A 169,100-nucleotide genomic window follows, 5' to 3' on the forward strand; every position below is an offset into this window, starting at 1 on the left:
TTCACTTAATTATTAAATGATAACGTTTATCAGTCGCGTTATTATAATCATGTGCAAATAGAATACAATTATTAAACAAAAAAAACCTGCCTTTAACGGCAGGTTTTCTTCACCTGTAATTGTAATACTTTATTTCTATTTCAGTGACACGAACTCGGGATAAGCGCCTACACCACAGTCGTGTAAATCCATTCCTTCAAGCTCTTCATCTTCAGAGACACGAATACCCACCGTCATCTTAAGAACCCACCAAACCAACAGACTCGCGCCAAACACCCAAGCAAAAATAACTGCAGCACCGAATAGTTGAGCGGTGAATGTTGCATCACCATTGCTTAGTGGCACGACCATCAGGCCAAAGAAACCACACACACCATGCACTGAGATAGCACCCACTGGATCATCAATTTTAAATTTATCGAGCGCAACAATACTAAACACCACAACCACACCAGATACCGCACCGATAGCAAGAGCATACATTGGTGATGGTGATAATGGGTCAGCCGTAATCGCGACTAGACCTGCTAACGCACCATTCAAAATCATGGTTAAATCCGCTTTACCCCATGTTGTTTTACATACCAGCAGTGCTGCAATCGCGCCCGCTGCTGCTGCTGCATTAGTGTTTAGGAAAATTTGTCCAACAGCCGTCGCATTTTCAAAGTCAGAGACCATTAACTGCGAACCACCGTTAAAACCAAACCAACCGAACCACAAAATAAAAGTACCTAACGTGGCTAATGGCATGTTTGAACCTGGAATAGGGTAAATCTCACCATTCTTACCGTATTTACCTTTACGTGCGCCCAGTAACAATACGCCAGCCAATGCCGCCGATGCACCGGCCATATGCACAATACCAGAGCCTGCAAAGTCGCTAAAACCAGCTTCTGATAGGAAACCACCACCCCATGTCCAATAACCTTCCATTGGGTAGATAAAGGCGGTTAATACGACCGAAAAGATAAGGAAAGACCACAGCTTCATGCGTTCAGCTACCGCACCAGACACCACTGACATCGCCGTGGCAACAAACACCACTTGGAAGAAGAAATCAGATTCTAACGAGTGATCCGCACCTTCACCTTGTGTACCAATCAGCGCGCCAAATGAAGGTAACCACCCTCCTGCACTATTATCGACATACATGATGTTGTAACCCACCAGCAAGAAAGTAGTACAAGCAATCGCGTACAAACAGATGTTCTTCGTTAAGATTTCAGTGGTGTTTTTTGAACGGACAAGTCCGGCTTCTAGCATGGCAAAGCCTGCTGCCATCCACATCACTAACGCACCTGAAATAAGGAAGAAAAAAGTGTCAAGGGCGTAGCGTAGTTCACTTACTGTTAATGATAATTCCATATTCATTCTCCTATCCTTAGCTATTACAGAGCTTCTGTGTCCATCTCGCCGGTACGAATACGTACTGCTTGACTCAAGTCATACACGAAAATTTTTCCATCACCGATCTTGCCGGTATGCGCCGCTTTCGTTACAGCCTCAATAACACGATCAACATTCTCAGCTTGTGTGGCAATTTCCAATTTCACTTTCGGTAGAAAGTCGACTTGGTATTCAGCACCGCGATAAAGTTCTGTATGTCCTTTTTGACGACCAAAGCCTTTCACTTCAGAGACGGTCATCCCCTCGATGCCTACGTCAGCCAACGCTTCACGAACATCGTCCAATTTAAACGGTTTAATAATGGCATTAATTAGTTTCATTGCTTCCTCTCAAGGTATGCTGTCTTTTATTTTTATACTCCAAGTTGCATGCCAACTTGTTAAGCTATTGTTTTGGTTAGGTAAGGCATGTTGACAAGCAATGGTAATGTTATTGTTGCACCTTAATGGTGCGTAGTGCTCCCGAATATAAAGCAATCTGCGCCATAAAAACCCCATAACCAACCTTATCGATCACGCTCGAAGCGCCCATATGGTGCTCTCACCGTACTCCCCATTGAAATATCTCTTTTGCTGTACAGAAAATGGGAAAAACCAAAATGCCTACCTCAGATCACCAGCGAAAACGTGAACCAAGATCACACTTTGAAGTTAAAGAACACGCTGCTTTGTAAAATTTACAACAAAATACCGACCAATAGAGTAATCACATCAGCGAAATTAATGATTCGCTAACAATTAATTGGTCAAAATAAAATGATAAAACGTCCTCTTCTGATTCCTGCAATCAGTCTGATGCTTTTGAGTACTTCAACTTATGCTTTAAGCGGTGATATTGAACGAGATCTCACCCTTACGGGGACTCCCTCTGGCTGGGGTGAGGATTACCAAAACAAAGAACCTTACATCCTCAAAGCCCTGAGCTATGAAAACAACGGTGGTGGCTGGCTTGATGCTGCCTTTGATCGCTCGAGTTCATCGCTTTGGCTAAGTGATAAGAAAAATTCCGATCAATTTAAAAATGAAGTGATTGTCGAATTTAACAACACTGAGAATATCGGCAGTTTTTTTTATACCCGTCAGAAAAATCAAACTGGCTCCGCTTTGCATTTCAGTCTTTATGCGTCTCAGAGCAATCAAGGTAACAACTTCTCTTTGATGGCGACCGGTTCTGCTGATATTGATGCTCCTCGTGTTGTTTTGTTTGAATTTGAACCCTTTGAAGCAAAGCGTATCAAACTGGTTTTTGATGAGGCCATTGGCGATAAAGCTGGAGCTCAAGACTTTGAGTTTTATTCTGTCTCCCCTTTTGACGTTGTCATGAGCTGGTTCACTGACGCAACCATGTCTGCACTTAAAGAAGACACACTGTCTCTTGATGACATTTTACTTATTGAGCAGAAAATCGTCGAACTCCCTGATCTAGAGTCATGGGAGCAAGGCTACGATAAGCATGAATTCTTACTTTATATCGAGATCGCAAAACAGCTTGTTGTGGCACCAGACAGTTTGAGCACCGATGTAGTCGAACTTAATAAAGGACAAGACCGTATCGAGTTTAATGACCGCAACGGCATGCACTTCTCTCATAATTACCAAGTCACGGGCGTCGCGGCGGCGGCTGGCGATGAGATTCATGTTTTTGTTGAGAACCCTGAATCGAAGTTCGATACCGATCGTGATGTTGAATTAGTGTTTACTCAATACGCGCCAAAACTCACACCTGAAACAGAATGGAATCAAACTGTACGCTTGAACCACGGTTACAATAAAATCGAAGTTCCCTTCTTAACGGGTGGTTCGATGCAAACTCAAATTCGTCGTGGTGGTCCAATTTACTACCAATATGCGAACCCTCAACAAGGTTCAGGAGCCAAAATTCGTATCGCTGGTGGCCAAGATTATCCGGTGATTAGAGGTAGTGATGATGATGCTGATGTACGCAACCTAGTTGACGGCTATTACCAAGATTATCTCAATGACCGCTCCACAATTGGCGTGGTCGATATTGTGACTGATAATATTATTCACACAGAAACGATTGGGCTGGCGCACAAAGCATTTAACCAAGATGGCGTATCATCTAGCCGCACGATTGAAAAATGGAACGACATGACGCGCGAGCTCTTCACTATGTTTGATATCGCTGATTCATCAATGATGATGACTCATATGATCAAAAATAGTGATAACAATGGCTCGGCATCGGCTAGCCCTGGATTTACACAATATCCGGTTGTTTCTTGGTCTCCATTCTTATACGTCCATCAGAATCCGGGACGAGAGACATTCTCCATTTATTTGCATGAGATGGCGCATCAACTTGAGCATTCAATGTTACGTCCGCTATACCACATATCAACCAACGTGCCTGATCATGTGCTCACCTATAAACACTCTGGCCAAGACAATTTTGCGCGCCATGTGAATAACTTAAACTACAATCGTGCCTATGATAAAGCGTTCGAAGACATCTCTAATCAAGTGCCTTTTGACAAGATGCCTGAAACCGTTAAAACCTTAATGTTGGTTCAGCTCGAGTTGTTTAAACCTGGTTTATGGCAGGAACTGCACCGATCTTTACGTGCATTTGATGACTCAAGCAGCCATGACAGCTATCGTGAATACCTGGTCAGTGAAACCTCAAAAATCATTGGCTTGGATATGAGCGAGCATTTCAAACGCTATGGATTCATTGCGGACGATGTCATCATTCATGACATTGGCCACTTGGAGCCAGTCGCGCTGCCGACATGGTATGCCACCGTTCGTGGAACGTTTGATTACCAAGGCGACGGCTTTACTGATGCTAACAATGCGAAAATCACTTCTATCTCAGGCAATACCCTGACTTTAACCGTGAGTGATGAACAAGAAGAGCACCTACTCGGTTATGAAATTTATCGCGATGGTCAATTGGTTGGCTTTACAGACACCAACACCTTCAAAGATAAGAAAGTAAGCCAAAGCAGCCAGTATCAATACTCAGTAAAAGCGGTGGATCGCTCGCTACAAAAGCACAATCCGTCGAATGAGAAGCCAACATTGAACGGTTTTGCGTCAACCAACGTTTTACTTTCAAGCCAATTCAACCATGCTGATCATGTCACCGCGATCGACACTGAAGATGGCGACATCACTGATATGATTGACGTAGAAGGAAGCATTGATACCAATAAAGAAGGCTATTCTAGCGTGACTTATCAAGTAACCGATAGCGATGGTAACTATGCAGAAATGACTCAAGCGGTCTTTGTGATCACCGCAAGTGATATTGCCGATGCTGCAAACATCGATAAGCTGGCGCAATTAACTCAACAAGCTATCGAGCTGGCGAAATCGGGCCAGGGTCAATGTGATGCCTACAGCTGGCAAGATTTACAAGACATGACCCAGATGGGTGTTGAAGTGACGACGATGTCATTACCAAGCCGCCAAGAAGCCTTTTCGACCACCTTGATGCTCGAAAGCGCTCTAGAAAACTATCGACAGTGCCACTAAGCCATCATTTGCTATGCGGCCACAGTTCTGGCTCAGCAGCAACATGACGACATAAAAAAGCGCACCTTTCTTGGTGCGCTTTTTCGTCAATAAAGACCGAATACTAGAACGGTTAAACGAGACTGGATGACTCTCTGTTAGCGGTTATTTAAAAAACGCTGCCACTGCTCGATTGCCAGTGAAAAGTCTTCTAAGCCACAGCTCGCAGTGCTTTCACAATCATAAAAATCATATTCACTATCTGCATCAAGCTCTTCACCTTGCAACAGCACGTTTTCTTGCACCGTCACTTCATCGCCCAAAATAGAAAGACTGATTTCTTTACCAAGCAGCATGTGCTCTTGCTGTGGTGCAGCCAAAGCCTGATCAATCAGCTGTTCGACTTGCGCAATCTTCTGCGCATCCTTGCCGATCTCTTCTTGCAGCCAACGTCCTACAATTTCATGCCCCATACTGCATTTAACGTAGTATTCGCCCATTAAGGTATTTCTTACAAATTCAAATTCCATCACAACGGCCTAGCAAATTTCATCGCGGCGAGTATAGCGACAACCCATCGTCGAATCAAAGTGGCGCATAACCCACCGACTAGGATTTTTCTTCCTCTGATTGAAACCGTATCTGTGCGTGATAATACTCTCCATCATCTTGGTGGATAAATGCCCAGCCCATCCTGTCGCAAATTCGGTCCACAATCACCAAGCCACAGCCATAACCCGCATTATATGTTTCATTACCAGCGTGACGATTTGTGATCACCAATGTTGCACGATCTAAGACGACCTCTATGTCACCAATGCTGTAACTGAAGGCATTTTTGATCAGGTTATTAATGACTATCATCACAAAGCTTTTTGGTGCCACAATGTTACTGGCGCTATCAATGCGTAACTGATAATTGGCATCTTGCTTGGCAAACAGTGGGGACATTTCGGCCAATTGCGCCTGTAACTCTTCCGCTAAATCGCACTCTTGCAAATGGTGGTAGTCAATCTCTTCTTTACCTAACAACAAAAAGGTTTCAGTAAGCACACGCATTTGTTCACAAGCAAGATCCAATCGATTGATCGCTTTATTCGCCAAGGGCACTTGATCGGGAATTTTACGCAATAAATCGGTCGAGCCACGCATGACCATGATCGGAGTGCGCAGTTCATGAGAAGCAAAACGGCTAAACTCCTTTTCACGCTGGAAATAGCCCGAGATATTAATCTTGCTGTCCAGCAAGGTTTGCTCAATATGACGCGTTTCAGCGTAATCGGTATCGACACTAAACATCGGCTGATCCGGCGGCATATGGCGAATCTTGTCTTCTATACGACTGAGCGGCAGTGACAATGAACGCACCACATAAACACCATATAACACCACCAGTATTGAGATGAAACCACCAATCACAAAGGTCGAATTGTGTAGACTAAATTCATACTTATCGAGGTAATCATCGGCATCATCTTGAAAGACGATGTACAGCATTCCTTGACCAGAAGGATGTTCGGTTACAATAAAGTGTTTATCTTCTTCGCCCAGCAGGTGCTCATAAAATCCCGGCTTGTTGTAGTCTTGCAGCCAGTCAGGCAGTGTTTTCTCACTCCAGTAAGAGGAAAACTCCGCCTCTTGCGGCAGGCGAGCGTTCGCCCCTTCCAATTGATAATCTGCGCTATAGCGGGAAGCTTCGGTGTCGAGCCAATGGTGTAAGCTAATAATTTCAATCTGGTTTTCAGCAAAATAAATCACCGCCCAAAAAGTGCTGAACATCAATAATGTCATCACTCCAAAACTTAGGCGTATTTTGCGATAAATACTCGGATAATGCTTATGCTTTGATTCGGTAACCTTGGCCATGAATTGTCTCTAATCTGGATTGTTCAAAACCTTTGTCGATCGCACTACGCAAACCATAGATATGACTGCGCAAGGCGTCACTGCTCGGCTCATCATCCCCCCACACCGAATCGGTTAATTCTTGTCGTGAAACAATCGCGGGAGCATGGCGTAGTAATTCTTTTAAGATTTGACGCTGAATACGACTGAGCTTAAGTGCGACGCCAGCTCTTGTGACTTCGTCAGTTTGAGTATTAATGGTGATATCCGCAAAACTTAATTGACCTATATCTTGGCGAGGGCCACGACTCGCTAACGCTTTTACACGTAAGCTCAACTCTTGCATCGCAAATGGTTTTAATAAGTAATCATCGCCACCCGCTTCAAAAGCCGCAACTTTGTCATCCAAACTATCTTTCGCGGTGAGGAACAGGATCGGTGTATTACAAAACTGCTCTTGGCGCAGTTTCTTAACGGCGGTAATACCATCGACTTTTGGCATCATGATATCCATGATGATCACATCATAGTGTTGCTTAGCCGCTAATTTTAAGGCGGCTTCTCCATGATACGCACAATCAATTGTCATACCCTCAAGCTCTAAATAGTCGGCAATGGTTTCGGCGACATTATGACTGTCATCCACAATGAGTATTTTCATGCTGTTCCCACATTTCTTCACGAGTGCTTCACGTTTGAGCAATTAGGATACACCCGTTTTAAGCATTCTAGTCAGGAAAATAAGTAAATGAAAAAGTTAGTTTTGGTTGGTCTACTGGGCGCAGTGTTAACGGGTTGCGGTGGTGGAGGCGGTGGTGAGTCGAATGATAACTCTAGCGGCAATAACGAACGCTTACCAAGCGCAGCACAAGGCACCATCGAACACGTAGCGGGTAATACCATTACGGTTAACGGCCATCAATATGATGTCGCAAGTGTGAGCTACCGTGCTGGCGATAATAATGTTGCACTTGATGCCACACAGCTTAGCCCTGGCATGTTAGTCGCTTTATCGACTAATCCTACACGCGCAGCAGGTCAACATGTACAGCTAGAACCAACCATTACCGGTGTGGTAACTGCTATTAATCACTCATTGGGTACACTGACTGTTAATGGTATTGATCTTAAGTTTGCAAATATTTCTACTGAAATTAATGTAAACGACTGGGTCATGGTGTCATCGTTGCCGACCGCTACAGATGGTTACAAAGTACTATCAGTCGTCAAATTCGAAAATGATATCCTTGAGCAACACTTTGAAATTGAAGGGACCATTTCGAATCTCAACACAAATAACTTAAGCTTCAATCTTGGCGCTGCATTAACTGTTTTCTACAATGAAAATTCCGTTGAAGGCGGAGAGCTTAGTAATGGTCTTTGGGTAGAAGTCGAAGGCGAAGCTTCCAATTCAACTATCATTGCGACGAATGTTGAAATCGAAACCTACGACAACATAGATAACGATACTGAAATCGAAGGTCTACTTACTTGGGTTTCCAACGATAAAAGCGCCTTTGAACTGAACTACCGTGGTCGCTTTAATGTCACTAGTCAAACACGATTTGAAGATGGCAATAAAAACCATTTGATCCAAGGTACAATGGTTGAGGTGACCACAGGTGCCAACAATATCGCGCTAGAAATCGAATTTGATAACGATGATAACGACACTGGTGATTGGTCGGATAATGACATCGAGCTAATTGGTCATGTATCACAGCTAGAGATTGATGGTAGCTTTACTATCAACAGTAAAACAGTATTCATCAACAAATATACTGAATTTGACGATGGGCTAACCGATTTTGACTCAATCGATGGCCGTGTTGTTGAAGTAGAAGCCTACAAAGTAAATGGTCAATACATTGCGAGTGAAATCGAGCTTTACGAAGCTGATCTTGATGACTAAACCATTTCTTTCCTGACATTCCAAAGCACCTGTTTCGCAGGTGCTTTTTCACATCCCAGAAGTCCACAATTCTCCCTTCATTCATTCCGTTACTCATCACTACTCACGGGAAGATTGTCCCGTTGACAAGCCGATGATATCTTTCGCCCCCTCTTTCGCGAACTCAATCCTTCTATGCAGTTAAATGAAACTATCGCGCGACAAATCGTTGAGCGTTCAATGAAAATCATCCCTTATTCCGTCAATGTCATGGATGAATTAGGCCGAATTATTGGCTCAGGCGATCCGACTCGACTTCGTCAACGGCATGAAGGTTCGATCTTGGCCATCACGGAACAGCGCGTGGTCGCGATTGATTCCGCCACCGCTCAACACCTCAAAGGCGTCAAACCGGGCATTAATTTCCCTATCATCTATCAAGAGAAAGTCATCGGCGTCATTGGTATCTCCGGCGAGCCTGACTGCGTTCAACAATACGGTGAACTGGTCAAAATGACGGCAGAACTGATCGTTGAGCAAGCCGCTTTGATGTCACAAGTTGAATGGCATAAACGCCATCGAGAAGAGCTCGTCATGCAACTGATTCAAGGCGCGCAACTCGATGATGGGCAAATACGCGTGATCGCAGAACGCCTCGACCTTGATTTAACCAAACCTCGCATTGCTGCCGTGGTTCAAATTATGTCGGATGATGACAATGCCCCTTTATCATTAGCACACCTACAACAACTCGTTCACTTACTTGAGTTTCCTGAGCGCGATAATTTAGTTGGTATTCTCTCGGTCGCCACCAATGAAGTGGTGGTATTAAAACCGATTGAACTGACCAAATCTGGTTGGTCGGTCGACAATGAGCGCAAGCGCGTGACCAAATTACTCAAACGTGTTCGTCAGTTAGGTAAATTTAAAATTCGCATGGCATTGGGGGATTACTTCCCTGGCCACGATGGTTTAAGTAAGTCCTATCAAACCGCCAAACTCACACTAGACGCGATTGACGATCAAGAAGGCGAAGTGTTTTTCTATCAAAATCACCGCCTACCCGTACTGCTCAGTAGCTTGTTTGAGGAATCTTGGAAAGTGGAACAAATCAAGGAACCGTTTGATTTATTGCTACAAAAAGACAATAAAAGCACTCTAGTGAAAACACTTAAGGCATATTTTGCACAGAACTGTGATGCTTATCAAACTTGCCAAATCTTGCATATTCACCGTAATACCCTTCGCTATCGACTCGAGCGTATAGAGGAAATAACAACATTAAATATCAACAACTTAGATGACAAACTGCACCTTTACCTCGCGCTAAAACTATTTGGTCACTAATGAGCAAATTGTGCAATTGCACAAAAACAACCTCGTAAACGCTTGAATATTTGTTAACCACTCTAAAGACGACAAGGCCACGCCTCTCTATAGTCGGCAAAAAATAACTCTCCTAACTTAGATGGAAACAACCATGGTTGAAGTCTCTACCCTAGGCGCCTTAGCGGCACTGATTGTGGCAATCGCGCTTATCCTACGAAAAGTACCACCAGCATACGGTATGATCATTGGCGCTCTAGTGGGCGGTGTTATCGGTGGCGTTTCTCTTACTGATACCGTTTCACTCATGATTGGCGGCGCGCAAGGTATTGTTACTGCCGTACTGCGTATTTTGGCTGCTGGTGTACTGGCTGGCGTATTGATTGAGTCTGGTGCGGCCACCTCAATTGCAGAAACGATTGTTAAAAAAGTCGGTGAAACTCGCGCCCTGTTTGCGCTTGCATTGGCGACTCTTATTCTGACCGCCGTTGGCGTATTCGTTGACGTTGCCGTTATTACTGTTTCTCCTATCGCACTGGCTATTGCCCAACGTGCCAACATCTCTAAAGCCGCTATTTTGCTGGCAATGGTTGGCGGTGGTAAAGCGGGTAACGTGATGTCACCAAACCCAAATGCGATTGCCGCAGCAGACGCATTCAACGTTCCGCTAACGTCAGTGATGGCTGCCGGTGTTATTCCTGGTTTATTTGGCCTTATCGTTGCGTACATGATTGCTAAACGTTTAACCAATAAAGGCAGCATGGTGCATGAAAGCGAAGTTGTCTCTGTCGACCAAAGCAAATTGCCAACGTTTGGCGCAGCCATTGTTGCTCCGTTAGTTGCGATTGCCTTACTAGCGCTTCGCCCTATCGCAGGCATCAACGTTGACCCTCTGATTGCGCTTCCGTTAGGCGGCTTTATGGGCGCAGTGGTTATGGGACGCTTCCGCGATACTAACCACTTTGCGGTTTCAGGTTTAAGCCGCATGGCACCGGTTGCGGTCATGCTTCTGGGTACCGGTACTCTAGCAGGCATCATTGCCAACTCAGGCCTTAAAGGTGGCTTGATCGAAATTCTGACTGCGTCAGGTTTGCCTTCTTACCTGCTCGCACCAATTTCAGGTGCGATGATGTCATTAGCAACAGCTTCAACCACCGCGGGTACCGCCGTTGCTGCAAGCGTATTTAGCAACACAATTTTAGAACTTGGTGTTCCAGCACTGGCTGGCGCGGCAATGATTCACTCTGGTGCGACGGTTTTTGACCACATGCCTCACGGCAGTTTCTTCCACGCAACCGGGGGTGCAGTGCACATGGATATTCGTGAGCGTCTTAAGCTCATCCCTTATGAGTCAGCAGTCGGTCTCATGATCGCATTTGTCTCTACCATGATGTTTGGTGTGTTTGGTTTATTTGTTTAAGGCGTTTAAGGTATTACTATGAAAATTGTTATTGCTCCTGATTCATACAAAGAAAGTCTTAGTGCGATGGACGTCGCGATTGCGATTGAACAAGGCTTTAAACAAGTTTTGCCAGACGCTGAATACATCAAGCTACCAATGGCCGACGGCGGCGAAGGCACTGTGCAATCGTTGGTGGATGCGACCGGTGGAGACATCATCGAACATACAGTGACTGGCCCTCTGGGCGAAAAAGTCACGGGGTTCTACGGTTTAATGGGTGATGGCAAAACAGCGATCATCGAAATGGCGGCAGCATCAGGTCTACACCTTGTTGAGCCAGCAAAGCGCAACCCAATGATCACCACTACCCTCGGGACTGGTGAACTCATCCAAGCGGTGCTAGACAAAGGTGTTGAGCACATTATTGTCGGTATTGGTGGCAGCGCAACCAACGACGGCGGCCTAGGTATGGCGCAAGCTTTGGGTATTCGCTTACTTGACGAAGCGGGTCAAACGCTTGGTTTTGGTGGTGGTGAGTTAGCAAAATTGCATACAATCGATATGAGCAGTCTTGACCCTCGCCTTGCCCAAGTACGTTTAGAAGTCGCGTGTGATGTAGACAACCCATTGTGTGGCCCTAAAGGTGCGTCGCAAGTATTCGGCCCACAAAAAGGCGCAACACCAGAGATGGTGGCACAGCTTGATAGTAACCTTGCTCACTACGCAGAGGTGATCAAACAGCAATTGGGTCACGATGTGCTAAACCGTCCGGGCGCTGGCGCGGCAGGGGGTTTAGGTGCGGCACTGATGGGTTTATTAAACGCAGAACTTCGCCCAGGCATCGAGATTGTCATGGACGCTGTTAACCTAACGGATGTGGTTGCTGACGCGGATTTAGTGATTACTGGCGAAGGTCGTATTGATAGCCAAACGATTCACGGCAAAACGCCAATTGGTGTCGCTCGTGCGGCGAAAAAACACTCGGTACCGGTAATCGGTATTTCGGGTTGCTTGACGCAAGATTGCGGTGTGGTGCATGAGCACGGTATTGATGCGGTATTTGCTGTGGTAAACCGTTCAGTGGATTTGCCAACAGCAATGGCTGAAGCGGCTGAGAACATTGAATTAACAGCACGTAACGTCGCAGCGATGTTTGCGCTAAAAATCTAAATTCACTCCATCGAAAAAAAACCGCAGACTCTCAATCTGCGGTTTTTTTAGTTCCTCATTTAACACGATGCCATACACGGTGCCATGTGAGGAAATACTCTACATTTATGCTGGCTCTTGGAAGATCACATCATCCGCTTTCTTGGTGTACTCGGCCATTTTATGGAAATTCAAGTAACGATAAGTATCGGCTGCGGTCGCATCAATTTGCTTAGCGTACTCTAGATACTCTTCCATACTTGGAATTTTACCTAAAATTGCCCCCACCGCAGCAAGCTCTGCCGACGCAAGATAAACGTTCGCACCATTACCTAAACGGTTCGGGAAGTTACGAGTCGAAGTCGATATTACTGTCGCCTTATCCGCTACGCGTGCCTGGTTACCCATACACAATGAACAGCCCGGAGTTTCAATGCGCACCCCAGCACGACCAAAGATCCCGTAGTAACCTTCTTCAGTTAACTGGTCTTTATCCATCTTCGTTGGTGGTGCAACCCACAAACGAGTATCCAGTTGACCATTGAACTTCTCAAGCAATTTACCGGCCGCACGGAAGTGACCAATGTTGGTCATACAAGAACCGATAAACACCTCATCGATCTGTGTACCTTGCACGTCAGAAAGAAGACGAGCGTCATCAGGATCGTTTGGCGCACAAAGAATCGGTTGGTCAATTTCAGCCAAATCTATTTCGATGATATGTGCGTATTCGGCATCCTTATCCGCTTCCATCAGTTCTGGGTTCGCCAGCCACTCTTGCATCGCAGTAATACGGCGCTCGATAGTACGGCGGTCACCATAACCTTCTGAAATCATCCATTTCAACATGGTAACGTTTGAATTGAGATACTCTTCAATCGACGCTTGAGAAAGCTTAACGGTACAGCCTGCAGCCGAGCGCTCTGCTGACGCATCAGACAGTTCAAATGCTTGCTCAACGCTAAGGTGCTCAACCCCTTCAATTTCAAGTACACGACCTGAGAATTCATTGATCTTACCGGCTTTTTCTACCGTCAACAGACCCTGCTGAATACCGTAGTAAGGGATGGCATGTACCAAGTCACGTAATGTGATACCCGGTTTCATCTCGCCCTTAAAGCGCACCAAAATGGACTCTGGCATATCCAACGGCATCACACCGGTTGCAGCCGCAAAGGCGACCAAACCAGAACCTGCTGGGAATGAAATACCCAATGGGAAGCGAGTATGCGAGTCACCACCGGTACCAACGGTATCAGGCAACAACATGCGGTTTAGCCATGAGTGGATAACACCATCACCCGGACGCAGCGATACACCTGCACGATTCATAATGAAATCAGGCAGCGTATGGTGCGTATTCACATCCACAGGTTTTGGATAAGCCGAGGTATGACAGAAAGACTGCATCACCAAGTCAGCCGAGAAGCCAAGACAAGCCAAATCTTTCAATTCGTCACGCGTCATTGGCCCTGTGGTATCTTGCGAGCCGACCGTGGTCATCTTCGGCTCACAGTATTGACCAGCACGAACACCGTCTACGCCACACGCTTTACCGACCATTTTTTGTGCCAGTGTGTAACCTTTATCAGAGGCGAGTGGATCGACCGGTTTCGCAAACAGATCCGTTTCTTCTAGACCAAGCGAAGCACGAGCACGACTGGTTAAGCCACGGCCAATGATCAGAGGAATACGACCACCAGCACGCACTTCGTCAAGCAGTACACTGCTGAGCTTGAAGCTAGAGATCTCTGCGCCGTCTTTACAAACCACGCCTTCGTATGGGTAGATATCAATCACATCGCCCATATTCATGTCTTGTACGTTCAACTCGATAGGCAACGCCCCAGAATCTTCCATGGTGTTATAGAAGATTGGCGCGATCTTACCGCCTAAACAGATACCACCCGTGCGCTTGTTCGGTACAAATGGGATGTCATCACCCATAAACCAAAGCACTGAGTTAGTCGCCGATTTACGCGAAGAACCGGTACCAACAACATCACCGACGTAAGCCAGTGGAATACCTTCTTTTTGCAATTCTTCAATTTGCTGGATTGGACCAACGTTACCCGCATCATCAGGGTGAATGCCTTCACGTTCCATCTTAAGCATGGCTTTAGCATGAACGGGAATATCAGGGCGTGACCACGCATCCGGTGCTGGAGATAAGTCATCGGTGTTGGTTTCACCCGTGACTTTAAATACTTTTACTGTGATTTTTTCAGCGACTTTATTTTTCGACGTGAACCATTCAGCATCCGCCCAAGATTGGAGCACTTGCTGTGCGTGCTCGTTGCCCGCTTTGGCTTTTTCTTCCACATCGTAGAATGAGTCAAACATCAGCAACGTATGAGAGAGCGCTGTCACCGCGATCGGGGCTAACTCAGCATCCTCAAGCAGCTCAATCAATGATTCGATGTTGTAGCCGCCTTGCATGGTGCCAAGCAATTGCGCCGCTTTTTCACGGCTCACGAGTGGGGAGACCACATCGCCTTTTGCAACCGCCGTTAAAAAGCCGGCTTTTACATACGCCGCTTCATCAACACCAGGTGGAATACGATTTTCAAGCAGGTCAAGAATGAAAGCTTCTTCACCTTGTGGGGGATTTTTAACAAGTTCGATGAGTCCAGCAACTTGCTCTGCGTCTAAAGGTTTTGGAACAACTCCTTCAGCAGCACGCTCTTCGACGTGTTTACGGTAGGCTTCAAGCACGACTTTTTCCTCTCATTGCGGTTCCTCCACCTATTTTCAGTGGGGAGTGAACATCCTTGGAAACTTGGCTCTCCATTGCCATATTTTTCATTCTTTTTCGACTGATAAACAGTGCCAGAGAGGCCAAACTGTGGGCGGCATGATAGCAAATTTAACGATAAATTAAAATCTTGCCATTTTGACCAACATAGCAACTTGAGACTAAAGTCCTATAAAGAATCCACCGCCCATTCCACATCATTGCCCCAAAAATGGGGCAAATTTATCTTAACTCAGCTATTTAAAAGTCGTTCCTATTATTAAATAAACCGAATCGAAATTGTGTTCTGTACGACCATATGCAAACATTATCGGCCCAATCGGTGAGTCAATACCGGTAAAAATAGACCCCGCTTTATACAACGGCGCGTCACTGATCCCAATATCAGGATCAGACCAAACACCGCCATATTCCAACGATGCACCAATATAAAATGGCGACGTGAATAAGCCAAAATCGTTATCAAACCAGCGGTAACGATAAATAAGGCTACCAAACACTTTGTTTTGACCGATTAAACTATTACGTGGGATACCCGATAGATTTAAGAACCCGCCGATTTCTGCCGGATCGACAGGTACCGATGAGTTTTTACTTTGCACAAAACCCGTATCAATATTTGCGACCAAAGTATGGCGAGAAAAGCTGGTTGCGGCGATCAATTTCGCGCCGAATTCATAAGAGGTGTCTTTTTCTTCATTCGATAACGAGATCTCACCATTACCCTGATCATGTGAAATGAGATAATTAATATCGAAATACACCCCTCGGGTTGGCAGGCTAAAATTATCTAATGTATCAATGCGGTAATTGGCAAAGATTCCGGTGCGCTCGAATTGAACATCACCAATTGACGGCAGGGAAGCAAAAGCGCCATCACCATCGGTGTATCTCAAACCAATTTTAAATTCTCGCCATAATGCCTCTTGGTAACCAATGGCCAACTCCCCGACCCACTCAGTGTAAGTCACTGGCAAGAAATCTTGAGTCGACTCTAAACTGGTGTCGTCAAAGCCACTCAATGGTGCATTACGTTTTTGTTTGTTGTAGCGAAGGCCAAGCGTGGTAAACACTTTTTGCTGCGAGAAGAAGGGACTGTACAACTCGGCTTCCAGCGTTTTATCCGTTCCCATCTCCACATTGGTACGCAGTTCCGCTCCATACTGATTAATATCAGTAAAATTAGCAGAAGCGCCGATGGAATACTGACTGTCGGTCGAAAAATCATCCTCAAGGAAAAAACGAAAATTCATGTAATTGGGGCCCCATGATTTCTCATTAACATCCACAACTAAGACGTCTTCCTCTTCAACTTGATCATAGCGATACTGAATCAACTCGAAACGATCGAGCGCATAGAGATCTTGAATGCTTTGTTCCAACTCTCGCGTTTTAACTTCGGTTCCCACCTCAATATTCAAACGGTTTGCCAGCAGTTGATCGCTATAGTGCGTATGGTTATTGATCACCACATCATCGATTTTAATCTCGTCACCGTATCTAAGCTGCTTACGTGCCGTTTGTTTATCGTCAATATAGTGCTGGTAATCGGCAGTTGATAATGACAATGCCTTTAACTTCTCTCGCTGCGCCATGGTGACGTGATAGCCTTCCTGATATGCCTCAGGAATGCGATCGAATTCGGTGGTTTCCATATCGCCAACATCTGGCGACAACAAGACATCCGCCTCCACTAAGGTTTCGGCTTGGCGAGAAGTACTGCTGCGCACTAAGTAGTTTGAGAGTTGATCGGCGACGGTAAATAGGTCAGTAAAATCTTCTTCTTGCTTGTAATCGGTACTGATATCCACAGCGATCACCACGTCCGCACCGAGATCACGAGCCACATCAACGGGCATATTGTTCGTGACGCCACCATCCACCAATAAATGACCATTGAGACGATAAGGCGGCAGAGCGCCAGGTACCGACATACTGGCCATCATGGCATCAACTAAATAGCCACTGTCTATCACGACCGGTTCAAGCTCAACAATATCGGTGGCTACAGAGCGATAAGGAATGGCAAGTTCATTAAACGATTGAAAAGGCAACAAGTTACCCGTGGTTTCACGCAAGATACGCAGCATCCCTTGGCCTTGCACCACGCCTTTCGTCCCTTTGACACCCTCTAGGCCAAAACCGACATCCGTCGTTAATTGATAACGGTCTTCGTACTCTTTATCGCGAACACGGCGCTGACTCCGATCGACGCGATCTTGATAGCCACTACTCCAATCCACCGTATTCAAAAGCGTTTCAATTTCATCTGCGCTCATGCCCGTGGCATATAAACCACCAACATAAGCGCCCATGCTCGTTCCTGTAATCACATCTACGGGGACGCGTAGTTCTTCGAGCGCTTTCAGCACACCAATATGCGCCGCGCCTTTTGCGCCGCCGCCTGCAAGGACCAGCGCCACTTGCTGTCTTGGTTCAGCTTTCTGCTCAGCCGTTGCATCCGCATTCGCTGCGCCAATTGAGAACACGGGTAGCATCGCGATTAACAGGCGAAATTTTTTCACTGGTGATATCCCTTTCAAATCGAAGTTTTCACGCTTCATTACCAACTAAAAATATTTTTTAACCATTGTGCAGGCTGATTGCTACACTCTTTTTTCCATTGCCCTTGATCATCCCATACTGGCAACGTAAACGCGTTTTCACAATCCAGTACCAAGCCACCCGTCGCGCTTTTTGCAAAGCCGACGGTCGAGAGATCCTTTGGCCAAGGTAAATTCAATTGCGTGGGAATACGGTGTTGCAAATACTCCGCATAGACACGCAAAGCACCGCTAGACCCTGTCAGCTTAGTCGATTTGTTATCATCGCGACCAAGCCAAACGGTCGTAACTTCTCGGCCATCAACGCCAACAAACCAGCTGTCTTTAGTGTCGTTACTGGTCCCGGTTTTTCCTGCCAGTGCCGCCCAAGCAAACTGAGCATTTAAATAACGCCCTGTTCCTTCTGCCACACCACGCTTCATCGCATAGGTTGTTAGCCAAGCCGCATTTTGATCGACGGTTTGTTTGGCAATGGGCAACGATTGGTACAGCACCTCGCCATCCATATCAACCACTGAACGTAACGCGGATAACTTCGCTTGTTTCCCCGAGTTAGTGAGCGTTTGATACATCTGTGCGACTTGGAAAGGAGTTAAAGTAAACGATCCTAAGAACATCGATGGCACAGGACGTATTTCTTTACGATCAATGCCAAGCTTTTCAAACGTATCAATCACATTGGGAATCCCCAACTGCATCCCCAATTGTACCGTCGGTACGTTAAGTGATTTCGCCAACGCGATATAGAGCGGCACATCCCCACGGAATTTACGATCGTAGTTGCGCGGCGACCATACCTTGCCTTTCGACCCTTTTAGGTTCAGTGGCTTATCATTTAAGGTACTTGCGAGACTGTATTTCTCAGGCTGCTGTAACGCCGTTAGGTACACGGCAGGCTTCGCCAGTGAGCCAATTTGACGACTGGCGTTTAAGGCACGGTTAAAACCGTCATAGCCGGTGCGTTTTCCTCCGACCATGGCGCGGATTTCACCGCTATGGCGATCAACCGCAATCGCCGCGCCTTCGAGTTCTTTCCCTGCCACTTTGGCCAATTGTGGGATTTTGGTTTTAATCGCCGTTTCCAACTCATGTTGTGAAACAGGATCAAGCGAGGTAAAGACTTTTAACCCTTTGTCTGATTCAAATGCACTGCCCACTTTTTCTTTTAATTCAATCTGAAGCTGCTGAAAATACGCAGGCTGACGACTCGCGATACGAACATTATCTTGAATATCCAACCCACGACTGGCCGCATGGTCGAATTCACTTGAGGTTAAGTAGCCTTGTTGCATCATCAAACGTAATACAAGATCACGGCGCTCTTTGGCTCGGTCTGGATAACGGACAGGGTTGTAATACGAAGGCCCTTTCACCATCCCCACCAACAACGCAAGTTGATCAATACGCAATTCTTGAATTGGCTGACCAAAGTAAAGGCGCGCTGCTAAACCAAAACCATGGATCGCTTCACCCCCGCTTTGACCTAAGTAAACTTCATTTAAGTACGCTTCAAGAATGCGGTCTTTGTCGTAACGGTAATCAAGAATCACCGCAATATACGCCTCACGAATTTTGCGCCACAAGGTGCGGTCACTGGTCAAAAATAAATTTTTTGCCAGCTGCTGCGTCAACGTACTGCCCCCTTGAACCGTACGTCCCGCTTTGATATTAACCACCATTGCGCGGGCAATGGCGATAGGCGAAACGCCATCATGTTGATAGAAATCGCGATCTTCCGTCACCAATAAGGCATCAACCATCACTTCTGGAAACTGCTCACGGCGAAGAAATAAACGTTGCTCATCACGATTTTTTTCTAGCATACCAAGCATCTTAGGTTCGATGCGTAGATAGCCCAAATCGCCCGGCTTCTCTAATGATTGAATACGATTCAAACCTGAACTGTCGAAGTGAAACATCACATGGCGATCAGACTCAGGTCCATCCGTAAACTCAAAAGGACGACGAATCAATTCAATTTTGGTTGAAGAAGAGGAGTATTCGCCCGGGTATTTAGGCTGGTTCACTTTACGATAGTTGAGTACATCTAGCTCATTGCGAACTTCTTTTAGGCTGATGCCATCCCCCGGAGAAAGATTCAATATTCGGGCATACACAACGGTTGGCAGTTCAAACAACTGCCCTTCAAATTTTTGTTTTACCAAGCTGTCGAGATACATCCCGACAAAAAACAAGATCGCAAACCCCACCAGGGCAAGTTTCCAAGCTAAGCCCCACAGCGTTTTTAACCAAGCAGGCGTCGCTGCCCCCTTTTTTTTCTTTTTCGGGGACGTTTTGGCGCGTTTCGCTTTTGGTTTCGCCGCGGATTTTGCAGCCGGTTTACGCGGCGTTTTACTGTTTTTATCGGTCATGTTTATTGGTCATACTTCATCGAACAAGCTACTGATTAAAATGTCTTTTGGTTTTCGTGGTGGCCACATGGTTCGCAGGGTCATCAGGCCAAACATGCTTAGGATAACGACCTTTCATCTCTTTTTTAACTTCTTGGTACGCTCCTGACCAAAAACTTGCAAGATTACTGGTCAACTGCAATGGACGCTGCGCCGGAGAAAGCAGCTCTAACACGACGGTTTTTCGCCCTTGGGCGACGGTCGGGGATTGTTGTTCCCCAAAAACTTCCTGCATTCGAACAGACAATACTGGGTCACGGCCAACTTGATAACGGATCTTCTTTTTACTGCCCGTGGGTAAGGTGTAATCTTTTGGCAGCCATTGGTCGATTTCTTGATTGAGCGGCCAGCCAAGGTAAGCCATAAGCGCTTCCGTCAAATTGACTTGGCTAAGTGCTTTGACAGAACGGACGCCCACTAAATACGGGGCTAACCATTGTTCTAAATTCGCTAATAAGGCTTCGTCATCGAATGACGGCCACGCTTGCTCTGGCAACCATTCGCACCCGCAGCGCAACCGAGCCAATAGTTCAGTGGCGGAATCGGTCCAATGTAAGCATTGTAACCCTTGGCGACGAACATAATTGAGCAGTGCCTCACTCATTTTATCGGCCGATGGTTCGGCCATCATGCGCGATTCAATGGTCAAATTCGCCCATTGGGTTCGCTCTTCAGCAATGAGCTTACCGCGCTTTTCATCCCAATCGACCACCTGCTGCTGAATGAACTTTGTTGGCAATGCATTTTGCAAGCGATTGATATCCAGATCGATGGCCAAGTAGATCATCGCAGCATCTGCTTGGCTGCGCATCAAATCAATCACGACGAGATAATCACTGGCAGCCAAAGGCTCATCATCACGTACCTGTGCGCCATGGCCATTCGCTAATAAATAACGGCCACCTTGCTTACTGCGACTCTGTGCAACACGGTCAGGATAGGCCAACGCCAACACCAACGCCGTCTGCATCTCATCGATTTCCGTCAGCGCAAAAGTGACACCCAACTTACGTGCCAAATTTTGTGCTCTCACCTCGACAATACGTTGCTTGCTGTGTTTTTTCGCTTTCAGACGTTGGACGGAGTGCGCAAAATCCACCACGTTACGCTCAGGCTCTTCAAGCAATGCGGCAACCGATAAGGCCGTACTTAGCCAAGGTTTGGGTCTACCATGACCCAATTGCATGGTTTGCACTAACATTGCCGCGGTACGAGGCTCTAAGCCCAGCTTTTGAGCGCTTTGCCCCATTGGGGTCAACTGATGTTTTTCATCCAACAAACCAAGCGCGATCAGCAAGTTTCTCGCCTGTGCCATCGCACTGCTTGGCGGCACATCTAACCAATTGAGTTCACTGGCATCAAGGCAACCCCACTGGGCCAACTCCATCGCTAATGAGGAAAGATCGGAATGTACAATTTCTGCGGCCGGCACGTAGGGTTGTTGTGTCAGTTGAGATTCACTGTATAAGCGCAGACAAAGACCCGCCTCGATACGACCCGCGCGCCCTGCACGCTGTTCGGCAGAAGATTGTGCAATACGGGTTTGCTCAAGCTTAGTGATGCCGGTTTTGAGATCAAACCTCGCGACACGCTCTAAACCGGAATCCACCACCATGCGAATACCTTCAATCGTTAACGAGGTTTCTGCAATATTGGTGGCCAGTACCACTTTGCGACGGCCGACTGGAGAGGGTTGAATGGCGGCTTGTTGCTGTGCAACACTCAATTGACCATATAACGGGCATACATCCACATCACTTGGTAATTGACTGAGGCGCTCTTGCAACTGATGGATACTGCCAACACCAGGCAAAAACGCCAATAACGAGCCGGACTCACTGACCATCAATTGATGAATGTGTTTGGCCATAATATCGACAAAACGATCATTGGCCTTTAACGGGGCATAGCGAAACTCAACAGGATAACTTCGGCCTTGCGATTCAACATAGCGGGCCTGCGGCATTAAACGAGTCAACGCCTGTTGCTCAAGCGTTGCCGACATCACCACCAACTTCAGATCGTCACGCAGCGCCTCTTGAATCTCTAAACACAGCGCCAGACCAATATCTGCGTGAATACTCCGCTCGTGAAATTCATCAAAAATCACCAGATCAATACCATTGAGTTCCGGATCGCTTTGAATCATACGAGTCATGATCCCCTCAGTCACGATTTCCAACTGCGTTTCTTGGCTGACTTTCGTTTCACCACGAACACGATAGCCCACTCGCTGCCCAACACTTTCACCAAGTTGCTGAGCCAAATAACGAGCAATATTACGCGCAGCCAAACGGCGCGGTTCCAGCATGATAATTTTCCCTTGAACGACCTTCTCTTTTAATAATCGTAACGGGAAATAAGTCGATTTACCGGCACCGGGTGCCGCTTTCAAAATCAGCTGAGAACAATCGCGAACACCCGAGAGTAATTCAGGCATCACGCCTTCAATTGGCAGTTGTGACAATGGATACGCCTTATGATGTAATGAAGGCCACATTGTATAGAAGAATCGCAGTCAGACCAAAATGAAGTTCCTCCCTCCTCTAGAGTCCGCTACGCTATTAAAGCGTTATAAACGCTTCTTGGCCGACATCCAATTGGATGACGGTAGTGAACGTACCATCCATTGCGCCAATACCGGAGCGATGACTGGCTGCGCAACACCCGGTGATAAAGTGTGGTTTTCAACATCGGATAACCCAAAAAGAAAATACCCAAATAGCTGGGAGTTGAGCGAAACCACATCCGGGCATCGTATATGTATTAATACTGCGCGAGCCAATCAATTAGCCGTTGAAGGGATCGAGCAAGGGGTTATCGCAGAATTACGGAATTACGAGCAACTTCAAACTGAGGTGAAATACGGTCAAGAGAATAGCCGAATTGATATTTTGCTCCGAGATCCACAAAAACCAATCTGCTATGTAGAAGTAAAAAGTGTGACGTTATTAGCTGATGGCACCGAGGGACAGGGCTACTTCCCTGACGCAGTGACAACGCGAGGCCAAAAACACCTACGTGAATTGGCGGAAATGGCGAAAAATGGGAACCGATCTGTACTTTTATTTATTGTTTTACATTCAGGGATTGAAAAAGTATCTCCTGCACACCATATAGACGCCAACTATTCACATTTACTAAAAATTGCAATTGAACAAGGAGTGGAAGTCTTGTGCTATAAGGCGCAGCTTTCAGAAAGTGAGATAAAGCTCATTAACGCAGTGGAATTTAACTATCCACAATAAAAAGTGATGCCGTCTTCACATTGACAATAACTTTACGCAACAGTGTTTGCCTCCTAAAGTTCTTTTTGCTATAGATACCCGCCTTAAATTAGCTGCTCAAGCAGTTGACTAGGTGTTAGGAGATACTGCATGTCAGAATTAAAGAAAAAAGCGATAGGCATCCTAGCCATTGCAGGCGTTGAACCTTATCAAGAAAAGCCAGGTGAAGAGTACATGTCACCTGAACAAATGGCTCACTTTAACAAGATTTTACAAGCTTGGCGCAACCAGCTAAGACACGAAGTTGATCGCACAGTTCATCATATGCAAGATGAAGCGGCTAACTTCCCTGATCCCGTTGATCGCGCTTCGCAAGAAGAATTCAGCTTAGAACTACGCAACCGTGACCGTGAGCGTCGTTTGATCAAGAAAATCGAAAAAACATTAACGAAAATCGAAGAAGACGATTTTGGTTTCTGCGAATCTTGTGGCGTAGAAATTGGCGTTCGTCGTTTAGAAGCTCGCCCAACTGCAGACCTTTGTATCGACTGTAAGACTCTTGCAGAGATGAAAGAAAAGCAGATGCAAGGTTAATCATTGCAAGCCATTAAATGAAAAGGGAGCATATATGCTCCCTTTTTGGTTTTTAACATTTTTATCTGGTTTCACTATGAGTTACATCGGTCGCTTTGCCCCTTCCCCTTCTGGCCCACTCCATTTCGGATCTCTGGTTGCCGCACTTGGCAGTTATTTTCAAGCCAAAGCGAATCATGGCCAATGGCTGGTGAGAATTGAAGACATTGACCCGCCAAGAGAAATGCAGGGCGCATCGGATCTTATCTTGCGAACGTTAGAGGCTTATCAACTGCATTGGGATGGTGAGGTGGTTTATCAAAGCCAGCGTCATCAACTGTACCAAGACCAAATAGAAGCCTGGCTCATTAGCGGCCAAGCCTATTATTGCCAATGCAGTCGAAAAGAGATCAAACAAGCGGGAGGCTTCTATTTAGGCACTTGCCGCGATCTTAAACTCTCCACACAAACGCCGTGTGCGATTCGCCTGCGTATGACCGAGCCCGTCTACGATTTTATCGATCAAAAACATGGTCAACTGACGATCCCTAAAGCGCTGGCAAATGAAGATTTTATTATAAAACGTCGGGATGGCTTATTTGCCTATAACCTTGCGGTAGTATTAGACGATATTGACCAAGGTATCACTGAGGTTGTGCGCGGTGCCGACTTGATTGAACCAACCGGAAGACAAATCAGTCTGTATCAAATGCTAGGAAAAACCCCGGTCAGCTATCTTCACTTACCCTTAGCACTAGGCGATAATGGTCAAAAATTATCTAAACAAAATCATGCGCCAGCGGTTGATAATCTCAACCCTAAACCGGCCTTATTAGAAGCCATGCACTTTTTAGGCTTTGATTTAGATAAAGATTTAGACAAAGCTTCTTTAACAGAAATCATCCATTGGGGTGTACAAAACTGGCATACTAAGCAATTGCCGAACACAACCGAGATCACACCAAGATTCTCAAATCGGCCTTGTTAAGCTATTATTAGCCGCAAATTCGCCCTTGGGCGCCAGAATTTAATGGAAACAGAAGCGGTGGAATGACCGATTTTGTCAAAAGCACATGAATAAAAACGATTATACACCAAGCGAGCCAACTAGCTTTCCGGAGCTCGCTCTAAATATTATTACTCGAGAAGAGCACAATATTTCGCGCAAGCAAATCAGTGACAATGCACTGAAGGTGCTATACCGACTTCATGGTGCAGGTTTTGATGCCTTTCTTGTCGGGGGCGGCGTTCGCGACTTATTGTTACGCCACTCGCCAAAAGACTTTGATATCGCCACAAATGCGACACCAGAGCAGATTCGTAGTCTGTTTAAAAACTGCCGCCTGATCGGTCGCCGTTTTCGTCTTGCGCATATTATGTTTGGCCGCGATATTATTGAAGTTGCGACGTTCCGTGGTCATCACCAAGAACCAAACAAAAATATTGCAGCACAATCAAAAGAAGGCATGTTACTCCGTGACAATGTCTACGGCTCTATCGATGAAGATGCAGAACGTCGTGATTTCACGATCAATGCGATGTACTACAACATCGATAATTTTGCCATTCATGATTATGCTCGTGGCAACGAAGATCTTGAAGACAAACTGGTTCGCCTAATTGGTGACCCTGAAACACGTTACCGTGAAGATCCCGTGCGCATGTTGCGCGCTATTCGTTTTGCCGTAAAACTCGATTTTGATATCGAAGAAGATACTGCTGCGCCAATCGAAGAATTAGCACACCTGCTGAAAGAAATCCCATCAGCTCGTTTGTATGAAGAATCGCTAAAAATGCTACAAACAGGCTACGGCCTAGAAACGTACCATTTGATGCGCGAGTACAACCTATTCCAGCCATTGTTCCCAACGGTTTCAGAGTTCTTCACTGAAGATTACGCATCGAAAGCAGAAGAAATGTTGGATTTGGTACTCGATTCGACTGACCAGAGAATTGAAGAAGGTAAACGCGTTAACCCTGCGTTTATGTTTGCTGCGATGCTGTGGTACCCACTGCAAGCCAAAGCTGAAGAGTTGATGGAAACGCGCAAACTGTGTGATTACGATGCCATTATGGAAGCGAGCAACATCATTCTTGATGAGCAAGTTCGTACCATCGCGATTCCACGCCGTCATACCGCAACCATTCGTGAAATTTGGCAGCTACAAATGCGTTTGCCTCGCCGCAATGGTAAACGAGCGTTCCGCTTAATGGAGCTAAACAAGTTCCGTGCGGGTTACGATTTTCTTGAAATGCGTGCGGAAGTGGAAGGTGGCGAAACCGAGAAACTGGCGAAGTGGTGGAATAAATTCCAAAACTCCGGCCGTAACATTCGCCAAGAAATGGCCGCAGAACTCGACAATGAACCTGCCGCAAAAAGCGGTCAGCGTCGTCGCAAAAGCAGCAGCCGTAACCGACGCCCTAGTCGCAAAAGTAACAGCGCATCATGATCGTTGCCTATATTGCTGTCGGCAGTAATATGGCCGATCCGGTCGCGCAAGCGAATGACGCCATTGAAGCGTTAAAACAGTTACCTAGATCAGAGTTTATTCAGGCCTCTATGCTATATAGTAGCACCCCAATGGGGCCACAGAACCAGCCTGATTACATCAATGCGGTTGTGGCAATTCAAACCGAATTAACACCTCTTGAGCTACTCGATTGCACTCAAGCAATCGAGCTTGAACAAGGGCGTGTCCGTAAAGATGAGCGTTGGGGACCAAGAACCCTCGATCTCGACATCCTACTTTACGGCAATGAGAATATCGATTCAGAGCGGTTAACCGTTCCACATTATGGAATGCGTGAAAGAGAATTTGTCCTCTACCCGCTCGCTGAAATCACCCCTAATTTAACGCTCCCCGATGGGACTGAGCTTGCTCAACTACTCAATAGTGTTGACCGCAATGGACTCAGAATTTGGCAAGCATAGCCAGCCAGCTCCTAGCAAGGAATATTAATGAAAAAAATTACCATCAACGACCTTATCAAGTGGAAACAAGAAGGTCGTAAATTTGCTTCTTCTACTGCGTACGACGCCAGTTTTGGTCAACTATTTGAACAGCAAGAAATGCCTGTCATCCTAGTTGGTGATTCACTTGGTATGGTATTACAAGGTGAATCAAGCACATTGCCAGTCACTGTCGAAGACATTGCTTACCATACTCGCTGTGTACGCGCTGGTACCCCAAACAGCCTATTGATGGCTGATATGCCATTTATGAGCTACGCAACGCCAGAGCAAGCATGTGAGAACGCAGGCAAGCTAATGCGTGCGGGAGCAAACATGGTTAAGCTAGAAGGTGGTGATTGGTTAATTGATACCGTAAAAATGCTGACTGAGCGTGCGGTACCGGTGTGTGCTCACCTAGGTCTAACACCTCAATCGGTCAACATTTTTGGCGGCTTTAAAGTTCAAGGTCGTGAACAAGAAAAAGCGGACCGCATGGTACGTGATGCTCTTGCACTACAAGAAGCGGGTGCTCAAATCGTACTGCTTGAATGTGTACCACAAGAACTGGCCGCTCGTATTACCGAAGTGTTGGATGTACCGGTTATCGGCATCGGCGCAGGTAATGTGACTGACGGTCAGATCCTTGTTATGCACGATATGCTTGGCATTGCGGCAAACTACATGCCGAAATTCTCGAAAAACTTCCTTGCTGAAACGGGTGATATACGCAAAGCCATTACTAAATACATCGACGATGTAGCCAGTGGCGCGTTCCCAGATGAAGCCCATACGATTGCCTAAAGGATATCATCATGCAAACATTTGCTGACATTTCAGCTCTACGCGAGCAGATCAAACAGTATAAGCGTGACGGTCGTAAAGTCGCTTTTGTACCCACGATGGGTAACTTGCACGAAGGTCACCTAACACTGGTGCGTAAAGCACGTGAACACGCCGATATCGTTGTGGTTAGTATCTTCGTTAACCCAATGCAATTTGAACGAGCAGACGATCTAAACAACTACCCACGCACGCTTGAAGATGATTTAAGTAAGCTAAATGGCGAAGGGGTTGAGTTGGTCTTCACTCCAACACCAGAAACCATCTACCCTGAAGGTTTAGAAAGCCAAACATCGGTTGATGTTCCTGGTTTGTCGACCATGCTTGAAGGGGCTTCTCGCCCAGGTCATTTCCGTGGCGTATCCACGATTGTGACCAAGCTATTTAACATCGTTCAACCCGATGTCGCATGCTTTGGCGAGAAAGATTTCCAGCAGCTCGCGGTCATCCGTAAAATGGTGGACGATCTGGCAATGGATATCGAAATCATTGGTGTCGCGACGGTTCGTGAAATGGACGGTCTGGCAATGAGCTCACGCAATGGCCTACTGACACTGGATGAACGCCAACGTGCACCAGTGCTTGCGCGCACGATGCGCTGGATCAGCAGTGCGATGCGTGGCGGCCGTGATGATTACGCATCGGTGATTGAAGACGCGAGTGATCAGCTGCGTGCTGCAGGCTTACAACCGGATGAAATTTTTATTCGTGATGCGCGTACACTGCAAACCATCACAGCAGAAACCACTCAAGCAGTGATTCTGATGTCGGCCTTCTTAGGTAAAGCTCGCCTAATCGATAACCAAACGGTTGAGATGGCAGTGGAAGCGAAAGAAGAAGCAGAAAGCGGCGACGAAACATCGAACAGCGCAGAATAATTCGCGCCTAACATAGCAAGAAAACTCGCGATGTAAAATAAAACGCGATTAAAATAAAAAGGGTTGGCCAAGTGCCAACCCTTTGTCTATCTAACGGTTTGTGACTCTGTTTACGAACGTAAACCAATACCTTTCGTCACCAGGTAGTGCGCGATGGCGTACAAGACCACAACAAAAACACCTAAGACTCCAAACGATGTCGCGATACCCACATCGGACACCCCCAAGAAGCCGTAGCGGAACGCATTGACCATGTAGACGATAGGATTAATCTTGGAAATACCCTGCCAAAACTCTGGTAACAAGTTGATCGAGTAGAATACACCACCTAAATAGGTCAATGGGGTGAGGACGAACGTTGGGATAATGGAAATATCATCAAACGTGCGGGCATAAACAGCATTAATCAAACCACCCAGAGAAAAAACCACCGACGTCATAAAGACGGTTGCGATGATAATGCCCCAATGATCGACTTGGAGATCAACAAAAAACAATGACACAAACGTGACGATGGTTCCCACCAATAAGCCACGTACAACGCCCCCCATCACAAACCCAAGAATAATCACGTAATTTGGCACTGGTGCGACTAATAACTCTTCAATATTACGTTGAAACTTAGAGCTAAAGAAAGACGACGCCACGTTGGAATAAGAGTTGGTGATCACCGACATCATGATCAAGCCCGGCACAATGTATTCCATGTAACTAAAACCGTTCATCTCACCAATGCGTGAACCAATTAGATTACCAAAGATAATAAAATACAGCGTCATGGTGATCGCTGGCGGCACGAGAGTCTGTACCCAAATGCGGGTAAAGCGATTAATTTCTTTGGTCAGCAAGCTACAAAAAGCCGTCCAGTAAAGTTGATACATATTATTCGCCTCGGCTTTGTTGCTGAACGATGCTGACAAACAGCTCTTCCAATCGATTGGCTTTATTGCGCATCGACATCACTTGAATGCCCTGCTCGCTCAGTTGAGCAAACACATGGTTTAAGCCCTTATTTTTGGCAATTTCAATCTCAAGAGAACCATTGATTTCACGTTGAGAAATCACCCCTTCTAGTTGTGGCAGCGCTTGTAGCGTTTCGATATCAAGGATAAAGGTTTCAACATCTAATTTGGACAGCAACGCTTTCATTGAGGTGTTTTCGATCAGCTCACCACGATTAATAATACCGATATTACGGCACAGCATTTCTGCTTCTTCGAGGTAGTGAGTGGTCAAAATAATGGTAATGCCTTGCTCTGAGTTAATCTCTTTAAGGAACTCCCACATTGAACGACGCAGTTCAATATCAACGCCAGCCGTTGGTTCATCAAGAATCAGCAGCTGTGGCTCATGCATCAATGCACGAGCAATCATCAAGCGGCGTTTCATCCCGCCTGAAAGGTTGCGCGCACGTTCTTTACGCTTTTCCCACAAGTCCAATTTTGTCAGGTATTTTTCCGCGCGCTCTTTGGCCAACGATTTAGCCACGCCGTAATAACCCGCTTGCTGCAATACAATCTGCTCCACCGTTTCAAACGGGTTGAAATTGAACTCTTGCGGAACCAAGCCTAGGTTCTGTTTGGCGCGTTCAAGATCGCTATCAATATCAAAACCAAAAATTTTCACTTTGCCGGATGTCTTATTAACCAGAGACGAAATGACGCCAATCGTCGTCGATTTACCAGCACCGTTAGGGCCAAGCAAGGCATAAAAATCGCCTTTTTCGACATTAAGGCTCACGCCTTTTAGCGCCTCAAAACCGCCCGCATAGGTTTTTCTTAACTGGTCTATTTCTAATGCGTACATAATTGTTTGTCTTCTTAATTCAAACCATGCCACTGAATATGAGCAAGTTCACTACTCGGTATGGAATAAGTCTATCGTCGAATGACGATGATTACAATTAAACCCTTTCTGTAAATCCAAATCGCCCCCTCTCCTCAAACAAAAAAATGCCACAGTGTTTCTCCTATGGCATTTTAAAGGTTGTCGTAAAACACATTGCAACTATATCGAGTAAGCCTGATATTCGTCGCTCTCCACCTGCGCCGTCGCTGCACGTAGCGCTTCATAACGGAACGAGTAAATATTTTCGGCCGGTACTAAATCAAGAATGTGGAATTTCTCCAACTGCTGCCAAATTTGCTTATGGGGACACAACAAGTAAACCGCACAGTTCGCATCCAACGCATCATTGATCGCGTTTTCTAAGGCAAGACCGACCGTAACGTCAATCATCGGAACATCGGTCAAATCGAGGATCATCGCTTCATATTCATCGATACTGCTGTGCTGACGCGAGATCGCTTTCGAGACACTAAAAATCATCGGGCCAGAGAGGTAGAAGAATAAAACCTTGCCGTTAGCCTGGTCGAGCATATCTCGCTCACTCTCAGTTAATGGTACATCATCCTCATCCGCATCACTGATCGCCTTCACTTGACGTGCCTGTTCTCGGCTTAAACGCTCAATGATAATAATATTCGAGATAAACACGCCCAAACCAACAGCAGCAATCAAATCCACAAATACCGTCAGCAGCATCACGCCGTACATGATCGCCATACCCTGAACACTGACTTTATGAGCGCGCTGGATAAAACTCCAATCAAGAATATTGAAACCGACATAAACCGCAATGCCCGCCAATACCGCCATCGGAATCGGTTCGGTTAAGCCACCCGCCACCAAAACAACCAACGCCAGCATCAAAGCGCGAATCACACCCGATAAAGGTGAACGCGCCCCAACTTGGATATTGGTCACCGTTCCCATCGTCGCCCCCGCCCCTGGCAGCGCCCCAAAGAGACCAGAGATCATGTTCGCCAAACCTTGGCCACGTAACTCTTTATCTGAATCATGCTCTTTACGCGTCAATGAATCGCCAATCACGGCGGTTAACAAGGTATCAATACAACCTAACGTGCCGAGTACTAAGGCATCGATAACCATGGTTGTAAAGATTTCCGGATTAATATGAGGGATCACAAAAGAAGGTAAGCCGGCCGGGATTTCACCAATACGGCGAATGGACTCGCTATCAAATAAAATGACCGAAAGTAAAGTCACCGCGACGAGCGCGACCAATTGCGCAGGGACGTATTTTCGATATTTGGGAGGAAAGAAAAAAAGGATGCCGAGAGTCAGTAAACCTAAAAACAGCTCACTAAACTTAATGTTGGCTAATGTATCAGGTAACGCCGATAACGTGCCCATCACTCCGCCCGATGGCGCAGCATGGCCTAATAAAGGTGAGAGCTGTAAGATAATTAGAATAACGCCGATACCCGACATAAATCCGGAGATCACGCTATATGGCATCAGAGTAACGTATTTACCCAGTTTTAACGTGCCCAGTAAGACCTGGAAAGCCCCTGCCATCATCACCACAGTGAACGTCATCGCCATCCCGGTTTCAGGATATTTGGCCATCATGCTCGTCAAAACTGCGGTCATGATCACCGTCATTGGACCCGTCGGTTCTGAAATGAGAGTGGAGGAACCACCAAATAGTGCGGCAAATAAACCGACCATGATCGCCCCCCACAAACCAGCCTCTGCACCGGCTCCGGAAGCAACGCCAAATGCGAGCGCCAATGGCAAAGAGATGATCGCGGTCGTCACACCACCAAACAGATCTCCCTTCAAATTGATCTCTTTAAAACGATCTCCAAACACCATATCGCTCCCTGCAATAGTAAACGGCTAAACCGATTTATATTACCAAACGTTACTCGCGATACAACAGTGTTAATTAAGTCACACAGGCGTAACAATCAAGGCAAGCCTAATAAAACCGACAAAGTTAATGATTTTGACGACATCAACACGTCAGATGAGTGCATTTTGATACATTTTTTTAGAGTATGGCTTTGTAACATTGTGTATATTGTGCAGCAGAAACTTTAGGGATGTAAGTAACGACAATGCCGAAAATGAAACAGTTATTCGACAATAACTCGAAATGGTCTGACGAAATCAAATCAGAACGACCTGAATATTTCACCCGTCTTGCAGAGGGACAGAAACCTGACTTTCTTTGGATTGGTTGCTCAGACAGCCGAGTACCTGCAGAACGTTTAACCGGCCTATTTTCTGGCGAATTATTTGTCCACCGAAACGTGGCAAACCTTGTGGTTCATACTGACCTTAACTGTTTATCGGTAGTGCAGTACGCCGTTGATGTTCTCAAGATCAAACACATTATCATCTGTGGCCACTATGGCTGCGGTGGCGTCAATGCGGCGATTGATAACCCGCAACTTGGCCTCATTAATAACTGGTTGCTGCACATTCGTGACATCTACTTCAAACATCGTTCTTACCTAGACCAAATGTCTGAAGAAGACAAAGCCGATAAACTGGGCGAGATCAACGTTGCGGAACAAGTGTATAACTTAGGCAACTCAACCATCATTCAAAATGCTTGGGATCGCGGTCAAGAGGTTGAGATTCACGGCGTGGTTTATGGTATTGATGATGGACGTTTGCAGTATTTAGGTAACCGATCCAATTCAAAAGCATCCGTCGAAGCATCTTACCTCTCTTCACTTGAAGAGATACTTAATCCTGATTTCAAATTGTTGTGTCGCTAATCACGCAGTTTGTTCCGACGAATAAATAGCAAAAAGCCCATCACTTAACCGTCATGGGCTTTTTTAATGTTCACTCAAGCGTTATAAAGCCATTGGCTTATTCTTGAGGAACCACTTTACCGATGTATGGTAAATGACGGTATTTTTGTGCGTAGTCGATGCCTACACCCACAACGAATTCGTCTGGGATTTCAAAACCAATCCACTGAACAGGCACAGCCACTTCACGACGAGAAGGCTTATCAAGCAACGTACAAATTTCGATAGACTTTGGCTCACGCAAAGACAAAATTTCTTTCACTTTCGCTAACGTGTTACCCGTATCGATGATGTCTTCAACCAACAACACATCTTTGCCTTTGATATCATCATCAAGGTCTTTCAAGATACGCACATCACGCGAGCTTTCCATGGTGTTGCCGTAGCTAGAGGCGGTCATGAAATCAACTTGGTGAGTAAGTTCAATCGAACGCGCAAGGTCAGCCATAAAGACGAATGAGCCACGTAGTAAACCAACCAAGACAAGATCTTCACTGCCCTGGTAATGAGCTGTGATCTGTTTACCTAATTCACGCACACGTTCCTGAACTTCCTGCTCAGAAATCATTACTTCTATTGTATGTTTCATACCACTCTCGCTTGTCATTTTTAGCGTCTAATAATAGTAGCTCAGACACCGTTGGGCGTTTGCAAGCGCGTAGTTTAACACCAGCACAGAAAGAGAATAAACCTTAAGCAGCAACAATTCTTTGAAACAAGATAAAAAACAGTATGACCTTTCGCACGTTACTAACAAAATTGATTATTAAGTATACTGAAAATGTTGACCATAAGCATATGCACCATTACACTCATTACCGCGATATAACACTAATAATAATATATAAATTAGGGCATAGCCCATTTACTGAAAAGTGCCTTAAATCTAAGGTCAGTTTACTCTTACTTCAGTAGATATCGCATGAAATAAGAGAACCTCAGAGTACTGATGCACATGGACGGTAATCAACTCATTTGGCAAGGATTAATACGTATATGGACTCGATAACAAAAAGACCACGCACCCGCCTCTCGCCCAAAAAGCGTAAGCAGCAATTAATGGATATCTCTCTTGATGTCTTTGCTCGTCGTGGCATTGGCCGTGGTGGCCACGCCGATATTGCAGAAATCGCACAAGTTTCTGTGGCGACTGTATTCAACTATTTTCCTACTCGCGAAGATTTAGTGGATGACGTACTGAACTATGTCGTCCGTCAGTTTTCCAATTTTCTTTCGGATAATATTGACCTAGATTTGCACGCGAGAGAAAACCTCGCAACCCTTACATCAGAAATGGTGAAGCTGATTGCCGAAGACTGTCACTGGCTTAAAGTGTGGTTCGAGTGGAGTGCTTCAACACGTGATGAAGTATGGCCACTGTTTGTCAGCACCAACCGAACCAATCAACTGCTCGTGCAGAATATGTTCATTAAGGCGATGGAACGCGGTGAAATATGCAATGAGCATGATCCCGCTGAGCTTGCGACCTTATTCCATGGCATTTGCTACTCACTGTTTGTGCAGGCAAATCGCAACACGGATGAGCAAGCAATGTTGAAGCTAGCGGACAGCTATCTAAACATGTTGTGCATTTATAAAGAAAAAGCGTAGATTTCCCCGCAGTCGATATTCATCGTCGAGCAAATCAAAAGATTCAACGAAAAAAAAACCGCAGCCAAGGCTGCGGTTTCTGTTTATTCAGTATGTGTTACTTTTTCTTTTTCACTGCTTTTTTGTTTGGCAGGTCAGTAATTGAGCCTTCAAACACTTCCGCCGCTAGACCCACTGACTCATGTAGAGTTGGGTGAGCGTGGATAGTCAGTGCGATGTCTTCAGCGTCACAACCCATTTCGATTGCAAGACCAATTTCACCAAGTAGTTCACCACCGTTAGTACCCACGATAGCACCACCAATGACGCGGTGAGTCTCTTTGTCGAAGATTAGCTTAGTCATACCGTCTGCACAGTCAGAAGCGATTGCACGACCTGATGCTGCCCATGGGAATGTTGCCACTTCGTACTTGATGCCTTCCGCTTTCGCTTCTTTTTCTGTTTTACCAACCCACGCCACTTCTGGCTCAGTGTACGCAATTGAAGGGATCACTTTAGGGTCGAAGTAGTGTTTCTTACCAGAAATAACTTCTGCCGCTACGTGGCCTTCATGCACACCTTTGTGCGCAAGCATTGGTTGGCCAACGATGTCGCCGATCGCGAAGATGTGCGGTACGTTAGTACGCATTTGCTTATCAACATTGATAAAGCCACGCTCATCAATTTCGATACCTGCTTTCGCGCCATCGATAAGTAGACCGTTTGGTACACGACCAATAGCAACAAGAACCGCATCGTAACGCTCAGCTTCTGCTGGCGCTTTTTTGCCTTCCATCGAAACGTAGATACCGTCTTCTTTCGCTTCAACCGCGGTCACTTTGGTTTCAAGCATCAAGTTGAATTTCTTCTCGATGCGTTTTGTGAATACCTTAATGATGTCTTTGTCTGCTGCTGGGATAACTTGGTCGAACATCTCAACTACGTCTACTTTAGAACCCAGTGAGTGGTAAACCGTACCCATTTCAAGACCGATGATACCACCGCCCATGATCAGCAGTTTCTCTGGAACTTCTTTCAGCTCAAGAGCATCCGTTGAATCCCAAATACGTGGGTCTTCATGTGGAATGAATGGCAGTTTGATCGGACGAGAACCCGCCGCAACGATCGCGTTGTCAAAGTTAACAACCGTTGGTTCGCCTTCGCCTTCTACAAGAATAGAATTAGGACCCGTGAATTTGCCGTAACCGTTTACAACCGTTACGTCACGCATCTTAGCCATACCGCTAAGACCACCAGTCAGCTGAGTGACTACTTTTTCTTTCCACAAACGAATCTTATTGATATCTGTCTGTGGTTCGCCAAATACGATACCGTGCTCAGAAAGTGCTTTTGCTTCTTCGATAACTTTCGATACGTGCAGTAGTGCTTTTGATGGAATACAGCCTACGTTAAGACAAACACCACCAAGAGTGCTGTAACGCTCAACTAGCACAGTTTCAAGACCTAGGTCTGCACAACGGAAGGCAGCAGAGTAGCCAGCAGGACCAGAACCAAGTACAACAACTTGGGCTTTAATTTCTTTGCTCATTTTGACCTCTTGTAGTCATTATCCCTAACAGGCTGAATGGGTATTGAGATTATTGTTTCAAACGTTTTTGATAGTTTTAAACTGTTTTTCAGACCGTCAATAGTTTACAGAGATGTTAACGATGTGAAAAGTAATTCAATTTAGCCTGTGAGCTAGACAACAATTCGACGCTCTATGCCACGCATAGAAGGATCCAATTATTTAAATATCTTTGATAGAAGAGGCGGCAAAATGCCGCCTCTGGTTCGTCTAGTCTAAATTAAAGAACAAGACGACGAATGTCTGATAGCGCACTGTTTAGGTAAGTAATGAAACGCGCACCTTCAGCACCATCAATCACACGGTGATCGTATGACAGTGACAGTGGAAGTTGTAGACGCGGTTCAAATTCTTTACCGTTCCAAACCGGTTTGATTTCAGACTTAGACACACCAAGGATGCCCACTTCTGGTGCATTTACGATTGGCGTAAATGCAGTACCACCGATGCCACCAAGGCTCGAGATAGTGAAACAGCCACCTTGCATGTCCGCAGCGGTCAGCTTACCAGAACGTGCTTTCTTAGACACAACCATTAGCTCTTCAGAAAGCTCGTAGATGCCTTTTTTGTTCACGTCTTTAAATACTGGAACAACCAGACCGTTTGGCGTATCAACAGCAATACCTACGTTCACGTATTTCTTCAGGATGATGCTTTCGCCATCGTCAGAAAGTGAAGAGTTAAATGCTGGGAATGCTTCTAGTGCTTTCGCAACGGCTTTCATGATGAACACAAGTGGTGTGATCTTCATGCCAGTGTCGTTCTTCGCTTCGATTGCGTTCTGTTCTTTACGGAATGCTTCTAGCTCAGTGATGTCAGCGTTATCCCACTGTGTAACGTGTGGGATCATTACCCAGTTACGGTGCAGGTTAGCGCCTGAAATCTTCTTGATCTTAGAAAGAGGCTTAACTTCTGTCTCACCAAACTTGCTGAAATCAATCTTCGGCCATGGAAGCAGACCAAGAGCGCTGCCGTCGCCGCCTTTGCTTGCTGCCGCAGCACCAGACTCAAGACGTTTCAGAGCATCTTTAACGTAAGACTGTACGTCTTCTTTCAGGATACGGCTCTTACGACCCGAACCTTTCACCTTAGAAAGGTTAACGCCAAATTCACGAGCAAGACGACGAACCACTGGAGATGCGTGCGCGTAGTCACCGTTCTCTTGGAAGTCGCCCGCTGCTGCTGGAACTGCCGCTTCTGCTTTCGGTGCCGCTGCAACAGGTGCTGCCGCTTGCGCTGGAGCTGCTTGAGCAACTGGAGCCGCGACTGGCGCTGCGCCTGCTACTTCAAAGACCATGATTAAAGAACCAGTCGTTACTTTGTCGCCAGCAACAATTTTGATCTCTTTGATCGTACCTGCGAATGGTGCTGGTACTTCCATCGAAGCTTTGTCGCCTTCAACCGTGATTAGAGATTGCTCTTCTTCCACTGTATCGCCAACCGCGACCATGATTTCAGTCACTTCAACTTCATCACCACCGATGTCCGGTACGTGTACATCTTTTGCTGCAGACGCTGCTGGAGCCGCTGCAACTGGTGCTGCCGCTGGAGCTACAGGTGCTGAACCCGCCGCTGCGCCAACTTCAAAGATCATCACAAGTGAACCCGTTGATACTGAGTCGCCTACTGCAATTTTGATTTCTTTCAGTGTACCCGCAAATGGTGCTGGTACTTCCATAGAAGCTTTGTCGCCTTCAACCGTTAGAAGAGATTGCTCTTCTTCAATCGAGTCGCCAACCGCTACCATGATTTCAGTCACTTCTACTTCATCGCCACCAATGTCTGGTACGTGAACTTCTTTCAATTCGACTGCCGCTGCTGCCGCAGGAGCCGCTACTGGAGCTGCTTCAACCGCTGGAGCAGATGCAGCTTGCGCTGCACCCTCGGCTTCGAAAATCATGATTAGAGAACCAGTAGAAACCGAGTCGCCAACGGCGATTTTGATTTCTTTAACGATACCTGCTTGAGATGCAGGAACTTCCATAGAAGCTTTATCGCCTTCAACTGTGATTAGAGACTGCTCTTCTTCAACCTTGTCGCCAACGCTTACAAGAATCTCAGTAACTTCAACCTCATCCGCACCGATGTCTGGTACATTAATTTCGATTGCCATTGCTTATCTACCTTTTAATTAAGCGTTGCTTATGCGTATTGTGGGTTCGTTTTTTCAGTGTCGATGTTGAATTTCTTGATTGCTTCAACAACCACAGATTTATCCATATCGCCACGTTTCACAAGCTCAGTAAGAGCTGCAACTACCACGTAACCTGCGTTCACTTCGAAGTGACGACGTAGATTTTCACGGCTGTCTGAACGACCGAAGCCATCAGTACCCAATACTTTGTAAGATTCAGCAGGAACGAATGCACGTACTTGCTCAGCGTAGTTCTTCATGTAATCGGTCACTGCGATTGCAGGTTCGTTACCAAGAACAGTCGTGATGTACGGCACTTTCGCTTCAGCTTCAGGGTGTAGCATGTTGTCACGCTCTACCGCTTGGCCATCACGAGTTAGCTCGTTGAATGACGTTACAGAGAAAATGTCAGACGCAACGCCGTAATCTTCGCTTAGAATCTGCGCAGCTTTACGCGCTTCGTTCATGATAGTACCAGAGCTCATCAACTGAACTTTGCCTTTACTACCTGCGTAAGACTCAAGCTTGTAGATACCCTTACGAATGCCTTCTTCAGCGCCTTCTGGCATTGCTGGCATTGCGTAGTTTTCGTTCATTACCGTTAGGTAGTAGTAAACGTTCTCTTGGTTCTCACCGTACATGCGACGAATACCGTCTTGCATGATTACCGCTAGCTCGTAAGCAAACGTTGGATCGTAAGAGATACAGTTAGGTACTGTGTTCGCCATGATGTGCGAGTGACCGTCTTCGTGCTGTAGACCTTCACCGTTTAGCGTTGTACGACCCGCAGTCGCGCCTAGTAGGAAGCCACGTGCTTGTTGGTCACCTGCTAGCCATGCCATGTCACCAATACGTTGGAAACCGAACATTGAGTAGTAGATGTAGAATGGGATCATTGGTAGATCGTTGGTGCTGTATGAAGTTGCTGCTGCAACCCAAGACGCCATTGAACCTAGCTCGTTGATACCTTCTTGTAGAACCTGACCTGAAGTCGCTTCTTTGTAGTAAGACACTACGCCGCGGTCTTCTGGAGTGTATTCTTGACCGTGTGGGTTGTAGATACCAACCTGACGGAATAGACCTTCCATACCGAATGTACGCGCTTCATCACAGATGATAGGAACGATGTTCTTACCAATGTTCTTATCTTTAAGAAGAATGTTTAGCGTACGTACATAAGCCATTGTGGTCGAGATTTCACGCTTTTGCTCACCAAGAAGCGGCGCAAATTCTTCTAGCTCAGGAACTTTGAATTCTTGAGTGAATTTAGGCAGACGCGCAGGTGTATAGCCGTGTAGAGCTTTACGACGAGCGTGCATGTATTCGTACTCAGGCGTGCCTTCTTCCAGTTTCAAGTATGGAAGTTCTTTGATCTTCTCATCTGAAAGGATGTCTTCTAGACCTAGGCGATCACGTAGGTGTTGAACATGAGTCATGTCCATTTTCTTCACACCGTGCGCAATGTTCTTACCTTCTGCAGCATCACCCATACCGTAACCTTTAACTGTTTTCGCTAGGATTACAGTTGGTTTACCGTTGGTTTCTTTTGCATTGTTGAACGCAGCAAACAGTTTAGATGAATCATGACCACCACGCTTAAGTGCGAAGATTTCGTCATCAGTCATATCTGCAACAAGTGCCGCTGTTTCTGGGTACTTACCAAAGAAGTGCTCACGTACGTAGGCGCCATCTTTCGATTTGAATGTCTGGTAATCACCATCGATCGTTTCGTTCATTAGCTGAAGAAGCTTACCAGTGGTGTCTTTCGCCAGTAGTGAATCCCAGTTGCTACCCCAAATAACTTTAACAACGTTCCAACCAGCGCCTTTAAATAGGCCTTCTAGTTCTTGGATGATGCTACCGTTACCCATAACCGGGCCATCTAGGCGCTGTAGGTTACAGTTGATTAGGAAACATAGGTTGTCTAGTTTTTCACGTGCAGCGAATGAGATCGCACCGCGTGATTCTGGCTCATCCATCTCACCGTCGCCTAGGAAGGCATAAACGCGTTGAGCTGAAGTTTGCTTAAGACCACGGCCATCAAGGTACTTCAGGAAGCGCGCTTGATAGATAGCTGAAATTGGACCTAGACCCATTGATACCGTTGGGAACTGCCAGAATTCAGGCATTAGTTTAGGATGCGGGTATGAAGGGATACCTTTACCATCGACTTCTTGACGGAAGTTATCTAGCTGTTCTTCAGTTAGACGACCTTCAACGAATGCTCGAGAGTAGATACCTGGAGAGATATGGCCTTGGTAGTACACCAAGTCACCACCATCCGTCTCGTTCGGAGCGCGGAAGAAGTGGTTGAAACATACTTCGTAGAATGCTGCTGCAGACTGGTAAGAAGCCATGTGACCACCTAGGTCTAGGTCTTTCTTAGACGCGCGAAGTACAATCATGATCGCGTTCCAGCGAATGATTGAACGAATACGACGCTCTAGCGTGGTATCACCTGGGTAAGCAGGTTCTTGCGCAGCTGGGATTGTGTTGATGTAATTTGTGTTGATACCTGTAGCCATATCAACGCCATCAAGACGAGCTTTATCCAAAACTTGCTCTAGTAAATATTGAGCGCGTTCTACACCTTCTTCACGTACTACTGATTCAAGCGCTTGCAGCCAATCTTGAGTTTCCAGTGCATCTACGTCATGCTTCATATCAGACATGCCGATCTATCCTTCTGTTGGTTGGATCTACTTATTCGTTACCCTGCTGAATTCGACGTAGAGAGCGCTCACGTCGAGACTCTTCACGAGTCAAATCCAACAATATTTCTTCGATATAAGCCAAATGGGAATGGGACATTTCACGCGCCTTTTCTGGCTGACCAGAAACAATCGCATCCACAATATTGGCTCGGTGCTTACTTACTTTCTCCACCACTTCTTGTCGGCGGTGAAGCAATTTCAAATTCTGTACTATATTTTGCTCAAGTAATGGTGCAAGACTGCGCACAATATGCAGTAAAACCACATTATGAGCGGCTTCGGTTAATGCAATGAGAAATTGCATTACGGCCGCTGCTTCCGCTTCAACATCTTGCTTATCTTGTTGGGCACCAATGCCTTCTAACGAGGCTTGAATACGAGCAAAATCTTCATCAGTACCACGCAACGCTGCAAAATAAGCCGAAATACCTTCCATCGCATGGCGCGACTCCAGTAAATCTAATTGAGTTTCTGAATGGCTCGACAATAAATTTAGCAGAGGATCCGAAAAGCCTTTCCAAATATTCTCACTAACAAACGTACCGCCACCTTGACGACGAGTTAGGAGACGCTTGGCTTCCAAACGCTGGATGGCTTCACGAATCGAAGGACGAGAAACGTCGAACTGTTTCGCCAGTTCGCGCTCTGGTGGCAATTGTTGCCCCGGAGACAATGTTCCTTCTACTATCAACCTTTCAAGCTCTTGTTCAATGACATCGGAGAGCTTAGGCTGACGAATCCTTTGATAAGCCATAAATTATCGTTCTTTACTCTTTGCAGTTAATTGGTCATACCAATTTAGTGTGGGAAGAAATTAACATATTAAAAAAGCAAATTCCAGCCAAAAATTGACCCAAATCATAAAACCGAACCGCCAGCAACCAAGCGTTAACATAATTAATATCAAATACTGATAAAAATGGTCAGTCCAATTACAAAAGAGAAACAAACCCACCTAAACAGTGAGAAGCATCACACTATAATTGGTTAGTTTTAAAGAAGTATGAACAAATATGGCAAATCATTTTTGTTTACTGTTTTTTTTCTGCAAAAACGTAAATAAGTTGTGTTTTGACCACACAAAAGCCCAGTGGGGAAGAGGAACAATCCGTCGAGAAGAGAAGAGAAGAGAAGAGAAGAGAAGAGAAGAGAAGAGAAGAGAAGAGAAAGCGTGACGACACTTTAGGTCAGTGTCGCCACGGATATTAACGCGAGAATGGGCTATTTCGCCTCAAGATGGTCGATCAGCAATTGCAACGATTGATTCCCACGAAACTCGTTAATATCGAGCTTGTAAGCAAGGCGCACCGTTTTAACGGACGCATCAGGCCAACGGCGTAAATCAACATTAAACGCAATGCCATCAATCATAATGTTGGTTGGGTGGCCTTTAAACAATGGTTCTAACATCAATTTAAGGTGCTTTTCGCCCACTAATTTTTGGTGCAATACTTTAAATTCACCATCAAAAACCGGCTCTGGGAATGATTGCCCCCAAGGACCTCCCCCGCGTAACATTTGCGCCACGTGCATTGAAAATTCTTCGGGCTGTAGCTCACCATCAGAAAGAACAATCCCTTTGAGCGCCGCTTCATCGAGTTCTTCTTTCACTGCTTGATCGTATAAACGAGCAAAGCGGTCAAAGTTTTTCTCCTCAATCGATAAGCCCGCGGCCATCGCGTGGCCACCAAATTTAAGGATCAAACCTGGGTTCTGCGTATCAATGCGATCTAAGACATCTCGCATGTGTAAGCCTGGAACCGAACGACAAGAGCCTTTAATGATGCCATCCCCACCATCAGCAAATGCGATCACAGGGCGATGAAACTTATCTTTAATGCGAGAGGCTAAAATACCAATGACACCTTGATGCCAATCGCGTTGGAACAACACCAAACCAAACGGAAGTACCGCATTTTCACCAAACTGTAAGCGCTCACAAAAAGCCATTGCTTCTTGTTTCATGCCCTCTTCGATTTCTTTACGAGTTTGGTTAAGGCCATCCAATTCACTCGCCATACGGCGCGCGGCATGAATGTTGTTACTCAACAGTAACTCCACACCAAACGACATGTCATCGAGGCGGCCGGCGGCGTTAATGCGTGGCCCAAGAGCAAAACCAAAGTCCGAAGCGACGAGACGGCTGGCGTCTTTTTTGGCCACTTCAATCAACGCTTGAATACCAGGACGAGCAAGACCAGCACGAATACGCTGCAATCCTTGGTGGACTAAAATTCGGTTATTTTCATCCAAAGAAACGACGTCAGCGACCGTGCCAAGAGCGACCAGATCAATCAACTCCATTAACTTAGGCTCAGCGATGCCTTGTTGATTAAACCAGCCAAGGTTGCGCATATGCACGCACAGAGCCATCATCAAATAGAAAGCAACACCCACACCCGCCAATGATTTCGACGGAAAAGCACACTCTTGTAGATTAGGGTTCACCATCGCATCTGCGATCGGTAATTCCGATCCCGGCAAGTGATGATCGGTGACAAGAACTTGTAAGCCTTGTTCTTTGGCGTAGCGCACGCCTTCAATCGATGACACACCGTTATCGACGGTCATGATCACTTGCGCCCCAATCGAGATGGCCTGATCAACCACTTCGGGACTTAATCCATAACCATCTTCAAAACGATTGGGAACCAAATAGTCCACGTTACTGCTACCGAGCATACGCAATGCTAATACGGAAAGCGCTGAACTGGTCGCGCCATCTGCATCAAAATCCCCGACCACAATAATGCGTTGGTTATTCTTAATCGCTTCAAAAAGCAATTCAACGGCCAGTTGAATGCCATGCAATTTTTGATACGAGTGGAGCCCACGCACACCATTGTCTAACTGCTGGGTAGAGCAGATACCGCGACTGAGGTACAGGCGACGTAATAGCGGAGCAATCGAATCCGGTAACAGGGAAATATCGACTTCAGGGCGGCGTTGAATTTCTATCATCATAAAATAAAAGTAGGCTCTATTGAGCCTACTTCCTTGTGGTTATTTCTGTTCTAGACGTTGCAGCAATTTTTCTGCTGGCACATAACCGCCCACCATTTCACCGCTTGGTAAGAAGATGGCTGGCGTACCACTAATACCCAACTCGCGACCCAACATATATTGTTTTTGAATCGTATCTTGGCACTGTGCAAAGTTATCGCCTTTCGCTGGGAATGTACGATTCACTTTACCATCGTGCATTGCCGTTTGTGGATCATCAGCACACCAGATAGAAGCCATTTGATCGGCAACATCACCGACAGGGCCTTGGCGTGGGAACGCCATGTAGCGAACGGTAATGCCTAGCTTGTTGTAATCTTGCAATTCACGGTGCAATTTAACGCAGTAACCACAGGTAATGTCGGTAAATACCGTCACCACATATTTTTCATTGTCGGCTTTAAATTCAATCACTGAATCTTTCATTGCCTCAACTTTAGCCGCATTAATGGGCGCTTGACGCATAGCGATCACGTCTTGGTAGCCGCCATTGTCATCTAATTGATACAGCGACCCTGCAATAAAGTATTCGCCATCCGGTGACGCGAATAACACGCCACCGTTACTTTGTACTTCAACAAGACCTTTGATGTCTGACGGCACGACATCCGTCACCTGCAAGCCCAACTTAGCAAAGCGCTCAGCCAGATCGGCTTTATTAATTTGTGTCTCGCTACTTGCGTTAGCAAAAGAAGCTGCTGCAAAAAAAGGCAACGCAAGTAATGTCATTCGGCGTAATACGCTCATTCTATTCACCTTAAATAAAATCTCTAACGCAAGAGCTAAGCCCTTGGATGATGCTCACTATGAAGCTGTTTCAGACGCTCTGTCGCGACGTGAGTATAGATTTGTGTGGTCGACAAGTCACTATGTCCTAACAACATCTGCACCACACGAAGATCAGCACCATAGTTTAGCAAGTGTGTCGCAAACGCATGGCGTAAGACGTGTGGAGAAAGCAGATCGGTATCAATCCCCGCCAACACCGCATAATACTTAATACGATGCCAAAAGGTTTGACGAGTCATTTGCCTTGCACGTTTACTCGGAAAAACCACATCCGAGGTTTTTTCCCCAAGTAACTCAGACCGCCCTTGTTGGATAAAAGTTTCAATCCATTCGATCGCATTTTCACCCATCGGCACTAAGCGCTCTTTGCCACCTTTACCCGTGACCCGCACCACACCTTGACGCAAGCTGATGTTTTCCATCGTCAAGCTCACTAATTCCGTCACACGAAGGCCCGTCGCATAAAGCAGCTCCAGCATCGCTTTGTCACGCAATTCAATTGCATCATTGGTGTCTGGCGCATTCAGCAAGGCATCAACCTGCAATTCGCTGAGATCTTTCGGTAGCCGCTTCGGTAGCTTCGGACTCACCAGCAAAGCACTTGGGTCATCGATGCGCACTTTTTCTCGATGCAAATATTGAAACAAACGACGAATAGCGGAAAGCATTCGTGCACGAGAGCTCTGCTTATAATCTTGGTCGGCTAACCAAGATTGATATTCTTGAAGTCCCGATAGACTAATAAAATCGAGGCGATAATTGTGCTTTGTCATCCAAGCCAGTAGCTTGAATAAATCGGTACGATAAGACGCCAACGTATTTTCTGATAAGCCTCTTTCCATCCACATCGCATCAAGAAATTGTTCAACAACCCCTTGATCCGGTGACATTACATCTGACACAACGACTCTCTAATTATTCACTTCATATTTATCTTTACTGTAAATGCATACAGCTAACAAAGCCATAAAAAATCCAATTGGTGGCGGATATTCACTGCAAAGCAGAGCCTTTTATGGTTAAAATTCTCTAACACTCCATTTAGAAAGATAAACGATGATGAAAATCGGTCTGTTTTACGGTTCAACTACTTGCTACACCGAAATGGCAGCAGAAAAAATGCGCGCGATTATGGGTGACGACTTAGTGGATATTCACAACGTCAAAGCGTCTCCCCTTTCGACAATGGCAGATTACGATTTATTGATCTTGGGTATTTCTACCTGGGACTTTGGTGAAATCCAAGAAGATTGGTTGGCACTCTGGGATACGATTGATAGCCTACCGCTGCAAGGCAAAACCGTGGCACTCTTTGGCCTTGGTGATCAAGAAGGCTACGGCGAATGGTATTTAGATGCGATGGGTCTATTGCACGACCAAGTCAAACAGGCGGGGGCGACCATTGTCGGTTACTGGCCTAATGACGAGCAATATGAATTTGAAGCGTCTAAAGCGCTCACCGAAGACGGCTCTATGTTCGTTGGTTTAGCGCTTGATGAAGACTCCCAATATGAGTTAAGCGATGAGCGTATCGCCACTTGGGTTGAACAAGTACTGACAGAATATCAGGCTACGCTTTAAGACTTGGGGCACGAGCGAGAGGCAAGAGTGGCGAATCGAGAAACGCACACTGTTACCTCTCGAACGTTGTGTTCTCAATTATCGCAATTCAACCTAACGCCTCTCTGTATCTCAACCAGTCAAACACCAAGCCCGGATCGGTCTTACGTAGCGGTGCAATATATTGATGGCCGGTAATACGAGGAACGGTAATCTGAGGATAAGACTGCATCAATTGCATACTCAGTGTTGTTAGCGACTGATATTGCTCATCACTGTAAGCCACATAATCACTGCCTTCCATCTCGATCCCTATCGAATAATCATTACAACGCTCACGCCCTGCAAAGCTCGATGCCCCCGCATGCCAAGCACGATCAAGAAACGAAACAAACTGCACCACTTCCCCATCACGACGAATCAAACAATGTGCAGAAACGCCCATTTGATGAATGACACCAAAAAACGGGTATTCGTTCGGGTCAAGCTGACCAAGAAAAAATTGCTCGATATACGGCCCGCCAAATTGGCCGGGTGGCAAACTGATGTTATGGATAACCAATAGAGAAATATCTTGTTTATCATTACGTTGATCAAAAAATGGCGAAGGCACATGCCGTGCCGATTGGTACCAGCCTTGAGGATCAATCATTGGAGTCCGACTCATTTTCCATAACCGAGTCCAATTTTAGCGTTTTACCACCGAAATGCGAGATTAATGGCTGAATTTCACACGGAGTCAGCGTATCATTTCCTTCTCTGTTCAACTGCGTATTAGATTTGCGATGAAAAACACACACAATAGCCAAGAGCGTCTTGAATATTTGAAGCAGCAGCTTCCAGTAGAGATCACACGTGCTGTCAGCGAGACTTTAAAAGAAGATCTCGGCGGCACCCTCGATGTTGCGAACGACATCACCGCAACTCTTATTCCTGCGGACGCGTATAACGAAGCCACGATCATTACACGTGAACATGGCATTTTTTGCGGTCAAGCTTGGGCAGATGAAGTCTTCAAACAGCTTGGCGGTGAAGTGACCATTGAATGGCACGTTAAAGATGGTGATACGGTCGAACCAAACCAAGTGCTTTGCACTCTGGCTGGGCCTTCGCGCATCCTATTGACTGGCGAACGCAATGCCATGAACTTTATTCAGACACTGTCTGGCTGCGCAACCACTGTGGCGCGTTATGCAGAAAAAATTGCGGGTACCGATTGCCGCTTGCTTGATACGCGTAAGACGATCCCTGGTCTACGCAGCGCACTAAAGTACGCGGTCGCATGTGGTGGTGGTTACAACCATCGTATCGGTGTGTTTGATGCGTATCTTATTAAAGAAAACCACATCATCGCTTGTGGTGGCATCGCTCAAGCCGTCAGCACAGCAAAAGAACTCAACCCAGGTAAGCCGGTTGAAGTGGAAACGGAAAGCCTAGAAGAGTTGAAAGAAGCGATTGAAGCGGGCGCGGATATCATCATGCTCGATAACTTTAGCACCGATATGATGCGTGAAGCGGTGGCGATTAACGCCGGTCGCGCGGCACTCGAAAACTCAGGCAACGTGACACTTGATACCATTCGTGAATACGCAGAAACCGGAGTTGATTACATCTCTGTCGGTGCGTTAACGAAGCATCTAAAAGCAATGGACCTATCAATGCGTTTTAAATAATGCGTTTTAGAGAAGGCAGCGAATGATGAAAAAATACTTAAGCATTATCTTTACCTTTCTAGCGCTCTCTGGCTGCGCCACCTTTGAAGAAGGCGTGACCTCAATTGCAGACGATTTGAATCGTAAAGCTCACGGTGATTTTGATTAATTAAATCGCCATGACAGCGATACAAAAAAAGCCCTTATCGATGAATAAGGGCTTTTTTATATCTAATGGCTCACTACAACGCTAGCACTGACAACTCAGAGGCTAGCCGTATAACTGAGACTACAATTTACGGCGCAGAAGCATCACAGCAATGCTGAGGAAAACAATGCTCGGCATTATTGCCCCTATCGCTGGCGGAATGTTGTACACCAAGCTCAAAGGCCCAAAGAACTCACTCGAAATATAGAACGAGAAGCCTGCAACAACACCAGATAGGATTCGAGCGCCCATGGTCACACTACGCAGTGGACCAAAAATAAATGATAGCGCCATCAGCATCATCACACCAATCGAGAACGGCTGGGTGACCTTACGCCAAAACGCCAACTCATAGCGCGAGGCATCTTGCTCTGAATCTTTCAGATAATTGACATAATCGTATAAGCCGAGCAACGATAATTCTTCTGGTTTCACCGTCACGACCGCTAAACGCTCGGGTTCCAGTGACGTAGTCCAATTAAGTTCTGGAAGACTTTCTTTCGATAAACGAACAGGATCCGACATACTCGACACTTGCACGTCTTTCATTTTCCAGTTTTTATCACCGACGTATTCCACGCTCTTGGCGTAAAAGACTTTTTGTAGATGCTTATCATCATCAAAACGCCACATCTGCAAGCCATAGAGCTTTTCATCTTCGATTTTACCAATAAAGATAAAGTCATTCGCATCACGCGCCCAAACCCCAGTTCGGACAGACATAATCGCGCCATTGCTGGTCGAGAACGCACGTAAATCTCGCGCCATTTTCTGCGCTTGTGGTGCCCCCCACTGACCCAGTAACGTGACAATAATCATTAACGGTACTGCGGTTTTCAGTACCGACAAACCGATATCCAGCTTTGAAAAGCCAGCTGCCTGCATCACCACCAGCTCAGAGCTCGAGGCTAACATCCCCAAACCAATCAATGCACCCAATAGCGCCGCCATTGGGAAAAACATTTCAATATCACGCGGAATGCTTAAGCCCACAAAGAACAATGCTTGGATTAAGTCGTAAGAGCCTTGACCCACTTTACGCAACTGCTCGACATATTTGATGATCGCAGAAAGACCAACAAACGTTGCCAAGACCATCGTCGTGGTCGCAATAATCGTTCGGCCAATATAAAGGTCTAAAATCTTAAACACGAATTAGGCTGCCTTCTTTTTTTGTCTCAGTTTGTCTTTAAAACGTCGCACCGGAATGCTGTCCATTAAGTTCACGCACACCGCCGTAATCAAAAGCGCAGCATTAATTGGCCACATGCCAATATAAGATGGAATTGCGCCATCCTCTAACGCCGATTTCGTCGCGCTAATCGCAAGGAAATACGCGAGATAAGTCAAAATCGCCGGGCCCATTTTAGCGAAGCGACCTTGGCGAGGGTTCACCGCCGAAAGTGGCACAACGAGCATTGTCAGCAATGGAATACAAACCACTAATGAGATACGCCATTGAAGTTCTGCTTGCGCTTTTGGATGTGGATTAGAGATCAAATCCAACGTTGGGATCGCTTCCCAATCGCGGCCTTTACGCTTGACTTCACTTTGACCAATCACGCCTTCGTATTGTTCAAACTCGGTGACCATATAGTCAATACGAGTAGGAACACCTTCGTAACGGGTCCCATCGAACATGCGAATGACTTGGCGGCCATCACTCAGCTCTTTCACTTCACCCGATGTTGAAAATGACACGCTCGGCAAAATAGAGTCTCGCGGACGCATCTGCGCAATGAACACGTTTTCCAACTTATCGTCTTGAATATTATCAATGAACACCACGGAAGAGCCGTCAGGCGTTCCTTGGAAGTGACCTTTCTTCAATAAGTCGACACTGTTTTCCGCTTGAACTTGTTCTTCAAGTTGAATCAGTTTTTCTTGGCTGTAAGGCGATAACACAAATGAATTGAAGGCCGCGACTGCGCCTGTAATTACCGCCAAATACAATGCAGCACGGATCAGAAATTTATTTCCGATTCCCGTCGCATTCATTACGGTAATTTCACTTTCCGCATACAAACGGCCAAAGGTGAGCAAGATTCCCAAAAATAGACTCAGTGGCAGCATCAGTAAGCCCATCGTCGGCATACTTAAACCCACATAGCTCATGACCAGCCCAGCAGGAATTTCACCGTCTGAAGCTTCCGCTAGCACACTGATTAATTTTTGACTCAAAAAGACCAAAAAAAGGATAAAAAAGATCGCAAATTGGCTTTTGAGTGTCTCGCGGATCAAATATCTAACAATAATCACGCTGAAATTACCTATACAAAACTTGTTTTTTTAATTGAATCACTATAATTTCTCGTTGAACCCTTTATTTTTTAAAATTTATAGCTAACTGTTAGTTCACTTATTTAAAGGTAGTTCCGATTAAGGAATCAACAAGTAAGCGGGCATTATCTAACATTTAGTTCTATTTGTCTTCAGGATGTAGGAGTACTCATGGAGTTCAGTGTTAAAAGTGGTAGCCCTGAGAAACAACGCAGCGCTTGTATCGTCGTTGGCGTCTTTGAACCACGCCGCCTTTCTCCAGTAGCCGAACAGCTCGATAAAATCAGCGACGGTTACATTAGTTCACTACTTCGTCGTGGTGACCTAGAAGGAAAACCTGGCCAGATGCTGCTTTTGCATCAAGTTCCTGGTGTACTTTCAGAACGTGTCCTTTTAGTTGGCTGTGGTAAAGAACGCGAACTAGGCGAACGTCAATACAAAGAAATCATCCAAAAAACCATCAACACGCTAAATGAAACTGGCTCAATGGAAGCGGTTTGCTTCTTAACTGAGTTGCATGTTAAAGGCCGTGACACTTATTGGAAAGTTCGCCAAGCCGTTGAAGCAACGAAAGACGGTCTTTACACTTTCGATCAGTTTAAAACAATTAAACCAGAAACGCGCCGTCCACTGCGTAAATTAGTCTTCAACGTACCAACACGTCGTGAACTAAGCCTAGGTGAACGCGCTATTTCACATGGCCTAGCCATTGCTTCTGGTGTAAAAGCGTCCAAAGATCTTGGCAACATGCCACCAAACATCGCTAACCCAGCTTACCTTGCCTCTCAAGCACGCCGTCTTGCGGATGACTATGAGTCAATCACCACCAAAATCATTGGTGAGCAAGAGATGGAAAAACTGGGTATGACGTCATACCTTGCGGTTGGCCGTGGTTCGAAAAACGAATCCATGATGTCGGTCATCGAGTACAAAGGCAATCCGAACACAGAAGCTAAACCGATTGTGCTTGTAGGTAAAGGTTTAACCTTCGATTCAGGCGGTATTTCTCTAAAACCAGGCGATGGCATGGATGAGATGAAATACGACATGTGTGGTGCAGCCTCAGTCTTCGGTGCCATGAAAGCACTCGCAAAACTGAATTTACCGATTAATGTCGTGGCGATTCTCGCGGGTTGTGAAAACATGCCAGGCAGCAATGCTTACCGCCCTGGTGACATTCTAACCACCATGTCAGGCCAAACCGTTGAAGTATTAAATACTGACGCAGAAGGCCGCTTGGTGCTTTGTGATGCGCTTACCTATGTTGAACGCTTCGAACCAGACTGTGTGGTGGATGTTGCGACTCTAACCGGTGCATGTGTGATTGCTTTAGGTCACCACATCAGCGGTATTCTATCGAACCACAATCCACTATCTCACGAGTTAGTGAACGCTTCTGAACAAGCAAGCGACCGCGCATGGCGTCTACCGATGGCAGATGAATACCATGAGCAACTCAAGAGCCCATTTGCTGATATGGCAAACATTGGTGGTCGTCCTGGTGGCACCATCACTGCTGGCTGCTTCTTGTCGAAGTTTGCGAAGAAGTACAACTGGGCCCACATTGACATCGCAGGTACTGCATGGAAATCTGGCGCAGCAAAAGGCTCAACAGGCCGTCCAGTCTCAATGCTTGTCCAATTCCTACTCAATCGTAGTGGCCAAGAGACTGAGGAACAATCCTCAAAATAATAAGAAGGGCCGAGAGGCCCTTTTTTATTGCGCTTGTTTATTGCATCGGTTTATACACTTAGTTAAGCAACGTTAAGCGACGCGACAATTGATAAAGAAGAACACACATGGCAAATGCAACGTTTTACCTCATTAATCCAGATAGCCCCCAAGCGACGCAGGCAGGGTTTCTTCATTATGTGGTGTTTCTTGCGCAACACTTTGCTAAACAAGGTGCAAAAGTTTATCTCAACGCCCAAGATAAAGCGCAAGCAGAACAACTTGCCGAATATTTTTGGCAAGTAGAACCCGAGCAGTTTATTGGTCATAATTTGATTGGTGAAGGGCCAAAGTATGGCACCAATATTGAAATCGGCCATCAAGCGTTAAAACCAAGCTGGAACCGCCAACTGGTAATAAATATGGCGGAAAATGAGACAACCTTTGCGAACAAGTTTGCTGAGGTGGTAGACTTCGTGCCCTGCGAAGAAAAAGCGAAGCAGCTTGCGCGAGAAAGATATAAAATCTACCGACAAGCTGGTTATCAGCTGCAAACGATCGAGATCGTACACAACTAACGGTCAATCCTTATAGTTAAGCTCTCCATACAGAGAGTTCACTTATAAAGATTGACTATGATTAACGTAATTCAGAACCCACCCTCAAAGTAATTGGGTTTAGATCACGGTAGGCCATAAACACCACGGTACATGTTATCCGGTGTTATTAGGGTCACTACCATGCAATAAATTCAAGTATTCAGTGGAAAAAAGAGCGCTATGGAAACGACATACAACCCAACTTCAATCGAACAAGCTTTATACCAAGCTTGGGAAGAGAAAGGCTACTTCAAGCCACACGGTGACACTTCAAAAGAAGCTTACAGCATCATGATCCCGCCACCGAACGTCACTGGTAGCCTACATATGGGCCACGCGTTCCAAGATACCATCATGGATACGCTTATCCGTGCTCAACGTATGAAAGGTAAGAATACGTTATGGCAGGTCGGTACCGACCACGCGGGTATCGCGACTCAAATGGTTGTTGAGCGCAAAATCGCCGCCGAAGAAGGCAAAACCAAGCACGACTACGGCCGTGAAGCTTTCATCGACAAGATCTGGGAATGGAAAGCGGAATCTGGTGGTACTATCACTCAGCAGCTTCGCCGCCTTGGCGCATCGGTAGACTGGGATCGTGAACGCTTCACGATGGATGATGGTCTATCAGCAGCCACTCAAGAAGTGTTTGTTCGCCTCTACGAAGAAGACCTTATCTACCGTGGTAAGCGTCTGGTTAACTGGGATCCTAAGCTACACACAGCGATCTCAGATCTTGAAGTAGAAAACAAAGAATCTAAAGGCTTCATGTGGCACTTCCGTTACCCACTCGCAAACGGTGTTAAAACCGCTGACGGTAAAGACTACATTGTGGTTGCAACAACGCGTCCTGAAACCATGCTCGGCGATACAGGCGTTGCGGTTAACCCTGAAGACCCTCGTTACAAAGATCTGATTGGTCAGCACATTGAGCTACCTATCGTCGGTCGTTTAATTCCTATCGTAGGCGATGAGCATGCGGACATGGAAAAAGGCACGGGTTGTGTAAAAATCACACCTGCACATGACTTTAACGACTACGAAGTAGGCAAACGTCATAGCCTACCAATGATCAACATCCTAACCTTCAATGCGGATATCCGTGAAACCGCAGAAGTCTTCACGACTAACGGTGAAGAAAGCGATGTTTACTCAAACGAACTTCCAGCGAAATACCACGCGATGGAGCGCTTTGCTGCACGTAAAGCGATCGTTGCAGAATTTGAAGAGCTTGGCCTACTAGAAGAGATCAAAGATCACGACCTAACCGTTCCTTACGGCGACCGTGGTGGTGTGGTTATCGAGCCAATGCTGACTGACCAATGGTACGTGCGTACTGCGCCTCTTGCGGCTCCAGCAGTAAAAGCAGTCGAAGACGGTCAAATCCAATTCGTACCAAAACAATACGAAAACATGTACTTCTCTTGGATGCGTGACGTGCAAGACTGGTGTATTTCTCGCCAACTTTGGTGGGGTCACCGTATTCCTGCATGGTACGACAACGACGGTAAAGTGTACGTTGGCCGCACAGAAGAAGAAGTGCGTGAAAAGAACAATCTTGCGCCAGTTGTAGTACTTCGCCAAGACAACGACGTACTGGATACGTGGTTCTCTTCTGCGCTTTGGACGTTCGGTACACAAGGCTGGCCTGAAAACACTGACGCACTGAAAACCTTCCACCCATCAGAAGTTCTAGTATCGGGTTTCGATATCATCTTCTTCTGGGTTGCGCGTATGATCATGATGACCATGCACTTCGTTAAAGACGAAGACGGTCAGCCGCAAGTACCTTTCAAAACGGTTTACATGACGGGTCTTATCCGTGATGAGAACGGCGACAAGATGTCGAAATCGAAAGGTAACGTACTTGACCCAATCGACATGATCGATGGTATCGGCCTTGAAGAGCTAGTAGAAAAGCGTTGTGGCAACATGATGCAGCCTCAGCTAGCGGCTAAGATCGAAAAAGCAACGCGTAAAACGTTTGAAAACGGTATCGAACCATACGGTACTGACGCACTGCGTTTCACTCTTGCTGCTATGGCGTCAACTGGTCGTGACATCAACTGGGACATGAAACGTCTTGAAGGTTACCGTAACTTCTGTAACAAGCTATGGAACGCGAGCCGTTACGTACTGATGAACACAGAAGAGCACGATTGTGGCATGTCACTGTCTGCTGAAGACCGTGCAAACATGGAATTCTCACTCGCTGACAAATGGATTGAATCTCAGTTTGAAATCGCAGCGAAAGAGTTTAACGCGCACCTAGACAACTACCGTCTAGACATGGCGGCAAACACGCTGTATGAATTCATCTGGAACCAATTCTGTGACTGGTACCTAGAGCTGACTAAACCGGTTCTATGGAAAGGCACTGAAGCGCAGCAGCAAGCGACGCGTTACACGCTGATTACGGTTCTTGAGAAAACCCTACGTCTTGCTCACCCAGTGATCCCTTACATCACTGAATCAATCTGGCAAAGTGTTAAGCCACTGATTAACGGTGTGGAAGGTGAGACGATCATGACTCAAGCTCTTCCTCAATACGATGAAGCGAACTTCAACCAAGAAGCGCTACAAGATATTGAGTGGGTGAAAGCCTTCATTACGAGCATTCGTAACCTGCGTGCAGAATACGACATTAACCCAGGCAAGCCGCTTGATGTAATGTTGAAAGCGGCAACAGAAGACGACGCTGCTCGCCTGGAAGCAAACAAGCAAGTTCTGATTTCTCTAGCGAAACTAGAATCCGTACGCGTACTAGGTGCAAACGAAGAAACACCAGCATGTGCGACGGCAATGGTCGCGAAATCTGAATTGATGATCCCAATGGCGGGTCTGATCGACAAAGATGCTGAGCTTGCGCGCCTTGATAAAGAAGTAGCGAAAACGCACGGCGAGATCAAACGCATTGAAGGTAAACTAGGCAACGAAGGTTTCGTCGCTAAAGCACCAGAAGTGGTTATCGCAAAAGAGCGTGAGAAGCTTGAAGGCTACAAAGAAACACTCGTGAAACTGGAAGAGCAAAAAGCAACGATTGCTGCGCTTTAATCCGTTTCCTGGGGAATAACCCCAACCAATACAAAGGCAGCTCATATGAGCTGCCTTTTTTATACGCGTTTTATACTAGCCGTTTCGGATACGACAACTACTCTCTTACGGCTTGAATACGTTGCTCAAAATCAGGGTGAGAATTCAGCCATTCAGGCACCGGCATGCCCTCTTGCTGACTGAATAACTCAAACATTTCCGCCATAGGCTCACTTGTGCCATAGATCGTCAGCATGCTGCGTTTCGCATATTCGTCCGCTTCCGATTCGACCTCCCTCGAATGACCATTCGCTAAAAAGAACACCCCAACACCCGCAAGGTTATCGATGATCCCAGAGCTTTCACCGGTCATCAGCGACACGCCAACTGAGAGTACACTAGAATGCACTAATTTCTTCAGCATATGCTGATGATGTACATGACCTAATTCATGCAAAATAATACTGTCTAGCTGCTGTTCACTTTCGGCCAATTTCACCAAATCATCTAAAATAACGATTTTCCCACCGGGTAGAGCAAAGGCATTCGCCCCCATATTTGAAGAACGAAAATACACCTCGACCGAATAAGGCAATTCTTCCAATTGCTCCAAATGCTGCACTACTCGCTGACGAATTTGTTCTTGCTCACTGGCACTCAGCGCGCTTGGTTGCCATTGTTCATCAAAGCCTTGTAATACTTTCTCGCCCAATGCAATCGCAGCATAATCTGGAACCGCCTCTGCAATTTTATGACTCAACCAAGGCAGCACATAAAGATAACTGCCAACGACGACAGCAACGCAAAGCAAAGCCGAGAAAAACCACGCAAAAAAATTCGATTCCAGCTTATCAACAAAACCCGATTTTTTATGAGTACTCAGCCACGTCATAATGGCCGGAGAGCGCTCAGTCACAAACATCCAGCCATTCGGAAAGTGGAACCGAATCGGTAACTGCCCTACAGGGACACTGACCTCAATATTGCGGAGATCGTCCGTGATGATCTGTCCATCAATCACTAAATCCAACGAATTTACTTGAGAGACGTCTAACCATGCTGGATGTCGTACCGAGCTTTTAGGAGGAAAGGCGGTGCCGCTCAATCGCATTAATTAATACCAATGCCCAAGTCAAACGCTTGAGCCACTTCATCTGACACGGCCGACTTCACATTTGAACTTTTATCTGCCGCAATCAACACGCTCATATCTCCGATAACCGTGGTGTGATTGGCAAGGTAACGACTCGTTCGTACCATCACCCATGGACGAGCAAGACCTAGCGTCACCACTTGCAACAAGAAGTTTGAGATCACCAGCCAAACGTATCCGGCCACCGACAGTGTTGAAGTAAAACGATATTCAGAGCTTGTCTGCTGATCATGGTTTGCTTGTAATTGAGAGAAGATATAGTTACGGACGCACGTCGTCGTGTAAGCGGTCAGTGTGATCATCAATACGATAATCGCGGCATAACCCAACACCATCGCGATGGCTGGATTCAAATTATGGAAAGAGGAGAAATCACCATTTTGCAATTGGGCAAAGTCTGCGCCACCGAGCAAAATAAACAGAGAAACTAACGTGACAACCACGGCAAACAAGATGCCCATCGACATGGCTTTCAGGTACGTTCGGATAAAGAAGCCCACTTTAAGATCAGCCGTGAAACGCCAATCCCCGTACAAATAACCGTTGCAGAAAAAGCGATGCAGCCCGACGGTAAACCAAGCATAAACAACCGAAATGACCACAAGCGAACCGAGGCCAAGAATAATGGCGAGCACAACGGAAGCACTGGCTGCGGCCATTGCAATGCTGATGTAGATCATCACAATCAAAAAGGCACCAACACCGCGACCAAGCAAGGTAACGTAAGCCTGTTTTAGTGGCGCGACAAAAGAGAAATGCACATTGCGATAACTCGTCATTGCGGCATCAAAACGCGCATTACTCCAAAGTAACCAAGGCAACGCCGCGTAGAAAACCAGTAACAAAGCCATGCTCGCCACTGGAAAGAAAGCGTTAGAAACACCCCATATCAACAAAATAGCGAGAGCGACTAAACGCCCCTTCAAAATTTGAATCGGACGGGCATGATATTCGAAACCATCACCATCGATATGAGTATTGCCATAAAAATAGCGTTTCGTTCTTACTTTTGCCCACGCGGAGTAAATTCCGAGTGTCACGATAGACAGTAAGATGTTCACAATCCAAATGCCGAAGAACTCACCGCCTCGGCCATTGAACGTGATAGGGTTTGTCTGCTGGTCCATGCTTAAAATTCCTAACGTTACATTAATAAAAATATTCGCGAGGTAATTTCTTACATTCCATTCATCGAGTCTATGCTTGCGACAGAAAACCGATTAAACGTAGAACCACTTCACAGTAAGTCATCACATTAAAACGTCTGTTTCAATATGACATGCTGCAAAGGGACTACAAGACACGATTTTTATTGACCCCTTGCTTAAAGGCACCAATATTGTCCATCACGATATTCGCGAGCTTTTGAATCGCAGAATCACTGCCCCAAGCGACATGCGGCGTTAGCAATAAATTGGCAAGATCAGCATGAGCAATGAGCGGATTGCTCTCGTCAGCGGGCTCTTGACTAAACACGTCAACGCCAGCGGCACCGATGCGCTTTTCTTTTAATGCCGTCACCAGTGCATGCTCATCAACTAACCCTCCACGCCCCGTATTAATCACAATGACGTTAGGCTTCATTTGGCGCAATTCACTATCGCCGATGACGTGGTAAGTCTCATCATTTAATGGGCAATGTAAGCTAATGACATCCGCCACCATTAAGGCCTGCTCAAACGGCATATAACCATCACGACAGGTGTTTATGCCTTTACGTTCGGCAAAAATAACCGTCATGCCTAACGCCCTTGCTAGGGCAGCGGTCGCTTGGCCAAGTTCACCACTGCCAATAATCGTCATGGTAGACCCTGCGATATCCCCTATTGGGTGGGTAAAAAAGCAAAACTGTTTTTCGCGCTGCCACTCGCCATTCATGATGTCATTGTGATAGCCCTGCAAATTACGCCTAAGCGCAAACATAAGCGCGATAACATGTTCCGGCACAGACTGAGTGGCATAGCCGCGAACATTCGCCACCGCGATGCCCTGCTTTTGACAATATGGAATATCGATATTGTTATAACCCGTCGCACACACCGCAATCATTTCTAAGTGAGGCAATTGGGATAAAACGGCTTCATTTAAGGACACTTTATTGGTGATCACAATGTGTGCAGAACACAGCCTCTCGACGATTTTATCTGGCGGCGTTGTGTCGTATTCAATCCACTGGTGATCAAAAGGAAGATGAGGAAAAACGATATGAGGAGGAACCGTTGTACGGTCCAGAAAAACGACAATAGGTAGTGACATAACATCTCCTTCACTACCTTGCCGTAAAAGAACAAGAGTCTGACCTAGAGAGCGTTATGGCTTAGGTAGTGTTTTATAATCTGGCAATTTTCGCACAGGATCGAAATAATGGAAGATCATCTCTTCCGCTTCAGGATAAAAATCACATGGAACGAAGATACTGCGCAACCAATCGCTTTTAGGATGGTAAAAACTTAACTCAGCCGCATGCAGCGCTAAGCGATCGGAACAGGTAAACGCTTCGCCTTCCGAGTAAAACTCATCCCCCACAATTGGATGCCCTAACGCTTGCATATGCACTCGCAGCTGATGCGAACGACCGGTAATCGGCAATAAGCGAACAATGGTGGTTTTCTCTTCGCGCTTCGCAACTTGAAACAAGGTCTTTGATGGCTTACCCGTTTCATGACACACCATCTGTCTTGGGCGGTTTGGCCAATCGCAAATCAAAGGCAAATCAATTTCACCCTCTTCTTGCGCCACATGTCCCCACACTCGAGCATAGTAGACTTTATGCGTTAGACGGTATTGAAACTGCTTCTTCAATGCGCTTTCAGCACGTTTATTTTTTGCCAGCACCATTAGGCCGGACGTGTCCATATCCAAGCGATGCACAATTTGCGCGTCAGGATATGTCTCTTGAACGCGACTCCACGAACTATCATGGTGCTCAGGTAAACGCCCCGGAACAGACAACAAACCCGAAGGTTTATTCACCGCTAAGATATGTTCATCTTCAAACACAATTTCAACCCATGGGTCACGGGGTGGGTTGTACTCCAGCATTGCCATAATTTTTCTCTAACGTAAATTTTCGCGGTGATTATAACCGCAACTCGCCCTGAAATGCAGAACAACCCGCAGATTCATTGACTCCGCAGAAGGCTCGGAATTTATACCCATCAAGATAAGTCAGTGGTCAATAATCTGATCCTGAATGATCAAAGGCTTAGGTTGATGGGTATTGGTTTGGTGTTGGTATTGGTATTAGTTAAGCCATAAAAAAAGACCTTCAGCAGGAAGGTCTTTTCATTACATCAATGTTATTCACTCGTTTTATTGGTGCGAAACCACAATCATACGTAGTGAATCCAATTGGTACTGAGCTTTGCTGATGTAACCCGTCAGCTCTTTAATTTGAGCATCAATCGCTTCAATTTCTTCGTCACGGATGTTTGGGTTTACCGCCTTCAGTGCTTGGAGACGCTCAAGCTCTGCATTTAAGCTCGCTTGCATCTCTTTTGCCGCCTGCTGGCGAATCGCTTCCACTTTACCCACCACAAATTGGTCACCCGCACTGATCAATTGGTGCACTTGACCTTGAACCGAACCCACCAATTTTGCCGCAATGTGACGACCAATCGGGCTTAACTGGCGGTTAAAGCTTTCAAACTCAACCTGCTCAGAAAGGTCATTCCCTTTACCATCCAACATGATTCGAATCGGCGTTTTAGGTAGGAAACGGCTAATACCACTGCGTTTCGGTGCTTGTGCATCCACGCTGTAGATCAATTCAAGCAGCATCGTACCAACGGGTAACGCTTTGTTTTTCAGTAATGATACCGCCGCCGTACCCACGCCTTCGCTCATCAGCAGGTCAATACCACCTTGAATCATTGGGTGTTCCCAACTGATGAAGTTCATGTCTTCACGCGACAATGCCGTATCACGATCAAACGTGATGGTCGCTCCTTCGTATGGCAAACCAGGGTAGCTTGGCACCATCATATGCTCAGAAGGGGTCACGACAAGCGCATTCTCGCCTTTGTCATCTTGGTTCAAGCCAATGGTGTCAAACAGACTTAGTGCAAACGTCACTAGGTTGGTATCGCCATCTGTTGCTGAGATTTTTTCAACAATCGCCTGTGCCTTTTCACCACCATTTGAATGCATTTCTAGCAAGCGGTCACGGCCTTGTTCAAGCTGCGCTTTCAGATCTTTATTCATTTTTGCAGAGGCTTCAATAACCTCATCTAGGCCTTCACAAGTACCTGACGCCAGAATCTCAATTAACTCACCAGAGAATTGATCATACACCGCGCGACCAGTTGGACAGGTTTCTGCAAACGCATTCAATCCTTCGTCGAACCAGCGTGCTAGGATCTCTTGTGAGGTACCTTGCAGATATGGCACATGAATATCGATATCGCTGTTTTGACCAATACGATCCAAACGACCAATACGCTGTTCAAGCAAATCTGGGTTGAACGGCAAGTCAAACATCACCAACTGATTAGCAAACTGGAAGTTACGACCTTCTGAACCAATTTCACTACAGATAAGAACCTGCGCACCACCTTCTTCTTGAGCAAAGTAAGCGGCCGCTTTATCACGCTCAAGAATCGACATGCCTTCATGGAACACAGTCGCACGGATACCTTCACGCTCACGTAGCGCTTGCTCTAACTGCAGAGCCGTACTCGAGCGAGAAGCGATCACTAAGATTTTGTCTGCGCGTTTATCTTTGATTTTTTCAAGCAACCAGTTAACACGTGAATCAAACTGCCACCAGCTTGAATCTTCACCTTCAAACTCTTGGAATATTTCTTCTGGGTAAAGGTTTTTTAGCGCACGCGCTTCAGATGACATCTTACCGCCAATCAAACCCGCCACACGCATCGACGTGGTGTACTGTTGCGGAATCGCCATTGGCATCAGATTCACGTTACGCTTAGGGAACCCTTTGATTGCCGCACGTGTATTACGGAATAACACACGGCCTGTACCATGGCGATCCATCAAGTTATCAATCAACTCTTGGCGTGCATTGGCTTTGTCCGCTTCATCACTATCACTTTCAATAATACGGAACAGCGGCTCCACATCTTGCTCTGACAAGAGCTCAGTAATTTGATTTTTAGCATCATCAGGCAATGCCTGGCCTGAAAACAGCATGCTGACCGAGTCGGCAACTGGCGCGTATTGCTCTTCTTCTTTCACGAACGCTTCATAATCATAGAAACGATCAGAATCCAACAAACGTAAACGCGCAAAGTGGCTCTCACGACCGAGTTGCTCAGGTGTCGCCGTTAATAGCAAAACGCCTGGCGTTGATTCAGCCAAACCTTCAACCACTTGGTATTCACGGCTTGGTTTATCTTGGCTCCACTCGAGGTGGTGTGCTTCATCGACCACCAATAGATCCCACTCACCTTCAACCGCCTGCTCAAAGCGCTTGCGGCTCTTACGTAGGAAGTCGAGTGAACACAATACATATTGCTGGGTATAAAATGGGTTATCTGAGTCAGCAAAAGCTTCAATACAGCGCTCTTCATCAAAGATTGAAAAGTGCAAATTGAAACGACGCATCATTTCCACTAACCATTGATGTTGTAGCGTCTCAGGTACCACAATCAAAATACGCTCAGCACGACCAGCCAACACTTGTTGGTGAATGATCATACCGGCTTCGATGGTTTTACCTAGACCCACTTCATCTGCCAATAGCACGCGTGGAGCATGACGACGGCCAACTTCATGCGCGATATACAACTGATGAGGAATCAAACCAGCACGCATGCCACACAAACCACGCATTGGGCTTTTATGTTGCTCGTATTGGTTTTTCAGTGCGCGGTAGCGCAATACGAAGTTGTCCATACGATCGATTTGACCGGCAAACAGCTTGTCTTGAGGTTTGTTAAAACGAATTTGGTTGCTCAGCATGATTTCACGCAATGTGACGTCTTGCTCACCGCTGTCTTCACGAGTACCGATATAGGTTAAAATGCCTTGGTTCTCGATCACTTGCTCAACAGCCAGCGACCAACCTTCTTGGCTTTCGATGACGTCACCCACGTTAAATGTCACTCGCGTGACAGGGGCTTCACTACGGGCGTAAACACGGTTTTCTTCTGACGCCGCAAACATTAACGTTACTGTGCGAGCATCTAATGCCACGACGGTTCCTAAACCAAGATCACTTTCTGTATCGCTGATCCAGCGCTGGCCCAAAGCAAATGTCATCTATCGACTACCTCATTTCATAAATTTATAATTGATACCCAAGTCGCTTCAAGACACAAACCCAGAAATGACTCTCTAAGTTAAAATCAAGAAATGATGCCTATCGTCAACGCCCAAACAGCGAAGGCATTTGACCTTAGGCGGCCTTAGTATTGGCCCACTGAAAACCGTTCGATTTTCAATTTTACACCTCGCCGGCACGCCTCACGGTTCTCGTCGAACCGAACATATAAAGTAACTTGGGTATGTATATCTTAGCTGTTCTTGCGCCATTTCAAAGGCGGCTGATGAAGGAATCTATCAATCAGCAGTGACGCAGAAAAGGGCCGGTAATACTACTCGAAGCTGTGACATTGGTCACGTGCCTCCCCCACATTTCGTCGCGATTTTTTAGTCGTCCCTGACTTGACATTAAGCTGTAAAAAAGCAGTCACAGACCGAAACCAAGAGATTGGCCGTATCTGACGCGAATCACGTCTGAACTCATTAAGTTAGCCAGACGATTTAAAAACGTTAAAGGTCGCGCTACTATGACGATGAATGGCGTGGCATGCTGTCGATAAGCAAGGTACATCGGAAGACCGCCTCCCATTTTCTCGATATCAATAACGACATCGAACCAATCAAAGATAAATAAATATTCACTTTTTGTGCTTTTTTATGTTTTACTACCATTCAGTCACCTTCACTCTCAAGGACTAGAGCATGGCGTTCAATCTTCGCAATCGTAATTTCGTTAAGTTACTCGACTTCTCTCCCAAAGAGATCCAATTCTTACTCGATCTGTCAGCGGATCTTAAAAAAGCCAAATACAGCGGTACCGAACAGAAAACGCTGCAAGGTAAAAATATTGCTCTGATCTTTGAAAAAGCCTCGACGCGCACTCGTTGTGCTTTTGAAGTAGCAGCCTTCGATCAAGGCGCACAAGTCTCTTATATTGGTCCTTCGGGCTCTCAAATTGGTCACAAAGAATCAATGAAAGATACCGCGCGCGTGCTTGGCCGCATGTACGATGGCATCGAATACCGCGGATTCGGTCAATCTATTGTGGAAGAGTTAGCCCAATTTGCGGGTGTACCGGTATGGAACGGCCTGACCGATGAATTCCATCCAACCCAAATTCTCGCCGATTTCCTAACAATGCTAGAACATAGCAAAGGCAAGCAACTCCATGAAATGACCTTTGCTTATCTTGGTGATGCTCGTAATAACATGGGCAATTCACTGATGGTTGGCGCGGCTAAAATGGGCATAGATATTCGCCTTGTGGCACCAAAACAGTTCTGGCCTGAAGAACAACTTGTTGCAACTTGCCAAGAGATTGCCCAACAAACCGGCGCAAAAATCACGTTAACGGAAAACGTTGAAGAAGGCGTCAAAGGCTGTGACTTTTTGTATACCGACGTTTGGGTTTCCATGGGCGAACCCGCTGAAGCTTGGGATGAACGCGTAGCATTGATGGCACCCTATCAAATCAATATGGATGTGATGAAAAAAACGGGCAATCCTCAAACGAAATTCATGCACTGTCTACCCGCGTTCCACAATGATGACACCACCATTGGCAAAGAAATCGCAGAGAAATACGGCATGAAAGGGTTAGAGGTGACAGAAGAGGTCTTTGAGTCTCATCACTCCATTGTCTTTGATGAAGCAGAAAACCGAATGCACACCATAAAAGCCATTATGGTCGCGACTTTAGGTCAATAATTCTATCGAACAAAAAGCCCGCAAGGTAATCGCTTGCGCTTACTTTTCTACCGCGTATAATGCTCGGCAATTTGTCGAGAGGTTGTAATAATGCCACGTAACATTTGCACGGCGATGCGCGGTCAATTGCGCGCTACATTACGTAAGCAACATTGCTTACTGGCTGTGTATTTTACAGCTTCCTCCTATTTTTAAAGCCTCCCCTATTGGGAGGCTTTTTTATTGCCTAAAATTTATTATTTCATCAAACAGGGATGACGATTATGACCAATACGCTTTACAACAAGCACATCATTTCGATTCCAGAGCTCTCTCGTGCAGAGCTCGAACTCATCGTTCAAACGGCAGGGCAACTAAAAGCCGAACCGAACCCAAATCTGATCAAAAATAAGGTTGTGGCGAGTTGTTTTTTCGAGCCTTCCACTCGAACTCGCCTTTCTTTTGAAACAGCCATCCAACGTGTTGGTGGTGATGTAATTGGCTTTGATAACGCTGGTAACACTTCGCTCGCAAACAAAGGCGAAACGCTTGCAGACTCGATCCAGGTCATTTCAACGTATGTTGACGCTTTCGTTATGCGCCACCCACGTGAGGGCGCTGCGCGCTTAGCGGCAGAGTTCTCTCACGGTGTTCCAATCATCAACGCAGGCGATGGGGCAAACCAACACCCAACGCAAACCTTGCTGGATCTCTACACAATTTCAGAAACTCAAGGCCGCTTAGACAACCTTAACGTGGCTTTTGTCGGCGATTTAAAATATGGCCGCACCGTTCACTCATTGACGCAAGCACTGGCAAAGTTCAACAACATTCGTTTCTTCTTTGTCGCACCTGATGCACTGGCGATGCCGGATTATATTTGCGAAGAACTGGATGACGCGGGCATTCAATACAGCCTGCATACCGATATGGAAAGTGTGATCCCTGAGCTGGATATTCTTTACATGACGCGCGTTCAAAAAGAGCGCTTCGATGAATCTGAATACGTTCACATAAAATCGGCTTATATCCTCACCGCCGCATTGTTGGAAGGCGCACGTGAAAACCTAAAAGTGCTGCACCCACTGCCTCGTGTTGATGAGATCACCACCGATGTCGACAAAACCCCTCACGCCTATTACTTCCAGCAGGCCGAAAACGGTGTGTATGCACGCCAAGCATTGTTAGCTTTAGTTCTTAATCAAACCCTGTAATCGAGGAGAAAGCATCATGAAAAAAGAAACTCAATTGCAGGTAGAAGCAATTAAAAACGGCACGGTTATCGACCATATTCCCGCTCAAATTGGCATCAAAGTGCTTAAGCTGTTTAGCATGCACAAAAGTAACCAGCGAGTGACCGTCGGTTTAAATTTGCCGTCTTCAGCATTGGGCCACAAAGACCTAATCAAAATTGAAAATGTCTTTGTCAGTGAAGAGCAAGCCAGCAAATTAGCGCTTTATGCTCCACACGCGACGGTGAACCAAATTGAAGATTACCAAGTCGTGAGAAAACTCGCGTTAGAGTTGCCAGAACAAGTAACCGGCGTATTTGAATGCCCAAACAGCAACTGTATTACCCATGGTGAACCGGTTGACAGCAGCTTTAAGGTCTTTGCGAAAAATAATGATGTTCGCTTGAAATGCAAATACTGCGAGAAAGTGTTCTCACGAGAAATCGTGACAGAACACTAAGCTAAAACCAATGCTCTAAGTAGCATTGTCTAACGCAAGACCATACCAATACCTCGCTTCGGCGGGGTATTTTGATCTTTACCTAGTTTCTGAATACAGGCACACTGACAGCCTTAATTTCAGTGAATTGATTGGAAAACCTCATGACTAAAGTACTTCACACAGAATCGGCTCCAGCAGCAATTGGCCCATATGTACAAGGTGTAGACCTAGGAAACATGGTTCTGACTTCAGGTCAGATCCCAGTAAACCCTGTGACAGGTGAAGTTTCTGCGGATATCGCCGTGCAAGCTCGCCAATCTCTTGAGAACGTAAAAGCGGTCGTTGAAGCATCTGGCCTAAGCGTTACTGACATCGTAAAAATGACGGTATTTGTGAAAGATCTTAATGACTTTGGCACTGTTAATGAAGTGTACGGTAAGTTTTTTGATGAGCACAATGTCGCAAACTACCCAGCGCGTTCATGCGTGGAAGTGGCTCGTCTACCAAAAGATGTTGGCATTGAAATTGAAGCCATTGCAGTACGCAAATAATTGTTTTTGATTTAAATATCCGAATTAAAAAAGGCGAACATAATCTCTTATGTTCGCCTTTTTATTTATTACAAACACCTTACTTAAAGCCTTTGACCTTTTTGATCAAATCATAAGCATTTTGAATTTCTTGTGACTTTTCTTTTGCCACACTCATCATCTCTGGTGGCAAACCCTTCGCCATCAATTTATCCGGATGATGCTCATTCATTAGCTTGCGGTAAGCACGTTTCACCGCTTTCGCATCGGCACTCTCTTCAATGCCTAATACGTCGTATGCATCCTTGATCTGATTGGCAGAAGACGCTTGTTGCCACGAGCCTGATTGTTGACCGCCCGCCGAGTGGCCATTAAAGCCGCCACCATGCTGAAAACGAAATGCCGCTTCTTGCATACGCAAGCGCTGCTCTAATTGCTGAGGAGAAAAGCCCAACCCTTGCGCAATGCGATGCAGCATCTCACGCTCACTCGGGTGCAGATCCCCGTCGGCAAACGCCGCTGAAATTTGCAGCTCTAAAAAAAACTGCAACAAATCAAAACGACCACCTGACGAAATTTTTACTCGCTCTAGGACATCTTGCAAAGGAAAGTCGGCTGATTTTCCGTCACGAAATGCATCTTGCGCATCAGAGCGCAATTCACCATGCAGATTCATACGATCCATCATAGTGCTGGCTAATTGAATTTCTTCACGGGTCACTTGCCCTTTCGCCTTGGCTACATGCCCCATAACGGAAAATGCCGCTTTAAAAAACTCTTCTTGTTTCACTCTTTGGCTTGGGCCTGAGCCAAAAGGAGCAGAATTAAAACCGGCGCGACTTAATCGACGCGCTTTGTCAAACTGATGGCCAAGAAACAAGCCAAATAGTGCGCCTAAAGGCCCACCAAACAGAAAGCCAAAAAAAGTGCCCAGAATTTTTCCGAAAATTTGCATTATGTGCTCTCAATCTCTGAATTTTTTCATCGTTACGCGGTCTGATAGTGCCGGATGAGTTAAATTCCTTTATGATAAAGACCGTTTTAATTCTTAATTCGGTCATTCATCCCCAAGTAACCCTGAGATACTCGGCTCAGCGTGAAGTTGTTAGGGTATTTTAACCGAATTGGTCAAGTTAAACAGGATTGTAAAACTCGATGCCACGTTTTCCCCGTTCGTTACTTGCCGCTTCAATCGGCGCTGCATTATTTGCATCTCAGATTCAAGCGGAAGACATTCCCGTCGACGACAGTGTGCAGGAAATCCCTGCAATAGATCAATGCTTACTCAACGAGCCCGACGCTGAAAACCCGACTCAACAACCCATCAATGTTGAAGCTGACAGCCTAGAAGCCGTCAACGGCGACAAAGCCATTTATAAGGGTAATGTGGTTGTCATTCAAGGCAAAAAGCGCATGCAAGCCGATAACGTGACGCTGCATCAACAAGATAACGTCGTGGTGGCCGAGGGTAACGTAATGTTCAGTGATGGTGAAGTAAAAACCATCTCAGACAAAGCGGTCAATCATCTCAACTCTGAGCATGTTGAACTCGATAATACCAAGTACCAGTTCCTTTGCGAACCCGGTCGTGGTGACGCTGTCTATATCGCCAAAACAGGCAAAGCAGTCTATGAAATAGAGGACGGCTCGATCACGTCTTGTCCTGAAGGCGATAACTCTTGGCGCATGGTCGCCACCAGTATTGATATCGACCAAAATGAAGAACAAGCGACGTTCTACAACCCGCGCTTTGAAATTCAAAACGTGCCCGTATTCTATTTGCCGTTTTTAACCGTACCGATTGGTGACACCCGTAAAACGGGCTTTCTTTACCCAACGATTTCCTACGGCTCTAGTGATGGTGTTGAGTTTGAAGTCCCTATTTATTGGAACTTAGCGCCCAACTATGACTTGCAAACCACCATCAAGCACATGCAAAAACGTGGTACGCAGCTTAACAGTAACTTCCGCTACTTAACGGATTTTGGCCAAGGCCAGATCGAATCAGAATACCTGCCTGACGATAAAATGTATCCGGAAGAGCAGTATCCAGATAAAGGGGATCGCTGGGGTTTCCAATACACGCACAGTGGTATCTACGATCAGGCGTGGAAATTTGATATCGACTACTCGAAAGTCAGCGATATCGCCTACTTTACTGATGTTGATTCCGGCATCGGTAACCGTGAAGATGGTCAGTTAATTCAAGAAGGTCAGGTCACCTACCGTAGCCATGATTGGGATCTGTCTTTGCTGGCACGAGACTTTCAAGTACTCACCACAAGTGGCAATCTGCCTTACCGCTTGCTGCCACAAATGACATTTAACTATTATGCGCCAGAAGTCACCCCTTATTTAGATTTCGACCTGGTGAGCAGCGTGTCCATGTTTGATACTGATGCGACAAACAAGCCATCAGCGACACGTGTGCACATCGAGCCTGGGTTGACCATACCTATTGGCACGACATGGGGTACGTGGACAACAGAGGCGCGTCTACTTGGTACTTATTACCAACAAGATTTAAGTGGCGTCAATTTAAATGATGATGCTTTCGATCTTAAAGAGAATGTCACCCGCGTTATTCCACAATTCCGTTCTCACGCCGGCATCGTATTAGAACGCGATACTTACGTACTTGGTGGCTATACACAGACATTAGAACCGCAAGTTCAATACCTCTATGTGCCAAAAGAAGATCAAAGTGATATCTATTTATATGATACGACGCTTTTGCAAACGGATTACTACGGCCTGTTCCGTAGCCGTAAATACAGTGGCGTAGACAGAATAGCAGCCGCTAACCAATTTAGTTATGGTGCTTCGACTCGCTTTTTTGACGACCAATATAAAGAACGTTTGAATCTTTCTTTTGGTCAAATTTTTTACCTCGATAAATCAACAAAAAACTCCGATCCATCCGATCCAGATTCAGAATTATCGGACGATTCGACCAACTATTCAGCTTGGGCGGTAGAGATGGACTTTAACTTCAACGACTATTTGTTCTACCACGGCGGCATTCAATACGATATTGATTCCAGTGACATGCAAATGGGCAATAGCACCTTAGAGTACCGCTTCAACGGCGGCTATATCCAGGGTAACTATCGCTACGTGACGAAAGAGTACATCCAACAGACGGTTGACTTTAATGCTGAAGGCATAACCAAAGAAGGTATTTCTCAAGCCGGCTTGCTCGCGAGCTACACGCTCTCACGTAACTGGAGTGCCAGCGCGCAGTACTTTTATGATCTCACCACGGATGAACCATTGGAATGGCTCGCTCGCTTAAACTACACCGATGATTGTTGGTATATTGGCTTCACCTACAGTGACCAATTACGCGAATGGGATCCAAGTTTAAGTTCACCGAATGCTCAGCCCGTTTATGAAAACAACTTCAGTATCAACTTCGGTATTATTGGTTTTGGTACCAATATCGGTGCAGGTTCTGGCGATGCAGGGCTAGACGGTACGAGTAACTCATTGGGTTATGGCCGTCCTTTCTTCCTGAACAACTAATTTTTTAAGCCAGCCTGGAGGCTGGCTCAATGTCTAAAGGGTTATAGATGAAAACTTGGAAATATGCGCTGCTGACTCTAGTGGCGGCATGCCATGTCGGAACCGCTTCTGCCGAGATGGTTGAAATGGACAAAGTCGCTATTATCGTGAATGAAAATGTCATTCTTGATAGCGATATTGCAACGGCACTCAAAACACTACGCTTCAACGCACAAAGCAGCGGCCAGGCTTTACCTAGTGAAGACGTACTGATTGAACAAGTAAAAGAAAAACTTATTCTGGAAAACCTTCAGCAGCAAGAAGCTGAACGTATTGGCGTGCGCATTGATGACAATCGATTGAACGATGCCATCGCGGATATCGCGAAAAAGAATAACCAAACTATCGAACAATTAACCGATACCGTCACCGCGCAAGGCATTAGTTATGCCGAGTTTCGTGAACAACTTCGCAATGAAATTTCAGCCAGCGAAGCCCGCAACGCTTTAGTTCGTCGCCGCATCAATATTTTGCCCGCTGAAGTAGAGAACCTTGCCAACGTGCTCGCTCAAGAAACCAGTGCCACCGTGCAATATCAAATTGGTCATATCCAATTACGAGTCAATGATGGCGATGATAAAGCACAGGTTGAAGCACAAGCAAACGAACTCGTTGAAAGACTCAATGCGGGTGAAGATTTTGCCAAACTCGCTTACGCCTACTCGAAAGGTCCAAAAGCATTACAAGGCGGCGACTGGGGATGGATGCGCAAAGAAGAGATGCCAACGATCTTTGCCGACCAAATCAAACTGCAAAATAAGGGTAGCATTATTGGCCCATTCCGCAGTGGTATTGGCTTCCACATCCTAAAAATTGAAGATGTGAAAGGACTAGAAACGGTTGCAGTAACTGAAATTAATGCTCGCCACATCCTGATCAAACCCACCGTCATCCTAAGCGATGATGGCGTACAAAAGCAGCTTAATGAGCTGATTCGCCAAATCAATGCTGGCGAAGCGACCTTTGGCGAATTGGCGCAGCAATATAGCCAAGACCCAGGCTCAGCGGCGCAAAATGGTGAATTAGGTTACCAAACCTCTGATCTTTATGTACCAGAGTTTAAGCACCAAGTGGATACGCTTGCGGTTGGCCAAATCAGCGCACCATTCAAAACCGTTCACGGTTGGCATGTGGTTGAAGTGATCGATCGTCGTGAAGTGGACCGTACTGACGCGGCCATGAAAAATAAAGCTTATCGCATTTTGTTTAATCGTAAATTCAATGAAGAAGCCAGCACCTGGGTTCAAGAATTACGTGCCAGTGCTTATGTTGAAGAAGTAAAGGATCAGCTGAATGTCAATTAAACGCATTGTTGTCACCGCAGGGGAACCTGCGGGCATTGGCCCCGATTTGGTCTTAGCGCTTTCGACTGAAAATTGGGCGCATCAAATCGTGGTTTGTGCTGACAAAACAATGCTCGCCGAGCGAGCCAAACAGCTCGGCATTGACGTCACTCTGCACGATTACGACTCAACCCAACCGAGTCGTCCGCAGCAATCAGGTTCGCTTATCGTCGAGCATATTGCCATAGCGCAAAATGCCGAAGCCGGCAAACTGAATGAAGCGAATGGTCACTATGTTCTCAGCACCTTAGAGCGCGCTGCAAACGGCTGTATGAACGGTGAATTTGACGCTGTTGTCACCGGCCCCGTTCATAAAGGGGTGATCAATCGAGCGGGGGTGGCTTTTAGTGGCCACACCGAATTTTTCGCAGAAAAATCGAATACTCCACTGGTTGTCATGATGCTGGCAACCGAAGGGCTACGTGTTGCCTTAGTGACGACACACATCCCTCTCGCTTACGTATCGAAAGCCGTTACCGAACAGCGATTAGAAAAAATCATCGATATTTTACATAACGATTTGGTAGAAAAATTTGCTATTCGTCAGCCAAACATCTATGTTTGCGGGCTTAATCCTCATGCAGGAGAAGATGGCTGCCTTGGTCGAGAAGAAATTGAAACTATCACGCCAACTCTAGAGCGCATTAAAGCTCAAAAGGGAATAAACCTGATAGGCCCTCTTCCAGCCGATACCATCTTCAGCGAGAAATATTTACAAGATGCCGATGCTATATTAGGGATGTACCATGACCAAGTATTGCCAGTCCTGAAATACAAAGGATTTGGTCGATCAGTTAATGTCACACTTGGTCTACCCTTTATAAGAACTTCGGTTGATCACGGTACAGCTCTTGACCTAGCAGGAACAGGTCTTGCGGACACAGGGAGCTTCCGAACAGCGCTGGCGCATGCAATAGATTTAGTAGAGAAGAAGCAATGAGAAATGATGTCCACTTAGGGCACAAAGCGAGAAAACGTTTTGGTCAAAACTTTCTGAACGACCCATATATCATTGATGGTATCGTATCAGCCATCAATCCACTACCAGGTCAAAACTTGGTAGAAATCGGCCCTGGTCTAGGTGCAATTACTGAGCCTGTAGGCCGTGAAGTCGATAAATTTACTGTTATTGAACTTGACCGCGATCTGGCTGAGCGTTTGCGTAATCACCCTGAATTGGCAGATAAACTGACGATTCATGAAGGCGATGCGATGCGTTTTGACTTTGCACAGCTAGTGCAGCCAAACAACAAACTGCGTATTTTCGGTAACCTACCGTACAACATCTCAACACCATTGATGTTCCACTTGTTTGAATTCCATGCCGATATCCAAGACATGCACTTCATGCTACAAAAAGAAGTGGTTAACCGCCTAGCGGCAGGCCCTGGTAGCAAAGCGTATGGTCGCCTAACGGTCATGGCGCAGTACTTCTGTAAAGTGGTTCCGGTGCTTGAAGTACCACCGACAGCGTTTGTACCGCCACCAAAAGTGGACTCAGCGGTTGTTCGTCTAATGCCATACGAAGTTCTGCCTCACCCAGCGACCAGCCTGAAATGGCTTGAGCGCGTATGTCGTGAAGGCTTTAACCAACGTCGTAAAACCGTTCGTAACTGCTACAAAGGTCTGGTTAGCGTAGAGACAATGGAAGAGCTAGGGATCAACCCGACAATGCGTCCAGAGAACCTAACGCTTCAGCAATTTGTTGCAATGGCGAACTGGCTTGATGCCAACCACGTATAATCATATTTAAGGGCGCATTCGCGCCCTTTTCTTTTGACTGGACGAGGAGTTATCATGGATGTCACTCAACCTTGTATCAAAGTCCAAGTGCACAGCAAATATATTGCTGAGCAATCAAACCCTGCGAAAAATCATTATATTTTTGCCTATCTCGTCACGATAAAAAACCTAAGCCCTCAAACCGTGCAGCTCGTCAGTCGTCGCTGGTTGATTACAGATGCGAATGGAAAACAAACCAGTGTTGAAGGCGAAGGTGTCGTGGGCCAACAACCTTTCATCGTTGGGCATGACGAATATCGTTATAATAGCGGAACCGCGCTTGAAACCCCTGTGGGTGTCATGCAAGGGCATTACGTTATGCTGGATGAGAAGGGACAACAATTTATCGCTGAAGTTGAACCATTTCGTCTCGCGATCCCCAATGTTTTAAATTAGGAATACTTGTGGCTACTTATATCGTTGGTGATCTTCAAGGTTGTCTAGATGAGTTACAGCACCTTTTAGAAACCGTTCAATTTACCCCCTCTCAAGATCAGCTTTGGGTCGCCGGTGACTTGGTCGCTCGCGGGCCAAAATCACTCGAAACATTACGATATATCAAGCAATTGGGCGATAGTGCCAAAGTTGTATTGGGTAATCATGATCTTCATCTACTGGCCGTTTCATTAGGCATTCACCGCATCAAAGACAAAGATAAGACGGCCGCTATTTTCTCTGCGCCAGATAAATATGAGTTACTGACCTGGCTACGTCACCAACCTCTACTTGCCGAACATGATGAATTTGTCATGAGCCACGCCGGTATCTCACCACAATGGGATTTAGCGACAGCCCGAGCATGTGCAAGAGAGGTAGAAGAGATTTTGCAAAGCGATCAATGGCCTTGGCTCATCGAGAATATGTACGCCAATCTTCCCGATCATTGGGATGAAAATTTGCAAGGTATCGAGCGTTATCGCTACACCATCAACGCCTTCACACGCATGCGTTTTTGCTTCGCGGATGGACGCTTAGACATGCACTGCAAGTTACCGCCAAAGGACGTCGATACAGACGAGTTTGTGCCATGGTTTGATTACCCTAACCGTCAGAAACTGAATAAGACGGTGCTATTTGGTCACTGGGCTGCGCTGGAAGGCTATTTTGGGGAAACGGAAATTGGCTTGGATACAGGCTGTGTTTGGGGGGGTAAGCTAACCATGTTGCGCTGGGAAGATAAGCACTATTTTACGCAGCCGGCATTCACGCATACACCTCTTTGAGTATAAGTAAAACGAGAGTCTAGCCATTGGATTAGACTCTCGCCGCATCACGTTACCGCCACAATACGATTTAGCCGATCTTTTCTAAAATGACAAAACGCATGTTATACGCATTCTTCTCATCGGCGGAATAACCTTCCGTATAGCGCTCAACAAAGCTATCGTCCCATGCAGGGAACTGAGTATCCCCTTCAATTTCAGCATCAATATGAGTTACGTACAATTTATTTGCGATAGGAAGACACGCTTGATAAATCGCACCACCACCAATAATCATGACTTCTTCAACGTTTCCCGCAATTTCCAGTGCTTGTTCGATGCTAGTGACTGTCGTGACGCCATCAATCGTTAATTGACTGTCTCGACTAATCACGATGTTTTGCCGACCTGGCAATGGACGACCAATCGATTGGTAGGTTTTACGCCCCATGACAACAGGCTTGCCCATTGTACAACGTTTAAACCAAGCGAAATCTGCCGGTAAGTGCCATGGCATTTGATTATCTTTGCCAATCACACGATCATTTGCCATTGCGGCGATCATACTAATGATCATTCTATATCCTTAGGTCAATGATAGGCCGATCATACAATCGGACGACGGCGATAGAATAACAAGCCAGGCATCGCTAAGCCAACTGCTAAACCCGCAATAATAAACATCGCTTTCAAGAAGTTCGTCGTCAACATTTCAAGCAGCTGCGGATCAAACCCGCGATGATTCAATTCCACCAAAGCGATCATCGCTTTAAATGCAAAAACGCCGGGCACCATAGGGATCAAAGAAGCCACCGTAAAAACTTTTGGGTGCGCCAATAGCTTGCGTGACCAATGCACACCGATCATGCCAACCAATGTGGCGGCAAAAAAAGAGGCCCACTCGATAGGAATACCAAAATGCATCATCAAATAGCGAGAACCATGCCCAATCGCCCCACCTAAGGCACAATAAATGAGCGCCTTTTTCGGTACATTAAAAACCAAGGCAAAGCCGACCGCAGGAATCGCGGCAAAGAACATATCGTTCAATAACCCGATGAACAACTCAACATTAATCACAGTAGCCACCCCCATACATCAAATAAACTCATCGCCGCGACAATGCCTAAACATGTCGCCAATGTGAGTAGGCTCGCCATAACAAAACGCGCGATCCCCATATTGACGTAACCTTTGAGCATATCGGCGACCGAATTAATCAATGGCACCCCAGGGACCAACATTAGGACAGACGAGGCCATCACTATGGTTGGTGCATTACCCAGTTCATAAACAACCGCTTGAACCGAAATCGCCGTCGTGACAAACGCCGTCACGGTAAAGTTAACAAGAGGGTTAAAATGGCGGTGACCGATTTCTTGGCGAACAATCATACCAACAGAAGAAGCAAGGAAAGTCAGGGCAAAGACCGTCCAATCACCACCAGCCAAACGACTGAACGCGGCGCACGATAAACCAATCATCACAACGACTAACCAACGGTTATACCGCTCTGGGCTGATTTGATTGAGTTTATGCTGAGCAAGATAATCATCGATAATACCGCGCTCAAGCATGATACAAATGCGTTGAACTTGCGTAATCACCCGCATGTTGATCCCACGATATCTGGGCTACGACGAGCGGTAGTAATACAGTGTCCACGATAAACCGTTGTCACCACGAGAGAACTGGCCGACAGAGAAACTTCAACTTCATCCATGCCACAAGCAAAGCCGATTCGCTCCATAATACTGCCAACAAGCGCACTTTCTCCGCCATGGGCTAATAACATCTGACCGGCTTGAGCAATCAAGCGAGACACCGCCCTTTGCCTATTTTCCATACTACTTAGCTTCCATACTAATTGACTAATTCCTTGAGAAGGATGATCGTTCTCTGATCGAGAAGGGCCAACATTGTGACCAAAATAGCAGCAAATAACTTTGATTTAGACGAAAAAAAACCGCAAATTAATTGCGGTTTTTTTATTAACGAGGATTAGTCGCGAACGTAGACAACGTGACCGTCATCTTCTTCATCGTCCCAATCATCGTCATCGTCGTCACCATCTTCAGTAATAACGTCTTTACCTGAGATAGCATCTTTATGATAGTCATCCCACATAAAGTCAACTTTGTCTTCTTCGCTCAGTTCTTCTGCTTCACGAGGCAAGTGCTCCATGAAATCAGCCAGCTTGAAGCAAAGCTCTTTCGTACCCATTCTGTTTAGAGCAGACACTTTGAAGAAATCTTCTTCCCAACCAAGTGCATCCAAAATACCTTGGATGATTTCATCTGCCTCTTCTTCTGGCATCAGATCCACTTTGTTGAAAACAAGCCAACGAGGTTTGCCCGCCAGTTTTTCGCTGTATTGCTCTAACTCATCAATGATCGTTAGTGCGTTCTGGATCGGATCCGATTGATCAACCGGCATAATATCGATCATGTGAAGCAATACGCGACAACGCTCAAGGTGTTTCAAGAAACGAATACCAAGACCTGCACCGTCAGCTGCGCCTTCGATCAGACCAGGGATATCCGCAACAACAAAGCTCTTTTCAGGAACGACACTCACAACACCCAAGCTTGGGATCAACGTTGTAAACGGGTAATCCGCTACTTTTGGTTTCGCTGCAGAAACTGCGCGAATAAAGGTCGATTTACCTGCGTTAGGCAAGCCAAGCATACCAACATCAGCCAGTAGCAATAGCTCTAAGCGCAATTCACGGATTTCGCCTTTCGTACCTAATGTCTTTTGACGTGGTGCACGGTTTACTGAAGATTTAAAACGCGTGTTGCCAAGACCGTGCCAGCCGCCCTTACCAACCATCATCTTCTTACCGTGTTCAGTCACTTCAGCCACAACTTCATTGGTGTGAATGTCGACTGCACGCGTACCTACAGGTACACGTAACACTTTGTCTTTACCACGCTTACCAGTACAGTTACCGCCGCGACCATTTTCACCACGTTCGGCTTCATAGAAGCGCTGAAAACGATAGTCAATCAGAGTGTTTAGGTTCTCATCTGCAACAAGGTAAACATCGCCGCCATCACCACCATCACCACCATCAGGACCACCCTTGGTGATGAATTTTTCACGCCAAAAGCTGACAACACCGCTACCGCCGTCGCCCGCTTGAATTTTAACTACCGCTTCATCAACGAATTTCATCTGTTACTCCGCATTTTGTGCGTTGCAATATCACGCTTAGAACCAAATTAGTTCCAATATCCATGATATAAATTCTAGCAGATCCGATGTACAGATCGATCACCTAAGATCTTCGATCGCTCTACTTTGGACCAAATAACAAGAGGTTTTCCTCTAGACGTTATTTCTTATATAACACGCTATTTAAAAGCGTCTGGTTATTTGGTTCTTATATAAATAAAAAACCCCGCCTATTCGGCAGGGCTTTTAAATTCAGCTAGAAACCTAATTCTAAGCTCAGAAGACTGATTACTCAGCTGCTTCGATGCTTACGAATTTACGGTTCTTAGGACCTTTAACTTCAAATTTCACTTTACCTTCAGTAAGAGCGAAAAGAGTATGGTCTTTACCAAGGCCTACGTTGTTACCAGCGTGGAATTTAGTACCACGTTGACGAACGATGATGTTACCTGCAAGAACAGACTCGCCACCGAAACGTTTAACACCTAGGCGTTTGCTTTCTGAATCGCGGCCGTTACGAGTAGAACCACCAGCTTTTTTGTGTGCCATTGTTAAGCTCTCCTAATACGATTAAGCGTTGATTGCAGTGATTTTCACTTCAGTGAACCACTGACGGTGACCTTGCTGCTTACGTGAGTGCTTACGACGACGGAACTTAACGATTTTGATTTTATCGCCACGACCGTGTTGTACAACTTCAGCTACAACTTTGCCACCCTCAAGAAGAGGTGCACCAACTTGAATGTTTTCACCGTTAGCAACAAGTAGAACTTTATCAAATTCAATTGTTGCACCAGTTTCAACGTCTAATTTCTCTAAACGAAGAGTTTGACCTTCGCTTACACGGTGTTGTTTACCACCAGATTGGAAAACAGCGTACATATTTTACTCCGCTTTTTCCGCACAGCCTTTACATGCATTTTAGCAATTTGGGTGTGCGCTAAACTAATCATCAATAGGGCGCAGATTCTACAGAAGAGCCTTGCCTATGACAAGCCATATTTTTAAAAAAATGGCGAAAAGGTAATCGCCAAATAAAAGTGCCGAGATCATGCCCTTAAAGCATGTATTTTTCAACGTTTTTTAGTGTATTATTCATCTATTAAAGAATGTGAAAACACCAGACAGGTCCTAACCTCAGCCGGAATAACAATGGATTTTAAAGCTATCCAAACGCTTACTGCCACTGACATGGCAAAAGTGAATGAAACAATTCAAGCCCAGCTAAACTCTGATGTATCCCTGATTAACCAACTAGGTTTCTACATTGTCAGTGGTGGCGGCAAACGCATACGCCCACTTCTCGCGGTTTTAACTGCTCGAGCTTTAGGCTATCAGGGTGAAGCGCATACAACTTCTGCAGCCTTTATCGAGTTCATCCATACGGCAACTTTATTGCACGATGACGTGGTGGACGAGTCCGATATGCGCCGTGGTAAAGCCACCGCAAACGCCGCTTTTGGTAACGCAGCAAGTGTCTTAGTTGGCGATTTTATCTACACCCGCTCATTCCAGATGATGACCGAACTCGGCTCATTAAAAATCCTCAAATTAATGAGTGATGCAGTGAACGTAATTGCGGAAGGTGAAGTTCTACAATTGATGAACTGCAACAACCCAGATACCACTGAAGAAAGCTACATGCAGGTCATCTACTCGAAGACCGCTCGCTTGTTTGAAGCGGCAACTCAAATTGGCGCAATCTTGACCGATTCACCGATTGAGGTTGAGCAAGCATTACAAAACTACGGGAAATATCTTGGCACCGCCTTCCAGCTCATCGACGATGTGATGGATTACACCTCTGATGGTGAAGATATGGGCAAAAATGTTGGGGATGACCTTGCAGAAGGCAAACCAACCTTGCCATTACTGTACGCGATGCGCCACGGCAACGAAGCGCAAGCGGCGATGATCCGTGAAGCGATCGAAAAATCGAACGGCATGGATCGTTTGAATGACATTCTCGCGGCAATGGATCAAACAGGATCTTTAGAGTACACCCGTCAAAAAGCCAACGAAGAAGCGGACAAAGCGATTGCTGAATTATCGATCCTACCAGAATCTGAATATAAGCAAGCATTGATCACACTGGCCCATTTATCGGTTAACCGTACCAAATAGCCTTCGAGACTCTCGATATAAATGAAAAGGCAAGCTAACGCTTGCCTTTTCTCTATATTAGCTTCACAGAGCCAATCACTAAACGTAAAGCACAGGTGTATTACTAGTAATACTGATCGCACCCTTGATGTAATTGGGGTTCTTCCGCAATATCTTCGCTATTTAAAGCGGATTGCTCTTCGCTATGCTGGCTTTCTACTAATACTGATTGCATTTCTTTATCAACCACAAGGACGCGACTCACACCAAATTCACTTTCTAGTGGCATTCCTTTATAAAGTCTCTCGATATCCATACGATCCTCTCTTATAACGCATACACCAATGCCCAAAGAATTTTGTTGTCGCCATAGTTACGCAGCGCCAAAGATAAAGATCAAAAAAAAGCCGATCAAATGATCGACTTTATTCTCATCAAGATCAGTCCGTGTTCAGCAAAAATGATCAAAGACTTATTTTGATTGATACGGTAGAGAGCGAACTCGCGTTATTTTACAAAATCAACGCCAACGTCAATATCACCGTTCAACGTTTCAAGCATGCCATCAAGGGCTGCTTTTTCGTAATCACTTAGTACACCGTAGCTTAGTACTTCTTCAACACCCTCTTTACCCAGTTTCACTGGTTGTGCGAAGAACGTTGCGTGTTCACTGCCACCATCAACGTAAGCACACTCGACGACGCCTTCATCGCCTTGCAATGCTTTTACAAGTGAAAGACCAAAACGACATGCCGCTTGACCCATCGACAGCGTTGCCGATCCACCACCCGCTTTTGCTTCTACGACTTCTGTACCCGCATTTTGAATGCGCTTCGTTAATGCCTCAACTTCTTCTGCCGTAAACTCAACACCTTCTACTTGAGAAAGAAGCGGAAGGATTGTCACACCAGAGTGGCCACCAATCACAGGAACGCGAATATCGCTTGGATCTTTGTCTTTCAACTCAGCCACAAACGTTTCTGAACGAATGACATCCAGCGTTGTGACACCAAACAATTTACGTTTGTCGTAAACCCCTGCGTTTTTCAACACTTCAGCGGCAATTGGCACTGTCGTGTTCACTGGATTCGTGATGATACCGATACACGCTTTAGGACAAACCACCGCAATTTTTTCTGCCAACGCTTTTACAATACCCGCATTAACATTAAATAGATCCGCACGATCCATACCTGGTTTGCGCGCCACGCCTGCAGAAATAAGAACCACATCCGCGCCTTCTAGCGCTGGTGTTGGATCTTCACCAGCATAGCCTTTGATCGAAACAGGCGTAGGGATATGGCTAAGATCAGCGGCCACACCAGGGGTTACCGGTGCAATATCATAAAGGGCTAAATCTGAACCCGCAGGTAGACGATTTTTGAGTAGTAAAGCTAACGCTTGTCCGATGCCTCCAGCGGCGCCAATAACGGCTACTTTCATCGTAGTTCTCCTTGAGAAATCTCTCTTTATAAATTAGTAGGGTAGTTTCTAGTTATATCTATAATTCAAGCTATAGCAACTCAACTCTGATTACAATTATATAACGTCAGCTTTGCGAGGTTGCGCACCTCGCATTTGACGTGCTACATAATAGGGCAATATTAACATATTAAACCCCTTATATGACAAGGATTTAGATAACCAAACTATCAAAAAGAAACCGGCATTTAGGCAGGGTTAATACGACATATTTTAAGCTCTTTACTGGCGAAAATTGCATAGATATGCGAGACTATTCACTTGATTATGTGACGAAAAGAAAGAGAACCATGCGTCATTCAGAAAAACAAGATAACCTCGTACGTGCTTTCAAAGCCCTTTTAAAAGAAGAGCGATTCGGCTCACAAGGCGATATTGTCGAAGCATTAAAAAGTGAAGGCTTTGAAAATATTAACCAATCTAAAGTGTCACGCATGTTGACTAAGTTTGGTGCCGTAAGAACACGTAATGCAAAAATGGAAATGGTTTACTGCTTACCTGCCGAATTTGGTGTCCCAACGGTTTCGAGTTCGCTTCGTGAATTAGTCCTCGATATTGATCACAACGCAGCGCTCGTCGTGATTCACACCGGCCCTGGCGCTGCACAACTGATTGCGCGTTTGCTTGATTCATTAGGTAAAGCTGAAGGCATTCTTGGCGTTGTTGCGGGCGATGATACGATTTTCATTACACCGACAGCCAATATTACGACAGAGCAGTTATTTAACTCAGTATGCCAACTCTTTGAGTACGCAGGTTAAACCGTCGAGACATCTTAACTCGTGTAAATCACACTGTGTCCTGCAGTGTGATTTAGTTCACATCTTTACGAAAACCCCTCCCCTCCTATCTAAACCAAGTAAACAACTGATATAAAAGAATTTTAATTAAAATAGCATGGCCTTAATACCAATGGAGATGTAGCAAATGTCGCTATTTTATTTAACATTCCTGTAATTATCTGCGGTTTTTTTGGTATTATTCAGCCACTTTTCTATCAAATTGCATGGAGAAGATGCCGTTTATAAATAGGAAATTCTCAAAGCAACTACACTTGCAATGGGACAAATAATGAATAAAGGAAGGAAAATTCATGGCATTGAACAAACTGATTAAAGCGGGTGCGATAGCAGCGGCTGTAATGGGTGCTGGCGCAGTGAACGCGCAAGAATTTATTACTATCGGTACAGGTTCTGTTACCGGTGTTTACTACCCAACCGGCGGCGCAATTTGTAAATTAGTGAATAAAGGTCGCAAAGACCACAATATCCGTTGTTCTGTTGAATCAACGGGCGGTTCTATTTACAACGTGAATACGATTCGTGCTGGCGAACTCGATTTCGGTATTGTTCAATCCGATTGGCAGTATCATGGTTATAACGGCACGAGCAAATTCGAAGCGCAAGGTCCTTATAACAACTTACGCGCCATGTTCTCGCTACATACCGAACCTTTCAATATCATTGCACGTAGCGATGCAGGCATCGAAAGCGTTGAAGACCTTGCAGGTAAGCGCGTCAACATTGGTAACCCAGGCTCTGGTGACAGAGCAACGATGGGTGTGGTGATGGACGCAATGGGTTGGACGAACGACAGCTTCAAACTCGCCTCTGAACTAAAAGGATCAGAGCGCTCTCAAGCCCTTTGTGATAACAAGATCGACGCCTTCGTTTATGTCGTTGGCCATCCAAACGGTTCAATCAAAGAAGCGACAACTTCATGTGACGCTAAATTGATTCCAGCATCCGGTGAAAAGATCGATGCGATCGTAAACGCAAATCCATACTACACATTCACGTCGGTTCCAGCAGGCATGTATCGTGGTACGGACAAAGACGTAAATAGCTTTGGTGTAGCCGCAACTATGGTTACCACCGCTGACGTATCCGATGAAGTTGCTTACAACGTAGCGAAAGCCGTATTTGAGAACTTTGATACCTTCAAACGTTTACACCCCGCTTTTGCGAACCTGAAAAAAGAAGACATGGTGAAAGCCGGTATCTCTATCCCTCTTCATCCAGGTGCCGCTAAATACTACAAAGAAATTGGCCTTCTTTAGTCAGTACTAACACAAGGAGGCCTTGCCTCCTTGTGTTCCTCTAACATCATTCCACAGACGTATTTAGGCTTCTTGTTTAAGCCTTGCCTCTTTATTTAACTGACAAATCAATCAATACGCATTTTTCACACCTATAACTACACTGTTAAGTGCGAACTCAAGTTCAACATTCGTGATGAATTGAACTCGATATAATAAGGATAAGGTGCATGACGCAGACAAAAAAACCATCGCAAGATGTGCAGGAGATGGTCGCGCAATCTGATACAGGTGCACGATCACCTTCAGGCATTCCCGGACGTATCTTATGGTTTGTGCCGTTATGTTGGTCTTTATTCCAACTTTGGTATGCCTCCCCACTGCCATTTATTTTTAATTTTGGGGTGCTCAATGATACTGAAGCGCGCGCAATTCACCTTACATTCGCTATTTTTCTCGCTTTTACCGCCTACCCTGCGTTAAAAGGCTCACCAAGAGATCGAATTCCAGCGTTAGATTGGATCCTTGCTTTAGCCGGCAGTTTTTCCGCCGCTTATATCTACCTCTTTTATGCTCAATTGGCCGATCGCTCTGGAGCACCGACCTCGCCCGATATTGTGATCTCCGTCGTCGGAATGCTTTTACTGCTTGAAGCAACGCGCCGAGCATTAGGTCCCCCCTTAATGGTCGTGGCAGCCGTTTTCTTGTTGTATACCTTTGCTGGCCCTCATATGCCGGACGTTATTGCTCATAAAGGCGCGAGCTTAAATAAAGCGATGTCGCATTTATGGCTTACGACCGAAGGGGTCTTTGGTGTCGCGCTAGGGGTATCAACCTCGTTTGTCTTCTTGTTTGTCTTATTTGGCGCCATGCTCGAGCGCGCTGGCGCAGGCGCATACTTTATTAAAGTCGCGTTCTCGTTACTTGGGCATATGAAAGGGGGGCCGGCAAAAGCCGCCGTGGTGGCTTCTGGTCTATCTGGCCTGGTGTCAGGTTCATCAATTGCGAACGTTGTGACAACCGGTACTTTTACCATTCCGCTTATGAAGCGCGTTGGTTTCCCAGGAACCAAAGCCGGAGCGGTTGAGGTCGCCGCTTCCACTAATGGTCAGCTCACACCGCCTATTATGGGCGCAGCTGCATTTTTGATGGTGGAATACGTCGGTATTTCTTATGTTGAGGTCATTAAAGCCGCATTACTTCCCGCTCTGATTTCTTATATCGCTTTGATTTACATTGTTCACCTTGAAGCGTGTAAAGCGGGCATGGAAGGCTTACCTCGTCGCCACACCCCCACCTTTATACAAAATTTACTCTCTTTTACCGGCACTATCTTAGGGTTGTGTGTGGTCAGTGTCGCCGTTTACTACGGTGTCGGTTGGACCAAGGATGTATTTGGTGACGCAGCCACACCAATCATGGCGGGCGCTCTGCTTATTGCCTATGTGGCACTGTTGCGCGTTTCCGCTAAGTACGCCAAAGAAGGGGATATCGAGATCGATGCTGAGTTAACTGAAGTACCGGATCCTGGCCCTACGATGAAATCCGGCTTACATTTCTTACTGCCCATCGTCGTCCTGGTTTGGTGTTTAACGGTAGAGCGCTTCTCTCCAGGTTTGTCGGCCTTTTGGGCAACCGTGTTTATGATCTTTATTTTGATCACTCAACGACCACTAAAAGCCATGATGGCAAAAAGCGGTGATATTAGCGAACAGACTAAACAAGGTTTTATCGATCTCGCCGAAAGCTTGGTCTCTGGGGCGCGCAACATGATCGGCATTGGCGTTGCAACCGCGGCGGCAGGGATTGTCGTTGGCGTGGTTACGCTAACGGGTATCGGCCTTGTTATGACCGAATTTGTCGAATTTATTTCTGGCGGTAACATCATACTCATGTTGTTGTTTACGGCCGTAATCAGTTTGATCCTTGGTATGGGCTTACCAACCACCGCAAATTACATTGTGGTCTCTACTTTGATGGCTCCGGTTATCGTGACGTTAGGTGCGCAGCATGGCCTGATCATTCCATTGATCGCCGTTCATCTGTTTGTGTTCTACTTTGGTATCCTCGCCGATGATACTCCACCGGTTGGTTTGGCCGCGTTTGCGGCGGCAGCCATCGCAAAATCCGATCCAATACGCACGGGTATTCAAGGTTTTACCTACGATATCCGGACTGCAATTCTCCCCTTCATGTTTATTTTCAATACCCAACTCCTCATGATGGGAATTGACTCGTGGTGGCATCTGGCTCTGACGGTCATATCAGCCATTATTGCGATGTTACTCTTTTCAGCCGCGACGCAGGGATGGTGGCTAACACGAAACAAATGGTGGGAAACCGTCCTACTACTGGTACTGACCTTCTCATTTTTCCGCCCTGGATTTTGGTGGGATATGATTTACCCGGCCAAAAATATTTCACCTGGCGTTGAGATAGCCGAAATCGCGAAATCGCTCAATGTGGGCCAACCAATTGAACTGCGCGTGTCCGGTGAGAACTTAGTGGGTGATTTCATCGAGAAAACCGTCCGCTTGCCATTTGATGACGATGCCCTCACAGCGGAAGCGCGTTTAAGTTCTATGGGCCTCATGCTCAATGAATCCGATGGGAAAATGATCGTCGATATGGTTGAGTTCGGTAGCCCTGCAGAAGCCTCAGGCATTGATTTTGATTGGCAGATCGATTGGGTTATTCAAGATGCTGAAAGACCAATGAAAGAATGGGTATTTGTTCCTTGTATCTTCATCGTTCTATTGATGGGAGCAAACCAAAAACGTCGTATTCGCCAGCAGGCACTGACGGCCTAATCCACTACTAGCCTCAGTTTTGGGGCTTTACAGAGAAAAGAGAATGTATAAACAGATCCTTGTTCCTGTTGATTTGAATGAAAAAGGCTTCTCAGATCGCGCGGTCGCGATTGCGGTTTGGCATGCACAACACTCTGGCGCAGAAATCCATCTTTTGAATGTACTACCAGGTATTCACATGTCGATGGTCGCCAGTTACTTCCCGAAAGATGCAGCGCAAAGAATGAAGCAAGACGTTCAAACGCAACTGGATGATTTTGCCAAACAACACATTAATGATGCCGCTCCATATCAAGTGCATGTGGCGGAAGGCAAAGCCTACAAAACCATTTTACACTACGCCGAAAAACTCGGTAGCGACCTCATTGTGATGCCCAGCCATAAACGATCTAAGTTAGATAAAGCGGTACTTGGCTCCGTCGCAAGTAAAGTCGTACAAGGTTCTCCAGTGCAGGTCCTCGTGGTAAAACCACAGAACTAATTCACAACCCCATGCAAACGATAAAGGCACTCATACGGAGTGCCTTTATCGGTTTTAACTATCAATAAACTAGATATAAGCGATTTTTCTTTATTCATTATCTGGCTAATAATGACCCCATCATTGAAACCTAAGCTGATAATTATGAAAAAGACTCTAACCTTTGCCTCAATTCACTTTACCATCGCATTTACTGTCGCCTATCTACTGACTGGTGATATTTTGATTGGTAGTTTGATTGCAATGATAGAACCCAGCGTCAACACCGTCGCTTTCTATTTTCATGAATTGGTTTGGCAGAAATCACCCGCACTACAACGTTTAGCGCAATCGGCTAAAGTCAAAACCACCAGCTTTGCGGTTATTCACTTTAGTGTCGCTTTTAGTGTTGTGTACATCTTAACGGGTGATGCCTTTGTCGGCGGTGTTATGGCGACCATTGAGCCAACCATCAACACCTGTGCTTATTACTTCCATGAAAAAGTATGGTTACGCAAACAAGCACAAAACCGAATGTCATCAGCGCAACCTTGGGCGTGTGCTCACTAAGTAATACGCGACTAACATTAATGCGCCGCTAACAGTAATGCGCCGCATAGCGGCAGTCTCGTCTGACGCTTAAGTTAAATCGGATAATGCTGCACGCAAAGGGCTTCACACAACCCAACATCAAAACGTTGGGTTTGGCCATCAAGGCTGACTTCCAATTGATAGAAATAGTCGTCTGCCGATTGAATTGAATCGTTGTATATCGGCGCTTCAATTTGAAATAAGGCGGATGTGTGATTATTTCGCACATCGATAGGAAGCAAATAAGTCATACCATTAAATTTTACTGACGCCGACACTAACCCTGCCGCATAAGTTTTATAGTAGAGGTTGACCAAAAATTCACAGCCACCACCATGATGCCAAATTTGCTCCGTACTAATATGCTCTAAACGCACATGACGAATAAATTGCAGGTATGGCGCTTGCCATACACCGATTCGATCATCTTGTTTTTGGTGGTTTTTTTGATCAAGAGGGCAAACTGACTCTAACGGTTCTTCCTCTAAAAGAAGATCGTCATCTTGCTCAAGAAAAAGGATTTCAAATCGATTACGACCCAATTGCAGATAAGAACGAATGTCTCGTTTATAGCTCGCTTGTGTGCCATCACAATCAAAAACGGCAACACCATTAACCCGTACTTCCGCGTAGTAATCCACCCCAGCAATCACAAGATCAATAGCCGGAAAAGCCAGCATTGCCTCATCGACGTCTATATCGTGCATTAAATGCCACTCTTGCTCTGCGATCGACTGCTCTGACAAGGTGTCAGGTAAAATATGGCTAAGAGGATTCGGGAAAATAAGGTCGTCTTGTGGAATGGATAAGTCCGTTAATGGCGAGAGTTGCCATAGACCTGCGAGAGATAATTCCATGTCATATAAACTTGCGCTAGATCAAATTAGCTCAAAGTATAATGAATAGTCTCAGAGATAGAAACAAAAATACCAGCGCTATGGCTGGTATTTTTATACGTGAAGGCAATCACTTACGAAGAAAAATTACTCTTCGTCGTCCTCTTCGTCTTCATCAGGGTAAAGCGCGTCTTCACCCTCGTAGTAAGTACCCCAGCCATCGTAAATAATGTCAAACTTTTCAGCTAGGTGAACAAGCTTAAACACTTGCTCGTCGATCGCTTCAGGGTTCAAAACAGATTGCATCGTCGCATCACAACAAAGCAGCTTTTTGCCATCTTCGTCTTCTGTTTCTTCAGCTTCTAATACTTCAAAGCCCATTTTGAATGCTTCAACAACCGCTTTCTCAAGGGTTTCAAAGTCTTCAGCAAATAGATGGTGCTCAATGTCATATAGCGCATCTGGATCACTGCCATCTTCAAGCAATGCTTGGATAATATCGCGAGTCTCTTCCTTTTGAATCTCGATTAACTCTTCTACCGATAGATATTCATCTTCATGAGACATAATTGTGCTCCAGCGTGTGATAACAGTAATGATGATTTGTCGCGACGAAATATCGCATGGATCCAAGAAAAATACCACCCAGAAACAGGGCTAGTCACCATTTTTCTCTGCATTTAAAGCGTGTTTCTAACCAAAGGTTACCGAAAAAATCGCCGCTTTCTAAGCCAAGTGAAGAAGAAACAAAATCAGCACAAAGTTTCAAACATCAAAACATCCCACCGAGCACTTAATCTGCCTGCTTATCGGCATTTAGTGCATAGCTTTTAAATAAAAGACCGCACAAATCGAATCACCAAAAAACGCAGCATATTTCAGCCACCTCATTTTCCAACCGAATGCTTTCTGACTCACTCGCAATGTGGCAATACTCAAGCCGCAAACTGAGATGAATAATAACGCACATTAAACTCTGTCGTCGTTTACGAACACATCAGTGTTGTATGCTAAAAATGTCGTCAATAGAAAGCATATCCGCTTAATTTTTGACAAAATATCCGCATTTAGCATTAATCACAGACTTGCATCTTCTTCGTAACATTGTCATAAATAGAGGAGGAATTTGATGTAAGGATACAAAATGAGTAAGTTGTATGTGGGCTCAGAAGTTGGTCAACTCCGACGAGTATTGCTCAATCGCCCAGAGCGAGCGCTCTCCCACCTCACACCATCTAATTGCCATGAACTGCTCTTTGACGACGTATTAGCCGTGGAAGAAGCAGGAAATGAGCATGATATATTTGCAAGCACATTACGAAAACAAGATGTGGAAGTGTTGCTTCTGCATGATCTTTTGGTGGAAACCTTAGCGGTTCCAGAAGCGCGCGAATGGCTATTGGCGACACAAATTTCTGATTTCCGTTATGGTCCGCTGTTCGCACGAGATTTTCGCCACTACTTAAGCGAAATGGATAATGAACACCTCGCCTCGATCTTACTCGGTGGCCTCGCCTATTCTGAGTTGCCCTTTAAATCGGCCTCGATTTTGCCCAAATTGCACCGCTCTCTTGATTTTGCCATTGAGCCGCTGCCCAATCATCTCTTCACTCGTGATACCTCTTGCTGGATTTACGGCGGCGTATCATTGAACCCGATGATGATGCCAGCACGCCAGCGAGAAACGAACCACCTACGAGCAATCTATCATTGGCATCCGGTCTTTGCTGGGCAAGATTTTATTAAGTATTTTGGTGATGAAGATCTGCATTATGACAATGCCAACATTGAAGGCGGAGACGTTTTAGTCATTGGTAAAGGTGCGGTCTTAATTGGTATGTCTGAAAGAACCACAGCCCAAGGGGTTGAAAATCTAGCCGCACAATTATTTTTGCACCAACAAGCAAAGCAAGTCATTGTGGTTGAGCTGCCAAAAAGCCGCTCTTGCATGCACCTCGATACCGTCATGACCCATATGGATGTGGATACCTTTTCCATGTATCCCGAAGTGATGCGCAAAGATTTGAATACCTGGGTTTTAACCCCTGAAGGTGATGGACAAGTCCATATAGAAGCCGCGGTCAATTTGATCGCTGCGATTGAAAATGCACTAGGGTTGTCGGCACTTAAAATCATTACCACAGGGGGCGACAGCTATGAAGCAGAGCGAGAGCAGTGGAATGATGCCAATAATGTACTGACCGTGAAACCGGGGGTTGTGATTGGCTACGAGCGAAACGTCTACACCAATGAAAAATATGATAAAGCCGGGATCACTGTGTTGCCGATCCCAGGCAACGAATTAGGACGTGGACGTGGCGGCGCGCGCTGCATGAGTTGCCCGATTGAGCGCGACGATATTTAACTCTCAAAAGCACGACACTGATAAGATCCGCCACGATATCAAATAATCCTTTGATTATTCGATGTTTAAAAAAATAAAGCCGCGAATTCGCGGCTTTATTTTTAATCATGCTGATCAAGCATATCGTGAGTTAAACGGTTTACTCCGTACCACCCACAGTGATTGAATCTAGCTTCAGCGTTGGCTGACCAACACCGACAGGGACACTTTGACCGGCTTTACCACAAACACCAACACCACGGTCAATACTCAAATCATTGCCGACCATCGATACTTGCTGCATCGCTTCAAGACCAGAACCAATCAAGGTTGCCCCTTTCACTGGGCGAGTGATCTTACCGTTTTCAATTAAGTAAGCTTCTGATGTTGAGAACACAAACTTGCCAGAGGTGATATCAACTTGGCCACCACCAAAGTTCGGTGCATAAAGGCCTTTCTTCACCGTTGAGATGATCTCTTCTGGTGTGTGTTGTCCCGGCAGCATGTAAGTGTTCGTCATGCGTGGCATCGGAAGATGCGCGTAAGATTCGCGACGACCGTTTCCGGTTGGTGCCACGCCCATCAAGCGTGCATTCAGCTTATCTTGCATGTAGCCTTTCAGTACGCCATTTTCAATCAACGTATTGTATTGACCCGCCACACCTTCATCATCGACGTTTAACGATCCACGAAGATCTTTTAATGTGCCATCATCGACAATCGTACACAGCTTCGACGTTACTTGCTGGCCAACCTTGCCACTAAAGACCGACGATTCTTTACGGTTAAAATCACCTTCTAAACCATGCCCAACCGCTTCATGCAGTAACACGCCCGGCCAGCCTGAACCCAGTACCACCGGCATTGTGCCAGCAGGCGCGGCATCCGCTTCTAAATTCACTAGCGCCATGCGAATCGCTTCATCCGCGTATTGATATGCCACGTTTTGGCCTTCAATACTCGTTAAAAAGTAATCGTAATTAAATCGACCACCACCGCCTGAACTGCCACGTTCACGACGATCGCCTTTCTGGGCTAATACGGTAATCGATAAGCGCACGAGTGGACGTACATCGCCCGCATAAGTGCCGTCTGTTGCCGCCACCAGCATTTGCTCGTGCACGCCACTTAAGCTAATCGATACTTCGTCAATCAGAGGTTCTTTGGTACGAATATAGGCATCTAATTCTTTTAGCAGTGCCGTTTTTTTCTCTTTTTCCCAACAATTTAGTGGGTTATCAGCCGCGTAATATGCTTGATTATCAAAACGCTTGAACGCTTGAACTTTGCCATTTTGGCCTTGTTGAGCAATACCGCGGGCAGCAATGGCACTTTGCTTCAAACCATCAAGTTGAATTTGGTCAGAATAAGCAAAACCGGTTTTTTCACCCGTAATCGCTCGAACACCTAAGCCACAATCAATATTGAACGAACCATCTTTAATAATGCTGTCTTCCAACACCAAAGATTCATGCCAACTAGACTGAAAGTAGATGTCAGCGTAGTCAATTTGACGAGTGGCAATACTCTCTAAAGTGCTCGCGATGTCGTGCTCTGTTAGACCACCGGGTTTGAGTAACGCATCTTCTACGTGATTAATTGTCATATTTCGCTCTTAATTTTTGATTTGATTAGTAAAGCGGCTATGGTCCATCACCGGCATGGCCGCTCTAATCTCATGTACTGCTTGTAAGTCCAGCTCAACTAATAAATTACCTGGCGCATCATCAAGGCTGGCAAAAACTTCACCCCATGGTGAAACCACCATCGAATGCCCCCACGTTTGTCGACCGCCTTCGTGAACGCCCGTCTGATTAACCGCCACCAGCCACGATTGCGTTTCAATCGCGCGCGCCGTCAATAACGGTTGCCAATGCACTCGTCCTGTCACGGCAGTGAAGGCCGCTGGTACCACAATCACGTTAGCACCACGTTTCGCTAATTCACTAAATAACTGCGGGAAACGAACATCATAACAAATCGTCAGGCCAAGATGGGCAAAAGGTGTTTCAACGCTCACCACTTTGCTTCCTGCCATAAAAGTCGCGGACTCACGATAACGTTGATGACTGTCGGCGACATCGACATCAAACATGTGCAGCTTATCGTAATGGGCCACCAATTGGCCGTCTGAGTTATAAACCAATAATGTTGTCGTGACCCCTTCGCCACAGCGAATAGGCATACTACCAACCACAACCCACACACCATACCGGCTTGCTATCTTGGCTAGGCTGGATTGAATCGGGCCTTGATTGAGATGCTCAGCGTAGTAGTGGTAATCGCGACGAGAACCAAAGACTAAGGCATTTTCAGGCATTACGACCCAAGTTGCCCCTTCAGCGGCAAGCGCAGCAATTTGCTGTTCAATATAGGCCAGATTCAGTTGAGGATCTGGCCCTGAAGTCATTTGTATTAAACCGACTCTATCCATGAGTCCTCCTTTTATTTCACAGCATCGCGCAATTTATTGGGTAACTTAAACTCCCCTTTACTGCGGGATAATTCTTTCACGACCGGAGCATCGAGTGGCCCTTTCACCTCGTAGTCAACTTGAGTAAACACTTCGACAACAGGCGCAATCACCGTCGTTATCGCCAGCACATAAAGGGCGGTTTGCGGCGTCACGGCGAAGGCAGTTAACACCGGAATGCCGGAGGTAATGTCAGGCACAAAATTCACTTCAGCATCAACGGTGTGATCATTGAGGTTCGCGAGCCCTTTAATGCTCATATCACCGGCGATCGCATCCATCTTGATATCATTAGTCAAGAAAATGCCATTTTTAATCTCACCACTACCGGTAATCGAATTAAAGGCCATGCCTTCATCAAAGACGTCGCTGAAATCCAGCTGCATTTTCCGAATAATCGAATCAAGGCTAAACAAGCCCAGCAGCTTTGCTGCGCCGCTCACATCCGAGATCACCCCTTTACCGAGCTTAGACTGCACATTCCCCGATAACGAACTGACTTTCATCGACCAGGGTGCGCCATCCCATTGTAAATCGGCATCAATATCATAAGGGGCTTTTTGAATGCCCGATGAAATACCAAAGCGCTCCATGACTTCGCTGTTGTTGTCACCCGACACCGCAATATCAAATTGAGTATGGCTCTTTTCATCCGCCAGTCGCCATGTCCCCTTCATATTCACTTTACTGCTGCCGCTCACCAAGGAGACTTGCTTCCATTCGAGGACATCACCTTGGCGTTGAAGATCCATATTCGCTTGACCCAATTTGTAGCCTTGAATCCATAAATCATCGATCGCCAGCGTAATACTCGGTACTTTCTGATGAAAACTTCGATCAAACTCAGAAATCAGAGGCGCCGTTTGGTCTTCCGCTTCAAATAAACTCTTTCCTTTAAAAGCCTCTTCTTCAAGCATAGGTACAAATACGTGCAAACGCTCTAGTTTGACTGATAAATCATAAGGTTCAATGTAGCTTGCTTGACCTTTCGCCTCTTGGCTTGAAAGCGTCATCGACCAGCCAAGATCTTTTTGCTTGGCGCTAAATGAGACCTCGTTCCAATCGATACTTGCCAATTTGAGCTCATCAACGTCAATGTCAATCCGCTGCGGGCTTGGGATTTTGGGCGTATTGAGATCGGCCAGCATTGAACGGGCAGGCTGATCGCTTGAAGGCGTGAGATATGACAACCACTCATCTAAATCAAATTGATGTGCACGAATGTTTAATTGGTGCCCCACAATTGGACTTATCTTAAAACTGCCTTTGCCCAAGACCATATTTGACGCCGTCAATACGGGCGTTTTTGGTCGAATATCAATTTCCGTTTGATACTTAAAATCCGGTAATTGCAGACGAGCGGTAATGGACTGTTGATTACCCGATGCTTGTAGATGCGCCTTACCTTGTGCACCAACCTGATGGTTAAGTGGATAAGGGTAAGTGCTCGCTAACATTTGCAAATCAGCCGTGGCATCAACCTGATAAGTAAACCCAACGTCATTAAGCTGAATATCGACACTGGTATTCCACGGTAAATGCCCCGTGACAGGAGCTAACCATTGCTGACCAACATAAGGCTCGAGTGGCTTAACCTCCCAATCCCCTAATACATCGATACCGACCAAGTATCCGCTGCCTTCACTTTCGCCGTTAAAATCAACCGACACCGCTTGATTCAGTAAGACCGCCGATAAGCCCGCCGCGGTCACAACGTCATTATCAAATTCAATTCGACCAGACACCGATTCTAATTGCATCGGTGGCGTATCAATCGTCACGTGGTTATTGCTCAGCTCAGCGTAACCCCATGCCCGTGTATCAAAGTCAGCAAAAGGGATTCGCAGCTGAAACTCAGACGTCACCATGCCGTCAACTTGAACGGTGGTCAGCGCCGCGCCCACAGAATCAACTAATGGCGATGCCATCATGTAATCGCGTACCGCATTGCCTTGACCATTGGCCACCGCTTCAATCTCGATATGGCCATTTTCTGCCAAGTCAGGAATGCGCCCCGTAATACGCGTGGCGTTCACGCCCATCAACTTGGCACTTTTGGAATCGAGATGCATCGCCTCATTTTGAAACAAGAGATCCAATTGCAAATCCGTGACGGCTGGCCAACCGGTATCAAAACTGAATTTGCCCTGCTCAAGGCCAACAAAGACTTGGAACATACCGTCATTATTTTGATACGGGAACTGAGCAAGCTCACCGTACCAAAGCAATTTAGCTGTTTTTGCTTTGCCACCTTGTACCGCTGTTGAAAGATAATCGGTTAACTCATCGCCCAGGGCGGGGACGGGTAAATAACGCCATGTTTCACCCGCATTAAAAACATCGGCTTCAGCATAAAAAGATAAGAACGGGCTTTTTCCTGTGGGGAAATCAAGCCTAAACGCACCCAATACTTGCAAATCTGGCGTGGTGGCCGTGACTTTGTCTGCCCATAAGCGCCAACCTTGATCGCCAAGGTTCTGCCAAACCAGATCAATCTCACCTTGCTTAACATTAAGCGGAGCTTGGAAAACCTCGTCATAGGGCATGACATCATCAATCACGCGTATTTGGGCCTGCGCTTGATGATAGTTACCACTCACATTCGCTTCTAAGTGATTCATTCCCGGCAGCAGTTGCCACTGCTTCAACGCGCCATTGGTTAATCTCGCCGAGTAACGCAGCGACGCTAAATCCTTCGCCATAGACACTCGAATATCATCAAGATCACCGCTTGGGCTGAGTTTGTCTAAGACTTGGGTTAATGCGCTCGAGTCAGGGGCTAATTTAGCCAGTGGCGTGACGGCGGCAAGATTCAAGTGAGAAACATTCAGACGCCATTTGTCCGCTTGCCAATTGAAGGCAATGTCCAATTCAGGCCAAGAGGTATCGTCAGTTCTCAATTGAAGTGAGTGAGCATTTACTTGCCAGCCATCACCACTTGGTTGAAGCTGGAAAACACCCGATTCAAACATTAAGTCGTGGCGTGAGCCTTCTTGCCAGACTAATTCGGAAGGCAGTATTTCAACATAGGCGTTAACCGGTTTGCTACGATTGAGCGTTAACCAGCTATTAAAGCTAATTTGTCCCTTTTCAATCCCCGTTTCATGCTGCAAATAATGCGTCAGCCACGGCGTGACCACAATGTGCTCAGCAGAAAGGTAGAGCTCGCCACTCACATCAAGCAGTGATCCGTGATCAACAAAATTGGCTTTGATATCAAGTGAGTTTAATTGCGTTTCCGCAATGGTTATCTCACCTTCAGCCATATGATGGCGGCCATTGTTTTTCCAATGCAGATTCTTGATATCAAGTTGGCGCTCTTCACCACTCACCGCCATGAATAAGACGGTTGAGTTTTCTAAGGCAAACTCATCCAACTGTCTAAGCAGCAACTTATCTAGCTGCTCGATAACACTTTTTTGTTCTGCTTTGGGTTGTAATTGGGGATCTTGTTCGGTATTCACCCACTGTATTGCGCGCACGTCGAGTTTGAGATCGTGGATATTCAAATCCGCAATAACCGGTTCGAGTTGGAGCAAGGATTGGAACAGATCAAATTCTAATTCAACGGTTTGAGCGGAAAACTCAATACCACTGCCTTGAGGTGTGTTGGCTCTTACATTTGATAGCGATATGGAAGGATGGGTATTGCGCCAAAAACCGCTGATGTTGCCAATCTCAAAATCAAGTCCACTGTCTTGGTTTACCCAAGCTTGGATCTCGCCTTGAAAATGGTTCAATTTCGGTAAGGCAATTCGCAGTGCGGTCACCGCGATGGCTAACATCACCATCGCCGTAACACACACCCAAAGTAATATCTGTATTACACGATTAACGGTTTTACTCACAATCTTCCCGCTACATCATCACAACATCAAACTGCTCTTGAATATAGAGCGGCTCAGCTTGTATTTTCACTTGCTTACCAATAAAGACTTCAAGCTCAGCCAGAGCGTGTGACTCTTCACCTTGTAATGTTTCAGCCACAAATGGCGATGCATAAACCACGAATTTATCCGCATCATACGCACGGTTAACACGAGTTACTTCACGCAGAATTTCATAACAAACAGATTCCACCGTCTTCACGCTACCACGACCTTCACAAGTCGGGCACGTTGAACACAAAACGTGCTCAATACTCTCGCGCGTTCGTTTGCGTGTCATTTCCACCAAGCCAAGGTTGGTAAAACCATTAATGTTGGTTTTTACGCGGTCTTCGCTCAATGCATTTTCCAATGAAACCAGCACTCGCTTACGGTGCTCTTCCGACAACATATCGATAAAGTCGATGATGATGATGCCGCCTAAATTGCGTAAACGCAGCTGACGAGCAATGGCTTGCGTAGCTTCAACGTTGGTATTGAAAATCGTTTCTTCAAGATTACGACGACCGACAAATGCCCCCGTATTGATATCAACGGTGGTCATCGCTTCGGTTTGATCAATGATCAGATAGCCGCCCGATTTCAGCTCCACTTTACGATCGAGTGAACGCTGAATTTCGTTCTCTGTATCGTACATATCAAAGATCGGCTTATCGCCTTCATACAGGTCGAGCTTTTCCGTTAACTCTGGAACGTATTCAGACGTAAATTCTTTCAGGTTTTCAAATTCAAGACGTGAATCGACCATGATTTTGGTTAAATCCGTCCCAACAAAATCACGTAAAATACGCTGAGAAAGCCCGAGCTCACCATATAAGGTTGAACGGGTTTTGTATTTGCTGCGACGCTCTTTCACCTTCGACCAAAGACGCTTAAGAAACGCGGCATCTTGTGCCAATTCTTTTTCATCAGAGCCTTCGGCAGCAGTACGGATAATAAAACCGCCATCTTCATCACAATAGTGAGCGACCACTCGCTTCAAACGCTCGCGTTCTTTCTCACTTTCAATGCGTTGTGATACGCCGACGTGACTTGCACCCGGCATAAAGACAAGATAACGCGATGGCAAAGTGATGTCCGTCGTCAGGCGGGCGCCCTTTGTGCCCAGCGGATCTTTAACCACCTGCACGACGATATCTTGGCCTTGGCGTACCAATTCTGAAATATCACGTACTTGGAACTGCTTCTTCTCATTCTCCGCCACACATTCGGTGTGAGGAACAATATCAGAGGCATGTAAAAACGCCGCCTTGTCTAGACCGATGTCGACAAAAGCGGCTTGCATCCCAGGTAAAACTCGACTGACTTTACCTTTGTATATATTGCCTACAATGCCACGCTTTGCTTCTCGCTCAACGTGAACCTCTTGTAAGACTCCCCCTTCGATCATCGCTACGCGTGTCTCGCTAGGAGTCACGTTGATCAACAACTCTGCACTCATGAGCGCACCTCAATGTAAATTATAAAAATTTGTGCAAGAGCTGGTCGGTTTCAAAAAGAGGCAGGCCAACTACGGCGTGATAATTGCCTTCAATTCGAGTAACAAATCGTCCTCCAAGTCCTTGGATTGCATAACTGCCCGCTTTATCGCATGGTTCGCCCGTTTGCCAATATTGTTCAATTTCTAGTTCGGACAACGGCTTAAACCATACGTCAGTCGTCACAACGACCGTCTCTTGCTGCTGTTTAGTTGCTACCGTCACGGCGGTCATCACTTGATGCGCTCGTCCCGATAACTGTAATAACATTTGTTTGGCATGCGCTAGATCCGCTGGTTTTTCCAACACATTTTGATCGCACACCACGATGGTATCTGAACCAATGACCACCGAATCATCGGCCGCAAGTGCCACGCCTGCCATGGCTTTATCATGAGATAAACGCGATACATATTGCTGCGCATCTTCATGGCTCTGGCGCTGCTCTTCAACATCAGTGCAAAGCACGGTAAAAGAATAGCCCAGTTGGCTAAGTAACTCTTTGCGCCTTGGCGAACCAGAGGCTAAAACTAATGGTTTCATTGCTTACCTTACATGCCAATGGCGTCTAACTCGACGCATTAACAAAAACATCCACGGCCATAAAATGCAGTTGATGGCGCCCGTCCACAATGAGGTTGGATTGAACGTGACATCTTGAATTAAATACTCACCGAAGAAAATCATCACATCCAATGCAATAGAAAGTAAGCCGATCACCAAGGCTTGCTGCCATAACGCCATATTACGGATGACTAAAAAGTTTAATGCGATCAGGTAAATCAATATCGACATCATCATGCCACGAATACCCAATGTGGAACCGAGCAGCAAATCCCAAAGTAAACCTAAGATCAATGCCGTTCCCACATTAACACGATGCGGCAAAGCTAAAACCCAATAGCAGGTAATTAATAATAACCATGATGGACGCAACATATCGAGTACACCAGGCCATGGAATGGTCTGCAATGTTAAAGCGATAATGAAGGAAGCCATGATCACCATCTTGGCTTTAAATGGACTACTCGCCATTATTGCTTGCCTCTATCATGTTGTTTGGATCCGCTTGCTGTACTTTTTCTTGACGAGAATCGCTTGGCCAAATAAGCAGTAGATAACGTAAACGTTCAAAATCAACCACCGGGTCCGCTTCAATAAGAGCAAACTCCCTGTGGCTATCTCGATCAACATTATCAATATAAGCAACAGGATAACCTTCGGGGTATACACCACCAAGACCTGACGTAACGATCAAGTCCCCTTTTTGAATATCGGTACTGATAGGAATGTGATCCAAATGAATGGTATCCACTTTGCTGTTACCAGAGGCAATAACACGAATATCATTACGGATAACTTGCACAGGAATGGCGCTATTGGAATCGGTCAGTAACAATACGCGGCTATTGTGGGCAGAAACAAACGTGACTTGGCCAACAATGCCTTTTTCATTCGCGACGGGTTGCCCGACATAAACGCCATCAATCAAACCTTTATCGACGACGACCTGATGACGATAAGGAGACGTATCCACCGCCATCACTTCCGCGACCATTTTACGCTCGTCGCGTATAAATGATGAGCCAAGCAGTTTGCGTAAACGTTGGTTTTCTTCGCGGTACTGATCGACCAGCAGCATATCGTTTTTAAGGCGTAACACTTCACGCTTTAACACGCGGTTACTTTCTATCGCGCCTTGGCGAGTATTGAAGCGTTCGTAGAACCCATCAAACATCACTCGTGGAACATCCGCCATATACTGGATAGGAGCTACAACACTGTTCAACAGGTAGCGCACTTGTGCAAAAGCACCTAAACGACTATCAGCCAGCATAAGGCTGGCTGATAAAATCACGGCGAAAAATAAGCGTAATTGAAGTGAAGGTCCTCGGCCAAAAATAGGCTTCATTAATTCTGAGTTCCTTTAATCTTTCTTATTTTGCCCAAGCGACGCTTGGGCATTGATAATTACTCTTCGCTAAACAGATCGCCACCATGCATGTCGATCATTTCCAATGCTTTACCGCCGCCACGCGCAACACACGTCAGTGGATCTTCTGCGATAACAACTGGAATGCCCGTCTCTTCGGTTAATAGACGATCGATGTCTTTCAGTAGCGCACCGCCACCAGTCATCACCATACCGTTTTCAGAAATATCTGAAGCCAGTTCCGGCGGACATTGCTCAAGAGCAACCATCACCGCAGAAACGATACCCGTTAGCGGCTCTTGTAGTGCTTCTAGAATTTCATTTGAATTTAGGCTAAAGCTACGCGGTACACCTTCTGCAAGGTTACGGCCACGTACTTCAATCTCTAGCACTTCATCGCCAGGGTAAGCTGAACCGATTTCGTGTTTGATCTTTTCAGCCGTTGCTTCACCAATCAAGCTGCCGTAGTTACGACGAACATAATTGATGATTGCTTCATCAAAACGGTCACCGCCAATACGAACAGAAGACGAGTAAACCACACCGTTCAACGAAATAACCGCGACTTCAGTCGTACCACCACCGATATCGACGACCATTGAACCCGTTGGTTCAGAAACACGTAGGCCCGCACCAATTGCTGCCGCCATTGGCTCATCAATTAGATACACTTCACGCGCACCAGCACCAAGGGCTGATTCACGAATCGCGCGACGCTCAACTTGCGTTGAACCACAAGGCACACACACTAAAACGCGTGGGCTTGGCTTTAAAACGCTGTTGTCATGCACTTGCTTGATAAAGTGCTGAAGCATTTTTTCCGTCACATAGAAATCAGCAATTACGCCATCTTTCATAGGACGAATCGCAGAAATATTGCCCGGTGTACGGCCTAGCATCTGTTTTGCTGCATGACCTACAGCAGCAACACTTTTGCCAGCACGGTTACGATCTTGTCGGATTGCTACGACAGAAGGCTCATCAAGAACAATACCTTGTCCTTTTACATAAATAAGGGTGTTGGCTGTACCTAAATCGATTGAAAGGTCATTCGAAAAAATGCCACGAAGTTTTTTGAACATATTCTTCGTTCGTCCTGAAAGAATTAGAAGATAGAAATTGTTTTAAATGTACCAATGCCTCGCCATCACAGCAAGGCATTGTCTAATAAAGATGGAGTGAAATCCGCAATTTCTAACAGTTTCCTTACTTAACGCAGAGAATTGACAAACATTACAGACCGGTTAACCCAGGTTCACCACGGAATATGATCTTATCATGGCCGCGATAGATCCCGAATGTCGCCACCGTAGAAGGATCTTCATCCCCTTCGTTTCGCCAATTGTATTGTAACCAAGGTTGGGCAAGGCCATAACCACCACATACCACATCGTCCAATCGCGTTTGAGGTGAACGATGGCCATTTTCATTCACGTCATCCATGCGCAGCCAAAAACGCACCTGCTCCCGCAGTGTGTGATTTCCACTATCCGCCAAAACCTGCAATCCTGTAAATTCGCCCTTCTCGACGTGAGGCATCGGTAATTGACTCGCGCCACTCAGTTTGGAATTGGATTCAGCCCCTTCATCCCACACCGTTTGACGACACACATAATCATCGAGTGAACTCAGTTGAGAGCGGTCGTCATCCGTATTCTTAACAAAGTGGCTGCCATTCCAATACTCCACACGTAATGGCACATTCAAATGACTGCCTGATGGCCCCCCTGAACTGCCTAACGCCATACGGCCATATTTTAATTTAGGTTGATAAGGAAACGCTTGTTCCAATACCGTCTCGTCTTCATCAAAGGAGACGGGATCATGGCCGGATATACGCAAGCCAAAATCCGTTTTTGTGGACTGAGGATCGGTAATCATCTCAAGATTAAACGGGCCATTTTCTTGACTGGTGATGGTTGAACCGCTCACCGTTTGTTGGCGAGATACGCTGGCGTTTTTATCACTGAGTCGCCAATAAGAATACGTTGATTCTGCCCCCCAACCACCCAATTCGGTCTCTAAATTCATCGGGTTATTGATCGCGCTGCCCGTCTTACGCAAAACAAACTTAGCTTTCAATGACTCATCAAAAAGATGATAGTTTTTCACCGGCACTACGCTATCAAAGGCATACGCGCCCACCATAATTTTCGTGTCATCGAAATTCTGGCTAAGGTAGGTAACATCATTTTGATTATCAGGCGCCGTCCATGTTGACTCGCTGATGGCGAAATAACTTGGGTAGAATCGACCTATCCTTTGAGCATCTCGGTCAAGTTTCATATTGAGATAAGTCGCATCACTTTTAAACACGATTGTTCCCACCTCATCCCAAGTGTGGGTAAGCGTTAATGTCGAATCCTCTGGCGAAAAATTAGGCGGCGTATTTGGCGTCACAGAACCGGTCGTTGACGGCTTGGGGTAAGCGACGTGATAACTCAAATCCAATGGGCCATTATCCAATCCGTAATTCTCCGTCAGTGGGAAAAGGCATTCATTAGAGGTAGAACCTTTCGAATCTGGATGAACAATGGGCTGATAAGTGACCGAAAATTCGCGACCTGATGCCATAAACCCTCTATTCACCGATGTGGTGGCTGGGTTTTTATTTGACGGCTTAGCCGTTTCAACCACATTACAAATCGCCAATTTATAAGGACGAGAATTCACGCTAAATTCGCCTTTAAGCGCCCCCCCTTCAACTGGGCAATGCACATCATCAGTATCAATACACTCAAAGTCCTTATCTTCAACGACGACGGTAATTTGACCTGACTCCATAAAGGTAAAATCGGCGCTTCGGTTCGTATCATCAAGATGGGCTGAAAATTTCAAATCGCTCGCATCAGGAGGCGTCACTGGCGATAGATAAGAAAAGCTCGCTTGTGGACTTCCCGTGTAACCAAGTGTAATTAACTGGCTTTGACCATTGCTATCGCTGCTGCATGCTTTTACCGCAATATCGACTTTGTTGTGCTGCCCTGCCACTATGTTTTGGTCTGCCACTTCAAATTTATAAGGGACGTATTTAATCGTTTCATTCGCGGTCAAAGGCCCACCGCTTGACACCGGTAACGATGCGGTGAGTTCATACGCGCCTAGACTGCTCATGTCTTTTTTAGTGACTTTATATTTTGCAATGCCGCCCGACTCAGAAAGAAATTTAATTTCTAAATTATTACCTGACGTCTCTTTTAAGGTTGGCGTTTTGCCGGGGACATATTGACCATCAGAATCATAAACATGCACTTCCACTGTGTTTTCAGGGGAGGATTCACAGGTCAAATGATAATTAAACGGTTTAATGACGATGCGACTTACGTCCGGTTCAGGGGGAAGCGTAAAACATTGGCTCTGGCCGACAATTCGGACATTCTTTGTCTTCATTGATAGTTTATTCGTCGTCACCGAACCAAATATCGTCATGTTATTTTCAATTGTTAGACTGTCTGCAAGTATAAGCCCATTGTAATCTCCATTAACCCCTTGAAAGTAAATATCAGCCTCTGGTGCGTAAATAATAAAATCATCCGTTAATGATGGGTTTATTAATTCAACCGACGTAGAGAAAACTATGGCATCCTTGACTTTCCAAGTGACGTTCCTTCCAATTTCTAATTGCGAATTTTTACCACCATAAATACTTTTAAACGTATACACTCCTGGATTATTAAATACAGAACGAACATATTGATCCATACTGTAATCACCAATAACCCTGCCATACACACCCGGTTGAGATGTAAAATCAACAACTACATTAGTACTAGTATTTCCTGATACACTCAATGACCCGAGATCGGACTTTATTGTCACGTATACTGTTTCTTTGCCATGTCCGTTGTTTTTTTTATATGAATGACAGTATTTTCCGGAATTATTTTTGGGACATACTTCCTCAAAATTCCAAGTCCCAAGAACCAACTCTACACTTCCGAAAGTTGGTTGCAAATATATTGGCTTTTCGATACGGTCAGCGCTTGCATTACATTGACCACTTTCGCAAGATTTATCATTCTTACCATCAATATAACTTATGCTCCCAAAATCAATATCTAGCATGCCCGTATCTGTATTCAAATGTTCATCCAGGTAATATTCACTCCACCCACCGATGAAGAAAGGATATTGACCAGATGAAGGCGTTGGATTACCAAATGTGACTTTACTGTCTTTCTTCCAACTCTGCGCGGGTTGAGGGAAATATCGGCATAATTCTAAGTTGTCGCGAAAACAACTGCCTGACGAAATGCAATAGTCATTTGAATTATGAAACTCATTACCGATGAGATTGAGTTTTAAGTGTGGCGAGCGCTTACTAACACCGGTTACTTTAGATAAATTGAAACCATCGATTTCTTTCATCAACAAGCCATCGACATAGTAAACAATCCTACCGACAATATCTTGCCCTCTCGACTTTGAGTTTGCAGAAAACTTAACTTGAAAGGTTCTTTCTTTTCTTTCACTGATATACTCATCTTCATAAACAGCAGGAGAATATCTTTTGTAGTCAATATCATCCGTCCAGAGCGGATAATATTTGCTTTTTTCAAGTCGTACTCGGTTTGTTCCATCGGAATCAATTTTAAAAGTAAAACAAAAACCGTCATAAGCATTGACCGATGTGCCGGCAATAAGACACTGTGAGGCCAAAGACTGATTAGGCTGAAAATATAAAAGACTAATCAACAGTATTGAAAAGATGCGAATGTATTTAGTCATTATTTAATTCTCTCACCCAAATCTCTTCAGCTCGTTCAACAAGGCTCTTGCCTGACCCACAATTTACTCTTGCCGTCAGTCTAAAATAATTCATATCCGCCAGTGTTCCTAGGCTCTCGCAGCTGTTTTCGACCAGCCTGCAGTTGGGTATTTCGCTAAACACGGTGCCACTAATAAAGCTTGGGGTTGGCATTACGGTCACACACGTTCCTTTGATGTTCGTGACAGAATCTAATGGATATAACACTGTTAACGACGATTCATTTACCGATTGCGCAAGAAACCATGCCTGCGTGCCGAGTACATCTTTCGTGTAACCATCGGCATTCGACCATTGAATACGACTTAATAGACTGGCGAGAAACCCCATCACCACCAAGACAAAAACAATGGCAATATACAAACTGCCATGTTGATCACGCCGCGTCCGAAAAGAGTGACTATGGGACATTGAGCACCTGTATATCGTGTTGGAAATGAGTTGATTCACCATTTTGCGTGAACGCGAGATCGACATGCACAACGCCACTGTGCTGGACACTTGCGGGTGTATAGCGAATATTGCCACTCACAGAGACAGAACGACGATCCGTCAAAGGCATTAGAACGGGGGCGACGCTTTCATTCCCTTCTCCTCTAACGACTCGCCCATCAAGAATGCAATACGAAATTCGTCGATTAGAATCGGTAATGTAGTGACGGTTAATCACCGACCCGCCAACTAATTTTGAGCTTTGGTTCGGCAATAAAAATACCGCTTCTGACGGGGACGGTTGAGTCACAATCGTCATCGGGAAACTGTTGTTTAAATCGGCCAGTGTTTCATCTGAGGCGAGCGTTCGCGTGGGGTTAATCAATAACCGCTTAGTGTTTAAATCGCTCGTATTCGTCGTACTATTACCAACAATAAAGCTAATATCGCTACCGGAAACGGCATAAAACCCAGACTCAACAATCGGGTAAAACGAAATACAATTCTGCTGATCGACAAAAATATTAGGCACTGCGTGGCGTACTTCACGTGTCATTTTTTCTAAAATGAATTTGGCTTGAGTTTGCATCCGTTGCCTATCGACGCTATCGGCATACCCCTTCATACCGAGCTCAATGAAGCCTGCGATGCCCAACACTAAAATACTGCTCACCAACATGGTGAGAACCATTTCAATGAGAGTGAAGCCACGCTGTTTCATCAATAATTTCCTTTATAGGCAATCAACTCTATCGGTGCCTGATTGCTCGCCTTCACGATCAGTGTGACTTTTTTGATCATTTGCTTTGAAGTGCTGAGATGATAAGTCACGTCGATATCGGCTTGAAAGTTATGGTAGGCACTGTCTTCTCCTGATGAGATCAATGCATACAAATCATTGTCACAGTTTTTATTGGGCGCCGAAGCCCAGCAACCAATAAAATCATCCACGTCATTGAACGTTGCGGGCACTTCCCCCTTATCCGGCCCTAGCGGGAACTCGGCCCCCGATAGACCGCTACAGATAGGCGAACCCGCGTTGCCATCAAGAGTACAACGTACGCCTCCACCAACGACCGCATTTTGTTGGTCAAAAGAGCGGGCTAATATTTGTGTCATTAAGCTCTGACCCAGTGATTTCACGCGAGATTGATAGTGAGGATCAGCCGACTGGCTGATTTGAGGCACCAGAAAGTGGGTCATTGTCAGCATCACAAAGGCCATGACGACCATCACGATAATACTTTCGATTAAGGTAAAACCACGCGGCGCTTTCATTAATAACATTCCGAAGAAGAGATCAAACCGTTAGGGCAAATGGATAGTTGCGTTTGGCTATTGGTCCCATGAACCGTAATGGCCACACCAGCGCTCGCCGCCCCTAATGGACTGCCGAGTAAATCAAACTCAATGATATTCAGATTTGGCTTCGCGCTAAAGCGAACGCCCTCCTCCATCACCCAATCGCTACGGCTGTCACTCGGGGTATCGCAGGAGGCTTTTGAGCCAAAACACGTCGGGGAGATAGAGAGAATAACGTCGTCGGTCAACGTTTGGGTATTCGATTGCATTCGATTTAACTGGATTTGGCGCGCAATGGAAATAACCGAGTCTTGAATGGCGAATGCCGTAAAGCTGCCTACGCCGATGTAACGGCTAGCCGCATATGCAGAGATAATGGCCAACAGGATGATCACCACGATCAATTCGACCAAGGTAAACCCCAATGTATTGCGAGCTTTCATATCACCTTCGCCACTTAAAAATTAACTTTTGTAGTATATCGGCAAGCATCGAGCAATGCAGTGATTTTAAAGGAGATTTGAGAGAGGGATAAAAAAGGCCAGCTAATGCTGGCCTTTTTTATATTATTCACATTCTATAACAGTAAGTTTTGGCTCTGAGCCTTGTGCTGAACTAATAGCGTATTGCACATAACACTTATCAGTTTCTTTACTATCAGCAAATGTATAACGAATTGAATATTTGGTTGCATCAGAACCAGATACAACAGCCCAATCAGAGCCGTCACTTAAGCCAACTACCGATTTACCGATACCATTTTCTGATGCTTCAGGGTAACCCCAAGTTGTTGTAATTGTATCGCCAGAAGCTCCGGAAATTGAACCACCATCAATAGTTTCAACCCCATCAATCGCAGCACGGCCATAAACGATACCCGTTGCGCCGGCCATTGCGCCTTTAAGACCTTCTAGAGAGGCATTACGCGCATCATCTTGTAGGTTAAGAAAACGTGGAGCTGCTGTTACTGCCAGAATACCTAGAATAACAATTACCACCACTAGTTCGATAAGGGTGAAACCGCCTTGTCTTTTCATAGTATCAATCTCTCTAATTTATAAATAATTTGCAGAACTACTGCAGGGTAACGGTCACACGACCGGTTTTGATTTCATACTCAAACTGATGTGCAGTGCTGCCTTCTTGCTGAATATAAATACAAGAATCATTACTACTCCCCGCATGAGCGGAATATTTTACGTTTTTATCAATTTTCGCATTCGCTACAGTATCAACTTTTGGTGGATTCTGAAGCAAGTTCTCCATCAATAAGATGCAGGTCAATTCTGATACCTTAGTCGGAAAACTCGAATTATCTTCCTTCACGCTGATAGGATAACCGTCACGAAAGCCCGTATTAGAACCATTCGATTCTTTTGAACGGGTTAACCAAAAATCAACACCGTCATAGCTGACGTAATTTTGTTTTTGTCCGCCCTCATTTAGAGAGGGGCGAGACTCGGCTTCCCATTGCGCTCGGGCCGAAAGAACCCCTGTGGCAAAGCCTCCGGCGACACCTTCAATGCTGGCTTTTTTTGCCTCATCCGTCACATCTAAGAAGCGAGGTAAGGCGGCCACTGCCAATAATCCGACGACAACAATCACCACCACAAGTTCGACTAATGAAAAACCACTTTGTTTCTTGTTCATAATCTCATCAACTCACTTATTGGTACGCCGTATTATACGCGTATTGATTAACAAAGTAACCGACAATGCGTCAAAAAATAGGTTATGACGAAAATATGACACTGACATCAAATTTGTTCCGCTTCAACTCCACTTCCACCCCAGCTTTACCTCCATAGAAGTAATGACATTGAAAGTAAGATTCCGTTGAATTATTTATTATTTTATTGGGGTAAGCGTCTAAAACACGCGCCTCTTCATAAAAAACATCCAACCAATAATGACAATCGAATTTACCTAGCGAATTTTGCGGTAAAACCCAACCTGATGCTGAAAAGTACAGGTCCCTTCCGTCGATAGTGAGTGTCCGAGGTTTGTCGGCTAACAACCATTCCTGTTTGTAATAATTAGTTCGTTCTAGTATTCGCTTACTTGCGATCAACAATGCCGCGTTGCTCGCCTCTTGATCCACTTTTTTCCAAGCGACACCAAACGCCGTTAGCAGCATGAGCAACACCAAAAACCACACGGCCATTCTTGAACGTTCAAGGTTTAACCAGAGGCTAGCCTTTAATGGCATCCAACATTCCCCACATCGGTAAGAAGATACCCAACGCTAAGATAAGCACCATCCCAGCAACGACGATCAGTAAGAAGGGTTCAATACGTGCGGTTAGCGTTTTTAAGTCGTAATCCACTTCCCGATCGTAAAAATCCGCCACCTCAATCAAAAGTTCATCTACGCGTCCGGTCTCTTCGCCAACCGATAGCATTTGAATCACCAAGGGGGTAAAAATGCCGGTCGCAATGGCCGTATTTGAAATGGAACTCCCCGCTTCAATCGAGGCTTTCATTTCTAATAAACGAGCTTCTAAAAACTTGTTATCAAGCGCTTCTGCTGATAAGGCGAGCGATTGATTGAGCGGCACGCCCGCCTTCAACATCAGCGCAAAAGTGCGCGAAAAACGCGCCAACTGCGCACGATTAATGATCCCGCCGACCACCGGCATTCTTAGGCGTATTTTGTCCCACTTCTCTCGCCCACTCGGGGTTTGTAACCAGGTGCGAAAAGCGAATAATGCACCAAAAATACCCGCCAACATCAATGACCAGTAGTTAACAAAAAAATCCGAGGTCGCCATCAATATTCGTGTTGGCAGAGGCAACTCCACCCCAAACCGAGCAAACATACTGGAAAATTGCGGAATAACTTTAACGTTCAACACAAACATCGCGAGAACAATAAAGCTGATCACGAACGTAGGGTAACGCATAGCGGTTTTGATTCGCTTACGGGTTTCCAATTCCTGTTCGTAGTAATTGGCAAGCTGCAATAATGCGTCATCGAGTCGACCGGTGTTTTCTCCGACGCTGAGCATTGAAACAAATAGAGGGCTAAAAACCTGAGGATGCATACTCATCGATGCCGAAAGACTTCGGCCATTGGTGAGCTCATTGGTCACTTCTTCAAGCGCTTCTTTCAGCTGCTTGTTCACGCAGTTTTGCGTTAACCCTTTCATGGAGCGCAGTAATGGCACGCCCGCTTTGGTTAAGCTGTACATTTGGCGACAGAAGATCACCAATACATCTAGAGGCACCGCCGGAGTGAAGAGCGCTTTGAGATCAAGATCAAAACCTGTCCTTTTTTTGCCTTCACGCAAATCAATAGGAATGATGCCTTTCGCCATTAACGCTTCCGCAGCAAGATCGAACGTTCCCGCGTCAATGCTGCCGGTGACCTTGTTGCCACTGAGGTCACGGCCTTGATAATGAAATACCGACATAGAGGCCCTTACAAGTAGATCGCTTGAACGCTGCCCGTAGAATCCCCTTCGCCAAGGTTCATGACCTCATCGAAGCTGACAGTTCCTTGCAGTGCAAGCATCATCGCGGAAGACAATAATGGCTTGTAATGCTCAGAGGCGCGGGCAATTTGGGCAAATCCCACCGCGTCATTGGCACGCAGAGCGTCCATCATTTCGGGTTCGAGTTCGAGTATTTCAAATACGCCAATTCGGCCACGGTAACCGGTTAAGTTACAGTTCTGACACCCTCGACCACGCACAAATTTAGCCTCCACTTGATTTGGGAATCGCTGCATCAGCCATTGCTTAGCGCTTTCATCAATGACATGTTCGGTTTTGCAATCAGGGCAGACTTTTCGAACTAAACGCTGAGCGACCACCGCTCTCACTGCGCTCGCCACTAAATAGCCCGGCGCGCCCATGTCCATCATGCGCAACGCACTGTCAACCGCATCATTGGTGTGAAGGGTACTCAAGACAAGGTGTCCCGTCAGGGCGGCTCGCAAGCCGATTTCGACCGTTTCTTGGTCACGCATTTCACCGATAAGAATGATATCGGGGTCTTGACGCAAAAACGTTCTCAGAATAGTCGAGAAATCGAGGTTAATTTTACTGTTCACCTGCACCTGATTGACACGAGGAAGGCGATATTCCACCGGATCTTCTGCCGTGATGATTTTTTTACCTGGAACGTTGAGCTCACTCAATGCGCCATACAAGGTGGTGGTTTTTCCTGAACCGGTTGGGCCTGTCACCAAAATCATGCCATGGGGACGACGCAATTGACGACGCAAGCGATCCAGTAGATCGGGTGGTAATCCAGATTGATCTAAATTTCTCAGACCTGAAGATTGATTGAGTAGACGCATCACGACTGATTCGCCGTATTGAACCGGCATCGTAGACATACGAATATCAACCGATTGCCCTTTGATCTTGATATTAAAGCGGCCATCTTGCGGCAAACGCTTTTCTGAAATATCTAAATTGGCCATCAATTTTAGGCGTAATACCAACGCGGGTGCGACGTTCACCTCATTAAGCAATGTTTCATGCAGCACCCCATCAATACGCTGACGCAAGCGCAATACATTGGAATCAGGTTCGATATGAATATCTGACGCGCCAACTTGTATCGCATCTTCAAACAATGAATTGATCAGCTTGACCACCGTCACTTCATCGCTGTCTTCATCTTCAATACTAAAGTCAAAGGCTTCTGTAACTTGGTGTTCCGCTTGTAATTGCTCTGCAAACGAGGCAATTTCTTTGGTGCGGCGATAGTAACGGTCAAAACCATCAACCAACTGGCTTTCTGGCGCAATCACAAATTCAATCGAATATTGCGGAAGCTGAGAGAGTAACGACTCTTGAGCAAAAAGATCCGCCGGATCGCTCATCGCGACGCGCAACGTATCTAAATTTCGGCCAATGATTAATGCTCTCAAACGGCGAGCATGCACTTCCGGTAAAATCTGAACGGCTTCAATGTCGACATTCACACGACTCAAATCAATAAGAGGAAGCGCTAACTGCTGAGAGAGAAACGTCAGCATTTGCTTCTCACTTAAGAAACCCAGATCGATCAAGGTTGCGCCAAGTTTTCGACCCGTGGTCTTTTGTGCGGCTAAGGCTTGATCAACTTGGTGCTCACTAATGATGCCTTCTTCAACCAGCAAATCACCGAGGCGCTTTCTTAATTTAATTTGCATTGGATTGCTCCTCTAATGTGCTCAGCACATTCAAGCGATCACGAATGAACTGTTGAGATGAACTCGACAAACCGACTTTATTCAATGCTTGTTGGTAAGCCGATGTCGCTTCTGGCAACTTGAATCCACGCTCAAGCTGAATGCCATAGCCTAGCCACCAGCGGCCATTTTCTGGTTCAATCGCGACTAATTGCTGATAACTTTCTTGAGCCAGTGCATTTTGGTTATTTTTTTGTGCCAAAGCGGCACGAAGCGACAAGTAATCGAGATGAGGATTCGCCGGCAAATGCACCAACGGTGTTAATGCAGCGGCATTTTGTTTCTCTTTAATCAACAACTTGGACAACGCCAAACGCACATCCATATCATCATGGTCAATGGCGATGCCTTTTTGCAGTAAATCTACCGCCTTACGCACTTCCCCTTTGCCATAATATAACGCCGCCAGTTTCTGGCGAATTTGGCTGTCTCTTGGGGCATAACGCAACGCATCATTGTAATGCTCGATCGCATCCGCCAAATTATTTGCATCTAAGGCTTTTTTGCCTCGCTCCTGCGCTTTGCGGGCTAATTGGATTGGCGTAAGCTCAACCTGCTCAACCACGACAACGCCATCTGCGCGGTCTGTCGTCGGTGATGCTGATGCCTCCGAGAGCGACTCCGAAGCGTTAGGCTTGCTGACGTTTGCGATAAAACGTGGCGCATCATCGGGCTTTAGCGACGGACTCGAGGCGCGAGAAGATAACGAGCTCTCGCTCTGCTGAGTGGTGGTCGGTTGAACGATGCTAGCTTGAACGGTGCTAGCTTGAACCGATACTTGAGGTGCCACGTCTACGACTTCAGGTAACGGAAGTCTGATGGGCGCAGGCGCGCTATAAATGGTATCGCTGGCCGAGGTCACTTTCGCCGTCGGCGATGGCAGTGAGGCCACTTCAGCCAAAGCGCTTTCTGACGTCACTGCCGATTGTTGGTGTGGCTGAATAACGTCGTCTTGTTGAAGCGCTCTTTCTTGTTGAGACATCGCCCAACCGCCCATCGCCAAACTCAGACTAAAACCCGCAATCAACCATGGCCATCTTGGTTTTTGTTTAATGGTCGGCACGTGCACTTTTTCTATGCTGCTAGCTGAAATTGTTTGAGCTTTTGCCAGCTCTGACAGCGCGTTATTAATCGCACTCATGTTCTAACTCCAACCCCAACACTTTGGGCTTTTATATTTTGGTTTACAAGCATCGAACGTATCATGGGCCGCTGCGTATAAATGTGAATGTTTAATGCTTACCGATTCTTGGCTATAAGCAAGCAATAAGCTTTTGTGGCATAACTGATTAATAAGCCGTGGAATCCCTTTACTCGCTTTCCAGATCGCTTGTTTTTGACTCGATGAAAACACCGCGCGATCGCCTCCAGCCTTCTCGATACGAATATCGATATACGTTACCGTTTCTTCCATTGAAAGCGGCCGCAGTTTGGCACTGAAGGTGATGCGTTGGCGAAGTTGCCGCAGGTGGTGTTGTTCTAAGCGTTGATCAAGCTCAGGCTGACCAAACAAGACGATCTGTAATAGCTTTTGTTGTTCCGTTTCTAGATTGCCGAATAAACGCAAAGCCTCCAGCGCCTCATCACTCAATGCTTGCGCTTCGTCAACCAAGACCACGACGTGCTTACCCGCTCGGGCAAAGGCAATCAATTGGCGTTGGATATCATCAACGATAGAGGTAAAGCTGCTGCTTTCTACCGCTAATTCAGTCGCCACCGCTTGACGCAATTCACGCCCACTCAAGGCAGGATTGGGCAAATACACCAATTGAACATTGGCTTTAAAATGATTGACTAACATACGGCAAACCATTGTCTTGCCCGTGCCAACTTCACCAGTCACTTTAATGACGCCTTCCCCCATCGAAAGCGCCGTATTCACCATTTGAATCGCTTCATAATGAGGAGGTAACCCCAAAAACAACTCTGTATTTGGGGTTAAATGGAAAGGCCATTGTTCAAAGCCAAAATGGTCGAGATACATGGTAATTACTGCTGCTGTTCAGGGAACCACTCTTGCAATAAATCACGCGAACGTTCGAGTTCTTTTTGCCATGTGTTAACACCGACAACGGTCGGCTTTAGCAAGATAACCAATTCGGTTTTTTGCTGCATTTTCGATGTGTTACGGAATAAATAACCGAGACCCGGAATATCCCCTAAGAAAGGCACTTTCGACGTTTGATCAATCGTATTTGATTTCATCAAGCCACCAATCACAACCACATCGCCATCTTGAGCTCGGATAACCGAGTCAGACTCACGAATCGAACTTTGTGCAAGAGGAAGCGTAATGCTGCCCGTACCAAAGCCAATTTCTTTAATTTGTTCTTTAACATCAATGACCGCAGGGTGTACATGAAGCAGTACATTGCCTTGATCATCGATTTGCGGTGTCACATCGAGAGAAATACCCGAGAAAAACGGCGTTAGTTCAAGCTCTGGCGAAGGTTCAGAATTATCACCCGAACCGACCACACTTGAAAAATCCGTCACGTAATATTCATCCGTTCCGACTTTAATCACCGCTTTTTGGTTATTTGATGCGGTCACGCGAGGGCTAGAGAGGACGTTAAGATCGCCTTGAGTCTCCATAAAGCTCAATACCGCATCAAAACTTCCGCTGGAAATCACCACGTTGGTTTGTCCCCCAAGCAGCGCTCCTATCGAATCCAGTCCCGGTAATAATTGAGGCAGTATGTTGCCATTCGAATCTTGTACGATTGAACCTTGGCCAATGGAATAGTCCGCGCCGTTAGAGCTAAACGCCTTATTCCAATTGATTCCTTGTTGGTAGCCGTCACTTAAGGTCACTTCTAGAATCTTCGCTTCTAAGATCACTTGGCGATGCATGCGCTGCTGAGCCACACCCAAAAACTCACGCACTTGGCGAATTTCATCGGGGAAAGCTCGGACGGTAATTACGCTTGCTTGTGGCGTGACCACCACAGATTGCCCTTTGCCATGACCAATAAGTTGGTCAACCGCCACTTCTAGCTGAGGCCAAAAATCACTTTCGCTGGTTGTTTCAATCTCTGTTCCACCTTTTGCCGAGTTCGAACTCGAAGAAGAGGAAGAAGACGATGACGATGAACTCGAATCAAAATCATTCGAAGAATCGCTATCCGAGTTCGTCACCGTGCCGGTGGTGATGGAGGTTAACGAGCGGCCAGTTCGTTTGAACTGTAAATAATCAACGGGAATCGTCACGGTGCGCAAGCCAGCAGGATACACTTGGATTACCTTGCCATTTTTTTGCACATCATAACCGTACATATCGCTAATGACCGAGAGTACTTCGTCCAGAGTCACATCAGATAAGTTAACCGTAATCTTGCCTGCGACATCAGGGTGAATCGCGGCGCTAAACTCCGTGCCCTTCACCAAACTGGTAAAAAAGGCATGCGCATCAACGCCACTGGCTTTAATACGGAAACGTTTCATGGTTTTGCTCGTGGAGCTCCCCGAGCCATCAAGATCAGGCATCAAATCCGCTTCAACAGAAGCTGGAAGCTCTTGCAACGCACGACTATTTGACTCATTGATCGCTTCATTTAAAGCGTTCTTAGCCTCAACTGGGTCTCGATGCCCCATAGAACAGCCGACTAATGAAGCAATGGTGATTGCCAAAACGAGTTTACGCATACGATTTCATTAACCTTATTGTTTTACTTCTAAAGGAAACAATTCGAGTTTCCACTGCTTTCCGCCACGGGTAATGGTGGCGTAGTCCGCTTTAACCTGCTTGAGATAAAAACCATTTATCTTTTCGCCTACCGCCAATGCTTGTCCATTCAAGATAGCGCTGCAGGAATGCTCACCCTGACAGACGATACTTTCTAGCTTTGGCACTCGGTAGTGCTTCGTTTTTTTAACTGCTTTACTTTCAGCCACAGGCTGCCAATTAAGCGGTGCGGTGGGATCTTGTGATGCAAACGACACCGAAGAGACGCAAAGTAACGTCAAAAAGAACTTATTAACCACCAATAAACTCCTGTCGAGTGCCCAAGGTGTACACCTCTAGAATCAGCGTTGCGTTTGGGTAGTCGTTCACTTGATAATTAAAACTGCGCCAATAGTAATTCACGGGTAAAGATTCTAATGTTTCTAAATAATTCAACACGGAAAAATAGCCGCCTGTGAGTTCTAAACGCACGGGATGCAAATAGTAACCCGCGTAGTTTTCACTCGCGTTATTATTCACAATAGGCTCGGCTTTTAACGATTCTAACGACACCAAATGCAAACCTTGAGTACCCGCCAATACATCTTCAAGCAACGTTGCCATTTGACTTGGCGAAATCAGATTTTCAATCACATGGGCCAATTGTTCCGATAAGGCCTGGCTTTCTGTCACTAACCTTTGGTACTCAATATTGACGCCTTGATCAGGGTCTTGCTTCAGCTTGGTGCTGATCGCCAATATTTGGTCATCGAGTTGCTGAATGCTGTGGTTTGTTGCCGTCAATTTCTGACGTAACAACTGATTAGACTTCACGGTCGGCTCGACAAAAAAGACATAACTTCCCAGAATGACGACCGTTAAGCTACACAGTGTAATAAGCCATTTTTCACGCACACTGAGATTGGCAAATTTCTCCGCCATTTTTAGCCATTGCGCTTTCATCGCTTTGCTTCCTCTTTGGTATGCAATTCAAACGTCAGAATATTATTTTCATTGCGGCCAATTTGGAGTTTGTCAAAAGAACGACCAACAAGATTAAGCTCGTTTTTAAACTGATTGACCCAATTAGGAATCGCCTTAGGTTCACGCGCTAACCCTTTAATATCAAGAACATTATTATCCATTTGGATATAATTAATCGAGATATCGTTGCGGCCTAGCGTCGCCAACGACTGCATGATCCCTGAATACCCCGCTTGTTGTTCCCCTTCGTGTAGGAAAACGGCATTCAACGAGTCTTGCTTCGATAAAATTTCTTCTTTTAAACGGTCAACAGCCTGACGCTTCTCTGGGGAAGGGCGATGCTTGGCTAATCTTTCATTTAAACGGATGAGCTGCTGATTCAACTCTTTTTCTTGCGATTGAAGCTGTGTTAACTCTTGGCTTAATTGCGCTTGTCGCACGGTATTAAAACCGTGAACACCCGCAATAAGAAGCAAACAAACCACACTCGCTAAAGCGACATTATTTAAAGTAAAACGATCCACCTTAGGTTGCAGGTGGGCAGGATAAAGGTTAATGCCTATATCATCGTTTTCAGCCACAAGCTGAGCCAGTAACACTCCGGACTCTAAAGACACATCCATTAATGGCGTAACATTGACACTCAAACGTTCGTCAAGTGCCTGTGCCAACGCTTGGTTGTCTTCATCGTCACAGCAAACTTTCATGCGGTGTAAAGTCGCACCACGCATTTGTGACGATAAGTAATCTATCGAACGCTGTAATTCAAGGGCAACACTGTCTAACTGAAAGCCCGCAGTTGCCACGCCCGTCAGTGGCGGAACGACACCACGAATGGTGCGTTGAAAAACACAACGATGATCGACAAAAGCACTGACTTTGTAAGCGCCATTTTGACTACGCTGTAATAAAACAAAGCAATCTAAACCGCTAGCTGCACGCCCCCAAACATCGTCCTCAACCAGTACATGACCGAGCGTAAGCTTGATTGCTTCCAACTCTTTGGCCAACCCCAAGACCATCGTTTTAGGCACCACGTACACTTGCAGCTTGTTACTGCTCGGTAAAGGCATGGCATCTGCGATGATCTCGGTGACTTTTTCACTGATCAGATCTTTAAGTAAGAAAGGTAAAGTTAAACTCAGCTCTTCTTGAGGAACGTTTGGTTTTTCAATCTGATAGTTTTGATACAAACTGGAGTTCAGCACTACATCGACAGAAGCGTCAGAGATCTGAGCCGCCACCAGTGTCTCTATCAGTTTTTTTTGCCATTCTGCGCCTTGAATCGGAACGCATTTAGGTAGCATGGCATTGTGGAATTCAGAAAAATAGATTGCGCTCGGCTGTACTATAACTTTCAGACATTGGCCTGAACGCTTGCCAGAGCTAAACTTTTCGATTAAAGATTGAATATTCATCTACCACTTAACTTCTTCGCCAACGGTTACGCCGCCCAACATGAATATTGGATTTAGATTGAATCGATGGTTCAACATGCTGCTCCGGTAGCATTTGCTCTTCCGGTTGAATGTAGCGACCTTGAACCCCTTGAACACCGAGTTCTAGAATCGTTTTGTACTCTTGCTTATGCTCAACCCCAACCGCAATGACTTTTGTATTCAGTCCTTCGCATGCGCCTAATAAGCTTCTTACGAACAGGTGGTTTTCATGTCGTTGGTCAATCTGCTTAATTAAACTACGATGCAATTTTAAATAATCGATCGATAAATCTTTCAGATAATAAGTGCTGACAATTGAGCGACCTGCTTGGCCAACAATCACTTTACAACCTAAACCGGTTAGCATCTTGATCACTGGTCGCATATAGTCGAGATGCTTAACCAAACGCGCTTCGGAAAACTCAAAATGGAGCTGATGTCTCGATTCTGTCGTCAGTTGCAACAACTCATCCCTAAACCAACGAAAGTACTTTCTGTCTGAGAACGGGGTAACATGAAGGTTTATAGAATAACATAAACTATTTTTTGACGCCTTCAAAAAACTGACGGTTGCGAGAAGAACCGAACGATCAAGGTAATGTTCATATCCAACCGCTTCAATAGCAGAATTAAAATGAGAGGCTTTTAATAACCCTTTCTTGGGATCATGAATACGAGCAAAAAGTTCGTAGTGATTAAATTCACGCTCTTTGTGGGCATTGAGCAAATAGCAAGGCTGAGAAAATAAGTATATTTTTTCTTTAGTTAGCTCTTTATCAAACAAGGTTCTCCAACGAACATTGCCCCGCTCATCCTGTTCGGTTGTCAGCTTATTGAAACGGCTCCAAGTGTTTACTTGTTGAAGTTTTGCACTCTTCAGCGCAGTTTCGGCTTCATCCATTATTTTACCTTGACGCTCACCCTCTTGGAACATACTCACACCAATATGGCACCAGCTTTCACTATCTAAAGGTTTAGGTAGCGCAATTTTATTAAGCTGCTTCAAACAATGAGTCGCAATTCCTGAGACTTCCTTACTACTTAAGTTTGGTGCGAAAATAGCAAAATCAGAATCGTAATAACGCGATAAAATCACGTCGGGATAGCGTAAAATTATCTTATTGATGGCCTCACCGACTTCAACAATAAAGTCGTTCGCAACTTGTTTACTGCTTTCTTCTTTGATTTGTCCCCAATCATCAATACGCAACAACAAAACACCACCATGGGAACCGCTCTCTGACAAGGCCGACTCTAGCTTACTGTCAAATAACACCCGATTTGCCGTACCCGTTAGCTGATCAAGAAATGTCTGAGTGCGAATAAAAGTATCGAATCGACTGCGCTCTTGCCGAGCGTCTTGCAACTCTTCAATTAAGCGATCTAATGCCTCACTTGCCGTATAAGGCCACTCTCTCTCGTCGCCTTTCGCGAACGATTCAACGCGGCCCGCCAATATCATCCTGCCACGCTCTTCTAATAACTCAGACCCTAAAAGCTGAAGTTTCAACCACTTAATGCCTTGCATCAAGCCTAGGATGATCAATATGACCGCGACAGTGATCGACCACAATGCTTGAACAGAGTAGCCGTAACCAAGGTAAGGAGGGATAGCGGTAAAACGGATGTGATAGCCGCTGTTACGCTCAAGTTGATATTCAACATGGTATAATAATGCGGGATCGACGGTGTTCGATGTATCTTTATAGCGGTAAATAATTCCTGCTTGTGAGGACAATTCCATTTCAGCAATATTGGAGGCTTGGAGCATTTTAGGCATCCAACGCTGCATTGAATAGGCCGCATCTGGATCTTCCATTTCTTTATCAACCACCTCAACAATGCCTTTTAGAGAGTGATCTAAATATTCATGACCTAAGCTACGAAACGATAATGTGCCACCTAAAAATAGGATAAACATCGCACCAATCACCACCATGGTGACAAACGCAACCAAGCGCGTGCTTAATTTTAAGGTAGGCGTATACCTCATAGTTAATCGATTCCCTTCATTATGAACATCTTCATTTTACCGCATGAAAGGCTGCATATTACGTGAAAAGCCTTCCTCTCGCACTCGTCGACCCATCCTTAGGATCTAAACTAAAGTCCACTATATAAAAAAGCCGCGATATACGCGGCTTTTTTCCAATTTGGATCGATTAAAACGGGATGTCGTCGTCAAAATCCATTGGTGGTTCATTGTATTGCGGTTGTTGCTGCTGAGGTTGTTGCTGTTGCATCTGCTGCGGTGCTTGCTGCTGCATTGCAGGTTGCTGAGGTTGGCCCCAACCTTGTTGCTGTGACTGCTGCTGAGGTTGACCACCCATTGGTGCGCCTTGGCCACCTTGACGACCACCTAGCATTTGCATCACACCATTAAAGCCTTGTACCACAACTTCTGTTGTGTATTGATCTTGGCCTTGCTGGTTTTGCCATTTACGCGTTTGCAGTTGACCCTCAATGTAAACTTGAGAGCCTTTGCGTAGGTATTCACCCGCAACTTCTGCTAGCTTTCCAAACAGCGCAACACGATGCCACTCTGTTTTTTCACGCTGCTCGCCCGTCGCTTTATCGCGCCATGACTCCGAAGTAGCCACTGTAATATTTGCTACTGCACCGCCACTAGGCATGTAACGAACTTCAGGGTCAGCCCCTAAGTTGCCGACTAAAATTACTTTGTTTACTCCACGGCTAGCCATGTTTCGCTCCGTCTAGATAGGATATCTTTAAGTTTAATAGGTAATAAGAATAACACCCAAGCTATCCCTCGAACAACTCTTGATCCCTCGACAGAAAATAACTTTATTGCAGTACGTCCCAGAAGCTCATACTAATCCACCATCATTTTGACCATTTTCAATGAGATAAAGATAGAACGCATATCAAATATGAAACTGAGTGCTTTTTATAAACGCTACCAATCGCACTTTGAACATAAATGGGACAGGATAAGGGAGAAATGACGAGTAACTGCAGAACTACATAGCGAGAAATATTATGGCTAAGAACATCTATGCACGAACCTTATACTTTCTGTGTGAAAATAAAGAATCAAACTACCCGACCGTAGATCTCATTGAAGAGGCATTGGGATTACCTATCCCTCGTATCGAACCACAAGAGTTTATGCTGGCCATGCAACAGCATAAACACAAAATTTTATTAATTGATCATGACAACTACCAAACGCTGAATAGCACCATTCGCGATTTACCGCTGTCGAATAAAATATTTGAAACCGTCATCTTCAATGTCGATCGACGCCTAACAACAGATGAATTATTAAGTTTTGGTCATCTGAAAGCGCTCTTTTATCGCGACGATGAGATTTATCACATTGCTTATGGTTGTGGCGAAGTCATTAATAGCCACAATTGGTTACCCCGCAAAGTGACGGCTCAGTTGTTGCACTATTATCGACATGCGTTTGATAGCCAAACCTCGCCTGCGACGGTTGATCTCACCGCACGTGAAATTCAAATCTTACGCAGCCTACAAACAGGCGCATCAAATAACCAAATTGCCGATGACCTATTCATCAGTGAGTTCACTGTCAAATCACACCTCTATCAGATTTTCAAAAAGCTTTCAGTGAAAAATAGAGTGCAAGCCATATCTTGGGCAAATCAACATTTAATGTCTTAAAAATAAAGCATTCGTAAAAAAATCAACTTTTGCTGTAGTTGATTCATTTCATATAAATAAAACCATGGTATCTTGTCGCCAACTTCTTAATTACGTCATAAAGATAAAGGGTTTTATCATGATTAAAAAATGCCTATTCCCAGCGGCTGGTTATGGCACGCGATTCCTTCCAGCAACGAAATCAATGCCAAAGGAAATGATGCCAGTGGTCAACAAACCATTGATTGAATACGGTGTGGAAGAAGCGATCCAAGCCGGTATGGATGGCATGTGTATTGTTACGGGTCGTGGCAAGCACTCAATCATGGATCACTTTGATAAGAACTACGAATTGGAACACCAGATCAACGGTACCAACAAGGAAGAATTGTTGGTTGATATTCGCAGTATCATTGATTCAGCAACGTTTACTTACACTCGTCAACGCGAGATGAAAGGCTTGGGCCATGCAATTCTTACCGGCCGTGAACTGATCGGCGATGAACCGTTTGCTGTCGTGCTGGCTGATGATTTGTGTGTCAATGAAGACGCAGGTGTACTTGAACAGATGGTGACTTTGTTTAAACAGTTCCGTTGTTCTATTGTCGCGGTACAAGAAGTGCCTGAAGATGAAACACACAAATACGGTGTGATCTCTGGTGAGATGATCAAAGACGACATCTACCGCATTGATGACATGGTTGAAAAACCAGAACCAGGCACAGCGCCAAGCAATCTAGCGATCATTGGCCGCTACATTCTAACGCCAGATATTTTTGAGCTGATTGAGCAAACCGAACCAGGCAAAGGGGGTGAAATCCAAATCACTGATGCCCTGCTAAAACAAGCAAAATCAGGCTGTGTTATTGCTTACAAATTCAAAGGTAAACGCTTTGACTGCGGTAGCGTAGAAGGTTATATCGAAGCGACAAATTACTGCTTTGAAAACATGTACCTTCAAGACAGCAAAAAAACAGAGCTAGGCAAAAAGGCCACCGCAAAACAAGCGTAATGTGATTAAATTCACTCGGGTTCTCTTTTAGGCAGCGATCATCGCTGCCTTTTTTATTACTGTTTTTTTATCCAGCATCTTCTTTGAACATTTATCACGCTGTGCAATACTAAGTCTGCTGCACTGATGACTATAATCAGTGAAGTGAGCCTTATAACTCTTCCTATACAGAGCGATGATAATGGATAAGATAGAAATTCGCGGCGCCCGCACCCATAACCTAAAAAACATCAATCTCACCATCCCGCGCGATAAACTGACGGTCATTACGGGTTTATCTGGCTCAGGGAAATCTTCCCTTGCCTTTGATACCTTATATGCGGAAGGTCAGCGTCGTTATGTGGAATCTCTGTCTGCGTATGCGCGCCAATTTTTATCGTTAATGGAAAAGCCTGATGTGGATCATATCGAAGGGTTATCACCTGCGATTTCTATTGAACAAAAATCCACCTCTCACAACCCTCGCTCAACCGTCGGCACCATCACCGAAGTATATGATTACTTGCGATTATTATATGCCAGAGTCGGAGAGCCACGCTGCCCAACTCATAAAGAGCCTTTAGCCGCGCAGACCATTTCTCAAATGGTCGATAAGGTTCTGGAATTGCCTGAAGGCTCTAAAATGATGTTGCTTGCCCCTATCGTCAAAGAACGCAAGGGCGAGCACGTTAAAACACTTGAAAATTTAGCTGCTCAAGGATTTATTCGAGCGCGTATTGATGGGGAAACCTGCGATCTTAGCGATCCACCGACTTTAGAATTACATAAAAAACACACCATTGAAGTGGTGGTTGATCGCTTTAAAGTTCGCAATGACCTGCAGCAGCGCCTTGCCGAATCTTTTGAAACGACTTTAGAGCTATCCGGTGGCATTGCCGTTGTTGCCCCAATGGAAGGTAACGGTGAAGAGACGGTATTTTCCGCCAACTTTGCCTGCCCACATTGTGGCTACAGTATGCAAGAATTAGAGCCTCGTCTCTTTTCATTCAATAACCCCGCAGGCGCATGCGGCACTTGTGATGGCTTGGGCGTTCAGCAGTATTTTGATCCTTCACGAGTCATTCAAGATGCTTCTCTTAGCCTTGCACAAGGGGCAATTCGAGGTTGGGACCAAAAGAATTACTACTACTTTCAAATGCTCAGTTCTCTCGCGAAGCATTACGATTTCGATCTTAATCAACCTTTTAATAAGTTGCCAAAAAAAATCCAAGACGTGATTTTATCCGGCTCAGGGCGTACCGAAGTAGAGTTTAATTACATCAATGACCGCGGTGATATTCGAGTCAAACGTCATCCATTTGAAGGCATTTTAAATACCCTCGAGCGTCGCTATCGTGAAACCGAATCCAATAGCGTACGCGAAGATCTCGCCAAGTATATTGCCACCAAATGTTGCTCTAGTTGTGAAGGTAGTCGTCTGCGCCTAGAGGCGAGAAACGTTTTCATTGGTGACACCGCACTACCTGAAATTGTCGAACTTAGCATTGCTGACGCTCTGCAATTTTTTGCCGAACTGAAACTTGAAGGTCAACGAGCACAAATTGCCGATAAGGTCATGAAAGAGATCAACGACCGATTGGAGTTTCTCGTCAATGTGGGGCTGAACTACCTTAACCTCTCTCGCAGCGCCGAAACGCTCTCGGGTGGTGAAGCGCAACGCATTCGCCTTGCCAGTCAGATTGGCGCAGGCCTGGTTGGGGTTATGTACGTGTTAGATGAGCCTTCGATTGGTCTTCATCAACGTGATAATGAACGCTTGCTCAAAACCTTGATTCATCTTCGTGATCTAGGCAATACGGTATTGGTCGTTGAGCACGATGAAGATGCCATTCGTCGTGCGGATCATGTGATCGACATCGGGCCTGGTGCTGGAGTTCACGGTGGGCAAATCGTGGCTCAAGGAACCATGGCGGATATTTTAGCGACTCCTGAATCCTTAACCGGCCAATACTTATCGGGCGCTAAACGCATCGAAACTCCAACGGCTCGCACCCCGTTCGATAAGAAGAAAGTGGTTGAGATTATTGGTGCATCCGGCAATAACCTAAAAGACGTCAATTTAACCATTCCTGTCGGGTTATTCAGTTGCATCACGGGCGTATCCGGCTCTGGAAAATCGACCTTAATTAACGATACATTTTTCAAAGTGGCGCATACCCAATTGAATGGGGCGACCACCGCGGTTCCCGCCCCATTCAAAAAAATCAAAGGGCTAGAGCATTTTGATAAGGTGATCGATATTGATCAAAGCCCAATAGGCCGAACGCCGCGTTCAAACCCAGCGACTTACACGGGCATTTTCACTCCGATTCGTGAGCTCTTCTCTGGTACTCAAGAGTCTCGCTCTCGCGGCTATAAACCCGGACGCTTTAGCTTTAACGTCCGAGGTGGGCGCTGTGAAGCCTGCCAAGGTGATGGCATGATTAAAGTAGAGATGCATTTTTTACCAGACGTCTATGTTCCTTGTGATGCCTGTAAAGGAAAACGCTATAACCGTGAAACCTTAGAAGTGCGCTACAAAGGCAAGAGCATTGATGAGGTTCTGCAATTAACGGTTGAAGATGCTCGCCTGTTTTTTGATCCTATTCCGGCCATCGCTCGGAAGTTACAAACGCTTATGGATGTCGGTTTGTCTTACATTCGCTTAGGCCAAGCTGCCACCACATTGTCTGGCGGTGAAGCCCAGCGAGTAAAATTGGCTCGTGAGCTTTCTAAGCGTGATACAGGAAAAACCTTATATATTTTGGATGAGCCAACGACCGGTTTGCACTTTCACGATATTCAACAGCTACTCACCGTTCTTCATCGTCTGCGCGATCATGGCAATACTGTTGTGGTCATCGAGCACAACTTGGATGTCATTAAAACGGCGGACTGGGTGGTTGACCTTGGTCCGGAAGGGGGTCAAGGTGGCGGTGAAATTGTCGCCCAAGGAACACCTGAAGATGTGTCATTGGTCGAAGGTTCGCACACTGCCCGCTTCCTTAAGCCCATGTTAAAATAGGCAACCCTACTCAAACCAGCGTATGATACGCTGGTTTTGTTTTTGTAGTAGAAGTGATCCTGCATTATGGCAACCCTACATGTGACTGGTACTCAGTTAGAATATCAGCCTCCTCGGCTACCTTTGATTCGCCCTTTTCTTATTTCTATCGGGCTTATTTTCATCGTCGCCATGCATTTTTTCATGCCGAACCCTGGCGGTTCAGGTTTAGCACTTTCCTTCAATGCCACCACTTGGATCGCTTTTGCCGCCAGTATTGCCATTGGTCTATATCAAATCGGCACGGAAGGTAAAATTCGCTACAACAAACTCACCATTGTCTTATTTATTTCATGCCTAATGTTAACCGCTCCCGCTCTCTACCCTGATGCGGAGTTTTTATTAGTGATGAATCGATTAACTGGCCTATGGTTTGGTTTTTCCTTATTTGTTGTCCTGCAACAATTCCGCTTTAGCAACCGTCAAAAACAACGCCTTTTATGGTTTATTGTCATCGCGGTAGCGATGCAAGCCGTACTAGGTTGGGTGCAATATACCGTGTTACAGCCCGGTAATTTTATGGGTTATAACACCCAGTCAAATCGCCCATACGGAATATTTCAGCAAGTGAATGTCATGGCGAGTTTTTTGGCCACAGGCCTAGTCATTTCTGGCTATCTTCTGGCTCGTCAGCCGACAAAATACCAACATAAATTGAGCGATGTGAGCTTGCTCTACATAATGCCGGCTCTCACGATTCCTTTGCTCATTGTGATTGCATCACGAACGGGCTGGTTGGCGGCCATTATTGCGGTTCTACTGGTCATTCCCTACCTTTATCGCTTTGCGACACGCAAACGTATTATCGGTTGGTGCTTGTCTGCTTTTGCGGGCGTCATCATCGGTTTTTCCGCGCCATCGGTATTCAATCCTAACGGCCAATATGTCATTGCCGCAAAAGCGAACCTTGAAAGCCCACGAGGTTATACCTTTCCTCAAACCTTAGACATGTTTGTTGAGAAACCTTTTACCGGATACGGGTATGGCGATTTCGAGTCTGACTATATGTTGTATACGGCAAGACAGCATCAGCTCAATGCCGATTACCATGTGGGTTTACCATCAATGGATCACCCACATAACGAAGTACTTTACTGGGCAGTAGAAGGTGGGTTGCTACCGGTTTTAGGCATTGCATTAGCCGCATTATTTGTTCTGATTCGAATCTATCAAACCAAAAAGGGCACTCGACTGGCAATGTTTGCACTGTTTGTGCCTATCGTCTTACATAGCCAACTTGAATACCCTTTCTATCACTCGATCATCCATTGGATCACCTTTATTGTTTTGCTGTACTGGGTTGATCAGCGAGCCAACTCGTATCGTATTGCTTCATTAAGTCGCCTAAGCCAAACATTGCTTAGAGTATTAAGCTTGGTCACTCCGATTCTCGTGACGGCTTACATGTTAAGTTCACTGCATACAAACTACGTTTTGACCAAGTTTGAACTTTCTAAACCGCAGGATCCGGACATTCTCAAGCAAGTGACGAACCCGGTCGTTTGGAAGGATCGCTATGATTGGGATGTGTACAATACCTATCTAAATGTGGGGCTGATGACACAAGATCCACAATACATTCAACCCTATATCGATTGGTCATTGGACATCATCAAACACAAGCCACGACCTGCGTTTTATAACAATCTCATTCTGGCTTACCAAGGCATGGGAGAGGCACAAAAAGCCGAACAAATTCGCAGTGAAGCGAAGTTCCTCTTTCCCAAAATAGACTTTGATAAAGTGCAGTATATTGCACCAGATATTGATGCGTTAAAACCTTCCGCAGCACAATAGAAAAGAGCGGCCGCAATGGCCGCTCTTTTACTCTCTTCACTTAAGAAAATCGGTTTCAATCAACCTTGATTACTCAATCATTGACTCTTCTAATGCCCGTAAACACAAAGCGACGTTTTCTTGCCTAGCCCCATATCCCATCAAGCCAATGCGCCACGCCTTTCCTGCTAACACACCTAAACCAGCACCAATTTCTAAGTTATAAGTCTCTAACAAATGACGTCGTACGTTCGCCTCATCGATGCCTTCCGGCACATAAATCGCGTTCAATTGAGGTAAACGATAAGCCTGATCTACAACAAAGGTGAAACCCAATTTTTCTAAGCCTGTTTTTAATTTTTCATGCATTTGTTGATGACGATACCAAGCATTTTCTAATCCTTCTTGATGCAACATGAGCAAGGCTTCATGCAATGCATATAAGCTATTTACCGGTGCGGTATGGTGATAGCTGCGTTTCCCCTCGCCACTCCAATAACCAAGTACCAAGCTTTGATCAAGAAACCAACTTTGTACGGGCGTACGTCGATTCTGTATTTTTTCTATTGCTTTGGCCGAAAAAGTTAATGGAGCAAGCCCAGGCGTACAAGACAAACACTTCTGACTGCCCGAATAAACCGCATCCAACTGCCATTCATCCACTTTGAGTGGTACACCGCCCAATGATGTCACCGCATCCACAATGGTTAATGCGCCGTATTCCTTCGCAAGAGTACCAATGGCTTGAGCATCTGACAGTGCCCCCGTTGATGTTTCTGCATGCACAAAGGCCACTATTTTCACCTCAGGATGATCAATCAATGCTTGCTTGACCTTCGCAACAGAGACCGGAGATCCCCATTCATCATCCACCGTGATCGCTTGCCCACCAGCACGCACAACATTTTCTCGCATACGCTCGCCAAAAACGCCATTTCGGCAAACGATCACTTTATCCCCAGCTTCGATTAGATTGACAAAACACGCCTCCATCCCTGCACTTCCAGGAGCAGAAAGAGCGATCGTAAATTCATTCTCGGTTTGAAATGCATATTTTAAGAGTTGCTTTAGCTCATCCATCATGCCGATAAAAAGAGGGTCTAAATGGCCGATGGTTGGGCGGCTCAATGCTTGTAAAACTTGAGGTGAAATATCAGAAGGTCCAGGCCCCATCAGTATTCGATGTGGGGGCATAAAACGGGTTATAGTCATCATCACTCCTAGCGGTAGGTCATGGTTATTCAAGCCTTATTTACCATAGAGCAACGCCTCAAAAACAACAATTGGCCATAAGTCTAGTTCGCTCCATTTTTGTTATATATGTAAATTATTCATTGACTTTGATCACATAAAAACGTTCAATATTTAGTCACAGAAGAGGAGCACTGCCTAGGTAGATGCATTGTGGAGCCACAACTCCAATACGATGCGTTGAAGGGAGAGCAGTGCCGAGATTGCGCTAATTTGTTGGATTAGAGCAGTCGGTTGACTTGAGTTGATTCTCATCAATTGTCATCAGTAGCATCTGATGAAGCGCTTCTGAGGTAAACGTTGAACCACAAAAACTTGCCTCTTTATTCCGCTCTAAAACTCTCTTCTCGTTTGAATTTTCAAACACAAAAACATCGGACGTTGGAACACCAACAACAATTTAGGAAGTCGTGGGAGATATACTGTGAGCTCTTTTAATGTCGCCAAATTTGGCGGTACTAGTGTCGCAAACTTTGAAGCAATGAGTCGTTGTGCGACCATCATCGAAAACAATCCGAGTACGCGTTTAGTGGTTAGCAGCGCCTGCTCTGGAGTCACTAACCTATTGGTTGAACTGGCAAACGGAGTGCCAGAACAACAAGCAAGAAATCAAATCTTGATCCATATCGCAGACATTCATGAAGCGATACTGACTCAGCTGAAAGACTCAGCTGAGACTTCAAAAAACATTCACGCAATTCTCGATACCGTAGCAAACCTCGCTGAAGCCGCCTCAATCCAAGCCACCGATAAATTAACCGACCACCTAGTCGCGTGTGGCGAACTGATGTCGACTCACCTGCTCGCACAACTGATGAGAGAACGCGGTATCAATGCGGTCCGCTTTGATATTCGCCAGGTTTTGCGTACCGATAATACGTTTGGCCAAGCGGAACCAGACGTTGAAGAAACGGCAAAATTAGCGCAGCAGCATCTCATGCCGTTATGCCAAGACTCTGTGGTAATAACGCAAGGTTTTATCGGCTCAGATGCACAAGACAACACGACAACTCTTGGCCGTGGTGGCAGTGACTACAGTGCCGCGCTCATTGCAGAAGCAGTGAAAGCAGAAGGTCTTGAAATTTGGACCGATGTTCCCGGCATTTACACCACCGACCCTCGCATTGCCGAAAAAGCGTCACCTATCCCTGAAATTAGCTTTAGCGAAGCCTCAGAAATGGCCAACTTCGGTGCGAAGATTTTGCACCCATCGACCTTGGTTCCTGCGCTGCGTCATGATATTCCAGTCTTTGTCGGCTCATCAAAAGAACCGGAGAAAGGCGGTACTTGGATTCGTCATCAAGTACAAAGCTCACCACTGTTCCGAGCATTGGCATTGCGCTGTAATCAAACGATGGTGACACTGCACAGTGCAAACATGTTCCATGCTTATGGCTTCCTCGCCAAAGTATTTGAAATTTTAGCCAAGCACAAAGTGTCGGTTGATCTCATCACGACCTCAGAGATCAGCGTGTCACTCACATTAGATCAAACAGGCACATCAGGGGGCGCCCCACAACTACCCGCAGAAGCGCGTAAAGAATTAGAAGCGCTATGCACTGTGGAGATAGAGCATAACCTGTGCCTCGTTGCTCTGATTGGTAACAACATGAGTGAGAGCCGTGGCTACGCCAAACAAGTCTTTGGCACGCTGGAAGATTTTAATTTACGCATGATTTGCTACGGCGCAAGCCCGCACAATTTATGCTTTTTGCTGCATGAGTCCGTCTCGCGTCAAGCGATTCAAAAACTGCATCAAGAACTTTTCGAACATTAATACCGGCAAAAAACAAAAAACCGAGCCAAGGCTCGGTTTTCTTTTTCTTCGACACAATTCGTTCTCAATCGCTTAATTCATATCAATTTTAACGTCAGCTAACGAACGATTCGCATAGTGATCACCGCGCTGCGTTTTCAGCATAATGCGCAAATCATTGGCAGAATCAGCACTGTGCAAAGCATCTTCTTCATTAATTTTACCTTCAACCACCAGCTGAAATAACGACTGGTCAAACGTTTGCATGCCCACTTGTTGAGATTTTGCCATCGCCGCTTTGATCTCATGTAATTCCCCACGACGAATCAAATCGGCCACTCGAGGACTGTTAAGCAAAACCTCAAAAACACCATGGCGACCTTGACCATTTTTATCTCGTAATAGTTGCTGGCCAACAATCCCTTTTAAGTTCATCGATAAATCAAATAAGAACTGCTCTTTCTTCTCTTTAGGCACCAAATGCAAAATACGCTCTAGCGCTTGGTTGGCGTTATTAGCATGCAATGTCGCCATACATAAATGCCCCGTTTCAGCAAAGGCCATCGCGTATTCCATTGTTTCACGGCTGCGAATTTCCCCAATCAAAATCATATCTGGCGCTTGGCGTAATGAGTTTTTCAATGCCACTTCATAACTTTCCGTGTCCAGCCCAACTTCACGTTGAGTCACAATGCAACGTTGATGTTGATGAACAAATTCAATCGGGTCTTCCACCGTTAGAATATGGCCAGAACGGTGATTATTTCGATACCCCGTCATCGCCGCCATGGTGGTCGATTTACCGGACCCTGTCGCACCGACAACCAATACCAGTCCTCGTTTCGCAATGGACAAATTTTGCAAGATGCCCGGCAAATTCAACTCTGAAAACGTAGGGATCGTCGTCTCAATACGTCGAATAACCGCTCCGGGTAATTCTCGCTGAAAAAATGCCGAGACACGAAAGCGGCCATAATCCTTCACGACAGCAAAGTTCGCCTCTCGACTCTGCTTGAAATCTTTTTGACGCTCAGCATCCATGATCGTTTCAAGCAAGGCGATAACACTTTGCTCTGTCAGAGCTTCACCGTGAGCCCGCATTTCTCCGTCGACACGGTAGAGGACCGGAGCCCCCACGGTAATGTACAAATCCGACGCTTTTTTCGCATTCATTTCGAATAAGAACTTATCCATCTGCTCTGTTTGCATAGTTTAAAATCCCTACTTTAGAATGCCATCGACCCAATTTTTTGCTCAACCTCACTCGGTTCAACTAAGCCCCTAATAAGCAACTGCTTAGCATTTTGCTCCATGGTTTGCATGCCTTGCGAGGCACCGGTTTGAATCACCGAATACATTTGTGCGACTTTATCTTCACGGATCAAGTTACGAATCGCAGGCGTTGCCATCATAATTTCATGACACGCGACGCGACCACCACCAATGCGTTTCAACAATTTCTGCGCGATAACCGAGCGAAGAGATTCAGACAACATCGAACGGACCATGTCTTTATCGCTACCAGGAAAGACATCAATAATACGGTCAATCGTTTTGGCCGCCGAACTGGTATGCAAGGTGGCAAAAACCAAGTGCCCCGTTTCTGCCGCGGTCAAAGCAAGACTGATCGTTTCTTGGTCACGCAATTCACCCACCAAAATTACATCTGGATCTTCACGCAGCGCACTGCGCAGCGCCGCTTTAAAGCTGTGCGTATCGCGGTGAACTTCACGCTGATTGACCAAGCACTTCTGATTGGTATGGACAAATTCAATCGGGTCTTCAATCGTCAATATATGCTTATTATGATGACGGTTTATGTAATCCACCATTGCAGCCAAGGTCGTAGACTTACCCGACCCCGTCGGCCCAGTAATCAAAATCAACCCTTTTTCCAAGTTGGCGATTTTTTCAAAAATAGGCGGTGTATCCAGCTCTTCTAGAGTAGGAATCTTGGATGGGATAGTACGAAACACTGCCGCGCTGCCACGAGACTGATTAAACGCATTCACACGAAAACGGCCAATGTCTGGCAGTTCAAATGAAAAATCGACTTCTAAGTGCTCTTCAAATTCGCTACGCTGAGCATCATTCATGATTTCAAAAATTAACCGATGCACGTCAGAATGGCTAAAAGCTGGGATTCCTAGCTTGCGAACTTCACCATCAATACGCACCATCGGAGAAACACCCGCAGAAAGATGTAGATCTGATGCATTATGTTTTACACTAAAATCCAGTAACTCAGCGATATCCATTAAAATTCCTTAAAAAAGTAAGCTATGAGTAGTATTCAACAAAACATTGAACAGATCACCTCACAGATCTCTAATGCACAGCAAAAATGTGGCCGTGTTCAAGAGTCCGTGCAACTTCTCGCCGTAAGTAAAACCAAACCGAATCAAGCTATCCTTGATGCTGCATTAGCAGGACAAATTCAGTTTGGTGAAAATTACGTGCAAGAAGGTGTCGATAAAGTCAGCTACTTTTCCGAGCATCATTCGAATTTGGCGCTTGAATGGCACTTTATTGGCCCGATTCAATCCAATAAAACACGCCCTGTTGCGGAGCACTTCGATTGGGTTCATACCGTAGATCGCGCAAAGATCGCCCAACGATTAAGCGATCAACGCCCAAGTCAATTGCCGCCGCTACAAGTGCTGATTCAAGTCAACACCAGTGGAGAAAGCAGCAAGTCAGGCATTGAAGAACATCAAGTGTTTGAGCTAGCAGCATTGATTTGTACTCTACCAAACCTCACGTTAAGAGGATTGATGTCTATTCCGGCCGATGTGCCCGATTACGCGTCACAATTACACGCATTCAAACAGCTGGCTGAACTTAAACAATCGTTGTCAGAGCGTCACCCAGAGTTAAACCTTGATACTCTCTCAATGGGAATGAGTGGTGATATGGAAGCGGCGATTGAAGCAGGTAGCACCATGGTACGTATTGGCACCGCCATTTTTGGCGCACGAGATTACGCCAGTAAAGCCTAATCAATAACAATTAGTAACACATAACTATTACCTATTTAGGAAGTCATCATGGAACATAAGAAAATCACCTTTATTGGCGCAGGGAACATGGCGCGCTCTATCATTGCTGGACTCGTAGCAAGTGGCTACCCTGCCCATTTAATTACCGCGACCGATCCCAACCAAGAGCAACGTGATTTTCTTTCGAACCAATATGGCATCAATACCGAAGCTGACAACGCACTTGCGGCGCAACAAGCTGATGTGGTGGTACTCGCGGTGAAACCACAACTGATGGAACTTGTTGGCGAAGGCATGCAACGCGTTAACTTCTCTCATAAATTGGTCATTTCAATTGCGGCGGGTATCAGTGCCGAGCGTTTGAATGCGATGTTCGCAGCAGAACTGATCCTAGTTCGTGTGATGCCAAATACACCGGCACTTGTCAGCCAAGGTATGAGTGGGCTTTACGCGCCTGAGAATGTCTCAGCGCAAGAACGTCAATATGCGGCCGACCTGATGGGCGCCGTCGGTAAAGTCTGTTGGGTTGAACAAGAGTCAGGCATCAATAATGTGATTGCCGCCGCAGGCAGTGCTCCGGCCTATTTCTTCCTATTTATGGAAGCAATGCAAGCAGAAGCCATCGCACAAGGTTTTGATAACGACACCGCCCGCCTTCTGGTACAACAGTCAGCACTCGGCGCAGCAGAAATGGTGATTGCGAATCCACAAATTGAGCTTTCAACGTTGCGTGAACAAGTGACATCAAAAGGCGGCACGACCGCTGAAGCAATTCGTACTTTCAATGAACACCATTTATCGGATATCGTAGCCAAAGCCATGCAAGCGGCCGTTATTCGCGCTCAAGAAATGGAAAAATTATTTTAATAAGCAGAGCCAATAAGGCTCGATTGATTTAAGGGCAACCTATGAGTTCACTCAGTTTCTTAATTTCCACCGTGTTTGATTTATACATTATGGTGGTTCTTTTGCGTCTTTGGCTACAAGCGACACGCGCCGATTTTTACAACCCGTTCTCACAGTTTATTGTTAAAGCAACTCAACCTGTTGTCGGCCCTCTGCGCCGTATCATCCCATCAATAGGCAGTGTTGATCTCTCAACGGTTCTATTTGCTTACGTGCTGTGTGTGGTCAAATTTGTTGCGGTAATTCTGGTTGCGTCCAATGGTTCGGTCGCATTCAGTGCGGACTTCCTGTTCCTTGGTGCACTATCGCTCGTGAAAGCGGCGGGTGGCCTGTTGTTCTGGGTATTATTACTGCGCGCAATTCTAAGCTGGGTAAGCCAAGGTCGTAGCCCAGTTGAATACGTATTCCATCAATTAACCGAGCCAATGCTTGCGCCTATCCGTCGTATTTTGCCTGACATGGGCGGGTTTGATCTCAGCGTGCTGGTTTTATTTATCGTGCTGCAATTCGCGAACTTCCTGATGGGCGATATCATCGGCCCTATCTGGTACCAGTTATAGTGTCAGCTGCGGTTTGGAAAGAAGGCGAAGACATCGTGCTGCGCCTTTATATTCAACCTAAAGCAAATCGAGATAAGATCGTCGGTTTGCATGGTGAAGAAATCAAAATCGCCATTACCGCACCGCCAGTGGATGGCAAAGCCAATGCGCATTTAACAAAATATTTGGCAAAACAATTTAAAGTGGCTAAGGGATTGGTCAATATTGAAAAAGGCGAACTCGGACGGCATAAACAAGTCCGTATCGTCACACCAAGCCAAATCCCTGCTGACATTGAAGCCATCTTATGATGGCTTTTTCTTTATCTCAGGAGTCTCACCATGAAAAAATACCTCTTTGCACTGCTTGCAAGTAGCCTTTCAATACCCAGTTTCGCCGGTCAATTCGTCACAATAAAAGATGTCGAAGCGCATTACTCGGCGTTTAATTCCACTTTTCTTACCCCGCAAGTCGCACGCAGCTACCAACTGAAACGCAGTGGCTACAGCGCGATTTTAAATCTCAGCTTGCTTGACCGTTCACAACTGGGTAAGCCCGCCATCAGCGCTATAATAACCGGCACTGCAAAAAATTTAATTGGCCAAACTCGCGAGCTAAACTTTAGGAAAGTAGAAGAAGCCGATGCGATATACTATTTAGCTGAATTTGCTATCAGCGAAGAAGAAAATATTCGCTTTAATATCGATATCGATGCTGGCAATAAAGGCAAAGGCACTTTAAAGTTCACCCAGAAATTTTATGTTGAAGAGTAGGTAGGACAAAGCATGAGCAAGATTGTATTAGCGACAGGTAATCAAGGAAAGGTACGTGAAATGGCTGACCTGTTGGCCGATTTTGGTTTTGACGTATTTGCTCAAAGCGAATTGAATGTCGTTGATGCTGATGAAACCGGCACCACTTTTATCGAAAATGCGATCATTAAAGCACGTCATGCCGCGGCTGAAACAGGCCTTGCAGCGATTGCCGATGATTCGGGTCTTGAAGTCGACTTCCTACAAGGAGCGCCGGGTATTTATTCTGCTCGTTATGCCGGTGATGGCGCGACAGATCAAAACAATATCGATAAGCTGCTCAAAGCAATGGCTGACGCACCTGAAGACCAACGCACCGCTCGCTTTCACTGTGTCCTCGTATTTATGCGCCATGCTGCCGATCCAACCCCTATCGTTTGTCACGGTAAATGGGAAGGCAGTATTCTGACCGAAGCGCAAGGCGAAAATGGCTTTGGTTACGACCCAATTTTCTATGTTCCGGAAGATCATTGCTCCTCCGCTCAGCTTGAGCCTACGCGTAAAAAACAGCTTTCTCACCGTTCAAAAGCATTGCAAAAACTCTTTGCTGCTTTAGCTGAGCAGCGCTAATTTATGCACTTAATTCCACCGGCACTCAGCTTATACATCCATATTCCATGGTGTGTACAAAAATGTCCTTATTGCGATTTTAACTCTCACGCATTGAAAGAGACGATCCCTGAAGATCACTACATCGATGCATTGTTAGAAGATTTAGATCGCGACATCAGTAAATATCAACTCAATGCTGCGCCAAGACCATTGCACTCGATTTTTATTGGTGGTGGCACACCAAGTTTGATTTCTGCGCAAGGGATCGAACGCTTGCTCAAAGGAGTCGAGCAACGTATTCCATTTAAACCCGATATTGAAATTACCATGGAAGCCAACCCTGGCACCGTCGAAGCAGAACGCTTTGTCGGTTACAAGGCAGCAGGCGTCACACGTATTTCAATTGGTGTACAAAGCTTTGCCGAAGATAAGCTTGTCAGCCTAGGGCGAATCCATGGCAAACAAGAGGCGCTCAATGCCGCTCATTTAGCGCATACCATTGGTTTGAATAGCTTCAACCTTGATCTTATGCACGGCCTACCCGATCAAACCATCGAACAGGCGCTAGCCGATTTGGATCAAGCCATTGCATTGAATCCCCCACACTTGTCTTGGTATCAGTTAACGATTGAGCCTAACACCATGTTCTATTACAAGCAGCCAACCCTGCCTGATGATGATGAACTGTGGGATATCTTTGAGCGTGGCCATCAAAAACTCACCGCAGCGGGTTACGTTCAGTATGAAATTTCTGGCTACAGCAAAGTGAATTATCAATGCCAGCACAACCTCAACTATTGGCGTTTTGGTGATTACCTTGGCATTGGTTGTGGATCGCATGGCAAATTGAGCTTTAGTGATGGCCGTATTATTCGCACCACCAAAATCAAACACCCCCGTGGGTACTTGATGGCGCACCAAAATATGGTCAAACCCTATTTGAGTGATGAATTTGAAGTGCCGATGGCAGACCGACCGTTTGAGTTCTTTATGAACCGCTTCCGCTTAATTGAGTCTTGCCCGAAACAAGACTTTATCGACACCACCGGACTACCACTAAGCTCGATTCAAACCACGATTGATTGGGCCCTAGAGCAGCAATACCTATCAGAGACGGAAACGCACTGGCAGATCACAGAGAAAGGAAAATTATTCCTCAATGATTTGTTAGAAGCCTTTATGGCAGAAGAAGATTAGCGAACGGATCTCCCATCAATCGCTCTAAAAATAAAAAAAGGTTGGCACACGCCAACCTTTTTCTCATGACAATCTCTAACGATTATGTTCGTTAAAAAATCGAGCGCCCAATACGTTCAGACAATAGCTCTAACGCTTGCGTGCCAGGAAGTGAGTTACCCGAAGGATCCAACTCCGGTGACCAAACGGCAATCGTCATTTCGCCAGGTACGATAGCAATAATACCGCCACCCACGCCTGATTTACCCGGCATACCGACGCGATAAGCGAACTCACCGGCACCGTCATACAAACCACACGTCGCCAACAATGCATTCAATTGCTTGGTTTGCATCGGCGTAATGATTTGTTTGCCCGTCTGCACTGACACCCCTTTGTTTGCTAAATAGCTAAACGTTTTGGCCAGATCCACACAACTCATTTTCATCGCGCAGGCATGAAAATAATTGTTCAGCACGGGGATTACTTCATTCTCAAAATTGCCAAATGCACGCATCAGGTAAGCAATTGCCGCATTTCTATCGCTATGCATCATTTCTGAGGCGGCGACCACCTTGTCGTAAACGATATGGCTTTCACCCGATAACTGACGCACAAAATCCAACAAACGCTGTCTAGGCGCAGAGAGGCGGCTATGGAGCATGTCTGCCACAATGATCGCGCCCGCATTGATGAAGGGATTTCGAGGAATCCCCTGCTCCATTTCAAGCTGAATCATTGAATTAAACGCTTGGCCAGATGGTTCTTTCCCAACACGAGTCCAAATTTCTTCAGGCTTATAGAGAGACATCGCGAGCGTTAAACTGAGCGCTTTGGAGATGGATTGAATCGAAAACCCCTCATCGGCATCGCCCGCTTTAATCACTTCACCTTGGTTGGTATAAACCGCGATCCCAAGCTTAGTATTCGGCACTTTCGCCAATGCTGGAATATAATCTGCGACTTTCCCTTGTCCTATTAAAGGACGAACTTCTTCCAAGATGTCCGCCAGAATCTCATAGGTTGGTTTCATCATGACCTGCTTATGCTTGTTGTATGAACCCAAAAATTTGGGGATTTTTACGGTCAAAAAAGCCAACATGATTATGTTGGCTTTTTATCTATATTTTACACCTAACATGGCTAGGTATAGAGCGATATTAGAGACAAATTACGCAGTGCGTTTGTATTTAATATCCCAAACGCCATGGCCTAAACGGTGGCCGCGCGCTTCAAATTTCGTCAGAGGACGCTCGTCTGGACGAGGAATGTAATCACCGTCAGTTGCAATGTTCGCAAAACCTGGCGCTTGATTCATAATCTCAATCATGTGCTCTGCGTAGTTTTCCCAGTCCGTCGCCATGTGGAAAATACCGTCTTCCAATTGCAGCTTTTGGCGTACCATTTCAGCGAAATCAAGCTGTACGATACGGCGCTTATGGTGACGTTTTTTATGCCATGGGTCAGGGAAGAACAATTGCAGCGTGCTTAGACTGCTGTCAGGGATCATGTTTTCAAATACTTCAACCGCATCGTGACACATAACGCGTAGGTTAGTAATGCCCGCTTCACGAGCGTCAGATAGACATGCACCCACACCAGGACTGTGTACTTCGATACCGAAGAAGTTTTTCTCAGGTGCATTTTTTGCCATTTCAACTAATGACGCACCCATACCAAAACCAATTTCCAATACGACAGGGTTGTCATTACCGAACACTTCTTGCCAGTTTAGTTGCGTATCTTGATAATCGATACCCATCGTCGGCCAGCAATCTTTCATTGCACTTTCTTGACCTTTAGTCAGACGACCCTCACGACGCACAAAGCTACGTATTCTGCGGATCAACTTACCTTCGTCATTGTATTCGTTCGTAGTCACTTCACTCATGATTTTGCCTGTTTAAAAATTGGTCTCGATACAAAGGGACTGTGATTATCCAAAGAATTGTCACTGGTGCAAGCATTTCTCTCTAAAACCACACACTTTATTGGTTGTACTTTACCCATAATCTATGGTGCAATTTTAGTCCAATAATCGAATAAATAAGAATCGAGCACGCCGTGACGCCTTTTGCCCAAGCCATTTTAAAGTGGTATGACGCTTATGGTAGAAAGAATCTACCATGGCAACAAAACAAAACCGCCTACAGCGTATGGCTGTCGGAGATCATGCTGCAGCAAACCCAAGTTGCGACCGTCATTCCTTATTTTGAGCGTTTTCTGGCGCGCTTTCCTACCGTGATTGATCTGGCCAATGCAGAACAAGATGAAGTCCTGCATCTGTGGACAGGGCTTGGGTACTACGCACGCGCACGTAACCTGCATAAAGCAGCGCAGATCGTCGCCAGCGACTATCACGGCGAATTTCCAACCGATATCGAAGCGCTCAACGCCCTACCCGGTATTGGTCGCTCAACCGCCGCCGCGATCCTCTCTTCCGTCTACAAACAGCCGCATGCGATCTTAGATGGCAATGTGAAGCGTACTTTAGCAAGAAGCTTTGCGGTAGAAGGTTGGCCAGGACAAAAAATGGTTGAAAATCAACTTTGGCAATATGCGGAACAGCACACTCCGAAACAAGACACCGATAAGTATAATCAGGCGATGATGGATATGGGCGCCATGGTTTGTACCCGCAGTAAACCGAAGTGTACCTTGTGTCCAATAGAAACCTTATGTCTTGCTAATAAACAGGGTAACCCGCTCGACTATCCCGGGAAAAAACCGAAAAAAGAGAAACCCGTTAAAGAAACGTGGTTTGTCATGCTGCACTGCAACGGGCAAGTGTGGCTCGAACAACGACCACAATCCGGCATTTGGGGAGGCCTATTCTGTTTTCCACAACACGATCACGCCGATATTGCAGAGCCATTGGATCAACGCCAGATCAATGTTGATCACGTAATGAGTCAGCAAACCTTAATCGCTTTTCGTCATACTTTTAGTCATTACCATCTCGATATTACGCCTATTTTGCTGGATCTATCAAAACAGCCTGACGTGATAATGGAAGCAAGCAAAGGTCTTTGGTATAACTTATCTCAACCGGAAGAAGTTGGCCTAGCGGCACCAGTAAAACAGTTACTGCAAAGCTTGCCTTATGAACTTCGTTAGTTAAAAGGAATCTATTATGAGCCGCACTGTATTTTGCGTTCGACTACAACAAGACGCTGAAGGTCTTGATTTTCAACTTTACCCGGGCGATCTGGGCAAAAGAATTTTTGACAATATTTCAAAGCAAGCATGGTCAGAGTGGCAACACAAACAAACCATGCTGATCAATGAGAAGAAATTGAACATGATGGACCCAGAGCACCGCAAACTGCTCGAAACAGAAATGGTTAACTTCTTATTTGAAGGTAAAGACGTGCATATTGAAGGCTACACACCGCCAAGCGCATAACGTTACGCCAAAAGAAGTGTAATGGCACCCCAGCTCTCTGCGGTGTCATTTTTTGTATTTGTAGTTAGGGTACTCATGAGAAAACTCGCCTATTTTTTTACCGCGCTGATGCTGGTTGGCTGTAGCCGTGAATTTGTCGAAAGCTTTTACGACGTCAATTACGAACCCTCAAACCGTTTTGCTAAAAATCTCGCTCAACTTCCTGGCCAGTATCAAAAAGATACTGCGGCTCTAGATGCCTTGATTAACAGCTTTTCGGGCAATATTGAAAAGCGCTGGGGCAGTCGTGAAATTAAAGTGGCGGGTAAAAATAACTACGTTAAATACATCGATAATTATCTCAGTCGTTCGGAAGTTGATTTTCAAAAAGGCACGATCATCATTGAGACCGTTTCTCCGACCGATCCTAAGCTGCATTTAAAAAATGCCATTATGACGACGTTACTGACCCCTGACGATCCTGCTAACGTCGATCTATTCTCATCAAAGGACATCACGTTAGAAGGGCAACCCTTTCTTTATCAGCAGGTGGTCGACCAAGACAATAAAGCAATTCAATGGTCATGGCGTGCGAGCCGTTTTGCGGATTATTTGATTGCCAACCAACTAAAAGTAAAAGATGTCGACTTTAAAAAGGCCTACTACGTAGAAATTCCGCTGGTAGAAAACCAAGTGGAGATCCGCAGTTATCAATACGCCGACATCGTGCGTCGTGCGTCGCAAAAATACGATATCCCGGAAGACCTAATTTACGCCATCATCAAAACAGAAAGCAGCTTCAATCCTTATGCGGTGAGTTGGGCTAACGCCTATGGTTTGATGCAAGTCGTGCCCAAAACCGCCGGTCGCGACGTATTCAAGCTAGTGAAAAAGCGTTCTGGTGAGCCAAGTCCGGAATATCTGTTCAATCCAGAAAACAACATTGATGCCGGAACGGCTTATTTTTACATCTTAAAAAATCGATATTTGAAAGATGTACAGCATCCACTCACACTTGAGTACACCATGATCTCAGCCTATAACGGTGGAACTGGTGGCGTTTTGAACACTTTTAACCGTAGTAATCGAAAACAAGCGATGCACGACATCAATTCTTTGCAGCCAAATCAGGTTTTTTGGGCGCTTACCAATAAACATCCCAAAGCTGAGGCTCGCCGCTACCTAGAAAAAGTTACAAAATTCAAAAAGGATTTTAACTCCGGCAAAACTTAATTGTGACTTTTGAGCGAAAACCGAGCAAACAACCACTCTTTTTAATTTTTTTTAAAAAACACGTTGACGTAGAGGCCGAAAATACGTTTAATACGCTCCGTTGCCCGGATAGCTCAGTCGGTAGAGCAGAGGATTGAAAATCCTCGTGTCGGTGGTTCGATTCCGCCTCCGGGCACCACAATTTGATTGTTGGTGTCTTAGACGTCAACACGTAAGCAAAGAATTTAGTGTGCCGACTTAGCTCAGTAGGTAGAGCAACTGACTTGTAATCAGTAGGTCACCAGTTCGACTCCGGTAGTCGGCACCATTCTTTTGCCTCGATAGCTCAGTCGGTAGAGCAGAGGATTGAAAATCCTCGTGTCGGTGGTTCGATTCCGCCTCGAGGCACCATTATTTGGTGCTTATCTCGCAAGAGATGACACAGATAATTCCCCCTTAGTTCAGTCGGTAGAACGGCGGACTGTTAATCCGTATGTCGCAAGTTCAAGTCTTGCAGGGGGAGCCACTTTAAGAAAACCGTATCGCAAGATACGGTTTTTTTTTCGTCTGTAGAAAAGCGTTCCTTTGATTCATAGCACTTCCCTTTCCTCCAATACGTCAGCGCATTCAATACCACTCTATTGATTAAGCCGAACGTTAATCGAAACATGCCACAAAAGTAAAAACACGCAATCAACAATTTTAACCCGCAAGAATGCTAAAGACTTATGTTGATTGGTATAAATACACATCCATCCTAAAAAAATCGCATCTCTGGCCGCTATAGCTTTAAACAATATCATCGCCTCATGCAAATGAGGGGTCATTGATGTGATTTCGCCATGCCCTTTCGGTCATCATTTTGATGTCGTAAGAAGTCAATCTTCGCTTATTCCGACGGTTTCTTCTGTCTTTGCAAAACACGGCATGGCATCAAACAGTGATCACATTAAACAACATATAAAGTCACACCTATCTAGTGATGTGGCGTATCTCTATCGACGTAACTTTACGAGGGCGTATGAAACTCAAAACTCAAGCTTACATTCTGTCAGGCATCATTTTAACGGCACTATTGGCTCTGACAGTCACGGGCTTATGGACACTACGTGTTGCCAGCAACCTGGATAACAAAGCGCGCGTCACTGAACTTTTTAAAAGTGCATACAGCATTTTGACTGAAGTCGAACAGATGGCCGTAGAAGGCGCATTAGAAGAAGACGAAGCAAAAGCACTCGCCACTCGCCTACTTCGTAATAATATCTACAAAGACAACGAATATGTTTACGTAGCCGATGAAAATATGTTTTTCGTCGCAACGCCACTTGATCCTCAGTTACACGGCACCAGCTTTAATGACTTTAGAGACGGTTCAGGTAACAGTGTGGGCCAGTTAATTCAGCGTGAGCTCGGCCATACCACCAATCAAATCGTGGAATACACTTGGACGCAGCGATTAGAAGACGGCACCATCGAAGAAAAACTGTCCATCGCCGAAAAAACGCCTCATTGGGGCTGGGTTGTTGGTACCGGTATTGGCTTTAATGAAGTGAACGCTCGCTTTTGGTCTACCGCTCAATGGCAGCTACTGCTTTGTTTCGCTGTCGCATCAGGCATTTTGGGCGTGCTGATTGTCTCTATTCGTAAGATGCTGGCGTTATTGGGGGGCGAGCCTCAAGATGTACGCAACGCAGTACAAGCTGTCGCACAAGGCGATATACAAGCCTCATTCGAACAACCGGCACCAAAAGGCAGTATCTATGAAGCCGTGCAGCAAATGAGTTTGTCGCTCGCGCAATTGGTGAGCAACCTTGACGCTTCGATGATTGCTCTACGCCAAGAACTCGCCAATGTTGAAGATCGCGCAGGCTCAATTTCCAGCCTGACGGAAACACAACAGCAATCTACCGAAATGATTGCAACTGCAATGACCGAAATGGCCTCATCAGCGACCAATGTGGCTGAATCCGCCAGCGACACAGCGCGCAACACGGATGAAGCGGATAAGCAGAGCCAACACACTCAAACGCTGATCCATAATACCGTTGATAATATTCAAGGCTTAGCCACTCAACTGGGGACGGCTAGCCAAGCGGTGGCCGATCTAGACAGTGATGTAAACAATATCGTTAAAGTGTTGGATGTGATCGGGGATATTGCCGAGCAAACCAACTTACTCGCACTGAATGCCGCGATTGAAGCGGCACGTGCGGGCGAACAAGGCCGAGGTTTTGCCGTTGTTGCGGATGAAGTGCGTAACTTAGCAGGACGCACGCAATCCAGTACCAAAGAAATCCAACAAATGATCGCGAACCTACAAGCTGGCTCTCGAAATGCGATTCATACCATGGAAGTGTGTGCGGAAACGAGCCAAAGTACGGTTGTCGAATCACAAAATGCATCGGAAGCCCTGCAACAAATCGTGATTGCACTGGAGTCGATCAGTCAAATGAGCCACCAAATCGCCACGGCAGCAGCGGAACAAACTCAAGTCGGTGATGATATTTCTAAGCGCATTAATATGATTGAAGAAAGCGGAAACCAACTCAGTAACGTGGTTACCGAGAGTCATAACAGCACTCAGACCCTCACTTCTCTTGCAAATGAACTAGAAAATTGGGTAAGCAAGTTTACTGTTAAATCATAATTACGACCTTAAACCACCAAAAGCACGCGTTAATGCGTGCTTTTTTTCGGCCTTAAACAAATTAACCCCCCATTTTTTTACTACGAATACACAGCTAAATGTGCCTTTGAGGGGCACAAATGACTAAAAACACCCCATTAAGTATAGAAAATCAGCAAACGATATTTTTTTTGCATTTTAATGTTGACCTAAAACGCGAAAAGCCGTTTAATACACCTCGTCGCCCGGATAGCTCAGTCGGTAGAGCAGAGGATTGAAAATCCTCGTGTCGGTGGTTCGATTCCGCCTCCGGGCACCACAGTTTATTTGTTGGTGTCTGAACGACAACAACATGAAAGAATATAGTGCGCCGACTTAGCTCAGTAGGTAGAGCAACTGACTTGTAATCAGTAGGTCACCAGTTCGACTCCGGTAGTCGGCACCATTATTCTTTAACGTACAATTCCCTTTTAGTTCAGTTGGTAGAACGGCGGACTGTTAATCCGTATGTCGCAAGTTCAAGTCTTGCAAAGGGAGCCACATTGCATTGATAAGCTTTTTAGCTTGTTAATAAAAAATACGTGCCGACTTAGCTCAGTAGGTAGAGCAACTGACTTGTAATCAGTAGGTCACCAGTTCGACTCCGGTAGTCGGCACCATAAATAAAAACCGATTCCCTTTTAGTTCAGTCGGTAGAACGGCGGACTGTTAATCCGTATGTCGCAAGTTCAAGTCTTGCAAAGGGAGCCACATTTTAGAAAGCCTCATCTTCGGATGAGGCTTTTTTTTGTCTGTCATTCCAGTACCGCCACTCAGAGTCATCCTCTAAAGAAAATTAAACGCCCGCTATAACTGAATCTTCATCAAGGCTGGCCCATTCTCGCAGTCATAACGCCACCACAAACTTTACTTCCCCTACCGCTTAACTTAGAACAGCTCTAACGCTGCCTACTAGCACAGATGAGCACACGGCGATAATCTCTTACGCATCTGCCCCTTAGAATAAACAAAGCGCCTACAATGGCTCTCAGGCGTTATAGACCGTACACAAATAAAGTCGCAGCGGTTTTTGACCGATATAAAAAAAGCGTGCGACCCGCGCACGCTTCTAATACTCATTCTTATGAATACCCAAACAACATTATTTCGCTTGGTTAAGTACCTTCACTTCTTCATTCAACTGCGTCAGCTTTTGTTCCATCTGCTCGCGACACAAGTTAGCCACTTCGCGTACTTGCTCTTTCTTACAGCCTTGAGTGCTCACTGGAGGCAGCATCTCAACGATCACATGTCCATTGTTCCAACGGTTAAGCTTAACGCCTTCTGTCGAACTACAAACGATTGGCACCACATCGACGCCTGCACCAATCGCAGTATGGAAAGCACCGGTTTTAAATGGCAATAAACCACGCCCGCGTGAACGCGTTCCTTCCGGGAACATCCAAATAGAGACGTCGCTGTTTTTCATCTTATCAATCACTTGATCGATGGTTCCCATCGCTTTGCTACGGTTACCACGATCGATCAAAATATTCCCCGTTAGCCAGTATAACTGACCGAATAAAGGGAGGAATGCCAAACTCTTCTTACCTACTGTCACGACTTTCGGTGTTACCGCACCCGCCACGGTGAACAAATCCCAGTTGTTTTGATGATTTGCAATATAAACATGCTGACCACGCGTGTAGGCATCATCTGGCATTCTGAACTCTAACTTGATACCAAATACGCGTGACATTTTGCTAAACAGGCGACCAAAGGTGAAGACATGTTTAGGATTGCGCGGGCTCAGTAGACAATAGCCACAGCCAAATACAAACATGGCAATCGCAAATATCGCGACAGCAAACAGACGGAACAGTGCAATCATTAATGTTCTCCAAGAACAATGAGGTAAAAATTATGGCCTTAATCTAACGTATCTTTTAGCCATAAAAAAGCCGAAACATTCGTTTCGGCTTACATATGTACTCTAAACTTCGTTTTATACGTTGTTTATCGTCATTTTGAATCGTTAATTAATTCGCTTCGCGAAAACGCTCGATATTTGCACCCAAAGCAGACAGCTTATCTTCAATCTTATCGTAACCACGATCGATATGATAAATACGGTCAACGATGGTTTCACCTTGTGCAATACAACCTGCGATCACAAGGCTTGCAGAAGCGCGTAGATCCGTTGCCATCACTTGAGCACCGCTCAGTGATTCAACGTCACCACAGATCACTGTGTTGCCTTCAATGTCCGCTTTAGCGCCCATACGCATTAGCTCTGGCACGTGCATGAAACGGTTTTCAAAAATCGTTTCAGTGATCACGCCACCGCCTTTTGCCATCAAGTTAAGCAAAGTAAACTGTGCTTGCATGTCCGTCGGGAAGCCTGGGTGTGGCGCAGTGCGGATAGTCACCGCTTTCAGCTCACGACCTGTCATATCAAGCGAAATCCAGTCTTCGCCGGTTTCAACTTGGGCACCCGCTTCTTCAAGCTTCGCCAATACCGCTTCAAGTAAATTCGCACGAGTATTACGACAAACTACTTTGCCGCCAGAAACCGCAGCTGCCACAAGGAAAGTACCTGTTTCAATGCGGTCAGCAACCACGGCATGCTTACCACCACCAAGGCGTTCAACACCTTCGATAGTAATCGTGTCAGTACCTGCACCCGTCACTTTTGCGCCTAATGCATTCAAAAAGTCAGCCGTATCAACAATTTCCGGCTCACGTGCAGCGTTATCCAGTACGGTTTTGCCTTCGGCAAGCGTTGCCGCACACATAACCGTGATCGTTGCGCCCACACTGACTTTATCCATCACGATGTGTGCGCCTTTCAGACGACCGTCTACCGATGCTTTAACGTAGCCATCTTCCAGTACTATCGTTGCGCCTAATTGCTCGAGACCGTGGATATGAAGGTCCACAGGACGAGCGCCAATGGCACAACCGCCAGGCAGTGATACTTGACCTTGCCCAAAGCGAGCCACTAGAGGACCAAGAGCCCAGATAGAGGCACGCATGGTTTTCACTAAGTCATAAGGTGCACAGTATTCATTAATGCTGCTTGGATCGACGTGCACAGAACCATTACGCTCAACCTTAGCACCTAAGCGCTTAAGTAACTCCATTGTGGTATCAATGTCACGTAGGTGAGGCACGTTGGTCACTTCAACTGGCTCTTCAGCCAAAATCGAAGCGAACAGAATTGGTAGGGCGGCGTTCTTTGCACCAGAGATAGTGACTTCACCAACCAGTGGTTTATTAGAACCAGTTACTCTAAATTTTTCCATTACTAAACCTTACAGTGACATCAACTTTTTATCGCGAGCCCATTCTGCAGGCGTGTAAGCCTTTATAGAGACTGCGTGGATGTCATTTCTTTGGATATACTCCATGAGTGGCGCATAAATAGTTTGTTGTTTCTTAACGCGGTTCATTCCCTCGAAACAAGCATCAACAGCGATCACTTCGTAGTGGCTACCCTCGCCCTTTACGTGTAGTTCTTCTAGGTTTAGTGCTTCGTTTAAAATCTGTTGTACTTTTGCGCTATCCACAATTTACCTCTAATTAATCTTTATGTGCTCAGCAATGTATTTTTCAACATTACTCAATGCCAGCAAAGTGCTGAGTTGCGTAGGCACGAAGCTGAGCATTATATGACAGTTTTGTTTTTTTGCATGCTCTAATAGGTGAATGATCATCACCATTCCGGCGGAATCAATACGCTCGACTTCTGACAAGTTAATCTCAAACGATGACGTCTGTGGTTGCCAAGCTTTAAAGAGCGGCCACAAGCCCGGTACGGTATCACGATTTAAGCGCCCGAGCAGAGCGCCACTATGTTCGTCGATAACACGATATTGCTCATGCTCGATCATTACTTCGCCTCAAAACGGATCGGTTGAGCAGCCAACGCATCCAATTCTTTTGCCACCGACAAAATGCCATCTTGACGCAGCTTACTGTTCCACTCTGATTGCTTGCTTGATAACAAGCTGATGCCTTCAGCAATCATATCAAAGACTTTCCATTCGCCCGTTTTCTTATCTTTACGCAACTTAAACTCTAGCTGAATATTTGGGCGAGGTGCATCAACGATATCCACTTTAACGCTGGTGATCGTTTTACTTGGATCCAATTTAGTCTCAGGTCCAAATTCAATTTCTTGGTCGGTATACTGCGTCAGAACCTGTGCATACGACGCAATAAGATATGAGCGAAAAGCCGTAATGAACTCGTTCACATCAGAACGCTTCGCACCTTTAAGATTAGAGCCTAATAGCTTTAGTGCGGCATACTTATAATTCACATAAGGCATTAACTCTTCTTCCACAATCACTTTTAGGTGGTTGGGATCTTGTTTGATGATGCTTTGTTCTGCTTTCAATCGCTCAAAAGCCATGCCACCAACCTGCTCCATCATTGGGTATGGTTGTGTTTTATCGATCTCGGCACTTATCGCACTCAATGGCAAGAATAAGGCGACGACCATTAGTATTAATTTGTTCAACATTACTCTTCTCCCGACTCTGAATTACCACCGCCCACGCTATACAACACCTGACCAATCAAATCTTCGAGTACCATGGCTGATTTCGTATCTTCAATATAGTCATTGTCCACCAGCATCTGTTCGTCATCAAAAACAAAACCTGGTGTTAGACCAATGTATTGCTCACCGATGAGCCCTGATGTCAAAATTTGCACACTCGAGGTTTCAGGGAACTGCTGGTATTGACCACTGATTGCCATACGCACAACAGGCAAGAGTGATTCAGCGTTTAAAGTAATCGACGTAACACGCCCAATCACCACACCACCAACTTTCACAGGCGAACGTACTTTCAAACTACCAATATTGTCGAACTCGGCATTTAGTGTGTAAGTATCACTCGAACCGATGCCTTTTACGTCAGCGACTTGAAAAATCATAATCAAAATGGCGCAAATACCAGCGAGAATGAAGCTACCTACCCATAATTCGGTTTTACGTGTCTGTTGCATTTTTAGTTCCCAAACATCAATGCGGTCAGTACGAAGTCTAGCCCAAGTACTGCCAAAGAAGAGTGTACTACCGTGCGAGTGGTTGCACGGCTGATGCCTTCCGAAGTAGGAATCGCATCATATCCATTAAATAAAGCAATCCAAGTCACGGTAATGGCAAAGACCAAACTTTTGATAAAGCTGTTGCCAATATCCTGACCCAATTCAACCGATGATTGCATCGCAGACCAGAAACTGCCGTGATCTACGCCTTTCCAATCAACGCCAACGATCTGGCCACCCCAAATGCCCACCGCCATAAAAATCATGGTCAACAGTGGCATCGAGATCACGCCAGCCCAGAAACGCGGTGCAATCACACGCTTTAATGGGTCAACAGCCATCATTTCCATTGACGACAGTTGCTCAGTCGCTTTCATGAGTCCAATTTCAGCGGTTAATGCCGAGCCCGCACGCCCAGCAAACAACAGCGCCGTCACGACCGGACCAAGCTCACGAAGTAGCGATAGGGCAACCATTTGACCAAGTGCGCCCTCCGCGCCAAAATCGACCAAAATAACGTAGCCTTGTAAGCTCAACACCATGCCAATAAACAGACCAGATAAAATGATGATCAGCAAAGATTGAACGCCTACGCTATATAACTGCTTAATAAGCAATGGCGCATTTTTAATAGGCTGAGGTTTGGAGGCTAGCGCGCCAAATAACATGAGGCTCGCGCGGCCCACGGCGATGCTTACGCCCATACCACGACGGCCGAGTGAAGCGATAAAATCGAGAAAATTCGTTATCATTGAAACAGATCCTCACCAATAGGTTTCGCTGGATAACGAAATGGCACAGGGCCGTCGGCATCACCGACTAAGAATTGTTGAACTTGAGGGTCCGGATTCGCTCTTAATTCATCAGGCGTACCACTGGCGATCACTTGACCGTTCGCCAATATATAAACCCAATCAGCGATACTCATCACTTCAGGAACATCATGAGAAACCACCACCGCCGTAATACCCAGCGCTTGGTTTAAGTTACGGATCAGCGTCACCAGCACACCCATCGTAATCGGATCTTGACCAACGAAGGGCTCATCAAACATGATCAGTTCAGGATCGAGCGCGATCGAACGAGCCAGAGCGGCTCTGCGAGCCATCCCGCCAGAGAGTTCATTTGGCATCAGTTCTGCGGCACCACGTAAACCCACCGCTTCCAACTTCAGCAGCACTAGTGTGCGCAACAAGTCTTCGTCAAGCTGAGTGTGTTCACGTAGTGGAAAGGCAACGTTATCAAAAACGTTAAGATCAGTGAACAAAGCGCCGGATTGAAAGAGCATACTCATACGCTTTCTTTCTTGATAGAGCTTGCGGCGGCTTAGAGAGGGAATATTAACACCGTCAAATAGAACCTCCCCACTATCGGGAAGAATTTGCCCGCCAATCAGGCGCAATAACGTTGTTTTACCAATCCCTGATGGTCCCATAATGGCCGTCACCTTGCCCTTGGGAACATGGAGGTCTACGCTATCAAAAATCTTGCGATTCCCACGAGAGAAACTCAGATTTTTGACCGTAACCAAATCATTTGATGACATGTCATACTCGTCGTCATAATCCTTTTATAATGCGCAATCATAAGCAGATTAAGTGTGAATTTAAAGCACTGTTCAATTAATTGTGAAGTACTTAAATTCTCTTGTTTCACTCACATCATCGTTCGAATAACAAAATGAGCGGTAAATAATTGAATGTTCAGCTTCCATTTTACCCCCCAACACGTCAAAATTGGCGGTTAAATTGTTCAGTTTGTAGATAAGTTAGGATATATCATGATCGAAGCCGTTGCGTTTCTTATTGTTGGTCTCATTTTTCTGGTTTGGAGTGCTGACAAGCTGGTTTATGGCTCTGCTGCCCTAGCCCGCAACTTCGGTATTTCACCGTTGGTGATCGGTATGACTATCCTAGCAATGGGCTCTTCTGCCCCTGAAATGATGGTTTCAGCGACCGCTGCATTGGATGGAAAAACCGATACTGCCGTTGGCAATGTTATTGGTTCAAACATCGCTAACATCGCGCTGATTCTTGGTATTACTGCCATCATCAAACCGCTATTAATTAGCTCACCGGTTTTACGCCGAGAATTGCCCCTAATGATCGTTGTAACACTGATCTCGGGTGCGATTTTGTGGGATAACCATCTTGGTTTCTACGAGGGTGTGTTGTTACTAAGCCTATTTGTGGTGTTTATCCTTGCGATGCTACGAATTAGCCGTAAAGAACAACCAAATGGCGATGTCTTACTCGACGAACAAGAACAAGACGTGCCTGAAGGCGTCGACAATAAAATCGCACTGATGTGGGTCGTGATTGGTCTTATCATTCTTCCTATCGCAGCCGACACGCTAGTCGATAGCTCTGTGGTTATCGCAAAACATTTCGGCATGAGCGACCTTGTAATCGGCCTTACGATTATTGCCGTTGGTACAAGCCTACCAGAATTAGCGGCATCGGTTGCTGGCGTAATGAAAGGTGAAGACGACATGGCCGTCGGTAATATTATCGGCTCCAATGTGTTCAACATTCTGGCCGTTATGGGTATTCCAGGCATTCTAAACCCATCAATCCTGAGTGATTTAGTGATGGGCCGTGATTTCTGGGTCATGCTGGCCGTGTCTCTGTTGTTGGTTGTCATGGCGCTTGGTAAGTCACGCAGCATTAACCGTTTTGAAGGCGCGTTTCTGGTGGTCGTGTTCATTGCGTACCAAAGCTACCTTGTTATCAATATGAACGCGTAATTATTCGCTGGAGATTGTGATGTTTGATTATCGCGCAGCTGCATTGGAAGTGCTTAATATTGAAGTTGAAGCACTAAAGCAACTCGATCAATATTTTGATGACAGTTTTGTTCAAGCTTGTGAAACGATCTTAGCCAATAAACACGGCAAAGTAGTGATCATGGGCATGGGTAAATCAGGTCATATTGGCAATAAAATTGCAGCCTCTCTTGCCAGTACAGGCACTTCAGCCTTTTTTGTTCACCCTGGGGAAGCCGCTCATGGCGACCTCGGTATGATAGAGCCTGGCGATATCGTTCTGGCCATTTCAAATTCAGGCGAATCTGGTGAAATATTATCGCTATTTCCAGTATTGAAGCGTCTCAAAATTACGATTATCAGTATGACCGGTAAGCCCAATTCAAACATGGCGAAACTGGCAGATATTCATCTACAAATTACCGTACCAAAAGAAGCCTGTCCGTTAGGCTTGGCTCCGACATCAAGCACCACCGCGACGCTCGTCATGGGTGATGCTCTAGCGGTTGCACTCCTCCAAGCGCGTGGCTTTACCGCAGAAGATTTTGCGCTATCCCACCCTGGTGGTGCATTAGGTCGCAAACTGTTACTGAAACTTTCCGACATCATGCATATCGACGATGCTCTACCGTTAGTTTCACCTGAAACCTTAGTCCGAGATGCTCTGCTAGAGATCAGCCAAAAAGGATTAGGAATGACGGCCGTGGTTGATGACAAGCGAACACTACTTGGCATTTTTACTGATGGCGACTTACGTCGAATCTTAGATAAACGCGTTGATATACACACCGCATTAATCCGCGACGTCATGACGATAAATCCAACCGTCGCGAATCCAAACATGTTGGCGGCAGAAGGTGTAAACTTAATGCAAGAGAAGAGCATTAATGGCTTACTACTTTGTGAAGACAACATCGTTGTTGGCGCATTGAACATGCATGATTTACTCAAAGCTGGAGTGATGTAATGACGAATAAAATCGACACCTTATACGGTGAGGTTGACGCTGACACCTTCGCGATTGCAAAGCAGATAAAATTACTCATTTGTGACGTCGATGGCGTGTTCTCTGATGGCTTGGTTTATATGGGCAACCAAGGTGAAGAGTTAAAAACCTTTCACACTCGTGACGGCTATGGCGTAAAGTCTTTGATGAACGCTGGGATTGAAATCGCCATCATCACCGGTCGTCAATCACAGATCGTAGAAAATCGCATGAAAGCGTTAGGCATTGAGCTAATTTACCAAGGCCAAGACAATAAAGTCGCCGCTTACCATGATATTTGCCAACAACTGGGCATTGCACCAGAGCAAACCGGCTATATTGGCGATGACCTTATCGATTGGCCAGTGATGGAAAAAGTCGCCCTGAAAGTCTGTGTGGCAGACGGTCATCCTTTGCTTGTTCAACGCGCAAACTACGTCACCACGATTAAAGGTGGTCATGGCGCAGTGCGTGAAGTTTGCGATCTGATCCTTCAGGCTCGTGACGAACTCGACGTACACAAAGGTTTAAGTATATGAGTTTATCTCGTATCGGTTATTTACTGCTGATCATCATCATTGCCATTTCTGGCTATTACTTGATGACCAACAAAGCCAGTTACGATATTCAGGTCGAACCGAATGTCGAGTTACCGCTTTTTACCGGTAAGATGCTCATCAATACATCGTATGATGAGCAAGGCATTCGCAGTTATGTGATTACCTCGAATAAACTCGACAACTACGCGAGCAGCGGTGACACTATTTTTGACCAGCCAGTATTGAAGGTCTACAAAGACGGCGACATTCAAGAATGGCAAATTACCGCCGTTCGTGGTGTTCTGACTCAAGATCATGTACTGACTTTAGAAACGGATGTGTTAGGTAAAAATTTACTACCTGACTCCGGCTTTGACACTTTATCCACTGACATCATGCACATTCAGTTGGATAATCGAGATTTTTGGGCTGACAACCAAGTGACACTCATGGGTTCTCAGTTTGAGACCGTCGGTCAAGCGATGAAAGGCAATTTCGCTGACAACACGGCAATCCTCTACAAACATGTAAAAGGTAGATATGAAACTCTCACACCTTAGTTTAATCGCCTGCTTGTTCGCAACGACACAGGCACTCGCATTATCTACGGATAGCGAACAACCTGTTTACATCGATTCAGACAGCCAACACCTTGATATGCAGAGCAATAAAGTCACCTTCTTGGGTGATGTTAAGCTTAAGCAAGGCAGCATTAATATCAATGCCGACAAAGTCATTGTGACGCGCAACAAAGAAGATGGCTCAATAAACAAGATTGAAGGCTACGGTAATCTTGCGACTTTTTCTCAGCTAACTGATGATGGCAAAACGCTCTACGGTGAAGCGCAAGAGCTTTACTATGAAGTGAGCAATGATCAGCTCACCATGATTGATAACGCAATGCTGGCACAAGATGATAGCGAGATTCGTGGTAACCACATCCGCTACAAAATCTCATCACAGAAGCTCATTGCAGACGGCAAGCAGAAAGGCGACCGCGTTTCAACCGTACTACAGCCTCAAGCGGTACAAGAATAATTATGGCGATTTTAAAAGCAGAACACTTAGCAAAAAGTTACAAAAACCGAAAAGTGGTTTCCGATGTCAGCTTGCAAGTAGAGTCAGGTCAAATTGTTGGCTTACTGGGCCCAAATGGCGCCGGTAAGACGACCTCTTTTTACATGATCGTCGGCCTTGTGGCGCGTGATGAGGGCACCATCAGCATTGATGGGCAAGACATCAGTATCTTACCGATGCACAGCCGTTCACGTATGGGGATTGGCTACCTACCACAAGAAGCCTCTATCTTCCGCAAACTGTCGGTACAAGACAACATCATGGCGGTATTGGAAACGCGTGAAGAACTCACGCGTGAAGAGCGCCAAGACAAGTTAGAAGATTTATTGGAAGAATTCCACATTCAGCACATTCGTGAAAGTGCGGGTATGGCATTATCGGGTGGCGAACGCCGACGCGTAGAAATCGCACGCGCCTTGGCAGCCAACCCACAGTTCATTTTATTAGATGAACCTTTCGCAGGTGTTGACCCTATCTCGGTTATCGATATTAAAAAAATCATTGAACATCTTCGAGATCGAGGTCTAGGTGTTTTGATCACAGACCACAACGTACGCGAAACACTTGATGTCTGTGAAAAAGCCTACATCGTAAGCCAAGGACACTTGATCGCAGAAGGCACCCCAGAAGACGTGCTAAATAACGAACAAGTAAAACAAGTTTATCTTGGTGAGCAATTCCGACTATGATTAATAAAAAGTCTATAGAACTTTAAAAGGCACCTATTACTGAATGAAACCCTCATTACAACTCAAGCTAGGACAACAACTGGCAATGACGCCACAGCTACAACAAGCCATAAGGTTGTTGCAACTGTCGACGTTAGACCTCCAGCAAGAGATTCAAGAAGCCTTAGATTCAAACCCTCTACTTGAAGTAGAAGAAGGCAGCGAAGATCTCACCACCAGCGATGAAAAGATGCGTAATGAGGATAAAGAAAACAGCGCGGATACCTCGGAGCTTGATCAACCGGACAGTTCGGAATTGATTGAAAAATCAGAAATCAGCTCCGAACTGGAAATTGATACCACATGGGACGATGTTTACAGTGCCAATACTGGAAGCACCGGCATAGCGGTTGATGACGACATCCCGGTTTATCAAGGTGAAACGACCGAATCACTTTACGACTACCTCACTTGGCAGTTGGATCTCACGCCCTTCAGCGAACTGGATAGAACCATCGCTTTAGCTCTCATTGATGCGATCGATGACTATGGCTACCTCACGGTTCCACTCAGCGAAATTCTAGAAAATTTCGATCATGATGAAGTGGAGCTTGAAGAAATTGAAGCGGTACGTAAACGCATTCAGCAATTTGACCCACTTGGTGTCGCATCTATAAACCTACAAGATTGCTTGCTACTACAACTCGCGACCTACCCAGAAGACACCCCTTGGCTCAACGAAGCCAAACTGGTGTTGACCGATCATATTGATCAACTTGGTAACCGTGATTATAAGTTGATCATCAAAGAGACTAAGCTTAAAGAGGCCGAACTTCGAGATGTTCTCAAACTGATCCAACAGCTCGATCCGCGTCCAGGTAGCCGAATTTCCACTGAGCATGCAGAATATGTCGTTCCTGACGTGTCCGTTTTTAAAGATCATGGGAAATGGGTCGTCACGATCAACCCTGATTCGATTCCACGTTTAAAAGTAAATCAACAATACGCCGCCTTAGGCAAAGGTAATAGCTCAGATAGCCAATACATTCGTTCAAATCTGCAAGAAGCAAAATGGCTGATTAAAAGCTTGGAAAGCAGAAACGAGACATTGCTCAAAGTTGCCAAGTGTATTGTTGAACATCAAAGAGATTTCTTTGAGTATGGTGAAGAGGCAATGAAGCCTATGGTACTCAATGATGTTGCCCTCGATGTGGATATGCACGAGTCAACAATCTCTCGTGTTACGACACAGAAATATATGCACACACCACGCGGTATATTTGAATTGAAGTATTTCTTCTCCAGTCATGTCAGTACTGACAACGGTGGAGAATGTTCATCGACTGCAATACGAGCTTTAATTAAAAAACTCGTTGCTGCTGAAAATAGTGGCAAGCCACTGAGTGACAGCAAGATTGCAGCGCTACTCGCTGACCAAGGGATCCAGGTCGCTAGACGAACAATAGCAAAATACCGAGAATCATTAGGTATTGCCCCTTCAAGTCAGCGTAAACGCCTACTTTAAGGCAACAACCGAGAAGGAAAGCCTATGCAAATTAACATTACTGGCCATCACGTAGATCTTACAGACTCTATGCAAGACTACGTAAATGAAAAATTTCAAAAGCTGGAGCGTTTTTTCGACCACATAAACAGCGCTCAGGTGGTTTTAAAAGTTGAAAAACTCAATCAAATCGCAGAAGCTACCCTTCACATAAATCAAGGCGAAATTCATGCTTCAGCCGATGAAGAAAGTATGTATGCCGCAATCGACTCGTTAACCGATAAATTGGTTAGACAACTCAATAAGCACAAAGAAAAACTACATAATCATTAACTATGCAACTTAGCGAAATCCTAACACTGGACTGCACCAAAAGTGCAGTCCAATGTACCAGCAAAAAACGCGCTCTCGAAATGATCAGTGAAATCGTCGCAGAGCATACCGGACAAAATTCAACCGAACTTTTTGAATGCATGCTCAGCCGTGAAAAAATGGGCAGTACTGGCATCGGAAATGGAATAGCCATTCCCCATGCTCGTATGCAATCAAGTGATAAAGCCGTTGCGGTACTTTTACAATGTGAGAGTCCGATTGAATTTGACGCAATTGATAATCGTCCAGTTGACGTGTTGTTTGCTCTTCTTGTTCCCGACGCACAATGCAAAGAGCACCTAAAAACACTTTCATGCATGGCTGAACGTCTGAATGACAAACTCGTTTTAAAGCAGCTTCGTAAAGCACAATCCGATCAGGAGCTCTACGACATTATGATCAACAGGTAATCAGGCTATGCGTTTAATTGTAGTGAGTGGCCAATCTGGCGCAGGCAAAAGCGTCGCGTTGCGCGTGCTCGAAGATTTAGGCTACTACTGTGTCGACAATCTCCCAGTGAATCTATTGAGTGTCTTCGTTCAATCAATTCAAGATAGCAAACAGAATGTTGCCGTCAGTATCGATATTCGCAATCTTCCCACTGAACCCGCACTCGTCAGCGATGTCCTGCAAAAATTAAAGCAAGATACCGATGTGAGCGTGCTGTTTCTTGATGCGAACAAAGACACACTACTCAAACGCTACAGCGAAACACGCCGTATACATCCGCTCTCCCTCACGCACGAAAATACTTCGCTTGAACAAGCCATCGAAAAAGAAAAACAAATTCTTTCTCCATTAAAAGAACACGCCGATCTTATTATCGATAGCAGTAACCAGTCATTACACGAATTGAGTGAAAATGTACGACTGCGTGTTGAAGGCCGTGAACGCAAAGACCTAGTCATGGTATTTCAATCCTTTGGCTTTAAATATGGCTTACCAAGCGATGCCGATTATGTCTTCGATGTGCGCTTTCTTCCCAATCCACATTGGCAACCCGACTTACGCCCACTCACCGGATTGGATGCGCCAATAAAATCATTCCTTGAAGGCCATCAGGAAGTCATGGAGCTGAAACAACAGGTTCAAAAATTCATTGAATGCTGGTTACCGATGCTAGAAAAAAACAATCGCAGCTATCTGACGGTAGCAATTGGTTGTACCGGGGGTAAACACCGCTCTGTGTATCTAACCCAACAGATCGGCGAATATTTCGCGCAAATGGGACATCAGGTACAAATCCGCCACACTTCATTAGAGAAAAACTTACAGGATTAATGCATGCCGCAAGAGAGTAAAACAGTTCTTATTGAAAATAGACTTGGCCTTCATGCTCGTGCGGCAGTAAAACTGGTAGAACTCGCTCAATCGTTTAAGTCTATACTGACGATTCAAAACCACGAAGGTAAACTGGCGACTGCCGATAGCGTAATGGGGCTATTGATGCTCGAATCCGCGCAAGGCGAACACGTCACGATTCATGCCGAAGGTGATGATGCGCATCATGCTTTGATCGCGGTTTGTCAGCTAATTCAGCACAAATTTGATGAAGATGAGTGACCATTTTCCTGCTTTAATTTTAAACACTGTTCACTTATTTCAGCAGTTAATTTGTTTTTCTTAATGCAAACTTATTAAACAAGCTGTTAAATTAAGTTACTATTCAACGCATTGTAACTATATAGAGTCAGGGGGAACCAATGGCCGAGCAAATAGAATTTGACCAAGCTCACCAAGCCCTGCAAGAAGTCAGCGATGCTTTAGAAAATGGCCGTTTTGTTCATGTCCGCCGTCAATTACAGGACATGGAACCGGAAGATATTGCTCATCTTTTAGAGGCCTCGCCACGTAAAAGCCGTGAAGTTCTTTGGCAGCTTACCGATCCAGAAGATTATGGTGAAATCCTCGATGAATTAAGCGAGGACGTGAAAGATGATCTCGTTTCACGAATGGCGCCAGAAATGCTGGCCGAAGCAACCGAAGGCATGGATACCGATGACGTGGCTTACGTCTTGCGTAGCTTGCCCGATGATGTTTCTCGTGAAGTCCTCTCTCAGATGGACGTTGAAGATCGTCAACGCGTCGAAACCGCCCTTTCGTATACCGAAGATACCGCTGGTAGCTTAATGAATACTGACGTCATCACTATCCGTGGTGATGTCGATATTGACGTAGTCTTGCGCTACCTGCGCATGCGCGGCGAACTGCCTGAAGCAACCGACGCCCTATACGTTATCGATGAAGAGAACCGCCTTATCGGTGAACTCTCGCTGACCGCAATCTTAACCACACAACCTGATATTCAAGTCGCGGATGTGATGGAAGATGCGGATGATGCGATTGAAGTCACGATGAAAGACTCTGACGTTGCCAGTTTGTTTGAGCGCCGAAATTGGGTTTCCGCTCCGGTTATTGACGAAAACCAACACCTAGTCGGTCGTATTACCATCGATGATGTGGTGGACGTTATCCGTGAAGACGCCGAGCACTCAATGATGAGCATGGCGGGTCTAGATGATGATGAAGATACTTTTGCTCCCGTTGTAAAATCTGCCCGTAAACGGAGTGTTTGGCTAGGTGCAAACGTACTTGCAGCGCTTGCTGCGGCCTCGGTCTCGAATATGTTTGAGGCCACATTAGATCAAATGGCCGCAATCGCAGTATTGATGACCATTGTGCCTTCCATGGGCGGGGTTGCCGGTAACCAAACCGTTGCTCTTGTCATCCGCGGCCTCGCTCTGGGCCACATTGGTGACTCGAACAAGCGTGAGCTGTTAATAAAAGAAGCCGCAATCGGCTTTCTCAATGGCATCATGTGGGCACTGATTATTGGGGGGATTGTCGTCGCTTGGAAAGGTAACTGGATACTGGGCGCAATTATTTCGACAGCGATGATGACGAACCTATTGGTCGCAGGTATCGCTGGAGTAACCATCCCAATCATGCTGAAGAAAATGAATATCGACCCTGCACTAGCGGGCGGTATGGCACTGACGACAGTCACGGACGTGATTGGTCTATCCGTTTTCTTAGGTTTAGCCACGATATTTATCTAAATCGCTAATTTAAATTAGCCCGATAGAAAAAGCACAGCCTCAAGCTGTGCTTTTTTGTTTCAATGACGGGCAGTGACGTGTCATTAGTTCATATTTGGCCCGAGCCATTTTTCAGCTTCCAACATATCCCAACCTTTTCGGTCAGCATAGCTTTCCGCCTGATCTTGCTGAATTTGGGCGATAGCAAAATAACGTGAATCAGGATGCGAGAAATACCAACCAGAAACCGCCGCGCCTGGCCACATGGCATAGCTACTAGTCAGTGACATTTCAATGCTCTCTTCTACATTGAGTAAATCCCACAATGGCCCTTTCTCAGTATGTTCAGGGCACGCCGGATAACCCGGTGCAGGGCGAATACCTTGGTATTTTTCACGGATCAAATCATCATTAGAGAGATCTTCATCACTTGAATAACCCCAAATTTCTTTTCGCACTTTTTCATGCAAATACTCCGCAAACGCCTCAGCCAAACGATCCGCCACCGCTTGAATCATAATGGCATTATAATCATCACCGGCGGCTTTATATTGGTCGGCCAATTCTCTTTCACCAATCCCGCCCGTCACAGCAAACGCACCAATCCAATCAAGCTTGCCACTCTCTTTCGGTGCAATGTAATCCGACAAGCAGGAGTTAAACCCTTTTGGTTTCTCGGTTTGCTGACGTAAATTGTGCAAAACCTTCGCGACCTCAGTACGTGACTCATCGGTGTACACTTCAATGTCATCACCAACACTTGCTGCTGGTAACAATGCACACATACCGCGCGCCTCAAGCAATTTTTCTCGCTCGACACGATCAAGAAGTTCATTCGCATCTTTGAACAGTCGCTGCGCTTCCTCTCCCACCTCTTCATGCTCTAAAATCGCAGGGTACTTGCCCACGAGTGACCAAGTCATAAAGAATGGTGTCCAATCGATATATTGACGCAAGGTCGCAATATCAAAATCTTTAAAGATATGCACACCCGGTTTTGCCGGTACTGGTGGCGTATAACTCACCCAATCAATCGCGACTTTATTTGCGCGGGCTCTTTCAAGCGTCACAGGACGAGTTCGAGGCTTCTTGCGACGATGTTGATCTCTTACTATTTCATAATCAGCATCAAGTTTTTCGACAAAAGCAGGGTAAAGCTCTTTGGATAGTAGCGAGGTACATACCCCAACCGCTCGTGAAGCATTATTAACGTACACTACCGGCTTATGGTAGTTCTGCTCAATCTTCACGGCGGTATGCGCTTTAGAGGTCGTTGCACCACCAATCAGCAGTGGCAACTCGAAGCCCTGCCGCTCCATTTCTTTCGCGACATGCACCATCTCATCAAGTGAAGGGGTGATCAGGCCAGACAAGCCAATGATGTCCACGTTCTCCTCTTTAGCGACTTTGAGGATCTTTTCGCACGGCACCATGACGCCAAGATCGATGATCTCGTAGTTATTACACTGCAGTACAACGCCGACAATGTTTTTGCCAATGTCATGCACATCCCCTTTCACCGTCGCGAGGAGAATCTTACCGTTCGTCGAGCCCACCTCTTTCGAAGCATTGATAAACGGCTCTAAGTGAGCAACCGCCTGTTTCATGACTCGCGCAGATTTAACGACTTGAGGCAGAAACATTTTGCCCTCACCAAACAAGTCACCCACCACGTTCATGCCATCCATCAATGGCCCTTCAATGACCTCGATCGGACGCGAGGCATTTACACGCGCTTCTTCGGTATCTTCAACGATAAATTCGGTGATCCCTTTCACCAATGAGTGCTCTAATCGCTTCTCAACCGGCCATGTTCGCCATTCTAAAGCCGAGGTATCTTCAACCTTACCCACCGCCTTATCAAGGTACTCTTGGGCAATATCCAGCAGACGTTCCGTCGAATCATCACGACGGTTTAATACTACATCTTCTACGGCTTCACGTAAGGTTTCCGGAACATTATCGTAGATTTCAAGCTGACCTGCGTTAACGATCCCCATATCCATGCCGTTTTTAAAGCAGTGGTAAAGGAATACCGCATGGATCGCTTCTCGTACATAGTTGTTACCACGGAAAGAGAAAGAAACGTTCGATACGCCACCTGAAATCATCGCATGAGGTAAATCACGCTTAATGTCCGCCACGGCTTCGATAAAATCGACGGCGTAGTTATTGTGCTCATCAATACCGGTTGCGATAGCAAAAATATTCGGGTCAAAAATAATATCTTCTGGTGGGAAGCCCACCTCATCAACCAAGATGCGGTAAGCGTTGGTACAAATCTCAAGTTTACGCTTTCGAGTTTCCGCTTGGCCAACCTCATCAAACGCCATGACAATTATTGCAGCGCCGTAGCGACGCACCAATTTGGCTTGAGCGACAAAGTTTTCTTTGCCTTCTTTAAGTGAAATCGAGTTAACGATGCCTTTGCCTTGAATACACTTTAAGCCCGCTTCAATGACTTCCCACTTAGAGGAGTCGACCATAATAGGTACTTTGGATATTTCCGGCTCCGATGCACACAGATTCAAGAAACGCACCATGCAGGCCTCAGCATCAATCATGCCTTCATCCATGTTAATATCGATGATCTGAGCACCATTTTCGACTTGCTGACGCGCCACATCGAGAGCTTCTTCGTACAACTCATCTTTAATTAGACGCTTAAAGCGTGCTGAACCAGTCACGTTGGTACGCTCACCAACGTTTAAAAACAAGGTGTCTTTCTCTATCGTTAGAGGCTCTAAACCAGACAAACGACAAGCGACGGGTAAATCAGGCAGTACTCTTGGTGTGACGCCCTCAACAGCTAGTGCCATATGGCGAATATGCTCTGGCGTGGTACCACAACAACCACCGACCAAATTTAAGTACCCACTTTGTGCCCACTCAGTGACATGCTCAGCCATATCTTCAGGTGATAAATCATACTCACCAAACGCATTTGGAAGGCCCGCATTGGGGTGGACAGAAACAAAGGTCTCGGAGATGCGCGACAACTCAACCACGTAAGGGCGTAGCTCGTCTGGGCCCAACGCACAGTTCAAACCAAAAGAAATCGGTTTTACATGACGAAGAGAATTGTAAAAAGCCTCGGTCGTTTGCCCGGATAGAGTTCGTCCAGAAGCATCGGTGATCGTACCCGAAATCATCACTGGCAATGAGTACCCAAGCTCTTCAAATACCGTATCAACAGCAAATGCACACGCTTTGGCGTTTAAGGTGTCGAATATCGTCTCTAATAGAATAAGATCAACCCCACCTCGAATGAGTGCATGGGTCGATTCTGAATACGCTTTCACCAACTCATCAAAACTCACATTACGATAAGCGGGGTCGTTAACGTCAGGAGAGATTGAACAAGTTCGGTTGGTTGGGCCTAGGACACCTGCGACATACCTCGGTCTATCGGGCGTTTTAGCTGTCCATTCATCGGCTGCTTCACGGGCAAGCTTTGCTGCAGCGAAGTTTATTTCTTCACTCAAGCTTTCCATGTCGTAATCGGCCATCGCAATGGTGGTGGCATTAAAAGTATTGGTTTCAAGAATATCGGCCCCGGCTTCAAGGTAATCGAGGTGGATATCTTTAATAAGTTTCGGCTGCGATAAAACCAACAGATCGTTGTTTCCTTTTAGGTCACAATGCCAATCCGCAAATCGTTCTCCGCGGTATTCTTGCTCTTCTAGTTTATAATCTTGAATCATGGTGCCCATGCCACCATCAATTAATAAGATGCGTTGCTTTAGTTGCGTCTCGATCTGTTGTCTTATTTTGCTTCCCACAGTACAGCCTCATTCCTTTGTGTATGACACCATCCTATCACACAATTCAAAGGAGTCTAGACGTCCAAAATGGTTAATCCCGAACGGGGCATGACGAAATAATATTTGCCATTTGCTCATCTTAGGCACAAAATTCTTATTCACAATTTGTTACACAAGAGTCTCAATATGTCCGTCTACTATACTCTTTGTTTTTTATCTGCTGCCGCGATGCTCATTGCTTTCATAAATAGCAAAATCGGCAAGATGCAAACAACCATCGCCATTACCGCAGGCTCAATGATGCTCTCATTGCTGATCTTAATTGCAGGGCAGAATGACTGGTTTCAATTGACGGAAATTGCGACTCACACCATGTCGAGTATTAATTTTGAGGATTTCCTTCTCAAGGGGATCTTAGGTTTTCTACTTTTTGCCGGTGGGCTTGGTATTAAATTACCTAACCTCAAAGATCAAAAATGGGAAATTACTGTTTTGGCGTTAGGCGCCACATTGTTTTCAACTTTTTTTATTGGCTATGCACTTTATGGCTTTTGTCTGCTTATCAATATCAAGTTTGATTTAGTTTACTGCTTGCTATTTGGCGCACTGATTTCGCCAACTGATCCCATCGCCGTCCTCGCCATCGTAAAGAAACTCAATGCTCCAAAGCGTATCTCAACTCAAATTGAGGGGGAGTCATTATTTAATGACGGTTTTGGTTTAGTGATATTTGTAACGATCTATACCATTGCATTTGGTAATGAAGCGCCGACACTCAATAGTGTGACTATGCTGTTTGTTCAGGAGGCTCTCGGTGGTATTGCTTATGGCTTGTTACTCGGATTAGTGTTCCATTATCTAATCTGCGCCACTGACGACCATTCAATGGAACTACTGTTAACGATCGGCATCCCAACAGCAGGCTACGCGCTGGCTGACATACTTCATGTATCAGGCCCTCTTGCAATGGTAGTGTCAGGTATCATGATTGGTAACTGGACACGCTATATTGGCTTTTCAAAAGAGAGTGAAGATCACCTCGATCACTTCTGGGAGTTAGTCGATGAATTCTTTAATGGGGTGTTGTTTTTACTGATCGGTATGTCGATGTTACTGTTCAAATTTCATCAAGAAGACTTCATTCTGATGGCATTTGCTATCCCATTAGTCTTAACGGGGCGCTTCCTCAGCGTATCTTGCTCTTACATCGGCTTTAAACGCTATCGAACCTACAATCCTTGGTCTATCCCTATCTTAACTTGGGGTGGCTTACGTGGTGGCTTAGCGCTCGCTATGGCTCTATCGATTCCTGCTGGTATCTGGGTGATTCCTGAAAAACAAATAGATGTTAGAGAGATCATCTTGGTGATGACATACGCAGTCGTGGTTTTCTCAATCCTAATTCAAGGCTCAACGATTACACCTATGATTGAAAAAGCTAAAAAGGCAGAAGCGAAAATAGAATCATAAACCACATTAAAAACACAAAAGGCAGCCGAGGCTGCCTTTTTTATTGTCTTCGATTTGTTCGCATTAAGCCTTAGATAGCTTTTGGATCATCATAACCCAAAAGCTCTAAACAGTCTTAACGCTCTACTTTATCAACAATCGGTTTCGCCTTGCTGGCCTGCTGTTCATTTAAAGCGCGACGAATGCGCATGGTGATAAAACCCAGTAGCGCAGTAGCAAAAGTGATCACTGGTGCTGCCATTAATGCCATCGTCACCAATTTACTGATATTTTCAGGTAATAGAGGTAACAACATACCAAATGAGCACAACAATAACGTCCATAGAATCGCACTTAACCATGCAAAATAATGGAATTTATTCACTTTATTCGCACGCATACCCATCATCAGCGGCAATAGAGAACGCACAACTGGTACAAAACGCGCACAGAATAACGCGACTAACCCATGCTTACCCAAAAGCATATCGACTTGCTGCAAACGCTTTTGTGGAACCGCATTCACCCAACCTTGAACCTTAGGTAAGCGATTCAGTAGACGCCCCTGAACATAAGCAGCCCAGCTTCCTGTTGCTGCGCAAGTCGCGATAATGATCAACACCAGAAATGGGTCTAATACACCAACAGCAGCTAATGTACCTGATAGCACTACGACACTATCGCAGGGAAACGGCGCTGCTGGAATAAAGCCACTTTCTAAAAAGATCAGCGCACCAACAACAAAATACACCATGGCAGCGCTGCCCGGTGTCATTAACGTCGCAAAGTCTTGATGCCACAAAGCCATCAAGACCGAAATAATTGAATCCAACATTTTTCACCTCATAAACAGAACAGATTTTTATTAGCCAATCTGCAGGTGATTTCGGCTATGAATGAAACGATAGATTAAATTCGTCTCATAGTGCTGTTTAACTCGATAGCCAATTACTCCACTAGATTCATCGACGGCTAGTGATAATGCACGAAACGCCAATGCGCTTAATGTATCGTTGGTTAACAAGCAATAACTTAGCTGATTTTGCCGTTCTGCAGGTTTGCCTAGATAACGGCTCAGCAAGTAGTAATGAAAGTCTTTATAATTAAGGATCGCTAATTGACGTGAGACTTGATGCTCAGAAGGCAGCCGAAGTTGATAAGCTTCCGCGATAAATTCAGGCGCATGAGGCAATAGTTGTTCATCCGTCGCATTAGTCAGCAACAGAACTAAACAAGCTGTAGAGAAAAAGCCTCTTACTCGCAACATTCAACTCCACATCAATATTTGCAGCGACATTACTACAAAACTATAAACTCTATGTGGGTTTTAGCCCCACTTGCCGATAAGTTCAATAGCGATTAACTATCGTAACCATTAGCGCCACAAAACCAGCCAATAACGGTCGTTAACAGGGCTGAAAATCAGAGATTTACGACAAAATAACAATGATATTGAGCGCATCGACGGCTTTTGCTAAGTAAAAATAGATTCAATATTTAGGCATTTTTATCAAAGTAATGATGCTCTCTAGTCTAGATTTGAAGCTTTTGAATGAGACAGGAAACAGTCAACGAAGAAGAGAAATGCGCTAGAACCTTACAGAAATTTGTTTCGACATTTTCACCAGACGTAAAAAAGCCCTGCTATTGCTAGCAGGGCTTTTTCAAATAGTGGCGGAGTGGACGGGACTCGAACCCGCGACCCCCGGCGTGACAGGCCGGTATTCTAACCAACTGAACTACCACTCCGCAGTGGCAAACTTACCGTAGTAAGCGTCCATTTTGTTTCTAGATGGTCTATCTAAAAACGAAATTTAAAGCCTGGCGATGTCCTACTCTCACATGGGGAAACCCCACACTACCATCGGCGCTATTGCGTTTCACTTCTGAGTTCGGCATGGAATCAGGTGGGTCCGCAACGCTATGGTCGCCAAGCAAATTCTTTAATTCGGAAAGCTGTCTTATGTTCTCACACACATTCAATCATGTTCTTGCATTGAGTCCTACAAAACCCCTTGGGTGTTGTATGGTTAAGCCTCACGGGCAATTAGTACAGGTTAGCTCAACGCCTCACAGCGCTTACACACCCTGCCTATCAACGTTCTAGTCTCGAACAACCCTTTAGGGCACTTAAAGTGCCAGGGAAAACTCATCTCAAGGCTCGCTTCGCGCTTAGATGCTTTCAGCGCTTATCGATTCCGAACTTAGCTACCGGGCAATGCCACTGGCGTGACAACCCGAACACCAGAGGTTCGTCCACTCCGGTCCTCTCGTACTAGGAGCAGCCCCTTTCAATTTTCCAACGCCCACGGCAGATAGGGACCGAACTGTCTCACGACGTTCTAAACCCAGCTCGCGTACCACTTTAAATGGCGAACAGCCATACCCTTGGGACCGACTTCAGCCCCAGGATGTGATGAGCCGACATCGAGGTGCCAAACACCGCCGTCGATATGAACTCTTGGGCGGTATCAGCCTGTTATCCCCGGAGTACCTTTTATCCGTTGAGCGATGGCCCTTCCATACAG

General features: G+C 45.7%; 146 protein-coding genes, 10 tRNA genes, 2 rRNA genes, 1 pseudogene and 1 riboswitch. Of the genes and pseudogenes, 75 read left to right on the forward strand and 84 right to left on the reverse strand.

Going from position 1 to position 169,100, the window contains the following annotated elements; all coding sequences use genetic code 11:
• Positions 1–135: 135 nt before the first annotated feature.
• The gene (locus OJ16_RS11580; protein WP_040990822.1) at positions 136–1,365 is read right to left on the reverse strand and encodes an ammonium transporter; all 1,230 of its coding nucleotides are present in this window, start codon (positions 1,363–1,365) and stop codon (positions 136–138) included.
• A gap of 23 nt (positions 1,366–1,388) precedes the next feature.
• Positions 1,389–1,727, reverse strand: a complete 339-nt coding sequence (locus tag OJ16_RS11585) for a P-II family nitrogen regulator (protein ID WP_006713864.1) — start codon at positions 1,725–1,727, stop codon at positions 1,389–1,391.
• Between the two features lie 435 nt (positions 1,728–2,162).
• Between OJ16_RS11585 and OJ16_RS11590 the strand changes: the two genes are divergently transcribed.
• On the forward strand, positions 2,163–4,907 hold the full coding sequence (locus tag OJ16_RS11590) for an immunoglobulin-like domain-containing protein (RefSeq protein WP_040990824.1): 2,745 nt from the start codon (positions 2,163–2,165) through the stop codon (positions 4,905–4,907).
• A 137-nt stretch (positions 4,908–5,044) separates the two neighbouring features.
• Here the strand turns inward: OJ16_RS11590 and OJ16_RS11595 are convergent, their stop codons facing one another.
• The 3 genes from OJ16_RS11595 to OJ16_RS11605 all read right to left on the reverse strand — a co-directional run bounded on the left by OJ16_RS11595 (position 5,045) and on the right by OJ16_RS11605 (position 7,392).
• Positions 5,045–5,416: a YacL family protein gene (locus tag OJ16_RS11595; protein WP_040990826.1), complete on the reverse strand. Its 372-nt coding sequence runs from the start codon at positions 5,414–5,416 to the stop codon at positions 5,045–5,047.
• Between the two features lie 79 nt (positions 5,417–5,495).
• Complete coding sequence (locus OJ16_RS11600; RefSeq protein ID WP_040990828.1) at positions 5,496–6,752, reverse strand: sensor histidine kinase; 1,257 nt, start codon at positions 6,750–6,752, stop codon at positions 5,496–5,498.
• Positions 6,724–7,392: a response regulator transcription factor gene (locus OJ16_RS11605; protein ID WP_040990830.1), complete on the reverse strand. Its 669-nt coding sequence runs from the start codon at positions 7,390–7,392 to the stop codon at positions 6,724–6,726. Before OJ16_RS11605 ends, OJ16_RS11600 begins: the two co-directional genes overlap by 29 nt.
• Before the next feature lie 87 nt (positions 7,393–7,479).
• On the opposite strand from OJ16_RS11605, the gene OJ16_RS11610 reads away from it, so the two are divergent.
• From OJ16_RS11610 to OJ16_RS11625, 4 genes are all read left to right on the forward strand, one after another.
• Positions 7,480–8,643, forward strand: coding sequence for a DUF5666 domain-containing protein (locus OJ16_RS11610; protein WP_040990832.1), 1,164 nt, complete (start codon positions 7,480–7,482; stop codon positions 8,641–8,643).
• Between the two features lie 174 nt (positions 8,644–8,817).
• A complete protein-coding gene (locus tag OJ16_RS11615; protein WP_040990833.1) occupies positions 8,818–9,969 on the forward strand; it encodes a sugar diacid recognition domain-containing protein in 1,152 nt (383 codons plus the stop codon).
• Positions 9,970–10,102: 133 nt separating this feature from the next.
• Entirely contained in the window at positions 10,103–11,368 is a 1,266-nt protein-coding gene (locus OJ16_RS11620) for a GntP family permease (RefSeq protein ID WP_040990835.1), read from the forward strand.
• 18 nt (positions 11,369–11,386) lie between these two features.
• Positions 11,387–12,520 carry a glycerate kinase gene (locus OJ16_RS11625; RefSeq protein WP_040990837.1) on the forward strand — a complete coding sequence of 378 codons (1,134 nt, stop codon included), beginning with the start codon at positions 11,387–11,389 and terminating at the stop codon, positions 12,518–12,520.
• A 105-nt stretch (positions 12,521–12,625) separates the two neighbouring features.
• Here OJ16_RS11625 and acnB read toward each other — a convergent pair whose 3' ends face one another.
• The 4 genes from acnB to hrpB form a co-directional block, all read right to left on the reverse strand.
• The gene (acnB, locus tag OJ16_RS11630) at positions 12,626–15,214 is read right to left on the reverse strand and encodes a bifunctional aconitate hydratase 2/2-methylisocitrate dehydratase (protein WP_040990839.1); all 2,589 of its coding nucleotides are present in this window, start codon (positions 15,212–15,214) and stop codon (positions 12,626–12,628) included.
• A 276-nt stretch (positions 15,215–15,490) separates the two neighbouring features.
• A complete protein-coding gene (locus OJ16_RS11635) occupies positions 15,491–17,752 on the reverse strand; it encodes a patatin-like phospholipase family protein (RefSeq protein WP_052810303.1) in 2,262 nt (753 codons plus the stop codon).
• A gap of 65 nt (positions 17,753–17,817) precedes the next feature.
• On the reverse strand, positions 17,818–20,190 hold the full coding sequence (mrcB, locus tag OJ16_RS11640; RefSeq protein ID WP_040990844.1) for a penicillin-binding protein 1B: 2,373 nt from the start codon (positions 20,188–20,190) through the stop codon (positions 17,818–17,820).
• Positions 20,191–20,218: 28 nt separating this feature from the next.
• Positions 20,219–22,696, reverse strand: a complete 2,478-nt coding sequence (hrpB, locus tag OJ16_RS11645) for an ATP-dependent helicase HrpB (protein ID WP_040991080.1) — start codon at positions 22,694–22,696, stop codon at positions 20,219–20,221.
• A 61-nt stretch (positions 22,697–22,757) separates the two neighbouring features.
• Between hrpB and sfsA the strand changes: the two genes are divergently transcribed.
• The 7 genes from sfsA (at position 22,758) to panC (ending at position 28,700) form a co-directional block, all read left to right on the forward strand.
• On the forward strand, positions 22,758–23,477 hold the full coding sequence (gene sfsA / locus OJ16_RS11650) for a DNA/RNA nuclease SfsA (RefSeq protein ID WP_040990846.1): 720 nt from the start codon (positions 22,758–22,760) through the stop codon (positions 23,475–23,477).
• A 129-nt stretch (positions 23,478–23,606) separates the two neighbouring features.
• Positions 23,607–24,050 carry an RNA polymerase-binding protein DksA gene (dksA, locus tag OJ16_RS11655; RefSeq protein ID WP_040990848.1) on the forward strand — a complete coding sequence of 148 codons (444 nt, stop codon included), beginning with the start codon at positions 23,607–23,609 and terminating at the stop codon, positions 24,048–24,050.
• 76 nt (positions 24,051–24,126) lie between these two features.
• Positions 24,127–25,017 (forward strand): tRNA glutamyl-Q(34) synthetase GluQRS, encoded by an 891-nt coding sequence (gene gluQRS, locus OJ16_RS11660; RefSeq protein ID WP_040991082.1) that lies wholly within the window; start codon positions 24,127–24,129, stop codon positions 25,015–25,017.
• Between the two features lie 85 nt (positions 25,018–25,102).
• Positions 25,103–26,479 carry a polynucleotide adenylyltransferase PcnB gene (pcnB, locus tag OJ16_RS11665; protein WP_040990849.1) on the forward strand — a complete coding sequence of 459 codons (1,377 nt, stop codon included), beginning with the start codon at positions 25,103–25,105 and terminating at the stop codon, positions 26,477–26,479.
• Positions 26,476–26,961, forward strand: coding sequence for a 2-amino-4-hydroxy-6-hydroxymethyldihydropteridine diphosphokinase (gene folK, locus OJ16_RS11670; protein WP_040990850.1), 486 nt, complete (start codon positions 26,476–26,478; stop codon positions 26,959–26,961). Before pcnB ends, folK begins: the two co-directional genes overlap by 4 nt.
• A 27-nt stretch (positions 26,962–26,988) precedes the next feature.
• A complete protein-coding gene (gene panB, locus OJ16_RS11675) occupies positions 26,989–27,783 on the forward strand; it encodes a 3-methyl-2-oxobutanoate hydroxymethyltransferase (RefSeq protein WP_040990851.1) in 795 nt (264 codons plus the stop codon).
• An 11-nt stretch (positions 27,784–27,794) separates the two neighbouring features.
• Positions 27,795–28,700 carry a pantoate--beta-alanine ligase gene (panC, locus tag OJ16_RS11680; protein WP_040990852.1) on the forward strand — a complete coding sequence of 302 codons (906 nt, stop codon included), beginning with the start codon at positions 27,795–27,797 and terminating at the stop codon, positions 28,698–28,700.
• Positions 28,701–28,810: 110 nt separating this feature from the next.
• Here panC and OJ16_RS11685 read toward each other — a convergent pair whose 3' ends face one another.
• The 3 genes from OJ16_RS11685 to OJ16_RS11695 form a co-directional block, all read right to left on the reverse strand.
• The gene (locus OJ16_RS11685; protein WP_040990853.1) at positions 28,811–29,581 is read right to left on the reverse strand and encodes an ABC transporter permease; all 771 of its coding nucleotides are present in this window, start codon (positions 29,579–29,581) and stop codon (positions 28,811–28,813) included.
• A gap of 1 nt (position 29,582) precedes the next feature.
• On the reverse strand, positions 29,583–30,506 hold the full coding sequence (locus tag OJ16_RS11690; RefSeq protein ID WP_040990854.1) for an ABC transporter ATP-binding protein: 924 nt from the start codon (positions 30,504–30,506) through the stop codon (positions 29,583–29,585).
• A gap of 201 nt (positions 30,507–30,707) precedes the next feature.
• Positions 30,708–32,381, reverse strand: a complete 1,674-nt coding sequence (locus OJ16_RS11695; RefSeq protein WP_040990855.1) for a SulP family inorganic anion transporter — start codon at positions 32,379–32,381, stop codon at positions 30,708–30,710.
• Positions 32,382–32,626: 245 nt separating this feature from the next.
• On the opposite strand from OJ16_RS11695, the gene can reads away from it, so the two are divergent.
• Complete coding sequence (gene can / locus OJ16_RS11700; RefSeq protein ID WP_040990856.1) at positions 32,627–33,295, forward strand: carbonate dehydratase; 669 nt, start codon at positions 32,627–32,629, stop codon at positions 33,293–33,295.
• 97 nt (positions 33,296–33,392) lie between these two features.
• Here the strand turns inward: can and hpt are convergent, their stop codons facing one another.
• A complete protein-coding gene (gene hpt, locus OJ16_RS11705) occupies positions 33,393–33,923 on the reverse strand; it encodes a hypoxanthine phosphoribosyltransferase (RefSeq protein ID WP_040990857.1) in 531 nt (176 codons plus the stop codon).
• 407 nt (positions 33,924–34,330) lie between these two features.
• Between hpt and OJ16_RS11710 the strand changes: the two genes are divergently transcribed.
• Positions 34,331–34,945 (forward strand): LuxR/HapR/OpaR family quorum-sensing transcriptional regulator, encoded by a 615-nt coding sequence (locus OJ16_RS11710; protein WP_040990858.1) that lies wholly within the window; start codon positions 34,331–34,333, stop codon positions 34,943–34,945.
• 97 nt (positions 34,946–35,042) lie between these two features.
• Here the strand turns inward: OJ16_RS11710 and lpdA are convergent, their stop codons facing one another.
• The 7 genes from lpdA to xerD form a co-directional block, all read right to left on the reverse strand.
• Positions 35,043–36,473 carry a dihydrolipoyl dehydrogenase gene (gene lpdA, locus OJ16_RS11715; protein ID WP_040990859.1) on the reverse strand — a complete coding sequence of 477 codons (1,431 nt, stop codon included), beginning with the start codon at positions 36,471–36,473 and terminating at the stop codon, positions 35,043–35,045.
• A 259-nt stretch (positions 36,474–36,732) separates the two neighbouring features.
• A complete protein-coding gene (gene aceF / locus OJ16_RS11720) occupies positions 36,733–38,625 on the reverse strand; it encodes a pyruvate dehydrogenase complex dihydrolipoyllysine-residue acetyltransferase (protein ID WP_040990860.1) in 1,893 nt (630 codons plus the stop codon).
• Between the two features lie 29 nt (positions 38,626–38,654).
• The gene (gene aceE / locus OJ16_RS11725; protein ID WP_040990863.1) at positions 38,655–41,318 is read right to left on the reverse strand and encodes a pyruvate dehydrogenase (acetyl-transferring), homodimeric type; all 2,664 of its coding nucleotides are present in this window, start codon (positions 41,316–41,318) and stop codon (positions 38,655–38,657) included.
• Positions 41,319–41,349: 31 nt separating this feature from the next.
• A complete protein-coding gene (gene pdhR / locus OJ16_RS11730; RefSeq protein ID WP_040990865.1) occupies positions 41,350–42,114 on the reverse strand; it encodes a pyruvate dehydrogenase complex transcriptional repressor PdhR in 765 nt (254 codons plus the stop codon).
• Positions 42,115–42,581: 467 nt separating this feature from the next.
• Positions 42,582–44,321: a single-stranded-DNA-specific exonuclease RecJ gene (gene recJ / locus OJ16_RS11735; protein WP_040991084.1), complete on the reverse strand. Its 1,740-nt coding sequence runs from the start codon at positions 44,319–44,321 to the stop codon at positions 42,582–42,584.
• Between the two features lie 42 nt (positions 44,322–44,363).
• Positions 44,364–45,110 (reverse strand): bifunctional protein-disulfide isomerase/oxidoreductase DsbC, encoded by a 747-nt coding sequence (gene dsbC, locus OJ16_RS11740; RefSeq protein WP_040990867.1) that lies wholly within the window; start codon positions 45,108–45,110, stop codon positions 44,364–44,366.
• 35 nt (positions 45,111–45,145) lie between these two features.
• The gene (gene xerD / locus OJ16_RS11745; RefSeq protein ID WP_040990869.1) at positions 45,146–46,042 is read right to left on the reverse strand and encodes a site-specific tyrosine recombinase XerD; all 897 of its coding nucleotides are present in this window, start codon (positions 46,040–46,042) and stop codon (positions 45,146–45,148) included.
• A 169-nt stretch (positions 46,043–46,211) separates the two neighbouring features.
• Here xerD and fldB point away from each other — a divergent pair, with 169 nt between their 5' ends.
• The gene (gene fldB, locus OJ16_RS11750; RefSeq protein WP_040991086.1) at positions 46,212–46,733 is read left to right on the forward strand and encodes a flavodoxin FldB; all 522 of its coding nucleotides are present in this window, start codon (positions 46,212–46,214) and stop codon (positions 46,731–46,733) included.
• Positions 46,734–46,821: 88 nt separating this feature from the next.
• Here fldB and ampD read toward each other — a convergent pair whose 3' ends face one another.
• Entirely contained in the window at positions 46,822–47,364 is a 543-nt protein-coding gene (gene ampD / locus OJ16_RS11755; RefSeq protein ID WP_040990871.1) for a 1,6-anhydro-N-acetylmuramyl-L-alanine amidase AmpD, read from the reverse strand.
• Positions 47,365–47,497: 133 nt separating this feature from the next.
• Between ampD and nadC the strand changes: the two genes are divergently transcribed.
• On the forward strand, positions 47,498–48,385 hold the full coding sequence (nadC, locus tag OJ16_RS11760; protein WP_040990874.1) for a carboxylating nicotinate-nucleotide diphosphorylase: 888 nt from the start codon (positions 47,498–47,500) through the stop codon (positions 48,383–48,385).
• A gap of 22 nt (positions 48,386–48,407) precedes the next feature.
• Entirely contained in the window at positions 48,408–48,533 is a 126-nt protein-coding gene (locus tag OJ16_RS20220; protein ID WP_236688401.1) for a lipoprotein, read from the forward strand.
• Positions 48,534–48,653: 120 nt separating this feature from the next.
• Here the strand turns inward: OJ16_RS20220 and lptG are convergent, their stop codons facing one another.
• Complete coding sequence (gene lptG / locus OJ16_RS11765) at positions 48,654–49,724, reverse strand: LPS export ABC transporter permease LptG (RefSeq protein WP_040990876.1); 1,071 nt, start codon at positions 49,722–49,724, stop codon at positions 48,654–48,656.
• Positions 49,725–49,727: 3 nt separating this feature from the next.
• The gene (lptF, locus tag OJ16_RS11770) at positions 49,728–50,831 is read right to left on the reverse strand and encodes an LPS export ABC transporter permease LptF (protein ID WP_040990878.1); all 1,104 of its coding nucleotides are present in this window, start codon (positions 50,829–50,831) and stop codon (positions 49,728–49,730) included.
• Positions 50,832–51,023: 192 nt separating this feature from the next.
• On the opposite strand from lptF, the gene pepA reads away from it, so the two are divergent.
• The 3 genes from pepA to OJ16_RS11785 all read left to right on the forward strand — a co-directional run bounded on the left by pepA (position 51,024) and on the right by OJ16_RS11785 (position 56,176).
• Positions 51,024–52,544, forward strand: a complete 1,521-nt coding sequence (gene pepA / locus OJ16_RS11775) for a leucyl aminopeptidase (RefSeq protein WP_040990880.1) — start codon at positions 51,024–51,026, stop codon at positions 52,542–52,544.
• Between the two features lie 107 nt (positions 52,545–52,651).
• Entirely contained in the window at positions 52,652–53,101 is a 450-nt protein-coding gene (locus OJ16_RS11780; RefSeq protein ID WP_040990882.1) for a DNA polymerase III subunit chi, read from the forward strand.
• Between the two features lie 201 nt (positions 53,102–53,302).
• Positions 53,303–56,176, forward strand: a complete 2,874-nt coding sequence (locus tag OJ16_RS11785) for a valine--tRNA ligase (protein WP_040990884.1) — start codon at positions 53,303–53,305, stop codon at positions 56,174–56,176.
• A gap of 97 nt (positions 56,177–56,273) precedes the next feature.
• On the opposite strand, the gene OJ16_RS11790 is transcribed toward OJ16_RS11785, so the two are convergent.
• From OJ16_RS11790 to rapA, 5 genes are all read right to left on the reverse strand, one after another.
• Complete coding sequence (locus OJ16_RS11790) at positions 56,274–57,266, reverse strand: M48 family metallopeptidase (protein ID WP_040990886.1); 993 nt, start codon at positions 57,264–57,266, stop codon at positions 56,274–56,276.
• Complete coding sequence (locus tag OJ16_RS11795) at positions 57,266–58,435, reverse strand: YjgN family protein (RefSeq protein ID WP_040990888.1); 1,170 nt, start codon at positions 58,433–58,435, stop codon at positions 57,266–57,268. Before OJ16_RS11795 ends, OJ16_RS11790 begins: the two co-directional genes overlap by 1 nt.
• Before the next feature lie 166 nt (positions 58,436–58,601).
• Positions 58,602–59,564 carry a D-2-hydroxyacid dehydrogenase gene (locus tag OJ16_RS11800; protein WP_040990890.1) on the reverse strand — a complete coding sequence of 321 codons (963 nt, stop codon included), beginning with the start codon at positions 59,562–59,564 and terminating at the stop codon, positions 58,602–58,604.
• 54 nt (positions 59,565–59,618) lie between these two features.
• Positions 59,619–60,356: a bifunctional tRNA pseudouridine(32) synthase/23S rRNA pseudouridine(746) synthase RluA gene (gene rluA, locus OJ16_RS11805; protein ID WP_040990892.1), complete on the reverse strand. Its 738-nt coding sequence runs from the start codon at positions 60,354–60,356 to the stop codon at positions 59,619–59,621.
• A gap of 264 nt (positions 60,357–60,620) precedes the next feature.
• Positions 60,621–63,530: an RNA polymerase-associated protein RapA gene (gene rapA / locus OJ16_RS11810; protein ID WP_040990893.1), complete on the reverse strand. Its 2,910-nt coding sequence runs from the start codon at positions 63,528–63,530 to the stop codon at positions 60,621–60,623.
• A 705-nt stretch (positions 63,531–64,235) separates the two neighbouring features.
• Here rapA and OJ16_RS11815 point away from each other — a divergent pair.
• The 4 genes from OJ16_RS11815 (at position 64,236) to OJ16_RS11830 (ending at position 67,444) form a co-directional block, all read left to right on the forward strand.
• On the forward strand, positions 64,236–65,240 hold the full coding sequence (locus tag OJ16_RS11815) for an ornithine carbamoyltransferase (protein ID WP_040990896.1): 1,005 nt from the start codon (positions 64,236–64,238) through the stop codon (positions 65,238–65,240).
• Between the two features lie 263 nt (positions 65,241–65,503).
• Entirely contained in the window at positions 65,504–66,433 is a 930-nt protein-coding gene (pyrB, locus tag OJ16_RS11820; protein ID WP_040990898.1) for an aspartate carbamoyltransferase, read from the forward strand.
• Positions 66,434–66,449: 16 nt separating this feature from the next.
• Complete coding sequence (pyrI, locus tag OJ16_RS11825; RefSeq protein WP_040990900.1) at positions 66,450–66,911, forward strand: aspartate carbamoyltransferase regulatory subunit; 462 nt, start codon at positions 66,450–66,452, stop codon at positions 66,909–66,911.
• Between the two features lie 143 nt (positions 66,912–67,054).
• Positions 67,055–67,444 carry a RidA family protein gene (locus OJ16_RS11830; protein WP_005593163.1) on the forward strand — a complete coding sequence of 130 codons (390 nt, stop codon included), beginning with the start codon at positions 67,055–67,057 and terminating at the stop codon, positions 67,442–67,444.
• 79 nt (positions 67,445–67,523) lie between these two features.
• Here the strand turns inward: OJ16_RS11830 and djlA are convergent, their stop codons facing one another.
• A complete protein-coding gene (gene djlA / locus OJ16_RS11835; protein ID WP_040990904.1) occupies positions 67,524–68,378 on the reverse strand; it encodes a co-chaperone DjlA in 855 nt (284 codons plus the stop codon).
• Between the two features lie 200 nt (positions 68,379–68,578).
• Between djlA and lptD the strand changes: the two genes are divergently transcribed.
• The 6 genes from lptD to apaH are packed head-to-tail and all read left to right on the forward strand — an operon-like array spanning position 68,579 to position 75,335.
• A complete protein-coding gene (gene lptD / locus OJ16_RS11840; RefSeq protein ID WP_040990906.1) occupies positions 68,579–70,948 on the forward strand; it encodes an LPS assembly protein LptD in 2,370 nt (789 codons plus the stop codon).
• Between the two features lie 47 nt (positions 70,949–70,995).
• The gene (gene surA, locus OJ16_RS11845; RefSeq protein ID WP_040990908.1) at positions 70,996–72,291 is read left to right on the forward strand and encodes a peptidylprolyl isomerase SurA; all 1,296 of its coding nucleotides are present in this window, start codon (positions 70,996–70,998) and stop codon (positions 72,289–72,291) included.
• Positions 72,281–73,270: a 4-hydroxythreonine-4-phosphate dehydrogenase PdxA gene (pdxA, locus tag OJ16_RS11850; protein WP_040990910.1), complete on the forward strand. Its 990-nt coding sequence runs from the start codon at positions 72,281–72,283 to the stop codon at positions 73,268–73,270. The genes surA and pdxA overlap by 11 nt, the downstream gene beginning before the upstream one ends.
• The gene (gene rsmA, locus OJ16_RS11855) at positions 73,267–74,073 is read left to right on the forward strand and encodes a 16S rRNA (adenine(1518)-N(6)/adenine(1519)-N(6))-dimethyltransferase RsmA (protein ID WP_040990912.1); all 807 of its coding nucleotides are present in this window, start codon (positions 73,267–73,269) and stop codon (positions 74,071–74,073) included. Before pdxA ends, rsmA begins: the two co-directional genes overlap by 4 nt.
• A 54-nt stretch (positions 74,074–74,127) precedes the next feature.
• Positions 74,128–74,508 (forward strand): Co2+/Mg2+ efflux protein ApaG, encoded by a 381-nt coding sequence (apaG, locus tag OJ16_RS11860; RefSeq protein WP_040990914.1) that lies wholly within the window; start codon positions 74,128–74,130, stop codon positions 74,506–74,508.
• Between the two features lie 8 nt (positions 74,509–74,516).
• On the forward strand, positions 74,517–75,335 hold the full coding sequence (gene apaH, locus OJ16_RS11865; protein ID WP_040990916.1) for a bis(5'-nucleosyl)-tetraphosphatase (symmetrical) ApaH: 819 nt from the start codon (positions 74,517–74,519) through the stop codon (positions 75,333–75,335).
• Positions 75,336–75,405: 70 nt separating this feature from the next.
• On the opposite strand, the gene folA is transcribed toward apaH, so the two are convergent.
• From folA to rplU, 6 genes and pseudogenes are all read right to left on the reverse strand, one after another.
• Positions 75,406–75,891 (reverse strand): type 3 dihydrofolate reductase, encoded by a 486-nt coding sequence (gene folA, locus OJ16_RS11870; protein WP_040990918.1) that lies wholly within the window; start codon positions 75,889–75,891, stop codon positions 75,406–75,408.
• Positions 75,892–75,920: 29 nt separating this feature from the next.
• Positions 75,921–76,355: a threonine/serine exporter family protein gene (locus OJ16_RS11875; protein WP_372153006.1), complete on the reverse strand. Its 435-nt coding sequence runs from the start codon at positions 76,353–76,355 to the stop codon at positions 75,921–75,923.
• A 35-nt stretch (positions 76,356–76,390) separates the two neighbouring features.
• Positions 76,391–77,160: pseudogene (locus OJ16_RS11880) on the reverse strand (threonine/serine exporter family protein).
• Between the two features lie 155 nt (positions 77,161–77,315).
• Positions 77,316–78,491 carry an Obg family GTPase CgtA gene (cgtA, locus tag OJ16_RS11885; protein WP_040990922.1) on the reverse strand — a complete coding sequence of 392 codons (1,176 nt, stop codon included), beginning with the start codon at positions 78,489–78,491 and terminating at the stop codon, positions 77,316–77,318.
• Between the two features lie 288 nt (positions 78,492–78,779).
• Positions 78,780–79,040: a 50S ribosomal protein L27 gene (gene rpmA / locus OJ16_RS11890; protein WP_005593148.1), complete on the reverse strand. Its 261-nt coding sequence runs from the start codon at positions 79,038–79,040 to the stop codon at positions 78,780–78,782.
• A gap of 21 nt (positions 79,041–79,061) precedes the next feature.
• Positions 79,062–79,373, reverse strand: coding sequence for a 50S ribosomal protein L21 (gene rplU / locus OJ16_RS11895; protein WP_005593146.1), 312 nt, complete (start codon positions 79,371–79,373; stop codon positions 79,062–79,064).
• A 270-nt stretch (positions 79,374–79,643) separates the two neighbouring features.
• Here rplU and ispB point away from each other — a divergent pair, with 270 nt between their 5' ends.
• Positions 79,644–80,615 carry an octaprenyl diphosphate synthase gene (ispB, locus tag OJ16_RS11900; RefSeq protein ID WP_040990924.1) on the forward strand — a complete coding sequence of 324 codons (972 nt, stop codon included), beginning with the start codon at positions 79,644–79,646 and terminating at the stop codon, positions 80,613–80,615.
• A gap of 103 nt (positions 80,616–80,718) precedes the next feature.
• Here the strand turns inward: ispB and OJ16_RS11905 are convergent, their stop codons facing one another.
• The gene (locus tag OJ16_RS11905; protein ID WP_040990927.1) at positions 80,719–80,910 is read right to left on the reverse strand and encodes a hypothetical protein; all 192 of its coding nucleotides are present in this window, start codon (positions 80,908–80,910) and stop codon (positions 80,719–80,721) included.
• 191 nt (positions 80,911–81,101) lie between these two features.
• Positions 81,102–82,037, reverse strand: coding sequence for a malate dehydrogenase (gene mdh / locus OJ16_RS11910; RefSeq protein WP_040990929.1), 936 nt, complete (start codon positions 82,035–82,037; stop codon positions 81,102–81,104).
• Between the two features lie 329 nt (positions 82,038–82,366).
• Here mdh and argR point away from each other — a divergent pair, with 329 nt between their 5' ends.
• The 5 genes from argR (at position 82,367) to OJ16_RS11935 (ending at position 87,954) form a co-directional block, all read left to right on the forward strand.
• Entirely contained in the window at positions 82,367–82,837 is a 471-nt protein-coding gene (gene argR / locus OJ16_RS11915) for a transcriptional regulator ArgR (RefSeq protein WP_040990930.1), read from the forward strand.
• A gap of 332 nt (positions 82,838–83,169) precedes the next feature.
• The gene (locus OJ16_RS11920) at positions 83,170–84,135 is read left to right on the forward strand and encodes a TAXI family TRAP transporter solute-binding subunit (RefSeq protein ID WP_040990932.1); all 966 of its coding nucleotides are present in this window, start codon (positions 83,170–83,172) and stop codon (positions 84,133–84,135) included.
• A gap of 209 nt (positions 84,136–84,344) precedes the next feature.
• Positions 84,345–86,924: a TRAP transporter permease gene (locus tag OJ16_RS11925; RefSeq protein ID WP_040990934.1), complete on the forward strand. Its 2,580-nt coding sequence runs from the start codon at positions 84,345–84,347 to the stop codon at positions 86,922–86,924.
• 43 nt (positions 86,925–86,967) lie between these two features.
• Positions 86,968–87,405, forward strand: coding sequence for a universal stress protein (locus OJ16_RS11930; protein ID WP_040990936.1), 438 nt, complete (start codon positions 86,968–86,970; stop codon positions 87,403–87,405).
• Between the two features lie 144 nt (positions 87,406–87,549).
• Complete coding sequence (locus tag OJ16_RS11935; RefSeq protein ID WP_040990937.1) at positions 87,550–87,954, forward strand: DUF2061 domain-containing protein; 405 nt, start codon at positions 87,550–87,552, stop codon at positions 87,952–87,954.
• A 74-nt stretch (positions 87,955–88,028) separates the two neighbouring features.
• Here the strand turns inward: OJ16_RS11935 and OJ16_RS11940 are convergent, their stop codons facing one another.
• Together OJ16_RS11940 and rraB are read right to left on the reverse strand one after the other, a co-directional pair.
• The gene (locus OJ16_RS11940; protein ID WP_040990939.1) at positions 88,029–88,832 is read right to left on the reverse strand and encodes a glycosyl hydrolase 2 galactose-binding domain-containing protein; all 804 of its coding nucleotides are present in this window, start codon (positions 88,830–88,832) and stop codon (positions 88,029–88,031) included.
• A 126-nt stretch (positions 88,833–88,958) separates the two neighbouring features.
• Entirely contained in the window at positions 88,959–89,378 is a 420-nt protein-coding gene (gene rraB, locus OJ16_RS11945; RefSeq protein WP_040990942.1) for a ribonuclease E inhibitor RraB, read from the reverse strand.
• 577 nt (positions 89,379–89,955) lie between these two features.
• Between rraB and arcA the strand changes: the two genes are divergently transcribed.
• Positions 89,956–91,176 (forward strand): arginine deiminase, encoded by a 1,221-nt coding sequence (gene arcA, locus OJ16_RS11950; RefSeq protein WP_040990944.1) that lies wholly within the window; start codon positions 89,956–89,958, stop codon positions 91,174–91,176.
• A gap of 139 nt (positions 91,177–91,315) precedes the next feature.
• On the opposite strand, the gene tldD is transcribed toward arcA, so the two are convergent.
• The 26 genes from tldD to OJ16_RS12080 form a co-directional block, all read right to left on the reverse strand.
• Complete coding sequence (gene tldD / locus OJ16_RS11955; protein ID WP_040990947.1) at positions 91,316–92,761, reverse strand: metalloprotease TldD; 1,446 nt, start codon at positions 92,759–92,761, stop codon at positions 91,316–91,318.
• Positions 92,762–92,770: 9 nt separating this feature from the next.
• On the reverse strand, positions 92,771–93,589 hold the full coding sequence (locus OJ16_RS11960) for a carbon-nitrogen hydrolase family protein (protein WP_040990949.1): 819 nt from the start codon (positions 93,587–93,589) through the stop codon (positions 92,771–92,773).
• 11 nt (positions 93,590–93,600) lie between these two features.
• A complete protein-coding gene (locus OJ16_RS11965; RefSeq protein ID WP_040990951.1) occupies positions 93,601–97,476 on the reverse strand; it encodes a YhdP family protein in 3,876 nt (1,291 codons plus the stop codon).
• A gap of 10 nt (positions 97,477–97,486) precedes the next feature.
• Complete coding sequence (gene rng, locus OJ16_RS11970; RefSeq protein ID WP_040990952.1) at positions 97,487–98,956, reverse strand: ribonuclease G; 1,470 nt, start codon at positions 98,954–98,956, stop codon at positions 97,487–97,489.
• Between the two features lie 19 nt (positions 98,957–98,975).
• Complete coding sequence (locus OJ16_RS11975) at positions 98,976–99,536, reverse strand: Maf family protein (RefSeq protein ID WP_040990954.1); 561 nt, start codon at positions 99,534–99,536, stop codon at positions 98,976–98,978.
• Positions 99,537–99,539: 3 nt separating this feature from the next.
• Positions 99,540–100,028, reverse strand: coding sequence for a rod shape-determining protein MreD (mreD, locus tag OJ16_RS11980; RefSeq protein ID WP_040990956.1), 489 nt, complete (start codon positions 100,026–100,028; stop codon positions 99,540–99,542).
• A complete protein-coding gene (gene mreC, locus OJ16_RS11985; protein WP_040990958.1) occupies positions 100,018–100,905 on the reverse strand; it encodes a rod shape-determining protein MreC in 888 nt (295 codons plus the stop codon). Before mreC ends, mreD begins: the two co-directional genes overlap by 11 nt.
• A gap of 59 nt (positions 100,906–100,964) precedes the next feature.
• Positions 100,965–102,008 (reverse strand): rod shape-determining protein, encoded by a 1,044-nt coding sequence (locus tag OJ16_RS11990; protein ID WP_040990960.1) that lies wholly within the window; start codon positions 102,006–102,008, stop codon positions 100,965–100,967.
• 151 nt (positions 102,009–102,159) lie between these two features.
• Entirely contained in the window at positions 102,160–105,654 is a 3,495-nt protein-coding gene (locus OJ16_RS19615) for a DUF6701 domain-containing protein (protein ID WP_052811645.1), read from the reverse strand.
• Positions 105,647–106,105, reverse strand: a complete 459-nt coding sequence (locus OJ16_RS12000) for a hypothetical protein (protein WP_040990962.1) — start codon at positions 106,103–106,105, stop codon at positions 105,647–105,649. The genes OJ16_RS19615 and OJ16_RS12000 overlap by 8 nt, the downstream gene beginning before the upstream one ends.
• Complete coding sequence (locus OJ16_RS12005) at positions 106,095–106,847, reverse strand: PilW family protein (protein WP_040990965.1); 753 nt, start codon at positions 106,845–106,847, stop codon at positions 106,095–106,097. Before OJ16_RS12005 ends, OJ16_RS12000 begins: the two co-directional genes overlap by 11 nt.
• Positions 106,847–107,404, reverse strand: coding sequence for a type II secretion system protein (locus OJ16_RS12010; protein WP_040990966.1), 558 nt, complete (start codon positions 107,402–107,404; stop codon positions 106,847–106,849). Before OJ16_RS12010 ends, OJ16_RS12005 begins: the two co-directional genes overlap by 1 nt.
• On the reverse strand, positions 107,404–107,871 hold the full coding sequence (locus tag OJ16_RS12015) for a prepilin-type N-terminal cleavage/methylation domain-containing protein (RefSeq protein ID WP_040990968.1): 468 nt from the start codon (positions 107,869–107,871) through the stop codon (positions 107,404–107,406). Before OJ16_RS12015 ends, OJ16_RS12010 begins: the two co-directional genes overlap by 1 nt.
• Before the next feature lie 123 nt (positions 107,872–107,994).
• A complete protein-coding gene (locus OJ16_RS12020; protein ID WP_040990969.1) occupies positions 107,995–108,465 on the reverse strand; it encodes a type II secretion system protein in 471 nt (156 codons plus the stop codon).
• Positions 108,466–108,502: 37 nt separating this feature from the next.
• The gene (locus tag OJ16_RS12025; RefSeq protein ID WP_040990971.1) at positions 108,503–109,078 is read right to left on the reverse strand and encodes a prepilin-type N-terminal cleavage/methylation domain-containing protein; all 576 of its coding nucleotides are present in this window, start codon (positions 109,076–109,078) and stop codon (positions 108,503–108,505) included.
• Between the two features lie 82 nt (positions 109,079–109,160).
• Positions 109,161–109,637: a hypothetical protein gene (locus tag OJ16_RS12030; RefSeq protein WP_040990973.1), complete on the reverse strand. Its 477-nt coding sequence runs from the start codon at positions 109,635–109,637 to the stop codon at positions 109,161–109,163.
• Entirely contained in the window at positions 109,621–110,841 is a 1,221-nt protein-coding gene (locus tag OJ16_RS12035; protein WP_040990975.1) for a type II secretion system F family protein, read from the reverse strand. Before OJ16_RS12035 ends, OJ16_RS12030 begins: the two co-directional genes overlap by 17 nt.
• Positions 110,842–110,849: 8 nt before the next feature.
• Positions 110,850–112,574: a GspE/PulE family protein gene (locus OJ16_RS12040; RefSeq protein WP_040990977.1), complete on the reverse strand. Its 1,725-nt coding sequence runs from the start codon at positions 112,572–112,574 to the stop codon at positions 110,850–110,852.
• The gene (locus OJ16_RS12045) at positions 112,564–113,754 is read right to left on the reverse strand and encodes a tetratricopeptide repeat protein (RefSeq protein ID WP_040990979.1); all 1,191 of its coding nucleotides are present in this window, start codon (positions 113,752–113,754) and stop codon (positions 112,564–112,566) included. The genes OJ16_RS12040 and OJ16_RS12045 overlap by 11 nt, the downstream gene beginning before the upstream one ends.
• A gap of 3 nt (positions 113,755–113,757) precedes the next feature.
• On the reverse strand, positions 113,758–114,597 hold the full coding sequence (locus OJ16_RS12050) for an ExeA family protein (protein ID WP_040990981.1): 840 nt from the start codon (positions 114,595–114,597) through the stop codon (positions 113,758–113,760).
• 5 nt (positions 114,598–114,602) lie between these two features.
• The gene (gene mshL, locus OJ16_RS12055; RefSeq protein WP_040990982.1) at positions 114,603–116,258 is read right to left on the reverse strand and encodes a pilus (MSHA type) biogenesis protein MshL; all 1,656 of its coding nucleotides are present in this window, start codon (positions 116,256–116,258) and stop codon (positions 114,603–114,605) included.
• 15 nt (positions 116,259–116,273) lie between these two features.
• Positions 116,274–116,597, reverse strand: coding sequence for a hypothetical protein (locus OJ16_RS12060; RefSeq protein WP_052810304.1), 324 nt, complete (start codon positions 116,595–116,597; stop codon positions 116,274–116,276).
• Positions 116,590–117,240, reverse strand: a complete 651-nt coding sequence (locus OJ16_RS12065) for a type II secretion system protein GspM (protein ID WP_040990984.1) — start codon at positions 117,238–117,240, stop codon at positions 116,590–116,592. Before OJ16_RS12065 ends, OJ16_RS12060 begins: the two co-directional genes overlap by 8 nt.
• On the reverse strand, positions 117,237–118,679 hold the full coding sequence (locus OJ16_RS12070) for an MSHA biogenesis protein MshI (RefSeq protein ID WP_040990986.1): 1,443 nt from the start codon (positions 118,677–118,679) through the stop codon (positions 117,237–117,239). The genes OJ16_RS12065 and OJ16_RS12070 overlap by 4 nt, the downstream gene beginning before the upstream one ends.
• 7 nt (positions 118,680–118,686) lie before the next feature.
• Entirely contained in the window at positions 118,687–120,693 is a 2,007-nt protein-coding gene (csrD, locus tag OJ16_RS12075) for an RNase E specificity factor CsrD (RefSeq protein WP_040990988.1), read from the reverse strand.
• Between the two features lie 169 nt (positions 120,694–120,862).
• Positions 120,863–121,402, reverse strand: coding sequence for a single-stranded DNA-binding protein (locus tag OJ16_RS12080; protein WP_040990989.1), 540 nt, complete (start codon positions 121,400–121,402; stop codon positions 120,863–120,865).
• A 298-nt stretch (positions 121,403–121,700) separates the two neighbouring features.
• Here OJ16_RS12080 and OJ16_RS12085 point away from each other — a divergent pair, with 298 nt between their 5' ends.
• The 4 genes from OJ16_RS12085 (at position 121,701) to OJ16_RS12100 (ending at position 128,179) form a co-directional block, all read left to right on the forward strand.
• Complete coding sequence (locus tag OJ16_RS12085) at positions 121,701–122,348, forward strand: LuxR C-terminal-related transcriptional regulator (protein ID WP_040990991.1); 648 nt, start codon at positions 121,701–121,703, stop codon at positions 122,346–122,348.
• A 118-nt stretch (positions 122,349–122,466) separates the two neighbouring features.
• Complete coding sequence (gene galU / locus OJ16_RS12090) at positions 122,467–123,339, forward strand: UTP--glucose-1-phosphate uridylyltransferase GalU (protein ID WP_040990992.1); 873 nt, start codon at positions 122,467–122,469, stop codon at positions 123,337–123,339.
• Between the two features lie 181 nt (positions 123,340–123,520).
• Positions 123,521–126,343 (forward strand): excinuclease ABC subunit UvrA, encoded by a 2,823-nt coding sequence (uvrA, locus tag OJ16_RS12095; protein WP_040990994.1) that lies wholly within the window; start codon positions 123,521–123,523, stop codon positions 126,341–126,343.
• A 66-nt stretch (positions 126,344–126,409) separates the two neighbouring features.
• Entirely contained in the window at positions 126,410–128,179 is a 1,770-nt protein-coding gene (locus OJ16_RS12100) for a PglL family O-oligosaccharyltransferase (RefSeq protein WP_040990996.1), read from the forward strand.
• Between the two features lie 69 nt (positions 128,180–128,248).
• Here OJ16_RS12100 and OJ16_RS12105 read toward each other — a convergent pair whose 3' ends face one another.
• Positions 128,249–129,370, reverse strand: a complete 1,122-nt coding sequence (locus tag OJ16_RS12105) for a pyridoxal-phosphate-dependent aminotransferase family protein (RefSeq protein WP_040990999.1) — start codon at positions 129,368–129,370, stop codon at positions 128,249–128,251.
• 155 nt (positions 129,371–129,525) lie between these two features.
• Positions 129,526–129,705, forward strand: a riboswitch (Lysine riboswitch).
• A gap of 128 nt (positions 129,706–129,833) precedes the next feature.
• Between OJ16_RS12105 and lysC the strand changes: the two genes are divergently transcribed.
• Positions 129,834–131,186 carry a lysine-sensitive aspartokinase 3 gene (gene lysC / locus OJ16_RS12110; RefSeq protein ID WP_040991001.1) on the forward strand — a complete coding sequence of 451 codons (1,353 nt, stop codon included), beginning with the start codon at positions 129,834–129,836 and terminating at the stop codon, positions 131,184–131,186.
• Between the two features lie 72 nt (positions 131,187–131,258).
• On the opposite strand, the gene OJ16_RS12115 is transcribed toward lysC, so the two are convergent.
• Together OJ16_RS12115 and OJ16_RS12120 are read right to left on the reverse strand one after the other, a co-directional pair.
• Entirely contained in the window at positions 131,259–132,374 is a 1,116-nt protein-coding gene (locus OJ16_RS12115) for a PilT/PilU family type 4a pilus ATPase (RefSeq protein ID WP_173425001.1), read from the reverse strand.
• A 17-nt stretch (positions 132,375–132,391) separates the two neighbouring features.
• On the reverse strand, positions 132,392–133,423 hold the full coding sequence (locus tag OJ16_RS12120) for a type IV pilus twitching motility protein PilT (protein WP_040991003.1): 1,032 nt from the start codon (positions 133,421–133,423) through the stop codon (positions 132,392–132,394).
• Positions 133,424–133,447: 24 nt separating this feature from the next.
• Between OJ16_RS12120 and OJ16_RS12125 the strand changes: the two genes are divergently transcribed.
• Genes OJ16_RS12125 through hemW form a run of 7 tightly spaced genes read left to right on the forward strand, consistent with a single transcriptional unit; the run spans position 133,448 to position 138,170 of the window.
• Positions 133,448–134,164 carry a YggS family pyridoxal phosphate-dependent enzyme gene (locus tag OJ16_RS12125; RefSeq protein ID WP_040991005.1) on the forward strand — a complete coding sequence of 239 codons (717 nt, stop codon included), beginning with the start codon at positions 133,448–133,450 and terminating at the stop codon, positions 134,162–134,164.
• Positions 134,165–134,212: 48 nt separating this feature from the next.
• Positions 134,213–135,031 (forward strand): pyrroline-5-carboxylate reductase, encoded by an 819-nt coding sequence (gene proC, locus OJ16_RS12130; RefSeq protein WP_040991007.1) that lies wholly within the window; start codon positions 134,213–134,215, stop codon positions 135,029–135,031.
• Between the two features lie 41 nt (positions 135,032–135,072).
• Complete coding sequence (locus OJ16_RS12135; protein WP_040991009.1) at positions 135,073–135,630, forward strand: YggT family protein; 558 nt, start codon at positions 135,073–135,075, stop codon at positions 135,628–135,630.
• A complete protein-coding gene (yggU, locus tag OJ16_RS12140) occupies positions 135,630–135,920 on the forward strand; it encodes a DUF167 family protein YggU (protein WP_040991010.1) in 291 nt (96 codons plus the stop codon). The genes OJ16_RS12135 and yggU overlap by 1 nt, the downstream gene beginning before the upstream one ends.
• A 30-nt stretch (positions 135,921–135,950) precedes the next feature.
• On the forward strand, positions 135,951–136,382 hold the full coding sequence (locus tag OJ16_RS12145) for a DUF4426 domain-containing protein (protein ID WP_040991012.1): 432 nt from the start codon (positions 135,951–135,953) through the stop codon (positions 136,380–136,382).
• Between the two features lie 12 nt (positions 136,383–136,394).
• A complete protein-coding gene (locus tag OJ16_RS12150; protein ID WP_040991014.1) occupies positions 136,395–136,991 on the forward strand; it encodes an XTP/dITP diphosphatase in 597 nt (198 codons plus the stop codon).
• Positions 136,992–136,994: 3 nt separating this feature from the next.
• Complete coding sequence (hemW, locus tag OJ16_RS12155) at positions 136,995–138,170, forward strand: radical SAM family heme chaperone HemW (protein WP_040991016.1); 1,176 nt, start codon at positions 136,995–136,997, stop codon at positions 138,168–138,170.
• Between the two features lie 91 nt (positions 138,171–138,261).
• On the opposite strand, the gene glsB is transcribed toward hemW, so the two are convergent.
• Entirely contained in the window at positions 138,262–139,182 is a 921-nt protein-coding gene (glsB, locus tag OJ16_RS12160; RefSeq protein ID WP_040991093.1) for a glutaminase B, read from the reverse strand.
• Between the two features lie 138 nt (positions 139,183–139,320).
• A complete protein-coding gene (gene trmB, locus OJ16_RS12165; RefSeq protein ID WP_040991018.1) occupies positions 139,321–140,040 on the reverse strand; it encodes a tRNA (guanosine(46)-N7)-methyltransferase TrmB in 720 nt (239 codons plus the stop codon).
• Positions 140,041–140,213: 173 nt separating this feature from the next.
• Here trmB and mutY point away from each other — a divergent pair, with 173 nt between their 5' ends.
• From mutY to OJ16_RS12230, 13 genes are all read left to right on the forward strand, one after another.
• A complete protein-coding gene (gene mutY / locus OJ16_RS12170; RefSeq protein ID WP_040991020.1) occupies positions 140,214–141,266 on the forward strand; it encodes an A/G-specific adenine glycosylase in 1,053 nt (350 codons plus the stop codon).
• Positions 141,267–141,282: 16 nt separating this feature from the next.
• The gene (locus tag OJ16_RS12175; RefSeq protein WP_040991022.1) at positions 141,283–141,555 is read left to right on the forward strand and encodes an oxidative damage protection protein; all 273 of its coding nucleotides are present in this window, start codon (positions 141,283–141,285) and stop codon (positions 141,553–141,555) included.
• A gap of 75 nt (positions 141,556–141,630) precedes the next feature.
• Positions 141,631–142,767: a membrane-bound lytic murein transglycosylase MltC gene (mltC, locus tag OJ16_RS12180; protein WP_040991095.1), complete on the forward strand. Its 1,137-nt coding sequence runs from the start codon at positions 141,631–141,633 to the stop codon at positions 142,765–142,767.
• A 102-nt stretch (positions 142,768–142,869) separates the two neighbouring features.
• Positions 142,870–142,945, forward strand: a tRNA-Phe gene (locus OJ16_RS12185).
• Between the two features lie 53 nt (positions 142,946–142,998).
• Positions 142,999–143,074 (forward strand) — tRNA-Thr (locus OJ16_RS12190).
• A 7-nt stretch (positions 143,075–143,081) separates the two neighbouring features.
• Positions 143,082–143,157 (forward strand) — tRNA-Phe (locus OJ16_RS12195).
• 39 nt (positions 143,158–143,196) lie between these two features.
• Positions 143,197–143,272: transfer RNA gene (locus OJ16_RS12200), tRNA-Asn, on the forward strand.
• A gap of 495 nt (positions 143,273–143,767) precedes the next feature.
• Positions 143,768–145,393: a methyl-accepting chemotaxis protein gene (locus OJ16_RS12205; RefSeq protein WP_040991024.1), complete on the forward strand. Its 1,626-nt coding sequence runs from the start codon at positions 143,768–143,770 to the stop codon at positions 145,391–145,393.
• A gap of 222 nt (positions 145,394–145,615) precedes the next feature.
• Positions 145,616–145,691 (forward strand) — tRNA-Phe (locus tag OJ16_RS12210).
• Positions 145,692–145,741: 50 nt separating this feature from the next.
• Positions 145,742–145,817 (forward strand) — tRNA-Thr (locus OJ16_RS12215).
• A gap of 19 nt (positions 145,818–145,836) precedes the next feature.
• Positions 145,837–145,912: transfer RNA gene (locus OJ16_RS12220), tRNA-Asn, on the forward strand.
• Between the two features lie 43 nt (positions 145,913–145,955).
• Positions 145,956–146,031, forward strand: a tRNA-Thr gene (locus OJ16_RS12225).
• A gap of 15 nt (positions 146,032–146,046) precedes the next feature.
• Positions 146,047–146,122, forward strand: a tRNA-Asn gene (locus OJ16_RS12230).
• 391 nt (positions 146,123–146,513) lie between these two features.
• Here OJ16_RS12230 and OJ16_RS12235 read toward each other — a convergent pair.
• The 8 genes from OJ16_RS12235 to mlaF all read right to left on the reverse strand — a co-directional run bounded on the left by OJ16_RS12235 (position 146,514) and on the right by mlaF (position 151,958).
• The gene (locus tag OJ16_RS12235; RefSeq protein ID WP_040991026.1) at positions 146,514–147,242 is read right to left on the reverse strand and encodes a 1-acylglycerol-3-phosphate O-acyltransferase; all 729 of its coding nucleotides are present in this window, start codon (positions 147,240–147,242) and stop codon (positions 146,514–146,516) included.
• Between the two features lie 148 nt (positions 147,243–147,390).
• A complete protein-coding gene (murA, locus tag OJ16_RS12240; RefSeq protein ID WP_040991028.1) occupies positions 147,391–148,656 on the reverse strand; it encodes a UDP-N-acetylglucosamine 1-carboxyvinyltransferase in 1,266 nt (421 codons plus the stop codon).
• A gap of 9 nt (positions 148,657–148,665) precedes the next feature.
• Entirely contained in the window at positions 148,666–148,920 is a 255-nt protein-coding gene (gene ibaG / locus OJ16_RS12245) for a BolA family iron metabolism protein IbaG (protein ID WP_040991030.1), read from the reverse strand.
• 9 nt (positions 148,921–148,929) lie between these two features.
• Positions 148,930–149,244 (reverse strand): STAS domain-containing protein, encoded by a 315-nt coding sequence (locus OJ16_RS12250; protein WP_040991032.1) that lies wholly within the window; start codon positions 149,242–149,244, stop codon positions 148,930–148,932.
• A complete protein-coding gene (locus OJ16_RS12255; protein ID WP_040991034.1) occupies positions 149,244–149,879 on the reverse strand; it encodes an MlaC/ttg2D family ABC transporter substrate-binding protein in 636 nt (211 codons plus the stop codon). The genes OJ16_RS12250 and OJ16_RS12255 overlap by 1 nt, the downstream gene beginning before the upstream one ends.
• On the reverse strand, positions 149,879–150,370 hold the full coding sequence (gene mlaD / locus OJ16_RS12260) for an outer membrane lipid asymmetry maintenance protein MlaD (RefSeq protein ID WP_040991036.1): 492 nt from the start codon (positions 150,368–150,370) through the stop codon (positions 149,879–149,881). The genes OJ16_RS12255 and mlaD overlap by 1 nt, the downstream gene beginning before the upstream one ends.
• Positions 150,371–150,372: 2 nt before the next feature.
• Positions 150,373–151,164 carry a lipid asymmetry maintenance ABC transporter permease subunit MlaE gene (mlaE, locus tag OJ16_RS12265; protein WP_040991038.1) on the reverse strand — a complete coding sequence of 264 codons (792 nt, stop codon included), beginning with the start codon at positions 151,162–151,164 and terminating at the stop codon, positions 150,373–150,375.
• Positions 151,161–151,958 (reverse strand): phospholipid ABC transporter ATP-binding protein MlaF, encoded by a 798-nt coding sequence (gene mlaF, locus OJ16_RS12270; protein WP_040991040.1) that lies wholly within the window; start codon positions 151,956–151,958, stop codon positions 151,161–151,163. The genes mlaE and mlaF overlap by 4 nt, the downstream gene beginning before the upstream one ends.
• Positions 151,959–152,192: 234 nt before the next feature.
• Here mlaF and OJ16_RS12275 point away from each other — a divergent pair, with 234 nt between their 5' ends.
• The 12 genes from OJ16_RS12275 (at position 152,193) to mgtE (ending at position 161,380) form a co-directional block, all read left to right on the forward strand.
• A complete protein-coding gene (locus OJ16_RS12275; protein ID WP_040991042.1) occupies positions 152,193–153,158 on the forward strand; it encodes a calcium/sodium antiporter in 966 nt (321 codons plus the stop codon).
• 19 nt (positions 153,159–153,177) lie between these two features.
• On the forward strand, positions 153,178–154,143 hold the full coding sequence (locus OJ16_RS12280) for a KpsF/GutQ family sugar-phosphate isomerase (protein ID WP_040991044.1): 966 nt from the start codon (positions 153,178–153,180) through the stop codon (positions 154,141–154,143).
• A complete protein-coding gene (gene kdsC, locus OJ16_RS12285; protein ID WP_040991046.1) occupies positions 154,143–154,700 on the forward strand; it encodes a 3-deoxy-manno-octulosonate-8-phosphatase KdsC in 558 nt (185 codons plus the stop codon). Before OJ16_RS12280 ends, kdsC begins: the two co-directional genes overlap by 1 nt.
• The gene (gene lptC, locus OJ16_RS12290; RefSeq protein WP_040991047.1) at positions 154,697–155,260 is read left to right on the forward strand and encodes an LPS export ABC transporter periplasmic protein LptC; all 564 of its coding nucleotides are present in this window, start codon (positions 154,697–154,699) and stop codon (positions 155,258–155,260) included. The genes kdsC and lptC overlap by 4 nt, the downstream gene beginning before the upstream one ends.
• Entirely contained in the window at positions 155,241–155,738 is a 498-nt protein-coding gene (gene lptA, locus OJ16_RS12295; RefSeq protein ID WP_040991049.1) for a lipopolysaccharide transport periplasmic protein LptA, read from the forward strand. Before lptC ends, lptA begins: the two co-directional genes overlap by 20 nt.
• 2 nt (positions 155,739–155,740) lie before the next feature.
• Entirely contained in the window at positions 155,741–156,466 is a 726-nt protein-coding gene (gene lptB / locus OJ16_RS12300) for an LPS export ABC transporter ATP-binding protein (protein ID WP_040991052.1), read from the forward strand.
• A 43-nt stretch (positions 156,467–156,509) separates the two neighbouring features.
• On the forward strand, positions 156,510–157,970 hold the full coding sequence (locus OJ16_RS12305; protein ID WP_040991054.1) for an RNA polymerase factor sigma-54: 1,461 nt from the start codon (positions 156,510–156,512) through the stop codon (positions 157,968–157,970).
• Between the two features lie 24 nt (positions 157,971–157,994).
• Positions 157,995–158,282, forward strand: coding sequence for a ribosome hibernation promoting factor (gene hpf, locus OJ16_RS12310; protein ID WP_040991056.1), 288 nt, complete (start codon positions 157,995–157,997; stop codon positions 158,280–158,282).
• 2 nt (positions 158,283–158,284) lie between these two features.
• On the forward strand, positions 158,285–158,731 hold the full coding sequence (ptsN, locus tag OJ16_RS12315) for a PTS IIA-like nitrogen regulatory protein PtsN (protein WP_040991058.1): 447 nt from the start codon (positions 158,285–158,287) through the stop codon (positions 158,729–158,731).
• A 7-nt stretch (positions 158,732–158,738) separates the two neighbouring features.
• A complete protein-coding gene (gene rapZ / locus OJ16_RS12320) occupies positions 158,739–159,602 on the forward strand; it encodes an RNase adapter RapZ (protein WP_040991060.1) in 864 nt (287 codons plus the stop codon).
• Positions 159,603–159,605: 3 nt separating this feature from the next.
• Positions 159,606–159,884, forward strand: coding sequence for an HPr family phosphocarrier protein (locus tag OJ16_RS12325; RefSeq protein ID WP_040991062.1), 279 nt, complete (start codon positions 159,606–159,608; stop codon positions 159,882–159,884).
• Between the two features lie 140 nt (positions 159,885–160,024).
• Positions 160,025–161,380 (forward strand): magnesium transporter, encoded by a 1,356-nt coding sequence (gene mgtE / locus OJ16_RS12330; RefSeq protein ID WP_040991064.1) that lies wholly within the window; start codon positions 160,025–160,027, stop codon positions 161,378–161,380.
• Positions 161,381–161,463: 83 nt separating this feature from the next.
• Here mgtE and metH read toward each other — a convergent pair whose 3' ends face one another.
• Entirely contained in the window at positions 161,464–165,141 is a 3,678-nt protein-coding gene (gene metH, locus OJ16_RS12335; protein ID WP_040991066.1) for a methionine synthase, read from the reverse strand.
• Positions 165,142–165,309: 168 nt separating this feature from the next.
• On the opposite strand from metH, the gene OJ16_RS12340 reads away from it, so the two are divergent.
• The gene (locus OJ16_RS12340; protein ID WP_040991069.1) at positions 165,310–166,593 is read left to right on the forward strand and encodes a cation:proton antiporter; all 1,284 of its coding nucleotides are present in this window, start codon (positions 165,310–165,312) and stop codon (positions 166,591–166,593) included.
• Positions 166,594–166,708: 115 nt separating this feature from the next.
• On the opposite strand, the gene OJ16_RS12345 is transcribed toward OJ16_RS12340, so the two are convergent.
• The 5 genes from OJ16_RS12345 to OJ16_RS12365 all read right to left on the reverse strand — a co-directional run.
• Positions 166,709–167,407: a DedA family protein gene (locus OJ16_RS12345; protein ID WP_040991071.1), complete on the reverse strand. Its 699-nt coding sequence runs from the start codon at positions 167,405–167,407 to the stop codon at positions 166,709–166,711.
• 30 nt (positions 167,408–167,437) lie between these two features.
• Positions 167,438–167,839 carry a hypothetical protein gene (locus OJ16_RS12350; RefSeq protein WP_236688403.1) on the reverse strand — a complete coding sequence of 134 codons (402 nt, stop codon included), beginning with the start codon at positions 167,837–167,839 and terminating at the stop codon, positions 167,438–167,440.
• Between the two features lie 405 nt (positions 167,840–168,244).
• Positions 168,245–168,321, reverse strand: a tRNA-Asp gene (locus tag OJ16_RS12355).
• A gap of 70 nt (positions 168,322–168,391) precedes the next feature.
• Positions 168,392–168,507, reverse strand: a 5S ribosomal RNA gene (gene rrf / locus OJ16_RS12360).
• Between the two features lie 91 nt (positions 168,508–168,598).
• Positions 168,599–169,100 (reverse strand): 23S ribosomal RNA (locus tag OJ16_RS12365); the annotation flags it as partial.

The organism is Vibrio renipiscarius (assembly GCF_000827885.1).
GTDB lineage: Bacteria > Pseudomonadota > Gammaproteobacteria > Enterobacterales > Vibrionaceae > Vibrio > Vibrio renipiscarius.

Bases quoted from the DNA above. Each gene is read 5' to 3' on its own strand.
- OJ16_RS11580 (WP_040990822.1), bottom strand. From the start codon at position 1,365: ATGGAATTATCATTAACAGTAAGTGAACTACGCTACGCCCTTGACACT.
- OJ16_RS11585 (WP_006713864.1), bottom strand. From the start codon at position 1,727: ATGAAACTAATTAATGCCATTATTAAACCGTTTAAATTGGACGATGTT.
- OJ16_RS11590 (WP_040990824.1), top strand. From the start codon at position 2,163: ATGATAAAACGTCCTCTTCTGATTCCTGCAATCAGTCTGATGCTTTTG.
- OJ16_RS11595 (WP_040990826.1), bottom strand. From the start codon at position 5,416: ATGGAATTTGAATTTGTAAGAAATACCTTAATGGGCGAATACTACGTT.
- OJ16_RS11600 (WP_040990828.1), bottom strand. From the start codon at position 6,752: ATGGCCAAGGTTACCGAATCAAAGCATAAGCATTATCCGAGTATTTAT.
- OJ16_RS11605 (WP_040990830.1), bottom strand. From the start codon at position 7,392: ATGAAAATACTCATTGTGGATGACAGTCATAATGTCGCCGAAACCATT.
- OJ16_RS11610 (WP_040990832.1), top strand. From the start codon at position 7,480: ATGAAAAAGTTAGTTTTGGTTGGTCTACTGGGCGCAGTGTTAACGGGT.
- OJ16_RS11615 (WP_040990833.1), top strand. From the start codon at position 8,818: ATGCAGTTAAATGAAACTATCGCGCGACAAATCGTTGAGCGTTCAATG.
- OJ16_RS11620 (WP_040990835.1), top strand. From the start codon at position 10,103: ATGGTTGAAGTCTCTACCCTAGGCGCCTTAGCGGCACTGATTGTGGCA.
- OJ16_RS11625 (WP_040990837.1), top strand. From the start codon at position 11,387: ATGAAAATTGTTATTGCTCCTGATTCATACAAAGAAAGTCTTAGTGCG.
- OJ16_RS11635 (WP_052810303.1), bottom strand. From the start codon at position 17,752: ATGCTACCCGTGTTCTCAATTGGCGCAGCGAATGCGGATGCAACGGCT.
- mrcB (WP_040990844.1), bottom strand. From the start codon at position 20,190: ATGACCGATAAAAACAGTAAAACGCCGCGTAAACCGGCTGCAAAATCC.
- sfsA (WP_040990846.1), top strand. From the start codon at position 22,758: ATGAAGTTCCTCCCTCCTCTAGAGTCCGCTACGCTATTAAAGCGTTAT.
- dksA (WP_040990848.1), top strand. From the start codon at position 23,607: ATGTCAGAATTAAAGAAAAAAGCGATAGGCATCCTAGCCATTGCAGGC.
- gluQRS (WP_040991082.1), top strand. From the start codon at position 24,127: ATGAGTTACATCGGTCGCTTTGCCCCTTCCCCTTCTGGCCCACTCCAT.
- pcnB (WP_040990849.1), top strand. From the start codon at position 25,103: ATGAATAAAAACGATTATACACCAAGCGAGCCAACTAGCTTTCCGGAG.
- folK (WP_040990850.1), top strand. From the start codon at position 26,476: ATGATCGTTGCCTATATTGCTGTCGGCAGTAATATGGCCGATCCGGTC.
- panB (WP_040990851.1), top strand. From the start codon at position 26,989: ATGAAAAAAATTACCATCAACGACCTTATCAAGTGGAAACAAGAAGGT.
- panC (WP_040990852.1), top strand. From the start codon at position 27,795: ATGCAAACATTTGCTGACATTTCAGCTCTACGCGAGCAGATCAAACAG.
- OJ16_RS11685 (WP_040990853.1), bottom strand. From the start codon at position 29,581: ATGTATCAACTTTACTGGACGGCTTTTTGTAGCTTGCTGACCAAAGAA.
- OJ16_RS11690 (WP_040990854.1), bottom strand. From the start codon at position 30,506: ATGTACGCATTAGAAATAGACCAGTTAAGAAAAACCTATGCGGGCGGT.
- OJ16_RS11695 (WP_040990855.1), bottom strand. From the start codon at position 32,381: ATGGTGTTTGGAGATCGTTTTAAAGAGATCAATTTGAAGGGAGATCTG.
- can (WP_040990856.1), top strand. From the start codon at position 32,627: ATGCCGAAAATGAAACAGTTATTCGACAATAACTCGAAATGGTCTGAC.
- hpt (WP_040990857.1), bottom strand. From the start codon at position 33,923: ATGAAACATACAATAGAAGTAATGATTTCTGAGCAGGAAGTTCAGGAA.
- OJ16_RS11710 (WP_040990858.1), top strand. From the start codon at position 34,331: ATGGACTCGATAACAAAAAGACCACGCACCCGCCTCTCGCCCAAAAAG.
- lpdA (WP_040990859.1), bottom strand. From the start codon at position 36,473: ATGAGCAAAGAAATTAAAGCCCAAGTTGTTGTACTTGGTTCTGGTCCT.
- aceF (WP_040990860.1), bottom strand. From the start codon at position 38,625: ATGGCAATCGAAATTAATGTACCAGACATCGGTGCGGATGAGGTTGAA.
- aceE (WP_040990863.1), bottom strand. From the start codon at position 41,318: ATGTCTGATATGAAGCATGACGTAGATGCACTGGAAACTCAAGATTGG.
- pdhR (WP_040990865.1), bottom strand. From the start codon at position 42,114: ATGGCTTATCAAAGGATTCGTCAGCCTAAGCTCTCCGATGTCATTGAA.
- recJ (WP_040991084.1), bottom strand. From the start codon at position 44,321: ATGATAGAAATTCAACGCCGCCCTGAAGTCGATATTTCCCTGTTACCG.
- dsbC (WP_040990867.1), bottom strand. From the start codon at position 45,110: ATGAGCGTATTACGCCGAATGACATTACTTGCGTTGCCTTTTTTTGCA.
- xerD (WP_040990869.1), bottom strand. From the start codon at position 46,042: ATGTCACCGGATCAAGGGGTTGTTGAACAATTTCTTGATGCGATGTGG.
- fldB (WP_040991086.1), top strand. From the start codon at position 46,212: ATGAAAATCGGTCTGTTTTACGGTTCAACTACTTGCTACACCGAAATG.
- ampD (WP_040990871.1), bottom strand. From the start codon at position 47,364: ATGATTGATCCTCAAGGCTGGTACCAATCGGCACGGCATGTGCCTTCG.
- nadC (WP_040990874.1), top strand. From the start codon at position 47,498: ATGAAAAACACACACAATAGCCAAGAGCGTCTTGAATATTTGAAGCAG.
- OJ16_RS20220 (WP_236688401.1), top strand. From the start codon at position 48,408: ATGATGAAAAAATACTTAAGCATTATCTTTACCTTTCTAGCGCTCTCT.
- pepA (WP_040990880.1), top strand. From the start codon at position 51,024: ATGGAGTTCAGTGTTAAAAGTGGTAGCCCTGAGAAACAACGCAGCGCT.
- OJ16_RS11780 (WP_040990882.1), top strand. From the start codon at position 52,652: ATGGCAAATGCAACGTTTTACCTCATTAATCCAGATAGCCCCCAAGCG.
- OJ16_RS11785 (WP_040990884.1), top strand. From the start codon at position 53,303: ATGGAAACGACATACAACCCAACTTCAATCGAACAAGCTTTATACCAA.
- OJ16_RS11790 (WP_040990886.1), bottom strand. From the start codon at position 57,266: ATGCGATTGAGCGGCACCGCCTTTCCTCCTAAAAGCTCGGTACGACAT.
- OJ16_RS11795 (WP_040990888.1), bottom strand. From the start codon at position 58,435: ATGGACCAGCAGACAAACCCTATCACGTTCAATGGCCGAGGCGGTGAG.
- OJ16_RS11800 (WP_040990890.1), bottom strand. From the start codon at position 59,564: ATGTCACTACCTATTGTCGTTTTTCTGGACCGTACAACGGTTCCTCCT.
- rluA (WP_040990892.1), bottom strand. From the start codon at position 60,356: ATGGCAATGCTGGAGTACAACCCACCCCGTGACCCATGGGTTGAAATT.
- rapA (WP_040990893.1), bottom strand. From the start codon at position 63,530: ATGACATTTGCTTTGGGCCAGCGCTGGATCAGCGATACAGAAAGTGAT.
- OJ16_RS11815 (WP_040990896.1), top strand. From the start codon at position 64,236: ATGGCGTTCAATCTTCGCAATCGTAATTTCGTTAAGTTACTCGACTTC.
- pyrB (WP_040990898.1), top strand. From the start codon at position 65,504: ATGACCAATACGCTTTACAACAAGCACATCATTTCGATTCCAGAGCTC.
- pyrI (WP_040990900.1), top strand. From the start codon at position 66,450: ATGAAAAAAGAAACTCAATTGCAGGTAGAAGCAATTAAAAACGGCACG.
- OJ16_RS11830 (WP_005593163.1), top strand. From the start codon at position 67,055: ATGACTAAAGTACTTCACACAGAATCGGCTCCAGCAGCAATTGGCCCA.
- djlA (WP_040990904.1), bottom strand. From the start codon at position 68,378: ATGCAAATTTTCGGAAAAATTCTGGGCACTTTTTTTGGCTTTCTGTTT.
- lptD (WP_040990906.1), top strand. From the start codon at position 68,579: ATGCCACGTTTTCCCCGTTCGTTACTTGCCGCTTCAATCGGCGCTGCA.
- surA (WP_040990908.1), top strand. From the start codon at position 70,996: ATGAAAACTTGGAAATATGCGCTGCTGACTCTAGTGGCGGCATGCCAT.
- pdxA (WP_040990910.1), top strand. From the start codon at position 72,281: ATGTCAATTAAACGCATTGTTGTCACCGCAGGGGAACCTGCGGGCATT.
- rsmA (WP_040990912.1), top strand. From the start codon at position 73,267: ATGAGAAATGATGTCCACTTAGGGCACAAAGCGAGAAAACGTTTTGGT.
- apaG (WP_040990914.1), top strand. From the start codon at position 74,128: ATGGATGTCACTCAACCTTGTATCAAAGTCCAAGTGCACAGCAAATAT.
- folA (WP_040990918.1), bottom strand. From the start codon at position 75,891: ATGATCATTAGTATGATCGCCGCAATGGCAAATGATCGTGTGATTGGC.
- OJ16_RS11875 (WP_372153006.1), bottom strand. From the start codon at position 76,355: ATGTTCTTTGCCGCGATTCCTGCGGTCGGCTTTGCCTTGGTTTTTAAT.
- cgtA (WP_040990922.1), bottom strand. From the start codon at position 78,491: ATGAAATTCGTTGATGAAGCGGTAGTTAAAATTCAAGCGGGCGACGGC.
- rpmA (WP_005593148.1), bottom strand. From the start codon at position 79,040: ATGGCACACAAAAAAGCTGGTGGTTCTACTCGTAACGGCCGCGATTCA.
- rplU (WP_005593146.1), bottom strand. From the start codon at position 79,373: ATGTACGCTGTTTTCCAATCTGGTGGTAAACAACACCGTGTAAGCGAA.
- ispB (WP_040990924.1), top strand. From the start codon at position 79,644: ATGGATTTTAAAGCTATCCAAACGCTTACTGCCACTGACATGGCAAAA.
- OJ16_RS11905 (WP_040990927.1), bottom strand. From the start codon at position 80,910: ATGGATATCGAGAGACTTTATAAAGGAATGCCACTAGAAAGTGAATTT.
- mdh (WP_040990929.1), bottom strand. From the start codon at position 82,037: ATGAAAGTAGCCGTTATTGGCGCCGCTGGAGGCATCGGACAAGCGTTA.
- argR (WP_040990930.1), top strand. From the start codon at position 82,367: ATGCGTCATTCAGAAAAACAAGATAACCTCGTACGTGCTTTCAAAGCC.
- OJ16_RS11920 (WP_040990932.1), top strand. From the start codon at position 83,170: ATGGCATTGAACAAACTGATTAAAGCGGGTGCGATAGCAGCGGCTGTA.
- OJ16_RS11925 (WP_040990934.1), top strand. From the start codon at position 84,345: ATGACGCAGACAAAAAAACCATCGCAAGATGTGCAGGAGATGGTCGCG.
- OJ16_RS11930 (WP_040990936.1), top strand. From the start codon at position 86,968: ATGTATAAACAGATCCTTGTTCCTGTTGATTTGAATGAAAAAGGCTTC.
- OJ16_RS11935 (WP_040990937.1), top strand. From the start codon at position 87,550: ATGAAAAAGACTCTAACCTTTGCCTCAATTCACTTTACCATCGCATTT.
- OJ16_RS11940 (WP_040990939.1), bottom strand. From the start codon at position 88,832: ATGGAATTATCTCTCGCAGGTCTATGGCAACTCTCGCCATTAACGGAC.
- rraB (WP_040990942.1), bottom strand. From the start codon at position 89,378: ATGTCTCATGAAGATGAATATCTATCGGTAGAAGAGTTAATCGAGATT.
- arcA (WP_040990944.1), top strand. From the start codon at position 89,956: ATGAGTAAGTTGTATGTGGGCTCAGAAGTTGGTCAACTCCGACGAGTA.
- tldD (WP_040990947.1), bottom strand. From the start codon at position 92,761: ATGACAATTAATCACGTAGAAGATGCGTTACTCAAACCCGGTGGTCTA.
- OJ16_RS11960 (WP_040990949.1), bottom strand. From the start codon at position 93,589: ATGGATAGAGTCGGTTTAATACAAATGACTTCAGGGCCAGATCCTCAA.
- rng (WP_040990952.1), bottom strand. From the start codon at position 98,956: ATGAGTGCAGAGTTGTTGATCAACGTGACTCCTAGCGAGACACGCGTA.
- OJ16_RS11975 (WP_040990954.1), bottom strand. From the start codon at position 99,536: ATGAAACCATTAGTTTTAGCCTCTGGTTCGCCAAGGCGCAAAGAGTTA.
- mreD (WP_040990956.1), bottom strand. From the start codon at position 100,028: ATGGCGAGTAGTCCATTTAAAGCCAAGATGGTGATCATGGCTTCCTTC.
- mreC (WP_040990958.1), bottom strand. From the start codon at position 100,905: ATGAAGCCTATTTTTGGCCGAGGACCTTCACTTCAATTACGCTTATTT.
- OJ16_RS11990 (WP_040990960.1), bottom strand. From the start codon at position 102,008: ATGTTCAAAAAACTTCGTGGCATTTTTTCGAATGACCTTTCAATCGAT.
- OJ16_RS19615 (WP_052811645.1), bottom strand. From the start codon at position 105,654: ATGACTAAATACATTCGCATCTTTTCAATACTGTTGATTAGTCTTTTA.
- OJ16_RS12000 (WP_040990962.1), bottom strand. From the start codon at position 106,105: ATGTCCCATAGTCACTCTTTTCGGACGCGGCGTGATCAACATGGCAGT.
- OJ16_RS12005 (WP_040990965.1), bottom strand. From the start codon at position 106,847: ATGAAACAGCGTGGCTTCACTCTCATTGAAATGGTTCTCACCATGTTG.
- OJ16_RS12010 (WP_040990966.1), bottom strand. From the start codon at position 107,404: ATGAAAGCGCCGCGTGGTTTTACCTTAATCGAAAGTATTATCGTGATG.
- OJ16_RS12015 (WP_040990968.1), bottom strand. From the start codon at position 107,871: ATGAAAGCTCGCAATACATTGGGGTTTACCTTGGTCGAATTGATCGTG.
- OJ16_RS12020 (WP_040990969.1), bottom strand. From the start codon at position 108,465: ATGAAAAGACAAGGCGGTTTCACCCTTATCGAACTAGTGGTGGTAATT.
- OJ16_RS12025 (WP_040990971.1), bottom strand. From the start codon at position 109,078: ATGAACAAGAAACAAAGTGGTTTTTCATTAGTCGAACTTGTGGTGGTG.
- OJ16_RS12030 (WP_040990973.1), bottom strand. From the start codon at position 109,637: ATGCCATTAAAGGCTAGCCTCTGGTTAAACCTTGAACGTTCAAGAATG.
- OJ16_RS12035 (WP_040990975.1), bottom strand. From the start codon at position 110,841: ATGTCGGTATTTCATTATCAAGGCCGTGACCTCAGTGGCAACAAGGTC.
- OJ16_RS12040 (WP_040990977.1), bottom strand. From the start codon at position 112,574: ATGCAAATTAAATTAAGAAAGCGCCTCGGTGATTTGCTGGTTGAAGAA.
- OJ16_RS12045 (WP_040990979.1), bottom strand. From the start codon at position 113,754: ATGAGTGCGATTAATAACGCGCTGTCAGAGCTGGCAAAAGCTCAAACA.
- OJ16_RS12050 (WP_040990981.1), bottom strand. From the start codon at position 114,597: ATGTATCTCGACCATTTTGGCTTTGAACAATGGCCTTTCCATTTAACC.
- mshL (WP_040990982.1), bottom strand. From the start codon at position 116,258: ATGCGTAAACTCGTTTTGGCAATCACCATTGCTTCATTAGTCGGCTGT.
- OJ16_RS12065 (WP_040990984.1), bottom strand. From the start codon at position 117,240: ATGAAAGCGCAATGGCTAAAAATGGCGGAGAAATTTGCCAATCTCAGT.
- OJ16_RS12070 (WP_040990986.1), bottom strand. From the start codon at position 118,679: ATGAATATTCAATCTTTAATCGAAAAGTTTAGCTCTGGCAAGCGTTCA.
- csrD (WP_040990988.1), bottom strand. From the start codon at position 120,693: ATGAGGTATACGCCTACCTTAAAATTAAGCACGCGCTTGGTTGCGTTT.
- OJ16_RS12080 (WP_040990989.1), bottom strand. From the start codon at position 121,402: ATGGCTAGCCGTGGAGTAAACAAAGTAATTTTAGTCGGCAACTTAGGG.
- OJ16_RS12085 (WP_040990991.1), top strand. From the start codon at position 121,701: ATGGCTAAGAACATCTATGCACGAACCTTATACTTTCTGTGTGAAAAT.
- galU (WP_040990992.1), top strand. From the start codon at position 122,467: ATGATTAAAAAATGCCTATTCCCAGCGGCTGGTTATGGCACGCGATTC.
- uvrA (WP_040990994.1), top strand. From the start codon at position 123,521: ATGGATAAGATAGAAATTCGCGGCGCCCGCACCCATAACCTAAAAAAC.
- OJ16_RS12100 (WP_040990996.1), top strand. From the start codon at position 126,410: ATGGCAACCCTACATGTGACTGGTACTCAGTTAGAATATCAGCCTCCT.
- OJ16_RS12105 (WP_040990999.1), bottom strand. From the start codon at position 129,370: ATGACTATAACCCGTTTTATGCCCCCACATCGAATACTGATGGGGCCT.
- OJ16_RS12115 (WP_173425001.1), bottom strand. From the start codon at position 132,374: ATGCAAACAGAGCAGATGGATAAGTTCTTATTCGAAATGAATGCGAAA.
- OJ16_RS12120 (WP_040991003.1), bottom strand. From the start codon at position 133,423: ATGGATATCGCTGAGTTACTGGATTTTAGTGTAAAACATAATGCATCA.
- OJ16_RS12125 (WP_040991005.1), top strand. From the start codon at position 133,448: ATGAGTAGTATTCAACAAAACATTGAACAGATCACCTCACAGATCTCT.
- proC (WP_040991007.1), top strand. From the start codon at position 134,213: ATGGAACATAAGAAAATCACCTTTATTGGCGCAGGGAACATGGCGCGC.
- OJ16_RS12135 (WP_040991009.1), top strand. From the start codon at position 135,073: ATGAGTTCACTCAGTTTCTTAATTTCCACCGTGTTTGATTTATACATT.
- OJ16_RS12145 (WP_040991012.1), top strand. From the start codon at position 135,951: ATGAAAAAATACCTCTTTGCACTGCTTGCAAGTAGCCTTTCAATACCC.
- OJ16_RS12150 (WP_040991014.1), top strand. From the start codon at position 136,395: ATGAGCAAGATTGTATTAGCGACAGGTAATCAAGGAAAGGTACGTGAA.
- hemW (WP_040991016.1), top strand. From the start codon at position 136,995: ATGCACTTAATTCCACCGGCACTCAGCTTATACATCCATATTCCATGG.
- glsB (WP_040991093.1), bottom strand. From the start codon at position 139,182: ATGAAACCAACCTATGAGATTCTGGCGGACATCTTGGAAGAAGTTCGT.
- trmB (WP_040991018.1), bottom strand. From the start codon at position 140,040: ATGAGTGAAGTGACTACGAACGAATACAATGACGAAGGTAAGTTGATC.
- OJ16_RS12175 (WP_040991022.1), top strand. From the start codon at position 141,283: ATGAGCCGCACTGTATTTTGCGTTCGACTACAACAAGACGCTGAAGGT.
- mltC (WP_040991095.1), top strand. From the start codon at position 141,631: ATGAGAAAACTCGCCTATTTTTTTACCGCGCTGATGCTGGTTGGCTGT.
- OJ16_RS12205 (WP_040991024.1), top strand. From the start codon at position 143,768: ATGAAACTCAAAACTCAAGCTTACATTCTGTCAGGCATCATTTTAACG.
- OJ16_RS12235 (WP_040991026.1), bottom strand. From the start codon at position 147,242: ATGATTGCACTGTTCCGTCTGTTTGCTGTCGCGATATTTGCGATTGCC.
- murA (WP_040991028.1), bottom strand. From the start codon at position 148,656: ATGGAAAAATTTAGAGTAACTGGTTCTAATAAACCACTGGTTGGTGAA.
- OJ16_RS12250 (WP_040991032.1), bottom strand. From the start codon at position 149,244: ATGATCGAGCATGAGCAATATCGTGTTATCGACGAACATAGTGGCGCT.
- OJ16_RS12255 (WP_040991034.1), bottom strand. From the start codon at position 149,879: ATGTTGAACAAATTAATACTAATGGTCGTCGCCTTATTCTTGCCATTG.
- mlaD (WP_040991036.1), bottom strand. From the start codon at position 150,370: ATGCAACAGACACGTAAAACCGAATTATGGGTAGGTAGCTTCATTCTC.
- mlaE (WP_040991038.1), bottom strand. From the start codon at position 151,164: ATGATAACGAATTTTCTCGATTTTATCGCTTCACTCGGCCGTCGTGGT.
- mlaF (WP_040991040.1), bottom strand. From the start codon at position 151,958: ATGTCATCAAATGATTTGGTTACGGTCAAAAATCTGAGTTTCTCTCGT.
- OJ16_RS12275 (WP_040991042.1), top strand. From the start codon at position 152,193: ATGATCGAAGCCGTTGCGTTTCTTATTGTTGGTCTCATTTTTCTGGTT.
- OJ16_RS12280 (WP_040991044.1), top strand. From the start codon at position 153,178: ATGTTTGATTATCGCGCAGCTGCATTGGAAGTGCTTAATATTGAAGTT.
- kdsC (WP_040991046.1), top strand. From the start codon at position 154,143: ATGACGAATAAAATCGACACCTTATACGGTGAGGTTGACGCTGACACC.
- lptC (WP_040991047.1), top strand. From the start codon at position 154,697: ATGAGTTTATCTCGTATCGGTTATTTACTGCTGATCATCATCATTGCC.
- lptA (WP_040991049.1), top strand. From the start codon at position 155,241: ATGAAACTCTCACACCTTAGTTTAATCGCCTGCTTGTTCGCAACGACA.
- lptB (WP_040991052.1), top strand. From the start codon at position 155,741: ATGGCGATTTTAAAAGCAGAACACTTAGCAAAAAGTTACAAAAACCGA.
- OJ16_RS12305 (WP_040991054.1), top strand. From the start codon at position 156,510: ATGAAACCCTCATTACAACTCAAGCTAGGACAACAACTGGCAATGACG.
- hpf (WP_040991056.1), top strand. From the start codon at position 157,995: ATGCAAATTAACATTACTGGCCATCACGTAGATCTTACAGACTCTATG.
- ptsN (WP_040991058.1), top strand. From the start codon at position 158,285: ATGCAACTTAGCGAAATCCTAACACTGGACTGCACCAAAAGTGCAGTC.
- rapZ (WP_040991060.1), top strand. From the start codon at position 158,739: ATGCGTTTAATTGTAGTGAGTGGCCAATCTGGCGCAGGCAAAAGCGTC.
- OJ16_RS12325 (WP_040991062.1), top strand. From the start codon at position 159,606: ATGCCGCAAGAGAGTAAAACAGTTCTTATTGAAAATAGACTTGGCCTT.
- mgtE (WP_040991064.1), top strand. From the start codon at position 160,025: ATGGCCGAGCAAATAGAATTTGACCAAGCTCACCAAGCCCTGCAAGAA.
- OJ16_RS12340 (WP_040991069.1), top strand. From the start codon at position 165,310: ATGTCCGTCTACTATACTCTTTGTTTTTTATCTGCTGCCGCGATGCTC.
- OJ16_RS12345 (WP_040991071.1), bottom strand. From the start codon at position 167,407: ATGTTGGATTCAATTATTTCGGTCTTGATGGCTTTGTGGCATCAAGAC.
- OJ16_RS12350 (WP_236688403.1), bottom strand. From the start codon at position 167,839: ATGTTGCGAGTAAGAGGCTTTTTCTCTACAGCTTGTTTAGTTCTGTTG.